This window comes from Streptomyces sp. NPDC111606 (genome assembly GCF_055656945.1).
The window spans coordinates 622,794-845,454 of sequence record NZ_JBVKBY010000001.1 but is presented as its reverse complement, the minus strand read 5'-3'; the positions used below and the strand labels follow the sequence as shown (position 1 = coordinate 845,454).

Below are 222,661 nucleotides of genomic sequence, written 5' to 3'. Positions count from 1 at the left end.
GAGACGTGCGACGAGACCGTGCACGTGGCGATCCTGGAGGGCACGGACGTCATCTACATCGCGAAGGTCGACTCGACGCACGCGGTGCGGATGGTGTCCGCGGCGGGCCGTCGGCTGCCCGCCCACTGCACGTCCGTCGGCAAGATGCTGCTGGCCTCCCTTCCCGACTCGGAGCTGTCGTCCCGTATCCCCGACGGGGCCGAGCTCGTCGCCATGACGCCCAACAGCATCACCGACCCCGGCGCGCTGCGCGAGGCCCTCGCCGAGATCCGGCAGCGGGGGATCGCCGTCGAGAGCCGGGAGTCCAACCCGGACGTGTCGTGCGTGGCCGCACCCGTGCGGGACCGCACCGGGCAGGTCGTCGCCGCGCTCTCCATCTCCGTGCCGATGATCCGCTGGAGCGACGAGCGGCGTGCCGAGCTGGAACAGCTCTCCGCCAAGGGGGCCGCCGAACTGTCGGAGCGCCTGGGGTACCGGAGCGTTGCGTGACGGCGCCGTACGAGGTGGCCGTGCGCGCGCAGGCGCAGCTCGGTGAGGGGCCGACCTGGGATCCGGGGAGTGGCCGGCTGGTCTGGATCGACATCCTCGGTGCGCGGATACACACCTACGACCCCGTCTCCGGGCGTCGCACGGTCCGTACCACCCACCAGCACATCGGCGCCGTCAAGCCGCGCGTCGGCGGCGGGCTCGTCCTCAACCTCCGGGACGGCGTGGCGCTCCTCGACCCGGACCACCGCTTCCGCTGGCTGCATCACGAACCCGTCCCCGGCCGCCGCGCCAACGACGCCGCCGTCGCGCCCGACGGGTCCCTGTGGGCGGGCACCATGCGCTACGACGAGGCGCCGGGCGGCGGCACCCTGTCCCGGATCACCGGTGAGGCCTCGGTCGAGGTGGTCCTCGACGACGTGGCCGTGAGCAACGGCACGGGGTGGAGTCCGGACGGGCAGCTCATGTACTACGTCGACTCCCCGACGCGCCGTGTCGACGTCTTCGACTTCGCCGACGGGCGGCCCCTGAACCGGCGTCCGCTGGTCGAGATCGAGGACGGCGCAGGCTTCCCGGACGGGCTCACCGTCGACGCCGAGGGCTGCGTGTGGGTGGCCCTGTGGGACGGCGCGGCGGTACGGCGCTACACGCCGGCCGGCGAGCTGGACCGCGTGATCCCACTTCCCGTCCCCCGAGTGACGGCCTGCACCTTCGCCGGCCCCGACCTGACGGACCTGTACATCACCACGGCCCGCGTCGGCCTCGCCTCGCCGCCCGCGCTGTCGGGGTCCGTGTTCGTGGTGCCGGGCGCGGGGAAGGGGTTGGCGCAGCCGGCGTTCAGGGGCTGAGGCCGGGCCGGGGTCGAGGGCTCATTTCAGGGCGGCCGCGCGAGCATCCGCACTCCGCCGACGCCACCCTTCTACCCCAACCCCGCCGCCTTCCGCTCCTCCGCGGTCAACGGCGGCCCGTTGAGCGCTGGCTTGAGCGGGCCGATCGCCGCGGCCAGGAGGACGGACGGGGACAGCAGTACCTCGGCGGTGCGTTCCAGGGACGTCACGTCCGTGACCCGGCGGGCGATGCGGCCGTTGCCGGTGGCGGTATGCATGAGGCGGTCCACGTACGCGGCGACGAGCCGTTCGCGGAGGGTGGGGCCGGCTTCGGTGGCGCCCGGGTAGAACACGTCCTGCCCGATGGCGAGGTCCCAGGCCGCGCCGACCGGGCGGGCCACCGCCTTCTGGACGCGGCGTGACAGGCCAGGTGCCGCCCACCCCTGACGGCGTGTCACGTCCCGCAGGATCAGGGCGCTTTGGGCGGCGACCGCCAGGCCATGGCCGTACACCGGGTTGAACGCGGCGAGGGCGTCGCCGAGGACGACGAAGTTCTCCGGCCACGCCGGCATCCGCTCATAGAAGTAGCGGCGGTTGACGGTGGCCCGGGTGACCGACACGCCGGACAGCGGCTCGGCGTTCTCGAGCAGTTCGCCGATCAGCGGGTGCCGCAGCTTCTCGCGGGCCCACGGAACGAAGTCCTCGGCCACGTCGGTGGGTTCGCCGCCCCGGGTGCCGGACAGGGTGACGATCCACCGGCCGTTCTCGATCGGCAGCAGGAAGCCCGCCCGGCCCGGCCCTCCGGCCCGCGGGTCGGGCTGCACGTTGACGACCGGGAAGCCGTCCCTGGCGTCCTCCGGGGCGAGGTAGAGCCGACTGGAGTACGCCAGCCCGGAGTCGACCTCGCGCTGCTGAGGTGCGGGAAGACCGAGGGCCCTGAGCCACCGGGGCGCCCCGGAGCCGCGGCCGGTGGCGTCGACCACCAGGCCTGCCCGGAGAATGCGCTCGGCGCCGTCGTGCGCCCGGATCCGTACGCCCGTCACGGCGGCGTCGGTACCGGCCAGCCCCACCGCCTCCGTGCGCTCGACCAGCTCGATCCGCTCGTCGGCGAGGACCTGCGCCCGGATCGTCGCGTCCAGCAGGTCCCGGCCGGCCAGGATCACGTGGTGGGACTCGGGCCAGCGCCGGAACCAGCCGCGCGCCGACATGGCGACCACGTCCGTCGTGACCGGCAGCCGGCGCGCCCCGGCGTCCCGGAGCACGTCGGTGACCCCCGGCAGCAGCTCCTCCATGGCCCGGACCCCGCCCGACCACAGCATGTGCGCGTGCCGCGCCTGCGGCAGCCCCTTGCGGGGGGTCGGGTCGCCGGGCAGGGAGTCCCGGTCCACGACGAGCACACGGTCGACGAATCCGGCGAGCGCGCGGGCCGCGAGCATGCCGGTGTGGGATCCCCCCAGGACGACGGCGGTTCTGACGTCTGGGGCGGGGCGTTCATTCATGCGGGGGCACTCTCTGCCGGGGCGGCCGCTCGGGCGCGTACCGCCTCGATGTCGTTGGGATGGCGGAGGGCTCGGGACACGGCCTGGATCTCCCGCAGCAGATACGCGGTGTCCGGGCCGGACGGGGAGGCGTCGGCGTCGGCCTTCGGGGACCGCTGCCTGACGTCGACGGCGTCCAGGATCGTCATGGCCGCGGCGAGGGCCGCCGCCCGGGTGGGCTCGAAGCCGAGGGCGAGGGCCGCGTCGTACGACCGTCCGCGCAGGTCCTCGTCGAGGTGCCGGGACACCTGCAGCAGCCCGTCGCGGACGAACGTCTCACGGCGGATCAGGCGCAGTTCCGGGGTGCCGCGCAGGGTGAAGGGCTCGCGTGCGCCGTTCACGGACCGCATCAGCACGGAGAGGGGACGCAGGTGCCGGTGGCGGCGCCGGATGCGCCAGCGTTCGTGCAGGTACTGGCCGGAGTGCGGGATGATGAAGCCCACCGCGACCAGGGAGGCCGAGACGCAGGCGGCCGACGGCGCCAGGTCGGTGCTCAGCCAGTCCAGGTCGTGGCCCGTCCATCGGGCGACGACGGCGGTGAGCTTGGACGCGTCGAAGAGCAGGTTCGTCGCGTAGCCGACGCCCAGGAACCGCAGGCCCCAGCGCAGCCAGGCGTCGAGGCCCTCGGTGCGGATCCAGTTCCAGATCAGCCTTGCCGTGATCGTGCAGGCCACGGTGTGCGCGAGCAGGTAGAGCAGGATCTGCTCGCGCATGAAGGGCGTGGTGGCGTAGTACGTGTCCAGGTCCCGCAGCCGCTCCACGGGGGCGTCCGCGAGCGCGAAGAGCGCCCACAGGGTGATGACCACGCCGGCGTAGACGGAGACGACCCAGCGGGTCGCCCGGCGGGTGGCGGCCGAGCGGTTGGACAGGCCGTTGCGCCAGGCGATGATCATCAGCAGCCAGGACGCGCACAGCGCGGTGATGAGCGAGTACACCCAGGGGGCCGAGATGTTCGGTACCCCGGTGACGCGGTTGGTCCAGGCGATGGTGCCCGGGGCGGCGAAGACGAACACCGCGCAGGCGAACAGCAGCAGGCCGCCGACGGCGCGCAGCAGGGGGTCCCGCCACATCCTGAGGATGCTGGGCAGCTTGATCGCCAGGGCGGCGGCCAGGGCGACGGTGGGGATCCAGAAGGAGATGTGGACATCGCCGAAGAGCCTCGAGGAGGTCGACGCCAGCACGGTCACCGCGCCGTCCTCCCGCTCCCGCTCCCGCGGTAGCCCATCGAACGCTGCACCGGCCCGAGCGCCACATCCGCCCCCCGCCCCGACAGCAGCGGCCGGAACGCGGCCGCCAGCCGGTGCCCGAAGTCGTCCGCCTCGGCCTCGTCCCGCTCGCGCGAGCCGTTGCGGGCGGCGACCGCGAGGGCGATGCCCTTCCAGCCGGGGGTGCCGGCGAGGGCGTGTGCGTGCGCGGCCGCCGTACCGTCGGTGTGGTGGTGGCCGTGGCCGGCGTGCATGTGCCACAACTCATGGCCGAGGATGACCAGTTGCTGCATCGCCTCGGCCCGCTCCTCCACGATGACCAGGTCGAAGTCCTGGAACTCCACCCACAGCCCGGTCACCTCGATCTCGTCGGGGAACCGCTCGAACCGCAGCTCGACGGGCCGTCCGCCGCGCCGGGTGCTCATCTCCGCGCACAGGGCGTGGCACAACTCGCGTACGTCGGCCGGGGGGTGGGGTCCGGCCCGCAGGGCGGCACTCAGATCGGAGGCCAGCTCACGCATCCCGGAACCGGAACGGGAGCGCCGCAGCCGCAGCGCCGCAGCGACCCGGGCCGCCCTCGTGCGCGCGCCCGCGATGTCCATCGCACCCCCTGTTCCGCCGCCTGTCGGCGGGCTGTTCGAGCCTACGCGTCGCGAAGTGTCCGCGTCATGTGGTCCGGCGACCGTAGTTCAACGGGCGACGACCGCAGTTGAGTCGGGGGAGACAAACGGCGATCGGAATTCGTGCACAAGCATTGACGGGCAAGCGCTTGCATCCTACGGTCCCGTTCGAGGATGCGAGCGCTATTCGATATTTCGACAGGCGTATCGCGCACCGGAAAGGTGACCATGCAAACCGCCCGCTTCACCCTCGACCCCGCCTTCACGGTCGGTGAGGTCAACCCACGTCTCTTCGGATCCTTCGTCGAACACCTCGGCCGCTGCGTCTACACCGGCATCTTCGAACCGGACCATCCCACGGCCGACGAAACGGGCCTGCGCCAGGACGTCCTGGATCTCGTCCGCGAACTCGGCGTCACCACGATCCGCTACCCCGGCGGCAACTTCGTCTCCGGTTACAAGTGGGAGGACTCGGTCGGCCCCGCCGAGGACCGCCCCCGCCGTCTCGACCTCGCCTGGCACTCCATGGAGACCAACCGCTTCGGCCTGTCCGAGTACATCGACTTCCTGCGCAAGATCGGTCCCCGGGCCGAGCCCATGATGGCCCTCAACCTCGGTACCCGCGGCGTCGCGGAAGCCCTGGAGCTCCAGGAGTACGCCAACCACCCGGCCGGCACCGCCCTGTCCGACCTCCGTGTCACGCACGGCGACAAGGACCCCTTCGGTATCAGGCTGTGGTGCCTCGGCAACGAGATGGACGGCCCCTGGCAGACGGGCCACAAGACGGCCGAGGAGTACGGCCGTGTCGCCGCCGAGACCGCCCGCGCCATGCGCCAGATCGACCCGGACGTCGAACTCGTCGCCTGCGGCTCCTCCAGCCAGTCCATGCCGACCTTCGCCGCATGGGAGGCGACGGTCCTCAAGGAGACGTACGACCTCGTCGACCACATCTCGCTGCACGCCTACTACTGGCCCGAGAACGGCGACATCGACTCCTTCCTGGCGTCCGCCGTCGACATGGAGTCCTTCATCGAGAACGTCGTCGCGACCGCCGACCACGTGGGCGCGCGGCTCAAGTCGAAGAAGCGGATCAACCTGTCCTTCGACGAGTGGAACGTCTGGTACCTGCCCGAGTGGGAGGAGCACGCCAAGACGCTGACGGACTGGCCACAGGCCCCTCGCCTCCTGGAGGACAACTACAGCGTCATGGACGCGGTCGTCTTCGGCTCGCTCCTCATCGCGCTGCTGCGGCACGCCGACCGCGTCACGATCGCCTGCCTCGCCCAGCTGGTCAACGTCATCGCGCCGATCATGACCGAGCCGGGCGGCCCGGCATGGCGGCAGACGACGTTCTTCCCGTTCGCACAGGCCTCCAGGTACGGCCGCGGCCAAGTGCTCGACGTCCGGGTGGACTCCCCGACGTACGAGACGAAGAAGTACGGCGAGGCCGACCTGCTGCACGCCACCGCCGTGCGCGCCGAGGACGGCACGGTCACCGTCTTCGCGGTCAACCGCAGCCGCACCGACGCCCTCCCGCTCGACGTCGCCCTGAACGACCTCGACCTGACGGCGGTCGTCGAGCACAGCGCCCTCGCGGACGCCGACCCGGACGCCCGCAACACCCTCGACGAGCCGGAGCGGGTCGCCCCGCACGCCGTCGAGGGAACGGCACTCGAGGACGGCAGCCTCACCGCCGTACTGGAACCGCTGTCCTGGAACGTGATCCGCCTGAGCTGACCGGACGATCTTCACAGGGCCCCAAGACTGCGCTCAGCTTCCCTAAGGCTCTGCTCAGCTTGGGGCCCTACGGTCGCTCCCCATGCGCACGTTGATCCTGCTCGCCCTCGCGGGCCTCGGGGCCCAGCTCGTGGACGGCAGCCTCGGCATGGCCTACGGGGTCACCTCGACCACGCTGCTGCTCGCCCTGGGCACCAACCCCGCCGCCGCCTCCGCGACCGTCCATCTCGCCGAGATCGGTACGACACTGATGTCGGGGGCGGCGCACTGGCGTTTCGGGAACGTCGACTGGAGGGTGGTCGCGCGGATCGGCGTGCCGGGCGCGGTGGGTGCGTTCCTCGGGGCGACGGTGCTGTCGCGGCTGTCGGCCGAGGTCGCGAAGCCGGTGATGTCCTCGATCCTGCTGGGGCTGGGTGGGTACGTCCTGGTCCGGTTCACCTTCCGGGGGCTGCCGAAGGGCCGGCTGGGCAGGCCGCTCCGGCGCCGGTTCCTGGCCCCGCTGGGACTGGTCGCCGGCTTCCTCGACGCCACCGGGGGAGGGGGCTGGGGCCCGGTCGGTACGCCCGCTCTCCTCGCCTCCGGCCGGATGGAGCCGCGCAGGGTCATCGGCTCCATCGACACCAGCGAGTTCCTCGTCGCGGTGGCCGCCAGCCTCGGCTTCCTGTTCTCCCTGGGCTCCCAGGGCATCGACGCAATGTGGGTCGCCGCCTTCCTGCTGGGCGGTCTGGTCGCCGCGCCCCTCGCCGCCTGGCTGGTGCGGCTGCTGCCGCCGAGGGTGCTGGGGTCGGCGGTCGGCGGAGTGATCGTCGTGACCAACGCCCGCACCCTGCTGCCCGATGGCGTGCTCCACGTCGCCCTGTACGCCCTGTGGGCCGCCGCCCTTGCGTACTCGGTCCGCGCCCACCTCAAAGAGCGCAACGCGGTCGCGGCCGAGCCCGCCGAGGGGCGTCAGCCGGTCGGCACCTGACCGACCGGACGGACGTACCGGGATCCCTCAACTCGCCTGTGAATGGCTGGAGTTCGTCGTGGCCATGCCATGCGCGGCCCCCTACGATGCGAACGCCTTCGACCTTCACAGAAAAGTCATTGTTTCTTCAAAGATTCAACCGGCTTGAAAACAGGGTCGGAGGCGCAGCCACCCCCCATCCCCAAGGAGAGCTCCATGGCACGTGGACTCCTGCGACTCCTGCTGAGCGGCGGCGCGCTGGCCGCTCTGCTCACCGCGACGTTGCCCGCTCAGGCCGCGCCGGCGTTCGAAGACCCGCCGCCGGACAAGATCGTCATCAAGGTCGCCACGGTGAACGGCTCCGGCTGCCCCCAGGGCACCACCGCCGTCGCCGTCTCCGAGGACAACACCGCGTTCACGGTGACGTACAGCGACTACCTCGCCCAGGTCGGCGGCAACTCCGACCCCACGGCGTTCCGTAAGAACTGCCAGCTCAGCCTGATCGTGCACGTCCCCGGTGGCTTCACCTACGCCATCGCCAGCGCCGACTACCGCGGCTTCGCCTCTCTCCAGCCCGGCGCGAATGCCCTGCAGAGAGCCTCGTACTACTTCCAGGGCTCACCGAACACGCAGTTCCGCAGCCACCCGTTCAGCGGCCCCCTCAACGACAACTGGCAGGCCACCGACGAGACCGACTGGGCCCAGCTGATCTGGGCGCCCTGTGGAAAGCAGCGCAACTTCAACATCAACACCGAGCTGCGCGTCAACGCCGGCTCGTCGTCTCCGAGCAAGGTCAGCTTCATGACCATGGACTCGACCGACGGTGACATCAGCACGGTGTACCACCTGGCGTGGAAGGAGTGCCCGGGCAAGTAGCAGCACCGCCTGCGCAGGCCGAGCCGCGCCCGACGATGGCAGTCGGGCGCGGCTTGGCGTCGAGGCGGGTCAGGTCAGCTCTCCACCCCCACGAGTCCTGGGCCAGGGTGGTGCGCGGGACGGTGTTCGCGGCGTAGACGGCGAGCGCGGCGACCCGGGTCGTGATCGTCTCGTCGAAGCAGAGCTGTCGGAGTACTCGCCGAGGGCGTCGCAGTGCCAGATCTCCACCAGGGCGTTGTTCAGCGGCGCGCAGGTGCTGTCGTCGACGACGGCGAGCGTGAGCTCCAGAGGGATGCCGGTCCTGTCCTCGTTCATGAGCACGGCACCGTAGGAACGCATTCTGTTGATGGGCTGCCAGTTGAGCAAAGTGAACATCCGTCAAGTTCGTTGTCGGACACGTCACTTACGTCTCCCGCGCCACTTCGATTCGACGGAGATCGAAGGCGCGTGCGGGGTGCGGCGCGCACGCCCAGGCTGGTCGGCGTACGAGAGAACAACGGGGAACAACGGGGAAAGGAAGTACCTCATGTCCATCCGCAAGAGCCGACTCGCCCTCGGCGTCGCCGCCTTCGTCGGCACCGCCGCCATGCTCGCCGTGCCCACCTCCGCCCAGGCGGCCGGGGACCCCGCGACCTGGCCCTGCGACCCGTCGGAGTTCTGCATCTACCACGACGGGCAGGGCGGCGGCGCGCACTACTCGCTGTCGGACGGCGCGTCCAACCTGGGCCAGCTGGCGGGCGGTCTCAATGACCACGTGTGGTCGGTGAAGAACATCTCCGGCAGCTCGTGGTGCCTGTACCGGGACGCGAACTACGAGAACGAGATCCAGGTGATCCTGGACGGGCAGGCGCTCGACCTGGCGTCGCCCGTGCGGGACCAGGTCAGCTCCGTCGAGGAGTGCTGAGAGGCCCTGCCGGGCCCTGACGGACGACGAGCGCCCCGTCGCACCCTTGCGGTGCGGCGGGGCGCCCCATGACTTCTGAGGGTGTCAAGAGCCGACGAACCCCGGAGCATGTGAGTGCCCGACGTGCTGAACGGGGATGGCTCACATGGCCGTACGCATTCACTTCACCGACGACGATCTCGCCCAGATCAGGCTGGCGCAGGCTCCCGACCCCATGTGGGAGGCGCTGCTCAGCATGCACATGCTCCAGACGGACACCGGTTCCGCCGTATTCGGCGGCTGGCGGCGCCGGGTACGACGCCAACTGCCCGCCGCCGTACGCCCGTTGCTCCGCATGGCCCCGCCCGTCGGCTACTCGGCCGACTTCCTCACCCCGGCCGCCGGCACGGGCGGCCTGGACGCGGGGATCGGCGCCCTGTTGTCCACGCCACGGCAACGGCTGCGCGGCGACCTGGTGGAACTGTCCCGCGCGGGCCGCCGACTGCCGCCCTGGGCCCGGGCCCTCGCCGACGGCGACACGGAGGCCGTCGGCCACCTCGCGCGCGTCTTCCGGGCGTACTTCACGGCCGCGCTGGCCCCCTGGTGGGGTCGCGTCCGCACCCGCTTCGGCGCTGAACGTGCCGCGCACGGACGGTATTTGGCCGACGGCGGCCTCGGCGCGCTGCTCGGTGCCCTCCACCCCGGCCTCGTCTGGCAGCGGCCCGTACTGGAGGTGACGGGGCTGGGCGCGGACCGTGACGTCCGCCTCGACGGACGCGGGCTCCTCGTCCTCCCGTCGTACTTCTGCTGGCGCAAGCCGACGCTGCTGAAGGATCCGGCGCTGCCGTGCGTCGTCGTCTACCCGATGACCCACGAGACCGCCCTGAACGGCGGCACGCCAGGGCTCCGCTCCTTGAACGCCCTCCTCGGGCGCACCCGCGCCGGGATCCTCGAATCGGTCGCCGACCACGGCGTGACGACGACCGAACTCGCCCACGACGCGGGCATCTCACCGGCCACGGCCAGCCATCACGTGGGCATCCTGCGCAAGGCGGGGTTACTCAGCACGTGCAGGGCGGGCAAGGCGGCGCTGCACTCCGTCACACCGCTGGGGCTTGCCCTGCTGGACGGACGTGCGCGATGAACTCCGTCCAGGTGGTGGGGGAGAGGGTGAGGTGGGGCCCCGCCTGGTTCTTGGAGTCGCGGACGTGGATGGCGTGGGGGAGGGGGGCGACCTCTACGCAGTCGCCGGAACCGCCGCTGCTGTAGCTGGACTTGCGCCAGGAGAGGGCCACTTCGATGCAGTCGCCCTGGCTGCCGCTGCTGTAGCTGCTCTTGAACCAGGCCAGTTCGGAAGTGCTCATAGCGCTCCTCGCATTCGCTTCAGCAGGCCCCTGGAGTCCTCGGGGGTGAGGGCCTGCGAGCGCAGTTTCGCATACCGCTGGTGCAGGAGACTGATCGATTTCGGGTCGGTGATGAGACGGCCGTTCTCCTGCCCTTCGGAGTAGGCGAACCACTTGTTCTCGGGCGTCTCAAGCAGCTGCAAGGGGCCGTCCAGGCCCGCGTGCACGGGCTGCCGCAGCGGCATGATCTGCACCTCGATGTTCCAGTGCCGATCGATCAGGCCCAGCAGGTGGTCGAGCAGCTCGCGTGTGACTTCTTTGCCGCCTGTGTGGCGCTCAAGTACGGCCTGCTCGATGATGAAGCTGAGCGCGCACGGCGGTGTCCGCTGCGTCGACAGGAGCTCCTGACGGGCGAGGCGCGCTTCGATCCGTTGGTCGAGCTCTTCGTCGTTCGGGATCGGGGGCACACTCAGCGACACAGCCCGCGCGTACGCCCTGGTCTGCAACAGGCCCGGGATGACGCGGCATTCGTAGGTGTAGAGGCTGATTGCCATGGCTTCCAGCTGAGCCCAGCGCCGGAACCACGCGGCCAACCCCGGCTGCCGAGCCAGATGCCGCGCCGCATTGACCAACGCCCCCGTGTTCCCCAGCACCGGTTCCGACCGGTCCGCGAACGTCGGATCCGGCATCCGCCGCCCCAACTCCACCGAAGCCACCGTGTGTTTGGACAGCCCCACCAGGTCCCCGAACTCCTCCCGGCTCAACCCCGCATGCTCCCGCAGTGCCTGGACCACCGCGCCGAACGTCCGCAGACTGTCCGACGACTCCGGCTCGCCACCCGTACCCACCACGCCATCGACCACGGTCGGTCACCTCCCGCACTCATGGTCACGGCCAGTGATGAGTACTGTCCAGCCCGTCACCGCGTACGCTGCCGCAGCGTACGCGCCTCCCACCTGGTGAACTGCCGTCCCCGCCCGCCAGATTGAGCGCATGCCCGCACCTCGTACCCCGCAACCCCCGGTTACCGTACGTGTGTTCACCCAGCGCCTCAGTGCCACCCCGCGCGGCGCCCGCCTCGCCCGGCACCTCGCCGTGAACCAGCTCCACACCTGGGGCATCCCGCACGGCAGCGACGCCTCCGACGCCGTGGCGTCGATCGTGGCCGAGCTGGCCGCGAACGCGGTGACCCACGGCCGTGTCCCCGGCAGGGACTTCGAGCTGCGGCTGTCGTTGCCCACGGGCAGCATCCGCGTCGAGGTCAGCGACACCCGTACCGAATCCCACCCCCCGAAACCCGGCGACGTACGCCTTCCGCACCCCCTCGACGAACACGGCCGCGGCCTCGTCCTCGTCGAGGCGCTGGCCGACAGGTGGGAGGTGGTGGAACGGGACGAGTCGCCCGGCAAGACCGTCTGCGCCGAGGTCGATCTGCCCGCGTGGTCGGCCCTGGTCCGGATGCGTGGAACCGGTCAACAGCCTTGACGCGCATGGGGTTCGATTCTACGGTCCCGTTCGAACTTGCGAGCACTGTTCGGTATGCCGACCGACGACCCGGCCTGTCACCCCCACCGCAAGGAGGACCCGCATGCCCCGCACCCTCCGCAAGCGCACAGCCCTGATCGCGCTCCCCGCCGCCGCTCTCCTCGCCCTCATCCCGTCCTCGGCGACCGCGTACCCCAACCCCGGCCGCGTCACCGGCGACATCGTCACCCACGACCCGACGATGCTGCGCACCTCGTCCGGCCAGTACCTGCTCTACGCCACCGGCGGCGGCATCGCCAACAAGACCTCCAGCGACCGCACCGCCTTCAGGAACGGCGCCGACGCGTTCTCCTCCCGGCCGGGCTGGTGGTCCACCTACTCCTCCGTGCCGGAGGCCTGGGCGCCGGACATCTCGTACCACGGCGGCAAGTACCTGATGTACTACTCCGTCTCGAAGTTCGGCTCCAACACGTCCGCCATCGGGCTGGCCACGTCCACGACGGGTCAGCCCGGCAGCTGGACCGACCAGGGCACCGTCTACACCTCCGGCTCGTCCAGCGACTACAACGCCATCGACCCGAACCTCTTCGTGAACGACGACGGCAAGTGGTGGCTGTCCTTCGGGAGTTGGTGGACGGGGATCAAGATGATCCAGATCAACCCGTCCACGGGGAAGCAACTCTCCTCCCACACCACCCGCCACTCCCTCGCCTCCCGCCCGACCGGCACCAAGGCCGTGGAGGCACCCTTCATCGTGAAGCGGGGCGGCTACTACTACCTCTTCGCCTCCTACGACACCTGCTGCGCGGGCACCAGCTCCACGTACAAGGTCAAGGTCGGCCGCGCCACCAGCATCACTGGCCCGTACGTCGACAAGAGCGGCGTCTCGATGATGAACAACGGCGGTACCCCGGTCCTGGAGTCCCACGGCAGCATCATCGGCCCCGGCGGCCAGTCGATCATGAACGACGCGGACGGCGACCTGATCGTCTACCACTACTACGACGCCAACGACAACGGCACACCCAAGCTGGGCATCAACCTCTTGAACTGGAGCACAGGTTGGCCGCTCGCCTACTGACCCTGCCGGCAGCGCGGATCCCTGACCGCGCGGTGGGGCCGGGGACCCACGACCACGTCCCCGGCTGCAGCGCGAGGTGATTTCCCGTCAGCCCGTTGGCGTACCCCCTGACCGGCGACAGGCTGATCCCTTGTGCCGGGCGGCGTATTTCCCGTCAAAAGAGGATCCGGGCGTGCGTCCCGCTGCACCACGATGCAGACGGGCCGGGCGGAACGGGGGACTCCCGGGGCGTCGGCCTGCAATGGCCGCACCACTGGGGGGAACCTGTGAAACACGCATCCTTCGACATCCATGACATTCTCCATCCCCTTGATCTCGCTGCCCGACAGCAGCTGGAGAAGATCCCGGGGCTCCAGATGGCGGTGAAGAAGTACCGCAGCCTGGTCGCGGACCGCCGCGACCGTGCCATGTTGCTGTCCAGCGCGATCCGTCTGGGCCCGCGCCAGGTGCCGGACGTCCACAAACTGCTGCCGCCGATCTGCGCGTCCTTCGGCATCGAGGAGCCCGAGCTGTATCTCATGTCAGGACCGGCCAACGCGATGACGATGGGGCACTCCAGGACCTGCATCGTGATCCACAACGAGCTGCTCCTGGACCTTCCCGAGGACGAGATCCAGGCGGTGCTGGCTCATGAATGCGGCCACATACTTGCCGAGCACGTGCTCTACCGGCAGATGTCGATCGCGCTGTTCAGCGGCATGGGATCGCTGGGCGGCAAGGCCGGGATGGTGGCCGCGCTGTTCTCGGAACCGCTGAAGGTGGCGCTGCTGGACTGGTACCGCAAGAGCGAACTCACCGCGGACCGGGCCGCGGTGATGTTCATGGGAGGCCCCGAGGAACTTCAGCGCGCCCTCTTCCACCTCCACGGGATCCCCAAGTGGCTGCCGAAGGAGCAGATCGACTACGCCGCGTTCGCCTCCCAGGCCGACGAGTTCGAGGCGGTGATGAACGAGACGAAGCTCGACCGCTTCCTCCTGCGACAGATCGACAAGGAGATGACCCACCCGAACCCGGCACTGCGGCTGCGGGAGATCGGGCGGTGGGCGCAGTCGGAGACGTTCCGGCAAGTCCGGGCGATCGCGCAGGCTTCAGGCAGCACAGGGACCGGCGGGGTTGACAGGGACGACTGCAGCGGATGCGGCCGTCCGGTCCGGGCCGACTGGCTGTTCTGCCAGGGCTGCGGAAACGAACTCAGGACCACGGCGGGGGCAGGCTCATGAGCGCGTTCAGCAGCGAGAAACTCATCGCCGTCGTGGTTCCCGACCTTGCACCGGTGGCGGACGATGTGGTCGGCCACTTCAAGGAACGGGGTTACGAGACCGTCTGTGTCGCGGTGCCGGCCGGCGGACACGAGGTCAGCATCACCAAGGGTGGCGTGTTCAAGAAGGCGCTCGGTCTGCGCACCGCGCTCAAGATCGAGATCCTGCCGCAGCCGACAGGGACGCTGGTCCGGGCGGGAGTCGGGATCTTCGGCAAGCAGGCGGTACCCCTCGCGATCGCCATGCTCGTCACCTGGCCGGTTCTGCTGACGCAGATCTGGGGGCTCATCAACCAGGCCGGGCTGGACGACGAGGCGATCAAGGTGACCGAGCTGAGTCTGAACCGCCTGTCCCGACTGGCGGGTCGGCCGGACACCGCGGGTGGGCCTGCCCAGTCACCCGACGGATCGCCGGGATTCTGCCATCGGTGCGGCCAAGCACGGTCCACCGGAGCCGACTTCTGCACGAAGTGCGGCGCTCCGCGCTTGGACCACATGGCAGCCACCTAAGCCGTGTCCGCAAAGTCCCGCCTGGCACGCGACGCCGGGCACGCTCCCCCGAGTACATCCAGTACAAAGGGCTCCGCCCGGCACGCCGGGAGCACGCACCGGACGCTGCGGGGCCCGCCCTCCGGGCGGACGACGGGACTTTGCGGACACGACCTAGCGGCGGTCACATGGTCGCCACGTAGCGGGAGACCGCGGCGACCGCGTTCTCCACCACGCCCCGTACCGTGGCCAGCGGATCCAGCACTCCAGCGCTCCGCAGGTCGGTCACCGCGCCACTGACGCACTCGAACCCGGCCGACGCATCGGCCGGGTCGGTGTCCAGCAGGGCCGTCACACGGTCGAGATCCTGGCCCGCGTTGCGTACGAGCTGCCGCAGCGGGGCGGCGAGCGCGGCCCGGAAGAGTACGGCGTCCGCGCCGATTGCCTGCCCGATGCGGTACAGCCCGGTCCCGCCGCCGGGCAGCACACCGGTGCGGGCCGCCGAGCGGGCGACGGCGAGTGCCCGGACCGCCGCGACGTGTGCCGCACTTCCGGTCGGGCCCGCATACACGCGGAGCCGCCCGCTGTCGGACGGTGCCGTTCCGGGAAGCCCGGTCACAGTGGTGGAGGACGGTGTGACCAGCGCCCGGCCGGCCAGGCCGAGCGGGTGCCCGGTCAACAGAGCGTGGCCGGTCCGGGCGCACAGAGCGTCCCAGTCGACGACGGCGTCCGTGGGACGCACCACCACTGTCCCCGCGAAGAGACTGTGCAGGGAGCTCATGGCGAAGACGTCGACACGCGGTGCGATGATCAGGAGCGGTTTCCGCTCACGCCAGCCGATCGGCTGCAACTCCTCGACCGGCACCTTTCCTTCCGGTGCGACGAGAACATACGGCTCGTGGAGGGTCACGGGACGACTGGCGGAGTTCGGCACCAGGACCGACGTGTCCAGGGTGAGCCTGCTGACGAAGGAAAGCCCCGGTTCGGGGTCGGCGGCGGCCCGGGTGCCGGCGGCGATCTCGACCTGGTCCGATCCCACGCGGGTGACCGCCGACATCACCAACTTCCCTTCCTCGGCGTCCCCGAGGGTGGTCGCCACGGCCCGGTCCAGTTCTGCCTGCGAGGGCGCTCGCAGGTCGTCCAGCCGCAGCCGGTCCAGTCGGCACAGGACGGCAGCGGCCTCCTCCTCGACGCGGTCGGTGACCTCCTCCCAGCGGGCGCCGGCGCGTACCGCCGTATGGATCGCGGAGAGCAGCTCATCGGCGACGATCGCGGCGGTCGCGGCCCCGTCGCCGTAGTCCCGGCGCATGTCCGTCATCACCCCATGGACCAGTTCCATACCCGGCAGCCACCGGGGGACGGTCTTCTCGACGACCGCTTCGAGTGCGGCGAGGGAGTCCGGGCCGCCGGGGCCGAGAAGGGGCCGCACCGCGCTCACCCCGACGTGGATCCCCACGACGAGATCCGAGGCGTCCGTCCTCGTCTCCGCGGCTTCGTCCCTCCTAGGGGCGCCGCGCCGACGCTGTGAGAACCATCGCAGCGCGCCCGACCATGGATTGCGCATGAGCTGGAGCTCCCGAACCGTGTCTTCGTGGCACTGCGCCGGTCGTGGCCAGCCACGGTCGATCATGATCTTGCGGGTCCAGTCGAAGAGGTCCCCAGGGGTGAGATACGGCCGTCCGCTGGGGACTCCCTTGCCGATGACCTCCAGCAGCCCACCCGTGAACGCGGTATGCCGGTGGCCCGCGGGGGCCTTGCTCGGCAGGGTGGAAACCGTCGAGGACAGGACGTACGTCCCCTCGATGCCCAGTTGCCCCACGACGAGCGAGGCCGCGTCCGCCATGACGCCGACCGCCCGCCCGCTGTAGCAGCAGTCGAGGACGACCACGAGTCTTCGGGCCCGACGGACCGCGAGGATGTCCCGGACGTCGGAGTATCTCAGCCCGGTGAGCAGCGGCAGCTTGGGGCTCGTGCGGCCGGTGGCCAGAATCAGTTCACCGGTGTCCTCATGGATCAGTCCGTGCCCCGCGTAATAGACGAGCAGGGTGTCCAGTGTCTCACCCGCGGCTTCGGCCAGTACGGTGCTGACATCGGCCGGATCCCTCTTGTCGGGCAGGACGACGCAGCGTTCCGAAGGCAGCCCCCATCTGGTCGCGTCACGGAGCGCCGCGGCCAGATCGGTGAGGTTGTTGCCGACGGAAGGCAGACCATCCAGGTCCTCGTACACCCCGTTGCCGATCAGCACCGCCATGGACTGGAGCGGATCGGCGGTGTCGGTCACGACGCCTCGTCAGCGGGTGCCTCGTCCTCGGGGCCGGACTGTTCCTCAAGAACCCGGTTGATCAAGGCGGCGGGATCCTTGACGCTCGCCTCCACTTCCATGCTGCCCCGAGGGCCCTCGATCCGTATCCTCACCGGCGTCACACGGCTCTGCAGCCACACCGAGACGGTCTCGGCCAGCATCGCCCCGGCACCCCCCGCCCCGAACGACGCGAGGAGGATCTCGCTGACCCCACCCATGTCGCCCGGTCGGGTCACGGGCGCCGGGCGGGTGAAACGGACCTGCCGCAGACCGGGCTCCCGAAGGAGCCACTGCTGCAAGGAACGCAGGTCCGCTTCGACCTGGTCGGACTTGACTGTGATGGTGATGTCCACGTTTGTACTGTGCCATGGCAGGTGTTCCCGCCGAGGCCGGATCGCGGAGATTCAGGGAGATGGGACGGGTGGGTCGAGGAGGGGCGAACAGGCCGCGTCCGTGGGCGAGTTCAGCTCCACCAACCCTGCGCCGTGCTCACCCGACCTGCCCCATCCCCGCCGCATTCGGCCAACTCTGGCTGTTGGGCCACCCGGTAGCCGGCGCCGGAGTGAGCCCCGGCCCAGTGGTCCCCCGTACCTGCGCGGCCGTGAGCCCACCCCGAGCCGGCACCCCGGGCGGCGTGGGCCCGGGCATCGCCGCCGCGGCGGGCGCCATGGGCGCCATCGGCGACGGGAACGGCGTCGGAGCGGGCGCCGGAGCAGGGGCGGGCGCAGCCGCCGGCACAGGCACCGGCGTGGGCATCGGCGTGGGCATCGGTGCCGGGGCCGGAGCCACCGGAACCGGCGCCGGCATGGGCATCCCCGTGCCCTGCGGAGGCACCGTCGCGGCAGCCGGCGCCACCACCTGCGGCTGCGGCTGAGCCGACGCCGGCATGGGTGACCCCATGGCCTGCGCGGCAAGCCCCGGCATCCCCGCGCCGTTCGTGGAGCTGACCAACCGGTCCACGGCCGCCGTACCCGAGCTGTAGTTGGTCCCTGTACCCAGCTCAGGTACGGCGGCTCCCCTCCTGGACCCGTAGAGCACCTGCTCCAGGCCGGACACCAGGCGACGCACGTCCACCTGGGGGCGCACCACGAGTCGCAGGAAGCGGCTGGACGAACCGATCTTGTTGCCGCACTCGCGGACCAGGATCCGGTGCTCGGTGAGCAGTCGATCCCGCACCACGGTGCCTTCGGCGCCCACGGGGAGGCGCACGAAGAGGAAGTTGCCCTGCGACGGGTAGACCGTCAGGCCGGGGAGCGAGGACAGCTGGCTGGCCATGTCGAGGCGGTCCCGGCGCACCTGGTGCAGGCTCTGCGCGTACTCGGCGCCGTGGTTCTTGAGCATGAACACCACGTGCTCGGCGAAGGCGTTGAGGTTCCACTTCGGCAGCATCGAGCGGACCATGCCGGCGAGCGCCGGGTTGGCGACGAGGTAGCCGAAGCGGATGCCGTGCAGGCCGAAGTTCTTGCCGAGGCTGCGCAGGACGATGACGTTCGGCCGCAGCATCGCCTCCTGGACGACCGAGGGTTCCTGCTCGGCGTCGGCGAACTCCAGGAAACTCTCGTCGATGATGACGAGGTCCAGGTCGGCCATGGCGTCCATGAACTGCACGAGCGCGTGCTTGTGGAGGTAGCCGCCGTCGGGGTTGTTCGGGTTGCAGATGACCGCCACGCGCGTCCCCCGGGCGCGGATGAACTCGGCGTACTGCGCGAGGTCGAGGGCGAAGCCGCTGGACTCCTGGAGCGGGAACATGTCGACCCGCTTGCCGGTCTCCATGGGCTGGTCGGTCCAGCGGCCGAAGGTGGGGACGGGGATGGCGAGGGACTCCCGGACCATCAGGTGGTCGATCCAGGTGATCAGCTCCGTGGAGCCGTTGCCCATCGCCACGCACTGCGGCGGGAGTTGGAGCAGACTGCACAGCTCGGCCGTGATCGTGTCCGCGCTGCTCGGGTAGTACGTGATGATGTCCCGCAGCCGGGCCCCCATGTCCTGGAACATCTCCGGCGTCGGGAAGTACGGGTTGCAGGGGATGCAGAAGTCGACCGGACCGGCCCCGTCGCCGCCCTCACGCGTCAGCGCCGCCATCGACGGGCTGTGTGCCGCGGTGCTGCGGAACAGCGAGGTGACGTTGTCGGCCATGGAACCTCCGTATGGGGCGGGCCCGGCGGGGACGACCGGGCCCGTCGTCTTGGGTGGCCCGCGCGGGGGAGCACGGGCCGCCCTTACATACGGAGGCTGGGATGGCGCTGTTCAACCACTGAGAAACCGGTGAGAAGTTGTGTGCCACCTGTGAAGAACCGTCAGAACGGACGGTCGATCAGGATCGGCAGCCGTCAGCAGCTGAACGAGTGGACCGTCGTCGAACGGTACGTCTGCCCAGGTCGCAGCACTGTCGAGGGGAACGACGGCTTGTTCGGCGAGTCCGGGAAGTGCTGCGTCTCCAGGCACAGCGCGTCGCCCTGCCGGTAGGTGCGGCCGCTCGTGCCGACGAGGGTGCCGTCGAGGAAGTTGCCGGAGTAGAACTGCAGGCCCGGCTCGGTGGTCGCCATGCGCAGGGTGCGGCCGGAGGACGGGTCCTTCAGGGTGGCGATCCACTCGGGGCGCGGCGAGATGCCCTTGTCGAGGACCCAGTTGTGGTCGATGCCCTTGCCGTACAGCAACTGCTGGTGGGCCTCGCGGAGGTCCTCGCCGATCGCCTTGGTGCGGCGGAAGTCGAAGGGGGTGCCCGCGACGGGGGCCAGCTGCCCGGTCGGGATGAGGCCCGAGTCGACGGGGGTGTAGCGGGAGGCGTCGATCTTCAGCTGGTGGTTCTCGATCGTGCCGCTGCCCTCGCCGGCGAGGTTCCAGTAGACGTGGCTGGTGAGGTTGACGACCGTGGCCTTGTCGGTGGTGGCCGCGTAGTCGATGCGCCAGTCGCCGTGCTTGGTGAGGGTGTACGTCACCTTCACCTTCAGCGTGCCCGGGTAGCCCATCTCGCCGTCGACGGACGTGTAGTACAGGTGCAGTCCGACGTCGGAGCCCTTGGCGAACGGCTCGACGTCCCACACGCGCTTGTCGAAGCCCTGCGCGCCGCCGTGCAGGCTGTTCTCACCGTCGTTGACGTTGACCTGGTAGGCCTTGCCGTCGAGCGTGAACCTGCCCTTGCCGATGCGGTTGCCGTACCGGCCGATCAGGGCGCCGAAGTACGGGCTCTTCGCGGCGTAGTCCTCGATGTTGTCGAAGCCCAGGGAGACGTTGGCGAGCCGGCCGCGGCGGTCCGGGATCTCCAGAGACTGCACGACGCCGCCGTAGGAGAGGACCTTCATGCGGGTGCCGCCGTTCGCCAGCGACCAGCTGTGGACCTTGGTGCCGTCGGCAAGCTTGCCGAAGAGCGACTTCACCGGCGTCCTGCCTCCCGTGGCGTGTGCGCTGCCGATGGTCGCGGCGGTGATCCCCGCCGCCGCGGCTCCGGCTATGACCGTACGTCTGCTCATGTCCATGTGCGGCTCCTGCTCAGGAAGTTGAACCGAGAGTGGAAGGGCCCCGCCTTCCGGCGGGGCCCCGGGCGCTGCCGCCGGATTCCCGCCTGTCCCGCGGCGGCTGGCACGCACGCTCGCTGCGTTGCCGAACCGCCCACGTGGCTCCGCCACGAGGGCGCTCCGGCGCCTTGCGATCGCACGCACCAGCCGCCGCGGGACCCGCCCTTCGGGCGGACGACGGGAATCCGGCGGCAGCGCCCAGACCTACGAACCGACCTTGCGCTTGTTCCACACGTCGAAGCCGACCGCGGCCAGCAGTACCAGGCCCTTGATGACCTGCTGCCAGTCGGTGCCGATGCCGACGAGGTTCATGCCGTTGTTCAGCACGCCCAGGACCAGGCCGCCGATGATCGCGCCGAGAACCGTGCCGACGCCGCCGCTCATCGACGCGCCGCCGATGAACGAGGCCGCGATCGCCTCCAGCTCGAAGTTGAGGCCGGCCTTGGGAGAGGCCGCGTTGAAGCGGGCGGCGAAGACCAGACCCGCCAGGGCCGCGAGCATGCCCATGTTCAGGAAGACCAGGAAGGTGACCTTCTTGTCCTTCACACCCGACAGCTTGGCCGCGGGCAGGTTGCCGCCGATGGCGTAGATGTGGCGGCCGATGATCGCGTTGCGCATGACGTACCCGAAGCCGACGAGCAGCACGCCCAGGATGAGCAGCACGATCGGGGCGCCCTTGTAGCTGGCGAGCAGCATTGTCAGCGTGAGGATGGCGGCGCCGAGCGCGACCAGCTTCAGCAGGAACAGGTTGAAGGGCGGGACTTCGAGGGAGAACTCCTGCTGCCGGCGGCGGTCACGGAACTCCTGGAAGACCACGAACGCGATCATCGCGAAGCCGAGCAGAAGTGTCAGATTGTGGTAGTTCGTGGTGGGGCCGACCTCGGGCAGGAAGCCGTTGGCGACCTTCTGCAGGCCCTCCGGGAACGGGCCGAGGGTCTGGCCCTCCAGGAAGATCTCCGTCAGGCCACGGAAGATCAGCATGCCCGCGAGGGTCACGATGAACGAGGGTATGCCGCCGTACGCGATGAAGAACCCTTGTGCCGCACCCGCCAGGGCGCCCATGGCCAGGCAGAGGATCACCGCCACCGGCCATGGCAGATCGTTCCTCACCATGAACACCGCGGCCATCGACCCGATGAACGCCGTCAGCGATCCGACCGACAGGTCGATATGGCCCGCGATGATGACCAGCATCATGCCGATCGCGAGGATCAGGATGTAGCTGTTCTGCAGCACCAGGTTGGAGACGTTGCGCGGCAGCAGCAGGTCGCCCTCGGTCCACACGGCGAACAGCACCACGATCAGGCCGAGCGCGATCAGCATGCCGTACTGCCGCATGTTGCGGCGCATGCCGTCCATCACCAGCTGGAGCAGGCCGGCACCCGCGGCCCCCGAGCTCTTGCCCGGCGGCGCGGGGGCCGGGCTCTTGGCGGTCACATCCGTGCTCATCGGGTTACCTCTTTGTCCTTTGTCATCTGACGCATCAGCGATTCCTGCGAGGCCTCGGCCCGCGAGAACTCGCCGGTCAGCCGCCCCGCTGCCATCGTGTAGATGCGGTCACACATGCCGAGCAGCTCCGGCAGCTCGGAGGAGATGAAGACGACCGCCTTGCCCTGGGCGGCCAGCTGGTCGATGACCGTGTAGATCTCGTACTTGGCGCCGACGTCGATGCCTCGCGTCGGCTCGTCCAGGATCAGCACATCGGGACCCGCGAAGATCCACTTGCTGAGGACGACCTTCTGCTGGTTGCCGCCGGACAGCTTGCCCACCGGCTCGAAGACGGTCGGCGCCTTGATGTTCATGGACTTGCGGAAGCCCTCGGCGACCTGCCGCTCCCCGTGCTCGTCGACCACGCCCCGCTTGGCGACCTTGCCCAGCGCGCTGAGCGAGATGTTGCGGTTGATGGTGTCGATGAGGTTCAGGCCGTAGTGCTTGCGGTCCTCGGTGACGTACGCGATGCCGTTCTTGACGGCCTCGGGGACGGTCTTGGTCCGGATCTCCTTGCCGTCCTTGAGGACCGTGCCGCCGTGGTAGCGGCCGTACGTCCGCCCGAAGACGCTCATCGCGAGCTCGGTGCGGCCGGCGCCCATCAGGCCCGCGATGCCGACGATCTCCCCGCGCCGCACGGACAGCGACACATCGTCGACCACCTTGCGCTGCTGGTCGATCGGGTGGTGCACGGTCCAGTTGCGGATCTCCAGGGCGGCGGCCGTGCCCTTCTCCGGCTCGTGCGGGGTGCGTTCGGGGAAGCGGTGCTCCAGGTCCCGGCCGACCATCCCGCTGATGATCCGGTCCTCGGTGGTCTCCGGGGCCTTCACATCGAGGGTCTCGATGGTCTGCCCGTCGCGCAGGATCGTCACCGAGTCGGCGACCTTGCGGATCTCGTTGAGCTTGTGGGAGATGATGATCGAGGTGATGCCCTGCTTCTTCAACTCCAGGATCAGATCCAGGAGTTTGCCGCTGTCCTCGTCGTTCAGGGCCGCGGTCGGCTCGTCGAGGATGAGCAGCTTCACCTTCTTCGACAGCGCCTTCGCGATCTCCACCAGCTGCTGCTTGCCCACGCCGATGTCGGCGACGCGGGTGTCCGGGTGGTCGGAGAGACCGACCCGGCGCAGCAGCTCGGTGGCGTGCCGCAGGGTCTCCCGCCAGTCGATGAACCCGCCCTTGGCATGCTCGTTGCCGAGGAAGATGTTCTCCGCGAGGGAGAGGAACGGCGACAGCGCCAGCTCCTGGTGGATGATGACGATGCCGCGGTGCTCGCTCGCCCGGATGTCCTTGAACTCGCAGACATCCCCCTCGAAGAGGATGTCCCCCTCGTAGGTGCCGTGCGGGTGGACGCCGGAGAGGACCTTCATCAGGGTCGACTTGCCGGCGCCGTTCTCCCCGCAGATGGCGTGGACCTCGCCCTGCCGGACGGTCAGCGTGACGTCCGACAGCGCCTTGACGCCGGGAAAGGTCTTGACGATCGAGCGCATTTCCAGGACGGGTCCCGCCATGGTCGTGCCTTCCAATCAGAGTGGGCCGGCGGTTACTTGAGGTCGCTCTCCTTGATGTAGCCGGAGTCGACGACCTCCTTCTGGTAGTTGGTCTTGTCGACCGCGACCGGCTCCAGCAGGTACGCCGGGACGACCTTCGATCCGTTGTCGTAGGTCTTGGTGTCGTTGACCTCGGGCTTCTTGTCGTTGAGCAGGGCGTCGACCATGCCCGAGGCGACCTTGGCGAGCTCGCGGGTGTCCTTGTAGACGGTCATCGACTGCTCGTCGGCGATGATCGACTTCACCGAGGCGACCTCGGCGTCCTGACCGGTGACGACCGGCAGCGGCTTGCTCTTGGAGCCGTAGTCGTCCGACTTCAGCGCCGACAGGATGCCGATGGAGATGCCGTCGTACGGCGAGAGGACCGCGTCGACGCGCTCGCTCTTGTACGCCGAGGTCAGGATGTCGTCCATGCGCTTCTGGGCGGTGCCGCCGTCCCAGCGCAGGGTGGTGACCTGGGTCAGCTTGGTCTGGCCGGAGCGGACGACGAGCTGCTTCTTGTCGATGTAGGGCTGCAGGACCTTCATCGCCCCGCCGAAGAAGTAGCGGGTGTTGTTGTCGTCGTTGGAGCCGGCGAACAGCTCGACGTTGAACGGGCCCTTCTTGGAGCCGTCCTTCAGGCCGAGCTTCTCGACGATGTAGTTGGCCTGGAGCTCGCCGACCTTCTCGTTGTCGAACGACGCGTAGTAGTCGACGTTCTCCGTGCCGAGGATCAGGCGGTCGTAGGAGATCACCGGGATGTTCGCGTCCTTGGCCTGCTGGAGCACGTTGTTCATCGACTTGTTGTCGATGGCCGCGACGATCAGTGCCTTGACGCCCTGTGTGATCAGGTTCTCGATCTGCGAGACCTGCTGGTCCGGGTCGTCCTCGCCGTAGACCAGCCTGGTCTTGTAGCCCTTGGACTTCAGGTCCGCGACGACGTTGTTGCCGTCGGCGATCCAGCGCTCGGAGGACTTGGTCGGCATCGCGATGCCGATGGTGGCTCCCTCGGAGCTGCCCGAGTCCTCCTTGGAGCCGCCCTCGCCGCTCTGGCCGCAGGCGGTCAGGGTCAGCGCGAGGGACGCGGCGGAGGCTATGGCGGCGAGTGCGGCTCTGCGAGTACGCATGGTCATCATCCTTGATGTGTGTGAGCAGGGCTCGGTCGGACGGTGCGAGGACGCTTCGGGGACTGAACGGAGTAGAACAAGGGTGTGTGGGATTGTGTTCGACTGCGTCTTCTTCTGTGAAGGGGGTTTGTCCGGAACGTTATGCGGGAGTTTCGAATCGCTTCAGAGTTCCGGGCAGCCGTGAACCGAGGGGCGCCATGTCGCCGTCAGCTCCGTGCCGTGCGAGCAGGTCCAGGGCCAGCCGTCCGCGCCGTACGCGTTCCCGGGCGGTGGCCAGGGTCAGGTCCCGCATGTGGTGGCCGTAGGGATAGATGCCGGGGGCCTTGGAGAGCCCGAACTTCAGATAGAGCGGTGCGCCGCGCCGGATCAGCTCGGCGACCTCGTACATCCGCACATAGCCGCCGAGGTCGTCGGGGGCCTCGATGTACATGTCCATGGGGGCGGCGGAGACCCGCCGTATCTCGGTGAGGTGGTCGAGCGTCAGATCGCTGGGCACGTTGACCGAGTCGGCGCCGAGGTTCTCGTACACCGCGTACGCGGCCGGGTTGACGGGCCCGATCAGCGCGCTCACCTTGAGTGTCGTGTCGGCCGGGATGATCCCGGCGGCTCTCGCCCGGTGCAGCGTCCACAGCACGCCCTCGTCGGCGACCAGGAGGCACTTCACGCCCAACTCCGTTGCCCGCACGGCGTCTTCGAGGCAGCCGGCGACGGCGTCGTGGCCTCGGGCGCGCAGTCCGGCCCCCCGCGAGTCGGTGCGCGTGGATCCGCCGATGTCCCAGGTGCCGCGCGGGCCGGTGAACAGGCAGAGCTCGATGTCGCGTTCGGCCGTGGCCTCGACCATCTCGGTGATCTCGGTGTCGGTCAGCATCCACACGCCGCTGCCCTGGCTGATCCGGTGGACCGGCACGTCGAGCAGCGAGGCTTCCTTCAGGACGACGGCCAGCGCTTCGGGACCCTCGCACGAGGGGATCTCGGTGCGCCAGCGGCCGCCGCCCGGGAACGTGTGGGGCGAGGTGTCGGCGGGGGAGAGGTCGGGCGCGGCCAGGCCGAGGGCGGCGAGCACCTGCTCACCGGGTCGGCGGGCTGCGGAAGCGTCGGTCACAAGCTGTCCTTCTTGTTCGATATATCGGACGAGGTTCGCGGCTCAGGGTGTGCGGGGCCAGGACCCTGGGTGTACGCCGGTACGGGGACCGTCAGGTTGCCCCCGTACCGGCGTACGGCTGAGGGGTACTCAGGGGCGAAGGAGAACCTTGCCCACCTTCGGATCGCCGGAGCCGACGAGCTCGATCGCCTGCGGGAATTCCTGAAGCGGCAACTCGTGCGTGACCAGCGGCAACGGATCGAGCAGCCCGGCCGCGAACACCCGCACCGTGTGCGCCCAGGCATCCGGCGGCGCCCCGAACACGGTGTGCACCTCCAGCTGCCGTACGACGAGATCGGTCGGGTCGAGTCCATGGGCGCCTGCCGCCGGGATCCCCGTGAGGACGAGGCGCCCGCCGCGCCTGAGCAGGGCGGCGGAGGTGCGCGCGGCGTCCGCGGACCCGGCGGTCTCGATGACGACGTCGAAGTCGTCCGGGAGCAGCTGGTCCTTCGTGCGGAAGTCGGTCGCCCCGTACTGCCGCGACAGCGCCTCCCGGTCGCCCCGCGTGCCCACCACGAGCAGCTCGGCCGGCGAGCCCGCCTTCAGGAACTGAACGGCGAACATGCCCAGCGTCCCGGTCCCCACGACCGCCACGCGCTCGCCCGGCAGCGCGTTGGCCTTGATCGCCGCGGCGGCGATACAGGCGGCCGGCTCCAGCAGGGCCGCCGCGGTGAGGTCCGCGCCGTCGGGCAGGACGTGCAGCAGCCGGGCCGGGAGTGTGAGCGTGGCGGCCATGGCGCCGGGCTGGGTGAAGCCGGTCTCCTCGTACCCCGCGCTGCACAGCGTGGTCTCACCGGCGTGACAGCGGTCGCAGACCTGGCAGTTGCGGAAGCCCTCGCCGACGACCTTGCGGCCGACCAGCGAGTCCGGCACCCCGGCGCCGACCGCCGCGACGGTCCCGGACCACTCGTGGCCCGGCGTGAGCGGGTAACGGACGTATCCCTCGGGCCGGTTGCCCTGGTACACCTCACGGTCGCTGCCGCAGATGCCGACCGCGTGGACCCGGACCAGCGCCTCACCGGCCTCCGGCTCGCGCGGCGTGTGCTCGGTGAGCCGGTGCTCGCCCGGCGCCTCGATGACGACGGCGGTGCTCACTGCGCGCCCTTGGGCTTGCGCTGCTCCCAGCCCTCGGCCCACAGGTCGAACCGGGCCTGCTGCTGCGGGAACTCGGCGGCGGCGTCGGCGTCGAACTCGACACCGAGGCCGGGGGCGTCGGAGAGGTGGAAGCAGCCGTCCTCCGGGTTCACCTGCGGGGCGCCCTTCACGACCTTCTTGATCTCCGCGTCGGCGAAGTCGTTGAAGTGCTCCAGGATCTTGAAGTTCGGGGAGGTGAACCCGACCTGGAGGGAGGCGGCGGTCAGGACGGAGCCGCCGACGTTGTGGGGCGCGACGAGTACGTAGTGGGTCTCGGCCGTCGCGGCGAGCTTGCGCGTCTCCCAGATGCCGCCGATGTGGCCGACGTCGGGCTGGATGATGTCGACGGCCTGGCTCTCGAAGAGCTCACGGAATTCGATGCGATCGTGAATCCGCTCGCCGGTCGCGACCGGCATGTCGACCTTCGCGGCGACCTTCTCCAGCGCCTTCAGGTTCTCCGGCGGGCAGGGCTCCTCCAGCCAGGCCGGCTTGAAGGGCGCGAGCTCGCGCGCGAGCCGTACGGCGGTGGCGGGGGAGAAGCGGCCGTGCATCTCCAGCATCAGTTCGGCCTCGGGGCCGATGGCGTCCCGCACGGCCTCGATCAGGGAGACGGCGTACAGGGTCTGCTCGTGGTCGAGCTCGAAGTGCCCGGTGCCGAAGGGGTCGATCTTGAGCGCCTTGTACCCGCGCTCCATCACGCCCTGGGCCGCCTTGTGGTACGCCTCCGGGGTCCGCTCGGTGGTGTACCAGCCGTTGGCGTATGCCTTGACCTTGTCGGTGACCTTGCCGCCGAGCAGCTGCCACACGGGCACGCCGAGGGCCTTGCCCTTGATGTCCCAGCAAGCCATTTCCACGACGGCGATCCCGGACATCACGATCTCGCCGGCCCGCCCGTAGTCGCCGTACTTCATGCGGCGGACGAGGTCCTCGACAGCGAACGGGTCGGAACCCAGAATGTGGTTGGCCTCGGCCTCCCGCAGGTAGCCGATCAGCGCGTCGGTGTGGCCCAGCATCCGGGTCTCGCCGACTCCGGTGATGCCCTCGTCGGTGTGCACCAGGACGTAGGTCAGGTTGCGCCACGGCGTCCCGACCACGTGTGTGCTGATTCCGGTGATGCGCACGGCAGTTGCCCCTTGCTGCGTCGTCGGCTCATGTGGTGTCGCACCCCGGCGTGTTCGAAATTTCGTCACACGTTCGAAATGCTGACGTGACAGTAGGGAGACGGCGCCGGGAGTGTCAATGGGTCGAACGCATAACGGTTTCGACACCGCTTTCGATACGGATTTCGGGCAGTCGGTCGCGGAGTGTGGGGGGCGTGTCTGGCGAGTCCCGGCATATCCGTCAACTCGCCATGCCGGAACGGAAAGTTCCATACACAACTTTCACAGCTGTGACTATCAACGGTGCCTGTGCGGAACCTAGTCTTCCCGCGTCATGGACTACTGCCACCCGTGCCGACGGCACCTGAATGGCGCCCTCGCCTGCCCGGGGTGCGGCGCCGCGATCGAAGAGCTGCGCGTGTACGCGGGCGCCCCGAACGAGGTGTACCCGCAGATGGCCGAGCGGGGTGTGCAGGGCCGGGGAACGTACGAGGGGTACGAGGGCCAGTACGGCAGCGGCACGGGCCAGTACGGCGGCGACGCGGGCCGGTACGGGGACGGCTCGGGGCAGTACGGGAGCGGCGCCGGGCAGTACGGCGGCGGCGAGTACGGCGCGAGTGGCCACGACGACCGCTACGACGAAGGGCGCCCGGCGCAGGCCGCGGAGGCTGCGGACGCCGGTGAGGTGTCCTCGGAGGCGGCGCCGGTCGCGCCGACCGGTGGACGGGCCGCGCGGCGGGCGGCACAGCGGCGCGGCAGGGGGCGTGGCCGTGACGAGTACGCCGAGTACGACGACGCGCATGACGACCACGACGAGGAAGTGGACGGCGACGAGGGCGACGACCTGGACGACGGGTCCTCGTCGGCCGGTGCCAGCCGTCGCGATCGCAAGGCTGCCGCGCACCGTCGCCGCCGTCGCCGGGTCCTGCTCGTGACCGCGGGCTTCGTCCTGGCCGCCGGGGGTCTGAGCCTCGCCGAACTCGGCATGGACGCCCCGGGCACGAGCCCCAAGCCCGCGGCCGCCGGGGACGAATCGGCGGAGGGCGCGGCGTCGGAAGAGGTGACCGCGTCCCCGGAGGCGACGGACGGGACGCCGCGGACGGACGGGGACTCGCCGTCGGCGGATCCGTCGGCGTCTCCCTCGTCCTCCAAGTCGCCCAAGGACGAGGACAAGAAGAAGGACGAGGACAAGACCCCCGACAAGGACGGCCAGTCGGCGCCGGCGGGCGGCGGCTCGGGCAACACCACCTCGGCCCCCACCACCCCGTCCGACCCTGATCCCACGACCCCGACCGAGGAACCGACCACGTCGGACCCGACCCCGGACCCGACGCCCACGGAGACGTGCAATCGGTTCCTGTGGTGGTGCACGTGAACCGGCCGTAGCCGGCAAGGATCGTTCACGTTCGTGAATACGGGTGCTCGTGGCCGGCTGGGTCACGAGTGCGGGGCAACGCCAGCCGGCCCAGCGTCCGCCAGTCCATCCGCGGCCTCGCCGCCGGCACTCCCGGACGGTCGCGCGGCACGCGGACCCGCAGGGCGCCGGGCGTGATGCGGCAGATGACGGGCGTGGGCAGCAGGAGGGCCTCGCCGTCCACACCGACCGGGACGTCGGGGGCGTCGGCCTCGACCACCACCTCGTGCACGGCCAGCACGGTGAGCCCGCGCGACTGATGGCCGCGCAGCAGACCGGCCGCCTGTGCGGCGTTGTCGACCTTCACGCCGAGGACGCCGAGGACACCGGAGTCCAGCCGCGCCCGTCGGCCGAGGCCGGCCGCGTCGCCCAACTGGTAGGGGTTGTTGCTGATCAGGACTCCTTGGGGAGCGTCGAGGACCACGTCCCGCGCGCGGACGGTCAGACGGGGCCCGACCTGATGGGTCAGCAGGTCCGGGAGCTCCCGGAGGATGGTCGGCACCTTGTCGTCGCGGTAGGCGGGGCTCTGCACGACCGCCGCGTACACGCCGAAGGACGCGTTGTTGACGAAGACGCGCTCGCCGATGAGACCGAGGTCGATCCGCACCTCGACACCGTCGGTGAGGGCGTCGAGGCAGGTCGACGGGTCGGTCCGGTCGAGGCCGAGGTCCATGGCGAAGTGGTTGCGGGTGCCCGCGGAGATGACGACGAACGGCAGATCGTGCCGGGCCGCCACACCGGCCACCAGCGCCTGGGTGCCGTCCCCTCCGGCGACCCCCAGCAGGTCCGCTCCCCGCGCCACGGCCCGCTCGGCCAGCTCCGCGACGTCCTGCGGGTGAGCCGGGTCGAGGACGGCGACCTCGGCGCCCAGGGCCCGGGCCTTGGCCACGAGGTCGTAGCTGCCGACCTTTCCGCCGCCGGAGCGCGGGTTCATGATGAGGAACGGTGCTCGCGGTGGTGGGGTCGGGTGTTCCCGGGGGCCGGTCCGGCCGGCGTCCGCGGCGAGGGCGGCCCGCCCGATCAGGAGCGCCGCGATCCACAGGGCCACGGCCGACAGAGCGGCCCAGAGCAGGCCCACCGCGGCGTAGTTCAGCAGCACGGCAACCGGCAGCAGGATGGCGAGTACGGCGGCCAGCAGCCGGGCCGCGCCCCGCCGGGAGAGCGCCCACCACAGGGCCGCGGCTGTCGCGGCGAGGCCCGCGAAGCCCACTGCCAGCAGTGCCAGGCTCTTGATACCGGCGGCCGCCAGCAGCACGGCGATCGCGGCGGCTGCGACGAGCAGGGCCAGGCGTGCCGCCCACCGTTGAGCCGCCGCACGGGGACGATCGGCCGTGCCGGACGTCCCAGCGGTCTTTCGCGTACCGCCCACAGCGTCATCCCACCTCCCGCGGCCGGGCCCCGCATCACCTGCTTCGGGTGATCCCACCGGAGCGCGGGGCTGTGAGCATGCTGGTCAGGGGGCCGGTCGACCATGCGGGCAGGGAGCTCGGTCGACCCTGCGGGCAAGGAGGTCCGACCATGGCCAGCACGCACCGCGGTCCGCTCACCGTGATGCACGACCGTCCGCTCACCCCGGCCGAGCGCACGGCACTCGGCAAGGAGGCGCGTGCCCGGGTGCCGCGCTCCGAGCATGCGGTGTTCGCGCCCGACGAGAGGCGGCCCGATCCGATCGACATCATCGAGCGGCAGTCCGCCGACCGGGTTCCCGAGCTGGTGCCCGTCCGGTACGGACGGATGCTCGAATCGCCGTTCCGCTTCTACCGGGGAGCCGCGGCGATCATGGCGTCCGATCTCGGCGCCGGTGCGCACACCGGGCTGTACGCCCAGCTGTGCGGGGACGCGCATCTGCTGAACTTCCGGCTCCTCGGCTCCGCGGAACGCCACCTCGTCTTCGACATCAACGACTTCGACGAGACCCTGCCGGGCCCGTTCGAGTGGGACGTCAAGCGGCTGGCTGCGAGTCTGGTGATCGCCGGGCGGGCCAACGGGTTCTCGGCGAAGGAGTGCGACGCCGTCGTCCGGGCCGGCGTGGGGTCCTACCGGGAGCGCATGCGGGAGTTCGCCGGGCTGCGCACCCTCGACGTCTGGTACGCGCGGGACGACTTCGACCAGATCGAGGTGCTGCTGCCCGAGCGGCCGGGCAAGCAGGACAAGCAGCGGGCCGTGCGGGCGGCGGAGAAGGCCCGTGCCCGGACGAGTCTGCAGGCGGCCGCGAAACTGACCCGGGTGGTGGACGGCGTACCCCGGATCATCTCGGATCCCCCCTTGATCACACCGCTCTCGGAGCTGCTGCCGGGAACGGAGGGCGAGGATGTGGCGCGGACCCTGCGGGGGCTGGTCAACGACTACCGGACCAGCCTGTCGTCGGAGCGGCGGCATCTGCTGAGCCGGTTCCGCGTGGTCGACGTGGCGCGCAAGGTCGTCGGGGTCGGCAGCGTGGGCACCCGCTGCTGGATCCTCCTGCTGCTCGGCCGTGACGACGATGACCCGCTCCTGCTGCAGGCCAAGGAGGCCGGCGACTCGGTCCTCGCCCCCCACTGCGGCGCCAGCACGTACGAGAACCAGGGCGAGCGGGTCGTCGCCGGGCAGCGGCTCATGCAGGCCGCCGGTGACATCTTCCTCGGCTGGGAACACGTCATAGGCATCGACGGCCGCCCACGCGACTTCTACGTACGGCAGTTGCGGGACTGGAAGGGCATCGCCCGCCCCGAGACGATGGAGGCCGGCACCCTGGGCCTGTTCGCCCGGCTGTGCGGCGCCTCCCTGGCCCGCGCCCACGCCCGCTCGGGCGACCCGATCGCCATCGCCGCCTACCTCGGCCGCAGCGACACCTTCGACCGCGCCCTGGCCCACTTCGCCCACGCCTACGCCAACCAGAACGAACGCGACCACCAGGCCCTGACCGACGCGGTCGCCACGGGCCGCGTCACGGCCCGGAACGACGTGGCGGCGTGACGGGGGCACGGATGCCGGCAACGCGGGCGCGTCCTCCCTCGGCGCGGGCTCGTCGGTGGTGGGCGGCCCGGCGACCCTTCCTCACCCTCCCTGGGTGACGACGGGCATGCCCCCAAGGGATCAGGCTCGGTGGTGGACGGCTGCGCGCAGCAGCCCGGTGTGGAAAGGAGGCCGGACATGGCCACCACCGCTACCCGCCACGGTGCGGGCAAGCAGACAGCCGCCACCGGCCTGACACTGTTCGCCGGAGTGATGCTCTTCATCTCCGGGATCCTCGACGTCTTCCGCGGCATCATGGCGATCGCCGACGACGACGTGTACGTCTCCACCCCCAACTACGTCTTCAAGTTCGACCTGACGAGCTGGGGCTGGATCCACCTGGTGTTCGGGGCGCTCGCCGTGATCGTGAGCATCGGCCTGTTCGGGGCGAAGACCTGGGCGAGGGTCGTCGGCGTAGGCGTCGCGGGACTGCTGCTGATCGCCAACTTCCTGTCCATCCCGTACTACCCGGTCTGGTCGCTCACGCTGATCGCGCTGTACGCGTTCATCATCTGGGCCCTGTGCGTGGTGAAGCGGGACCCATTCGCCGATTAGGACCCATTCCGGCGCCCATCTGGGCCAGTTCGGCATGCCGTTTTCGTGGTGCGCGGACGCAATTGAAGGGAGGGCGGGGACCCCGGAAGACCTGGAGTCCGCATGAGCGCCGCGCACAAGCCCTCCGCGCCGGAACGCATCGCCCGAGCGACGGCGTCCGCGGTGCTGATCGTGATCACCTGCGTCCTCGTACCCGTCGCCCTGATCACGGTGTGGGTCCACGACATCGCGCTCGACACGGACCGGTACGTGAAGACCGTCGCCCCGCTCGCGACCGAGCCGGCCATCCAGGACGCGGCCGTCGACCGGATCTCCAAGGCGGTGGACGTCCGCATCGACGGGGACCGGGCCGCCGCGCAGCTCGCCGACTGGCTGCGGTCCCAGGGCCTGCCGCCCCAGGCGGCCTCCGCCATCCAGGGGCTCGGGCCACAGATCGACTCGGCCGTGGACGGCGCGGTGAAGAAGATCGTCACGCGGATCGTGCACAGCGGCGCCTTCGACACCGTGTGGCGCAACGCCAACGAACAGGCCCACAACGCGGTCGTGCACGCCCTCACCGGAGAGGGCCGGGGCGCCGTCGGGGTCGAGGGCGGCACGGTCACGCTCGACGTAGGCACACTCGTCGAACAGGTGAAAACGGAACTCGTCAACGCCGGTCTGTCGCCCGCGAAGGCGATCCCTCAGGTCGACAAGCAGCTGGTGCTGTTCCAGTCCGAGGAACTGGAGAAGGTCCGCAAGGGCGCCCGTCTGCTGGACACCGTCGGCTACTGGCTGCCCGTCCTCACCGTCGTCATCGGCGCGGTCGGGGTGCTGGTGGCCCGCCGCCGGCGGCGCGCGCTCGCCTGGACCGCGCTGGGCGCCGCCTTCACCTGCCTGCTGGTGGTCATCGCCCTGGTCGTCGTACGCCGCTACTACCTGGACCACCTCCCGGCCGCCGTGCAGTCGGACGCGGCCGCCGCGGCCGTCTTCGACACGCTGCTGCGCTTCCTGAAGGCCGCCCTGCGCACCACGATCGTGCTCGGCGTCGTGGTCGCGCTCGGCGCCTACCTGATCGGCCCCGGCCGCCTCCCGGTCGCGATCCGCAGCGGCTGCGACCGCACCGCGGACTCGCTCGCCACCTGGGCCTACGGGCATCAGATCCGGGCCGGCCGGGTCGGCGCGTGGGCACAGACCCACCGCCGGTCGATCGCTTTGTCCGCGCTGGCGGTCCTGGCCTTCATCTTCGCCATCTGGAACCGCCCCACCCCGCTCACGATCCTGGCCTTCGCGCTCGTCCTGCTGGGCACCCTGACGGTCCTGGCACTGCTCGCGGCCGGCGGCCGGGCCGAGGCCTCGCCACCGACCCACGACGAGGCGCACCCGTGACCGAGGCCCACCCGTGAGGGGTGATGCCGGACGGACCGGTCCGGCGCATCGTGAAGGCAACGGGACCACCGGGGCCCCGTCAGCCGCGCGCTCGTCGCGGCGGCCGGCAAGCGGAGGCGACCATGGACTACCCCCTGCTCGACGTCTTCCTCACCATGCTCTGGTTCTTCCTGTGGATCATGTGGATCATGCTGCTGGTCCGCGTGGTCATGGACATCTTCCGCGACGACGCACTCAGCGGCTGGGCGAAGGCGGGCTGGACGCTGATGGTGTGCGTGCTGCCGTTCCTCGGCGTCTTCGTGTACCTGATCGCCCGCGGACGGGGCATGGGCGAGCGTGAGCTGCGCATGGCCCAGGACCGCGAGCGAGCGTTCCGCAGTTACGTCCAGGAGGCCGCCGCACCCCGGCCCAAGGCGCCGGGCGCCAAGGCCGACGAACTCGGCAAGCTGGCCGCGCTGCACGACAAGGGCGACATCACCGACGCCGAGTACGAGCAGGCCAAGTCGAAGGTCCTCACGGCCTGACACGCGTGCTCGGGTCCCGTTCCCGGGGCAGCAGTGCCGCGGCCACGAGGCCGGCGATACCGACGGCGCCCAGCACGGTCAGCGCGGCGGCGTAGGCGCCGCGGGTGAGTCCGGCGACCAGGATGGTGCCCGCGATCGCCGTCCCGAAGGAGGAGCCGAGGTTGGAGACGCTGCGCGACAGGCCGGAGATCTCGCCCTGCTGTTCCTCGGGGAAGCGACCTACGCCTCCGCCTCGAAGCCCAGGTCGATCAGGGCCCGCACGGAGAGCGAGGCGTCGCGGATCCACGTGTAGCGGTAGTCCCAGTTGCGCTCGCCGCCGATCTGCTCGGGCAGTCCCATGGTGGCGGCGGCGACGGGTGCGCCCGTGGGGGCGTAGGTGAGCAGCTTGAGCGTGATCGCGGAGCGGTACACCACGTCCTGCCAGCGCCCTCGGTAGGAACAGGAGCGCAGCCAGGACAACCAGAAGGTACGGCACGACGCCATGTCGTCGACCACGCTGCGCAGGGTCGGCTCGGGTCCGGCGGCGCCGCCCCTCGCCGTGGAGGTCAGCACCACGGCCGCCGCCTCCCCGGCGGAGAGGGTGAAGCGGCTGGTGACGTCGTCGCCGTCCGCATGCAGGGCGACCCCGGGGGTGCACTGGAGGTGCAGGTCGGTTCCCGGGCCGTGGAAGACCGCCGAGCGATCGTCGTCCGACGGGAGCGTGAGGGTGTGCGGGGCACGGGCGTAGTCGAAGCGGGGGCGGCAGGCGATGGTGAAGGGCAGGCTGCCCCGGACGACGCGGGCGATCCGGATGAGCCGGTGCCGGTCCGTGGGCGTGCGGGAGTCCAGGGGTGGCATGAAGTCGGCGACCTCGCCGACACCGCCGGGCGCCATGTACCGCGTGATCAGGATCGCCGTGTCGGACAGGTACAGCTGTCGTATCGTCACCCCCTCGCCCTCCGGGAGGTCCACGGCGAACCGGCAGTGGCCCCCGCGCTCGCTGTCCAGCAGCGAGGCGAAGACGCTGGGCGAGTCGAAGCGCGGCGTGCACCACCAGTCGACGGTCCCGGCGGACGAGACCAGGGCCGCGGTCTGCAGGTCGCCGACCATTCCGTGCTCGGCGATGGGCGGATAGCGGTCGACCATGCCTGCCTCCCTCCACCGGTACGCACGCGGTCTGCCGGAGCACGCCTGACACGGCTCCACGTTCATCGTTCGAGAGCGCCCGGAGCGGGGCCTCACCCCTGACAGGTGAAACCCCGCGGCAGCGGGCGCGCGGCCCGCCCGGGCGGGGGACCGCCGCGCTGGGGCGGTCGGCGGCTGCACCCCACCCGCTCCGGGTGATGCCGTCCCGGGGCGACAGGCGCAGCGTGGACCACATCAGGCTTGGAGTGCCGCCGTGGCCCCACGACGGCCGGCAGGTGGAGGCGACCGTGGACTATCCGCTGCTCAACGCATTCCTGACGATGCTCTGGTTCTTCCTGTGGGTGCTGTGGTTCGTCATGCTGTTCCGGATCTTCGGAGACATCTTCCGGGACGACAGCATGAGCGGCTGGGGCAAGGCGGGCTGGGCGGTCTTTGTCTGTGTGCTGCCGTTCCTCGGCGTGTTCGTCTATCTGGTCGCCCGCGGGCGCGGCATGGGTGAGCGCGACGCGCGCCAGCAGCGGCGGCAGGAGGAGGCGTTCCGCTCCTACGTCCAGAAGGTGGCCGCCGACGCCCCGGAGACCGGGACCACCGCAACGACCGGCACGACCGCGCCCACCGGGCCCACCGGGCCGAGCCACGCGGACCAGCTGACCAAGCTCGCCGGGCTGCACGACCACGGCGACATCAGCGACGCCGAGTACGAGCGGGCGAAGGCGAAGGTCCTCGCGGGCTGAGCCGTACGTTCACTCCGGGAGCCGGCGGAACTCCGCCACACGCAGCCCCAGTGACTGGAAACGGATCAACAGGCCGTACAGGTGCGCCTCGTCGTCGACCTGGCCGTACAGCACCGTCTGGTTGGGGACGACGAAGCTGTCGAACTCGGGGAACGCCGTGGTCAACTCATCCGACATCTGCCCGTCGACGCGGATTTCGTAGCGCATGACCTCATGCTCGGCGACCCGGGGCACGGGTGGCATCACCCGGGCGAGGTGACACGTCAGAGCAGCCCGAACTCACGGGCCCGGCGGACCGCCTCGCCGCGCCGGGTGGCGGCGAGCTTGCGGTAGATGCTCTTGAGGTGCGTCTTCACCGTGTTCACCGACAGATGCAGGTCGGCGGCGATCTCCTCGGTGGACATGAGCTGCGCCAACCGCTCCAGGACGTCCTGCTCGCGCGCGCTGAGCGTTTCCGGACGCGGGCCCACGGCCTCCTCCCGCCCGGGCGCGAGCGTGCCGGTCAGCCAGGCGTGCTCCCGGGTCGGCGCTGGCCGGTGGAGCAGCAGCCGTCTGACCCAGGCCCCGGCGTCCAGGAACGGCCGCCTCAGGTGATGCGGGCGCGCGGCGGCCAGGGCCCTCATCAGCAGGCTCTCGGCGGCGGCGGAGTCGCCGAGCGCGTCGGCGGCCTGCGCACGGGTCAGCAGAACCCATACGTCGATGACGGGTCCGGGGTCGCGGCGCTCGGGGAGTTCGAGTTCGTCGAGGATGCCCAGGGCGCGTTCGCCCTCGCCGGCGGCGACCCGCGCCCGGGCCTCGGCGACCAGGCTCTCCGGGCCGTGGGCCGGCCGGTCCTCGAAGACCTTCACCGCGGCCTTCGGATCGCCGTCGGCCAGATGCGCCGCGGCCATGGCCATCGCGATGCGGTCGCTCACCCACGGGGAGGGCTCGGCGGACACCAATGGCTGCTTCGCCATGTCGTCGAGGGCCAGCAGCGCCGAGCGGGGGTCCCCCTTCGCGAACAGCATCCGGGAACGCAGGATCGCCAGCTCCACGGCCACGACGGGATCGCGGGAGGCGGCGGACGTCGCGGCGGCCCGGTCGAGGTGACCCTGCGCGTCCGCCAGGTCGTCGCGGTCGATGGCCACGGCGGCCAGCACGAGCTGGGCCATCCCGGACCGGTCGGACGCCGGCAGTCCCGAGTGCTCCGCCTCGGCGACCGCGCCCCTGGCGTGCGACTCGGCCCGGCCGGGTCGGCCCTGCAGGAAGTCGATCAGCGCCAGCCTGCTGAGCGCCTCGTGCCGGGCGAAAGCCGTCGAGGGCTCCTGGGGGGAGCGGACGGCGTCGGACAGCGTCGAGCGCGCGGCATCGAAGCGGCCCGCCCACAGCTGCGCCGATCCGAGGTCGGTGAGCATGAGGGCCGTCAGCTCCGGACACTGTTCCAGCCGGTCGGCGGGCAGGGCCCGCTCCGCCTCCGCGGCGGCCTTCGCCGCCAGCTCGGCCAGGTCCGCCGAGCCCGCCACCCGGGCGGCCAGCACCCGCAGCACCGCACAGCTCAGCCGCACCGCGGCCGCGTCGCCGGAGTCGCCGTCGGGCAGGTTCTCCTCCGCACGCCCCAGGTAGGTGACCCCCCGCCCGACGTCGTGATGGGCCAACTCGCGCGCCGCGCGCACCAGATCGGGAGCCGGTCCGGACACCTCCGGCGCCATCCTGGCGAACAGGCGGTCCAGCCGCTGGGCGGACAGCCCCGTCAGCAGCCGGCCGATCGCCAGCCGACCGATGAACTCGTCCGCGGCCAGCTCCCAGTCACCCGCGTCCGCCGCATGCGACAGGGCCTCGTCGAGCAGCCCCGCCCGGCTCAGCCAGTGGGCGGCCGTACGGTGCAGCTCGGGCTCCAGGCCGGGGTGGCGGACGCCCAGATGCACCCGCAGGATCTCGGCGAACAGCGGGTGCAGCCGGTACCAGGAGTGCCCGATGGGCTCGACGAACGCGTTCGCCCGTTGCAGGCCCTCCAGAATCGGCTCGGCGTCGACCCGGCCGGTGAGGGCGTTGGCCAGATCGGGGTGGATCTTCTCCAGGATGCTCGCGCGCAGCAACAGATCCTGGGTCTCGGGCGGGTGGGCGCGGAGCACTTCGCCGAGCAGGAAGTCGGCCACCGTGCTGCGCCCCGGCTCGAACTCCGCCAGGAAGCCCTCCGGGTCGTCGGCGCGCTGCGCGGCCAGGGTGCTCAGCCGCAGTCCCGCCGCCCAGCCTCCGGTGCGCGTGGTCAGCAGGCGCGCGCCCGCGTCCGACAGGGCCAGCCCGTGCCGGTCGGCGAGGGCGGCCGTCTCCGCGGCGCGGAACGCCAGATCGGCGCCCCGGATGTCGACGAGCTCACCGGCGGCCCGATAGCGGTACAGCGGCAGCAGCGGCTCCGTACGGCTGACGACGATCAGGCGCAGGCCGTCGCCCGCATGGCGGAGTACGAACTGCAGTCCGTCGGCCACCTCGGCACATCCGGCGACCCGGTCGAACTCGTCCAGGACGAGGGTCACCGGCCCGTCCCGTCGGTCCAGCCAGGCCGCGACCCGCGCCAGCAGCGAGTGGTCCACCTCGCCGGGGCGGGCGGGGCTGCCGATGTCCGCGGGCAGGGCGATGTCGTGATGCCGGAAGGCATGCAGGACGTAGGTCCAGAACACACCAGGGGCGCTGTCCTCCGGCTCCACCGTCAGCCAGGCGACGTCCCCCGGCTCGCGGGCCGCGACCCAGTCGGCGACCAGCAGGGTCTTGCCGGCTCCCGCGGGCCCGTTGACCAGCGTCAGCGGAGTGCGCAGGCTCTCGGCCAGCTGATCGAGCAGCCGGGCCCTGCGCACGAACGTCCGGGGGACCGTCGGCACGGCGAACCGGGCGGCAAGCACCGGGTCACCGCCCGGGGTCACCGCCCTCATGACGGCATCGCCGTGGCTCCCGTCGGCGGAGCGTGACTTCGTACCCATCACACGCCTCGTGGATGCCCGAGCGACACGACACCCTCAACACCCACCCTCCGATCGTCACCCCGGACCGGCTCGCCCGCAAGCGATCATCCGGGCGGGCAGGAGCCCGGGGAACCTCCAGGCGTCCGGCATCTGGCGCGGCAGTCCCGCAGAGCCGGCCGTTCCGGCTCCCGAGGTCCCGTCTCGGCCGGCTCACGCATCGGTCCGCCGGGTCCGGCCGGCGTTTCACCAGCCCGCGGGACTCCAGCCGGTCAGGCGTCCAGCATCCGCCGCAGCAGGTCCCGCAGAGCCAGCCGTTCCTGGTCCGACAGCCCCGCCAGGGGTTCCCGGGCGAACCGCAGGGAATCGCGCAGGCTGCGGGCCACCCGGCGGCCCTCGTCGGTCGCCGCGGCCAGCTTCACGCGCCGGTCCGCCGGGTCAGGCCGGCGTTCCACCAGCCCGCGGGACTCCAGCCGGTCCACGATGCCGGTCACGTTCGACGGCTCGCAGCGCAGCCGCTGGGCCAGTTTCCGCATCGGCAGTGGTTCCATGGACAGCAGGCTCAGCAGCCGCGCCTGCGCGCCGGTCAGGGCGTGCTCGGCGGCGGCCTCCTCGTACTCCTGGTGATAGCGGGCCACGACCGAGCCGATGAGGTCGACGACTTCCAGGGTCATGTCATCGGGACGGTGGGTCTTCTGCGGAATGGTGGCCATGCTCTCAGGGTACCCCCGTTACTTGACATCCTGAAATATTCAGGAGCATGGTTGTTTCAGGTACTGAAGTAAAAACGTACGCACGGAAAGGCGCACCCCTCCCATGATCAACCGCGAATGGCACCTCCTCTCCCGCCCCGTCGGCTGGCCCAAGCCCGAGGACTTCGCCTTGGTCGAGGCCGCGATGCCGACCCCCGGCGAGGGCCAGGTGCTCGTACGGAACAAGTACCTCTCCGTCGACCCGTACATGCGCGGACGCATGTCGGCGGCCAAGTCCTACGCCGCCCCCTTCGAGCTCGGCAAGGTCATGCAGGGCGGCGCCGTCGGTGAGGTCGTCGAGTCCAAGGCCGAGGGCATCGCCGTCGGCGACCACGTCCTGCACTTCTTCGGATGGCGCGAGTACGCCGCGATGGACGCCAAGAACGCCGTCAAGGTCGACCCGGACGCCGCGCCCCTGTCCACGTATCTCGGCGTCCTCGGCATGACCGGCCTCACCGCCTATGCCGGCCTGCTGCGCACCGCCGTCTTCAAGGAGGGCGACTCCGTCTTCGTGTCCGGCGCCGCGGGTGCCGTCGGCAGCCAGGTCGGGCAGATCGCCAAGCTCAAGGGCGCCTCCCGGGTCATCGGCTCCGCGGGGTCCGACGAGAAGGTCAAGCTCCTCGTGGAGGAGTACGGCTTCGACGCCGCCTTCAACTACAAGAACGGCTCGGTCGCCGAGCAGCTGCGCGAGGCCGCCCCCGACGGCATCGACGTCTACTTCGACAACGTCGGCGGCGACCACCTCGAGGCTGCCATCGGGCAGATCAACCTCCATGGCCGGATCGCCGTCTGCGGCATGATCTCGGTCTACAACAACACCGAGCCCGCCCCGGGCCCCAGGAACCTCGCCCGCCTCATCGCGACCCGCGCCCGCATGGAGGGCCTGCTCGTCGGCGACCACTACGACCTGCAGCCGCAGTTCGTCCAGGAGGTCGGCCCCTGGGTCGCCTCGGGGCAGCTGAAGTACCGCGAGACGTTCGTCGAGGGGATCGAGAACAACCTGGAGGCGTTCCTCGGCGTGCTGCGCGGTGACAACACCGGGAAGATGATCGTCAAGCTGTAGGGATGGCGGGGCCCTGTGCTGGGTTTCCGACATGCGGTAACTTCTTTCCGAAATCCGTCGCGATCGTGGGCGCGAGTCGCGGCGGACCGAGGAGGAAGACACCGCATGTCCATCCAGCAGTCCGAGGTCCTGTACACCGCCGTCGCCACCGCCGAGAACGGCCGCGACGGCCGGGTCGCCACCGACGACGGCAAGCTCGACGTCGTCGTGAACCCGCCCAAGGAGATGGGCGGCAGCGGCGCCGGCACCAACCCGGAGCAGCTCTTCGCGGCCGGGTACAGCGCCTGCTTCCAAGGTGCCCTGGGCGTCGTCGCCCGCCAGGAGCAGGCCGACATCACCGGCTCGACCGTCACTGCGAAGGTCGGCATCGGCAAGAACGACGACGGCTTCGGGATCATCGTGGAGATCTCGGCGGCCATCCCGAACGTCGACACCGCGACGGCCCGCAACCTGCTCGAGAAGGCCCACCAGGTCTGCCCGTACTCGAAGGCGACCCGCGGCAACATCACCGTGACGCTGGTCTGAGCGGTTCGTTCCGTACGGCAGGAGGCCGCACCCCAGGTACACGGGGTGCGGCCTCTGTCGTGCACGCTGCTCAGCTCGCCAGTGCCGCCGAATGAACCGCCCTCACCAACCGCTGGTTCTCCGGTGCCGCCCCGCCCGGGAAGGCGCAGCGGCGGCGGGTGTAGCCGTAGGTGAGGCCGCTGCGGGGGTCGGCGAAGGCCTGGGAGCCGCCGGCGCCGCTGTGGCCGAAGGTGCCGGCGCCCAGGAACGGGTACCAGGTGTCGGCCGTCGCCTGGAAGCCGAGGGCGTACGACTTGTGCGCGCGGGCCACCAGGTCGTACCCGGTCGAGTGGATCTGGCCGACCTCGGCGATGGTGTCCGGCTTGAGCAGTGGCGGCCGTTCGTCCAGCTCGCTGATCGCCGCCGCGTACATGCCGGCGAGCCCGCGCGCGGAGGCGACGCCGCCCGCCGACGCGGGACCGCCTGCGCGCACGGTACGGGAGTTGGGGTAGTCCGCGAGGCCCCCCGGCTCCGGCACATGCGTGTTGAAGGCGATGGACGACAGCGTGTGCGGCCCCTGCGGCACCGAGTCCAGCACCGCCTGCTGCTCCGGCGTCGGGGCCATCGGCTGCGCGGAGCGGTAGCGGTGATCCAACCCCGCGGGCAGTCCGAGGTGGAAGCCCAGGCCGTACGGCGCCCGGACCCGCTCCTCGTACACCTCCTGCAGCGTACGGCCCGTGGCACGGCGGACGACCTCGCCGGTGAGCGCGCCGATGACGAGCGCGTGATAGCCGAAGGCCGTGCCGGGGCGCCAGAACGGCCGCTGGTCGGCGAGGCGTTCGGCGATGGCGCGGTCGTCGGCCAGCTCCTCGTCGGTGAACCCGGCGTCGAGCCCGACCAGCCCGGCCCGGTGGGCGAGCAGATCGCGCAGGGTCAGCGAGCCCTTGCCCTCGGCGCCGAACTCCGGCCAGTAGTACGTCACTTTGCGGTCCGGTTCGAGCGTGCCCTCCTGGATCAGGAGCGCGACCACGAGGTGAGCGGCGCCCTTGCTGGACGAGAACACGCCGTAGAGGGAGTCGGCCTCGCAGCCGTCACCGGCCCACAGGTCGACGACCCTCCGGCCGTGCACGTATGCACACAACTGGCCCTCGTAGTCCGGGAGTTCACCCGACACGAACGCGGCGAACTCCTCACGTACCCGCTCGAAGCCGTCCACTACGGTGCCGTGGATCACTGGTGTCATCCGCTCTCCTCATCTGGTGCCACTGGCCTGCGCCATGCTGAACAATGCCCTGCCGACCTGGGCGAATTCTCCCTTGGGGTGGTCCCGGAAGAGCGGCTCCGTGCCGAACAGCACGGCTCCCGGCCCGCTCACCACCGAAGCCTGCCCCGCCGCGTCCGCCGGCCCGCCGGAGCCGTCCGCCGCGGCCCGCCAGTGCCCGGAGACGAGCGGGTTCCCGGTCGCGTACGCCTGCTCGACCCGCACGTTCGGGCCGAGGCCGGTGAACCACACGGGCGCGTAGACGAAACCGTGGCCCGGAGCGCCGGACATCAGAGTGCTGCCCGAATTCACCACGCGTACTACACCGTTGGCGTCCCCGTTGCCCTCGACCGGCTTCGCCGCCAGCAGGCCCGTCGCCGTGTTGAGCGCGGCACCGGTGGCACCCCGGCCGACCAGCCCGTGACCGTCGAGGAAGGCGTCGAGGGCCGTGCGGGCAGGGGCGGTGAGGTCGCCGTACTCCAACCCCGCCGACACGAACAGCACGTCCACCGACGACCAGTCGAACCCGGCGTTCAGCACGGCCGTCGAGGCCGGAGTGACCTCGAAGTTCATCTCCCGCAACGCGAACAGCTCGCCCGCGGTGACGGCGGCGGCGACACGGGTGCGGTGCAGCGGGGCGGTGCCGGTGAGCTTCGTCGCGTGGAAGGCGACGTCGTGCGCGCGGGCGGCTGCCACGGCCTGCCGCCGCGCCGAGCCCGGCACGATCGCGCTGCCGTCGGCGGCGCGGCGCACCTCGACACCCTGCCGCAGCAGGGCGTTGAGGGCGGCGACCTCGTTCGGGTCGTCGAGCCTCAGCCGGAGGTCACCGCTCGGGGCGACGTACGCGACGGGGGTCGCCGCGCGGACGGGACGCAGGGCAGAGCCGTACGGCATCCGTGGCAGGGTCTCGACCGCCGCGCCCCACAGGCGGCCCAGGCTCCAGCCCGAGATGTCGTACATCGCCGAGACCTCGGCGCTGATGTCCCGCCCGTCCGCGAGCAGCACGTTCGCCAGGCCACGCTTGGGCTGGCGCATGTCGACGACGTACGAGCCCTTGGCGTACGTGCGTCCGCCGAGCCGGAAGGAGTGGGCCGCGCGGCCGACCCGTACGTCGTTGGCCAGGAGGTGGTCGACGAGGCGGGCGGCAGCGGGGGCCGAGCGCTGGGCGCCGGTGCCGGCCGGGATGACGTAGGCCCGGGGGAAGGTGGTCGTGTAGACGTCCTCGGGGCCGATGCCGGGGACGCCCGGGACGGTCTCCTCGGACACCGGCACCTGCGCGGCGCCCGCCGCTCCCCGCCGGAAGACCTCGATCTGGTCGGCGACGAGTGACGCACGCCTTTCCCGGACGAAGTCGAGGGTGGCGCGCAGGGCGGCCCCGGCGACGTCGACGTTGATCGCGGAGCGGCGCCGCAGCTCGGCCTGCGGCAGCGTGTTGTAGGCGTTGTTGTTCACCTGCATCGGGATCTCCACCGTGTGCGCGGCGACCGTGCCGTGGAAGGCCGCGTACTGCGGGGTGAAGATCGGCGGCCAGTCGTCCCAGCCCTCCTCCTGGTCCCGGAAGGGGATCTGCGCCGGTTGGACCCCGTCCTTCTGCGGTGTGTAGCCGAGGCCGTTGACGGCGGACTCCATGCGCAGGGCGTTGGCGTAGGTGTTCTTCAGGAACAGGTCGTACTCGTAGTTCTCGCCGTGCGGGGGAGTGGTGGGCTCGATGAGGGTGCCGTTGACGTAGCCGTGCAGGTCGAGCAGGACGGCCGGCTGCTTGGCGACCATGATCTGCCGCATCGCCCGCGTCTCCGGCTGCGAGGCGGTGACGAAATCCCGGTTCATGTCGAATCCGCCCGCGTTGGCGCGGGTCCCGGCGATCCGGCCGTCCGGGTTGGCGGTGATGTTGAAGTACAGGCGGCTGTGGGACAGGAGGTCGCGCGTCCTGGCGTCCGTGGCGGTGGCGAGCCGCTCGATGAGCTTCAGACCGGCGTCGGTGCCCTCCCACTCGTTGCCGTGGATGTTGTTGTTGAAGAAGACGGGAGCCTTGTAACTCTTCCTGACCTCCGGGGACTTGGCGGCCAGGGCGGGCGCGTTCTCGATGAGCTCGCGCATCCGTGCCTGCGTGCGGGCCTGGCCGGTGGTCTCCGGGGCGGTGACGGTGACGAGGTAGAGCCGGTGTCCGCCCGCCGAACGGCCCGCGATCTCGACGCTCACGCGGTCGCCGAGGGCCTGCAGGGCGTTCAGCTTCGGCGCGATGGCGTGGTACGGGGTGAGGCCGAGCTTGATGGACTTGTCGGCCGGGTTCTCGGGGTCGGGGGTGAGGACCTGCCGGCGCGGGTAGCCGCGGCTGTCGTCGCCGATCGCCGCGGAGGGCGCTTCGGCGGTGCCGAGGGCCCGCTGGGCGGCGCTCGCGGGCGTGCGCGCCGCATTCCGGTCGAGCGCGGCCTCGCGGTGGACCGGGGGGTGGCCCGGGGGTTGGGGATCCGCGACGGCGGTGTGCGGGGTGAGGAGCAGGGAGCCCGCCGTGGTGAGGGCGAGGGCGGTGAGCAGAACAGGCCTTACGGGAACGGGCCTGGCAGGAACGGGTCTCGCGGGAACGGTTCTCGTCGTGCGCACGCGTACCTCCTCGGAACGTCCTGAGATCGGTACGGCGAGGTGTACCTGTTCGACTCAACCGCAACAAGAGGGAGTTGGTGTCACGGATGCCCCGGATGGCCCATGCAGGGGCCGCCGGACGGGGCATGCTGAGAGCGCACCGGCGGCGGCAGGAGGCGAGCAGAGCCCATGGCAACGATCCCTTCGATCCCCAGCAGGGACGACGTACTGCGCATGGCACGCAGCACGACCGACATCACCGGCCAACTCCTCGACACGGCTGGGAACCTCACCCGTATCGCGATCAACACCTTCGACCCGAGGGATGGATCGGGCGCCGAGGTCCTGCGGGTGCTGCGGCAGACCACCGCCGAACTGGCCGAGGCGAGCGCGTCGCCGCAGGCCCAGGAGGCCTTCTACCGCATCGTCGAGACCCTCACCCGCCTCGGCACGAGCGGGGCGCCCCTCGCGGTCCACCCCGTCAGCGAGCCGGCGCAGGCCCTGCTGGCGGCTCTGGGCGACAGCCTGCTGCCGGTGCTGGACGCGGTGGAGCCGGCGGTCGAGGAGTTCGCGACGGCGCTGGGCGAACTGGTCGATGCGACGTCACCGCTGTTGCCGGCGACGGCGGGCCTGGCCGCGGGCGTGCTGCTCGCGCTGACCCCGCTGCTCCGTGCCGCGGCCGACGTCCTGCGCGAGTCGTCTCCCGAACTCCGCCGTATCGCCGACGCGTTGACGGCCGCGCTCGCGCCCCTGATGCCGCTCCAGGTGGCCCTGGCCGAACGGGCGGCCGCCGCCGGCGCGAACGTCGTCCGGGCGACGCTGCCGCCCCTCGCCGACCTCACCGAGGCCGCGGCGGCGACGACGAAGGCGGCGCGTCCGGCGCTGATCGCCGGTGAGGAGTTCCTCGTCGCCGGGCTGGAACGGATACAGCCCCTGCTGCTGTCCGGGGCGTCGGGCGCGGGGCGGGTGGCACGGGCGGTGGCGGTACGGGTGTCGGCGGCGGTGAGCCCGGCGGCCGACCGGGGGGTCGTGGTGGCGGTGACGCCGGGGTGAGCGGCGTCCGGGGACAGCGGTGACCAGGCCCCGAAGGGACCGTGACTGCCATGTGACACGGCCCGACTAGAGTGCGAACCATGCGCGATCTTGGGACCGGGTTCAGGTATCTCCTCAGGGGCCAGCGGTGGGTGGCCCGGCACGGCAAGCAGTACGGCTTCGGGCTGATCCCCGGCCTGATCACCCTGGTGCTCTACGTGGCTGCGCTGGTCGGGCTCGCGCTGTGGGGCGAGGACTTCGTGTCCTGGTCGACGCCGTTCGCCGACGACTGGTCGAGCCCGTGGCAGGGCCTGTTCCGCGGCTTCCTCACCGCCGTCCTGTTCGCGCTGGGCCTGCTCCTCTCGGTCATCACCTTCACGGCTGTCACCCTGCTCATCGGCCAGCCTTTCTACGAGAACCTCTCCGAGAAGGTCGACCGGGACGTCTCTCCTGACGGCACGGCCCCCGAGTCCGGCCTGCCGCTCTGGCGCGAACTGTGGATCTCGGGCCGCGACAGCCTGCGGATCGTCCTGCGCGCCGCCCTCTGGGGCGTCCTGCTCTTCGCCCTCGGCTTCATCCCGGTCATCGGCCAGACGGCCGTCCCGGTGATCGGCGTCTTCGTCACCGGCTTCTTCCTCACCGAGGAACTCACGGCAGTGGCCCTCCAGCGCCGCCGCGTGGACCTCCGCGACCGCCTGACGATGCTCCGCTCCCGCAAGCCCCTGATCTGGGGCTTCGGAGCCCCCCTCGCAGCAGCCTTCCTGGTCCCCTTCGTCGCGGTGTTCCTGATGCCGGGCGCGGTGGCGGGGGCGACGCTGATGGCTCGGGAGCTGATGGGGGAGGAGACGGAGGAGGAGAAGGACGGGGAAGCTGCCGCCCCGTTCGGGGACCGGCCCGCGCGTACCAGCCCGTCCGGCGTTTGAGGACGAGGCCCGTTCAGGGCCGAAGCGGGGGCCTGGGGGCCGCAGGCCCCCAGGGACGCCCGCCCCGACGCCGGGTGCCTACGAAGCCGCCGTCGCGTCCACCGCGGCCGTCACAATCCCCCGCACCTGAGCAATGATGTCCAGCCGGTTCCGCACGAACTCCGGATCCGTCACCGCCCCGGTCGCCGGATCCGTGTTGCCCGCCCCGAACTGCAGCACCGGCGTATGCACATGCCCGCCCGGCAGCGAGTCGTGCAGCCCCAGCCGGTCACGCAGCAGCGTCGCCCGGTAGGCGATCTCGTTGGAGAGGTAGTCCCCGCCGCCCCCGGCCCGCGCGGTGGAGCCCGGCGTCGGCCCGTCCGGCCGTACGACCGCGGTCGTGCCGCCCGCCGGAATCTCGGTCACGCTCGTGTTGTCGTACACGGGGAACCGCCCCGTGTCCGCGGCGACGATCTCCCGGTACGGCAGCGTCGTCGTGGTCCACTGCGGCTGCGAGGCCGGATCGGCGACGGGGATCGTCTCGGTCCGCCCGATGTTGTCGTTGTCCTGGAAGCCGCCCCGCCAGGCCCCGTTGGTCCGCTCGACGTCGAACCGACCGACGCGCCCCTGACTCACGGTCGTGAACAGATCGACCTGCTTCAGATACGGCCGCAGCGCCCGCTCGACCATGCCGTCCGCGAAGTCCTGCCACCGCACCGGGAACACGGCGGTCTCCACCCGGGCCGGTCCCTCCGCCGTCTCGATCACCGCGCCGTCGAGGGCGAGCGCGGTGGCGCCGGACGGGTTGGAGATACGGATGTCCCGGTCGAGCGTGAACGGGTCGAACCCGGTGACGAGGATCCGCTTCATGCCCTTGCCGGCCGCCCCGGCCGTATGGCGCATGTCGTTCTGGCCACGCGAGACCCGCTCCAACGCACCGATGAGAGCACCTCGCTGGGCGTCGCTCAGCCCGAACTCCGGCTCCCACGTCCGCACGTCCCGCGTCATCGACAACCGCGCCCAGTACAACGGCCGATCGTCGTCCCGACTCAGGTCACCGCCTGCCGAACCCCGCCCCTGCGCCCGGTCCACGGCCCTGCGCCACAGCGCCGACCCTTCGCGTGTGACGACCCGGTGCGCCTGCGCGTAGGAGCGCGCGCCGGCCAGGTCGTCGGCGAACTCCGCCGCCACGGCGTCGAATCCGGAGCGCCGCAGGATCTCCTGGGGAACGGCCTTGTCGAGGCGCTGTTCCTCGACGGTCGGCGCGGGGGCGGACCGGGCGGCGGCAGCGGCCCCGGTCGTGGGGGCCGAGAGCCCGGCCAGCAGGGCCACTGAGAGGACGCCGATCCGAACACGTATGGAATTCAAGGGAGTTACGGTCCTTCCGTCACGGTGGGGGGTGAGGCAGACAATGCGTCGTGCGGGACGCCGGAAGTATCGCGTGGCGGGAGGGGACTACGCCATGGCTCACGCCGACACCCCCACCGACACCGCCGCCTCCCGCAGCGCCCCCACGAACGCCGCCACGGCCGGCGCCGGCGACCGCCCCCGAACCGTCGCCGCGTACACGGCCCGCGCCGGCCCGCCCTCGTCCAGCACCGGTACCAGCCGGACGTCGGGGCGCACGGACGCCGCGGCCAGCGCCGGGACCAGCGCCACACCGAGGCCGGCGGCGACGTACCCCTGCTTGGCGGTCCACTCGCCGACGACGTGCGCGACACGCGGCCGGAAGCCCTGCCGCAGGGCCACGTCGAGGAGGGTGCCCTCGGGGCGGGAGCTGCCGGAGATCCATTCGGCGTCGGAGAGTCGGCCGAGTCGGACGGGTCCGCTGCCGGCCAGCGGATGACCGGCGGGGACGGCGACGTACAGGGACTCGTCGAGCAGGTGGTGGAGTTCGTACGCCTCCAGCGGGGCGCGGCCCGTGGTCGAGACGACCGCGAGGTCGAGGTGGCCCGCGGTGAGCCGGTCCAGCAGGGCAGGGGTGAAGCCCTCCTCGCGGGTGACGTGGACGCGTGGGTGCGTGGCGCTGAAGGCGGCCAGCGCCTGCGGCACCAGGCCCGCGTCGGCCGTGGCGAAGGCACCGAACCGCAGCCGTCCGCCCGCCACTTCGCGCAGGGCGGCCAGCTCCCGAACGGCCCCGTGCAACGACTCGGTGACCGCCTCGGCATACGGCACCAGAACCTGCCCGGCCTCGGTGAGCAGCACGCCCCGCGGGAGCCGGTCGAAGAGCGGGGCGCCGCCCAGGGCCCCTTCCAGCGTGGAGATCTGACGGGACACCGCCGACTGCGTCCACCCGAGGGTCCGGGCGGCGCCGGTGAAGGAACCGAGCCGGGCGACCTCCAGGAACGCCCTCAACCACACACTGGAGACCTCGGGGAGTTCATGCTGGGACTCATGCTGATTCGGCATGGCAGCCATGCTGGACATTCGCTTGTCGCATCTCAAGCCCGCGCCTAGCGTCGACGGCATGCAGATCACCGTCGACAACCCGCCCGCCGCGCCCCAGCCCCTGAGCCCGTACTACTCCCAGGTCGCCCGCGTCGAACACGCCGACGGCAGCGCGCTGTTGTTCGTCTCCGGGCAGATCGCCGAGGGCGCCACGGTCGCCGAGCAGACCCGCGGCGTCTTCGAGACCCTCGCCGCCCTGCTGGAGGCCCACGGCGCCACGCTCGCGGACGTCATCAACATCCGCACCTGTCTCACCGACATCGGCACCCTGGACGAATACGGCACCGTAAGGCGGCAGTTCCTCACCGGCACCCCGCCCACCAGCATGACCTTCGAGGTGCCGAGGCTGTTCAGGGCGGAGGCCCGGGTGGAGGTCGAGGTGGTCGCCGCGGTCAGTCCGCGGTCTCGCCCAGCAGGCTGAGGAAGTCCCGGAACGCGCCCGGCATGTCCACCGACTCCGGGTCCAGGAGCCACTGGTACTGCAGCCCGTCCATGACGGCCACCAGCAAGGGCGCCGTACGCTCCGGGGTCAGCCCGTTCGGCAGCCGGTCGCCGTACTCGGCGCGCAGGACCTCCGCCATGGCCGCCCGCACGCGCGTGTACCGCTCGGTGAAGTACTCGCGCGCGGGATGCCCCTCGGTCACGCTCTCGCCGAGCAGCGCCGAGAAGGTCTGGATGATGCCGGGCCGCATCGCGTTGTACTCGACGAGGGAGGCGAGCAGGTCGATCCGCCACCGGGTGTCGGGTACGGCGTCCCACTGGTCCCGCTCCTGGAGCACCGCGACGAGCAGCGCGTCCTTGGTGGGGTAGTGGTGCAGCAGCCCCTGCTGGGTGAGTCCGACCCGCTCGGCCACCGCGGCGAGGCTCGCCCCCCGGTAACCGCGCTCGGCGATCACCTCCAGGGCCGCCCGGACGATCTCGGCGCGGCGCTCCTCGCTTCTGACCCTGGCGTTCATGGCGTCACCGTACGGCATCGTCGTACTCATCATATAACGTCAAGATAACGAAACCTACCGGTCTACAGGTAGCCGATGCAGGATGGAGGCACAGCCCGGACTCAACGAGGAGGCACCGCGATGGCGGGAACCCGTACCCAGGCCGACGAAGCGCGCGAGGCGGCCGTGGAGGCCGCCCTCGCCGCGCTCGACCTCGACGCGAAAGCGCGGCTGCTCTCCGGCCAGGACACCTGGACCCTGCCCGCACTGCCCGAGATCGGCCTGAAGTCCCTCGTCATGTCCGACGGCCCGATCGGCGTCCGGGGCGTGCACTGGACCGCCGACGACCCGTCCGTCGCGCTGCCCTCGCCCACCGCCCTCGCCGCCACCTGGGATCCGGACCTCGCCCGTCGCGCCGGCACCCTCCTCGCCCAGGAGGCCCGCCGCAAGGGCGTCCACGTCCTGCTCGCCCCCACCGTCAACCTCCACCGCTCCCCGCTCGGCGGCCGCCACTTCGAGGCGTACAGCGAGGACCCCTATCTGACCGGGACGATCGGCGCCGGCTATGTCAGCGGCGTCCAGTCCGGCGGCGTCGGCACCACCGTGAAGCACTTCGTCGCCAACGACGCCGAGACAGAGCGCTTCACCGTCAACAACCTCGTCTCCGAACGCGCCCTGCGCGAGCTGTATCTGGCGCCCTTCGAGATCATCGTCGAGAACGCCCACCCCTGGGGCATCATGACCGCCTACAACACGGTCAACGGCACGACGATGAGCGAGCACCACCACCTTGTGAACGAAGTCCTGCGCGGGGAATGGGGCTTCGACGGCTACAACGTCTCGGACTGGATGGCCGCCCGGTCCACCGTCGGCGCCATCGAGGGCGGCCTCGACGTCGCCATGCCCGGCCCGCAGACCGTGTACGGCGAGCCCCTCGCCCAGGCCGTACGGGACGGGAAGGTGGCCGAGGCCAAGGTCGACGACGCCGTGCGCAACGTCCTGCGGCTCGCCGCCCGCGTCGGGATCCTCGACGGTGCCGAGCCCGTCGTCACCGACCTTCCCGCGACCGTCGACGGCCCCGGACTCGCCCGCGAGATCGCCCGCCGCTCCTTCGTCCTGGTCCGCAACCAGGGCGGCGCCCTGCCGCTGCGGCCGAACGGCACCGTCGCGCTGATCGGCGCGGCAGCCCGGGACGCCCGCGTGCTGGGCGGCGGCTCCGCCACCGTCTTCCCCGACCGGATCGTCTCCCCGCTCGACGGCCTCACCGCCGCCCTCCCCGACGGCACCCTCACCTACGCCGTCGGGGCGGACCCGAACACCGAACTCGGCATCGCCGACAAGGGCTTCGAGCTGCGGGCCGTGTGCCGGGACGCCGACGGGAACGTCATCGGCACCGGCTCCGCCCCCAACGGCCACATCCAGTGGATGGGCAGCGACCTCCCCGAGGGTGTGACCCACGATGCTCTGCGCACCGTCGAACTGACCGGCACCTTCACCCCGCGCGCCACCGGCCCGCACACCTTCGGCATCAAGGGCATCGGCGCCTTCCGGCTCACGATCGACGGCACCACGTACTACGACGACGTCCAGCGCCCCGCCAAGGAGGACCCCTTCGCCGCCTTCTTCGGCGCCCCCGTCCCCCTCGCCCAGCCCGAACTCACCGCCGGCGCACCGGTCGAGGTCTCCCTCACCCACGTCGTCGAGTTCCCCGAGGCCGCCCCGCTGAGGGTCGTCGGCTTCACCCTCGCGCACCAGGAGCCGCAGCGTGACCCCGACGAACTGATCGCCGAAGCCGTCGAGGCCGCCCGCGACGCCGACACGGCCGTCGTCGTGGTCGCCACCACCGACCGCGTCGAGTCCGAGGGCTTCGACCGCACCGACCTCAACCTGCCCGGCCGCCAGGACGACCTGGTCCGTGCCGTCGCCGCCGCCAACCCCCACACCGTCGTGGTCGTCAACTCCGGCTCCCCGGTGGAGCTGCCGTGGCGCGAGGACGTCGCCGCCGTGCTGCTCGGCTGGTTCCCCGGTCAGGAGGCCGGCGCGGCACTCGCGGACGTCCTCACCGGCGTCCACGAGCCGGGCGGGCGCCTGCCCACCACCTGGGGCTCCCTGGCCGACGCCCCGGTCACCCAGGTGGTCCCCTCGGCCGGCGAACTCCCGTACAGCGAGGACGTCTTCATCGGCTACCGCGCCTGGGAGAAGGAGAGCCGGGTCCCGTCGTACCCCTTCGGGCACGGCCTCGGCTACACCGAGTGGACGTACGAGTCCGTCAAGGTCGAGGGCACCACCGTGACGGTCCGCCTCCGCAACTCCGGCGAGCGTGCGGGGCGTGAGGTCGTGCAGGTCTACCTGGCGCCGACCGAGCCGGGCACCGACCGCCCGGCGCGCCGGCTGGCCGGATTCGCGGGCGTGACCGCGGGGCCGGGGGAGACGGCCGAGGCCGTGATCGACCTTCCGCGCCGCTCTTTCGAGATGTGGGACGAGCAGACCAATTCGTGGACGCTTGTGAAGGGTTCGTACGAGATCCAGGTGAGCCGCTCGATCGCCGACCGTCGGGTGACGGCGACGATTAACGTCTGATGCGGGAGAAGTGCCCCAGGAACAGCCCCGGTCCGGGTCCTGACGCCCGGGCCGGGGCTTGTCCCCGAGCAGGCCGGGGCCCGCACTCCCGCTAACGGACCGAGAAGGCGTACACCGTCTCCGACCGGAACACCTCGCCCGGTCGCAGTACCGTGCTCGGGAAGTCCGGCCGGTTCGGGGAGTCGGGGAAGTGCTGGGTCTCCAGCGCGATGCCGTCGCCCGGGGCGAAGGGCTCGGCCAGGTGCTCGGCCGTGTACAGCTGGAGCCCGGGCTCGGTGGTCGCCACCGTAAGCAGCCGCCCGGTCGTCGGGTCGTACAGCTCGGCGACCTCCTCCGCGGCGCCCGTCACCCCCTTGTCCAGCACGAAGTTGTGGTCGTACCCGGCGCCGGCCTTCCGCGCCTGACGGAAGTCGAAGCGGGTACCGGCGACCTCGTCCAGGGATCCCGTCGGGATCAGGTCCGCGTCGACCGGGGTGTACCGGGAGGCGGCGAGCCGCAGTTCATGGCCGCTCGCGTTGCCCGAACCCGCCCCGGCGAGGTTGAAGTAGCTGTGGTTGGTCAGGTTCACCACGGTCGGCTCGTCCGTCACCGCCTCGTACGCGATCCGCAGCGCCCGGTCCGACGACAGCGTGTAGGTCGCCGAGACCTCCAGCCGCCCCGGGAATCCCTCCTCGCCATGCGGGCTGACCCGGCTCAGGCGCACACCGTGCTCGACCGGCGTCACCTCCCACACCCGCTTGTCGAAACCGCGTTCGCCGCCGTGCAGGGAGTTGGGCGGGTCGTTGGGGTCGAGCGCGTACGTCAGGCCGTCCAGCGGAAAGCGGCCGTCCGCGATCCGGTTGGCGTACCGCCCGATCAGGGCGCCCAGATAAGGCCCCGGGTGGGACAGATAACCATCCAGGTCGGCGAACCCCAGCACCACGCCCGCCGCGTGCCCCTCGCGGTCCGGCACCTCCAGCGACTGCACGATCCCGCCGTACGACAGCACCCGTACCCGCAGGCCCGCGCGCTCCAACGTCCAGCGGTGGACCGGCCGGCCGTCGGAAAGTGTGCCGAAGTGTTCGCTCATGAGCGGAACACTAGTTCGTGACCGTCCGGTAGGCGATCTCGGCAAGCCGTGCCTGACCGTTCACACTCGGATGGAACCAGTCCCACTGGCTCAGCTGCCTGCCGCCGAAGCGGAACTCGTACACCGCGCCGTCGTCGAACCGGCACCGGCGGTCCTTCGCGCAGACCTGCTCCAGCACGTCGTTGTACGCCTCGACCCGCTCCTGCACCGTCGCGCGCCGCTGATTGGCCGCCGCGGTGAGGGAGTCGGCGTCGCCCAGCATCGACGGGCAGATGCCGAGCTTCCACACCTGCTTGCCCATCGGGCTCGTACGGCCCTGCTCCCACAGGCGCATCAGATTCGGCACGCTCGCGACATAGACCTGAGCCTTCGGCAGTGCCTCGCGCAGTGTGCCCATCGCGTCCTCGAACTGCGTCCGGAAGTCGGCCACCGACGTCATGGCGTCGGTGGTGTCCCGGCAGGCGTCGTTCGCCCCCGCCATCACCGCCACCAACTCCGGCCTGCGCGTCACCGCCTGCGCCATCTGCCCGGCCACGTCGGCCATCCGCGCCCCGGTCACCGCGTAGTTCCAGCTCCGCTCCGCCGCCTTCCCCTTGCCCAGCAGCCGTACGGCGAGACTGTCGACGCGGGGGCTGCTGCCGGTGGCCCAGGAGACCTCGGGGCAGTCCGACAGGACCGAACAGGCGTCGAAACCGGTCGTGATGGAGTCGCCCACGGCCGCGATCGACGCGGGGCTGCGGTCCCAGGTCGGTGTCGGCTTCGGCCGGGCGCTGCGCGCATCGCTGCCGGACGGCTCCGGCGAGTTGCCGCCGACGGCGTCACAACCGGACACGCCCAGGACGGTCGCGGCCACGGCGGCGAGGACAGCGCGCGAGAGGTGCCGTCGCTTCCGCATACCCCGTCCATCCCCTCACTCGGCCCTGTCATGGTTCACAACCAATAACAACGCACGAGGGTTCCCGCCCGTCTCATGCAACGGCTCACACCCGTACAAGCGTCCTGCCGGGTGAATGGCGGGCGTTTCCCGGCACCTGGACCGACGGTACGTCACACTCCTTGCGCCGCCGCACGGTAGCCTCGCCATCAACGTGGCTGCCCGGCCACTATCGTCCGCCAGTTCGCAAGATGTCCGCTCTGCCCGGAGGTCCCGGTGACGACACGTGGAGTTCTGTACGTGCACTCCGCGCCGCGCGCGCTGTGCCCGCATGTCGAGTGGGCCGTCGCCGGGGTGCTCGGCACGCGCGTCAACCTCGACTGGATCCGGCAGCCGGCCGCGCCCGGCACCTGGCGCTCGGAGTTCTCCTGGCAGGCCGAGGCGGGCACCGCCTCCAAGCTGGCCTCCGCCCTGCGCGGCTGGCACCTCCTGCGCTTCGAGGTCACGGCCGAGCCCTGCCCCACCGCCGAGGGCGAGCGCTACAGCTGCACCCCCGACCTGGGCATCTTCCACGCGGTCACCGGCATTCACGGCGACATCCTCATCCCGGAGGACCGCCTGCGTGCCGCTCTGACCCGCTCCCAGCACGGCGAGACCGACCTGGAGGCAGAGATCGCCAAGCTGCTCGGGAAGCCGTGGGACGACGAGTTGGAGCCGTTCCGGTACGCCGGTGAGGGAGCGCCGGTGCGCTGGCTGCACCAGGTCGTCTGACACTTGGACACGTGAAGGGGCCCCACCTCGAGAGGTGGGGCCCCTTCACGTACGTATGGGCGCTGCTCAGACCGTCCTGAACGCCAGCACCACATTGTGGCCGCCGAAGCCGAACGAGTCGTTCAGCGCGGCGATCCGGCCCTCGACGGGCAGCTTGCGCGCCTCACCGCGGACGACGTCGGCGTTCGCCTCGGCCTCCGGGTCGAGGTTCTCGACGTTGATGGTCGGCGGAGCGACCCGGTGGTACAGCGCGAGCACCGTCGCCACCGTCTCGACGCCACCGGCGCCACCCAGCAGGTGCCCGGTCATCGACTTCGTCGCGGACACCGCCATGTGGTCGGCGTCGTCGCCGAACACCTTCCGCAGCGCCTTGAGCTCGGCGATGTCACCGGCCGGCGTCGACGTCGCGTGCGCGTTGACGTGCACGATCTCCGCCGGGTCCAGGTCGTTGCGGTCCAGCAGGTTCTGCAGCGCGTGCGAGATGCCGCGGCCCTCGGGCTCGGGCTGCACGATGTCGTGGGCGTCGGCGGAGATGCCCTGTCCGACCGCCTCGGCGTACACGCGGGCACCGCGCTTGGCCGCGTGCTCGGCGGACTCCAGGACGATCACGCCGGCGCCCTCACCGAGGACGAAGCCGTCGCGGCCGACGTCGTAGGGACGCGACGCACCCTGCGGGTTCTCGTTGTTCTTGGACATCGCCATCATGTTGCCGAACGCGGCGATCGGCAGCGGGTGGATCGCCGCCTCCGTGCCGCCCGCGACGACGATGTCGGCGCGGCCCGTGCGGATCATCTCGATGGCGTAGCCGATGGCCTCGGCGCCCGAAGCGCACGCGGAGACCGGCGTGTGCACGCCCGCCCGGGCGCCCACGGCCAGACCCACGTTCGCCGAGGGGCTGTTCGGCATCAGCATGGGGACGGTGTGCGGGGAGACGCGGCGGACGCCCTTCTCCTTGAGCACGTCGTACTGGTCGAGCAGGGTCGTCACGCCGCCGATGCCGGAGGCGATGACCGCGCCGAGGCGGTCCGGGTCGACAGTGCTGTCCTCCCCGGCCTTCGCCTCGAAGCCGGCGTCCTTCCAGGCCTCCTGAGCCGCGATCAGCGCGAACTGCGCCGAGCGGTCCAGTCGGCGGGCCTGCGGCCGCGGGATGACCTCGGTCGGCTCCACGGCGACCGGCGCGGCGATACGGACCGCCTGGTCGGCGGCCCAGTCCTGCTCCAGGGGCTTGACACCGGAACGTCCGGCGATCAGGCCCTCCCAGGTAGAGGCTGCGTCGCCACCCAGCGGTGTGGTTGCGCCGATACCGGTGACGACCACGGTGCGATTGGTCGAGCTCACGGGAATTCTTTCTCCAACGGATACGAGGATTCAGCGGCGCCACCGCCGGGTGGCGGGGCAGTCAGCCCAGGGGCCTGATCAGTGATCAGCCCTGGTGCTTGAGGATGTAGTCGGTCGCGTCGCCCACGGTCTTGAGGTTCTTGACGTCCTCGTCCGGGATCTTCACGTCGAAGCGCTCTTCGGCGGCGACGACGACCTCGACCATGGACAGCGAGTCGACGTCCAGGTCGTCGGTGAAGGACTTGTCCAGCTGGACGTCCTCAACCGGGATGCCGGCGATCTCGTTCACGATGTCGGCGAGACCGGCGACGATCTCTTCCTGAGTGGCGGCCATCTTGGCGCTCCTTCGTTGTTGTTCAGGTTCTTCAGAGGGTTTGGCGCGCCCGCCGCGGCAGCGGCAGGTGGTGCGTTTTCCCGTGCCGGTTCGCATGATCCGGCACGGAGTGCCTAGGGGAGAGTAACGACCGTGGCGGCGTAAACGAGACCCGCCCCGAATCCGATGACTAGTGCGGTGTCGCCGCTCTTCGCCTCGCCGGTCGCCAGGAGCCGCTCCATCGCGAGCGGAATCGAGGCGGCCGAGGTGTTGCCGGTGGTGCGCACGTCGCGGGCGACCGTGACGTGCTCCGGCAGCTTCAGTGTCTTCACCATCGAGTCGATGATCCGCTCGTTGGCCTGGTGCGGGATGAAGACGTCCAGGTCGTCCGGGCTGATTCCGGCCGCGTCCAGCGCCTGCTGGGCGACCTTCGCCATCTCGAACACGGCCCAGCGGAAGACCGCCTGGCCCTCCTGCGTGATCGCGGGGAACTTGACGTTGCCCTCGCTGTCCAGCGGAAGCTTGGAGACATCGCCGATCCGGAACTGGTCCCACGGCACCGTCTGCTTGATCGTCTCGGACTTGTCGCCCTCCGAGCCCCACACGGTCGGGCCGATGTGCGGCTCCTGGGCGGGACCGACCACGACCGCGCCGGCGCCGTCGCCGAACAGGAAGGCCGTCGCGCGGTCCTCCAGGTCGGTGAGGTCGCTCAGCCGCTCCACGCCGATGACGAGGACGTACTCGGCCGAACCCTCGACGATCATGCCCTTGGCGAGGGTCAGGCCGTAGCCGAAGCCCGCGCAGCCGGCCGAGATGTCGAAGGCGGCGGCCTTGTTCGTACCCAGCTTGTCGGCGATCTCGGTGGCGACGGCCGGGGTCTGCCGGAAGTTCGACACGGTCGAGACGATGACGCCGCCGATCTGCTCGGCGGTGATCCCGGCGTCGGCGATCGCCTTGCCGGACGCCTCGATCGACATCGCGGCGACGGTCTCCTCGTCGTTCGCCCAGTGCCGCGTCTCGATGCCGGAGCGCGAACGGATCCACTCGTCGGACGAGTCGATCTTCTCCAGGATCACCTCGTTGGGCACGACCCGGGTCGGACGGTACCCGCCGACGCCGAGGATGCGCGCAAACGGGGCGCCCTTGCTGGGCTTCAGCTTCGCCATGCTCGGGGCTCCTTGTCAGGCGTGCTCTGCGATGAGCTCGCGAGCAGCGTCCAGGTCGTCGGGGGTCTTGAGGGCCAGGGTCTGCACACCCGGCAGCGCGCGCTTGGCCAGACCGGTCAGCGTGCCGCCCGGGCACACCTCGATCAGGGCCGTGACGCCGAGCTCCTTGAAGGTCTCCATGCACAGGTCCCAGCGGACCGGGTTGGCGACCTGCCCGACGAGACGCTCCAGCACCTCGGCGCCGGTGGCGACCGCCTTGCCGTCCTTGTTGGACACGTAGGTGAGCCGCGGGTCGCCGGGCACGAGCTCCTTGGCGGCCGCGGCCAGCTTCTCCACGGCGGGGCCCATGTGGTGCGTGTGGAAGGCACCGGCCACCTTCAGAGGCACGACCTTGCGCACGCCCTCGGGCTTGTCCTCGTTCAGCGCGGCGAGCTGCTCCATGGTGCCGGCGGCCACGATCTGGCCGGCGCCGTTGATGTTCGCGGGGGTCAGGCCCAGCTTCTCCAGGTGGGCGACGCTGACCTCGGGGTCGCCGCCGAGCAGCGCCGACATGCCGGTCTCGGTGATCGCGGCGGCCTCGGCCATGGCCAGGCCACGGGCGCGGACGAGCCGGACGGTCTCCTCGTCGGGGAGCACCCCGGCGAGCGCGGCGGCGGTCAGCTCGCCGACGCTGTGCCCGGCGATCGCACCGACCTTCCGGGGCAGCTCGGCGGGATCGTCGAAGAGCATGTACGCGGAGGCCAGCCCGGCCGCCACCAGCAGCGGCTGGGCGACCGCGGTGTCGCGGATCTCCTCCGCGTCGCCCTCGGTGCTGTAGCGGACGAGGTCGAGCTGCACGGCGTCGGACCATGCCTCGAGGGCACCGCGGACACCGGGGAGTTCGAGCCAGGGGGTCAGGAAGCCGGGCGTCTGGGCGCCCTGGCCGGGAGCGACGAGTACGAGCACTCTCACACTCTCTCTTGGGGACGGGCACGGCCGCCCGTGGGGACAAGGACGAAGAACACGAGGGGGTTTTGTGGGCCCCCGACAAAAGCCTAGAGCTGGAGATCGCCGTCGACCAGACGCCCCAGGATCAGCGCGATCCGCAAAGTGAACGCGGAGCGTACATCGGACGGCGACCAGCCGGTGACGTCAGTCACACGTCGAAGCCGGTAGCGCACGGTGTTGGGATGCACGAACAGCATCCGCGCGGCGCCCTCCAGACTGCTCGCCTGCTCGAGATAGACCGAGAGCGTCTCCAGAAGGGCCGACCCGGCCTCCTCCAGCGGTCTGTAGATCTCCTCCACCAACTGCTCGCGCGCACTGGGATCGCCCGCGATGGCACGCTCCGGAAGCAGATCGTCCGCCAGTACCGGCCGCGGGGCGTCCTGCCAGGCGGTACACGCCTTCAGCCCGGCCGCAGCGGCCTGCGCGGACCGCGTGGCGGCCAGCAGATCGGGTACGACGGGCCCCGCGACCACGGGACCTGCGGCATACGGCCCGATCAGTGACTTGGCGACCGCCAGCGGGCTGTCGCTGCCGCCCGCGATCACCACCAGCCGGTCCCCGAGCACCCCGGTCAGCACCTGGAGCTTGGCGTGCCGGGCGGCCCGCCGGATGGCCTCGACCGTCAGCTCGCTGTCCCCGTCGGGCGCCGTCCCGAGCACCACGCACACATGCTCGGGCGAGTTCCAGCCGAGCGCGGCGGCCCGGGACACGGCCCCCTCGTCGGCCTCGCCGCTGAGCACGGCGTTCACGACGAGCGACTCCAGGCGCGCGTCCCAGGCACCGCGTGCCTCGGCGGCCTGGGCGTAGACCTGGGCGGTGGCGAAGGCGATCTCACGGGCGTAGACGAGCAGCGCCTCCCGCAGCACGCTCTCGTCGCCGGGAGCGGCGACCTCGTCGATGGCCGACTCCATGACCTCGATGGTCGTGCGCACCATCTCGACGGTCTGGCGCAGGGTGATCGCGCGGGTCAGCTCGCGCGGGGCGGTCCCGAAGACGTCGGTGGAGATCGCCTGGGGCGCGTCGGGATGCCGGAACCACTCGGTGAAGGCGGCGATACCGGCCTGGGCGACGAGGCCGATCCAGGAACGGTTCTCCGGGGGCATGGCCCGGTACCACGGCAGCGTCTCGTCCATCCGCGCGATGGCCTGCGCGGCGAGCGAACCGGAGGACTTCTCGAGCCGCTTCAGGGTCGCGGCGTGCTGGTGGACGTCGTGCGCGGCGGGTTCGGACTTACGGGCTACGGGTTCGGGCACGGGGACAAGACTGCCTTATCGGGACGCGAGTGCGTGCCAGAGGGGTGGTGGGTGAGATGCCCGGTGAGTCCCGGTCGAGCCGGCGCGGGGGTCTACGGTGGTGCCCGTGATGGACGTACGGCGCGCCGCGGAGCGCTATCAGGGAGGGGATCCGGCAGCGGGCATCGAGTCACGCCACGCCTTCTCCTTCGGCCCGCACTACGACCCCGACAACCTCCGCTTCGGCGCGCTGATCGCCTGCAACGAGGAGCGGCTCGCCCCCGGAGCCGGGTTCGACGAGCACCCCCACAGCCACACCGAGATCGTCACGTGGGTCGTCGAGGGCGAACTGACCCACCGCGACTCCACGGGCCACGAGACCCGGGTCGGCCACGGGGACGTCCAGCGGCTCAGCTCGGCGGGCGGCGTGCGGCACGTGGAACGCAACGACGGCGACATGCCCCTCACCTTCATCCAGACCTGGCTGGCCCCGCTGTCGCCGGGCGGCGACCCGGCGTACGAGATCGTCCACGGCATCGCGGACTCGACGCCGTACGCCGTCCCGGAGGCGGGCGCGATGCTCCATGTGCGGCGGCTGGGGGTGGGGGAGCGGACGGCGGTGCCGGACGGGGCGTTCCTGTACGTGCATGTCGTGCGCGGCGACGTACGCCTGGACGGCGAGGAGCTGGGCGCCGGCGACGCGGTGCGCATCACGGACGGCAAGGACGTGGAGGCGGTCGCCGTGAGTGCGGCGGAGCTGCTGGTCTGGGAGATGGCCCCAATGGCCCAGTAGGAGTGGGGCTCGAGATGCCGGAGTGATCCCTGGGGCTTCAAATGAGGGGGTCGGACACTCGCTCGGCAGAGAAGAGCCGGGGCACATGGCCAAAGGCAGAGCAGCAGGGGAACAGGACAGGACCCGAAGCGGGGGACTGCGACGGCTCGGTGAGTGGTGCGCCCATCACTTCGTGATCGTGATCGTCGCCTGGGTCGTGGCCCTGGGGGTGCTCCAGGCCCTCAACCACATCCACGGCGGGGAGTACGAGAACAACTTCGCCCTGTCCGGCGTGCAGTCCGAGGAGGGCCTGGACGTCCTCAAGGAGCATGATCCGCAGGCCGGCGGCTACAGCAGCCAGATCGTCATGCACGACGCCGACAAGCCGCTGACCTCGGTCAGCTCGCAGATGTCGACCACCGTCGCCGACCTCCAGAAGCTGCCGCACGTGCTGTCCGTGCAGAACCCGCTGGAGGCCACCTCCTCGAAGGTCGGCCCGCTGTCCTCGGACGGACAGACCGGTTACATCACCATCCGCTTCAACGAGCAGCCTTCCCTCCTCGGCGAGAGCTACCTCGACGGGGTCGACGACGCCGTCGAGCCGCTCCGACAGGCCGGCGTCGACGTCGAGTACGGCGGATCGCTCGGCGAGCTGGCGAGGCCCGCCGGCAACGACCGGATCAGTGAGGCGATCGGCTTCGCGGTGGCCATCGTCGTCCTGCTGATCGGCTTCGGCAGCGTGCTCGCCGCCTTCCTGCCGCTGATCTCCGCCCTGATCGCGGTGGTCGGCGGGCTGGCCTGTCTCGGGCTGCTCGCGATCGCGTTCACCTTCGCCACGGTCTCGCCCACCCTGGCCACGATGATCGGCCTCGGCGTCGGCATCGACTACGCCCTCTTCCTGCTCACCAGGCACCGGCAGAACCTCATGGACGGCGCCGATCCGGTGCACGCCGCCGGCCACGCCACCGCGACCTCGGGACGTGCGGTGCTGGTCTCCGGCACCACGGTGATCGTCGCCCTGATGGGCCTGTGGGTGTCCGGTGTGAGCTTCATCGGCCTGCTCGGCGTCGCCGCGGCCGTCACGGTCGTCTCCGCCGTCCTGGGCGCGCTGACCCTCGTCCCGGCCCTGCTGGGGATGGTCGGGCGCAACGTCGACCGCTGGCACGTGCGCAGGCCCATCGCCGAGACCGAGCCCGGGGGCGACATCTCCGAGGGCACCTGGCACCGCTACGCCAAGCGCGTGGAGCACCATCCGTGGCGGTACCTGTCGGCCGGCGTGGTCACCGTCGCGGTGCTGGCCATCCCCGTCTTCTCGATCCAGCTCGGCCACATCGGCGACGGCGCCGACCCCACGTCCTTCACCGACCGGCGGGCCTTCGACCTGATGACCGACGCGTTCGGGGCCGGCTCCAACGGGCCGCTCACCGTCGTCGTCGACCAGACGAACGTACCGGAGTCACAGCGCTCCGAGCTGGCCTCGAAGACCCAGCAGGCCCTGAACGACGTGTCCGGGACGTCCTTCGTCAGCCCGCTGATGCCGACGCAGGACGGCGACGTCCTGGTCGGCACGGTCTACTCGTCGGTGTCCCCCCAGAACAAGGACACCACCAACCTCGTCAACAGCCTGTACGACCACACGCTCCCCGACGCCGTCTCCGGCACCGACGCCAAGGGCTATGTCACCGGGACCACGGCCGTCCAGGTCGACTTCCGCGACATCATCGCGCAGCGCCTGCCGCTGATCATCCTCGTCGTGGTGGGCCTCGCCTTCCTGATCATCCTCGCGGTCTTCCGCGGCCTGCTCGTCGCCGTGAAGGCGGCCGTCCTCAACGTCCTGTCGATCGGCGCCTCATACGGCGTCGTCGTCGCCGTCTTCCAGTGGGGCTGGGGCGGGCCCGCGCTGGGGGTGCACGGCAAGGTGCCCATCGAGAGTTATGTGCCGATGATGATGTTCGCCATCATCTTCGGGCTCAGCATGGACTACGAGATCTTCCTGCTCTCCCGGGTGCACGAGGCCTGGCTGCGCACTGGGAACGCCAAGGACTCGGTCGCCCATGCCCTTGAGATCACCGCGCGCGTCATCACCTGCGCGGCGCTGATCATGGTGAGCGTGTTCGCGGCCTTCATCATCAGCGACAACATCGTGGTCAAGATGCTGGGGCTCGGGCTCGCCGTCAGTGTGCTCATCGACGCGACGGTGGTGCGGCTGCTGATGGTGCCCGCCGTGATGACGCTGCTGGGCAAGCACGCCTGGTGGACGCCCCGCTGGCTGGACAAGATCCTGCCGCACATCGACACCGAGGGGGCCGGTGAGAAACTGGGCGCCCTGCCGGAGCCCGGGTCGCCCCGGGACAGGTGACCGCGCCTTAACGCCCGACCTCGGCCAGCACCGCGTCCGTGAACGGCGGCCACGCCTCGACCGCCCACGGCCCGAACGCCCGGTCCGTCAGCGCCACGCAGGCCGCCCCGGCGTCCGGGTCGATCCACAGGAACGTGCCCGACTGCCCGAAGTGCCCGAAGGTGCGCGGCGAGGACGCCGAGCCCGTCCAGTGCGGCGACTTGCCGTCGCGGATCTCGAAGCCGAGCCCCCAGTCGTTGGGGCTCTGGTGCCCGTACCCCGGCAGCACACCCTTCGTCCCCGGGTACTGCACGGTCATCGCAGCGGCGACGGTGCGCGGGTCCAGCAGCCGCGGCGCCTGCACCTCCGCCGCGAACCGCAGCAGATCCTCGACCGTCGACACCCCGTCCTTCGCCGGGGACCCCTCCAGCGACGTACCCGTCATGCCCAGCGGCTCCAGCACCGCCTGCCGCAGATACTCCGCGAACGGGATGTCCGTCGCCTTGGCCACATGGTCCCCGAGCTGCTCGAACCCGGCGTTCGAGTACAGCCGCCGCTCCCCGGGCGGGGCCGTCACCCGGTGCTCGTCGAAGGCCAGCCCCGAGGTGTGCGCGAGCAGATGCCGCACCGTCGAGCCCTGCGGCCCGGCCGGCTCGTCGAGCTCGACGGCGCCCTCCTCGTACGCGACGAGGACCGCGTAGGCGGCCAGCGGCTTGGTGACCGAGGCCAGCGGGAAGCGGTGCGCGACGGGACCGTGCGTACCCAGGACCGTGCCGTCCGCCCGTACGACACCCGTCGCGGCGGAGGGAACGGGCCAGTTCTCGATCAGTGCGAGGCTGCTCAGCGACATGCCTGTGAGCCTAGGCCCTGTCGTCACCCGCCTGTCCGGCGGCGTCCGGCACACACGCTCGCCGCCGGGCCCGCCCTTCGGGCGGACGACGGGAATGCGGCGACAGGGCCTGGCCGCTCACAGGTACAGCCGCATCGAGGGGTCCGTGTCCCGGGTGAAGCCGAGCGCCGCGTACATCGGCTCGGCGTCGGGGGACGCGGTGAGCATGACGTGACTGGCACCCCGCCCGCGGCACCAGGCCAGCAGTTCTTCCATGCACGCGCGCGCGTACCCGCGGCGCCGGGCGTCCGGGTCGGTCGCGACGCTGAAGACGTACCCGATCATCCCGTGCGGATGGCCGGCCCGCCCGATCCGGTACTCCAGCGTCCCCGCCACCAGCGCGGCGAGCGTCCCCGGCCGCTCGGGGTGATCGACGACGAACGCCGCGAAGTCGCTCCGGGGCTCCGCGAGCCTGGCCCGCAGCGTCGGCAGCGACTCCCGGTGCCACTCCGTCGAACCGGCCCCCTGGGCCAGCGAGTCGATCATCACCTGACGCAGCCGCAGCACTTCGGCGGCGTCCTCGGGCAGGGCACGGCGTACGAGACTCATGCCCCGCACGCTAACCACGGCGATCACGCCATGTCCCGCGGTTTTCTTACCGTTTCCGCTTGCTTGGAGCGCACTCCAAGGCCATAGCGTGGAACGCATGACGGTGATGGAGACCACGAGTACCAGGACCGACAGCTGTGCCGCCCCGCCACATCCGCACCGGCGGCCGGCGGGCCAGGACAGTTACACGATCAGCGAGGTCGTCGCCTTCACCGGCCTGACGGCCCACACCCTGCGCTGGTACGAGCGGATCGGCCTCATGCCGCACATCGACCGCTCGCACACCGGCCAGCGCCGCTACAGCAACCGCGACCTGGACTGGCTCGACCTCGTCGGCAAGCTGCGGCTGACCGGCATGCCGGTCGCCGACATGGTCCGGTACGCCGAGCTGGTGCGCGAGGGCGACCACACGTTCGGCGAGCGCTTCGAGCTGCTGGAGACCACCCGCAGCGACGTCCTCGCCCGGATCGCCGAGCTCCAGGACACGCTGGCCGTGCTCGACCGGAAGATCAGCTTCTACGCGGACGCGGGCCGTCTGTACGAGCAGGACAAGTACAAGCAGGAGAAAGCGGAGAAGGCCGGATGACGCACAGCAGGATCGCGACCGCACGACTCGGCGAGCACGGCCCCGAGGTCGGGGTCCAGGGCCTCGGGTGCATGGGCATGAACTTCGGGTACGGCCCCTCCGACGCGGGCGAGTCCAGGGCGACCCTGGAGCGCGCCCTGGAGCTGGGCGTCACGCTGTTCGACACCGCGGACGCGTACGGCGCGGGCGAGAACGAGACGTTCCTCTCCCCGTTCTTCCGGGCGCACCGCGACGAGGTCGTCGTCGCCACCAAGTTCGGCCTGGCGATCCACCCGGACGACCCGACGAAGCGGATCATCCGCAACGACACGCCCTACATCCGCCAGTGCGTCGAGGCGAGCCTGAAGCGCCTCGACGTCGAGGCGATCGACCTCTACTACATGCACCGCCGCGACGTGAACGTCCCTCTGGAGGAGACCGTCGCCGTCATGGCGGAGCTGGTCCGCGAGGGCAAGGTCAAGCACCTGGGCCTGAGCGAGGTGACGGCGGCCGAACTGCGGGACGCCCACGCCATCCACCCGATCGCGGCCGTGCAGTCGGAGTGGTCCCTGTTCAGCCGGGACATCGAGACGCACGTGGTCCCGGCAGCCCGCGACCTGGGCGTGACCCTGGTCCCGTACTCGCCGCTGGGCCGCGGCTTCCTCACCGGCTCGTTCGCCAAGGCCGAGGACCTGACGGCCGGTGACTTCCGCCGCCAACAGCCCCGCTACACCGGCGAGAACGCTGCGGCCAACACCGCCCTCCTGGACCCGATCCGCACGGTCGCCGAGGCCCACGGCGCCACCCTCGGCCAGATCGCGCTGGCCTGGGTGCAGCAGCGAGCCTCCGTCCACGGCCTGCCGATCGTCCCGATCCCGGGCACCCGCAAGCCGGCCAGGGTGGAGGAGAACGCGGCGGCGACGAGGATCGTGCTGAGCGAGGAGGAGCTGTCCCTGCTGGAGCCGATCGCGGCGAAGGTCTCCGGCAACCGCTACGCGGACATGTCCTTCACGTCCGCGGGCAGGGAGTAACGAGCCAGGCCGCATGGCGCCGGGACCTGCAACGCTCCCAGGGGCGCGGGGAACTGCGCGACCAGCCACATCGGACCCGCACCCGCCGAACAACAGAACCCGGCAGACGAGTCAGCCCTACAACTCCGCCAACAACTCGGCCTTCTTGGACGAGAACTCCTCATCCGTCACCAGCCCGGCCTGATGCAACTCCCCGAGGTGACGGATCCGCTCGGCGATGTCGGCGGGATCCCGGCGCGGCACAGCCGCTGCCGGGACAGCGGCACCTCCCGCGGCGCGATCCCGCACCGCCGACAACACCGCCGCGGCGAACGGCAACGACTCATGCACCGGCCCATACCCCAACCCGAACACCACAGCCGCCGGATCATGATCGACCTGCGCCGGCCGGTCGTCCACGGAGTCCCGTCGCAGCAACCGCAGGTGCCCCTCGAAGACTTCCGGCGACCGCCACTCGACGCCGCTCAACTCGGCGACGGCGAAGCTCTGATCCCCCGCCTTCCACTTCGCCGACGAGGCCCCCGTCCAGAACCACCGGAAGCGCACGTTCTCACCGTCGAAGGACGCCTTCCCGTCGTACGCCTTGAACGACAACGGCACATCCGGCGCGCCCACGAGGAACTCGTCCGCCGCGCCCGACGCCTTCAGCTGCGCCCGCAACTCGTCGGCGTAGTACTCGGCCAGCGTCTCCCGCTCGGCAGGCAGCACCAGCCGATACGGATCGCCGCCTTCCTTGAGCTGCCCGGCCGCCGCCTCCATCAACGGATCGGCACCGGGCCGCAGTTCGACGCGCAGCACGACCGTCCCGCGCCTGCCCGGCGTCAGCGTCACTCCGGCGATCGCCTCCAGCGGCACCCGCCGTTCCCCAAGCGCCTGGAAGAGCTTGGGTGTTCGAATGCCACGTTCGTAACGGATGAGCACGGAGTCGGACTCGAACTCCCAGGCAGCATGAAATCCGGCCAGTACGTCACCCATGCGGCTCATCGTATGCGGCACGTGCTCCTCCGTCGCCACCCCGCGCAGACCGCAATTCCTGTGTTTCTACGCGCGTCCGGCCGACGCCGTGTCGGACAAACCCACCCGACAGGCCTCGGCATCGTCCGCGCACTGTACGGAGTCATATGCGCCAACTCCGATCTCGGCGAAGTTCGCCACACTGTCCGTACCCGGCTCGAAGTAGCCGCCGTGTCCCTTCGCCTCGCGCGCCGACAGCACGCGCGCCCCGAACGCCGACGACACCGGGTCCTCGCCGTGCCCCAGCCCGCCGACCTCGAGATACGGCACGTCCTGGACCCAGTCGTCCGCGTCCCGCATCGCCCACACATGGGCGGACGTGCGCAGGTGGGATGCCTTCGCGACCCGCATGCCGGGGCTGCCGGCCACCGCTATGTCGGCCACTCGATTCGGCAGCTCGGGCGCGGCGAGGCCGCACAGCACCGAGCCGTAGCTGTGGCAGAAGAGGGAGACCGGCGAGCTGCCGGGCAGGCCGCGCACCAGCGCGTTCAGACGTACGGCCCCGCTCTGCGCCCGCATCGCGGTCGCCGACTCGATGCCGAGTCCGCCGGGCGAGGTGTAGTCGGCCCAGGCGATCACGGCCGTACGCGTCGCGGGGCTGATCTCGCGCTCGGTCGCGTACAGGGACTGCGCCATGCCGACCGGTGCGGAGTACTTGCGGCTGGTGTCGGTGCGCTGGAAGGTGAGCACGTCGGTGTCGACGCCGGGGACGACGACCGAGATCCGCTCGGCCTTGGGCAGATCGCCGAACACCTCCGCGACGCGTCCCGCCCCGTCCGGGTCGAAGGCGAGGATGTGCCGGTCCGCCTCCATCATCGCCTCGAAGCGGTCCATACGGCGGCCCGCCTCGCGCTGACCGGAGGGCGTGAGCCGTTCGTCGTGCATGCGCTTGCGCTCGACCTTGCGGGCCTGGTCGAGCGCGACCCGGTTGGCGCTGTAGCGCAGCTCGACCGGCGCGCCGTTCATGTTGCCGACGGCGAGCGGATAGCGCTTGACGAGGCCGGCGCGCTGCACATCGGTGAGCGAGGCGAAGAACCGGGCGAGCTTCGTGGGGGAGGAGTCGGCGTCCGGCAGGGAGTGTCCGGCGATGCTGCCGTGCTCCCAGGCGCTGATCGAGGCCTGCAGCGGCGCGGCGCTGCGGTGGTGGCGCAGGGCGGTCCAGCCGGTGGTCGCCAGCATCACGAACACCACGGCCAGTGCGAGCAGCGCGCGCCAGACGTTGAGTTGCGGGGTCGTGTCGAAGGAAGTCACTGGGAGGACACACTAGGAGAACGAGAGGGTCTCGCGTTAACCAAGTGATAGGTATCACGTTTCGATCAAGACGGCGTTAACGGGCCGATGACCTCAGCGTGTTCGCCAGCTCTCGCTGAGTGCCGGGCCGACCTGTTCGAGATATGAGACGGTCAGTGCCCGCATGGCGTCCAGGCTGAAGTCCTCCCCGGTGCTCCACTGACGCTCCGTCAGCCGCATCACACCACCGAACACGGCCACCGCCAGCCGCGGTCGCGGATCGGTGTCGAGGTCGACCCCCTCGCGCTCGGCGAGGATGCGAGCGATCGCCTCCTCGATCTCCACCGAACGGCGCAGATGCGCGGCGAGCAGGACGGGTGTCGACTCGATCACCTGGTACATCCGCAGATACAGCTCGACGGGTACGACGGCCTCGATCACCTCGTTGAGCGTGTCCCAGCCCTCCAGCACGGCCTGGCGCAGCGCCTCCATCGGGGCCTCGTGCGGCGGGCGCTCGCGCACCGCCTCCAGGAAGTGCGCCACCGTCATGTCCTGAAGGGCGAGGGCGGCCTCCTCCTTGCCGGCGAAGTAGCGGAAGAACGTGCGCTGCGACACATCGACGGCCGCCGCGATGTCGTCGACGGTGGTGTGCTCGTAACCCTGGGTGGTGAAGAGCTCCAGCGCGGTACGCAGCAGTGCTTCCCGGGTGCGCTGCTTCTTGCGTTCGCGCAGTGTTTCCATACGTGTCAGTAACCGACTTGTGAATTGGTTTGTCAATTGTCAGTGGCTGTCATTAGCCTCGAACGCATGACTAGTCAGACCACCATCAAAACGACGGGGCCGGGGGACCAGGCGCCAGTAGCCCCGTCGGATGCGACGCCGGCCAAGGGGCTGCGAGGCCACCCTTGGTTCACCCTCATCACCGTCGCGGTCGGGGTCATGATGGTGGCCCTGGACGGCACCATCGTGGCCATCGCCAACCCGGCCATCCAGAAGGACCTCGGCGCCACCTTCGCCCAGGTGCAGTGGATCACCAACGGTTACTTCCTCGCCCTCGCGGTCGCCCTGATCACCGCCGGCAAGCTCGGTGACCGGTTCGGGCACCGGCAGACCTTCCTGATCGGCGTGGTCGGCTTCGCCGCCGCCTCCGGTGCGATCGGGCTGTCCAGCAGCATCGGGGCGGTCGTCACGTTCCGTGTCTTCCAGGGCCTGTTCGGCGCGCTGCTGATGCCGGCCGCGCTCGGCCTGCTGCGGGCGACGTTCCCGGCCGAGAAGCTCAACATGGCCATCGGCATCTGGGGCATGGTCATCGGTGCCTCCACCGCCGGCGGCCCGATCCTCGGCGGCGTCCTGGTGGAGCACGTCAACTGGCAGTCGGTGTTCTTCATCAACGTGCCGGTCGGCATCCTCGCCGTCGTACTGGGCGTCGTGATCCTCCTGGACCACCGTGCCGAGAAGGCGCCGCGCTCCTTCGACATCCTCGGCATAGCCCTGCTCTCGGCGGCGATGTTCTCCCTGGTCTGGGCCCTGATCAAGGCCCCGGAGTGGGGCTGGGGCGCCGGTCAGACGTGGCTGTTCATCGCCGGGTCGGTCGTGGGCTTCGCGCTCTTCGCGTTCTGGGAGACACGGGTCAAGGAGCCGCTGATCCCGCTCGCCCTGTTCCGCTCGGTCCCGCTCTCCGCGGGTGTCGTGCTGATGGTCCTGATGGCCATCGCGTTCATGGGCGGCCTGTTCTTCGTGACGTTCTACCTGCAGAACGTCCATGGCATGAGCCCCATCGACGCCGGTCTCCACCTCCTCCCCCTCACGGGCATGATGATCGTCGGCTCGCCGCTCGCGGGCGCGATGATCACCAAGTTCGGTCCGCGTGTTCCGCTGGCCGGCGGCATGGCGCTCACCGCGATCGCCATGTACGGCATGTCCACGCTGGAGACGGACACCGGCAGCGGCATCATGTCGGTCTGGTTCGCCCTGCTCGGCCTCGGCCTCGCGCCGGTCATGGTCGGCGCCACGGAGGTCATCGTCGGCAACGCGCCCATGGAGCTGTCCGGTGTGGCCGGCGGTCTCCAGCAGGCCGCGATGCAGATCGGCGGCAGCCTCGGTACGGCCGTCCTGGGCGCCGTCATGGCCTCCAAGGTCGACAGCGACCTCGCCGGCAACTGGACCTCCGCGGGACTGCCGCCGCTCACCGCGGCCCAGGAGGCCCAGGCCTCGGAGGCGGTCCAGGTCGGCGTGCCGCCGCTGGCTCCCGGCACGCCGGACGCCATCGCCGCGAAGATCACGGACGTCGCGCACGACACGTTCATCTCGGGCATGAGCCTGGCGTCCCTGGTCGCCGCGGGCGTGGCGGTCGTCGCGGTCTTCGTGGCGTTCCTCACCAAGCGGGGCGAGAACGCGGAAGCGGGTGCGGGCGCGGCCCACATCTGACGGGATTCCGGCGGAGTTCGCCTATCAGGGTGACTCCGCCGAAGATCCTTCCCCTCCGGCAAGCGTGCAGGTCACAGTGGGTCAAGCCAGGGCCTGCGGCGCGCTGCCGGAGGGGGTCGGCGCGCCACAGGCCCGACGCGCAGGCATGAGCCGCGCACCGTGGGTACTCGCCAAGTCGAACGCCGAATCAGGGAGTTGACGATGGCGGGCTTCTCGCACGGAACGCGCAGGCACCCCCGCTCACGTGGCCGGACGTGGTCACGGACCGGGCCGGATCGCGCGACTCTGGGGATCGTAGGAACCATCTGCGCGGTCGCCGGTTTCTTCGTACTGGGCCTCATCCTCGGCCCGGCAGCCATCATCTGCGGCTGGCTGGCCATGGGCCGCACCTGGTCAGGAGCCCGCCCTGTCCCCGCCCTGATCGCCGTGGTCCTGGGCGCCATCGACACCCTGCTGGCCATCCTGTGGCTGGCGGGGACGGCGACACCGGGCAACGGCTTCTTCTGACACAGCCGCGGGCGAAGGCGCCCGGGCCGACTGCGGGCAACCCTGTGAGTCGGCCGGGGGCGCCGGCGCGGCTGCACGTACGCGCGCCGGGCCCACATAGCTACGAGTGATCGTGCCCCGGATGCGGCCGGGAAGCAGACCCCGCACGCCCGCGGGCGCCTGCGCCGAGCTGCCGATGCGGCCACGAGTGTCGGGTCCCACCTGGCTCCGGGTAGCCGTCGTGCCGGTGTGGCTGCGGCACCTGCTGTGGATACGGTCGCGTCCCCTGCGTCGACGCGGTCGCGGGCACCGTGTCCTCCTGGGGGCGGGTAGTCGTCGTGCCGGTGTGGCTGCGGCACCTGCTGCGGACAAAGGCCGCGCCCCCTGCGTCGACGCGGTCGCGGGCACCGTGCTCACCTGGCTGCGGGTAACCGTGCCGGACCCGCTTCGCCCAACCCAACTGCGGGCAGTCGTGCCGCCGGGGCTGCGCGGGCGAGCGTGCCGACCCAGCGTGAGCCTCGACGCCGGGCCGTCGGCCGAAACGGGGCTGCTCCCCAGCAACCGGAGCCGACGGCCTCGGTTCCGCCGCCGCGGGCGAGCCCCAACCCCGGCCCCCAGTCAACGAGGCTGCTCCTCCGCGACCTGCCCCGGCACAGTCGCCCCCGACAGCGAAGCGACTTCCGCCCGCAGCGCCCGAACCTCCTCCGTCAGCACCCGTATCGCCTCTGTCTGCCGCCGCTCCTCCACGTCGTCCTTCTCGAACCGCGCTATGAACCACGCGGCGATGTTCGCGGTCACGACACCCAGCAGGGCGATCCCGGACAGCATCAGCCCCACCGCGAGCATCCGCCCCACCCCGGTGGTCGGCGCATGGTCCCCGTACCCGACCGTCGTCATGGTGGTGAACGACCACCACACGGCGTCACCCAGCGTCTTGATGTTCCCGTCCGGCGAGTCCCGCTCCACGGACAGCACCGCCAGCGACCCGAACATCAGCAGCCCGACCACCGCCCCGGCGACATACGTGGTCAGCCGTATCTGCGAAGCCATCCGCGCCCGCTGCCCCACCAACAGCAGCGTCGACACGAGCCGCAGCAGCCGAAGCGGCTGTATCAGCGGCAGCAGCACCGCGCACAGATCGAGCCAGTGCGACCGCACGAACTCCCCGCGCCGCTCCGCGAGCCCGAGCCGGACCACGTAGTCCACCGCGAACGCGCCCCACACCACCCACTCCACCGCGAGGCACACGTCCACCACGTCCCGCCCCGCGTCGGGCGAGACGATCGGTACGGCATAGGCCACGGCAAAGGCCAGGGCGAGGGCGAAAAGGGGTCGCTGGGTGAACCGTTCCCAACGGACTTGCGCGAGCGGTCGCTTCATGGCCGCATCGTAGGAAATGTGAAGGGGCGGTGTGCCCGCAGGTCACCCACGGGCACACCACCCCATCGAGCAGTTGACGGACGCTACGCGTCGCCGCCCGCGGCCCCCGGGTCCGCCGCCGACACATCGAGCAGCTGGTAGCGGTCGATCGCCTGCTTCAGCACCGACCGGTCCACCTTCCCCTCCTTGGCCAGCTCGGTGAGCACTCCCACCACGATCGACTGCGCGTCGATGTGGAAGAAGCGCCGGGCCGCACCGCGGGTGTCCGCGAAGCCGAACCCGTCCGCACCCAGCGACTGGTACGTCCCCGGCACCCACCGCGCGATCTGGTCCGGCACCGCCCGCATCCAGTCGGAAACGGCCACGAAAGGCCCCTCGGCGCCGCTCAGTTTCCGCGTCACCCACGGAACCCGCTGCTCCTCCTCCGGGTGCAGCAGGTTGTGCTCCTCGCACTCCACGGCCTCGCGGCGCAGCTCGTTCCATGAGGTCGCCGACCACACGTCGGCCTTGACGTTCCACTCCTCGGCCAGGAGCTTCTGCGCCTCGACCGCCCAGGGGACCGCCACACCGGACGCCATGATCTGCGCCGGGATCGACCCCGAAGGGCCCTCGCTGATGCGGTGGACGCCCTTGAGGATGCCCTCGACGTCCACGTTCTCCGGCTCGGCCGGGTGCTGGATCGGCTCGTTGTAGACGGTCAGGTAGTAGAAGACGTCCTCGCCGTGCGGGTGTTCGGCGTCCCCGCCGTACATCCGGCGCAGCCCGTCCTGCACGATGTGCGCGATCTCGTACGAGTACGCCGGGTCGTACGCGACACAGCCCGGGTTCGTGGAGGCGAGCAGCTGCGAGTGGCCGTCGGCGTGCTGGAGACCCTCACCGGTCAGGGTCGTACGGCCGGCGGTCGCACCCAGCACGAACCCGCGCGCCAGCTGGTCGGCCATCTGCCAGAACTGGTCGCCGGTGCGCTGGAATCCGAACATCGAGTAGAAGACGTACACCGGGATCAGCGGCTCGCCGTGCGTGGCGTAAGCCGAACCCGCCGCGATCAGCGAGGCCGTGCAGCCCGCCTCGGAGATGCCGTCGTGCAGCATCTGGCCCTGCGGCGACTCCTTGTAGGCGAGCAGCAGATCGCGGTCGACCGCCTCGTACTGCTGGCCGAGCGGGTTGTAGATCTTCGCGCTCGGGAAGAACGAGTCCATGCCGAACGTGCGGTACTCGTCCGGCGCGATCAGCACGAAACGCTTGCCGAGCTCCTTGTCCCGCATGAGGTCCTTGAGGAGACGGACAAAGGCCATGGTCGTCGCGATCGACTGATGACCCGAGCCCTTCTTCACGGTCGCGTACGTCTTGTCGTCCGGCAGAGCCAGCGGCTTCGACCGCACGACACGCGTCGGGACGTACCCGCCGAGCCCCTTGCGGCGGTCGTGCATGTACTGGATCTCCTCGGAGTCCCGCCCCGGGTGGTAGTACGGCGGGAGCCCGCTCTCCAGGTCCTTGTCCGCGATCGGCAGGTGCAGGCGGTCACGGAAGCGCTTGAGGTCGTCGACCGTCAGCTTCTTCATCTGGTGCGTGGCGTTGCGGCCCTCGAAGTTGGGACCCAGCGTCCAGCCCTTGATCGTCTTGGCCAGGATCACCGTGGGCTGGCCCTTGTGCGCCTTGGCCGCCGAGAACGCCGCGAAGACCTTCCTGTGGTCGTGACCGCCGCGGCCCAGGTGCAGGATCTGGTCGTCGGTCATGCCCTCGACCATCGCGCGCAGCCGCTGGTCGTCGCCGAAGAAGTGGTCGCGGATGTAGGCGCCGGTCTCGGTGGCGTACGTCTGGAACTGGCCGTCCGGCGTGGTGTTCATCCGGTTGACCAGGAGGCCGTCGCGGTCCTGCGCGAGCAGCGGGTCCCAGGTGCGGTCCCAGATCAGCTTGATGACGTTCCAGCCGGCGCCTCGGAAGATCGACTCCAGCTCCTGGATGACCTTGCCGTTGCCCCGTACCGGCCCGTCGAGGCGCTGCAGGTTGCAGTTCACCACGAAGGTGAGGTTGTCCAGGCCCTCGCGCGCGGCGATGGACAGCTGGCCGAGCGACTCCGGCTCGTCCATCTCGCCGTCGCCCAGGAATGCCCACACCTGCGACTTGGAGGTGTCCGCGATGCCGCGCGCCTCCATGTAGCGGTTCATCCGCGCCTGGTAGATCGCGCCGATCGGGCCGAGGCCCATGGACACGGTCGGGAACTCCCAGAAGTCCGGCATCGACCGCGGGTGCGGGTAGCTGGACAGGCCGTGGCGCGCCTTCGACTTCTCCTGCCGGAAGGCGTCGAGGTTCTGCTCGCTGAGGCGGTCCAGCAGGAACGCGCGCGCGTAGATGCCCGGGGAGGCGTGGCCCTGGAAGAAGACCTGGTCGCCGCCGTCGCCCTCGTCCTTGCCGCGGAAGAAGTGGTTGAAGCCCACGTCGTAGAGGGAGGCCGAGGAGGCGAACGTGGCGATGTGACCGCCGACGCCGATGCCGGGGCGCTGGGCCCTGGACACCATGACCGCGGCGTTCCACCGGGTCGCGTTGAGGATCTTGCGCTCGATCTCCTCGTTGCCCGGGAAGAACGGCTCGTCCTTGGTGGCGATCGTGTTGACGTAGTCCGTGCTGCGCATCTCGGGCACGGCCACGCGCTTCTCGCGGGCCCGCTCGATCAGCCGCAGCATCAGATAGCGGGCCCGCTCCCGGCCGCGCTCGTCCACGGCGGCGTCGAGGGAGTCGAGCCACTCCTGGGTTTCCTCGGGATCGAAGTCAGGAACCTGACTCGGAAGGCCGCCAATGATGATCGGGTTGCGATCTGATCCGGAAGCCACGCTGTTCCTTACCTGTCAGAGGGCCGTTTTTCTCAGGGTCTGCACCGCTCCCCATCGTGTACCTCGGGGCGCCAAACGTCATCTCTACTGTGAGGTAACCCGGGGCCTGGTGAACGGCGGAGTGACCATGGATGGTTCCCAAACGCACAAAGGGGGCAGATTGGTGTGGTGCGCGTCACCTTGAGACGATGGTGGCGTGCCTGGAGTTGCGGTGACACGTTCAGGAACGTCACCGTTTCGGCGGTCTGAACGGCCGGGTACTTGCGCGATCCGCCCCGCCCGTGTGGACTACGGCCAATGCTTCGCGCACGCGCGTGGCTGAGTTATTCCCAAGACATGATCAGGAGGCAACCCGTGAGCGCGACCGCGGACCACGCGGAGGAGCGGACGAACCCTGCCGTCAGGCTGGGGTTCCAGCCCGAGCAGGTGGTCCAGGAGATCGGCTACGACGAGGACGTAGACCAGGAACTCCGCGAGTCCATTGAGGAAGTCGTCGGCAGCGAACTCGTGGACGAGGACTACGACGACGTCGCCGATGCCGTGGTGCTGTGGTTCCGCGACGAGGACGGCGACCTGACGGATGCGCTGGTGGACGCCACCACGTACATCGAAGAAGGCGGCTCGATCCTGCTCCTCACGCCCAAGACCGGCCGTGATGGCTACGTGGAGCCCAGCGACATCTCTGAAGCGTCGACCACAGCGGGTCTGTCGGCGTCCAAGAGCGTCAGCGTCGGCAAGGACTGGAGTGGCAGCCGGCTGGTGACGCCCAAGGCCGCGAAGTCCAAGAAGTAGCCGAATCGAAGTGACCCACGGCTGAGACGACCGCCGTACGGGCCCACCTTGCCGGGCTGGACTGCAAAGTCCAGCCCGGCTCATGCGTGTGCCCCGGAGATCGCTGCGTAGGGTGGATGCCACCCGAACAGCCTCACCGAAGGGACATTCACGACGATGGCGATCCAGGTCGGCGACAAGGCCCCCGACTTCGAGCTCAAGGACAACCACGGCGCGACCGTGAAGCTCTCCGACTTCCGCGGTTCCAAGAACGTCGTCCTGCTCTTCTACCCCTTCGCCTTCACCGGTGTGTGCACCGGTGAGCTGTGCGAGGTGCGCGACAACCTGCCGCAGTTCGCCGACCGCGACACGCAGGTCCTCGCCGTCTCCAACGACTCCATCCACACCCTGCGCGTCTTCGCCGAGCAGGAGGGCCTGGAGTACCCGCTGCTCAGCGACTTCTGGCCGCACGGCGAGGTCAGCCGTGCCTACGGTGTCTTCGCCGAGGACAAGGGCTGCGCGGTGCGCGGCACCTTCGTCATCGACAAGGAGGGCGTGGTCCGCTGGACCGTCGTCAACGCCCTGCCGGACGCGCGCGACCTGAGCGAGTACGTCAAGGCGCTCGACACCCTCTGATCCCGTCCGGTCCCTCTGGTGACCGACACCCGTGATTCTTCGGTACCAAGGCATGCAAGCCACGGGAACCCGTTACTAGGATCGACTCGTTGATCCGATATCAAACGCACGGCGGGGCTCCCCGCCCCTGGAAACCAATGGAGGACTCGTGGGAGTCAGCCTCAGCAAGGGCGGCAACGTATCACTGAGCAAGGAGGCCCCGGGCCTCACTGCGGTCATCGTCGGTCTGGGGTGGGACATCCGCACCACGACCGGCACCGACTTCGACCTCGACGCCAGCGCGCTGCTGACGAACGCGGAGGGCAAGGTCGCCAGCGACGCCAACTTCGTGTTCTTCAACAACCTCAAGAGCGCCGACGGCTCGGTCGAACACACCGGCGACAACCTCACCGGTGAGGGCGAGGGCGACGACGAGCAGATCAAGATCAACCTCGTCGGCGTCCCGGCGGACGTCGAGAAGATCGTCTTCCCGGTGTCGATCTACGACGCCGAGAACCGTCAGCAGTCCTTCGGGCAGGTGCGCAACGCGTTCATCCGCGTCGTCAACCAGGCCGGCGGCGCCGAGATCGCGCGCTACGACCTCTCGGAGGACGCGTCCACCGAGACCGCGATGGTCTTCGGCGAACTGTACCGGCACGGTGCGGAGTGGAAGTTCCGCGCCATCGGCCAGGGCTACGCGTCGGGTCTGCGCGGTATCGCGCAGGACTTCGGTGTGAACGTCTGAGTTCGACATCGGAGGTGACCGTTCAGGACACCACTGGCTGAGTCCGGCGCCGCTCCCGTTTGGGTGCGGCGCCGGATGCGCAGGACAACCAAACAAGCATCACGCGGGGAGGACCAGCATCATGGGCGTCACGCTCGCCAAGGGAGGAAACGTCTCCCTGTCCAAGGCCGCACCCAATCTCACCCAGGTGATGATCGGGCTCGGCTGGGACGCGCGCTCCACCACCGGAGCCCCCTTCGACCTCGACGCCAGCGCACTGGTGTGCAGCAGCGGACGAGTGCTGGGCGATGAGTGGTTCGTCTTCTACAACCAGCTCAAGAGCCCGGACGGCTCGGTGGAACACACCGGGGACAACCTCACCGGCGAGGGTGACGGCGACGACGAGTCGCTCCTGATCGACCTTTCCAAGGTGCCGGCCCAATGCGACAAGATCGTCTTTCCTGTCTCGATCCATATGGCCGACGATCGCGGCCAGACCTTCGGCCAGGTCAGCAATGCCTTCATCCGCGTGGTGAACCAGGCCGACGGCCAGGAACTCGCCCGCTACGACCTGAGCGAGGACGCCTCCACCGAGACCGCGATGATCTTCGGCGAGGTCTATCGCTACCAGGGGGAGTGGAAGTTCCGAGCGGTGGGACAGGGGTACGCGTCCGGACTCCGGGGCATCGCGCTCGACTTCGGGGTCAACGTCTCATAACGCGATATGAGCAAAAGCCGGGCCCCGGTGGGGTACGAAGGGTGGCCGACTAGACTTCGGTTCAAAGTTTCGTAAAGCCGAGTGCGCGGGTCGGACCCGTACACACAGGGATTGGGTAGCCAGTGGTTCTGAAAACCTTCGGCTGGTCGTTCGCGGTCACCGCGCTCGGCCTCGTTGCAGCGGTCCTCTTCGGGGGGTGGACCGCCCTCGGCATCGTGGCGATCCTCTCCGTCCTCGAGATCTCGCTGTCCTTCGACAACGCGGTGGTCAACGCCGGAATTCTGAAGAAGATGAATGCCTTCTGGCAGAAGATCTTCCTCACCATCGGCATCCTGATCGCCGTCTTCGGTATGCGACTGGTCTTCCCCGTCGTCATCGTCGCGATCAGTGCCTCGCTGGGCCCGATCGAGGCAGTCGACCTCGCGCTCAGCGACAAGGACCGCTACCAGGAGCTCGTCACCGACGCCCACCCGGCGATCGCCGCGTTCGGTGGCATGTTCCTGCTGATGATCTTCCTGGACTTCATCTTCGAGGACCGGGACATCAAGTGGCTCGGCTGGCTGGAGCGCCCGCTGGCCAAGCTCGGCAAGATCGACATGCTGTCGGTCTGCATCGCGCTGATCGTCCTGCTGATCTCCGCGCTGACCTTCGCGGCCAACGCCCACCAGCACGGCGGCGCGCACGTCGACAAGGCGGAGACGGTCCTGCTCTCCGGCATCGGCGGCCTGATCACCTACATGATCGTGGGTGGTCTCTCCGGCTTCTTCGAGGACAAGCTCGAAGAGGAGGAGGAACGCGAGCACGAGGCGGAGGAAGAGGCCGAGCGCACCGGCAAGCCCCGCTCCGCCGTCGCCCTGGCGGGCAAGGCCGCCTTCTTCATGTTCCTCTACCTCGAGGTCCTGGACGCGTCCTTCTCCTTCGACGGCGTGATCGGCGCCTTCGCCATCACCAACGACATCGTCCTGATGGCCCTGGGCCTCGGTATCGGCGCGATGTACGTCCGGTCGCTGACCGTGTACCTGGTCCGCCAGGGCACCCTCGACGACTACGTCTACCTGGAGCACGGCGCGCACTACGCCATCGGCGCGCTCGCCATGATCCTGCTGGTCACCATCCAGTACGAGATCAACGAGATCATCACCGGCCTGATCGGTGTGGTCCTGATCGGTGCCTCCTTCTGGTCCTCCGTCCGCCGCAACCGCGCGCTGGCGGCGGCGGAGGGAAAGGCCGAGGGATCGGACGAGAAGACTGAGGTCTCGTCCGGGGTGTGACACCCCTGCGGGTGAGGAACGCTCTCGACGGGGCGGCCGGACGTCCGGCCGCCCCGTCGGTTTTTCCAAATGAACGCGGGGCTTAGCGGGACGTGGGGGCGGAATGGGCTTCTTGGACGGACTCTGGCGGGGGCGGGCGGCCGAGTTCGACTCGGGCAGCGCGTCGTCGAACTCGATCGAGCTGACGAAGCGGCACGATCGCGTCTCGCTCACCAAGCAGGGCGCTGCCACGGGGCATCTGCGCATCAACCTGACGTGGCGCATGCGCACGTCCGACATCGGCGGGTCGCAGCGGGAGAGTCTGCTGCGGCACCCCTTCAAGGCGCTCAAGCCGCCGGAGGTGCTCGGGCACAGCCAGAGCATGGTCAACGTCGACCTCGACCTCGGGGCGCTGTACGAGCTCACCGACGGGACGAAGGGCGTCGTCCAGCCGCTGGGCGGATTCCTCGGCGACGTCAACGCCCCGCCGTACGTGAAGCTCAGCGGGGACGACCGGTTCGGTTCGGCGTCCGGGGAGACGATCTACGTCAACCTCGACCACCGGGAGAACATAAAGCGGCTGCTGGTCTTCGTGTACATCTACGACCAGACGCCTGCCTTCGACCGTACGCACGCGATCGTCACCCTGTATCCGAGCAACGGGCCCCGTATCGAGATAGGCCTCGACGAGCGGCACCCGCAGGCCCGGTCCTGTGCGGTGGTGATGATCGAGAACGTGAAGGGGGAGATCTGGGTTCGCCGGGAGGTCAAGTTCGTCTACGGCTTCCAGGCCGAGCTGGATCGGTTGTTCGGGTGGGGTTTGCAGTGGGGGCGCGGCTACAAGACGAAGGCGGAGAAGTAGTCGCACCCCGGCTCGGGCCCTTGTGCGGTGTGGCGGCGCCCCTGACGGGGCGCCCCCGTCACCGTCCGATGAACTGCGGGCCCTGGGGCGGCAGGTTGAACTCCTGGTGCTGTACGGCCGTCACCGGAGGCGGGTAGCCGTAACCCGACTGGGCCATCGCCGGCTGGCTCGTCGGCTGGGGGTAGCCATAGGCCGGCTGGGTCGGCGGGGGCTGCTGGGGATAGCCGTACGACGGCTGGGGCGGGACCGTCGTCGTCGGCTGCTCCGGGGGCAGGGGCTGGGAGATCTCCGGCGAGGGGGCCGGCGCGGGCTCCTCGGCCATCTCCGACTCGTCCACCGAGATGCCGAAGTCCGTGGCCAGGCCCCTGAGGCCGTCCGAATAGCCCTCGCCCAGGGCGCGGAACTTCCAGCCCTCGCCGCGGCGGTACAGCTCGCCGCAGATCAGGGCCGTCTCCTCACCCGTCTCCGGCTTGATGTCGAAGTACGCCAGCGGATCACCGTCGGTGGCCGCCGCGTCGTACAGCAGGATGCGCAGATCCCGTACGCGGTCGAAGGCGACGCCATCCGCCGAAGCGACCAGCAGAATCTGGCCGACGCTCGGCTCGACACCGGACAGATCTGTCTGGATCGTGTCGGTGAGGCCCTCGGCTCCCCGCTTCTTGCCGAGTCGCCAGACCTGCCCGGAGGGGTGCCGGGGCTGGTTGTAGAAGACGAAGTCCTCGTCGGAGCGGACGCGACCGTCGGGGCCGAGGAGAAGTGCCGAGGCATCGACATCCGGGACCCCCTGCCCGGGCGTCCAGCGCAGCACGGCGCGTACCGTCGTGGCTTCGAGCGGGACGTTCGACCCCTTCAACATCGCGTGCGTCATGCGGTCATCCTGCCCTCTCCGTCCTGGTCACGACAACGCGGGGGGTGAACAGGCCGTGCGCGCCCGTGTTTGTCCGCGTTACCAGAAATTCATGCCCGTCGGGAACCCCTGACATGGGTATCTACGTACTATTACCGGCCACCTGTGAACCGGTCACAGGGGCCACAGAGTCACCACGGGGGAGCTCTATGCGTCATTTCGGGCACATTGCCCCGGAGGTGCGGCAGCGCCTCTTCCACCGGGAGCCGTGCGAGTTCTCCGCCGACTCCCCGGCCAGGCTGCTCTCCGCGGCCCTGGGCGCCACGCTCTACAGTCCCGCCACCCGGCCGCAGCTCGCCGACGACATCGTCAAGCAGGCCGGACGCGGCGTGGTCTCGATGGTGCTGTGCCTGGAGGACTCCATCAACGACGAGGACGTGGCGGAGGGCGAGGAGAACCTGGTCCGCCAGTTCACCGACCTCGCCGGGCGCGAGGGCGTCGCGGACCTGCCGCTGCTCTTCATCCGGGTCCGTACGCCCGAGCAGATCCCTGATCTCGTACGCCGGCTCGGTCCCGCCGTAGGGCTGCTGTCCGGATTCGTGCTGCCGAAGTTCACCGAAGAGCGCGGCATGCCCTTCCTGGAGGCCCTCGCCCTCGCCGAGGCCGAGAGCGGACGCCGACTGTTCGCCATGCCGGTGCTGGAGTCGCCCACCCTGCTCTACCGCGAGTCACGCGTGGAGACCCTGGAGGGCATCTTCCGCTCCGTCGACAAGTACCGGGAGCGGGTGCTGGCCCTGCGCCTGGGCGTCACCGACTTCTGCTCCTCGTACGGACTGCGCCGGGCCCCGGACATGACCGCGTACGACGTCCAGATCGTCGCCTCCGTGATCGCCGACGTGGTGAACATGCTGGGGCGGGCCGACGGCACCGGGTTCACGGTGACCGGGCCGGTGTGGGAGTACTTCCGCGTGCAGGAACGTATGTTCAAGCCGCAGCTGCGCCGCAGCCCCTTCCTCGAAGGGCAGGCCGAGGAGCTTCGCGAGGCCCTCATCGAGCACTCCATGGACGGCCTGCTGCGCGAGATCACGCTCGACCACGCCAACGGACTGCTCGGCAAGACCTGCATCCACCCGTCCCACGTACTGCCCGTGCACGCACTGTCCGTGGTCAGTCACGAGGAGTTCAGCGACGCCAAGGACATCCTGAAGCCCGAGCGCTGCGGCGGGGGTGTACTGAGGTCGCAGTACACGAACAAGATGAACGAGGTGAAGCCGCACCGAGCCTGGGCCGAGCGGACCATGCTGCGGGCCGAGGTGTTTGGTGTGGCCAACGAGGACATCGGCTTCGTGGAACTGCTCGCCGCCGGAATCCCGGCCTGACCAGGCCGAACGACCGCAATCCACCGGCCGAACGACTTCTGACCAAGGGACGCATGAACAACGCAGTGAACGACGGGGTCTGGTCCGGGAGCTGGGTCGCCGAACGGCTCGGAGTCCAGCTCGTGGGCGACGACGGGCTCACCCGGATGCTGGGGCTGGCCCTGCGCCGCAACCCCAAGCGGGCACATCTGCTCGTCTCCAACGTGCTCGGCAAGCACGTACCGCAGTCACCCTCCGTGGTGTACGGCGCCGGCTTCGCCCTCGGCCGCCGGGTGCGGGACCTTCTGGGCCCCGAGGAGGCCGCCAGGGCGGTCGTCCTCGGCTACGCGGAGACGGCGACCGGGCTCGGCCACTCCGTCGCCGACGGTGTGGGTCTCGCCCCGTATCTGCACTCCACGCGCCGCCCGGTCGCCGGGGTTGCCCGTGCGGGCGGCTTCGAGGAGTCCCACTCGCACGCCACGTCCCACTTGCTGCTGCCGGAGGACCCGGCGCTGCTGGCCGGCGACGGGCCGCTGGTTCTGGTCGACGACGAGTTCTCCACGGGGAACACGGTGCTGAACACCGTCCGGGATCTTCATTCGCGGTATCCGCGGCGGAGGTACGTGGTCGTCGCCCTGGTCGACATGAGGTCGGCCGCTGACGCCGGGCGGCTGGAGGAGTTCGCGCGGGAGATCGGGGCGCGGGTCGATCTGGTGGCGGCGGCTTCGGGGACCGTAAGGCTGCCGGAGGGGGTGCTGGAGAAGGGGCAGGAGCTGGTCGCGCGGTTCGAGGCCGAGAGTGCCGCGGCGGGTGGTTTGTCGTCCGCGGCGCCGTCAGGGCCGGTCACGCAGCTCCCCGCGCCCCCGGACAGCGGCGTTGCCGGACCCGCGTCCGAGGCTCTCGCCCCGAGTCCTGAAACCGACGGCCGGCCCCACTCCCCAGGGGCGCGGGGCCGTGTTGAATCTGCGGCTGCCGCCGCGTGGGCGCGACCAGCCCCCACCGGCCCGCACCCGGCAGACGAGCGCACCCACCCCCACGTCACCCGTGTCGAACTGGCCTGGCCCCGCCGCCTCCCCGATGGCGGCCGGCACGGCTTCACGCCCGCGCACCGCACCCGCCTCGAAGCCGCCCTCCCCGCCATGGCAGCCCGCCTCACAGAGGCGCTCCCGGCTGACGCGCGGAGCGTCCTCGTGCTCGGTTTCGAGGAGCTGATGTACGCCCCCCTCAGGCTCGCCCGCGAGCTGGAGCAGGTCGCCGACGCGGAGGTCCGCTACTCGACCACCACCCGCTCACCCGTCCTCGCCGTCGACGACCCCGGCTACGCGATACGCACCCGCCTCGTCTTCCCGGCCCACGACGACCCCGCCGACGGCCCCGGCGAGCGCTACGCCTACAACGTCGCGGGCGCCGGCTTCGACGCCGTCATAGCCGTCGTCGACTCGGCCGCCGACACCCCCGAACTGCACGCGGACGACGGCCTGTTGGCGCAACTAGCCGCCCACACCCCGCACGTCCTGCTCGCGGTCGTGCCGTCGTACGTCCCCGAGCCGCCGCACCTCGCCGTTTCTCCTGGAGACACATCCACCATGCTGCCCGAGCCCCTCCGCGGCCCCGCCTTCTCCTCATACGCCCCTCAGGAGGTCGGCTGGCTGCTCCAGGACCTCTCGGACGTGACGCTGGAGGCGCCGACCGAGGAGCGCGAGGAGGCGATCCAGAGCGGCGGCGCGCACTACGCCGAGTCGCTGCCGGTCGAGTACCAGCCGAGCGAGCAGTACCAGGCACTGTTCCACGCGGCGCTGGAGGAGTCGGCGGCGCGACTGGCACAGGCCGTGGGCGCCGTCACCGAGCTCGTGCTCGCCGAGCGGTCGCCCCGCCCCGTGCTCGTCTCGCTCGCCCGCGCCGGCACCCCCGTGGGCGTACTCATGCGCCGCTGGGCCCAGTTCCGGCACGGCCTCGAACTCCCGCACTACGCCGTGTCGATCGTGCGCGGCCGGGGCATCGACGCCAACGCCCTGCGATGGCTGGCACAGCACCACGACCCACGTGACGTCGTCTTCGTCGACGGCTGGACCGGCAAGGGCGCCATCACCCGCGAACTCGCCGTGGCCCTGGAGGAGTTCGAGAAGTCCGACGGCGTCACCGGCTTCGACCCCGAGATCGCCGTACTGGCAGACCCGGGCTCGTGCGTGCGGACGTACGGCACCCGCGAGGACTTCCTCATCCCGTCCGCGTGCCTCAACTCCACGGTGTCCGGCTTGATTTCGCGTACGGTCCTGCGCGCGGACCTGGTCGGCCCGAACGACTACCACGGCGCGAAGTTCTACCGCGAACTCGCCGGCGTCGACGTCTCCGTCGCCTTCCTGGACGCCGTGGCAGCGCGTTTCCCGGAGGTCGTGGACGCGGTCGAGGCGACGGCCAAGGAGCTGCTGTCCGGCGACCGCGAGCCGACCTGGGAGGGCTGGGCCGCCGTCGAGCGCATCAGCGAGGAGCACGGCATCCACGACGTGAACCTCGTCAAGCCCGGCGTCGGCGAGACCACCCGCGTGCTGCTGCGCCGGGTGCCCTGGAAGATCCTGGCCAGGGCCGGCGCCGGAGCCGACCTGGACCACGTACGTCTGCTGGCCGAACAGAGAGGGGTCCCGGTGGAAGAGGTCACCGAACTGCCGTACACCTGCGTGGGGTTGATCCACCCCAAGTACACGCGGGGCGCGACGGGTGCCGACGGCAAGGCGGTGAACGTCTGATGCCGGTACTGGTGGCGAGCGACCTCGACCGTACGCTCATCTACTCCGCCGCGGCCCTCGCGCTGACCATGCCGGACCCGCGGGCGCCCCGGCTGCTGTGCGTGGAGGTGCACGAGAGCAAGCCGCTGTCGTACATGACCGAGACCGCGGCCCAGCTGCTGACCGACCTCGGCGACGCGGCGGTCTTCGTACCGACGACGACCCGGACCCGCAAGCAGTACCAGCGCATCAACCTGCCGGGCCCCGAGCCCAAGTACGCGATCTGCGCCAACGGCGGCCACCTGCTCGTCGACGGCGTCTCCGACCCCGACTGGAACGCACAGGTCATGGCCCGGCTGGCCGAGCAGTGCGCGCCGCTCGCGGAGGTGCAGGACCACCTGATGGCGACGGCGTCCCCGGCGTGGGTACGCAAGCACCGGATCGCCGAGGACCTCTTCGCCTACCTCGTCGTCGAGCGCGAGCTGCTGCCCGAGGAGTGGGTGAAGGAGCTCGCGGTGTGGGCGGAGAACCGGGGCTGGACGGTGTCCTTGCAGGGCCGCAAGCTCTACGCCGTCCCGAAGCCCCTCACCAAGAGCGCCGCCATGCACGAGGTCGCCCGCCGCACCGGTGCGGAACTGACGCTGGCGGCCGGTGACTCCCTGCTCGACGCCGACCTGCTGCTGGCCGCCGACAGGGGCTGGCGCCCGGGGCACGGCGAACTGGCCGACACCGACTTCACCGCCCCGGCGATCAGCGCGCTGCCGGAGCGGGGGGTGCTGGCGGGGGAGCGGATCCTGAGGGAGTTCTTGAAAGCGACCGGGACGACAGCGCCCTGAGGGGCGCGGGGCTGTGTTGAATCTGCGGCTACCGCCGCGCGGGCGCGACAAGCCACGACGATGCCGCACCTGCATGACCGCATCGCGCGGCACCCCCGTAGGCGACTAACCGCAACACCCTCCACCACAGCACCCGCCCCCGCCGCCGGCAGGCTTCGGCGCGGGGGCGGGAGCCGAGGCCGTGCCGCCCACCGCGACCGTCGACAGCAGCTTCACCGTGTCCTCATGCCCCGCAGGGCACGCGGCCGGGTCGGAGGACTCCGCCATCGGACGACTCAGTTCGAACGTGTCGCCGCAGCTGCGGCAGCGGTACTCATAGCGAGGCATGCGCACAGGTTAGCCCCGTCAGTGTCCGGCCCCGCGCTCCTCACGGATCTGGGCGACGACCCGGGCCACCGTCTGCCGTACCGCCTCGGTCTCGGTCAGGAAGTGCCAGTAGTCCGGGTGGCGGCCCTCCAGTGTGCCGATGGCCCGCTCCAGCCGCGCGACGGAGTCGTCCAGCGGGCGCGCGTGCCGCGGATCGGGCGTGTTCCGCCCCGCCATGGCCAGCCGCTGGGCGTCCCGGATCGCGAATCGGGTCCGGTCGATCTCCTGCTGCGGATCCTTCTGCACGGCGTTCAGCTGCCGCAGCCGGTCACCGGCGGCGGACACCGACTCGTCGGTGCTGTTCAGCAGCGCACGCACCGTCGACAGCAGCGCGGTGGCGTCCGGCCAGCGCTGCTCGTCGCGCGCGGCCTGCGCCTCCTTCAGCTTCAGCTCGGCCTGCCGTACGTTCTCCCCGGCCCGGTCCGGGACGCTCTGCAGGTCCTGCCAGCAAGCCACAGTGAACCGCCGCCGCAGCTCGCTCAGCACCGGCTCCACCTGCCCGGCACGCGTGGTCAGCGCCTGCGCGCGCGTCCGCAGCGACACCAGCCGGTGATCGATCTCGGCGGCCTTCTCCGGCAGCCGCTCGGCCTCCACCCGGACCGCTTCCGCCTCCCGCGCGACCCGCTCGGCCCGCTCCAGCGTCTGCGGGACGCCATGCTGCCCGGCCCCCTGATTCAGCTTGGTGAGCTCCGGGGCGAGGGCCGCGAGCCGGGCCGCGAGGTCGTCCGCCTTCAGCCCCGACCCCCGTACGGCATCCAGGGCGTTCGACGCGGACAGCAGGCCCTGCCGGGCGCGCTCGACGGCCGGGGCGAGGCGGGCCAGCTGTGTCTCGGCCTTGCCGAGCAGCGGCCCGAGCCCGTCCGTGAACCGGTCCAGCTCGCGCTTGGCCTTGTCGAGCTCGTCCTTGGCCTTCGTCAGCTCCGTACGGGCATGGGAGGCGGCCGACGCCTCCAGGTCGTCACGGTCGAGGTCATGGGCGTCGACGGCCTGGATGTACTGGTGACTGACCTCGTCGATACGCCGCCCGAGCGCCTCGAAGTCGGTGATCGCCCGGCGGGCGGCCGGCGAGGCGTCCACCGCCGTGATCGTCTCGATCGAGATCCGCAGATCCCGCTGGGCGGTGTCCAGCTCGTAGAACGCGGCCGCCGCGGCATCCTTCGCGGCCTGCGCCTCGGCTCGCTGGCTCTCGGCCCGCCCGCCGAACCACCGCCGCGTACCACCGCCGGCGAACGCGGCGGGCAGGACGAGGGCGGCGACGAGGGGGAGCGCCACCAGGGCGAGGGTGTCGCGGACGGCGAGGCGGGCGCCCCGGGCGACACGGACCGCGCCGCGCGAGACGTGATCGATGTCAGGGACGTGAGCGACCTTACGGACGGGAAACGGGGCCTGCCGCGCGGGATGCCCCTGCGCGCCCGGCACTGACGGCGAGTTCGGCTGTGGAGGTGTCGCCGTCACATCCCTCTCCCGTGCTGTCATTCACCCTGCCCGGTGTCATTCTCCCACCGGTTTAGGACGAACACACGGGCCGGTTAGTTCGCGGTTCGGACAGTGACTTTTCCGTCACCGGTGCGGGCGGAGACGACGTGGGAGCTGGTGTTGTCCCGGGGCACGGACACATCGACCGAGCCGTCACCGGTCTCGGTGGCCACGCGGTACGTGGCCCGGGGCAGCTCGATCGTCACCGAACCGTCGCCGCTGCGGGTCTCCACCAGGTCCGGCACGGTGCCGAGTTCGAGCCGGACCGAGCCGTCCGAGGTCTGCGCCTTGACCTGCCGCGAGGACACGTCGGAAACACGCACCGACCCGTCTCCCGTCCTCAGGTCCAGCGGCCCACTGGAGTCGGTGACCCGCACGGACCCGTCCCCCGTACGGATGCTCAACGCATCCCGGAACCCCCGCGCCCGCACGCTCCCGTCCCCGTCCTCGACCTTCACCTTGACGCCGCGCGGCACCTCGATACGGTGCTTGGTCGAGCAGTTCGCGATCATGCCCGAGCACTTCTCCCGCAGTACCAGCCGGTCGTCCTCCATCGCCCATGTCACCTTCGGATCCGACCCGATCGCGACCGACCCCTGGAACCACCGGGTCACCTCCACGGCGCCGGCCTTGTTCCTGTCGGCGGCGACGATCTCCAGCGCGGAGTCGTCGGAGTCGATGGTCAGCGTCCGCCCCTCGAGCGCGAAGGACCGCCGCTCAGGGTCCTTGTCGTCCCCGGCGGAGGCCCCACAGGCGGTGACCCCGCCCAGCAGCACCACGACGGCCCCGGCAACCACGACAGCACGGACGGGAACGGTACGGGCCATGACGATCTCCCCCTGGACTTCCTCAGGACTTCCCTGAGGCCGACCTTTACGGCCCAGGGTTGCGGCGATGCTTCGACCGTACGGATCCGGGGCCCGCCGGGGGATCCGGGCCACTCCCCGATCCGTGGTGGGGATAACCCCAGGGTCCTCCCGGTCCTCCCGGGCGTCCGCGATACGGGTTTGCGGGGCATGGCCCCTGGCAAGGTAGGCTGTCGACTCGTTCTCGGGTGCGTAGCTCAGGGGTAGAGCGCCTGCCTTACAAGCAGGATGTCGGCGGTTCGAAACCGTCCGCGCCCACCAGTTTCAGGCCCTGGCTCAGCTAGGGTTTTGCGGCCTCTCGGAGAGATCTTCGGGGGGCCGTTCTCGTGGGCGGGGTCCGCATGGAGTCCGCAATCCCGGTGCTCATGGTCACCGCCGGGCGTGCGAAGGCCCGGCCGCGCGCGGGCGCGGCCGGGCCGGTTCAGCGACGGGTCAGTAGTTCCCGTTGGAGATCATGTCCCCGTCCTTGCCGTACACCGTCACGAGCCCGTTCTTCGACTCGTAGCAGGATGCGAACGCGGACGCGATCAGCTTGGCGTCGCCGGCGTTCTCGCTCATGAATCCGCCGCTGTAGTCGGTGAAGACTTCGGCGGCGTCGAGGATGTCGTTGCTCTTGTCAGCGCCGGTCACCTTGGTGACGTGCCCGACCGCTGCCTTCTCGGCGCCGGTGCCGGACTTGCCGACGCAGTCCTTGAACTGCTCGGCCTGGCTCTTGTCGGCGGCGGCCGGTGCCTCTTCCGCGGGCTTGTCAGCGGCTTCTTCCGCGGGCTTGTCGGCGGCTTCCTCGGCAGCCTTGGGCTTGTCGGAGGTGGCGGCGACGGCCTTGTCCTTGTTGCTGCTGTCGGTGGAGTCGTCGCCGCCCCCAGCGACGGCGCCGATCACGATGAGGCCGACGAACACGGCGCCGATGATGCCGAAGATCTTCCCCGTCTTCCGCTTCGGCGGCTGGGGCGGGGGAGCTCCCCAACCAGGCTGCTGCGGGTAGCCGTATCCGGGCTGTGTCGGATGCTGTGGTGCCCCGTATCCGGGCTGCTGCGGGTACTGCTGGCTCATGTGCCCCCCTTGGCGCAATCTGCGTGGAGGGTGAACCTAACTGATGTGTGGAACGTGTGAAGGCGCTGCAATGGTTCTGTGACCTATGTGAAGCGCGATCAGGAAATGGCGAAGGCCCTTGCAAAGACCCTTGCGGCGGCAGGTCTTGGCTTCGGGGGCCGGTCATGCCGGACGTGAGGCCGAGATGCGGCATGGTCGCGCGGTGCGCAACTGTGGTGTCTCGTCCGCGAGTTCGCCGCGCGTCGGCTCGGGCCGGCTACTGCTCGTCAGTCGACGGCGCGTGGGCGTGCTTCAGCTTTGTGCGGGCGTGCACCCGCTCCGCCCCGGCGATTTCCGACCAGAAGCGGTGGCCGCTGACGAAGACCGCGAGTTCGTGCTCGCGCTGCCGGAGTTTCTCCACCTCGGCCTGCTCGTCCTGGGTCCAGCCGGGGGAGGCGGGGCGCTCGACCTTGCGCCAGCCGTTGTCGTCGCTGAAGCCGTCCAGGGGTACGACCGACCAGGGAAGCCGCTTCAGGAGGGCCGACAACTCGGCCCGGACCTGATGCAGCTCCTCCTGACCGGCGAGAAGGTCACTCGGAAAGTCATAGGGCGTAGCCACGGCCCAATGCTACGCCTGTTCGATTTTGGGTTGCGAGCGTCTTTGGGGGGTTCATGCGAACGGGTGTGCCGGAGCAGGTCAGTTGGTCACTCGGCGCCGGTTGCCCGGTCAACGCAGCGGGCGTGGCGAAGTCACGCCCCACGTAACCTCTTCCTGTGCCAGCCTCCCCCCTGCGTCGCGTCGCCGTCCTTGTGCTCGAGGGTGCGAAGCCGCTCGATGTCGGAATTCCCGCGCAGGTGTTCACGACCCGCGCGAGCATGCCGTACGAAGTGCGGGTGTGCGGGGCGACACCCGGTCTCGTGGCCGGCGGCGACGGCCTCGCGTACTACGTCGACCATGGCCTCGACGCGCTTGCGTGGGCCGACATCGTCTTCGTCCCCGGCTACCGGTTCCCGGACCGCGACGACCCGCCGCAGGCCGTCGTCGACGCGCTGATCGCCGCCCACGACCGGGGCGCGCGGCTCGCCGCCATCTCGACGGGCGCCTTCGCGCTAGCCGCCACGGGCCTGCTCGACGGCAGGCGGGCCACGACGCACTGGCACTACACGCGGGCCCTCGTGGCCAGGCATCCGCTCGTCCAGGTCGACGAGAACGTGCTGTTCGTCGACGAGGGCAGCGTGCTCACCTCGGCCGGCGCCGCCTCCGGCATCGACCTGTGCCTGCACATCCTGCGCGGCGACCTCGGCGTGGCCGCGTCCAACCATGCGGCCCGGCGTCTGGTTGCCGCCCCCTACCGCAGCGGCGGCCAGGCCCAGTACGTGCCGCGCAGTGTCCCCGAGCCGCTCGGCGAGCGGTTCGCCGCCACCCGCGAGTGGGCGCTGCACCGGCTCGGTGAGCCCCTCACCCTCGACACCCTGGCGCGGCAGGCCGAGGTCTCGCCGCGCACGTTCTCCCGGCGCTTCGTCGAGGAGACCGGCTACACGCCGATGCAGTGGGTGATGCGCGCCCGCATCGACCTGGCCCGCGAACTGCTCGAGCGCTCGCAGCGCAGCGTCGAACAGATCGCCGCCGACGTCGGGCTGGGCACGGGTGCGAATCTGCGCCTGCACTTCCAGAGCATTCTCGGCACCACACCGAGCGAGTACCGGCGCACCTTCACCCGGGGCGAGTGACCCGCCCGGCGCCGCGTGGCGGGGGGTGGAGGTGTGTGGCGGGATCCTTTTGAACCATGGCGATCCCGCCACTGTCAGCGGCGCTAGCCGCGGGCGACCCTGGTGGCGAAGGAAAGGGACATCACTCATGACTCGCATCGCCATCAACGGATTCGGCCGCATCGGACGCAATGTGCTGCGCGCCCTGCTGGAGCGCGACAGCGCCCTCGAGATCGTCGCCGTCAACGACCTGACGGAGCCCGCCACGCTCGCCCGGCTGCTCGCCTACGACAGCACGGCCGGCCGGCTCGGGCGCCCGGTGACCGTCGACGGGGACGCCCTCGTCGTCGACGGCCGTCGGATCACGGTGCTGGCCGAGCGTGAACCGGCGCAGCTGCCGTGGGCCGAACTCGGCGTCGACATCGTCCTGGAAGCCACCGGCCGCTTCACCTCGGCCAAGGCCGCCCGGGGCCACCTCGACGCGGGCGCGAAGAAGGTACTCGTCAGCGCGCCGTCGGACGGCGCCGATGTCACGCTCGCGTACGGCGTCAACACCGACGCGTACGACCCGGACGTGCACACGATCGTCTCGAACGCCTCCTGCACCACCAACGCGCTCGCGCCGCTGGCCAAGGTCCTCGACGACCTCGCCGGTATCGAGCACGGCTTCATGACGACGGTGCACGCTTACACGCAGGAGCAGAACCTGCAGGACGGTCCGCACCGCGACGCCCGTCGCGCCCGGGCCGCCGGCGTCAACATCGTGCCGACCACGACCGGCGCCGCCAAGGCGATCGGCCTGGTGCTGCCGAACCTCGACGGCAAGCTGTCGGGCGACTCGATCCGCGTACCGGTGCCGGTGGGCTCGATCGTCGAACTCAACACGACCGTCGCCCGCGACGTGACGCGCGAGGACGTGCTGGCGGCGTACCGCGCCGCGGCTCAGGGGCCGCTCGCCGGCGTTCTGGAGTACTCGGAGGACCCGCTCGTCTCCTCCGACATCGTGGGCAACCCCGCCTCGTCGATCTTCGACTCGGCCCTCACCCGCGTCGACGGCCGCCACGTCAAGGTGGTCGCGTGGTACGACAACGAGTGGGGCTTCTCGAACCGCGTGATCGACACGCTCGAGCTCCTCGCCACCGGCTGACCGGCCGGCACTTCCTCTGAGCGCTCCGGTCGGCCCAACTGGTCGACCGGAGCGCTCAGTCACGACGGGTGTGTGGTGGCTAGTGGCCCGCGTCCCTCAACTCGCCGACCAGGCGTGCCGTCACGGGTGCCGGTACCGCGTGGCGTTCGGCGGCTCGCAGCAACGCTCCGCCGATCGCGTCCAGTTCGAGGGGGCGGCCGGCCTCGGCGTCGCGTTGCATGGACGACTTGGTGGCGGGCGGGAAGGCGTCGTAGCGGGCGAGGGCCGAGGCCGGGTCGGCGGGGCCGCCGCAGGCGCGGCTGACGGCTGCCGTTTCCTCGACCAGGGACGTCAACTCCTCGCGGTGGTGGGTGCGTACGTCACCGAGGGGGAGGGCGTGGCGGGTGGTGAGGAGGGCGAAGGGGGCCAGGAAGGACATCTTCGCCCAGAGGGTCGCCGTCTCGTCCGGGATGACGCGGGTGGTGGGGCCGGCCGCGTCCAGAGCGTGCGCGAGGGCGTCGAGGCGGTCGCGGGGGACGGTGTCGCCCGTCAGGTCGATCTCCGCGAAGGGGCTCGTGTGCTCGATCTCCCCGGGCGCCACGCGGGTCGACTCGACGCGGATGACCGCGGGGGTGACGCGCTCCGGGCGGAAGCGGGCGCGGAGGGTCTCCGGGTGTTCCACGCCGTTCAGGAAGGGAACGATCAGGGCGTCGCCGAGCGCTGCGCGCGGGGTGCGGGCCAGGGCCGTGTCGAGGGCGGTGGCCTTGACCGCGATCAGGCAGGCGTCGACGGGTTCACGGAGTTCGGTGTCCGCCTCCACCTGAGCCGTGAAGCCCCCGAAAAGGCCACTGCGGACCTGGATTCCGGTCGTACGCAGAGCCTTGGCCGTCTCGTCGCCGGCCAGGCAGATGACGCGGTGCCCGGACCTGGACAGGAGTGCGGCGAGCAGGCCGCCTATGCCGCCCGGGCCCAGTACCGCCACCGTGAGTCGGTCGTTCGCCGTCGTGCGATGCGCCGTCATGCGGTTCCTCTCGTCGGTCGGCCCCTCAGTGGTGGCCGCCTTGGGCGTGATCATGGCAGACATGGCCCTGTCCGAGGGAGACTGTGAGGCATGTGCCGCAGCATCAAGACACTTCGTCCGCCCGCGCTGCCCGAAGAGGCGACGGAGGAAGACATCCGCGCCGCCGCCCTGCAGTACGTCCGCAAGGTCTCCGGCTTCCGGGCCCCGGCCGCGCACAACCAGGAGGTCTTCGACCGCGCCGTCGATGTGATCGCCGAAGCCACGGCCGACCTGCTGGCCGGTCTGGAGATCCGGGGGCAGGCCGCCCGCCGGGCGGGCTAGAGGGTTCCTGCGCAGCCCACCGGATCGAGATGACGCGCCCTCCTGTGAGGGCGGGGCGTCAGTACCGCTGCGCCTTGGCGATCTCGGCGGTCAGACGCGGCTCGGGAGGCTTGCGGCTGATGGCGAGCGGCTGTGCCTTCTCGCCGGGTTCGAGGTCCTCCGCGCCCACGAACCGGGTCTCGGCGACCTTGCCGTCGGAGTCGCGGAAGTCGACCTGCACCGCGTAGGACGCGGTCTCGTCGGTGCGGTTGGTGATGTTCACGACGACGGCCAGCAGACCGCCCGTCTGGGCACGCGGCTTTCCGGTGAGCGACACGTCCGCGGTGGCGTTGCCGCGGCCGTCGACGTCCTCGAGTTCCCGCTGGGCGGCCTGGTTGGCCCGCATGATCTCCGCCGACACGGACGCCTCGAACTCCGAGGCGCGGGCGGAGGCGGAGGAGGCCGCGGCGGAGGCCCGCTCGCGGGCGGACGCCTCGAGCGAGGAGAGGGCCGTGGCCGCCGTGCCGGAGAACGAGGCCGTATCGGGAGGCGTGGGGGTCGGCCTGGGGGAGGCGGCGCCGTCGCCGTCGTCGCCCCCGCCGCAGGCGACCAGCGTCGCGGCACCCGTGGCCGCGAGGAGCAGTCCGGCCAGGGCGGTGCGCACGCGGGCGCGCTGCGCTGGTCTCGTCGCCTTCGGCGCGCGGGCACTCATGCCAGAGGGTCCCTTTTCTCGCGGCGGCGGGGCGAGTCGGACGCGAACCAATCGAGCGATCTGATTGATATCGACCTGATTGATAGCGAGTGACCTGGTAGGCGTTACCTGCCCCAATATGTGGGATCCATCGTGCACGTGATGTGCTCACGCGGCCACTCAACGTCGCAGAGGTCTACGCCGGCCGGCGCCGCATCAGGTACGTCGCCACGGCCCCCGCCGCGAACAGGGCCCCCACCGACACCGCCGTCGCCAGCCACGTCGCTCCCAGCCACTGGGCGCCGAAGTAGCCGAGGGCCACGCTGTAGACGGCCCAGGCGAGGCCGGCCAGGGCGGACCAGGGAAGGAAGTCGCGGGGGCTGCGGTGGGCGGCGCCGGCGCCGAACGAGACGACCGAGCGGCCGGCGGGGGCGAAGCGGGCCAGTACGACCAGGGCGCCGCCGCCTCGGGCGAGGGCTGTGCCGAGACGTTCCTGCGCCGATGTCAGGCGGCGGGAGCGGGCGATCGCGCGGTCCAGTCGGGCGCCGCCGCGCCAGGCGAGGCGGTAGGCGACCAGGTCACCCAGGACGGAGGCCGTCGCGGCGCAGAGCGTCAGGGCCAGGATGTCGGGGACCTCGCCGGGGACCTGACCGGTCGCCGCGCCCGAACCGGCGGCCGCCGCCGTCGCCGCCGTGATCACCAGCACGCCGCTGGGCAGCACCGGGACGAACACGTCCAGCAGGACCGACAGGCCCACCACCACATAGATCCAAGGGGCCGCCGTCAGCGACCCCACGTCCTCGAGACCCTCGAGCACCGCAACTCCCCGTGTTTCCCCCCGTGGCCAGACCGTGCCGCGATGTCGCGGGGGAGCGGCAGGGGCGGCCTATGACAGCCATACAGCGTACGCCGGGGGTGTGACAGGGGGTTCATCGGGGGCTCGTGTGTTCGGCACAGCATGTTCACACGGCCGAAGCGGACGGCGCCCGCACCCGCGTGAGCCTCGCGGGTGCAGGCGCCGTCGTGCGCGTGCGGTGGCCGTCAGGCCGTGACCGGAGTCTGGTCCGGCGCCGTCCTGCTCTGCGCGCCGGAGCGCTTGGCGAACAGCCGGTCCAGGCCGAACGCGCCGGAGCCGGTGAAGATCAGCAGGAACATGGCCCAGCAGTACATCGCGGCACCTTCGCCGCTGTTCTCGATGGGCCACAGCCCCTCGGGCTGGTGGACCTTGAAGTACGCGTAGGCCATGGCGCCGGAGGCGACGAACGCGGCTATGCGGGTTCCGAGGCCGAGCAGCACCAGGCTGCCGCCGACGAGCTCGATGACGGCCGCGTACCAGTTGGGCCAGGCGCCGGTCGCGGCGGTGCCGCCCTTGCCGTCCACGCCGCCGAAGGCGCCGAGGATGGACATGGCGCCGTGGCACGCGAAGAGCAGGCCGACGACGATGCGGAACAGGCCGATGGCATACGGCTGGGCGCTGTTGAGGCGTCCGGTCATGTGGGGGACTCCCTCGGTCTGAGGTTTACCGGTCCCAGTAGGGAACGGTGTGGGGACGGATACTGATCGGTAGGCTCCACGTTAGGTAGCCCTAATCAACACTTGCAAGTTCAACATTCGGCCATCGCGTCGCCTCGGCGTCCCCTTCCGGCCCAGGAACAACCGCATGTAGCACCGCTCTCGCCACCGCATCCGCATCCGAAAGAGTGACCGAATCCACACCCGGCCGCGCCCCGGCCGCCGTCACCCAGTGCACGCCCTCCGTGGGCACCCCGAACGCGAACCGCCGTTCGTGCGCCAGACCCTGACGATTGATCAGACGGTACGGCCGCCGTGTTACGTCCAGTCCTCCCGTTTCGTAACCATCGACGGTGTGCGGCCGGCACTGCCCGGTCTTCAGCAGCCGCGCCAGCAGTTCGTCGGCGCTGCGGCGCAGGTCCGGTTCCGGCAGCCGCGCCTCGACGAGGGTCGTCACCCGCACTGCCGAGCCCGGCACTTCGGGGGAGTGCGCCACCCACGCTCCCTGCTCCTCCCGCACCTCCAGTCGCGGCCCGAGCACCTCCACCACACCTGCCTCCATCAATGCCACCAGCTCCTCCACGCGCCGGCGGGGCGGGCCGATGGACAGGAAGGCGTTGAGCGGGGTGTACCAGCGGTCCAGATGGTCCCGGCGGGAGGTGCCGGCGAGGCCGCCGTGGTCGACGACGAGCCGCAGTTCGTTGCGCAGGTCGCGCAGCACGTCGAGGGCCGCCTTCAGCGGGCCGTGCACATTGCCCCGGGCGGCCTCGGCCGCGTCCTCGTGCAGATACGCCAGCAGCCAGTCGCGCCACTGCCCCGGATCCGGGAAGTCGCATCCCGCGTACGGCCGGGACACCCGGTCCCAGCTCCAGCGCGCACGCTCCGGGACACCGAACTCGTCGAGCAGCAAGGCCTCTTGCGGGTCGCGGTGGGGGACGGTGAGGAAGCGCTCCGCAAATGCCGCCCGCTGCCGCGCCTCCGGTATCAGCGCCGAGTGGTACACCGTCTCCACCTCCTTCGCCACCAGCGGCCATATCTCCGCGAGGAAGTCCGGCGCCTCGCCCGAGTCCGCCCGCTTGCGGAAACCGGCGATCACTTCCGGCGTCAGCACGAGCGGGAGGTGACGGCCGTACGCCCCCTTCGCGTTGTCGCCGCGCGCCTGGTACGGGATGCCCCGCCGCGAACCGGCGTACAGGCGCGGCTCGTTGCCGGAAGGGACGTAACGCAGTCCCCGGCCGCCCTCGGCGCGGACGAAGCTGCCGCCGCGGCCCGTCGTCAACAGGGCCATGTGATCGAAGAAGTTGAGGCCCAGGCCGCGCAACAGCACCGGTTCGCCGGGCGATAGGGACGACAGGTCGACGTCGGCCGGGTTCGCGGGCGGCACGTAGTGCAGGCCGTGGCCCTCGGCGTACGCGGCGAAGTGGCGCTGGGTTGCGTCGGCGGCCGTCGGTAGATGCCCCTGCGCCAGGACCACGGCGGACAGGCCGGGCAGCACACGGCCGTCGTGGAGGGTGAGGGCCTGGCTGCCGTCGAGCGTGTCGTCGAGCCGTACCGCGCGGGCCGCGTACGTCTCGACGCGCACGGTGGGCGGCGCCTCGCGGACGGCCTTCGCGAACACCCACTCCAGGTACCGGCCGTAGTGGGCGCGGGTCGGGTACTCGTCCGGGCCCAGGGCGCCGGCCGCCCAGTCGTACAGGCTGGGGCCGGGCCGGATCGGGCCCGAGCAGTCGACGCTCTCGTCGGTGAACAGCGTGACCTGTGAGGACACCGTGTTCATCAGCAGTTCGGGCGACTGCGCGGTCCGCCAGACGCGCCCCGGGCCGGGCGGTGCCGGGTCGATCACATGGACCGTGAGACGCGCCCCGGGCGGGAGGAGTTCGGGAGCGGAGGCGCACAGGCGTTCCAGGACGCTGGTGCCGCGGGGGCCGGCGCCGACCAGGGCGACGGAGACCGTGGGGGAGTTCGGGGTCGGCGCGGGGGGCGGTGCAGACAAAAGGGTGACTCCCGGGCGTGTGGGGCGCATTGGAGCGAACCGCCGGGTGGAAGCGGACGGTCCGGCTCATCATGCCGTCGGGAGCGGGGTGAACCGAGCCTTGGGATGCGTGAGTGTGGGATGCATCACGACCATCACGTGCGTCACGCCACACGGGCGTCGCTATGGGGTGAAACCGGCTGTTCAAGGGGCGAGTTCGGACTCCGAGACCGTCCGCAGCCGCGCCCCCGCACCCCGTGCCCCGGCTCCCGCTCCTCGTACCGCCCGCGCCTGCTCCAGCCGCAGCCGGGCCGAACGCCCCCGCAGGGTCAGCGTCATGAGCTGGTTGCCGAACCAGGGCCCGCCCGTGCGGCGCCAGTCGACCGGCGGCCGGGGGCAGCCGCCGTGCCCCGCGAACCGCCGTCCGAGCCAGCGGGCCACCCCGCTCCAGCCGAACCGGAAGCCGACCCGGATCGCCCTGGGGATGGCGTTGTGGACGGGCGAGCAGGTCAGCTGCAGGACCCGGGCGTCGGGCCCGCCACCGTCCGGCCAGGTCGGCTCGGCGACGTACGCGTGGTGCACGTCCCCCGACAGCACGCACACCGTCGCCGGCGCCTGCGTCCCCGACCCGGCCTCGGCGATCAGTTCCGCCAGCGCGTCGAAGGACGACGGGAAGGCCGCCCAGTGCTCCAGATCGGCCCGCCGCCGCAGGTCCTCCCCGAAGCGCGCCCAGCGCTCGCCGCGGTCACCCCGGCACAGCGCGGCGTTCCACGCCTCGGCGTCGTGCACCAGGTGCGGCAGCAGCCACGGCAGGGACGTACCGATCAGGAGGTGGTCGTACGAACCACGCGCGTCGAGCGCCTGCTCGCGAAGCCACCGCGCCTCGCCCGGGTTGAGCATGGAGCGCGACCCCTCTTCGAGGACGCGAGCCGCCCGTGTGTCCACCATCAGCAGCCGTACGCGGCCGAAGTCGCGCCGGTAGCTCCAGCGGACGGAGGCGGGATCGGCGTCCGCCTTGCAGGCGAAGGAACGCAACAGGTCGGTGCCGTCGGGGGTTTCGCGTACGGCGGCGTAGAGCGGGTCGGTGGCCAGCTCGTCCGGCGAGAGGTTGCCGAGGTGCTGATGGACCCAGTACGACATCAGCCCGCTGAGCAGCCGCTCGCGCCACCAGCTCGTTTCCCGCATGTCGGCGAGCCAGGCGGCCGAGGTGTTCCAGTCGTCGATGACGTCGTGGTCGTCGAAGATCATGCAGCTCGGCACGGTGGACAGCAGCCAGCGCACCTCGGGGTCGAGCCAGGACTCGTAGTACAGCCGGGTGTACTCCTCGTAGTCCGCGACCTCGTCGCCCGGCGGCTCGCTCAGGTCGCGGCGCGCGGCCAGCCAGCGCCTGGTCGCCTTGGAGGTCTCGTCGGCGTACACCTGGTCGCCCAGCAGCACGAGTACATCCGGCCGCTCACCGTCCGGCTCGGCGGCGATCCGCGCGGCCAGTGTGTCCAGGGCGTCCGGTCCGACCGGGTCCGGCTCACCGGCGGGCGGCGCGGCCCAGCGGCAGGAGCCGAAGGAGAGGCGGACGGGGTCGCCGTCGGCGGGGGTGCGGATGAGGGAGGGCGGGAAGGGGGAGTCGGGCAGCGGCCACACTCGGGCGCCGTCGAGGAGTACCTCGTACGACTGTGCAGTGCCCGGGGCGAGGCCGGTCACCGGGATCAGGGCGTAGTGATGGCCCGCGACCTGGAAGGTGCGGGACTCGCCGCGCGCGCCGTCCGCGCCGCGCACCTCGGCCGTGCACGGACGGCTCGCCTCGACCCAGACGGTCGCGGCCGAGCCGTCGGCGTACCTCAGCAGTGGACCAAGCCGCAGTTCGGCCACGTGATCGCCCTCCTCCGTCGCCCCGTACGGTACGGAACGACGGAGGGGAACGGGGAGGTTCCGCAGATCACGGTTTGCCGAACTCGGGCGGGACCGCGTCAGTGCTGCGTCGGTGCTTCGTCAGCAGCTGGAGAGGTAGTTCGTCAGGGCGGACTTCTCGGCCGAGTCGACCGAGAGGTCGTAGTAGTACTTCACCTGCACCCAGGCGCGCACGTAGGTGCAGCGGTAGGCCGTGCGCGACGGCATCCAGGTGGACGGGTCCTGGTCGCCCTTGGCCTGGTTGACGTTGTCGGTGACCGCGATCAGCTGCGGGCGGGTCAGGTCGTTGGCGAAGGACTGGCGCCGCGAGGTGGTCCAGCTGTCGGCGCCGGAGTCCCAGGCCTCGGCCAGCGGGATCAGGTGGTCGATGTCGAGGTCGGAGGCGGCGGTCCAGGTGGCGCCGTCGTACGGGGAGTACCAGCTGCCGCTGGTGGCGGCGCAGGAGGAGTCGGTGACGACACCCGAGCCGTCGCGCTTGAGGACGGTCTCACGGGTGTTGCAGGCGCCGGACTGGGTGATCCAGTGCGGGAAGAGGTCGCGGTCGTAGCCGGTGCGGTCCTCGGTGGCCACGGTGAGCTGGGCGAGGTAGCTGCGGGCGGTCGCGGCGCTGACGGGGGTGGGGAGCGCCGCGGAGGCGGTCGGAGCGTTGAAAAGCGCGACGGAGGCTATGAGGCCGCTGAGGGCCGCGAGTATGCTGACCCGTCGACGCGCGTAGAACTTCGACATGCTAACTCCCTTGGGAGGTGGGGGTGTTGGCGTGCGAGCGATGGAATGCTCGCCGCGCCGTATTGCGGGGAGGTGTGCGTCGGGTGAGAAGTTAGTGTCGCGTTCATGACACGACAAGATTGAGGGCCGGACTTTCTTTCTGTGGACCGGTGAGCGGCCTCGCGTACGATGGGTGGCGCAGAAGGGGAGTAGCTCTTCGCCGGACCGTCGACATACTGCTCAGCTCGTCTGAGCCGGCGCCCGGAGGCGGACCTCGTATCGGAGGTCGGCCAGCGAGACCTTCGGCAAGCAGTGCACGCCCGTGCCGTACGGCACGGGTGCCGAGTGTGCTGCCGTGCCGAGGTGTCGCAGCGCAGTGACAGTGCTCTCGGTGGGGCAGCCCGACCGATTGAGGAACCTTGATCAGCTTTACCGTGACGGCGGTCGTCTTCGGCGTCGTCTTCCTCGCCGAACTGCCCGACAAGACCGCGCTCGCCGGGCTCGTCCTCGGCACCCGCTATCGCGCCTCGTACGTGTTCGCCGGCGTCGCCGCCGCGTTCGCGGTGCATGTCGCGCTGGCCGTGGCGGCCGGCAGTGTGCTGACGCTGCTGCCGCAGCAGCTCGTTCAGGCGCTCACCGGTGTGCTCTTCCTCGGTGGCGCCGCGGTGCTGCTCATGAAGAAGGACGAGGACGAGGCGGAGGTCCGCAAGCCGGAGAACCAGTCCTTCTGGAAGGTGTCCGGCGCCGGGTTCATGCTCATCCTGGTCGCCGAGTTCGGCGATCTGACGCAGATCATGACGGCGAACCTAGCCGCCCGCTACGACGACCCGCTGTCCGTCGGTGTCGGTGCGGTGCTGGCGCTGTGGAGCGTGGCGGCGATCGGGATCGTCGGCGGGAAGGCGCTGATGCGGCGGGTGCCGCTGAAGCTGATCACCAAGGTGGCGGCGCTGCTGATGCTCGGGCTGGGCCTGTGGAGCCTGTGGGAGGCGATCGCCGGCTGAACTGTCGGTGAATGGTTCAAGGAGGCGGTGGCGCGAAGGGGCCCACGTTTTGTACCGTGGGGGAACAAAGTGGTTCCCGCCTGTTTTCCCTGACCGGCGGGCGGGACCACCTTGTCCCTCCGGGGGCCACCCCTGGCACCCCCGCGCCCCTCGCCCTGGAGCTGCCGATGTCGGCCACCGCCGCGCCCACCACGCCCACCGTGCTCGCCGCCCGTGCCCTCCTGCTCGACATGGACGGCACCCTCGTCAACTCCGACGCAGTCGTGGAACGGATCTGGCGTCGCTGGGCCGAGCGGCACGGGCTCGACGGCGACGAGGTGATGAAGGTCGTCCACGGGCGGCAGGGGTACGCCTCGATGGCCCTGCTGCTGCCCGACCGGCCGATGGAGCAGAACCACACCGACAACGCGCGCATGCTCGCCGAGGAGACGGCGGACGTGGAGGGCGTGGTGCCGATTCCCGGGGCGCCGGCGTTCCTGGCCTCCCTGCGGGGGCTTCCGCATGCGCTGGTGACGTCCGCCGACGTGCCGCTCTCCACGGCGCGGATGGCTGCCGCCGGTCTGGAGCAGCCGGATGTGCGGGTCACCGCGGAGTCGGTGGGCGCCAGCAAGCCGGATCCGGAGGGCTTCCTGAAGGGCGCCGCCGAACTCGGGATCGCGCCGGAGGACTGCATCGTCTTCGAGGACTCGGGCGCGGGGATCGAAGCCGGCCGGGCAGCCGGGATGCGGGTGGTGGGGGTCGGACCCCGCGCCGGGTTCCATGGGCCGGATGCACTGGTCGCGGACTTGCGCGAGGTGCGGGTCGAGGCTCTGGGGGACGGGACGATGCGGGTGCACGTCGGCTAGGGCGCGGTTGCTGTTCGGGGGTGCGCGGCGTGGGGCTGCGCGCGGGTGGAGACGCTTGCCCGCGCTTGCAGGGTGCCGCCTGCGCCCACCCGTGCCGCCCCAGCGGCACGACTGCCCGCAGCTATGCCGGGTACTGCAGCCCACCCAAGGGGCGCGGGGAACTGCGCGACCAGCCACGCACGGCCCGCGGCCGCCGTCGGACCCGCAGTCCCGAGCTCTCTGGCGAACCTCCCTGACAGCGACGCCGGCGCCGCGTCACGGTTCGGTCGTCTCCGACTCCAGCCTCTCCCGTGTGGCCAGGTCGTACACCCCGTACTCGTCCGGCTGGACGCCCCGGGCCCACTGGTAGCGGATGACCGCGTCCTCGACGCCCTCGTTGAAGTTGCCCCTGGCCTCCCGCGTGTAGAGGCCGAGTTGGGTCAGGCGGAGCTCGAGTTCCGTGACCTCGGGGCCCCGGTCGCCGCGCTGGAGGATCGCAGGCGCGGGGTCCCGCGCGGCGGCGGAGTCCTCCTCGGGGCCGGCGGCCTCGGTGGTGGACGGGGCGTTCGTCGGTTCCGAGGTCGCCGACGGAGACGGGGACGCGCTCGACCTCGACGGCGACGGGGAAGCGGACGCGCTCTCCGTCGGCGACGGCGACACCGCCGGCGCTGCCGACTGCGTCGACGGCTCCGTGGGTGACGGCGTCTCCCGGGGCTCGCTGGCCGACGGCACCGGCACGCTCGCCCGTACGTCGTCCGGCAGTGCCGTCTCCCGTACCGGCGCCTCGTACGTGAACAGACCGCTCGCCAGGCCCGCCGCCGCGAACACGGCCACGAGCGCTCCGCCCGCCCCGAGCAGGACCGTACGCGTACGACGGTGACGGGCGGCGGCCATCTCGGGAGTGCCGTCCGGATCAGAGCTGTCGGACACCCCGTCCGGCTCGAACAGGCTCAGGTCCTGCGCACTCGGTGTGGTGACCGGGGGTGCCAAGGGAGTGGGCGGCGCTGCCGGCACCGCCCGCAGCGGCATCGTCTCGCCGCCCGCCTCGCCGGTACCCTCCAGCTCCACGTATGGCCGTATCCGCAGCGGATCGAAGTCCTCCGCCGCGGCCGCCTCCGCCGTACGGGCGTCTCGCAGGGCCTCGGACACGCGCGGGCCGCAGCCGCAGGAGGGCGTGTTGTCGGTCCCTCTCGGCGTACCGCACTCCGGGCAAAGGTGACCGTTCCGGCCTATCGGGCCATCCTGGCTGTCCGGACCCTTCGCGCCCGTCGGCTCAGTCACGTGTTCGTCCCTCCCCTCGCGAACTCCCCAGATTATGCAGACGTTCCTCACGTCGTCTCCTCAAGCCCCCGGAAGGACTGCTTCCAAAGGGACTCAACAGGCCATAACTGATCAAACCGATCACGATGGGAGATGCATGGGAGGTGTAACGAGACGCTCGGGAGGTCTTCATGGCCGAGGACTCGCACGGTATGACAGGAAATGTGCGTGACGCGCAGGACCCGCAACGGCGAGCCGACGCGCACAAGAACGTGCCCGGCAACGTCCTCGTCTCCATCGGCGCGCTGCTCCTCGGCATGCTGCTCGCCGCACTCGATCAGACCATCGTGTCGACCGCCCTGCCCACGATCGTCAGCGACCTCGGCGGCCTGGAGCATCTGTCCTGGGTCGTGACCGCCTATCTGCTGGCGTCCACGGCCGCGACTCCGCTGTGGGGCAAGCTCGGTGACCAGTACGGGCGCAAGCGGCTCTTCCAGATCGCGATCGTGATCTTCCTCGTCGGCTCCGCGCTGTGCGGCATGGCGCAGGACATGGTTCAGCTCATCGCCTTCCGCGCGCTTCAGGGCGTCGGGGGCGGCGGGCTCATGGTGCTGTCCATGGCGATCGTCGGCGACATCGTCCCGCCGCGCGAGCGTGGGCGGTATCAGGGGCTGTTCGGGGGCGTGTTCGGGGCGACGAGTGTGCTCGGGCCATTGCTCGGCGGGGTGTTCACGGAGCATCTGAGCTGGCGGTGGGTGTTCTACATCAACCTTCCCATCGGGGTCGTCGCCCTCGCCGTCATCGCCGTCGTGCTGCGCATTCCGCGTAAGTCGACGCGGCATGTCATCGACTATCTGGGAACCTTCCTCATCGCCTCCGTCGCCACCTGTCTCGTGCTGGTGGCCTCCCTCGGGGGGACCACATGGGCGTGGGGGTCGGTTCAGATCGTCGGGCTGGCGGTGCTCGGAGTGGTGCTCGCCGTGGCGTTCGTCGCCGTCGAGCGGCAGGCTCCCGAGCCTGTGCTGCCGCTGAAGCTGTTCCGCGTGCGGACGTTTTCGCTCTCCGCGGTCATCAGCTTCATCGTCGGGTTCGCCATGTTCGGCGCGATGACCTACCTGCCGACGTTCCTCCAGGTCGTGCAGGGGGTCAGCCCGACCACGTCCGGGGTGCACATGCTGCCGATGGTGGCCGGCATGCTGCTGGCGTCGACCGGGTCGGGGCAGATCGTCAGCCGTACCGGACGCTGGAAGGTGTTCCCGATCGCGGGGACGGGGGTCACCACGCTGGGGCTGCTGCTGCTCCACCAGTTGGACGTGGACAGCTCCACCTGGGAGATGAGCGTCTACTTCTTCGTCTTCGGGCTGGGGCTCGGCCTGGTCATGCAGGTGCTGGTGCTGATCGTGCAGAACGCCGTGTCGTACGAGGATCTCGGCGTGGCCACCTCCGGGGCGACGTTCTTCCGGTCCATCGGGGCGTCGTTCGGTGTGGCCATCTTCGGGACGATCTTCGCCGGCCGGCTCGACGACAAGCTGGTCGAGGCGTTTCGGGGGGTTTCGCTTCCTGCCGGGGTCTCACTGGAGGGGCTGGAGGCGGATCCGCGGGACATCGGGGAACTGCCTGCGGCGTTGCGGCCGGCCGCGTTGGAGGCCTACGCGTCCTCGATCACCGACGTGTTCCTGTACGCGGCGCCGGTCGCTCTGGCGGGGTTCGTGCTCGCCTGGTTCCTGCGGGAGGACAAGCTGCGGGGGTCCGTGACCGCGCCCGATGTCACCGAGACGCTGGCCAGCAATCCCGTCCAGCGGTCGTCCTACGACGAGGTGTGCCGGGCGTTGTCGGTGCTCGGTACCCGGGAGGGGCGGCGGGAGGTGTACCGGGACATCACCGAGCGGGCGGGGTACGACCTGTTGCCCGCGGCCAGTTGGCTGTTGCTGCGGATCAAGAGGTACGGGTGGGTGGAGCCGGGGGTGCTCGCCGAGCGGAGTTCTGTGCCGCTGACCGTGATTCTCGACGCGGCTCGGCAGGTGGAGGGGCGGGGGCTGGCCGTTCGGGAGGGGCTCGATCTGGTGCTGACGGATCGGGGGCGGGAGGTCGCCGGGCGGCTGGCGCTCGTTCGGGAGCGTTCGTTGGCCGAGTTGCTGGGGGACTGGTGGGGGCCTGATCGGCCCACTGATCTGGTGCAGTTGGTCAAGGAGCTGAATGCGGAGTTGTGTGGGTCTGATCGGGAGCAGCCGCGGGATTCTTGAGCGCCGGGGCCTCCGGCGGTTGGGCGGGGGTGCCTGCGGCGGCTCGCCTGAGTGAGTGGGGGTTCGCGTAGCGCCTGCGGGTGTGGGGTGGGTCGGGGCCGTGCCGGGGGGTGTCCGTCCTCGGTCGGGCGGTTGCTGTGCCTTGAGAGGGGCTGTTTGTTGACGCCCGCCGCTGCGGGCGGACACCCCCCCGGCACGTCCCCTTGCCGCCGTACGCGGGTGCCGCGCCGCGGGGGCCGGCGTCTATCAGAGCAGGGGCTTCGTGAACCAGTGCTCGGCGTAGATGTCGTCGTTGTGTGGGGGTGTCTCCTCGTAGCCCAGGGCTGTGTACAGGGCGCGGGCCTCTGTGAGGTCGTGGCGGGTGTCGAGGATGATGCGGGTGGCGTTGAGGGTGCGGGCCTTGGCCTCGGCTGAGAGGACCAGGAGTTTGCCGCCGCCCTTGCCTCGCATCTTCGGGTGTACGTACACCCGGGTCAGTTCGGCCGTGTTGTCGGCCAGGAGTCTGATGCCGGCTGAGCCGGCCGGCTCGCCCTCGTAGCGGGCCACCAGCAACTGACCCTTGGGAAGGCGGAGTTCAGTGGTCGGGGGGTGGGAGAGTTCTCGGGCCAGTTCGGACGGGTCGGTGCGGTGGCCCCTGTGGAGTAGGTAGTAGCGGTCGCTGACCTCGGTGTAGTACGCCCGCCAAAGGGCTTTGGCCACGGGGGAGTCGGGGGGTTCCGGCGCTACGGTCCAGGTCATGGCCGCATTGTGAGGGAGGGGGACGGTGGCTTCGCAAGCGAGTTTGTGGGTGGGCGGATCGGCGGTCGTTTGAGGAGCGCTCTGGGGGCAACCCGGCACACATGTCCACAGGTGTGATCATTCTGATCGTGATGGTGGCGGTCGTCGTCGTGCTCGGCGTGGCCGTCCTGGCCCTGCGTAATCGGGATGCGCAGGGAGGTCGGGGTCTGAAGCGGCGCTTCGGGCCTGAGTACGAGCGGGCCGTGACCCGGCACGACGGAGACGTCAAGGCTGCCGAGCGTGAGCTGGCTCAGTTGGTGGAGCGGCACGGCGGGCTGCGGGAGCGGCCGTTGGAGCCGACCGAGGTCGAGCGGTTCGAGGCGCGCTGGGCGGCTGCCCAGGAGCACTTCGTCGAGTCGCCCAGGGAGGCCGTCCACGAGGCGGACCGGCTGCTCGCGGAGCTGGCGCAGGCACGCGGGTTCCCGGACGGCGCGCAGTACGAGGAGCAGATCTCCGCCCTGGCCGTGCACCATGCGGACCATGTGCAGGGCTACCGGCACGTGCACCACTTCGCCCACGCGCGCGCGGGTGGCGAACGGGACGGCGGGGGCGCGGGTACGGAGGAGATGCGCGAGGCGCTGATCGAGGCCAGGGCGCTGTTCGAGGACCTGGCAGGGTCGGTCGGCCGGCGGGCTTCCCGCGAGTCCCGCAGGGAGGCCGACGGGCACGCACCCGCCCGCAGCAACGGCCACCGCGGGCATCTGCCGTGGACGTTCACCCGTCACGCGAAGGGGAGTTGAGCGACATGACGGACGCCACGACCGGCATGGGTACCGGCAAGGTGACGGACCACGACCTCGCGAAGAGCGCACCCCCGGTCGCGCCCACCGGTGACAGTGAGGCGCGTGCGGCGGCTCCCGCGAAAGGCGGGCGTGCGGGTGCGCGGCTCTTCCCGCACGACGAGTCCGACAAGTTCGAGCTCAAGCTGCAGCACGCGGTCTCCGGATTCGTCGACGGCCCCCGGGGCGCCGTGGAGGAGGCCGACCGTGTCCTGGAGGAGCTCGCCGCCCGCTTCAGTGAGGCGGTGACGCAGCGCCGCCGTACTCTGCGCGGGGCCTGGCAGGCGAACGATCCGGCCGAGGGCAAGGCCGGGGCGTCCAGCACCGACACCGAGCAGCTGCGGCTGGCGCTGCGTGACTATCGCGAGCTGGCGGAACGGCTCCTACGCATCTGACGCAACACCCGACTCGCCCGCCGCCCGGCGTCTCTCCCGCCACTGCCGTACGACCTCTTCGACGTCGTACGGCTTACGGCCCAGGGGAGGGCCGGGCGGCGGCTTCAGCAGCATGTCGCGGATCTTGACGTTGACGTCCGTGATGATCTTCCGGACGGTCCGCTCCGAGGGAGCCGCGTACGCCGCGATCAGGGCGTCCTCCGCCTCTTTGCGCAGGGCCAGGGCCGGGGGCAGGACCGACAGGCCCTCGCGGGCCATCTTGCGTTTGATCCACCACAGTTCGTCGTACGGCGCTTCCAGGTCGTTCGGCAACGGCTTTCCGGTGCCGGGCAGCCGGTCGAAGTCGCCGCGGGACTGTGCGTCGTGGATCTGCTTGTCGACCCAGGACTCGAACGGGACGCCGGGGGGCTTTCGCTCGGTCATGAGTTCATTGTGCCGGACGCGGCAGTGCCGGGCGATTTATCATGCGGGCGCGGTGGCCAAACGGCCGCTGTTCAAGGATGTTTCAGGAGGGGCGCTCGTGCTCGAACTCACCATGGCCGCCGTGTCCGCGGCGGACGAGGGTGCCACGGCCGGCATGCTCATGGCCGACGCGCCCAGCGAGCCGGGCGCCGTGCTGCGGGTGGGCCGCGACAAGTCGGTGTGCCGGCTGGTGACGCCGGACGAGTGGCTGTTCGTTTCGCGGGTGCATCTGGAGTTCCTGTGCGGGCCCGACGGCAGCTGGCAGGTGACCTGGCTGCGCGGCTCGCAGCCCGACCCGTCCTCCGAGGTGCGGCTGACCGTGGGGCAGTACGCGCAGCCGATCGGCTACGGCGGGACCGTGCCGCTGCCCAGGGGCGGCAGCGGCGAGATCATCATCCACGACCGCACCGAGCCGCGCAGCGTCAACGTGGGCTTCTATCACGAGGCTTGAGCAATGCCTCAGGCGAGGACACGCGCCAGCGCGAAGCCGTCGTAGCCCTTGCTGCCCACCGTCTGGATCGCCGTGCCGCTCAACCTCGGGTGGCTGCCGATCAGTTCGATGGCGGTCCGGGTGCCCTGGATGTCCGGGGCGGTGCTGTCGGCGTCGACGACCCCGCCGCCGCGCACCACGTTGTCGACGACGATCAGGCTGCCCGTGCTGGTGAGCCTGAGCGCCCACTCGACGTAGTGCGGGTTGTTGGCCTTGTCGGCGTCGATGAAGACCAGGTCGAAGGGGGCCGGGTTCTCGTCGGCCAGCTTGGGCAGCGACTCCAGGGCCGGGCCGACCCGGACCTCGACGAGCTTGTCCAGGCCGGCCCGCGCGATGTTGCGGGTGGCGACCTCGGCGTGCCTGGGGTTGTACTCCAGCGAGATCAGGCGGCCGTCGGCGGGCAGGGCGCGCGCCAGCCAGATGGTGCTGTAGCCGGCGAGCGTGCCGATCTCCAGGATGTTGCGGGCGCCCTGGATCTGGGCCAGGAGCTGGAGGAACTTGCCCTGGGACCGGCTGACGGCGATCGGCGGGAGCTCGGCCGCCTCGCTCTCCCGCAGGGCGGCCTGGAGCGTTTCGTCATCCGGTGAGAGGTGGGCGGAGAAGTACTCGTCGACGTCGTCCCAGAGCTGCGACTCGCTCATCGCCTTGCCTTTCCTATGGCTAGTTAGATGCGCTAACTACCCGTCTTCGCCGTCGGTGATACCAGGATGGTCGATTCGGGCGGCGGGCGCAGGAGGCTGGGCCGGGGGTGTCGGCAGCTCCGGCCGCCGGGTGCGTCGTACGGCGAACGCGGCCGCCGTCGCCACCGTCAGGGCGAGCCCGCCCGTCACCGTCAGCAGCCACGCCGGGATGCCGGCCACCATACGCAGCCGGTCCTCGTGAATCACCTGCTGGAAGGTGTCGTCGGCCGGCGCGCGGCGCAGCTCGTGGTCGCCCGCGATGCGTTCGGGATACGGGAACTCCTGGCCGATCGCGGTGAGGAACGGTGTGCCGGCCGCCAGTTCGGCGAGCGGTCCCGTCCGTTCCGTGACCCGGCCTGCGTAGGTGACGCGGGGGCGTTCCCCGCCGATCGGGGACGCCGGTTCCATGCGGTGCGCGGCAAGGACGTACAGGCCCAGGGACTGGGGCGTGTCCGCGAGGCGCGACAGGCGCATCGGGTAGACCGGCTCGGCGGTGCGGAAGGTGAGGTGCAGGGGGTCGAGGGCACCGGTGAGGGGGGTGCCGGTGGTCTGCGGGGTGAGCTTGACGGCCACGTACTCCCAGCGTTTGTCGACGTACGGGCGCAGGGCTCCCGTCAGGCGGGGCGGCAGCGCGAAGCCGTTGCTGTCCAGCCAGTCGTCCAGCGCGCCGGGGTCGGTGGCCGTCAGCCGGGCCACGTCGAAGGGGCCGAGCCGCTGCCGGCCGACGACGCCCACCGGAGCGCCGGCGCCGGCCGGGGGCGGCGGGGCGCCCGCGCTTCCGTCGCCGCCGCTCACCAGCGGCCAGTCGCCGTCCTGGGGCCAGAAGTGGTACCGGGTGCGGTGCACGGGGGCCGTGATGTCGTGCAACTCGTCGAAGAGGGCAGGGTCGCCGAGGCGGACCGTGGCCCGGCGCGGCACCGGCATGATCCACGCGACCCTCTCGGCGTCCCCGCCGACGGTCAGCCGCATCACGATCTGCTGGCGCGCCCCGTCCCACTGCACGACGGACTCCTCACGCCCCACCGCCACGCGCGCCGCGTCGCCGGGCACCATGGCCCCGCAGCCGCACGCCCAGGCGGGTGCCGCGAGCTGCCCGAGCTGGAGGGCGAGCAACGCCAGGACGACGGTCAGAGCCCGCCTTCGAGTACCCGCCCGCAGTAAGTCCGCCATCGCGCAGCCCCTCCATCCCCGCAAGCCCCTTCACCACCGTGACGCCGGCGGTTCAGACGGTACGGCGGACGGCACGGTTCCGTGGCCGGTGCCGGGTGATGTGATCGATTCCGCCCGCGGGGGTGACCCAGCGGAGGCGGGCGAACCGCCCCCCGACTATCGTCTCCGGACAAAAGGAGAGCGGACGTCAGGTGAAGTCGGGGTTGCCTGCGTCTCTCCCTGCGGGGGTGCGAGCCGCATAGGGTTCGTAAGGATCCTGACGCGTGGGACGTGTGTGACGACCGGGGCGGGAGGCCGACGAGGCGTGGCGAATGCGGATCACGGTGGGCGACCGGCGGAGGCACTCGGAGCCACGGCCGTCGGCACGGTCCAGGCACGTGTGCGCGTGGCGCGACTCGGCCTGTGGCTGGTCGTCGCGGTGCTCGCCCTACGCCAGCTGGCCGTCGTCCTCGGTACGCCGCGCGGGGAGCGGCTGACGGATCTGGAGACCTGGGTCGGACCCAACGGCGTCCTGCATGTGAAGGGTTCGCTGTACGACTCGACGCAGTTCACCGGTACGCCGTTCGGCGGGCTCGTCCTCAAGCCGCTGACCCGGGCCGCCGAGCAGGCCCTCGGGTGGGGCTGGACGTTCGGCACCCTCCTGCTCGTCGTCGTCCTGGGTCTGGTCGCCGCCCGTGCGCTGCCGCAGCCGGTGAGCCGCCGGACCTCGCTGCTCGCCGCGCCCGTCGCGATCAGCCTGCTGATGCTGTCGCTGCCGGTGCGCAACACCCTCTACCTCGGCCAGACCAGCATCATGCCGGTCCTGCTCGTGCTGCTCGGCTGCTTCGCCGTCCGCGGCGAACGCACCAGCGGCGTGCTCATCGGCGTCGCGGCCGCACTGCAGCCGACCCTGCTGTTGTTCACCCCGCTGCTGTGGTTCACCGGCCGGCGCCGGGCCGCGCTCTCCACGGGGGCCACGTTCGCCGCGTGCACGGCGCTCGCGTGGGCGGCGATGCCCCGCGACTCGTACACCTACTGGGTGCACCACATGGTCGGCGTCGGGCTCGGCGGCCGGGCCGACGACCTCGGCAACCAGTCCCTGCACGGCGCCCTGCTCCGGCTGGGGCTGACCGGCCCGCTGGAGATCGCCCTCTTCCTGGTCCTCGGCGCCGCCGTCGCCGTCCTCGCGCTGCGCCGGGCCGTTCGCTACGCCCACGACGGGCAGCTCCTGCTGGCCGTGGCCATCACCGGCTGCGCGGCGATCGTCGTGTCCCCCACCGCCTGGCAGCACCAGCTGCTGTGGGTGCTGCTCGCGGTGGTCGGCCAGGTCGGCAGACGGGCCTCCGACCGGTACGTGTGGCCGGCCGCCGTCATCCTGATCATGACGCTGCCGGCGCGGATGATGGTGCCGGACAAGGTGATCCTCCACCCCCTGCGCGCCGACCTCGTCCTCCTGGCCGCCCTCGCCACGGCCGCCGTCGTGCCCTTCCTGTCCCGCACGTCGCAGTACTGGCAGACACCGATCCCCACCCGGTACGCCCCACCGGTGCCGTCCCGCTTCCGGCACATCCCGCTGGTGCGGTTCCTGCGCCGCGTGCTCACCCGCCCGAACCTGCTCTTCGAGCTGCTCCTCATCCGGGTCACGTACTACGCCTACGCCCAGATCCGGCTGGCAGCCGCGGGCGGCTCCAACTCGGCCGGCCGGGTCACCGCCGAGGAACACGGCGAGGAGATCCACTCGATCGAACGCGCCCTGCACATCGACATCGAGCGCTGGGCCAACCATGCCGTCGTGCAGGTCGACTGGGTCCGCAACTTCTTCGACTTCTACTACGAGTCGTTCCACTTCGGCGTCCCGCTCGCCATCCTCGCCGTCCTCTACTGGCGCCGCCCCGTCGACTACCGCTGGGCCCGCACGGCCATCGGCTTCGCCACCGTCTTCGCCCTGATCGGCTTCTGGCTCTACCCACTGGCGCCCCCGCGCCTGATGCCGGGCCTGGGCTTCATCGACACGGTCCACGGCCCGCAGGACTTCTCCAGGCCCGACTACGGCACCCTCACCGAACTCACCAACCAGTACGCGGCGATGCCGTCCCTGCACTTCGGCTGGTCCCTGTGGTGCGGCCTGGTGATCCTCATCCTCGCCCCCAGGTGGTGGATGAAGGCCCTGGGCCTCCTCCACCCCCTGTTCACGCTCACCGCGATCGTCGTCACCGGCAACCACTGGGTGCTGGACGCGGTCGGCGGCGCGGCCGTCGTGGGCGCGGGCTTCGGGATGACCTACCTGTTCCAGGGGCCGCGGGCCCGGATGGTCACGGCACAGGCCGAGAAGGTCAGCAGTGACTCCCCGGCTCCGGCGAAGGCCCGTACTCCGAGCTGATCCGGTATGTGCCGGGGGCGGTGACGGTGAGGCGGGTGAACTCGCCCTGCCGGGTGAGGCAGCCGCTGCCGTCGGCGTGCAGCCAGGGGGAGTAGGCGACCCGTACGGTCGCCGATCCGGCCCGGGACATGCGGACGACGAGGTCGGCGCTGGACGTCGACACGACGCTCGCGGGATCGGAGACGAGGGGCACGGCGTCCCGCACCCGGAAGATCCGCCAGTGCTCGTCCTGCCACACGGGCTCCAGCCACTCGGGCCGGTCCTCGCGTATGAGCCGGGCCTCGACCTTGGCGTACCCGTCGGGTTTGCCCAGCGGCAGGACGACGTATCCGACGGCCCAGCGGTCCAGCCACTTCCGGTAGGTCGCCGCGGAGAACGACCCGTCGTAGAAGAGCCGGGCCCGCTCCATGTCCAGCTGGCGGTTCCAACCGCGGGCCATGTTCACATGCGGGGCGAGCCCACTGGCCTCGCGGTGGTTGCGGGCCGGGACGACCTCGACGCGGGTGCGGTCGGCGCCGAGGTGGTCCAGGGCGCGGACCACTCCGTGGGTCTCGGTGGCCCAGGTGGGCACGGTGGTGGAGACGTAGAGGTCGTCGCCGGTCTTCTTGGTGACCCAGCAGACCGAGAAGACGAGGGCGGTGATCAGCAGGTTCCGGCGGACCTTCGCGAGCCGGGGCTGGGCCACCAGGACGGCGAGGAGGGCCGCGGGCGCGAACAGCTCGGCGAAGCGCTCGACGTTCGTGCCGATGGGGGAGGGGATGAGATACGTCAGGACCGCCCCGGCGGCGTAGACGGCACCGCTCCAGCGGGCGACACGCCAGGAACGCGGGGCGAGGAACGTGACGGCCAGGCCCAGGAAGAAGGGCGGCCATATGCGGTCGGCGAACATCAACTGCTCGCCCTTGAAGGGGAAGAGGAGGGTCGTCACGCCGACGGTGACGGCGGGCGGGAGGAGGAGAGTGAGGGCGCGGGCCCAGTCGCGGGTGAGGAGGAACGCGGCGCCCACGACGACGAGGAACAGCCCCGCCACCGGGCTCGCCATCGTCGCGAGGGCGGCGTACACGGCGGCGAGGACGATCCGCTTCTCACGGGTCAGCAGCAGACACGCGGCGAGTCCGAAGGCCACACCCAGGGCGAACGTGGTGCGGCCGGAGGCCACGTTGCACCACAGGGCGAAGGCCGCGAGCAGGGCCGGGCCGAGGGGGCGCGGGATGCCCTTGGCGCGCGTGATGAGGACCGCCGCCAGCCAGGTGGCGACGAGCCCGGACACGACGGTCACCGTGCGGACGCCGAGCGCGGCCATCAGATACGGCGAGATCAGGCTGTAGTTGGCGGTGTGCGTGCCGCCGTACCAGAACAGGTTGTAGGCCGAACCGCCGTGCCGGGTGGCAAACCCGGTCCACGCGTCCTGCGCGGCCAGGTCACCGCCGCCGGTGGCGAGGAACAGGGCCCAGATCGCATACAGGGGGACGGTGGGGAGGGTGGCCAGCAGGGGTATTCGGTACCGGGCCCAGACCGTGTCCAGCAGCCGCTCCCGGGCAGGCGGTGCCTGCTGCGGGGCGCTCGGGCGGGTGCGGGTGCTGGTGAGGTCGGCTTGGGCCACGTGATCGAAGACGTGGAATCCGGTGGGAACGTTCACTGGCCGATGAAGTGGCTATTTTCCCTCCGCTTCAACCCAGCACTCGAACCACACCGCCTTGCCGCCGCCCGGCACCGGGTCCACGCCCCACTTACCGGCCATGGCGTCCAGCAGCACGAGCCCCCGGCCGCCCTCGTCGTCCGGCCCCGACCGCACGGCGAACGCGGGCAGCTGAGCGAAGCCGTCCGCCACCTCGACCCGCACCCCGCCCGGCTGCCGCAGGATCAGCACCTCGCACCGGCGGTCCGGAACATGCCGTACGACATTGGCGACCAGCTCGGTCACCCCCAGCTCCACGGCGTCGGTCAGTGCCGGCATCGCCCACTCGGCGAGCAGCGAGCGGGCGATGGTGCGGATGTGCCGGGCCGAGTGTTCGCCGACGGTGAGGCGCAGCCGGTATTGCGCACGGAAGGGGACCAGGGAGGTGGGGGGAATGTATCCGTTCACGGTACGAGCGTGACCTGGTGCAACTACTCTGGGCTACCGAACGGATACAACAGGTCCTGAAGTGGGCCGAGTTGCGCGAGAGGGGCCGCTGCGTGACCCACATCAACACCCTCGACCCGGGCGCCTCGCCACTCGACTACTACGGCTTCGAGCTCCGCCGCCATCGCGAGGCCGCCGGGCTGACCCAGAAGCAACTCGGGGACATCGTGTACTGCACGGGGTCACTGGTGGGCCAGATCGAGACGGCGCGGAAGCTGCCGACGTTGCCGTTCAGCGAGCGGGTGGATGTCGCGCTGGGGACGGGCGGGGCGCTGTCCCGGCTGCACGAGCTGGTGATGCGTAGTCAACTTCCGGCCTGGTTTCAGCAGGTGGCGGAGTTGGAGGCGCGGGCGGCGGAGATCGGTACGTTCCAGACGCACATGGTTCATGGCCTCCTGCAGACCAAGGAGTACGCGCGTGCCGTGCTCGGCGTGCTGGACGACAACGACCTCGACGACCGCACCGCCGTACGGCTGGCTCGTCAGCGCATCTTCGAGGCAGGCGAGCCACCGGTCCTCTGGATGATCCTGAGCGAGGCTGCGCTGTACCAGGAGATCGGTGGTCAGGCCACCATGCGCGGCCAACTGGTACACCTGTTGTCCTTCGAGAACAATCCGCGGATCAACGTCCAAGTGCTGCCGTTCTCGGCTGGCGCGCACGCCGGGCTGACAGGCTCGTTCACCCTCTTCCGCTTTGGCAGCGACCCGGACATCGTCTACACCGAGGGCTACGGCAGCGGGCATCCCACCGCGAACCCGGACACCGTCAAGAACTGCTCGCTCCGTTACGATCATCTTCAAGCCGCCGCTCTCTCCCTCAGGGACTCGGCGGAGCTGATCCGGCGTGTGATGGAGGAACGCTATGGGGAGCAACGCGGTTTCGGCTGTGGTCCAGTGGCGTAAGTCCAGCTATAGCAGCGACCAGGGCGGCGAGTGCATCGAATGCGCACCGCTTGGAGCCCTGACCTGGCGCAAGTCGCCGTACAGCGGCGATCAAGGTGGCGAATGTGTCGAGTGCGCGACCGCCGGCTCACTGACCTGGAGCAAGTCGACGCACAGCAGCGACCAAGGCGGCCAGTGCGTCGAGATAGCCGCAACTCCCCACACCACCATCGCGATCCGCGACTCGAAGGACCCGGCGGGACCGATCCTCACCCTCGGCCCCGCCGCGTTCACCACCTTCGTGGACTGGACGTCGGCTAAAGCCGCTGAATGATGGTGCCGGTGGCCAAGCCACCCCCCGCACACATCGTCACCAGCGCGAACTCCTTGTCCGCCCGCTCCAGTTCATGAAGCGCGGTCGTGATGAGTCGGGCCCCGGTGGCCCCCACCGGGTGCCCGAGGGCGATCGCGCCGCCGTTCACGTTCACCTTCTCCAGGTCCTGCTCGAAGACCTGGGCCCAGCTCAACACCACCGAAGCGAAGGCCTCGTTGATCTCGACGAGGTCGATGTCCTTCAGGGACATCCCGGCCTTGCCCAGCACGGCGTTCGTCGCGTCGATCGGGCCGTCGAGGTGGAAGTGCGGGTCGGCGCCCACCAGCGCCTGGGCGACGATCCGCGCCCTCGGCCTGAGCTTCAGCGCACGCGCCATCCGCTTCGACGCCCACATGATCGCCGCCGCGCCGTCGCTGATCTGGGACGAGTTGCCCGCCGTGTGCACGGCCGTCGGCATGACGGGCTTGAGCCTCGCCAGGGCCTCCATGGACGTGTCGCGCAGGCCCTCGTCCTTGTCGACGAGCCGCCACATGCCCTGCCCGGCGCGCTGCTCGTCCTCGGTCGTCGGGACCTGGACGGCGAACGTCTCCCTCTTGAAGCGTTCCTCCGCCCAGGCGGCAGCCGCCCGCTCCTGCGAGACCAGCCCCAGTGAGTCGACGTTCTCGCGTGTCAGCCCCCGGTGGCGGGCGATCCGTTCCGCCGCCTCGAACTGGTTGGGGAGATCGACGTTCCACTCGTCGGGGAAGGGCTTGCCCGGCCCGTGTTTCGACCCCGACCCCAGCGGCACTCGGGACATCGCCTCGACGCCGCAGCTGATGCCGACGTCGATGACGCCCGCCGCGATCATGTTGGCCGTCATGTGCGACGCCTGCTGCGAGGACCCGCACTGGCAGTCGACCGTCGTCGCGGCCGTCTCGTACGGCAGGCCCATGGTCAGCCACGCCGTGCGCGCGGGGTTCATGGACTGTTCGCCGGCGTGGGTCACCGTGCCGCCGACGATCTGCTCGACCGCGTCGGCGGGGATGCCGGTGCGGCCCAGGAGTTCGCGGTACGTCTCGCCCAGGAGATAGGCGGGGTGGAGGTTGGCGAGCGCGCCGCCGCGCTTGCCGACGGGGGTGCGTACTGCCTCGACGATCACGGGTTCCGCGGCCATGGGGAGTGTCCTCTCCTCGGTTACCCGCGCGGCGCGGGGGCGTCCCGGCCGGCCCCGCCACGCTGAACTAGAACACGTACTAGTTCCAGTTGCAGTCTGCTGACAGCGTGTCGACTGCCGCAAGAGTCGTGCAGCGTCTGAAGTGTTGATCTGCGGAGATCTGCACGAATCCCGCACGCAATTCGGGGTGCCGCGCCTCTTGCCACTTGTAGAACCCGTTACTACCTTCGCGGCAATCCTTGTTCTGATGGTCCGTCAGATGGATACATGGCTAGATGGCTGGAGTTGCCGATGCCTTGTCCAGCGCTTCCCGACGGGTTCGACTTCACCGACCCCGATGTGCTGCACCACCGCGTACCCCTCCCGGAGTTCGCCGAGCTGCGCCGCGCCGAACCGGTCCGCTGGATCCCGCAGTCGGGCAACGTAGCCGGGTTCCAGGACGAGGGCTACTGGGCGGTGACCCGGCACGCCGACGTCAAGTACGTGTCCACGCATCCGGAGTTGTTCTCGTCGTCCCTCAACACCGCGATCATCCGCTTCAACGAGCACATCGAGCGCGACGCCATCGACGCGCAGCGACTGATCCTGCTGAACATGGACCCGCCCGAGCACACCCGGGTCCGCCAGATCGTGCAGCGCGTCTTCACCCCGCGGGCCATCCGGGCCCTGGAGGAGCGCCTGCACGCGCGGGCGCTGTCGATCGCCGCCAACGCCAGGCAGCACTCCGGCCCCTTCGACTTCGTCACCGAGGTCGCCTGCGAACTGCCCCTGCAGGCCATCGCCGAGCTCATCGGCGTCCCGCAGGACGACCGGGCCAAGATCTTCGACTGGTCCAACAAGATGATCGCGTACGACGATCCCGAGTACGCCATCACCGAGGAGGTCGGGCAGGAGTCGGCCACCGAACTCATCTCGTACGCGATGAACATGGCCGCCGACCGCAAGGAGTGCCCGGCGAAGGACCTCGTCACCACGCTGGTGGCGGCGGAGGACGAGGGCAACCTGCGCTCCGACGAGTTCGGGTTCTTCGTGCTGATGCTGTCGGTGGCCGGCAACGAGACCACCCGGAACGCCATCACGCACGGGATGCACGCCTTCCTCACCCACCCCGAGCAGTGGGAGCTGTACAAGAGGGAGCGTCCGGCGACGGCGGCCGAGGAGATCGTCCGCTGGGCGACGCCCGTCGTCTCCTTCCAGCGGACGGCCACTCAGGACACGGAGTTGGGCGGAAAGCGCATAAACAAGGGGGACCGGGTAGGAATCTTCTATGCCTCGGCGAACCACGACCCCGAGGTCTTCGACCACCCGGACACCTTCGACATCACCCGTGACCCCAATCCTCACCTGGGCTTCGGCGGGGGCGGTCCCCACTACTGCCTCGGCAAGTCCCTCGCGGTCCTGGAGATCGACCTCATCTTCAACGCCGTGGCCGACGCCATGCCCGGCCTGCGACTGGTCGGCGATCCGCGCCGGCTGCGCTCCGCCTGGATCAACGGCGTCAAGGAACTCCAGGTGACCGCCGGCTGACGACGCACGGCGCCACACTCGGGCCGACGGCATCCCGGCGCCGTCGGCCCGTCCCGAGGGAGGCAGGAGCACCCCTTATCCCTACGCCCCGTTCCTGCCTCCCCCGAGACGGCTCCGTAGGCCCTGGTACGCATGGCGAAGGCGACGGCCCCGGGGATCGGGGGCCGCCGCCTTCGGTTCAGGGTCTGGCGGGGTCGGCTCAGTACCAGCCGTTCGACTGCCAGAAGTTCCAGGCGCCACAGGCGCTGCCGTAGCGGTCCTTCATGTAGTCCAGGCCCCACTCGATCTGGGTGGCCGCGTTGGTCTTCCAGTCCGAGCCGGCCGAGGCCATCTTGTTGCCCGGGAGGGCCTGGACGAGGCCGTAGGCGCCGCTGGAGGAGTTGGTGGCGTTCACGTTCCAGTCGCTCTCGTGATCGACGATCTTGGAGAAGCACTGGTACTGGGCCGAGTCCGAGATCATCTTCTTCGCGACCTTCTGCGCCGAGCCGGCCTCGGTCGACGCGGCCTGGGCGGGCGCGGCGGCGAACAGGGTGCCGGCGGCCGTGGCGGCCAGGGCGGCACCGGCGAGAGCCTTCTTCGGGGCAGAGATGCGGCGGAAGGTGGAAATCGCGGACACGGAGAGCCTTTCTTCGGGGACAGGGGCCGCAGGCAAGCCGGAACCACGCGATGCGAGGCGGGGGCGTACGTCGGCGCCGAGGCCCTGAGGGCACGTCGGCACCGTGCGACGTCGTCCAGAGAAACAGGCCGGGAAGGTGTCCGCAATGAGCAGGTTTGCTAGTTGTGGTCGTATGCGGGGGGAGGGGTACTCGTGTGACGTGGCTCGCAATGCGCAGGTCAAAGGCGACTTTGGCGTGCGCATGGCATCCGATTTGTCCGACTAGGGCGGATCGTAGGTGATGTGAGTCATGTGGGGTGGTTCACCGTGCGGATCACGGACCGCGCGTGGCCCCTCACCCTGTGGGAGCGTCGAATGTGACCGGGGCCTCGAAAGCCGCCCGGCGCGTGGCACGCCGAAGCGCCCGCAGGATCACCGGGCCGAGAGTGACGGTCAGGACGACGGTGACGAGCGCCCGGCCGAGGTCCCAGCCGAGGGAGGTCGCCAGGCAGTACGTCACGAAGCGGGCCAGGTTCGCGGGGACGGCCGCCTCGGGGTCGAAGGCCACGTTCGAGGCCAGCGCGCCCATGAAGGGCCAACCGGCGAGGTTCATGATCGTGCCGTAGACGAAGGCCGCGAGGAAGCCGTAGACGGCCAGCATCAGCAGTTCCGCCCGCCCGCGCAGGCGGTCCTGGCCCGGCAGCAGGCCCGCGCCCATCGTGAACCAGCCCATCGCCAGCATCTGGAACGGCATCCAGGGGCCCACCCCGCCCGTCAGCAGCGCCGACGCGAACATCGTCACCCCGCCGAGCACGAACCCGAAGCCCGGGCCCAGGACCCGCCCGCTGAGCACCATCAGGAAGAACATCGGCTCGAGGCCGGCCGTACCTGCCCCGATCGGCCGCAGCGCAGCCCCCGTCGCCGCCAGCACGCCGAGCATCGCGACCGCCTTCGGGCCGAGCCCCGACTCGGAGATCGTGGCGGCGACCACCGCGACGAGAAGGACCAGGAGCGCCGAGAAGAGCCAGGGCGCGTCCTGGGCGTGGGCGCTGAGCTGGGAGGTGGGCGGTGTGAGGAACGGCCAGCCGAACGCCGCGACGCCGACCGCGCTGACGAGGGCCAGGGCGGCGATGGAGCGCGGGCCCAGGCGGACGGCTCGGGCCTGGGGCGTGGGGTGGGCGGAGGGGCCCTTCATGCCAGGGCCTCCCGTACCTCGGCGACGGTGAGCCACTTCTGCGGGGCCAGGATCTTGGCCACCTGCGGGGCGAACGAGGGGGAGGCGACCACCACGTCCGCCGCCGGGCCGTCCGCGATCACCTCACCGTCGGCGAGAAGGATCACCCGGTGTGCCAGTTCGGCGGCCAGCTCCACGTCGTGGGTGGCCAGGACGATGGCGTGCCCGTCGGCGGCGAGCCCGCGCAGGATGCCGAGCAGACGGGCCTTCGCCGCGTAGTCCAGGCCGCGGGTCGGTTCGTCGAGGAGGAGAAGGGGCGGCTTGGCGGTCAGGACGACGGCCAGGGCGAGGGTGAGGCGCTGGCCCTCGGAGAGGTCGCGGGGGTGGATGTCGTCCGGGATGTCCGGGAGGAGCTCGGAGACGAGGGCGCGGCAGGTGCCGGGGGCCGCGCCGGCGTCGGCGTCGGCCGAGGTGCACTCCGCCGCGACGGTGTCGGCGTAGAGCAGGTCCCGGGGTTCCTGAGGGACGAGGCCCACTTTGCGTACGAGGTCGCGGGGCGGGGTGCGGTGCGGGGTGGCTCCGCCTACTTGGACTGTGCCGGCTGAGGGTTCGACGAGGCCGACCAGGGTGTTGAGGAGGGTGGACTTTCCGGCGCCGTTGCGGCCCATGAGGGCGATGGTTTCGCCGGGGGTGACGGTGAGGTCCACGTGGCGTAGGGCCTGGATGCGGTCGCGGGTGACGGAGAGGGCTTGTACCTCGGCCGTGTGGGGGGAGGGCGGGGTGGGTTCGGTGCGTTTGCGGCGGAACCAACGGGCGCCTACGGGGGTGGGGGGTGCGGATTCGTCGCGGGTGCCGGTTCGTTGTGGCTGGTCGCGCCCACGCGGCGGTAGCCGCAAATCGAGTACAGCCCCGCGCCCCTTTGCGGCGTTGCAGTCCCGGCCCTCAAGCCGTTGACGTAGGTTTGCCGCCTTTCGCCTCGCGTCTCGGACCGTCAGGGGCAGCGGGGACCAGTTCGCCAGGCGGCCCAGGGCCACGACCGGGGGGTACACCGGCGATACGGCCATGATCTCCGCCGGGGTGCCCAGGACGGGGGCCGCTCCGGGCGAGGGGAGCAGGGCGACCTGGTCGGCGTACTGGATGACTCGTTCCAGGCGGTGTTCGGCCATGAGGATCGTGGTGCCGAGGTCGTGGACCAGGCGTTGGAGGACCGCGAGGACCTCCTCCGCGGCGGCCGGGTCGAGGGCCGAGGTCGGCTCGTCGAGGACGAGGACCTTGGGGTGCGGGGTGAGGACGGAGCCGATCGCGACGCGCTGCTGCTGGCCGCCGGAGAGGGTGGCGATGGGGCGGGCCCGGAGGTCGGTGAGGCCGAGCAGGTCGAGGGTCTCCTCCACGCGGCGGCGCATCACGTCCGGGGCGAGGCCCAACGACTCCATGCCGTAGGCGAGTTCGTCCTCGACCGTGTCGGTCACGAAGTGGGACAGGGGATCCTGCCCCACCGTGCCCACCACGTCGGCGAGTTCGCGCGGCTTGTGGGTACGGGTGTCGCGGCCGGCCACCGTGACGCGGCCGCGCAGGGTGCCGCCGGTGAAGTGCGGGACCAGGCCGCTGACCGCGCCGAGGACGGTGGACTTGCCCACGCCCGACGGCCCGACCAGGAGGACGAGCTCGCCCTCCGGCACCTCGAAGTCGACGCCCCGCACGGTGGGTTCGACGGCGCCGTCGTAGGTCACCGATACATCCTCGAAGCGGATCACGACGGCTCCTTGGGGATCACGAAGGCGGGCAGCAGGCCCAGCAGTACGGCCGCCGCCGGCCACAGGGGGAGGGTCGGCGCGACCAGGGGGACCACACCGGGGTGCAGCGCCTCGGGGTCGCGGGACGCGGCGAGGGTGAGCAGTGCGGCCACCGCGACGCCGGAGCCGGTGACCAGCCAGGCGCGGGCGTCCCAGCGGTCGGGGCGGTAGCGGGTACGAGGGGTGCGGCGGCCCCCGAGCCACAGGCCGGCCAGCGCGGCGGCCAGACCGGCGAGGAGGACGGGCAGGCCGTAGGTGGCGCCCTGGGCGGTCAGCAGGCCGTACGTTCCCGCGCAGACGCCCAGCAGGCCGCCGAGGGTGAGGGCGGTGGTGATGCGGCGGACCGGGGCGGGGACCTGCGCGGTACGGCCGTATCCGCGGGCGTCCATCGCGGCGGCGAGGGCGACCGAACGCTCCAACGCGCCCTCCAGGACCGGGAGTCCGACGTGCAGGAGGCCGCGGATGCCGTGGTCGGGCCGGCCGCGCAGGCGCCGGGCGGCGCGCAGGCGCTGGACGTCGGCGATCAGGTTGGGGGCGAAGGTGAGGGCGACGACCACCGCCACGCCCATCTCGTACAGGGCGCCCGGGAGGGACTTCAGCAGGCGGGTGGGGTTGGCGAGGGCGTTCGCCGCGCCCACGCAGATCAGGAGCGTGGCCAGTTTCAGGCCGTCGTACAGGGCGAACACGAGCGCCTCGGCGGTGACCGTGCCGCCCAGGCGGATGCCCTGGGCCCAGTCGGGGAGGGGGACTTCGGGGAGGGTGACGATCACGTGGGTGCCGGGGATGGGGGAGCCGAGGGCCACGGCGAAGAAGAGGCGGATGACGAGGACGGCCAGGGCGAGCTTGACGAAGGCCGAGTAGGAGCGGGCCCAGGGGGTGTTCGGGCGGCAGGTCGCCACCACGTAGGCGGACGTGGCGATGAGGAGGGTGAGCAAAAGGGGGTTGGTGGTGCGGGTGGCCGCGGTGCCCAGGGAGAGGGCCCAGAGCCACCAGGCGCCGGGGTGGAGCTGTGCCCGGGGACGCGGCCGGGGGGCGGGGCCGCCTGCCGGCGCCGGTGGGGTGCCGCCCCTCTTCGGGACGGGCACCTCCCCGGCGGCACGCGTGCCCGTGGGCCGGCTGGGGCCGCTCGCCATCAGGCTCGCCGCCGTGCCTGCCAGACCGCTGCCGCGCCCAGCACCGCCACCACGACGATCCCCGCCACCAGGCCCAGCGACGGACCGTCGTCCGAGGCGTCCTTCTTCTCGGAGGCTGCCTGCTCGGAAGGCGTCTTCTCGGAAGCCGTCGACCTGTCGCCTCCGGCCACCTGCTCCCCGCATCCCTTCTCCGGGTAGCCCGCGATCGCGCACAACAGCGCGTCCGTGCCGTAGCGCAGGGGCTTGGCCACCGTGGCCAGGGCCTCGGCGGTGGTCGCGTCCGGGGCGACCCGGGCGCACACGGTGCGGCGGGCCGGGGGCGTCTCGCCCGCCGGGGCGTCGGCCGGCGTACCGAAGTCGAGGACCAGAGCCACCCGCTTCTTGCCGTCCTGTGCGGGCGTGCGCGCGCAGATCACCGCGAACTCGGCCGCGCCCCTCGGCTTCGCGGCGTCCTTCGAGTCCTCGCTCACCGCGAAGCGGAAGCCCTGCACGTCGCCGTCGGAGGGGCGGGCGATGGAGGGTCCCTGGGTGGCGTACGTCCACGTGTCGCCGTCGCGGTCCCAGAAGGACCAGTAGCGGTATCCGGTCGCCTGGGCGGCCTGGGCCGCGCCGGTCACGAGGACCAGCGCGGCCAGGAGGAGGGTGAGAGCGCGGCGGATCACGATCGCTTGGCCTTGTTGCGGCCGCTCAGCAGGAAGCCGATGCCGATGCCCGCGACCAGGCAGACGCCGACGAACCACCACACGCCGAAGCCCTTGTCGTCGTTTTCCTGCTTGTCCGAGGCCTTCGCCGACGTCTTGACCGACGCGTTCGGCGCCGACTGCGGTGCCGGGCCCGTCGCGTTGAGCTGCTTGACCAGGTCCGTGCCGCCGAAGTCACGCGGGTCGGCGCCGGTTGCGTGGGCGGCGAAGATCAGCTGGGCGTAGGCGGCCGGGCCGCTCTGCGCTGCCCACTTCGCGGAGTTCTGCTCCAGCCACTGCAACGGCTTCTGGGCGGCGCCGGCCCCGCCCTGTGCGGCGAGGGCGACGACCGCGTCGGCCGTGTTGCCGTAGTCGGGCTGGTCCTCGGCGCCGGGGAGGGCGGACGTCAGGTGACCGTCCTTGGCGAGGGCCTCCGTCAGGTAGGCGGCGCCGTTGGCCGCGGCCCGCTCGGGGGTCGCGGATCCGGCGTCGCTGCAGGACGCGTCCGACTGCTTGCCGGGGCTGACCACGAGGCTCTTGCCGAGCGCGCCGACGACACCCGCCGCGGTCGCGTCCGCGTTGGCGGCCAGGCCGCCCTTCTTGTCCGGCTGGAACGCGAAGGCACCCGCGTCGGCGCCCTTGCAGGGCAGGGCGAGCTCGAGCAGGGCGTTGTACGGGGACTTCCCGCCCTTCACGACCTCCGTCGGCTTCTCGCCCGCGGCGGCCAGCGCGCCGACCACGACCGACGTCGAGTTGGCGTCGGTGGCCCCGCCCGCGGTGTAGCCCCAGCCGCCGTCCTTGTTCTGGACCGACTTCAGCCAGGACACCGCCTTGTCGGCCACGGCGTCGTGCCCGCCGAGCGCGGTCAGTGCCTGGACGGCGGCGGCCGTGTTGTTGGTGTCGGTCAGGGTCTTGGCGTCGCAGTCCGCGCTCGTGTCGGCGCGGTAGGGCGCGAAGGCCCCGTTCGCACACTGCTGCCCGAGCAGCCAGTCCACGGCGCCCTTCGCCGGCTTCACCTCGACCGTGTCCTGCGCGAGCAGCGCGAGGGACTGGCGCCAGACGCCGTCGTACGTGGGGTCGGAGTCGCCGTACAGCTCGGCGGGGTACGCCTTCGACGGCGAGGCGGAGGGGGTCGGGTCGGCGGCTACGGCCGGCGCGGCCGCGCCGATCACGACGGCGGCGGCCAGGACCGCGGCGCTGCGGCGGACGTACATGATCGGCGGGTGCCCTTCCCTAAGGGGAACCGGGCAGCACAGGGAAAACCCCCGGCGGCTCGGCTCCGTATACCTCGACGGTGCCGCGCTCCGGCAGGCTGCCGGTGCACGTGAGCCGGTCACTGTCCCGTACGAGGCGATCCGGCTCACCGGCCTGCGACGACCGGTTCACGGTTGCGGGTCAGCGCCGGATTTGCACCGGCTTTCCCCCGTACGGGTGTGATGACGACGCGGCCACTCTACCGGCCCGTAGGGAAGCGGCTGAGGGGAGGCTGTGAGCGGGGGTAGCTTCGGGCCCATGGGGATCATGGGGAGGACGGGACGGCTGCTCGGTTCGGGGCGCGCGTCCGACGTGTACGAGATCGACGAGGCGTGGGTGCTGCGCCGCGACCGGGAGGGCTACGCCGACGGCCTCGCCGAGGGCGCTCTGATGGAACGTCTGCGCGCCCACGGCTACCCGGTGCCCCGGGTGCGGCTCGCCGACTCCTCGCGCTCCGAGCTGGTGATGCAGCGGCTGTACGGGCCGACGATGCCGGAGGCCTTCGTCGCGGGACGGATCGACCCGCGCGAGTCCGGGGAGATGCTGGCCCGCCTCCTGCGGCAGATGCACGCCGTCCCCGGAGGCGTGGTCCACCTGGACCTCCACCCGGAGAACGTGATGCTCACGCCCGACGGCCCCTACGTCATCGACTGGGCCAACGCGGAGGAGGGCGACCCGGGCCTGGACTGGGGCATGTCCGCGGTGATCCTCGCGCAGGTGGCCCTGCTGGACGAGCAGTTCGCAGAACCCGTCCACGCGACGCTCGCCGCCCTTCTCGCCGACCCGTCCGACCTCACCGGCGAGGGCCTGACGGAGGCCCTGCGCCGACGGGCCGCCAACCCGACGATGACCGAGCGGGAGGTCGAAGTGCTCGGTGCGGCGGCGGAATTGGTCCGGTCCTTCATGCCTTAGGCGGTCGCGGGGTCGGGCCGGCGAAGGCGAGGTGGAGGACTCGGCGGGACAGCAGCCAGGTGCCGTCCTCTGACCTGCTGAACGTGTCCTCGTAGTGCCCCACCTGGACCGGAGGCCCGGGCGGGACCAGGCCGCCCTCGTGGCCGTCGACCCGGTACGTCGTGAAGTACGAAGTCGCCGTCGCGGTGTCGGGGGACGTCACCGTGACGCGGACGTTGGACATCAGACGACGCGAGAGCCGGTCGGCGGGACGGGACCCGAAGTACCCGCGCAGCGCGTCCCGCCCCTCGACGAGCCGCTCACCCGCGGGCCACTCCCACGTGCCGTCCTCCGTGAACAGCTCCGCGACAGCGGCCGGTTCGCCGAGGTCGAGACGGTGGACGAAGTCGACGACGAGACGCTCGCAGGCGCGCTCGGCGAGCAGCAGTTCCAAGGGATCCATGACGTCCATGGTGATGCTTCACAACGCGACGTACGACACCGGGTCGCTCCCCGCCACCGCCTCCGCCCTCCCCAGCTTCACCAGTCGCCGCAGATGCGCCTCGGCCTCCGCGATCGCGATGTTCCGTGAGCCGTAGGGGATTTGGTCCCACGGCCGGTTCCACTCCATGCGTTCGGCGAGTTGCCAGGGGGTGAGGGGAGTGGCGAGGAGGGTGAGGAGGCCGGTGAGGCGGCTCTCGTGGTGGGTCAGCAACTCGCCCACGCGGGCCGGGGCGTCGGTGAACGTGTGCTGGTGGGCCGGGAGGATCTCGGCTGGGGAGAGGCGGCCGACGCGTTCGAGGGAGGCGAGGTAGTCGCCGAGGGGGTCGGTGACGGTGGTGTCGTCGGGGTCCTCGTACAACCCGATGTGCGGGGTGATCCCGGGGAGCAGGTGGTCGCCGGAGAACAGGCGGCCGTGGCCGGGGAGTTGGGCCGGGTGGTCCTCCTCCAGGTGCAGGCAGACGTGGCCCGGTGTGTGGCCCGGGGTCCAGATCGCGCGCAGGCGGCGGCCGGGGAGGTCGAGGAGTTCGCCGGGGACGATCTCGCGGTCGGGGGCCGCGGGGGCGAAGCCGGGCAGCGTGCTCGGGCGGCGGGCCGTGCGCAGGGGTGCCACATGCGCGTCGGGGGCGCCGGCCGCCGTGAGCTTGGCCGCCATGTAGGAGAACCAGCGCTCGGGTCGGGTGGTGCGGGTGCGCCGGACGATCGCCGCGTCCGCCGCGTGCATCGCGATCCAGGCGCCGGAGGCCTCGCGCACCTTGCCGGACAGGCCGTGGTGGTCGGGGTGGTGGTGGGTGATCACCACACCGTGGATGCCGGCGGGCGCGGTGCCGCAGGCCGCCAGGCCCTCGGCGAGGGTGTCCCAGGAGGCCGGATCGTCCCAACCGGTGTCGATCAGTACCGGGCCGCTGTCGGTGTCGACGACGTAGACGAGGGTGTGGCCGAGTGGGTTGTCGGGGATGGGGACCTGGACGGACCGCACGCCACCGCCGTGGTCGTACACCTGCGCCATGGGCTCCCCAATCGCCGCGACACGTTTCCGGCCGACCGGCCCACTATAACTAGAACAGGTTCCGATGGGAGCCCGAGTCATCTACCCCGGTCGTCCACCAGCAGTCCGGCGAGAGCAGGGTGGGGAAGTGCTCGCAGGGGTCCCACGCCGGCATTTCGACGGGTTCGGCCCGTTCGATGCGCTCGGGAGTCCAGAACTCCCTGATCTCCTCAGGGCGCGCCGTCTCCCGGTGTACGGACACCCCGTTGCCGCGCTCAACATCGCCCAAAGTCGATGCCATCCATACGGCGCCGCCGACGGTCACCGCCATGGCCGTGGCGAACACCGCCCGGTCGCGCACGCGCGTTGCCATGCCATGCCCCCTCGCTGTCCCGCTCAGCGTAGGGGCGAGGTGTGTGCGCTCCGTGGACTCCTCCGGGTGGAACTGGTATCAGTGCCGTGTATCTGATGGATCGTCAGAGTCCCGCTCAGGGGAGGCAGTCGCCATGACCGAGCTCGTGGAACACGGACAGCTGTTCATCGGCGGGGAGTTGACCGACCCCCTGGGCAAGGACGTCATCGAGGTGATCTCGCCGCACACGGAAGAGGTCATCGGACGCGTGCCGCACGCCTCGCCGGCCGACGTCGACCGGGCGGTCGCGGTGGCGCGCAAGGCGTTCGACGAGGGGCCCTGGCCGCGGATGAGCCTCGACGAGCGGATCGAGGTCGTCACCCGCATCAAGGACGCCTTCGCCGTGCGGCACGAGGAGATCGCCCGCGTGATCTCCTCCGAGAACGGCTCCCCGTACTCCTGGAGCGTCCTCGCGCAGGCGCTCGGCGCGATGATGGTGTGGGACTCGGCGATCACGGTCGCGCGGAACTTCACGTACGAGGAGACGCGCGACGGCGTGCTGGGGAAGATCCTCGTGCGGCGCGAGCCGGTCGGGGTCGTGGCGGCCGTCGTGCCCTGGAACGTCCCGCAGTTCGTCGCCGCCGCCAAGCTCGGGCCCGCGCTGCTGACCGGCTGCACGGTGATTCTCAAGCCGTCCCCGGAGTCGCCGCTCGACGCCTACCTCCTCGCCGAGATCGCGAAGGACGCCGGGCTGCCGGAGGGCGTGCTGTCCATCCTCCCGGCGGACCGCGAGGTGAGTGAGTACCTGGTCGGGCACCCGGGGATCGACAAGGTCTCCTTCACCGGTTCGGTGGCGGCGGGCAAGCGCGTCATGGAGGTCGCCGCCCGCAATCTCACCCGTGTGACGCTGGAGTTGGGCGGCAAGTCGGCTGCCGTGGTCCTGCCGGACGCGGACGTCGGGGCGACCGTCGCCGGTGTCGTCCCGGCGGCCTGGATGAACAACGGCCAGGCATGCGTGGCCCAGACCCGGATCCTGCTCCCGCGCTCCCGCTACGACGAGTTCGCCGAGGCCTTCGCCGCGGCGGCCGGCGCGCTGGTGGTCGGCGACCCGCTGGACCCGGCGACACAGGTGGGCCCGCTGGTGGCGCAGCGCCAGCAGCGCAGGAACCTCGACTTCATCCGCATCGGCCAGGAGGAGGGCGCGAAGATCCTGACCGGCGGCGGGCGTCCGGCGGGGCTGGAGAAGGGCTGGTACGTGGAGCCGACCCTCTTCGGGGACGTCGACAACTCGATGCGCATCGCCCGCGAGGAGATCTTCGGTCCGGTGATCTGCCTCCTGCCCTACGGCGACGAGGCCGAGGCCGTCAAGATCGCGAACGACTCCGACTACGGCCTGAGCGGCAGCGTCTGGACGGCCGACACCGGGCACGGCATCGACATCGCCCGCCAGGTCCGTACCGGCACCTACTCGGTGAACACCTTCAGCCTGGACATGCTGGGCCCGTTCGGCGGCTACAAGAACTCCGGCCTGGGGCGGGAGTTCGGGCCCGAGGGGTACGGGGAGTATCTGGAGCACAAGATGATCCACCTGCCGGCCGGCTGGGAGGCGTAGGGATGGGCGACCGCTGGCACGTCGAGGTCGACCGGTCGGTGTGCATCGGCTCGGCCCAGTGCGTCCACCACGCCCCCGACGGCTTCCGCCTCGACACCGCCCGCCAGTCCCATCCGGCCGACCCGGAGGCCGACGCGAACGAGACGATTCTGGCGGCGGCGGAGAGCTGCCCGGTGGAGGCGATCGTGATCACGCTGCTGGGGAGCGGGGAGCCGGTGTTTCCGCCGGAGGAGTAGCACCAGAAAATCCCTTTTCGATGGGTTCATTTCCGGGCGAATGTTCTATTCTGGAAACCGGCCTACGGGACGAGTGAGGGAGTCCGAACCGGAGTAGCCGACTCAGGCAGGAGGCACACGGCTTCCGCCGGGGCCGACGTCGACGGTCCGGGCTGAGAGGCCGGAAGGCAGCGGTTGGGCCGGAAGGCGACCCCCAGCACCTGATCCGGACAATACCGGCGAAGGGAACCCGTCTCGTAGGTCCTTTGCGCTCCCGTGGGTGCCGTCAGGACTCGTCCGTGGGTGCCGTCAGGTCGATCAGCCGGCACACCGTCTCGATGTCGATCTTCACCTGGGCGATCGAGGCGCGGCCCGACAGCCAGGTGATCAGTGCCGAGTGCCAGGTGTGCTCGATGACGCGGACCGCGGAGAGCTGCTCGGGCGTCGGGTTCTCCAGACCCATCGCGTCCAGGATGATCACCGTGGTCTGCCGGGAGACCTGGTCGACCTCGGGGGAGACGCTGCGGTCGGCGAAGGTCAGCGCCCGCACCATGGCATCGGCCAGATGCGGCTCGCGCTGCAGGGCGCGGAAGGCCCGCATCAGGGTCTCCGCGACCCGCTCGGCCGCAGTCTCCCCCTGTGGCGGCTTCTTCCGCAGCGTGCCGTGCATGTGCTCCAACTGGTCCTGCATCGTGGCGACCAGCAGATGCACCTTGGACGGGAAGTAGCGGTACAGCGTGCCGAGCGCCACCTGCGAGGACTCCGCGACCTCGCGCATCTGCACCGCGTCGAAACCGCCCCGGCTGGCGAGCTGCGCACTGGCGTGCAGGATGCGCCGACGGCGGGCCTCCTGCCGCTCGGTGAGGGGCGGTGAGGCGGGGCTCGCGCTACTGACTTCCGCAGGCATGGATCCCGTTCCGTGACAGTCGGTGAGGGTGAGTGACCGGACAGAGCATGCCAGCGCGTGGGCCGTGGCGTGAATCACCTGATCCATCGCTCACAGCGGCGCTACCTGCCGGTAGATTCAGAGCCTCTTGAACGATCAAGTCTGAAACTTGTTCTAGATTAGCGTCCCGGCGTAATCTCGCGGGACAGTGCAGGGAGAAGGGGGCCCAGAGTGACCGCTGAGGCCAGGGAGGCCGGGTCCCCGACGGACCTTGCCGCCGACGGCGAGCGACCGCTCGACATCGCGCTTCTCACCTATAAAGGGAACCCGTTCTGCGGCGGCCAGGGCGTCTATGTCCGGCACCTCTCCCGCGAGCTGGCCCGCCTCGGGCACCGCGTCGAGGTCATCGGCTCCCAGCCCTACCCGGTCCTCGACGAGGGCGCGGAGTACGCCGGCCGGCTGAGCCTCACCGAGCTGCCCAGCCTCGACCTCTACCGCCATCCCGACCCCTTCCGCACGCCGAAGCGTGACGAGTACCGCGACTGGGTCGACGCGCTCGAAGTGGCGACCATGTGGACCGGCGGGTTCCCCGAGCCGCTGACGTTCTCGCTCCGCGCCCGCCGCCATCTGCGGGCCCGGCGCGGCGAGTTCGACGTGGTGCACGACAACCAGACGCTGGGGTACGGCCTGTTGGGCGACGTCGGCGCGCCCCTCGTCACCACCATCCACCACCCCATCACCGTCGACCGGCAGCTGGAGCTGGACGCGGCGGAGGGCTGGAAGCGTCGGATGTCCGTGCGGCGCTGGTACGCCTTCACGCGTATGCAGAAGCGGGTCGCGCGCCGGCTGCCGTCGGTGCTGACCGTGTCGGGTACGTCCCGCGCGGAAATCGTCGACCATCTCGGCGTCCGGCAGGACCGTATCCACGTGGTGCACATCGGCGCGGACACGGACCTGTTCTCGCCGGATCCTTCGGTACGGCAGATCCCGGGCCGCATCGTGACGACGTCCAGCGCCGACGTCCCGCTGAAGGGCCTGGTCTTCCTCGTCGAGGCCCTCGCCAAGGTCCGCACCGAGCACCCCGACGCCCACCTGGTCGTCGTCGGCAAGCGGCCCGAGGAGGGCCCGGTCGCGCAGGCCGTGGAGCGCTACGGCCTCGAAGGCGCCGTCGAGTTCGTCAAGGGCATCTCCGACGCGGAGCTCGTCGACCTGGTCCGCTCGGCGCAGGTGGCGTGCGTGCCCTCGCTCTACGAGGGCTTCTCCCTGCCGGCCGCCGAGGCCATGGCCACGGGGACGCCGCTCGTCGCCACGACCGGCGGGGCGATTCCCGAGGTCGCCGGCCGCGACGGCGAGACGTGTCTGGCGGTGCCGCCGGGCGACCCGGGCGCCCTGGCCGCCGGCCTGAGCCGCCTGCTCGGCGACCCCGAACTCCGCGACCGCCTGGGCGCGGCCGGACGCGACCGAGTCCTGCGCAACTTCACCTGGGCCAAGGCCGCGGAGGGGACGGTGTCCCGCTACCGCGAGGCCATAGCCCGCTCGGCGGGCCGCGAGGGGGCCGAGGCGGGCAGGACGACCCAGCCCGTGCAGGCCGGCGATGCCGTACGGGTGACGGAGGTTGAGGTCGCCGTGTCGGCGGGCGGCGCCGTGCCGGGGCCGGAGGCTGCCAGGGTCGGAGAGGCCGTACATGTGACGGAGGCTGCAGCGGCGGCCGCCGGGGTCGGCGAAGCCGCGCGCGTGTCCGAGGCCGCCCAGTGACCGTCGTGCACCCGCCCACCCACTCCCGCCACCTGAGCTGCACCACCTCCTCCAGCTGCTCCCTCCACCCCCACCCTTCCGATCGCGAAAGCAGGGCCACGTGCTGACCGTCGACTTCTCCCGGTTCCCGCTCGCCCCGGGGGACCGTGTTCTGGATCTCGGCTGTGGTGCCGGCCGGCACGCGTTCGAGTGTTATCGGCGCGGTGCCCAGGTCGTGGCGCTGGACCAGAACGCCGAGGAAATCCGCGAGGTCGCCAAGTGGTTCGCGGCGATGGAGGAGGCGGGGGAGGCCCCCGAGGGTGCCACCGCCACGGCGATGGAGGGTGACGCGCTCGCGCTGCCGTTCCCCGACGAGTCCTTCGACGTCGTGATCATCTCCGAGGTCATGGAGCACATCCCGGACGACAAGGGCGTACTCGCCGAGATGGTGCGGGTGTTGAAGCCCGGCGGGCGGATCGCCATCACCGTGCCCCGCTACGGGCCCGAGAAGGTCTGCTGGACGCTCTCCGACGCGTACCACGAGGTCGAGGGCGGCCACATCCGCATCTACAAGGCGGACGAGCTGCTCGCAAAGATCCGCGAGGCCGGCCTGAAGCCGTACGGCACGCATCACGCGCACGCGCTGCACTCGCCGTACTGGTGGCTGAAGTGCGCGTTCGGCGTCGACAACGACAAGGCGCTGCCGGTGCGGGCGTACCACAAGCTGCTGGTCTGGGACATCATGAAGAAACCGCTGGCCACCCGGGTCGCCGAACAGGCACTGAACCCGCTCATCGGCAAGAGCTTCGTGGCGTACGCGACCAAGCCGCACCTCCCCCGGGTGGACGCCAAGTGACGACCCCCCGGACGGAACACCTCGTCCTGCCCGGGGTCCTCACCGCCGAGCAGGCCGCCGCGACCGTCGCAGGGATCCTCGCCGTACAGCGGGAGGACGGGGCGATCCCGTGGTTCCGCGGGCATCACCTCGACCCGTGGGACCACGTCGAGGCGGCGATGGCGCTGGACACGGCCGGCGAACACGCCGCCGCCGAGCGGGCGTACACCTGGCTGGCCACGCACCAGAACGAGGACGGCTCGTGGTACGCCGCTTACCAGGACGGGGCCCACGACGACGTCACCGACCCCGGGCGCGAGACCAACTTCGTCGCCTACATAGCGGTAGGCGTCTGGCACCACTACCTCTCCACCGGCGACGACACGTTCCTGGACGGGATGTGGCCGTCCGTCCACGCGGCCATCGAGTTCGTCCTGAAGCTCCAGCAGCCGGGCGGACAGATCGGCTGGCGGCGCGACGACGACGGCACGGCGACGGCGGACGCGCTGCTGACCGGTTCGTCGTCGATCCACCACGCGCTGCGGTGCGCACTCGCGATCGCCGAGCAGCGTGAGGAGCCGCAGCCGGACTGGGAGTTGGCGGCGGGTGCGCTACGGCACGCGATCCGTCGGCACCCGGAGCGGTTCCTCGACAAGAACCGGTACTCGATGGACTGGTACTACCCGGTGCTGGGCGGGGCGTTGACGGGCGCCGAGGCCAAGTCCCGCATGGAGGAAGGCTGGGACCGCTTCGTCGTGCCCGGGCTCGGCGTGCGGTGCGTCGTGCCCAACCCGTGGGTGACGGGCGGCGAGTCGGCCGAACTCGCCCTGGCCCTGTGGGCGATGGGCGAGTCCGACCGGGCGCTGGACATCCTCCAGTCGATCCAGCATCTGCGGGATCCGGAGAGCGGCCTGTACTGGACGGGCTACGTCTTCGAGGATGCCGCCATCTGGCCGCTCGAGCTCACCACTTGGACGGCGGGGTCGCTGTTGCTGGCCGTCGCCGCGCTGGGTGGGCATGACGCGACGTGCGCGGTGTTCGGTGGGGATCGCCTGCCGACGGGGCTGGACCCGGACTGCTGCGGCTGACGTCGGGGTCAGTGGCGGTGGACCCGGTTGGCGATGGCGTGGCCCACGAACAGGTACACGACCGCCGCCAGGCCGTACCCCGCCACGACCCTCGCCCACTCCTCGTCGAAGGTGAACAGGTCGTGCGACCAACCCGCCAGCCAGCGGGCCGCGTCATGGACGAACTGGACGAAGTCGTTCGCCCGGTTGGCGTCCAGCAGGTACATCAGAATCCACATGCCCAGGATGAGGGCCATGACGTCAGCGACGATCGCTATGGCCGTGCCGGCCTGGTTGGAACCGTTGCGATATCTGGGGGACATGCCCTGCGGGTAGCCCGGGATGCTTGACTGAAACCCCTGTCCGGAACTCGCGGTCGAAGAACCCGGCCGGAACCCGAACGGGTCCTCACGTTCAACCGCCGTTTCCCGCAAGGTCGTTCAACCGTCATCGCGATCACCGACGATCCTGCCCCAGCCACGGGGGGAGACGCAGGTGCCCGCGAACAGACCCGCTTCCGGAGAGCCCCGCTTAGCCGTCACCAGACCCCCGCGCGTCCGCCCCCGCCGCAGAGTCCTGGCGCTCGCGCTGCCCGTCCCGATCGTCGGCCTGATCCTCCTCATGGCCACCGGGAACCTGCTGTTACCGCTGCGGCAGGCCGTCACCATCGAGGCGAAGATGGCCTCCAAGCGGGACTTCTTCCAGGACCCCGAGGTCGAGCGGCTGTTGATGAAGCACGGATTCCGCGTGCACATCACGAGCATGGGCTCCCGCGAGATCGCCAACCAGGACTTCGACGGATACGACGTCGTCTTCCCCTCCGGCCAGCCCGCCGCCGATCTGATCAGCCGCGAGCGCGCCGAGGCGAACCGCCCGGTGCTGCTGTACCGCCCGTTCGTCAGCCCCATCGTGCTGGCCACGTACCGGAGTTACGCCGAGGCGCTCGTCGACGCGGACGTCGCCGAGGCGCAGCCGAACCCGGGCGGCCGACCGATGTACTACACGCTCGAAATGACCCCCTTCGTGAAACTCACCGAGGAGGGCAAGCGCTGGAGCGACATCGACATCGACCGGAAGGGAGTCCAGAACTCCAACAAGATCCTCGCCCAGACCTCCGACATCTGCGAGTCCAACTCCGCCGGCACCTACCTCGGCCTCGTCGCCTTCGTCGACAACCACAACGACGCCCCGGACGACGAGAAGGAGGCCGCCCGGGTCGCCCAGGAGATCAAGCCGCTCCTCGTCGAACAGGGTCTGCCGTCCTCCGAGCGGGCGGAAACGTATCTGTCCCCCGACGGGCAGAGCATCGCCCCGATCTCCGTGATCTACGAGCACCAGTTCCTCGCCCACCAGATCCGCCACCAGGCCGAGAAGGGCGCCCCGGACGACGAACGCGTCCTGCTCTACCCCTCCACGCGCTTCGTCACCGAACCCCAGCTCGTCGCCCTGACCGGCGACGGCGCCCGGCTCGGCGAACTCGTCAGCGAGGACCCCGAACTCCAGCACCGCGCCATGGAACTGGGCTTCCGCGCCCGCAACGGCAACAGCGGCGGCACGACCGGCGACGAACTCACCGAGTTCCTCACGCGGCGGCGCATCCCCGTGCCCACCACCTCGTCCGACGACACCCGGGCGGTGCTGCCCCCGCTGCCCCTCCTGGAACAGATGATCAAGGCCGTCGGCGACTGCCCGGACCGGAAAGGCGACGTCCAGTGAGGCGCGGGGCAGGCCCGTTGGTGCCCTGTCTGGCGCTCTGCCTGACCCTCATGGCCGCCGTACTCACCGCCTGCTCGGGCGACGACGGCGACGAGCCCGTCCGGCTGCGCGTACTCGCCAGTCCCGATCTGGCCGTACTCACCCCGCTCCTCGCCGAGTTGAAGGAGGAGACCGGCGTCGACCTCCGGCTGGACCTGCGGCCCGACGCCGAGACGAAGGCACCGGACCGTGACCGCCACGACCTCGCCTGGCTGTCCTCCGACCGCTATCTGCGGCTCACCGCCAGGAGCGCGGTCCAGGGATTGCAGCGCACGGCGACCATGACCTCCCCGGTCGTCGTCGGACTGCAGCCCGACGTGGCGCGCAGACTCCGCGCGGAGGTGCCCGGCGGCCGCCTCACCTGGGCGGACATCGCGGACGCCGCCGCCACCGGCACCGTCCGCTTCGGGATGGCGGACCCCCGGCAGTCCGCCAGCGGGCTCGCCGCCCTGGTCGGCGTCGCCACGGCCGCGGCCGGCACCGGCGGGGCACTGCGCCCCGGCGACGTCTCCTGCGACCGGCTGCGGGGCTTCCGCTCCGGCCAGACCCTCACCGCGGACACCTCGCCGGCCCTCATCGACACCTACGCCGACCACCAGGACGAGGCCAACGCCCTCATCACGTACGAGTCCGACCTGCTCGCCCTCAACGCCACCGACCGCCTCGACGACCGCCTGGAGGTCGTCCGCCCCGAGGACGGCATGGTCCTCGCGGACTTCCCCCTGCTCCTCCTCGACGCCTCGCACCGCGCCGCCTACGCGAAGGTCACCGAGTGGCTCCAGCGCGACTCGGTGCAGCAGGAGATCATGCGGCGCACCCTGCGCCGCCCCGTCAGCACCACCGTCACCCGCGACCCACAGCTGCGCGAGCCGGTCGGCAACGCGCTCTACTTCCCCGACCAACTCACGGTCATCCGAACCCTGTTGGCCGACTACGGCGACCCCAGCCGGCGCACCGCCGGTCAGGTCGTCTTCCTGCTCGACTTCTCCGGCTCGATGCGCGGCGACCGGATGGCCGCACTCCGCAAGGCCTTCGCCGACCTGAGCGGCGCCGACGCCACGGCCTCCGGCAAGTTCACCCGCTTCTACCGGGGCGAGCGGCTGACGGTGGTCCGCTTCGGCGGCCGCGTCCTGGAGGAGAGGACGGTCACCGTCACCGGCCCGAAGGACCTGCGGACCCTGGCCGACACCGTCGCCCGCGGCGGCTACGGCGACTCCACGGCCGTATGGTCCGCCCTCGACCACGGCTACCGCACCGCGGCCCGCGAGCTGGCGGACGACCCCGACCGTGCCGTCTCACTCGTCCTCATGACGGACGGCGAGAACAACGCCGGCATCGCCTATACGGAGTTCGTACGCCGGCACAAAGCACTCCCGGCCCCTGTCCGCACGGGCGTCCACACCTACCCCGTCCACTTCGGCGACGCCGACGCGGCAGAACTGCGGCGCGCGGCGGCGCAGACGGGCGGGCGGATGGTGGACTCCGCCGACTCCGCCCCTTCCTCCCTTTCCGAGGCGTTCAAGGAGATCCGTGGCTGTCACTGACGCACTGTGGTGGAGCATGTGGTGGCCGTGGATGGCTCTCTGGCTGGCGACGGCCGTCGGCGCGGTGGCGCTCGTGGCGGTCCTGGTACGCCAGTCCCGCGAGCGGCGCCGCCGGATGCGCCGGTGGCAGTCCGCGTACAGCATCTGCCTGTACCTGGACGAGCAGTCCGTCATGGACCTCTACGAGATCGGCAACTACCGGTCCGCGCTGGAGGAGGCCGTGGAGCTGCGGACCAAGGTCGACACCAGCGTCGGCCTCTGGACGCGCTTCCTGGCCTGGCTGTTCCGCGCCAAGCGGGATGTCAGCCAGGAGACGTTCCGCAAGTTCGTCCGCAAGGACAAGCCCATCAACGTGATCGGCATGCTCATCGACGCCTTCGAGCGCGCCGACGTCATCGTCCACGCCGACCTGCCCACGATGACCGTGGTCCCCAACCGCGTACTCGCCGACCGCCTCGGCGACGATCGCGAAGTCTCCCTGAGCCGCATCGGGGAGTTCGTCTCGGTGCGAGCGGAGTTCACGCGCGTACCGGACGTGCCGGAGGGCTTCGTCCTGCGCGCCGAGTACGGCGACGAGCAACCGCCCGTCTACATGCGCGTCGTGGCCTCCGGCAACGCCCGCCGCTCCATCCCCGCCGGCACGTTCACGGCCCGCTGCCTCGGCAAGATGACGGGCTGGCGCGAGGACACCCGGGAGGCGACGCTGGAGGCGCTGGCGATCTTCTGGTGACCCGTCCCGCGTCCGGGTCAGGAGTTGAGCTCGGCGAGCACCCGCAGCGTGTGCGGATCGGGGGAGAGGACGAGCAGATCGGTCACCGGCCCCTTGCGCCACAACTCCAGCCGCTCGGCGATGCGTTCACGGGGCCCGACGAGGGAGATCTCGTCGGCGAAGGCGTCGGGCACGGCGAGTACGGCCTCCTGCCGACGCCCGCCGAGGAACAGCTCCTGGATCCGCCGGGCCTCCTCCTCGTACCCCATCCGCGCCATGAGGTCGGCGTGGAAGTTCCGGACCGCGTGGCCCATACCGCCGATGTAGAAGCCGAGCATGGCCTTGACGGGGAGCAGACCTTCGGAGACGTCGTCGCAGACCTGCACGCGGGCCAGGGGAGCGACGAGGAAGCCGTCGGGAAGCTCGGAGACCGCCTCGCCGTACACGTCCGGCCTGCTCGGCGACCAGTACAACGGCAGCCAGCCGTCGGCAATGCGGACGGTCTGGGCGACGTTCTTCGGCCCCTCGGCGCCGAGGAGTACGGGCAGGTCCGGGCGCAGGGGATGGGTGATCGGCTTCAGCGCCTTGCCGATGCCGGTGGCGTCCGGACCGCGATACGGGTGGGAGTGAAAACGTCCGTCGAGCTCAACGGGCGCCTCACGCCGGAGAACTTGCCGTACGACGTCCACATACTCCCGCGTCGCGGTCAGCGGCGACTTCGGGAACGGCCGCCCGTACCACCCCTCCACCACCTGCGGCCCCGACAGCCCGAGCCCCAGCATCATGCGGCCGCCGGAGAGATGGTCGAGGGTGAGGGCGTGCATCGCGGTGGTCGTGGGGGAGCGGGCGGCCATCTGCGCAACGGCCGTACCGAGCTTGATCCTTGAGGTCTGCGCGGCGATCCAGGTCAGCGGCGTGAAGGCGTCGGAGCCCCACGACTCCGCGGTCCACACGGAGTCGTAGCCGAGCCGCTCGGCCTCCTGGGCGAGGGGTACGTGGTCCGCGGAGGGGCCGCGGCCCCAGTAACCGAGTGCGAGCCCGAGCCGCATGTCCGCCTCCTGACGGTACGTCAGATCTGCTTGCAGGCTTGCGACTGTACGACGACGGCCCCTCACCGGGAAGGGTGAGGGGCCGTACGGGACGGTCAGGGGCTCAGCCGCGCTGAATACCCGAGGTGTCCTGCAGCACGCCACGGCGGCCGTCCTGCGTCTGCGCGACCAGGGAGGCGCCGCGCTGCTCGACGGCCAGGTACCAGGTGCCCGGCGCGAGTTCGGCGATCGGGGTCGGCGAGCCGTCCTCCGCGAACAGGGGGCGCGCCACGGGCACGGCGAACCAGAACGGGGAGAAGTCCCCGGCAGGCGCCGGCGCGGGAGCCTGCGGCTGCCCACCCCCGAAAGGCTGCCCGGCCTGCGGCTGCCCACCGTACGGCTGCTGCGGCTGCTGGGCCCCGGGGTAGCCGTAACCACCCTGCGGCTGACCGCCGTAGGGCTGGGGGGCGGCGGGGCGGGGTGCCGGAAGCAGGGCGGCCTGGAGGGCGGGGACGAGGGGGGTGGCGATGGCGCCGGCCGCAAGGATCAGGGCGGCGAGGAAGCCGAGGATGAGGCCGGCGCCGGCGTTGTTGGCGTCGATCAGGTTCCACAGCATGATCCATGCCGTCGCGAGGGCCAAGACGGTGCCGGCCGGTCCCAGCTCAAGACCCGCGACCTTACGAGGGGCAGGAAGCAGACGCGCGATCACGACGAGCGCACCACCGATCACGCCACCCATGTACACACCGAGGCCGAGCCCGATGCTGTCCCATGCGTTCGGGGTCTCGTACGAATCGCAGATGTTTCCCGGGGCGTCACAGCCGGACAGACCGAGGAACGACGCGATGAACAGCAATACCGCTGCTCCGATCACCACGCCGTCGCCTCGAGTGAGGGAGCGGATATTCACTTCAGGTCCTTCGTCAGTCGTCTCAACATCGGTATCGCTGGAGGCGTCGCTGTCACCATGTCGCCGTCAGGCCCCTGAGTGAAGCGCGGGGGTGGCCCCTCATCGTAGGAATGACCTTATCGTCCGACCGACGAGGGTGTCCGCCGGGATCGACCGGTGGACCATTACCCGCGCAGGAAACTCACGATTCCCTCAGAGATTCCTTGCGCCGCCTTCTGTCGCCACGCGTCGCTGGTGAGCAACGCCGCGTCCTTGGTATCGCGCATGTTGCCGCACTCGATGAACACCTTGGGAACCGTTGACAGATTGAGACCGCCGAGGTCCTTACGCGTGACGAGGCCGGTGCCTTCGCCGATGTAGTTGGAGGGGGCGTTGCCCGTGACGCGGACGAAGGAGCCGGCGATGCGTTCGCCGAGGGCGCGGGAGGGGGCGACGATGGGGCCCGTGTCGGCGGCGCCCGCGTCGACCTTGCCGGGGAGGATGACGTGGAACCCGCGCTGCCCGGCGCCGGCGCCGTCCGCGTGGATGGAGACGACGGCGTCGGCGTCCGCCTTGTTGCCGATCTCGGCGCGCTCGTCGACGCAGGGCCCCCACGACCGGTCGCCGTCCTGCGTGAACTTGACCGTGGCGCCCTGCTTCTGAAGCAGCGTGCGCATGCGGTGGGCGACGTCCAGGGTGAACTTGGCTTCGGTGTAGCCGTCGTTGGTGGATGTACCCGTGGTGTCGCACTCCTTCCAGTTCGTGCCGATATTCACCTTGCGGTTGATTTCGGCGGTGTGCTGGAAGTTGTTCGGGTTGTGGCCCGGGTCGATGACGACGACCTTGCCCTGGAGGGGGCCGGAGGCGGACGTGGAGTCCGCGGTGGGGGTCGGGCCCGGCGGCTTGTCGTCGTTCGTGGCGGAGACCGTCGGCGCCGCGTCCGACGCGGGCGACGACGGCCGTACGGCAGCGGTGCCGGAGCCGTCCCCGTTGCCGGGGCCGCCCACGGCCTCGTACATCACCCATCCGAGCAGGGCCCCCGGCACCAACGCGGCGACCGCGACGGTCAGGGTTCGGCGGCGGTTGCGGCGGGGCTGGGGAGGATCGAAGTCCGGACCTACGTACGACACGCCTGACACCTTACGGGCCGAACATGTCCTGCACCGGGAGGCACGGTCGAGCGGCGTCAGGGATCAGACGCCCGCGCCCGTCCGCTTCAGCACCCGCAGCGACTCCGTCACGGACACCTCCGCGAACGCCCCGGACTCCAGCGCCCGCAGGTACACCCGGTACGGCGCCTGCCCGGTGAACTCGTCCTCCGGGTCAGGGAACACGTCGTGGATGACCAGCAGGCCGCCCTCGGCGACATGCGGGGCCCAGCCCTCGTAGTCGGCGGTGGCGTGCTCGTCGGTGTGGCCGCCGTCGATGAAGGCGAGGCCGAGGGGGGAGTTCCAGATCTTCGCGACCTGCGGGGAGCGGCCGACGAGGGCGACCACGTGTTCCTCCAGGCCGGCCCGGCGCAGGGTCCTGCGGAACGTCGGCAGCGTGTCCATCAGGCCGATCTCGGGGTCGACCGTCTCCGGGTCGTGGTACTCCCAGCCCGGCTGCTGCTCCTCGCTGCCGCGGTGGTGGTCGACCGTGAGGGCCGTCACACCTGCCTCACGGGCTGCGTCGGCGAGCAGGATCGTGGAGCGGCCGCAGTAGGTGCCGACCTCCAGGAGGGGGAGGCCGAGCCGTCCGGCCTCCATGGCAGCCGCATAGAGCGCGAGCCCCTCGCCCGCGGGCATGAAGCCCTTCGCCGCCTCGAACGCGGCCAGGATCTCGGGCTTGGGGGCCGGTGTCATGTGCAGGGGCCTTCCGGTCGTGCGTGCGTCTGGGCGGCCCATGCTGCCGTACCCCCTGGTCGGCGGGCGACAGGGGGTACGGCGGTGTGGCGGGGTGGATCAGGGGGCGTCGGAAATGTCGAGCCTGTTCGTCTTGATCTGGGTGGTGTCGAACTCCCAGACGACCCAGAACTTGCCCGGGGCGTACTCGTCGGCCATGGGGTAGTTGTCCCAGCCTTCGCCGTCGGGCTGAATCGTGGGGTCCCCGCCGTTGGCGAAGAATTTGGCGTTGCTCCAGTCCCCGCCGGGGCGTCTGGTCTTGTAGTTCAGGATGTCACGCTTGTGTATGCCCTCACCGGTGTTGTAGATGTACAGGTACTGGCCGCTGCTGTCGCTGGTGAAGTAGGTCCTGGCGATGTTGTCGCTCGGCAGGTTGTTGTCCACGGTGAATCCCTCTTGGCCCCAGGTCTGACCGCCGTCGAAGCTCTGGGTCACCGCGGAGCCGGGCCTTTTGGCGCGGGCCACCATGATCAGTGAGTTCTTGGCGGGCTGGCCCTCCTTTCGCGCCTGCGAGAAGGCGATCTGGTTCTCTCCCGCAGTGAGTTCGCTTCCGCTGAGGTGGCCGCCGAGCTCCCAGTTCTGCAGGTCGTCGGAGATCAGCACCCCGTTCTCCCGCCCCGACGACCAGTAAGGCATGACGTAATCCCCGTTGTCCCGCTGGAGCGGGCGGCCGGAGAGGACGAGGTTGTTCTTGGCCGGCAGGCTGAGGGGTGCGTCCTGCCAGCTGTGGCCCTCGTCCGTGCTGCGCTTGAGGACGGTGCCGCTGATCGGAAGGCCGTTGTGGTTGATCCCGTCGCTCGCGTCGCCGTCCTTGCCGTCACCCTCATTATCTGCTATCGGGGTGCGCCCGAGGTAGGCGTACAGCGTGCTGCCCGCCTTGTAGAGGATGACGTAGTGCCAGGCGTGGTTACTGGTCTCCTGGGCCAGCATCCGAGGACGACTCCAGGTGGCTCCGCCGTCGGTCGTGTACGAGTACCGCACGTAGCCCATGTCCACGTTGCCGGGCCGGAGGCCTTCACGCCAGACCACGACCGCGCTGTTCGCGCTCGTGCTGATGATGTCGGGGGTACGAGTGCCGTCGCCGTCGCCCACGCGGTTCTCGTAGACGATCGACTCGCCCGAGATGCCCTCGGCGGAGGCCGGCCCCGGCAGGAGCAGGCCGGACAGGATCGTGAGAACGAGTGCGGTCAGGAGGACGGGCCAGGCCCGTCTGCGGGTCACCACATCCATTGCTGGCTCACGCTGGTCGAGCAGGGCCACTGAATGGCCTCCGTTCCGGCCGTCGGGCTGGTGCTGGGGATCGCGAGACACAGCCCGCTGTTCTTGTTCTGGAACCGGTCGAGGCTGATGCGGGCCCAGACCTGCTCGTCGCCGCCGCCGCACGGCCATTGGACGACCTTGGCGCCGTTCTGCGTACTCGCGCCCGCGAGGGCCAGGCACTTGCCGTTCACCTTGTTGACGACCCGGAAGCCCCCGGACACCGACTGGAGCGCCCAGTAGTTGCTGTCGCTGTTGCTGCACGCCCACTGGATCAACGCGATGCCGTTGTCGTAGCTGGAGCCGGGGTTGGCCAGGCACTTGCCGGTGCCCATGTTGTAGAGACGGGCGTAGGTGGAGGTGTCCTCGGACCACACCCAGCGCTGGTCCAGGTTCGTCGAGCAGGTCCACTGGACGATCGCGGCGCCGTTGGCGGTGCTGGAGTTGGGGACCGCCAGGCACTTGTCACTGTTCAGGTTCCGCAGCCGGTTCCAGCTGTCGTGGACCCAGACCTGCTCGTTGCCGGTGGCGTCGCAGGGCCACTGGATGGCCTGTGTGCCGTCGGCAACACTGGAGTTGGGCATGGCCAGGCACTTCTGGCTGTGGCGGTTGCGGACGAGGTAACGGTCTCCGTTTCCGCCCGCCACCTTGGTGAACGTCCAGTCCTGGTCGGAGTTGTCGCTACAGGTCCACTGGACCAGGCCGGTGCCGTCCGCCGTGCTGTTGTTGGGCACGGCCAGGCATCTTCCCGCGTTGAGGTTGCGGAGGTTTCTCCAGTCGTCCTCCGCCTTCGCCGGGGTGGACGAGGCGAGTGTGTACACCAGCGTGGCGGCGATCGAGCACAACACCGTGGCCACGACGGCCAGTACGCGCGTTGATTTTTTCATAGACATGACACCGAGCCATCTCTCCTTTTCCGTTGCCGCATGGCTGTCAGGACGAATCTCCGTACACATGACGGATCTTGGGTGTTGTTGTGCGCATGCGGCCACCGAGTGACAAGCCGATGCGGACGGGGTGACGCGGCGGGGAACGGTTGGCCACGGGCGCGCAGCGTGGCGGCAAACATTCCCACAGGTGTTCGACGGCCCCCGGCATGCAAAGACGCCGTACCCCCTGCCAGTTGGCGGCAAGGGGTACGGCGTCGAGCGGCGAGAAGCGCGGCGGGCTACGCCGAGACCGTCTCTCCCGGCAGCGCCAGGTCCAGATCCACCGCGCTGTCGTCGCCCGCATGCGTCGCCGACGAGGCGAGCGGGGCGTGGCCGTCGGCCCGGGCGGCCAGGACGTAGGGGCCCTGAGCGGGGACGGTGAGGGCGTAGGTGCCGTCGTCCGCGGAGAGGGTCGCGCCTGCCTGGCGGCCCCGGCGGTCGATCAGGGTCACCTTGGCGCGGGCCACCGGGGTGCCATCGGCGTCCAGGACGCGGCCGCGGAAACCGCGCAGGGCTTCCTCGGCGCGTTCCAGGTTGGCGTCCTCCTCGCTGCTGGCGCGCAGCTGCGGGTGGGCGGCGGCCGGGCGCTGCTTCGGGAGGAAGAGGGCCAGCAGGAGGCCGACGGCGACGGCGGCGGTCGCGATCAGGAAGGAGACGCGGAAGCCGTGCATGGTCGGGATCTCGATGCCGCCCACGTTGTTCGCGGTGTTGGCCAGCACCATGCCGATGACGGCGCTGGAGACCGACGTACCGATGGAACGCATCAGCGTGTTGAGGCCGTTCGCCGCGCCCGTCTCCGAGGCCGGGACCGCGCCGATGATCAGGGCGGGGAGGGAGGAGTAGGCGAGGCCGATGCCCGCGCCGAGGATCACCGCGATGACGAGGCTCTGCCAGGGGGCGCTCATCAGGCCGAGGCCGGCGCCGTAGCCGATGGCGATGATCAGCATGCCGAGGATCAGAGTGGTCTTGGGACCGTACTTCGCCGAGAGGCGGGCGTAGACCGGCGCCGTGAACATCATCGTCAGGCCCAGCGGGGCCACCAGCAGACCCGCGACGACCATGGACTGGCCGAGGCCGTAGCCGGTCTCCTTCGGCAGCTGGAGCAGCTGGGGGAGGACCAGGGAGACGACGTAGAAGCTGACGCCGACCATGATCGAGGCGAGGTTGGTGAAGAGGACGGCCGGGCGGGCCGTGGTGCGCAGGTCGACCAGCGGGGCCTTCGTGCGCAGTTCGTAGACACCCCAGAGCAGGAGGACGGCGGCCGAGGCGCCGAACATGCCGAGCGTGGTGGCGGACGTCCAGCCCCAGTCGCTGCCCTTGGTGATGGGGAGGAGGAAGAGGACGAGACCCACGGAGAGGCCGAGGGCGCCGGGATAGTCGAAGGAGCCCTCCGCGCGGAGCTTGGACTCCGGTACGACGATGAGGGTGAGGACGATGGCGAGGACGCCGAGGCCGGCGGCGCCGTAGAAGAGGGCGTGCCAGTTCGCGTGCTGGGCGACCAGGGCCGCGGCGGGCAGCGCGAGACCGCCGCCGACGCCGATCGAGGAGCTCATCAGGGCCATGGCCGAGCCGAGCTTCTCGCGGGGCAGCATGTCGCGCATCAGGCCGATGCCGAGCGGGATCGCGCCCATCGCGAAGCCCTGCAGGGTGCGTCCGACGATCATGGGGAGGAGGGTGCTGGTGAACGCGCTGATCAGTGCGCCGACCACCATCACGGACAGGCTGGCTATGAGCATGCGCCGCTTGCCGTAGAGGTCACCGAGGCGGCCCATGATCGGCGTGGCGACGGCGCCCGAGAGGAGCGTCGAGGTCAGGACCCAGGTGGCGTTGCTGGGCGCGGTGCTCAGCAGCTGCGGCAGGTCCTTGATGACGGGGACGAGCAGGGTCTGCATCACCGCGACAACGATGCCCGCGAAGGCGAGGACCGGGACGAGAGGGCCGGTCGCTCCGCCGGTGGGCTTTTCGGTCGTCGTTTGTGTCATGTGTATCCCGAACTCCGTGTGCCTGGGCAACTATTCCGATGCTTTGGGTCACTAACGAAATCTTGACCTTCTCTTGGGGAACGGGGGCGGTAGCCGGTGTGCGCGGCGGAGGGCCTAGGCCGCCCAGGTCGTTGGCCTAGGGCGAATTCCCGATGCCAGGAGCGTTGGTCGTTGAGAGCATGACAGGCATGCTCGAAGCCGCCGACGTCACCCGTGCCCCCCGCCGTACCGCGCCGCCCACCTGGCTGGTGGTGGCGCTCGCCTGCGCGGGGCAGTTCCTGGTCGTGCTCGACGTGTCCGTCGTGAACGTGGCGCTGCCCTCGATGCGGACCGACCTGGGGATGAGCGCCCAGGGACTGCAGTGGGTGGTGAACGCGTACGCCATCGCCTTCGCGGGGTTCATGCTGCTCGGCGGACGGGCCGGGGACCTGTACGGCCGTAAGCGGATGTTCCTCGTCGGCCTCGGCGTGTTCACCCTCGCCTCGCTGGCCGGCGGGCTGGCCCAGCAGGAGTGGCAGCTGCTGGCCGCGCGGGCCGTGCAGGGGCTGGGCGCGGCGGTGCTGGCGCCCTCGACGCTGACGATCCTCACGGCGGCGGTGCCGGAGGGGGCGGCCCGGGCGCGGGCCATAGGCACGTGGACCGCCGTCGGAGCAGGCGGTGGTGCGGCGGGCGGACTCGTCGGCGGGCTGCTGGTGGAAGCACTGTCGTGGCGCTGGGTCCTGCTGATCAACGTGCCGGTGGGCGCGGTCGTGCTGGCCGGTTCCGTGCTGTGGCTCGCGGAGAGCCGGGCCGGGGACCGGCGGCGGCTGGATCTGCCGGGGGCGGTGCTGGTGACGGCGGGGCTGGCGACGCTGGCGTACGGCATCTCGCAGACGGAGGCCTCCGGCTGGACGGCGGCGGCCACGGTCCTGCCCCTGCTCGCCGGGCTCGCCCTGATCGGCGTCTTCCTCGTCGTGGAGTCGCGTACGGCGGCGCCGCTGATGCCGCTCGGGCTGCTGCGGGTGCGGGCGGTGTCGTCGGCGAACGTGGCGATGTTCCTGTGCGGGTCGGCGATGTTCTGCATGTGGTACTTCATGACGCTGTACGCGCAGAACGTGCTCGGCTACAAGCCGCTGGAAGCCGGCCTGGCGCTGGTGCCGAGCTCGCTGGCCGTGATCCTCGGCTCCAAGCTGGCGCCGCTGCTCATGCGGTGGTTCGGCCCGCGCACCGTCGCGGCCGGCGGCACGCTCGTGGCGGTCGTCGGCTTCGGCTGGCAGTCGACGCTGAGCGTGGACGGCGCGTACCTGACCTCGATCATGGTGCCGGGCATCCTGATGATGCTCGGCGCGGGCCTGGCGGCGACACCCCTCGCGGCACTGGCCACGTCCGGCGCCGAGCCGGGGGAGGCCGGCCTGGTCTCGGGTCTGGTCAACACCTCCCGCACGATGGGCGGTTCACTGGGCCTCGCGGTCCTGTCGACCCTGGCGGCGGCCCGCTCGGGCGGCAGCGATACGCCGGCGGCGCTGACGGAGGGGTACGCGCTGGCGTTCCGGACGGGGGCGGGGGTGCTGGCCGGGGGAGTGGTGCTGATGGTGGTCTGGTTGCCGCGGAGGGGCGGCGGGCAGACCTGAACGGCCCTACAACCACCCCTGCTGCCGAGCCTCCCGCAACGCCTCCATCCGGTTGCGCGCACCCGTCTTGCCGATCGCGGAGGACAGGTAGTTGCGGACCGTCGACTCGGAGAGGTGGAGCCGGGTCGCGATGTCGGCGACCGTGGCGCCGTCCGTCGAGGCGTTGAGGACGTCGCGTTCGCGGGCGGTGAGGGGGTTGGGGCCGGCGCTCAGGGCGGCCGCGGCGAGGGCCGGGTCGATCACCGTCTCGCCGGTCAGTACGCGGCGGACGGCGGCCGCCAGTTCCTCCACGGGGCCGTCCTTGACCAGGAAGCCTGCGGCGCCCGCCTCCATGGCCCGGCGCAGGTAGCCGGGGCGGCCGAAGGTCGTCAGGATCAGCACCCGGCAGTCGGGGACCTGGTCGCGCAGCTCGGCCGCGGCGTCCAGCCCGCTGCGGCCCGGGAGTTCGATGTCGAGGAGGGCCACGTCCGGGCGGTGGGTGAGGGCGGCGTCCACGATCACGTCCCCGGTCCCCACCTGCGCGACGACCTCGATGTCCGGCTCCATCCCGAGCAGTAAAGCGAGCGCCCCACGCATCATGCCCTGGTCCTCCGCGAGCAGCACCCGGATGGACTTGGCGGGCCGGTGATCCCGCGGCATCTCGTTCACGGGCCAAGAGTAGGGCGCACGGGGCTCGCCGGACCGTGCCCGGTCAGCATGAAAGTGGCTGCCCCCGGCATGGAACGGGGGTGTGCCCCGGTGGTGAATCTGGCTCCGCGTGCTGTCCGCGGACTCGGCGACGGCATCCTGATCGGCGGTGCGGCGGTGCGGCGTCCTCCTCCTGCGGTGCCGGTCCGACTCCCCGCGGTCGCGTTCCTGTCGGCCGAGCTGAGCCACGGGCGGGCCCGGCCCCACCGAAACCGACAGGGCGGGCAGCCCGTCGCGCCCAGGCGGCGGCGCCGCAGCCAGTACCGCCCGCGCCTGCTCGGGGCGGTCGCCGCGCTGACCGTTCAGCCCGCTGGCGCCAACGCCGTTCCTCCAGCGGCAGTTCCGCCCGTCGGCGGAGCCGCGGCCAGGTATCGCCTCGCGGCTCCCTGGGGTGGTCGCCGCGCTGACCGTTCAGCCCGCTGGCGCCAACGCCGCTCCTCCAGCGGCAGTTCCCTCCGTCGGCGGAGCCGCGGCCAGGTACCGCCCCGTGGCTCCCTGGGGTGGTCGCCGCGCTGACCGTTCAGCCCGCTGGCGCCAACGCCGTTCCTCCAGCGGCAGTTCCCTCCGTCGGCGGAGCCGCGGCCAGGTATCGCCTCGCGGCTCCCTGGGGTGGTCGCCGCGCCGACCGCTCAGCCCGCAGCCACCAACTCCCTTTCTTCCACCGGAAGTTCCGCCCGCACCCGGAACCCTTGACGCGGTCCCGGTCCCGCCGTCAGCGTGCCACCGGCCGCGGAGAGGCGTTCCGTCAGCCCGCGCAGTCCCGTACCGCCGATGCCCTCCCGGGGCGTCGGCGAGGGCGTGCCGGAGCCGTCGTCGGTCACCGTCACGTGAACGCGCTCCGCATCGCCCGAGACCGTGATCTCGCAGCGGGCCGCGCCACTGTGCCGCAGGACGTTGGTGACCGCCTCGCGCACCACCCACCCCAGCAGAACCTCCGTCTGCTGGGGGAGGGGAGGACCGGACTGGTGGAACGCCGGGGTGATCCCCGCCGCCGCCAGGGCCGAGTGGGCGCGGTCCAGCTCCGTGGCCAGGCTGCCCCTGCGGTAGCCGGTCACCGCCTCGCGGATCTCCGTGAGCGCCTGCCGGCCCACGGACTCGATGTCGGCGACCTGGGCGACGGCCGCGTCCATGTCCCGCACGGCCAGTCGCCGCGCCGCCTCCGACTTCACCACGATCACGGAGAGGGTGTGACCGAGCAGGTCGTGCAGATCGCGGGAAAAGCGCACGCGCTCCTCCTCGACCGCGCGCCGGGCCAGCTCCTCGCGGGCGGCGCGCAGCTCCCGTACCGCCTCGGACAGGGACAGGATCGCCGCCGTCACGATCGTCGAGATCCAGGTGGCGTACGCGATGTCGAGGCCGCCCCAGCCGTCCTGCACGAAGGCGACCACGCCGGAGAGCACGGTCACCGCCGCCCCGGTCAGGCGCAGCCGCGGCATCCGTACGACCGCGCCCGTCGCGAGGCCGAGCAGCGGGAAGAACAGCAGCCAGCTGCCGCCGTAGCCGAGGCCGAGTCCGCAGGTCACCACCGCCAGCAGACCCAGCGCCAGCTGCGTGGAGCGGGCCTCGCGCTTCTCCTTCACGAAGGCGCGGAACGACACGTAGATGTAGAGCGAGTTGAAGGTGAGCAGCCCCAGGCCACCGATCCACGGGTTGGGCGTCTCCCCCTGGAAGAGGTTCGAGAAGGAGCCCATCCCCAGCAGCAGCCACGGCAGCAGGGCGAAGCCGGTCGGGTGCGGGCCCGGGGTGTCGGGGAGGCGTCCGGCCCTCAGCGGAGTCGGTGTGCACGACACCTTGCGCGTCCAGGACATGTCCCGTCCCCCGTTCGTCGGTTCCGTCCCCAGTGTCATGGCTCCGACGCTACGGATCGAGGCCCGCGTACGGCAGGTCCGGTTGTCGGCACTCCGGCAGGACAAATGTCACGGCCCCGGTGGGCGGAAGGACGCGAAGCAGGATCTGATGCCACGTCAGGAGCCTTCACAACTGCGGAGCGCTCGGCTATACAGAGGGCGCCGGACTGGAACGCGTTCTAGAACGGCCCCGTGACGACCTCGGTGCGGCCGACGGTGCGGACGGCCGTACCGGGGTCTTGACTCCGCCACCTTCAGGAGCCGTATGCCCATCGACGCAGCCAAGGCCCTCGCCGCCGAGCCCCGGACCGGCGAGATCTCCTGGAACTCCAAGGACGTCCAGCTCTACCACCTCGGCATCGGCGCCGCCGCCAATCCCGACCGGCGCAGCCCCGCCACCGACCCCGACGAACTGCGCTACACCCTGGAGTCCCGGCTGCACGTGCTGCCCAGCTTCGCCACCGTCGCGGGCTCCGGCTCGCCCGGAGTGATCAGCGGACTGTCCATGCCGGGCATCGAGGTCGACCTCGCCCGCGTCCTGCACGGCGGCCAGAGCCTCGTGATCCACCGGCCCATCCCGGCGGCGGGCACCGCCACCGCGACCAACCGGATCGCCGCCCTGTACGACAAGGTCAAGGCGGCCGTGCTGGTGCTGCGCACCGAAGTCGCGGACGCCGAGGGCCCGTTGTGGACCAACGACGCCCAGATCTTCATCCGCGGCGAGGGCGGCTGGGGCGGCGACCGCGGCCCGTCCGCCCGTCTCGAACCCCCCGTCGGCGAGCCCGAGCGCACCGTCGAGCGGCCGACCCGCGAGGACCAGGCCCTGCTGTACCGCCTCTCCGGCGACTGGAACCCGCTGCACGCCGACCCGGAGTTCGCGAAGGTCGCCGGCTTCGAGCGGCCCATCCTGCACGGCCTGTGCACCTACGGCATGACCCTCAAGGCGGTCGTCGACACGCTGCTCGGCGGGGACGTGACCCGGGTGCGGTCCTACGACACCCGGTTCGCCGGGGTCGTGTATCCGGGGGAGACCCTGCGCATCCGCATGTGGCCCGGTGCGGGCACCGTCCGCGTGGCCGTGAGCGCCGTCGAGCGGGACGACGCGCCCGTCCTCGCCGACACAGTCGTCGAACACACCTGAGTCAAGAACGCCGTACGAGGGGAGCCGCACCATGCGCGCAGCCGTACTGCACGAGATCGGCCAGGACAAGCTGGAGGTCCTCGACGACGTCGAGGCGGTGGGCTTCGGCCCCGGGAGGGTGAGGGTCCGGGTGCGGGCCACCGGGCTGTGTCACTCCGACCTGTCCGCGATGGCGGGGGTGCTGCCCCAGCCGGCGCCCTTCGTGCCCGGGCACGAAGGGGCGGGCGAGATCCTCGAGGTCGGGGAGGCCGTCACCCACCTCAAGCCCGGCGACCGGGTCGTCGTCTGCTGGCTGCCCGCCTGCGGCGCCTGCCCCGCCTGCAAGCGCGGCCAGACCGAGCTGTGCCTGGCCGGGTTCATGAACGCCGGCACCCCCAACTTCAAGCGCCCCGGCGGTGACGTCTTCGGCTTCGCCGGCACCGGCACCTTCGCCGAGGAGGTCGTCGTCGACGCCGGCTGCGCGGTGCCGATCCCCGACGACGTGCCCTTCGACATCGCCGCCCTCATCGGCTGCGGGGTGACCACGGGACTCGGCGCCGCCCTCAACACGGCCGACGTGGAGGCCGGTTCGTCGGTCGCCGTCATCGGCTGCGGGGGCGTCGGCATCTCCGCGATCCAGGGGGCGCGGCTCAAGGGCGCCGCCGAGATCGTCGCCGTCGACCCGGTCGCCTCGCGCCGCGAGTCCGCGCTCAGGTTCGGCGCCACCCGGGCCGTTTCACCGGACGAGCTGGCCGACGCCAAGCAGCAGGTCACCGCCGGCGAGGGCTTCGACTACGTCTTCGAGGTCGTCGGCAAGTCCGCAACCGCCCGCACGGCGTACGAGTACACCCGGCGCGGCGGCACGCTCGTCGTCGTCGGCGCGGGCGCCATGGACGACTTCCTCCAGCTCAACATGTTCGAGCTGTTCTTCGACGAGAAGCGGATCCTGCCCTCCATGTACGGCGGTGGGGACGTCCTGCGCTCCTACGAGCGGACGATCGCCCTGTGGCGGGCGGGCCGGATCGACCTCGCGGGCCTGATCACCCACCGGGTGCCACTGGCCGACATCAACGAGGCCCTGGACCAGATGCGGACGGGCACGGCACTGCGTACGTGCATAGAGATCTGACCACCGCGCTTCCTGACCGACCCCGCTTCCTGACGGCCACGCTTCTCTAGGAGCCCGATGTCACTGCCACTCGAAGGACTGTCCGCGATCGTCACCGGCGCCGGACGCGGACTGGGCCGGGCCGAGGCGCTCGAACTCGCCGGGCTCGGCGCGGCCGTCGTCGTCAACGACTACGGGCAGCCCGGCCGGGACGGCTCCGGCGAGGCCTCCGCCACGCCCGCCGAGGAGATCGCCGCCGAGATCCGTGCGGCGGGCGGCACGGCACTGGCCCACACCGGGGACGTCGCTGACTTCTCACAGGCGGGCGCGCTGGTCGAGTTGGCCGTCGCCGAGTTCGGCAAGCTGGACATCCTGGTCAACAACGCCGGCATTCTGCGCGACCGCATGGTCTTCTCCATGACGGAGGCGGAGTGGGACTCGGTGATCCGGGTCCACCTCAAGGGCCACTTCAACACCATCCGCTTCGCCGCCGCACACTGGCGCGAGCGGTCCAAGGCGGCGGCCGGTCCGGTGTACGGCCGGGTCGTGAACACGTCCTCGGAGGCGTTCCTCGCCGGATCCGCCGGGCAGCCCAACTACGCGGCCGCGAAAGGCGGAATCGTCGGGCTCACCACCTCCACGGCCCTCGCGCTCGCCAAGTACGGCGTGACCGCCAACGCCATCTGCCCGCGCGCCCGCACCCGCATGACCGAGGACGTCTTCGCGGGCCTCGACCGGCCCGAGGACGGCCTGGACCCGCTCGCCCCCGAGCATGTCGCCCCGCTCGTCGGCTACTTGGCCTCCCCGGCCGCCGCCCGGATCAACGGCCAGCTGCTCGTCGTGCACGGCGGCATGGTGGCGGTCGTCGAACGGCCACGGGTGGCCGCACAGTTCGACAGCAAGCAGGAGACGTTCACCTACGACGAGCTGGACGCGCTGCTCACCCCGCACTACGCGGCGCTGCCGGAGGGGGAGACGTTCGGGGCGGTGGAGGTGCTGGGGCTGAAACGGGCATAGCCAGGCGGGGCGCAGGAACGGGAACGGCCCCGTCCTTCGCGGTGAAGGGCGGGGCCGTGCGGAGTCGGCGTCAGGCTGCCGTCTCGGTTTCCTCAGCCGGCTTGCGGTGACGGCCGCGGGGGGCCGTCTCGCCGTCCTGGGCGGACACCGGACCCCGGTGCCTGCCGTGACCGGTGTCCTTCTGAACGTCGTGAACGTCGGCCGGCCCCGGCTGGGTCGTGCTGGCGTTGCTCATCGGAAAACTCACCCCGTCAACATGATCTTTTGCTCACAGCCGGGCGAGTTTAACCAACCCCCCAGGGGCCCGATCCAGGCGGCCACGCCAACCGCCACTACTTCGTTACAAGACCGCCCAACGGGGCTTGCTGCAACGGCACGGGGCGGGCCGCGACGGGAGCCGGAGGGTCCGTTTCCGACGGCTCGTGCGCTGTCGAATCCGGCGTCCCGGAGGCCGAGTTCGAGGACGGCGCCCCCGACGAAGGCACCTCCACCCGGGCCACCCCGCACCGCACCTCCTCGGTGACATACGGCAGTTGCAGCACGCCGTCCCGCGTCCACAACCCGGCACCCGCCAACCACCCCTCGGGTGCCGGAAGATGACGTACCTGCCGTTCGGCGGGCCGCCACACCCCGACCCAACTCCCGGCCGGCCCGTCGACCCGCAACGCCACCCCGCAGCTCTCCGGCGTCAGCACCTGCCCCGGCTGGATCGCGAACGGTGTCACCGCGCAGTCGGGCATCCGCAGGCACTCCGGGAAGCGCACCGGCAGCGTGCTGCCCAGCACCCCCCAGCCCAATCGTTCCTGCCCCGGCGAGGCCGCGTCCGAGCCGATCATCAGCAGCCCGCTGTCCGGGTCGGCGAGCAGCAACCGGTCGTCGCTGTCGTCCGCGATCTGCAACAGCGGCGACACCTCACCGCCCCGCTCCAGGTCGACCACGACGGCCTTCGTACGGCCGCCCGGCTCCGGGTCGAGACGGTCGAGGGCCAGCATCCGCCCGCCCCGGTCCAGCCACACCCCGCCCGAGCAGCGCCCCGGGACCTCCGCGAGCCGCTCCGGCCCGAACGTGCCCCCCGCCACCTGCCACACCGCGCTGGAGTGCCGGCCCACCGCGAGGGCGTACGCCTTGCCGCCGCCCGGTGCCGGGGGAAGCAGCCGCATCCGGGTCTGCTCCGGCGGGCACTGGACCGCGCCGAGCAGCAGCTCGCCGGTGCCGGGCCCGGTCGGATACAGCAGCGAGAAGATGTGCCGTCCGTCGGTCGGGCGGCAGATCAGGACCCGCCCGTCGCCCATCGGCTGCACCTCGGTGCCGGGCTCCTCCGGCTGGTGGGCGGGCAGCGGCACGGCGTAGGGCTCGGGGCCGTCCAGGGTCCAGCGCTCCGGGAACCAGCAGTCGCCGGCCGGCGCGAGGCGGGCCGCGTAGGAACCGTCCGCCGTGATGGTGCATTCCGCACGAGGCGCGTCGCCGTCCTCGTGCTCCGCCGCAGGCTCGATCGCACAGGCCGTCATGGTCCGGTCACCTCCGGTAACGAAGCTAGTTTTCGCACGCACAGGCGTGGGACCGGCCAGGTTCCGCTTCACACAAAGGGGTGGCCCAGGAACGATTCGCCTGAGGAAACGGGGGTGCTTGTGCTGAGCGGGGTCAGGGGTGACCCGAGGGCGGCCCCCCGGACGGCCTCGAGTCGGCCGGGGCGTGGGCCGCGGGAGGCTTCCGCCACCTCCCGTGCCGGTACAGCCGTACGGACCAGGCAGGTAGCCTTGCCTGCGTGCCCCGTCTGTCTGAAGTCATCGCCGCGCTGGAGAACCTGTGGCCCGCCGAGCGGGCCGAGTCCTGGGACGCGGTCGGCACCGTCGTGGGCGACCCCGACCAGGAGGTCTCCCGGGTCCTGTTCGCCGTCGACCCGGTCCAGGAGATCGTGGACGAGGCGGTGAAGCTGGGCGCCGACCTGCTGGTCACCCACCACCCGCTCTACCTGCGCGGTACGACGACGGTCGCGGCGACGCACTTCAAGGGCCGGGTCGTCCACACCCTCATCAAGAACGACATCGCGCTGCACGTGGCGCACACCAACGCCGACACGGCGGACCCGGGCGTCAGCGACGCGCTGGCCGGCGCGCTGGACCTGCGAGTCGTACGCCCGCTGGTACCGGACCCGAGCGACCCGGAGGGCCGCAGGGGCCTGGGCCGTGTCTGCGAACTCGACCACCCGCTCACCGTCCGCGAACTGGCCGCCCGCGCCGCCGAGCGGCTGCCCGCCACCGCGCAGGGCATCCGCGTGGCCGGCGACCCGGATGCGACGGTCCGCACGGTGGCCGTGAGCGGCGGCTCCGGCGACAGCCTCTTCGACGACGTGCGCGCCGCCGGCGTCGACGCCTTCCTCACCGCGGACCTGCGCCACCACCCGGCGTCCGAGTTCATCGCGGACCGCGTCCACAGCGGTACCCACAGTCCTCTCGCGCTGCTCGACGCGGCGCACTGGGCCACCGAGTGGCCCTGGTGCGAGCTGGCCGCCACCCAGCTCGACGAGATCTCCGACCGCAACGGATGGGACCTGCGCGTCCACGTCTCGAAGACGGTCACCGACCCCTGGACCGCCCACGCGGCCGCCATCACGGACACATCTGGAGCCCCCAACTGAACGCCGCGCCCGCCGACCAGATCCGCCTCCTCGACGTCCAGGCCCTCGACGTCCGCCTCCAGCAGCTCGCCCACAGGCGGAGGTCGCTGCCCGAGCACGCCGAGATCGAGTCGCTGACCAAGGACCACACGCAGCTGCGCGACCTGCTCGTCGCCGCGCAGACCGAGGAGAGCGACTGCGCCCGCGAGCAGACCAAGGCCGAGCAGGACGTGGACCAGGTGCGCCAGCGCGCCGCCCGCGACCAGCAGCGCCTGGACTCCGGTGCCGTCACCTCCCCGAAGGACCTGGAGAACCTCCAGCACGAGATCGCCTCCCTCGCCAAGCGGCAGGGCGCCCTGGAGGACGTCGTCCTGGAGGTCATGGAGCGCCGCGAGTCCGCGCAGGAGCGGGTCGCCGAGCTGACCGAGCGGGTCGGCGCCGTGCAGGGGAAGGTCGACGACGCGACCGCCCGCCGGGAAGCCGCGTTCGAGGAGATCGACGGCGAGGTGGCCACGGTCACGAAGGAGCGCGAGGTCCTGGCGGGCTCGGTTCCCGCGGACCTCCTCAAGCTCTACGACAAGCTGCGCCTGCAGCAGGGCGGCATCGGCGCGGCCAAGCTCTACCAGCGCAGCTGCCAGGGCTGCCGCCAGGAGCTCGCCATCACCGAGCTGAACGAGATCCGCCAGGCGGCGCCGGACACCGTGGTGCGGTGCGAGAACTGCCGCCGGATTCTGGTGCGTACGGCCGAGTCCGGCCTCTAGGAGCCTGTGCCGTGCGGGAGTTCATCGTCGAGGCCGACGGCGGGTCACGGGGCAACCCCGGGCCCGCGGGCTACGGTGCCGTGGTCATCGACGCTGCGACGGGGCAGACGCTGGCCGAGGCGGCCGAGTACATCGGCGTCGCCACGAACAACGTCGCCGAGTACCGCGGCCTGTTGGCGGGCCTGCGTGCCGCGCATGAACTGGACCCGACGGCCACGGTCCACGTCCGCATGGACTCCAAGCTGGTCATCGAGCAGATGTCGGGCCGCTGGAAGATCAAGCACCCCGACATGAAGCCGCTCGCCTTCGAGGCGGCGGCCGTCCTGCCGGCGTCCCAGGTGACGTACGAGTGGATGCCCCGGGAGCAGAACAAGCACGCCGACCGCCTCGCCAACGAGGCGATGGACGCCGGGAAGCGGGGCGAGCAGTGGTCGCCCGCGGCTTCCACGGCGGAACTGGCGGCGGCTGACGCGAAGGCTGCGCGGGCCGCATTGGCCGAGGGGCCGCCCTCCACCGCGCCCGGGAAGGCCGAGGCCGATGTCAGGGCCGCGCGTACCGTGGCCGCGCCGTCGTCCGGCTGGGCTCCTGCCGACATGGGGGCGCCCGCGACCTTCGTTCTGCTGCGGCACGGGGAGACGCCCCTGACGCCGCAGAAGCGGTTCTCGGGGAGCGGCGGTACCGATCCGGCCCTCTCCGACGTCGGCCGGGAGCAGGCCGAGCGGGTCGGGGCCGCGCTCGCCCGGCGCGGGACGATCCAGGCCGTCGTGGCGTCGCCGCTGGCCCGTACCCGTGAGACCGCCGGCATCGTCGCCGCCCGCCTCGGCCTCGACGTGAGCGTCGACGACGGCCTGCGCGAGACCGACTTCGGCGCCTGGGAGGGGCTCACCTTCGGCGAGGTCCGCGAGCGTCACCCCGACGACCTGAACGCCTGGCTGGCCGACCCCGAGGCCCGGCCCACCGGCGACGGCGAGAGCTTCGCGGCGACCGCCACCCGTATCGCCGCCACCCGCGACAAGCTGATCGCGGCGTACGCCGGCCGCACGGTCCTGCTGGTCACGCACGTCACCCCGATCAAGACGTTCGTACGCCTCGCCCTGGGCGCCCCGCCCGAGTCCCTGTTCCGCATGGAACTCTCGGCGGCCTCCCTCTCGGCGGTGGCGTACTACGCCGACGGCAACGCGAGCGTGCGGCTCTTCAACGACACGTCACACTTGCGCGCGTGAGCCTGTGAGGCCGGCCGCCTCCCGCGCCAGCGCCTCGACCCGCCCCCAGTCCCGTGCCGCCACGGCGTCCGCCGGAAGCATCCAACTGCCGCCCACGCAGCCGACGTTGGGCAGCGCGAGATAGTCGGGTGCCGTCGTCGGACCGATTCCGCCGGTCGGGCAGAACCGGGCCTGCGGCAGCGGGCCGTTCAGCGACTTGAGATAGGCGGTGCCGCCCGCCGCCTCGGCCGGGAAGAACTTCATCTCCCGGACCCCGCGCTCCAGCAGCGCCACCACCTCGGACGTGGTCGACACCCCCGGCAGATACGGCACCCCGGACGCGCGCATGGCCTCCAGCAGCAGGTCCGTCCAGCCGGGGCTGACCAGGAAACGAGCCCCCGCCGTGACCGCCCGCGTCACCTGCTCCGGTGTGATCACGGTGCCCGCGCCGACCACCGCGTCCGGCACCGCGTCCGCGATGGCCCGGATCGCCTCCAGGGCGGCCGGCGTCCGCAGCGTCACCTCGATGGCGGGCAGCCCTCCTGCGACCAGGGCCCGCGCGAGCGGTACGGCGTCGGAGGGGTCGTCGACCACGACCACGGGGACGACGGGCGCGAGATCAAGGACTGAGGTCATGGCCTCATCCTGCCGACGGCACGCAGCATGCGCAAAGCACGTTGCGCATGCTGCAATGGGTGTCCGCGCGGTCGCCGAACCGCTAGTGGATCTCCGCCACCAGCACATCCAGCGTCCACGCCTTGCCGCCCTTGGCCGGCGCCTCGACCTCCACCTCGTACCCGAGGTCCCGCAGCGCATCCACCAGCTCGGCCGGACCCGCGGGCACGGCACCCGCCGTCAGCAGACTCCGGACGATCCGCCCCTTCGTCGCCTTGTTGAAGTGGCTGACGACCTTCCGGGTCGGCGCATGCAGCACCCGTACCGACGCCGTCCGCCCGGCCACCTCGCCCTTCGGCTTCCACGCCGCCGTGTACGCCGACGACCGCAGATCCAGCACGAGCCCGTCCCCGGCCGCCTCGGGCAGCACGTCCGCCATCGGTGCCCGCCAGTGCGCCCCGAGCGCGCCGAGACCGGGCAGCTTCACGCCCATCGAGCAACGGTAGGAGGGGATGCGGTCGTTGACCCGCACCGCGCCCCACAGCCCCGAGAAGACGAGCAGCGACCGAGCCGCCCGCTTCTTCGCCGCCGTGTCCAGCGACGCCAGGTCGAGGGCGTCGTACAGCACGCCGGTGTAGATCTCCCCGGCCGGCCGCGCCCCCGCCGTCGGCAGCCCGGCGTTCTTGGCGACCTCGCCCCGCAGTCCCTCGCTCAGTCCGAGGACGTCCCGCGCCTTGTCCTCGTCGGCGCCGCACAACTCCACCAGCTCACTCAGTACGGCCTCCCGGGCCCCGGTGAGTCCCGGCAAGGACAGCGACTCCAGCTTCAGCGAGGCACCCCGACCGGACGGGGCCTTCCCCTCGGAAGGCGGCAGCAGGACAAGCACACGTACTCCTTCGATCGAACCCCGCCACAGGGTACGGCGTGCCACCGGGCCACCCTCGCCCTACGCTCGACTCATGCCCCGCCGCCACATCAGAGTGACCGGCGCCCCCGAAGCCCCCCTCCGGGCCGCCCTCACCGCGCTGCGTACCGAACTGGGCGTCCCTGGGCGCTTCCCGCCCGAGGTGCTGGCGGAGGCCGAGCGGGCCGCGAAGGCCCCGGCCCTCCCGCCGTCCGACGCCACCGACATCCCGTTCCTCACCATCGACCCGCCCACCTCCACCGACCTCGACCAGGCGATGCACCTGTCCCGCCAGGGCACCGGCTACCGCGTCCGGTACGCCATCGCCGACGTCGCCGCCTTCGTCGTACCGTCGGGCGCGCTCGACCAGGAGGCGCACCGGCGGGTGACCACCCTCTACTTCCCCGACGAGAAGGTCCCGCTGCACCCCGAGCTGCTGAGCGAGGGCGCGGCGAGCTTGCTCCCGGACCAGGACCGCCCCGCCGTCCTGTGGACCATCGACCTCGACGGTGACGGCCGTACGCGCGCCGTCGACGTCCGCCGCGCCCTCGTCCGCAGCCGGGCCAAGCTGGACTACGCGGGCGTGCAGAAGCAGATCGACGAGGGAACCGCCGAGGAACCGTTGGCCCTGCTGAAGGAGATCGGGGAGCTGAGGGAGGCGCTGGAGGTGGAGCGGGGCGGGATCTCGCTGAGCGTGCCCGAGCAGGAGATCGTCGAGCGCGATCACGCCTATGAGCTCGCCTACCGCGCTCCGCTCCCCGCCGACGGCTGGAACTCCCAGATCTCCCTGCTGACCGGCATGGCCGCCGCAGACCTGATGCTCGCGGCCGGCACCGGCATCCTGCGCACCCTCCCCGCCGCCCCCGACGGCGCCGTCGGCCGTCTGCGCCGTACCGCGCACGCCCTGCACGTCGACTGGCCGCACCACGTCTCGTACGCCGAACTCGTCCGCTCCCTCGACCCCCACCGCCCGAACCACGCGGCCTTCCTCCAGGAGTGCACGACGCTGCTGCGCGGCGCCGGCTACACGGTCTTCCGGGACGGAACCCTGCCGGACATCACCACGCACTCCGCCGTGGCCGCCCCCTACGCCCACTGCACGGCCCCCCTGCGCCGCCTGGCCGATCGCCACACCTCCGAGATCTGCCTCGCGGCCGCCGCCGATCGGCCGATCCCCGAGTGGGTTCTCATGGTTCTCGACACGCTGCCCGCCCGGATGGCCGAGGGCACCCGGCGCGCGGGCACGGTCGAGCGTGCGTGCGTCGACCTGGTGGAGGCGGCGCTGCTCAAGGACCGGGTGGGGGAGGTGTTCGACGGCTGGGTGGTGGAGGTGGAGGAGCGTCAACCCGCCGTGGGAACCGTGCAGTTGGAGTCGCCGGCGATCATCGGCCGGATCGAGAGCACGGCCCCGCTGCCGCTGGGGGAGCGGCTCAGGGTCCGCCTCACACAGGCAGATCCGGAAGCGCCGAAGGTCCGCTTCGAGCCTGATTGATCGCCTGTACGAGCGCCTGTACGAGGCTGTCGGACTCGTCGGCGTGGAAGCGCACGAGACGGACGTCCCGCCGCCGGCCGAGGAAGGTGAAGTGGGCGACGGGCTCGGTGAGTTCGAGCGTCACGGTCGTCTGCGCCCCGATGGGGAGGTTGAGCTCACCGTCGGACCGCTCATGGGTGGTGCGCAGCTCACGGCGCACATGCGCGATCTTCTCCAGCGGTATGCGCAGATCGACGTGCGCGGCACGGCGGACGCGCAGGAAGCCGGCGTCCAGGACGTGTGGTCGTACGACGGAGGCGGCGTGCATCCCGATGATGATCACGAGGGTGTACATGTCGAGCATGAACCACCCCCGTTGCACCGCCGGGTAGTTCCGCAGCAGCACGGACATCATGATCGACTCGATGACGATCACGAACCCGAATCCCAGCATCATCGTGCCCTGCCCGCGCGCGTACCCGAAGCCGGTGCCGTCCCCGAGTCCGTGCCGGCGGCGGGCCGCCCACAGCCAGAGACTGGTGACGAGCCGCAGCTCGTGCCGCAGGAGCGTGAGCGCGGTCCGCATCATGGCCCGTCCCCTTCCATGAGGATCCGCAACGTACGGCGGATTGCCTCGGCCTGTGCCGGGGCGAAGTCGGCGTAGAAGGCGCGCAGGAAGCTGTTGTCGGGGTCGACGTCCAACGGCTCCGGCAGCAGATCGCGGGGCAGGCAGTCCGCGAGGGCCCGGGCCGCCTCCCCCACGCGCGGGTCGGTGAGATCGGCGTCGGCGAGGTCGTCGAGCAGGGCGTAGGCGGCGAGGGCCCGCTCCTTGCCGCCCGGCCGGTCGAGCGCATTCCCCAGCGCGCCCATGAGCTGCTCCCGTGCCTCGGGGCCGGCCGTGGTCTCGATCAGTGCGAGCATCTCGCGGTCCTTGGCGGCCATGGGGGAGTCGGTGACATGAGCCATGTCCCGGAACAGCGCGGCCAACTGCGGCGACACCGGCCCCTCGACGGGCAGCCCGCCCTCCGCCTCCAGCAACGCCCGCAGCCGCACCCGCCGCTCCCGGATCGCCACCTCCTGCCGGGCCAGATCCTCATCGAGCTCGGTGAGCACCTCGACAAGATCCTTCCCGGCATCCTCCGCGAGCACGTCCCGCACCTCCGCGAGCCCCAGCCCCAACTCCGTCAGCCGCCGGATCCGTGCCAGCACGACGGCATGCCGCAACGTGTACTCCCGGTAGCCGTTGGGCCGCCGATCAGGCTCGGGCAAGAGCCCCTGATGGTGGTAGTGCCGCACCGTGCGCGTGGTGACGCCGACGGCGGCGGCGAGTTCTCCGATCCGCATGGGATCAGTAGAGACGTTGACGTTGCGGCAGGGTCAAGTGACCGGCTCGGCGCCTGACGGCGGCGCTGGTCGTGTGCCACGATCGAGGGAAGGGTTCCCGATCTCTCGGACAGGTGATCTTCCGATGTCCCAGGCTGGCGAGCGACCGAAGGAGGGGCGTGACATGACTGCCATGGCCCATGAGCCGCTCACGCAGGAAGAGGTCCTGCTGGAGGGCTTCCTCGCCCTGGACACGCCGGAAGGTTTCCGGGCCGAGTTGATCGAGGGGGAGATCGTTGTGACGCCGCCGCCGGACGGGGATCACGAGAAGTACATCAGCCGCATCGTGAGGCAAGTGATCAAGCTGTCCGGGACCGACATGGACTTCTCCGGAAACAAAGGGCTGAGACTGAGGAGCGGGGAGTCCTGTCCCAAGAACCACGTGGTCCCGGACGTCACATTCGCGCCCATCGAGTCCGACCTCTTTGGAGGCGCCGGGTCCTGGATGGCCTGTGATGGCGTTGCCATGGTGCTGGAGGTCACTTCCACCAGGCCCCGCGCCGACCGTGAGGCCAAGCGCCGCTGCTACGCGCGCGGGGGTGTCCCCCTGTACCTCTTGATCGACCGTGACACCTCGCAAGTCACACTCTTCAGCGCCCCTGAGGAGGACGACTATCGCGAGCACTGCACGCGTCCCTTCGGCAAAGCGCTCGCCCTTCCGGAGCCCTTCGGCTTCGAGCTGGAGACGACGGACTTTCTCTGAGGCCCTCGGCGTTGTACCCCCTGGAAACCCAGGGGGTATGTGATGACCACACGTGAGCAGGCCAGCTGGACCAGGGCGAGGCTTGGCCGGGGCGGTCCGCCGCTCGATCTGCTCACCGCCCGCTTCGACCGGCACGTGTACGCCCCGCACGCCCATGACGAGTTCACGATCGGCGTCTGCGTCGGGGGCAGCGAGATCATCGACTACCGGGGCGGCCGCCTCCGCCCCACCCCCGGCTCCATCGTCGTCCTGGCACCGGGCGAGATGCACACGGGCGGCCCGGCCGAGACCGGCGGATACGCCTACCGAGCCCTGTACGCCGATACGTCCCTGCTCACCGACGGCACCCTCGGCACCGCAGCCCCACACTTCCGCGACCCCCTCGTCGACGACCCCGACCTGGCCACGGCCCTGAGCCGCACGCACGCCGAACTGGCCGTCTGCCCGGACCCCCTGGAAGCCGAGTCCCGCATCCCGTGGCTCATGACCGCCCTGACCCGCCGCCACTCCACGGCCCGGGCGACGACCGACACGGTCGCGGGCGCCGATCACCTGGCGAGGACCGTCCGCGACCGCCTCGCCGACGAGCTCACGGCCCCACCCTCCCTGGCGTCCCTGGCCACCGACCTCGGCCTCTCCCGCTACCAGCTCCTGCGTGCCTTCCGTACGACCATGGGAGTGCCGCCGTACGCCTGGCTGGCCCAGTACCGGGTGAGCAGGGCCCGATCCCTGCTGGAGACGGGCCTGCGCCCCGCCGAGGTCGCCGGCCTGGTGGGCTTCGCGGACCAGGCGCACCTCACGCGCTGGTTCCGCCGGGTACTGGGCGTCACCCCGGCGGCGTACCGCAACAGCGTTCAAGACAAGGGAGCGTGAGCCGACCGAGACTCGCCGCATGACTGCACGCGGTTGGTTTCTCTTCGCCCTCATGAGCGTGGTCTGGGGCATCCCGTACCTGATGATCAAGGTGGCGGTGGACGAGGTGTCCCCGTCGATGGTGGTGTTCACACGATGCGCCCTGGGCGCGGCGCTCCTGCTCCCCTTCGCGATCCGCCAGGGAGGCCTGCCCGGGACGGTACGACGGCACTGGCGCCCGATGCTGGCCTTCGCGTGCATCGAGATCATCGGCCCGTGGTGGACCCTGACGGACGCGGAACGCCACCTGTCCAGCTCGACGGCGGGCCTGCTGATAGCGGGCGTACCGATAGTCGGCGTCGCCCTGGCCCGCTTCTTCGGCCGGACGGAGCACCTGGGCGTCCGCCGCCTGACCGGCCTGACCCTGGGCCTGGCAGGCGTGGCGACGCTCACCGTCCCCCATCTGACCGGCGGCGACGCCCGCTCCCTGGCGGAGGTCCTGCTGACGGTACTGGGCTACGCGACGGCGCCCCTGATCGCGGCGCGCTGGCTGAGGGACGTCCCCTCCCTCCACCTCACCGCGGCCTGCCTGACCTTCGCGGCCCTCGTCTACGCCCCCGCGGCGGGGCTGACGTGGCCTGCCGCGATGCCGTCGGCCGAGAGTCTGGCCGCCCTGGCCGCCCTGGGAGCGATCTGCACGGCGGTCGCATTCGTGGCCTTCCTGGAGCTGATCAAGGAGGTCGGCCCGACGCGGGCGACGGTCTTCACGTACGTCAATCCGGCGGTCGCGGTGGCGGCGGGGGCGGTTTTTCTGGACGAGCGCCTCACGGCAGGGATCGCTGCGGCCTTCGCCCTGATCCTGACGGGCTCGGTACTGGCGACGACGGCCCCCCGCAGGCCGGTAACATGGTCCACACGGCAGACGAGCCGGGCGGGCGGCCGCGTGAAGTCCCTCAGGGGGCTTCCCGAGGAACGTCCGGGCTCCACAGGGCAGGGTGGTGGCTAACGGCCACCCGGGGTGACCCGCGGGACAGTGCCACAGAAAGCAAACCGCCCGGCGCTTCGGCGCCGGGTAAGGGTGAAACGGTGGTGTAAGAGACCACCAGTGCTCAGGGTGACCTGAGCAGCTAGGTAAACCCCACCCGGAGCAAGGTCAAGAGGAAACACCCCGGTGTTTCTGCGCGGACGTTCGAGGGCTGCCCGCCCGAGTCCGCGGGTAGACCGCAGGAGGCCGGCGGCAACGCCGGTCGTAGATGGATGGCCGTCGCCCAGGGCTCCGCGAGGAACCCTGGGAACAGAACCCGGCGTACAGCCCGACTCGTCTGCCGCTCAGGCCACGCCGGCCTGACACGCGTACGGACGCCGTCGCTCAACCGCCCAGCGCAGCGATCGTGTTCACCTCCTTCTCCAGGAGGCTGGAGATACCCGCCTGCGCGGCCAGGGCGCGGCGCTGCGGCTCGGCCTGGGCGCGCTCGGCCTCGTACTTCTGCCACTCGGCGGGCTGCAGGAACAGCATGTCGCCCGTGCCGGGGACGACCATGACGCCGCCGAACGCCGGGTCTCCCGCGAACCACGCGCCGTTGTCGGCGCCCTGGGGCCAGCGGCGGACCGTGGACGCGCTGACGGCGCGCATCGTGCGTGCGCCGTGCTGCCCGCGGACGGACAGCTTCACCGTGTGCACGGTGCCGAGCAGCAGCCGCTCGGAGCCGCGCTTGTCCACGCGGTCGCGGTACTCCAGGGGATACGTGCGCAGTACCTGCTCGCACACCCCGAGGCGCCGTCCGTGCCGGACCCGGATCAGCAGGAAGAGCAGGACGAAGAGCCCGAGCACGATCGGCAGCACGGTCAGGAAGGTGTTCGGCCCTCCCGCGGCGACGAGCACGAAGGGCAGGGCGATGAGAGCCGCGCCGAGGGCGGCGCGCAGGGCGATGTGCCGGGTCCTGACCGCCTTGTTGTGCGCGAGGACCGCGGCCACTTCCGGGGTCTGGGGCGGCTGCGTCATGCGACGTCACTCCTCGTCGTGAAGGTCATCCGAAGTCGTTCTGTACCCGCTGCGCGGCGCTGCCCGGCGCGGGGGAGTCCTGGACCTCTGCGGGCCCCCGCTGCGAGGGGTCGGTGTACGTCAGCGTATGGGCGATGCCGAGGAGCACGTCGCGGTAGTCGTCGGCCTGGTCGACCGCCTCCGTCACGAGCTGGATCAGCACGATGTCGTGGCCGCCGGGCCCGGTCACCGCGATCGTGCCCTGCCACACCAGGCCGCTACGGGGGCCGTCACCGCCCTCGGGAGGCCTGCCCGGAGCGAGCGTGCGGCGCTTCTCCTCGGCCAGGAAGCCGAGGCCGCACGGCAGTTCAAGGGGGCGCATGCCCACGTCGCGCCGGTCGGCCGCGGTGCCCGCGAGGCTCGCGATGACCGCCTTGGCATGACTGCCCGAGGTCGGCAGTGCGGAGACGGTGAGAACGGACGAGGTCAGGCCGCCGTCGTCGTTCGGGTGCAGACCGAGGGCACAGCTCTGCACGCGTTGCGCGTTCAGGGCGCTCACGGTGGCGGCGTAGAAGCGCAGCACCTCCTCCGCGCGGTCGCGTTCGTCCTCGGGCATCGCCATGACCTGCCGGACGAGTTCGACGACGCTGTCCAGCGGGGGATCGAGATCGATCCGGACATAGCCGTGGGGCAGGCCGTACCAGAATGCCGGTGTGCGGCCGTGCGGCGCCCTCGTGGGGGTTTCCGTCACGGGGTGGTCCACCTTTCACGGAGCGGGGCTTGCTGCTCGGGTATCGGGGCCGTCGGACTCATAGCCAGCCGAGGAGGCCCGCGATGGAGTGTGCGGTGGCAGCGGCCTTGGTGCTCTCCGCCGCGTTGTGCCCGGAGCCCTCCTCGTCCACCAGGCCCAGGCTCTCGGCGGAGGAGACCATGTTCGCCGCGACGTTGAGGCCGTTGGCGCTGATCTCGCCGATCAGCTTGGCCGAGCCGCCCGCCGACTCCCCGGCCGCGCGCCAGGCGTCGTTGACGTCGTCGGTGGCGTTGCGCGCGAAGGACGGGACGATCTCCTTGACGAAGGCGCCCGCCTTCTCCGAGTTGGAGACGGCCACGCCCCACCGCCCGGCGTCGGCCAGACCTTCGGTGACCTCCTTGGCGGCGGCGCCGAGGGCCTTGCCGCCCGGGATCATGCCGACGGTGTCACCGGCGAGTGAGGCCCAGGCCGCGAAGGTGTCCATGCCGCTGCCGCCGCCCATCAACTGGCTGCGGAACTCGGGATCGGAGAGGTTCTTGGCCATGGAGGTGGCGCTCGCCACGACCGCGATGGCGGCGAACAAGGGCGCCAGAGGCGTCGGGAAGAGGGCGAGCAGGCCGGCGATGGCGCCGATGGTGCCCGCGTGCTCCACCAGGAAGTCGCCGACCGCCTTGAGGACGTCACCGACCTTGCTCCAGAAGCCCGGCTCGTCCGGCGCCTTCTTCGTCGCCCCGTCGAGGGCCTTGGCGACGGTGTCCGCCTGATCAGCGTGCTGGGTCTCCAGCTCCTTGATCTTGATGTTGAGGTCGTTGTACTCGCTGTTGGCCTTGTTGAGGGCCGTGGATGCCGAGTTGAGGTTGTTCTGGGCCGTCTGCAGCCGTGCCGTGGCCGCTTCCAGCTCGGGGCCCTCCGTGAACGTCTGCTTGTAGAGCTGCAGATCCGGGTTCTGTTCGGCCCGGTCGTGGGAGCGCTTCGCCTCGTCGGCGGCGGCCTTCTTGTCGGCGGCCTCGGCGTTGTACTTCTGCGCCAGCTCCCGGTTGGAGGTGAGGTGGCCGTCCCAGTTGTGCAGCTGGGTGGCGGCCGTCCGCAGAGAACTCGCGGCTTCCTTGATGTACTTGGGAAGATCGCCGTCGAGCGTCTTGCGGAACTGCTCGGCGGCCTCGCCCTGCCAGTAGCTGGACTCGCCCAGGAGCTTGGTCAGTTGCTGGTGGCAGGTGTCGAGGGCGGTCGCGGCCGTCTTCACCTTCTTCTGCAGCGTGGCGACCTCGGTGGGTATGCCGGGTACGGGGTTCCAGCCGATGTTGGGGTACGGGTTCGCGGCCATCAGCGTGCGTCCCCGTTTCCGCCCGAAGTGGCCGACTTCTCGATGTGCTTGAAGGCTTTCTCCAGGGCTTCCTCGACCTCTTCGTAGCCCTTCTTGTTCGCCTTCACGCCCTCGCTGATCGCGTCGATCATCTTCTTGGTCTGCTCGGAGCCGTACTTCCACTCTTCCTGGAACTTGTCACAGGCCTCGTCGAGTCGGCCGGTGCCTATCTGATCGGCGCGTACGTGGGCGAGGGCGGTACGCGCCTCGTCCAGTTCGCGCACGCAGTCCTCAAGGTTCTTGAGGAACCGCGCGAGTTGATCCACATCCGTCTTGAAGTGATCCCCCATGGACCGGTGTCTCCCCGTGTCAGCCACCAATGTCACGCCGAGATGACCGTCGTACCGATCATCAGCTGCACCATACAGAGGCCGCGGAGTCGGTCGGCATGCCGCCTGCCGGGTTGTCGACTCGGCCGCGCGGGGCCCGTCTGCCGCTGCTCTCCCCGGTCCGGTGCGGGCTCCGCCGTGCGCATCACTCCTGCGGTTCATTTTCGGAGGCCAGAGCGTCGGCTTCATCCACACAGGACAAGTGGACCCGTCCCTTGGAGGCAAGCCGTCGACGTGGCGGGCGTGCCCGGTCCGCCGAGGACCCCGTTCCAGGCCGCCGGGTCGCGCACATGCGGCTGCCCGACGTCGCCACACCCCTGGTCGGCCGCCGGGCGAGGATGCGGCTCATCGCCACGCTCCGGAATTGAGGCGCCGGCTCGGCCCAACCGTTGCCCCTTCACCGCGTGGAGCGGACTTCCCGGGCCGCCGAACCCAGCGACCGCTCCCTCACCCGCTCCAAATGCCGCGTGAACACCTCACGCGTATCCGGGGTCAGCGTCCGCAGCGCGACCAGTGCCGTGATCACCACGTCGCACAGCTCGCCCTGTACGTCCTCCCAGGTGTGGGTGACGCCCTTGCGCGGGTTCTGACCGGTAGCCCCGATCACCGCCTCGGCGACCTCGCCGACCTCCTCCGACAGCTTCAGCATGCGCAGCAGCAGGCCCTCCTTGCCGCCGATCGGCTGGTCGGTGTCGAGCCAGGTCCACAGGTCGTCGATGGTTGCCCAGAGGTCGTCGGAGGGCTCCACGGCGGTGTCGGGAGGGGAGGCCTGATCAGTCATGCGGGGCAGCTTCGCACAACCGTGAGGGCCGCCTACTCCGCAGCCGGAGTCTCCTGATCCTCGAACACCCCCACCTGCTCCTCCCTCCTCGCCTCGTCCAGTCTCCTGTTCCGCGTCCCGATCACCACCGCCGTCACCGCAGCCGTCGCCGCCAGTGCCGTGGGAACCATCCAGCCGCGGTCGACGACATGGCCGAGGGCGTGATCGAGGGAGAAGCGGCCGGGGCCCGCGATCGCGAGGCAGGTCGCGGCGAGGCCGAGGGTGGCCGCGTGCTCGTAGCCGCCTTCCTGGTTGAAGAAGCCGTTCGGGGCGTGCACCGCGGCCGCGCCCGCCATGCCGCCGGCCGCCGCCGCACCCGCCGCCGGTGTCGCCAGGCCCAGCGCCAGCAGGGTGCCGCCGCCGGCCTCCGCGAGGCCCGAGGCCGTCGCACTGGCCTTGCCCGGCTGGTAGCCGATCGACTCCATGAACTGGCCGGTGCCCTCGATGCCGTGTCCGCCGAACCAGCCGAACAGCTTCTGCGTGCCGTGCGCGATCAGCACGCCGCCGGCGCCCAGCCGGAGCAACAGCAGGCCCAGATCATGTCGGTCGTAAGCACTCACGATGACTCCCGGAACAGACCACTGGTAGCGGAACCCCGCCCTCGAATCCACCGTCGCATCGAAGTCACCCGCCCGGCCTGCCCTCGCCGCCGTTCGGGTGGCGGGGCCCCGGAGGCGGTGTGAGGCTGGCCCGTATGACGATTCAGACGTCCAAACTCAGCGACCCCGCCGTCCGTGCCTTCGTCACCGCCGTCAACGCCCACGACCGCGAGGGCTTCATGAGCATCCTCGCGCCCGGCGCGACCATGGCGGACGACGGCAGCGACCGCGACCTCGCCGACTGGATCGAGCGGGAGATCTTCTCCTCCCACGGCCACATGGAAGTCGACAACGAGTCGAACCGCGGGCGCGACCTGCTCGCCAGCTACCGCAACGACACGTATGGCGAGATGCGCACCCGCTGGCACTTCGAGGTCGAGGGCGACGGCAGGATCTCCCGCTTCGAGACCGGTCAGGCATAGCGGGGAGCGAAAAAGCCCGCGCGAGAGCCGCTCAAGCGCTTGCCCTCGTGTGTACTTCAACTTCTACCGTCCCCCCTCATGGAGACCAAGAGGACTTTGGGACGGACCGGCATCGAGGTCAGCGCGCTCGGCTTCGGCTGCTGGGCCATCGGCGGTGAGTGGCAGTCCGCCGACGGGCAGCCGCTCGGCTGGGGCAAGGTCGACGACGAGGAGTCCGTACGGGCCGTCCGGCGCGCCCTGGATCTGGGCGTCACCTTCTTCGACACCGCGGACACCTACGGCGCCGGCCACAGCGAACGCGTCCTGGGCCGCGCCCTCGGCAAGCGCCGCGCAGATGTCGTCGTCGCCACCAAGTGGGGCAACGTCTTCGACGAGGAGACCCGCACCCTCACCGGCGCCGACGACACCGTGCCGTACGCCCGCCGCGCGCTGACCGCCTCGCTGAAGCGCCTGGACACCGACTACGTCGATCTGTACCAGCTGCACCTGTCCGACGCCGAGCCGGAGCGTGCCGCCGAGCTGCGTGACGTCTGCGAGGAGTTCGTGCGCGAGGGGCTCATCCGCGCCTACGCGTGGAGCACCGACGACCCGGCGCGTGCGGCCGTGTTCGCGCAGGGGGAGCACTGCGCGGCGGTACAGCACGCGGCCAATGTGCTCCAGGACGCCCCCGGGATGTTCGCGCTGTGCGAGGAGCTGGAGCTGGCGAGCATCAACCGCAGTCCGCTGGCGATGGGCCTGCTGACCGGTAAGCGCAGGACCGGGCAGGCGCTCGAGGCCGGTGACATCCGCAGTCGGCCGCCGCAGTGGCTGCAGGGGTTCGAGGACGGGTCCGGCGCCGACCCGGAGTGGCTCGCGCGCGTGGACGCGCTGAAGGACGTCCTCACCAGCGGCGGCCGCACGCTCGGGCAGGGCGCCCTCGCCTGGCTGTGGGCCCGCAGCCCGCGCACGGTGCCGATCCCGGGGTTCCGTTCCGTCGAGCAGGCCGAGCAGAACGCCGGCGCGATCGCCAAGGGGCCGCTCACTGCCGGGCAGATGGCCGACGTCGACCGGATCCTCGGCCGCTGAGCACTGTCGTACGGGCCGCTGAGCGCCGTCGTGCCGCTTAACCGGCAGCCGTTCCACGCACCGGTGCGTACCTCGCGGTCCCACGCGAGGTCCACCCCCACCCGGTGTCATGGAACGGCTGCCGCCTCCCCCCTCGGAGTGGCCTGCGGAAGCCGTCTGCTTCATATGTGAAGCTCTGGTGCAGAACGACTTGAGCATAAGTCGCCGACCGGCCGCGATGTGTCGGAATTTCAGATTCCGCTTGTGCAAGTTGTGGAGACGACGGGGAGGAGAAGGGGGCTCAGCCGCGCCCCACGTACGGCATCGCCGTCGCCAGCACCGTCGCGAACTGCACGTTCGCCGCCAGCGGCAGCTCCGCCATGTGCCGCACGGTTCGGGCCACATCGGCCACGTCCATCACGGGCTCGGGCACCACCGAGCCGTCGGCCTGCAGGGCGCCCGTCTGCATGCGCGCGGTCATGTCGGTGGCCGCGTTGCCGATGTCGATCTGGCCGACGGCGATGTTGTACGGCCGCCCGTCCAGCGACAGGGACTTGGTCAGTCCGGTCAGCGCGTGCTTGGTCGCCGTGTAGGCGACGGAAAGCGGGCGGGGTGTGTGCGCCGAGATCGAGCCGTTGTTGATGATCCGGCCGCCCTGCGGGTCCTGCTCCTTCATCTGCCGGTAGGCCGCCTGCGCGCACAGGAACGCCCCGTTGAGGTTGGTGTCCACCACATGCCGCCAGGCGTCGTACGGCAGCTCCTCGACCGGCACGCCGCCCGGCCCGAACGTCCCCGCGTTGTTGAACAGCAGGTCCACCCGCCCGAACCGCTCCACCGTGGCCGCGAACAGCGCGGCCACGTCCTCCTGCCGTGACACGTCGGTCCGTACGGCGAGAGCGGCGGCTCCGGGTGCCTGCCCCGCCGTCTCCTCGAGGGTCTCGACGCGCCGCCCCGCCAGCGCCACCGACCAGCCCGCGCGCAGCAACTCCACCGCGACCGCGCGGCCGATGCCGGAGCCCGCGCCGGTCACCACGGCGATCTTCGGGTCCGTGATCCTCGTGTCCGTTTGCCTGTCATTCATGGGGACGCAGCGTAGGGGAGGGTCCGCCATTCGGAACTCATCTGTCTGCCATCCGGGTGTTGTGTACGCGCCAAGTGAGTGTCGTGCCCGGCCACTCCAATGCCTCGTGCATCCATCAGGCAGGGGAGGACCGGATGACACTCACACCACACGCGCCCCAGCACACCCCCGAACTGCGCGCCGCCGCCCGGCACATCGGACGGCGCCGCTTCCTGACCCTCACCGGCGCGGCAGCCGCGCTCGCCTTCGCCGTGAGCCTGCCCGCCACGGGCGCGGCGAGCGCCGCCGAGCTCGACGCTCGCCGGATCGACACCGACCCCTTCACCCTCGGCGTGGCCTCGGGCGACCCGCTGCCCGGCTCCGTCGTTCTGTGGACCCGCCTCGCCCCCGTGCCGTACCAGCCCGACGGCGGACTGCCCGCCGAACGGGTCACCGTCGACTGGGAGCTGGCGAACGACGAGCAGTTCAGCAGCATCGCCAGAAGCGGCACCGCCACCGCGCACCCCGAGTTCCACCACACGGTCCACGTCGAGGTCGACGGCCTCGACCCGGACCGCGTCTTCTACTACCGCTTCCGCACCGGCACCTGGATCAGCGAGACGGGCCGCACCCGCACCGCGCCGCTCGCGGGCGCCGCGGCGAGCTCGCTGACCTTCGCGGCGGTCTCCTGCCAGGCGTACACCGACGGCTACTACACGCCGTACCGCCACCTCGCCCAGGACGACGTCGACATCGTCTTCCACCTCGGCGACTACCTGTACGAGTACGCGGTCAACTCGGTCGGCGGCTACCGCAACTACACCGACCGCACGCTCCCCACGCACTTCAACCGCGAGACGGTGACCCTGGAGGACTACCGCCTGCGCTACGCCCTCTACAAGTCCGACCCCGACCTCATGGCCGCGCACGCGGCGCACCCGTTCGTCGTCACCTGGGACGACCACGAGACCGAGAACAACTACGCCGACGACATCCCGGAGAACAGCGTCCCGCCGGAGGAGTTCCTGCTGCGCCGGGCCTCCGCCTACCGGGCCTACTGGGAGAACCAGCCGCTGCGCCTCCCGCAGCGGCCCGTCGGCCCCGACATGCAGCTCTATCGGCGCCTGCAATGGGGCCGGCTCGCCCAGTTCGACGTGCTGGACACCCGGCAGTACCGCTCCAACCAGGCGTACGGCGACGGCTCGCAGATCCCCGGCCCGGACGTCGACGACCCGGCGCGCACGATGACCGGGGCGACGCAGGAGCGGTGGCTGCTCGACGGCTGGCGCGACTCGACGGCACTGTGGAACGTCGTACCGCAGCAGGTCACCTTCGCCCAGCGCAAGTTCGACCTCGTCACGCCCTCACGGGTGTCGATGGACGCCTGGGACGGCTACCGCGCCTCCCGCCGCCGTGTGCTGGACGGCGCCAAGGCCGCCGCCGTCGAGAACCTGATGGTGCTCACCGGTGACGTCCACGTCGGGTACGGCTTCGACATCAAGGACGACTTCGACGACCCCGACTCCGCCACGCTCGGCACGGAGATCGTCGCCACGTCGATCGCCAGCGGCCGGGACGGCATCGACAAGCCCGCCAACTGGGACACGTACATGCAGGCCAACCCGCACATGAAGTTCTACAACGGACGGCGCGGCTATGTGACCGTCGCGCTGGGGCAGCAGCTGGCGCGGACCGACTTCAAGACGGTGCCGTACGTGACCACGCCCGGGGCGCCGGTCACGACGGCCGCGTCCTTCGTGACGGAGGTCGGGGAGCCGGGGCTCACGCCGGCGTGAGTTCGGGCGCGCGGTCCTCTTCGGGGGCCTCGCCCGGGTAGCGGACGCCGACGCGGTCCCGGATCGCGTCGAGCGTCCGCATCACGGCCAGCGTGCCGTCCAGCGGGACCAGCGGTGACTCGCTCTCGCCGGCGCGCAGGGCCCGTATCACCTCGGCCGCCTCGTGCCGCAGGCTGTTGCGCGGCCCGTCCGCCGGGTCGGCCGTGAACTCCTCGGGGTCACGGCCGTCGCGATGCAGGACGAAACGGTCCGGGAAGAAGAAGCCGTGCGGTATGTCGATACGGCCGCCCGAGCCGGTGACCGACGCGGCGGTCGCCGTACCGCCGACGATGGAGCAGTGCAGGGAGGCGAGGGCACCGCTGTCCCAGGAGAGCAGGGCACCGGTCTGGAGGTCGACGCCCTCGGCGGACAGTATCGAGCGCGCCGTGACGTCCGACGGCTCCCCGAGCAGCAACTGCGCGAAGGAGACCGGGTACACGCCGAGGTCCAGCAGCGCGCCGCCGCCCTGCGCCGGATCGCGCAGCCGGTGCGCGGGCGGGAAGGGGCCGGCCAGCCCGAAGTCGGCCTGCACATGGCGCACTTCGCCGATCGCGCCGTCGTCCACGAGGGCTTTGAGCCGCCGGACGAGCGGGTTGCAGTACATCCACATGGCTTCCATCAGGAAGCTGCCGCGCGCCTTCGCCAGCGAGACCAGTTCCTCGGCCTCGCGCGCGTTCAGCGTGAACGCCTTCTCACACAGCACGTTGCGCCCGGCCTCCAGGCACAGCCCGGCGGCGACGCGGTGCGCCGAGTGCGGGGTGGCGACGTACACGACATCGATGTCGCCGTCCTCGGCGAGCGCGTTCCAGTCGCCGTACGCCCGCGGGATCCCGAAGCGCTCGGCGAACACGTCGGCGGAGTCCTGGCTCCGCGAGGCCACGGCCACCACCTCGGCATCCGGCAGGTCCACGAGATCCGCGGTGAACGCGGCCGCGATCCCGCCGGTCGCCAGGATCCCCCACCGCACGCTTCGTTCCGTCACTGCGGTCCCACCCCTCGCTCATGTGACCCTCGGCACTCTGTACGAGCTGAGAGCATAGAGGGCGGATCACTCGGAGAGGGAGGGGCGCATGGGCGACCGTGGGGGGCCGATACAGCCGGCGGAGCCGATACCGGACGTGTCGCAGCCGGCCGTACCGAAGACGGACGGGCCGCCCGCCCGATCCCTGCGGGCCACCAGTTGGCTCGTCACCCTCATCCTCGGCGGTCTGGCGGCGACGCCCCCGCTGGCGATGGACATGTACCTCCCGGCGCTCCCCGAGGTCACCGGGTCCCTGCACGCCCCCGCCGCGACCGTGCAGCTCACCCTCACCGCCTGTCTGGCCGGCATGGCGCTCGGGCAGCTGGTGGTCGGCCCGATGAGCGACCGGTGGGGCCGCAGGCGCCCGCTGCTGGCGGGCCTCGCCGTGTACGTCGTCGCCACCGCGCTGTGCGCGCTCGCGCCCAGCATCGGGTTGCTGGTCGCCTTCCGGCTGGCGCAGGGCCTCGCGGGGGCGGCGGCCATCGTGATCGCGAGGGCGGTCGTACGGGACCTGTACGACGGCGTGGCCATGGCCCGCTTCTTCTCCACCCTCATGCTGATCTCCGGGGTCGCCCCGATCGTGGCGCCGCTCATCGGCGGCCAGGTCCTGCGGGTGACGGACTGGCGGGGTGTGTTCGTCGCGCTGACGGTGGTCGGGGTACTGCTCGCCGCCCTCGTCTGGCGCAGGCTCCCCGAGACCCTGGCGCCGCAGGACCGGCACAGCGGTGGGGTCGGTGAGGCCCTGCGGGCCATGCGCGGGCTGCTCGCCGATCGTGCCTTCGCCGGGTACATGCTGGCCGGCGGGTTCGCCTTCGCCGCGCTGTTCGCCTACATATCGGCGTCGCCGTTCGTGATCCAGGAGATCTACGGTGCCTCGCCGCAGACCTTCAGCCTGCTGTTCGGCCTCAACTCGGTCGGGCTGGTGATCGTCGGCCAGATCAACGGCAAGGTGCTGGTGGGGCGGGTCAGTCTGGACCGGGTGCTGGGCGCGGGGCTGGCCGTGGTGATCCTGGCCGCGACCGCGCTGCTGCTGATGTCGCTGGGCGTCTTCGGCGAGGTCGGGCTGGTGCCGGTGGCGGCGGCCCTCTTCGTCCTGATGTCCGCGATGGGCGTCACCCTGCCCAACACCCAGGCCCTCGCCCTGCTGCGCACCAAGCACGCCGCCGGGTCCGCCTCCGCGCTGCTCGGCACGTCCTCGTTCCTCATCGGCGCCATCGCCTCGCCCCTCGTGGGCATCGCCGGAGAGGACACCGCCGTCCCGATGGCCGTCGTCCAACTGGCCGCAGCACTGGTGGCGCTGGCCTGCTTCATGGGAATGTGCCGTCCCTGGAACAGTCGTGCGGGTGCGGAGGGAGCAGAGAGCTGAGCGCGCCGAGACTGCGCGGGGACACGCCGGAAAGGGCCGGACTCGACCCCGAGGAGATCCGTCAGCTCGTCCGCGAGGTCCACGACCTCACGACCGGCTCTCGCCCCTGGGCGGCCGGGGCGGTGCTGATCGTCGGGCGGGGGCCCTACCTCGCCGTCGAGGAGGCTGTGGGCTGGGCGGTGCGGTACGCCTCCTACGACGAGGACAAGGACGCCGGGGTGGAACTGCCGCCCGAGAGGCAGGTCCCCATGACCGCCTCGACCCCCTTCGACCTCGCCTCCCTCACCAAGCTGTTCACCTCGGTCGCCGCGGTGCAGCAGATCGAGCGCGGCACCCTGGGCATCGACGCGCGGGTCGGGGCGTATCTGCCGGACTTCCACGCGGCGGCCCGGCATGACGTCACGGTGCGTCAGTTGCTGACCCACACCTCGGGGTTGCGGCCCGAACTGCCGCTGTACGACTGCCGGGACGACGCGGAGCGGCTGGACCGCTTGCGTGCGGAGCCGCCGGTGGGGGTGCCGGGGACGTACTGCTACTCGGACCTCAACCTGCTGTTGCTGCAGCATGTGCTCGAACGCATCACCGGCCGCACGCTCGACGTCCTGATCCACGACGGCATCACCCGGCCCCTGGGTATGACGTCGACCCATTTCGGACCCTGCCCCGGCGCGGCGGCGACCGAGGACCAGCGGCGGCCGTGGGCCAAAGCGGACCGGGGGATGCTGCGGGGGGTCGTCCACGACGAGAACGCCTGGGTGCTGGGCGGGGTGGCGGGCCACGCCGGCCTCTTCGCCACGGGGCGTGACCTTGCGGTCTTCTGCCGGGCCCTGCTCTCCGGCGGCGCGTACGGGCCCGCCCGGATCCTCGGTCCGGACTTCGTGGAGCTGCTGCTGTCCGAGCCCGGGCTGGGGTTCGCGGTGGATCAGCCGTGGTTCATGGGGGAGTTGGCGGGGCGGGGGGCCGCCGGGCATACGGGGTTCACGGGGACGTCGTTGGTGCTGGATCCGGTGACGGACACGTTTGTGGTGCTGCTGGCGAATACGGTGCATCCGCGGAGGCGGGCGCCGGACAGTAGGCCGCGGGCCAGTGCGGGGACGCGGGTGGCGCGGGCGGTGCGGGGGTAGAGCGCTGTTCCAGCGCCGGCCCAGCGATTCAGCCCGTCCGGCGTTTGAGGACGAGGCCCGTTCAGGGCCGAAGCGGGGGTCTGGGGGCGGCAGCCCTCAGGGACGATGGGGTCCCCCCGCTCGAGCGAAGCCGAGAGTGGGGGAGGGTAGGGGCGGCGGGGGCGAAAACCCCGGGGCCGCACCCACACCGCCCGCCCTCGTAGAATCGCCGGGTGAACGACCCCGCATCCCCGGCGGACGCCCTGCGCAGCAGCCTCGCCACCCTCCTCGACGGCCTCCCGCCCCGCCAGGCCGCGCAGGCCGTGGAGCGGCTGATCGCCAGCTACCGGGGCGCCACCCCCACCGACGCCCCCATCCTGCGCGACCGCGCCGACGTGGCGGCCTACGCCGCGTACCGGATGCCCGCGACCTTCGAGGCGGTCCGCTCGGCGCTGGAGGCGTTCGCACGGGCCGTACCGGACTGGACCCCCGGCAGCCACACCGACGTCGGCGGCGGCACCGGCGCCGCGACCTGGGCCGTCACCGCGACCTGGCCGGGCGAGCGCGGCGTCACCGTGCTGGACTGGGCCGAGCCCGCCCTGCAGACGGGCAGGGAGATCGCCGCCGCCAACCCGGCGCTGCAACACGCCCGTTGGCAGCGCGCCCGCATCGGCTCGGCCCTCACCCTGGACCCCACCGACCTCGTCACCGTCTCCTACGTCCTCAACGAGCTCACCGCCCCCGACCGCACCACCCTCCTCGACACCGTGGCGTCCGTCGCCCAGGCCGTCGTGATCGTCGAACCCGGCACCCCCGACGGCTACGCCCGCGTCATCGAGGCCCGCGACCGCCTGATCGGCGCCGGATTCCACATCGCCGCCCCCTGCCCGCACAGCGCCGACTGCCCGATCGTCCCCGGCACGGACTGGTGCCACTTCTCGGCACGGGTCAGCCGCTCTTCCCTGCACCGCCAGATCAAGGGCGGCTCCCTCGCCTACGAGGACGAGAAGTTCAGCTACGTCGCCGCCACCCGCCTCCCGGTCGCCCCGGCCCCCGCCCGCATCGTCCGCAAGCCGCAGATCCGCAAGGGCCAGGTCCTCCTCGACCTCTGCGAGACCGAACCGGCCCTGCGCCGCACCACGGTCACCAAGCGCCACGGCGACCTCTACAAGGCCGCCCGCGACGCGGACTGGGGCGACGAGTGGCCGCCGGCGTTCGACTAGGACGTCCGCTCGTCCAGGACGTGTGCTCGACTAGGACGCCTGCTTGCCCTCCTGGGACGCCTCCGTCCCTTCCTCCTGCTCCTGCTCGGCGTTCTTCTCCTGGAACTTGCGCAGCAGCTCCTTCTTCTGGGCCTGCGGGTCGACCCCGCCGCCGATCCGGCCGTTCCGGCCGCCACCGCGCAGTGCCTTGCGGTCGAGGTTTCGACGTGTGCCGCCGACTCCCAGCATGTTTCCGCCACCTCGGGCCATGGGCTGGCTCCTCTCGGCATTCGTTCTCGCCACCCGGTGGGCGACGAATCGACGAGACGTATCGTCTCGATTGAGTACTCCCTCAGAGTCCAGCGAGACGCTCCGTCTTGTCAACCTGATAAATTCGAGCCATGGCAGCTCAAAAGTCCGCTCAGCCCGCACCCAACAGCACCCGCCGGAGCGAGAAGTCCCGTCGGGCCATCTACGACGCCGCCCTCGCCCTCGTCGGGGAGGTCGGCTACCCCAGGACCACGATCGAGGGGATCGCCGCCCGTGCCGGCGTCGGCAAGCAGACGATCTACCGGTGGTGGTCGTCGAAGGCGGACGTCCTGCTGGAGGCCTTCCTCGACCTGAGTGAACAGGCGTCGCGGGACGCGGGCCCGGAGTACGAGTTCGCCATCCCGGACACCGGCGACCTCGCCGCCGACCTCAAGGCCGTACTGCGCCTCACCGTCGACCAGCTCAAGGACCCCGGCTTCGAGATCCCGTCCCGCGCCCTGGCCGCCGAGGGCGTGGTCAACGAGGAGCTCGGCCGGGTCTTCGTGGCCAAGCTCCTCGCGCCGTCGCTCCAGCTGTACGTCGACCGGGTACGCGCCGCGCAGGAGGCCGGCCAGGTCCGCCAGGACGTCGATCCGCGCATCGCCCTCGAACTCTGGGTCTCCCCCCTCGCCCAGCGCTGGCTCCAGTACACGGGCCCGATCACGTACGAGTACACGGACACCCTGGTCGACTACGCCCTCCACGGCATCGCCCCGCGCACGCGGTAAGGGCGTAATTGCCGCCGAAGCAGCGCATTGCTGATGATCCAGGTGCTGTGTACGCCTCGCCCCACCTGGCCCGGTTGTCCGCTACGGCCCCCCGAAGCGCACGATGGTGGGACCATAGGGCATGCTGTTCCGCACGACAGCGAGGCGAGGGGATAGATGAGCGCGGAGTTGGGCCGGACCGGCCTGCAGGGCAAAATCTCCCAGTGGCTGCGCGGACGCCGCCCCAAGGAGGCCGCCGGCGACGGTGGCCGGGAGGCCCTGCTGCTCGCCGCCGCGGCGGTGGGACTGCCGCTCGCGCCCGCCGCGCACCCGGCCGGCTATCGATGTTCCTGTGATCGCGTCGGCTGTCCCACGCCCGCCCGGCACCCGGTGTCCTTCGCCTGGCAGACGCAGTCCACCACCGACCGCGCCCAGATCGAGCGCTGGGCCCGCCACCAGCCGCAGGCCAACTTCATCACCGCCACCGGCATGGTGCACGACGTCCTGGACGTCCCGGTCGAAGCCGGGCTCGAAGCGCTGGAGCGACTGCTCGACGCGGGCATCGAGGTCGGCCCGGTCGCCGAGAGCGACGACGGCCGCCTGCTGTTCTTCACCCTCACCCGCGGCACCCCCGAGGACGAGGACGAGTGGTGGCCCTGCGAGCTGGACTGCCACCCCGAGACCATGGACGAGCACCCGGGACTGCGCTGGCACTGCCGCGGCTCGTACGTCCTCGTACCGCCCGCGCAGCTGCCCGGTGACCAGACCGTCCACTGGGTACGCGGCCTCGAGCACCCGCTGCCCGACCCGCTCAGCGTCCTGGAGATCCTCACCGACGCCTGCGCCCGCTACGTCGGCGAGGAGCCCGACCACGTCTCCGCGGCCTGGCCCCTGCGCCGCCACTGACTCCCGGCGGCGCGCTACTCGCCCTTAGCCGACGTCATTCCCTGGATCCGGCCGAGGACCTTCACCTTTCCGGAGCCCTTCGGGTCCAGCGCCACCTCGGTGGAGACGAACTCCATCGTCAGCGACTGCTTGATCTCGCCGTTGGTCAGCGCCAGCACGCCCTTGCTCGGGGTGGGGACGGCCGCGCCCGTGTGGGCGGTCTCCTTCTCGTAGTGGCGCGTGGTGAAGAACACCAACGCCCCGCCGTCCTTCGTGCGCAGCGCCAGCGGCTGGTAGTCACCGCTCGTCAGCGGCTCGTCGATGTACTGCCTGACCAGGCCCGGCCGCTCGGCCTTCTGTGACCGCTCGGTACGCCAGGTGCTGGTGTGACGGCCATTGGCGAAGGTGTCCCCGCCGTCCTTGAGGTAGGTCACATAGTCCTTGCTCAAGTCCCTTGGCGCCACGGCCAGTTCGGTCGAGTTCGCGGGGACGGCCTCGGCCCAGCCGTCCTTGTCCGTCTTGAACTCCGGTACGTCACCGGGGGCCAGCAGCGTCAGATACGCCGCCTCCCACGGATCGGTCAGGCTGTCACGGCTGAACACGAACACCCAGCGGGCGCTGCCGCCCTTGTTGGCGGCCGCGTCGGCCACGAACCAGCGTGGCCAGCCCGCCTTCTTCGGAATCGTGAACTTGGTGTCCGACAGCTCCAGCGGCGTGTGCGCCGCGTTGCCCTCGGGACTCACCGCCTTGCCCGCCTTCAGCCGCGCCTGGTCGATGGCGCCGAAGGCGCCGGTGACATGGTCGGCGTCCAGGGAGCTGTCGTAGGCCTCGTCGGCCTTGTTGTACGCGGCTGTGAACTGCTGGAGGGCCTTGGCGGCCTCCGCCTTGGTGGTTGAGGGGAGCACTTCCTTCTCCCCGTGGACCACCACGCATCCGCTTGCCGTCAACGACAAAGCGGTCAGCGATGCCGCTATCAGTGCGCTCCGGTCAAGCCTGCGGAGCCTTCGAGGGCCGCGATCCCTGCTCATCAGGTGCTTTCACCTTCCCCTTCCCGGAGGCGAACCCTACCGGGGCGAGGAACAGCGCGAGTGTCGGGATCAGGTACAGCAGCCACACCGTGACCTGGAGGACGGTCGGGTCCGGCTGGAAGTTGAAGACGCCCTTCAGCAGGGTTCCGTACCAGCTGGACGGATCGATGGTGTCGCTGATGTCGAACGCCTTGTCGCGCAGGCCCGGCACCCAGCGCGCCTCCTGCAGGTCGTGGACCCCGTACGCCAGCACGCCCGCCGCCACCACGACCAGCATGCCGCCGGTCCACGTGAAGAACTTGGCGAGGTTGATGCGCACGGCGCCGCGGTAGAAGAGCCAGCCCAGGACGACCGCCGTGGCGATGCCGAGGGCGACGCCGATCAGCGGGCGCGGGGTGCCGTCGCCGGCCGCACGCACCGACGCCCACACGAACAGGGCGGTCTCCAGGCCCTCCCGGCCGACGGCCAGGAACGCGGTCGCCACCAGCGCGCCCGTGCCCATCCGCAGGGCGGCGTCCAGTTTGCCGTGCAGCTCGGCCCTGAGATGCCGGGCGGTGCGCCGCATCCAGAAGACCATCCACGTCACCAGGCCCACCGCGATGATCGACAGGGAGCCGCCGAGCGCCTCCTGTGCCTCGAACGTCAGCTCCTGCGAGCCGAATTCGAGCGCGCAGCCGAAGCCGAGCGCGAGGGCGAGGGCGACACCGATGCCGATCCAGATGGGCTTCAGCGCGTCCCGGCGGTCGGTCTTGACCAGGTACGCGATGAGGATGCAGACGACGAGGCTCGCTTCCAGCCCCTCGCGCAGGCCGATCAGGTAGTTGGAGAACACTGGCTACGCCTCCTTGGCGAACAGCGTGCTGCCCCACCAGTCGTCCTTGTCGCGGACGCCGGGCGGGACCGCGAAGAGCGCCGAACCCACGTGCTGGATGTACTCGTTGAGCGAGTCGGGGGCCAGATTGCGCTGGATCCGGATGAACCCGGTGCGCGGGTCGCGCTGGTAGGCGAGGAAGAACAGGCCCGCGTCGAGCCGACCGAGGCCGTCGGTGCCGTCGGTGAAGGAGTAGCCGCGGCGCAGGACCGTCGCCCCGTCGTTGGAGTCGGGGTGCGCGAGCCGGACGTGCGCGTCGGGCAGCATCGCCTTCAGGAACGGCTCGTCGCGCTCCTTCGCCTTGCCGACCGGGGCGCCCTCGCCCTTGTCCCGGCCGATGATGTCCTCCTGCTCCTGGAGAGACGTGCGGTCCCAGGTCTCGATGTGCATGCGGATACGGCGGGCCACGAGGTAGGAGCCGCCGCGCAGCCACGCGGGCCCCTCGGCGGGGTCCACCCAGACGAACTTCCTCAGGCGGTCCGTCTCCGTCCCCGCGATGTTGCGGGTGCCGTCCTTGAAGCCCATGAGGTTGCGCGGGGTCTGCTCCTCGGGGGTCGTGGACGAGGTCTTCCCGAAGCCCAGCTGGGACCAGCGGATGACGACCTTGCCGAAGCCGATGCGGGCCAGGTTGCGAATGGCGTGCACGGCGACCTGCGGGTCGTCCGCGCAGGCCTGGATGCACAGGTCGCCGCCGCTGCGGTTCCTGTCCAGATTGTCACCGGCGAACTTCGGCAGCTCGACGAGGGGTTCGGGGCGGTCGTCCGCGATGCCGAAGCTCTCGCCGTACTTCTCGAAGAGCGACGGCCCGAAGCCGATCGTCAGGGTCAGCCGCGACGGCTTCAGCCCCAGCGCCTCACCGGTGTCGTCCGGCGGCGCCTCGGCCAGACCGCCGAACCCGCCCTCGCCGACCGCCAGCCCGGCGGTCATCCGGCGCGCGGCGGCCGTCCAGTCCTTCAGCATCCGCACGAACTCGGCCCGGTCGTCGGTCTTCACGTCGAACGCGGCGAAGTGCAGCCGGTCCTGCACCGGCGTGGCGATACCGGCCTGGTGGTCACCGTGGAAGGCGATGGCACCGCCTGCCGCCGCGCCGACCGGCTCCACGTCGCTGCCGGTGCGCGTCATGGCCACGGCACCGCCGGCCGCGCCGGCACCGAGCGCGAGCCCGGCACCGCCCCAGCCGATCAGCGCACGCCGGGAGGGAATGCCTTCGGTCGATTCCGACATGACAGGGTCCCTACTTCACGACGACGGCGGCGGCGAGCTTGGACAGCGGCTCGGCGAGGGCGTTGACGCCGTCCGACAGCTCCTTGCGGGCGTCCTTGCCGACCTTGTCGTACGAGGTGAAGTCGTACGACGACTTGTCCGCCCGGTACTTGTCGAGCAGCGTGTCCAGCGCCGCGAACTGCTTGTCGAGCTCGGTGACCAGTGCCGGGTCGTTCTCCTGCGCGACCGGCCTCAGCAGCTCGTACGCCTTCTCGGCGCCCTCGACGTTGGCCTTGAAGTCGACCAGGTCGGTGTGCGAGTAGCGCTCCTCCTCGCCGGTGACCTTGCCGGTGGCGACCTCGTCGAGGAGTTCCTTGGCACCGTTGGCCATGGAGGTCGGGGTGATCTCGGCCTTGCCGACCCGCTTCTGCCAGTCCTTCAGATCGGTGATCAGCTGGTCGGCGAGGGTCGTGTCCTCGTCGGTGAGCTTCTTGTCCTGCCAGAGGGACTTCTCCAGGCGGTGCCAGCCGGTCCACTTCTGACCGTCCTCCAGGCCGTCCTCGCGGACGTCGACCTTCGGGTCGATGTCACCGAAGGACTCCGCGACCGGCTCGGTGCGCTCCCAGCCGATCCGGGAGGGGGCGTAGGCCTTCTTCGCGGCCTCGACGTCGCCGTCCTTGACCGCCTCGGCGAACGCCTCCGCCTTCGGCAGGGTCTCGTCGGCCTGCGCCTGCGCGTACTCGCGGTAGGCGGCGACGGCCTTGTCCAGCCGGGGGTCGCGCTTGGCGGCCGCGCCCTTGCCGGTGGCCTTGACGGTCTGCCGGATGCCGTCGCCCTTCATGCCGGGCTTGCAGGCGATGGTGTAGTCGCCCGCCTTCACCTCGGCGGTCACCGTCTGCTTGGTGCCGGGGCCTATGTTCTCGCGCTCGGTGACGATGCGGTCGTCCGGGAAGAGGATGTAGACCTCGGTGACCTTGGAACCCTTGTTCTCGATGGCGAGTTCGACGTGTCCGGCCGGGAACTCCTTCTTCGACACCTCGCACTTGTCGTCCGTCGCGGTCACGCTGACGACCCGGTCGTCGCCCGCCGAACTGCCTTTCTCGGTGCACCCCGTGACGGCGGTCAGGGCCGCCACGGTGGCGGCGGCGGTGACGACGGAGAGTCTGGCGGGTCGCATGAGGGCTCCAGAGGGGTGGCCGAAAAGAGTGCATGGCGGGCCTCACGCAGACAGGAAGGTGAGGCTCACCTAACGCACCTAAGGATCGCCGAATTGGCCAAAAACGCTCCCATAGGGAAGTCAAAGGAACGTCAAAGGTTGCTCGGCGTCAGCGTCGTGGGGTCACCAGGACCTCTCCCGTGCGCGGATGCGGAAGCACCTCCACCGGCTGGTCGTAGACCTCCGACAGCAGCCGCTCGGAGAACACCTCGGCGGGCCGCCCGTCCGCCTCGACCCGCCCGGCGCGCAGGATCGCCACCCGGTGCGCGTAGGCCGCCGCGAGCCCCAGATCGTGGAGGACGACCACCACCGCGTCCCCGGCCCGCGCCCGCGCCCGGCACAACCGCAGCACCAGCTCCTGGTGCTTGAGGTCCAGCGCCGCCGTCGGCTCGTCGAGCAGCAGCAGCGGCGCACGCTGCGCGAGCACCCGCGCGAGTGCGACCCGGGCCCGCTCGCCACCACTGAGCGCGGAGAACGGCCGTACGGCGAACTCCGTCACCTCGGTGGCGGCCATGGCCTCGGCGACGGCCGCGTCGTCGTCCTCCAGCCCGAGGGAGGCCCAGGGCGCACGGCCCATCCGGACGACCTCCTCGACGGTGAAGGGGAAGGACAGGGTCGCCGACTGGGGGAGCACGGCGCGGCGCAGGGCGAGTTCGGGCGCGGACCAGTCGCCCGCCGGGCGGCCGTGGATCCGTACGACCCCCTCGTCGGCCGGGAGGTCGGCGGCCAGCGCGCTCAACAGGGTGGACTTTCCGGCGCCGTTGGGCCCGACGAGGGCGAGCACCTCGCCGGCGCGGACGCTCACGGAGACCTCGTGCAGCACGATGCGCGCACCGAGGCGCACATGAAGGTTCTCGGCTTCGGCGAGGGTGTCGCCGGGCTCGGCGGGCGCTGGGGGTACGGGACGAGGGCGGAGCAGTCTCATAGGAGGGGTCCTTCTCGAGAAGAGGAGCTGAGGAACCTGGGGGCGCGGGGCGGTATCAATGTGCGGCTCCGCCGCGTGGGCGCGACCAGCCCCCACTGCCCGCAGTCGGCATACGACCCCTAGGTCGTGTCCGCAAAGTCCCGTCGTCCGCCCGGAGGGCGGGCCCCACGGCGTCTGGTGCGTGCTCTCGGCGTGCCGGGCGGAGCCCTTTGTACTGGACGTACTCGGGGCTTCGCCCGGTGCGGCGGTGGGGGCCCCTCCCGCTCGAGCGAAGCCGAGAGTGGGGGAGCGTGCCAGGCGTCGCGGGGCAGGCGGGACTTTGCGGACACGGCCTAGGCCCACCCCCCTTGTCGGCGCCGCGTCCTACGCAACAACCAGAAGAAGAACGGGCTGCCGAGCAGCGCGGTCAAGACACCCAGCGGCAACTCCGCCGGCGCCGCAACCGTCCGCGCGGCAAGATCCGCCGCGAGCAGCACCACCGCCCCGCCCAGCGCACTCCCCGGAATGAGAAACCGATGTCCCGGCCCCGCGGCCATCCGCAACAGGTGCGGCACGACAAGGCCGATGAACCCGATGACCCCGGACACACTCACCGCGGCCGCGGTGAGCAGCGCGACGACCAGGATCAACGCGACGCGCATCCGCTCCACGTCCACCCCGAGGTGCCGGGCGGGCCGGTCTCCGAGCGCGAGCAGGTCCAGGCGGCGTGCGTACAGCGGCGCCACCACGAGCCCGACGACCGCGCAGGGCAGGACCGCCGTCACCTTGGGCCAGGTGGACTGGGCGAGGGAGCCGAGCTGCCAGAAGGTGATCTGGTTCACCGCGGCGGTGTCCGCGAGGAAGATGAACAGGCCGATGAGCGCCCCGGCGAAGGCGTTGACGGCGATGCCCATGAGGATCAGGGTCACGACCTCCGTACGGCCGGCCGAGCGGGACATCGAGTACACCAGCAGCACGGTGCCGAGCCCGGTGACGAAGGCCATCGCGGGCAGGGTCCAGTTGCCGAAGAAGGTCAGCCCGAGCGAGATGGAGGCCACCGCCCCGACCGCCGCGCCCAGGGAGACGCCGATGGTGCTCGGCTCGGCCAGCGGGTTGCCGAACACGCCCTGCATCAGCGCCCCGGCGCAGCCCAGCGAAGCCCCGATGAGCAGCGCGAGCACGATCCGGGGGAAGCGCACGTTCCACAGCACCGACTCGGCGACCCGGTCCAACTCGCCGCCGCCGAGCCCGGCTTTGTGCTGCAGGGAGCCGAGGACGTCCCCGACCGGGATCGGGTAGGCGCCGATCCCGGCGGCGACCGGGACGAGAACCAGGAGGGCGACGCCCATGCCGACGGTCAGCAGCCACGTGGTGGTGTGCCGTCTGCCGACCGGTAGGGCGGGCGCGGCCTCGGGTGCGGCCTTCTCCAGTACGGTCATGCCGCATCTCTCTTCGTGTAGAGCTGCGCCACGACCGACCTCAGCACCTGGTCGGTGCGCGGCCCGTAGCTCAGCAGGGCGCCGTCCTCGATCGAGACGACCCGGCGGTCCATCCCCGCCGGGGTCTCGGCGACGCCCGGGATCTTCACCAGGCCGTCGACGCCGCCGACGGACTCGAGTCCCTTGGACATCACGAGAATCGCGTCCGGCGCGGCCTTCACGAGGGCCTCGCTGGTGATGGGCGTGAAGTCCTTCGCCAGTCCCGACTCGGCTCCCGCGTCGACCGCACCGGCCGCCTCGACGAGGGAGCCGGCACCGGAGCCCTTGCCGCCGATGAGGTAGACGGAGGCGGAGCCGCGCAGGTAGAGGAAGGCGACCCGCGGCTGCTCGCTCCGCCGGGGAACTTCCTTGCGCACGGCGGCGATCCGGTCCTGCGACCGCTCGGCCAGCTCCTTGCCCGCGGACGGTACGCCGAGCGCGTCGGCGACGGCCCGGATGCGCGGGCCGACGTCGTCCAGGCCGTGGGCCGGGGCGACCACGAGGACCGGGACGCCCGCGGCACGGATCTGCTCCATGGCCTCCTCGGGGCCCGTCGTGGTCTCGGCGAGCACCAGGTCGGGCTCGAGCGACAGCACGCTCTCCGCCGAGACGTCATGGCCCCGGGTGACGACCGGCAGCTTCGCCGCCTGTCCGAACGTCGCGGTGATGTCCCGGGCGACGACGCGGTCGCCGAGCCCGAGCGTGAAGACGATCTCGCTGAGGCTGCCGGAGAGGGGGACGAGGCGCTCTGCTTTCTCGACCGTCACCTTCTTGCCGTCGGCCGCGGAGACCGTGGCGGGGAGGCTCGGGGCCGGGGTGTTCTCCAGGGGCTCGACCCGGTTGGCGGTCGTCGTGGTGGCGGCCGACTTGTTCGCCGGGTCCGCCGCAGGTGAGCCACCGCAGGCCGTCGCCGTGGTGAGGGCGAGCACCGCCAGCAGTGCGCCCGTCAGTCGTGTGCGCATGGGTCGCACGGTCCGTCCGTTCCTCTCGGTATGCCGTTTCAGCTCGGTCACGGCCGTTTCAGCTGGGCAAAGCTTAGGTTAGCCTTACCTTCATTCGCTACCGGTCGTCGTGTCCGTCGTCTCCGGAGGACCTCTCATGCCTGTCCGCCTACGTGTCCTGGTCGCCGTGCTCTGCGCGGTCGTCCTCGGAGCCCTGCTCCCGGTGACCGCCGCGTCCGCCGCGAGCCGCACCGTGCAGGGCGGGCGGCTCGACTGGGGCGTCAAAGCGTCCTTCCAGAGCTATGTCACCGGGCCCATCGCGAAGGGGAGTTACTCCCTGACCGGCGGCGCGGCCACCGTGGGCAGCGGCGGCTTCCGCTTCCACTCGGCCACGGGGACCTACGACGGTGACACCGGCGCCTTCACCGCTTCCTTCTCCGGCGGCGTCCACTTCGTCGGCCACAAGACCGACGGCGGCGCCTACCAGCTCGACCTCACCCTCAGCCGGCCCACCGTCCGAATCACCGGCTCGAGCGGCACTCTCTTCCTGGACGTCACCAGCAAGGCGAAGGGCACCGGGGCGGTCACGACGTCCTCGCAGGTGCCCTTCGCCTCCCTCTCCCTCGGCGGGATCGACATGCGGGGCGGCGGCAACACGGTCGCCCTCAAGAACCTGCCCGCCACGCTCACCGCGCAGGGCGCCAAGTCCTTCGCCGGGTACTACACCGCGGGGACCGCGCTCGACCCGGTGAGCCTGTCGGCGGACGTGCGGGCGGCGGCGACCAGCAAGCCGACGCCCACCCCGAGCGCCACCAAGTCCCCGGAAAAGAAGGAGACTTCGAGCGGCAAGTTGGTGGACGGCGCCGTCGACTGGGGTGTGCGCCGCACATTCCGGGAGTACGTCACCGGGGACATCGCCAAGGGCGAGTGGACCTTGTCGTCCGGCGCCGAGGACGGCGGTGCGCTGTTCCGCTTCCCCGACGGGGAGGGGACGTTGAAGGACGGTGGCCTTCGGGCGTCGTTCAAGGGCGCGGTCCGCTTCACCGGGGCGCAGGGCCTCGACCTGGAACTGAGCGGCGTCCGCGTCACCGTCGAGGACGGCAAGGGCACACTCCTCGCCGATGTGGCCGGCGCCGGATTCACCGGCGACAAGGTCCCCCTGGTCACCTTCACGGCCAAGGGCCTGAAGGCGAAGGACGGCCTTGCGAAGGTCACCGAGGCCCCCGCGAGGCTCACCACCGAGGGCGCCGAAGCCTTCGGCGGGATGTACAGGGCGGGCACCGAGATGGACCCGGTGTCGCTGGCCGTGGCCACCACCGACGACGCCGAACTGCCCGCCCTGCCCGACCTGGGCAGCACCCCCACCGCGAGCGCGACGCCGGACAAGTCGTCGGTGTCGCCCGACCCGTCGGCCGAACCCGTCGCGAGCACCTCCGACGACGGCGTGCCCATTGCGCCCATCGGCCTCGCGGCCGGGTTCCTGCTGCTCGCGGGCGCGGCCTTCGCGTTCGTCACCGTACGCAGGCGCCGTACCCGGCCGGCCGGCGAGGCCGGCCCCCCGTCCGCCGAGGACTGAACGTCCCAAGAGGACTTTCCCCCATGCCCTGACCGCCGTGCCCGCGCCGCCCCCGGCCGCCGCGGCGGACTCCCACCCACCGCAAGGAGAACCCCGAGCATGTCCGCCACTTCCCGCAGACGCCGTCCCATCACCCTCGCCGCCGCTGTCGCCACCGCGGCCGCGCTGGGCGCCACCGCACTCGCCACCCTCGGCGCCGGCACCGCCTCGGCGGCCGAAGTCCCGCTCAGCGGCTACGAGTTGACGTGGGGCATCAAGCAGTCGTACCGCACCTATGTGACCGGCATGGCGGCCGGCAGCTTCACCGCGAAGGACGGCGCCTCGCAGGCCGCCGGGAACGGCGCGTTCACCTTCACGGACGGCACCGGCACCTACGACTCCACGGCCCACACCGTCGACCTCGGCTTCAAGGGCGACCTGCAGATCGTCTCCAAGCTGCACGGCTTCGACATCGCCCTGTCCCACGTGCGGTTCGACAGCGCGGCCGCCGAGATCACCGCCGACGTCACCAAGTCCGGTACGACCGCGCAGGACGTGCCGCTCGCCGATGTCACCGTGACCCGGGCGATGACCGACATGGCGACCAAGCTGACGAAGGAGGCCGCGGACGTCTTCGGCAGCGCGAGCTACGAGGGCGCGGCGGGGGACCCGCTCACCGTCGTACAGAAGACGCCGCCCCAGTCGCCGACGCCCACGCCGACGCCCACGGCCACGCAGTCCCCGAGCCCGACCCCGACGCCGACCGCGACGGCCACGCAGTCCCCGAGCCCGACCGCCACGGCGACCGGGTCCGCCTCGCCGTCCACGAGCGCCGACCCCTCCGAGTCCGCCTCCGAGGCCCCGGCCCGGGGCGACATAGCCGACGGCACGCTCGACTGGGGCGTCAAGCAGTCCTTCCGTTCGTACGTCGTGGGCAATGTGGCGAAGGGTGAGATCACGACGTCGGACGGTGCCTCGCAGGCCACCGGTAACGGTGCCTTCACCTTCGTCGACGCGACGGGGGAGTACGACACCGACGCCGGCACCCTCTCCGCGAACTTCGAGGGAGCCGTCAACTTCAAGGGCCACAAGGGCGAGGGCGAGAACGACGGCTACGGCCTCGACCTCACCCTGAACAACCTCCGCGCGACCCTCGACGAGGGCACCGGCGAACTCACCGCCGATGTCACCAGCCTCGGCGAGAAGACCGACGACGTGGTCCTGGCCGACCTGAAGGCGAACGAGTCCGACCTGACCGCGCAGGACGACGTCATCACGGTCGACGACGTCAAGGCCACCCTCACCGAGGCCGGCGCGAAGGCCTTCGGCGGCTTCTACACCGTCGGCACCGAACTCGACCCGGTCGACCTGGCGGTGGCCCTGACGGCGGACGCGGACCTGCCCGGCGGCGACGGCTCGACGGGGGGCTCCACGGGCGGCTCCACGGGCGGTTCCACCGGCGGCTCCTCCGGCACGGCGGGTTCGACCACCGGCGGCACGGGCTCGACGACGGGCGGTGTGACGGGCGGCCTCGCCAACACCGGCTCGGACGTGCCGGTGGCGGCGCTGGGTACGGCCGCCGCGGTGACCGCGGCAGCGGGCGCGGCCGTGGTGGTCGCGATGCGCAGGCGGCGTACCGAGGCGTAAGACTGTCCCCATGAACAGGGGGCACAGAGAACTGCTGGGGCCGGGGCGGCTGGTACTGAACGTACGAGACCGTCCCGGCCCGCCGGCGTTGCGTTTCGAGACCGCGGACCGCGGACGGCTGCTGCTGTGGCAGGGGGACCGCCCTGTGCTGCTGGGCCGGTCGGTGGGCGAGGGCTGCTGCCCGGAGCTCCATCTGCACCGCCTCGACGGCTACCGCTCACCGCTTCCGCCGCTGCGCTCGTCAGCCATGCGGTCGTCGGTCAACTGGCCGCACCAGTACGCGCGTTGGCTGGAGGAGGCGGACGGGACCCCGTTGCGGGACGGACGTTGGGAGCTGGCCCGCCGGACCGGTTTCCCGCCGGGCATCTGGACCGAGGACTTCGTACGGGACTGGCCCGGCGGCCGACTGGAGCTGTACTGCGGGGGCGGCTGGCACGGAGTCGTGCCGCTGCGCCGGCTCTCGGCACCGGATGCCGCGCGGGTGAAGGCGTACCGCAAGCACGCCCGCGACGGCTCACTCGCGCCGGTCCTGCTGTGGTGGGTGACCTTCCTGGACGGCTGGGTGATCCTCGACGGTCACGACCGGGCGGTGGCGGCGTTGGCGGAGGACCGGACGCCGGAGTGCGTGGAGCTGGGCCGGGTGCCCGACGAGGAGGAGTGGCGCCGGGCTGCCGTCGAGGTGACCGAGGCCCACGAGCACCGTATGCAGGGGCCGGCCGCCCACGCCGACGACCCGGGCGCGGAACACCGGCGGGCCACCATGGAAAGGGCGTACGGCGAAACGATCGCCTCGCTGCCCTACGGCGTGCCCCCCACCCGCTTCCTGTCGCTCCCCGGCGGAGCCGCCGCCTGGGACGAGCTCGCCGCCCGGGTGATGTTTCAATTTCCCCGTGACTGACTTCGACGTCCTGCGCGTCTTCTGCGGCCCCCACGGCGGATACGGCAACGAACTCGGCGTCGTCCGCGAGGGCTCCGTCATGCCCGACCGGGCCGACCGGCAGGCGTTCGCCGGCAAGCTCGGCTTCAGCGAGACCGTCTTCGTCGACGACCCCGAGCGCGGAGTCATCGACATCTACACCCCGACCCTGCGCCTGCCCTTCGCCGGTCACCCCTGCGTCGGCACGGCCTGGCTCCTCGACGTGCCCGAACTGATCACCCCGGCCGGCGTCGTCGGGGCACGGCTGGACGGCGAGTTCAGCTGGATCGAGGCCCGCGCGGAGTGGGCCCCGCCGCGCACCCTGCGGCAGTACGGGACGGCGGCCGAGGTGGACGACCTCGAAGTGCCGCCACCCGGTGAGTGGATTTACGCCTGGGCGTGGGAGGACGAGGCGGCCGGACGGGTCCGGGCCCGCGGCTTCCCGGGCCGCGGCGACGGCATCGACGAGGACGAGGCGACCGGCGCGGCCGCCCTGCTGCTCACCGACCGCCTGGGCCGCGCCCTCAACATCACCCAGGGCGCCGGGTCCCAGATCCTCACGGCACCGCAGCCCGAGGGCTGGGTGGAGATCGGAGGGCGGGTCCTCCTGGAGCGCTGAGCCTGGACGCTCAGCCCCTCGGACCTCAGCCCCTCTGACACTCAGGCACTCAGGCACTCAGCGGGAACTCCTCGCCCAGCGCCCGGAACACCGCCGTGTTCAGGGCGAACGCCTTCTTGCACTCCGCCACGATCCGCTGCTTCTCCAGGTCGTCGGCGCGGACCTGGTCCAGGAGCTCGCGGTAACCCCGCTTGAACGCCGCCGGGTTGGTGATCTCCTCGAAGACGTAGAAGCGGACCCCGTCGCCCTTGCGGGCGAAGCCCCAGGTCTTCTCCGCCTTGTCGCGGATGATCTGGCCGCCGGAGAGGTCGCCGAGGTAGCGCGTGTAGTGGTGGGCGATGTAGCCGGCCGGCCACGCGTCGGCGCACTCCCGCACCCGGTCCGCGTATGCCCGCGTCGCGGGCAGTGCCGACATGCCCGTCCGCCACTGCGGACCCCGCAGATGCGCCAGGTCTCGCTCCAGCGACGTCAGCCGGAACAGCTCCGGCTGGATGAAGGGGCCGGTCACCGGATCCGACGCCAGCCGCTCGGTGCCGGTCTCCAGCGCCTCGTACACGAACCACAGCTGCTCGGTGTAGCGCGCGTACGCGTCCACGCCCAGCCGGCCGCCGAGCAGATCGCTCATGAACGTCGAGGTCTCCGCCTCCACGTGCTGCTCGTGGGAGGCGGTGCGGATGACTGTCGAGAAGGAGTCCATGGGAGTATTTTCTGAAGTTAGGCTTACCTAAGTCAATAGGTTTGCCGACGCTGTGTCGGTAAAAGGATACCGAGAAAACCCGCCCTCCGCAGGGCGAAGGACGGGCTCGGTGACCTGCTCGGTTACGGCAGTGTGAGGATCTCTGTCCCCGTCTCCGTCACCACCAGTGTGTGCTCGAACTGCGCGGTGCGCTTGCGGTCCTTCGTGACGACCGTCCAGCCGTCGTCCCACATGTCGTACTCGTGCGTCCCGAGCGTCAGCATCGGCTCGATGGTGAAGGTCATGCCGGGCTGGATCACCGTCGTCGCGTGCGGGCTGTCGTAGTGCGGGATGATCAGCCCCGAGTGGAACGACGAGTTGATGCCGTGGCCGGTGAAGTCGCGGACCACGCCGTAGCCGAAGCGCTTGGCGTACGACTCGATGACCCGCCCGATGATGTTGATCTGGCGGCCCGGCTTGACCGCCTTGATCGCGCGGCTCAGCGACTCACGGGTGCGCTCCACCAGCAGGCGGCTCTCCTCGTCGACGTCGCCGACCAGGTACGTGGCGTTGTTGTCGCCGTGCACCCCGCCGATGTACGCGGTCACGTCCAGGTTGACGATGTCGCCGTCGCGCAGCACCGTCGAGTCCGGGATGCCGTGGCAGATCACCTCGTTGACGCTGGTGCACAGGGACTTCGGGAAGTTGCGGTAGCCGAGCGTGGAGGGGTAGGCGCCGTGGTCGCACATGTACTCGTGCGCCACCTTGTCCAGCTCGTCCGTCGTGACACCGGGCGCGATCAGCTTCGCCGCCTCGGCCATCGCCCGCGCGGCGATACGGCCGGCGACACGCATCGCCTCGACGGTCTGTGGAGTCTGCACCTCCGGACCCGTGTACGGCGTCGGCGCGGACTTGCCGACATACTCGGGGCGGCGGATGTTTCCGGGCACGGAACGGGTGGGGGAGAGCTCCCCTGGGACGAGCAGCGACTGGCCAGACATGCCAGCGAGTCTAACCAGCGGGCATGGGGGAACATGTCGGTGGCGAGAGGAGCCGGACATGGCCTTGTTCAAGAAGCGGACGGTCGGCAAGCCGGGCGAGTGGTACTACTGCCTCGTCCACAAGAAGGTCGAGGAGGGGCCGGAGTGCCCGGCCAAGGACCGCTTCGGACCGTACGCCACCCCGCAGGAGGCCCAGCAGGCGATGGACCTCGCCCGTGAGCGCAACCTGGAGTGGGAGGGCGACCCGCGGTGGCACGACGCCCCGAGCCGCCCGGCGGACGACGACTGATCAGCCCTCCGTGGGCGCCGACGCGGGTTGTGCCGTCGGCGCCTGTGCGGCCGCTGCCGCCGCCCGCTGCTCCCGCAGCCGTACCGCGTGCTCGTTCGTCCGCGCGTCGTACGTCATCAGCTTCGGCAGACACAGCGCCAGCAGCCCCACGGCGCCCACGCACAGCAGCCCGCCCGACCAGATCGACGTCCGCACGCCCCGCCAGGCCGCCATGCCGCCGACGTAGGTCTGGCCCAGCTGCGGGCCCACCGAGTACGACAGCAGCTCGATCCCGGCGAGGCGGCCGCGCAGCTCGTCCGGGATCGTCTGGTTCCACATCACCCCGCGGAAGATGCCGCTGACCATGTCGGCGGCGCCGCCGAGGGTCAGGAACAGCAGGACCAGCCATACGTTCCCGGAGACACCGGCCGCCGCGATCGCCGTGCCCCACAGCGCCGCCGCCACGACGACGGCCCGCCCGTGCCGGTGCACCCGCGAGGTCCAGCCGCTGGTCAGGCTCACCAGCATCGCCCCGGCCGGCACGGCCGCGTACATCAGGCCCAGCGCCCAGGGCGCGTTCAACTCGTCGGCGAGGAACGGCAGTACGGCGAGCGGCATCGCGAACAGCATCGCCCCGATGTCGATCACGTACGTGCCGAGGAGCTCCTTGCGGCTCCAGGCGTAGCGGGCGCCCTCGGCGATGGCCTTGAGGGACGGCTTCGCGGCCTCGTGGGAGGCGGGGGAGGGGGCGAGCCCGAGCACGAGCAGCACGGAGACGACGAAGGTCAGCAGATCCACGCCGTACGCCCAGCCGAGCCCCGCGTACGCCACGACCACACCGGCCAGGGCCGGGCCCGCGACACCGCCGACCTGCCAGCGCAGCGCGTTGAGCGAGGCGGCGGCCGGGAGGTGGTCGTGGGCCACGATCCGGGGCAGCAGGGCGTCCATGGCCGGGCGCTGGACCGACACGAGGGCGGAGGACAGCGCGGCGACGACGTACAGCGGCCAGATGGCGGGGCTCGGCAGCAGTGCGTTGACCAGCAGCACCGCGCTGAGCACCGCCTGCCCGGCCTCCGTCCACACGATCAGCTTCCGCTTGTCGAGCGCGTCGGCGAGCGCACCCCCGTACAGCCCGAACACGATCAGCGGCACCAGCTCCACGGCGCCGATCGCCCCGACCGCCGCGGCCGACCCCGTGAGCTCCTTGATCTGCACGGGCAGCGCGACGAAGGTCAGGAAGCTGCCGAAGTAGGTGACCAGCCCCGCCAGCCACAGCCGCCGGAAGTCGACGGAGGCCCGCCAGGGGGCGAGGTCGGGCAGTACGGCCCGGAGGCGCGAAGGCGGCGCGGGGGGAGTGGGGGAGTCGTCGGTCACGAAGGGCCATGCTCAGGCGGTGAGGTGCTGCGAGGCAAACGGTTTTGCGGGCGAGGCGCAGGTCACCGGCCGGTGGGTCACCAGCCCGAGGGCGGCGGCGCCGTCAGGGAGTCCGCCAGGCGGGACAGGCGGTCCCGGAAACGCCGGCGGCCCCGTGGAGCGGGCAGCGCGTTCTCGCCGGCCGCCGCGCTCACCAGGTGCTGCACGGTGTCCAGGTCCAGCTCCGCGCCCTCCGGCACGGTCAGCGTCTCGTGGGCCATCGACGTCAGTTCGCTCTCGCCGGTGCCGAGCGCCAGCACCGTCGCGCCGGCCAGCCGGGCGTCGTGCACCCGCTCCAGAAGCGGCGCTCCCGGCCCTTGCGGCGACACCACCAGCAGCGTCTCCCCGCCCCGCGCCGCCGCCAACCGCCCGAGGCCGACCGCCAGATGCGCCGGATCCGAGGCGCGCGCACGATGCCGTACGAGTGTCGGGGCCAGCTCCGGGGTGCCCGACCACGCGGCCTCGTCGACCAGATGGGCCGCCAGATGCCACGGCTCGTACTGCGGCGTGCCGACCAGCAGCAGCCCGCCCCCGTGCGCCACCGCCGCCGTCCGCAGCGCACCCGCGAACCGCCGGGTGGCTCCCAACCACTCGGTTCCGGCAAGTACTTCGCGCAACAACGCGACACGTACGGCATCCATGCGACCGCATACTGCCGCAACCGACCACTCGTGACCCGGAGTTCACCACGAATTCGCCCGACTTGGGCAGATGGACTCGTTATCCCGCACATCCGTCCGTACACCGGCCGCGCAGCCACCGCTGACCGAGCCACGGCGACCGGCCATCCGAGGAGCCCCCCATGGCAGAGACCAGCGTCCCCTTCCGCGCCGGCCGCGAGGGCTACGCGAGCTTCCGCATCCCGGCCGTCGTCGCCACCTCCACCGGCACCCTCCTCGCCTTCTGCGAGGGCCGGGTCGGCTCGCACGACGACTTCGGGAACATCGACATCGTGCTGAAGCGCTCCACCGACGGCGGCCGCACCTGGGGCCCGCTCCAGGTCGCCGCCAAGCACGGTGACGACCTCGCCGGCAACCCGGCCCCCGTCGTCCTCGACACCGGGCGCATCCTGCTCGTCCACGTGCGCAACGCCGCCCTCGCCACCGAGAGCGCCATCCGCCGCGGTGTGGTGAGCGCCGCGGACGGGCGGCGGGTCTGGGTCCAGCACAGCGACGACGAGGGCGCGACCTGGTCCGCGCCGACGGAGATCACCAAGGGCACGAAACGGCCGGAGTGGCGCTGGTACGCCACCACCCCCGGCCACGCCGTCCAGCTGGCCGGCGGCCGGGTCGTCGTCCCCGCCAACCACTCCCTGCCACCGGCCGGACGGGACAACGGCACGGAGGGCAAGTACAACGGCGGCCACTGCCTGCTCAGCGACGACCGCGGCGCCACCTGGCGCATCGGGTACGTCGACGGCAACACCGACGGCTACGTCAACGTCAACGAGACCACCGCCGCCGAACTCCCCGACGGGCGCGTCTACTTCAACACCCGCAACGACTCCACGTCCCCCGGCACCCGGGCCGACGCCTACTCCGAGGACGGCGGCGCGACCCTGGTGAAACCCTTCCGTCCGCAGGCCGGCCTCGCCGCCCCCGTCTGCGAGGGCAGCGTCCTGCACCTGCGCGACCCCGACGTGCTGCTCTACTCCGGCCCCGCCGACCCTGGCTTCCGCGCCCTGATGACGATCCGCGCCTCCACCGACGGCGGCATCACCTGGCGGTCGGCGCACACGGTGGACGGACTGCCCGCCGCGTACTCGGACCTCGTACGGATCGACGACGAGGCGGTCGGACTCCTCTACGAGACCGGCGACTTCAGCGCGTACGAGACCCTCACCTTCCGGCGGGTGCCCGTGACGGAGCTCACCTGAGCCATGGGGCTGGGGGGCGCGGACGTAAAGTCGGCGCATGACCTCTAGCGACAGTGCACAGCAGCCCGCCGGGACGCCCGCGAAGGCCCCGGCCAAGGACCCCTGGGACCTCCCGGACGTCTCCGGGCTCGTCGTCGGCGTGCTCGGCGGGACCGGGCCGCAGGGCAAGGGCCTTGCCTACCGGCTCGCCCGGGCCGGCCAGAAGGTGATCATCGGCTCGCGGGCGGCCGAGCGCGCCGAGTCCGCCGCCGGGGAGCTCGGGCACGGCGTCGAGGGCGCCGACAACGCCGAGTGCGCGCGGCGCAGCGACATCGTGATCGTCGCCGTGCCGTGGGAGGGCCACGGCAAGACCCTCGAAACCCTGCGCGAGGAGCTGGCCGGCAAGCTGGTCGTCGACTGCGTCAACCCGCTCGGCTTCGACAAGAAGGGCGCCTACGCGCTGAAGCCGGAGGAGGGCAGCGCCGCCGAGCAGGCCGCCGCCCTGCTGCCGGACTCCCGGGTGACCGCGGCCTTCCACCATCTGTCGGCCGTCCTGCTGGAGGACCCCGAGATCGACGAGATCGACACCGACGTGATGGTCCTCGGCGAGGTCCGGGCGGACGTCGAGATCGTCCAGGCGCTGGCGGGCCGCATCCCCGGTATGCGCGGCATCTTCGCGGGGCGGCTGCGCAACGCCCACCAGGTGGAGTCGCTGGTCGCGAACCTGATCTCGGTGAACCGGCGCTACAAGGCGCACGCGGGGCTCCGCGTCACGGACGTGTGACGGGATGGGGGACACTGGTCGGCGTAGCAGTGTCCCCCGAAGGAGCCGAGTGAAATGCCCCGCCTTGGTGTCTATGCCCTGATCGTCTGTGTGCTCGCCGTGGCCGCGGCCGTGGTCTCGTTCGCGCAGGGCAGCTTGCTGGGGATCGTGTGGGTGCTGCTGGCGGGGCTGTCCAGCAACATGTGCTGGTACTACGTGAAGCGGGCCAGGGACGAGCGGCGGGACTCGGTCACGGGCTGATCGAGCAGTATTCGCTCGTGCTCTCCCAGAAGCGGTAGAGGTTCTCGCCGCAGTAGCGCTCCAGGCCGTGCACGCCCAGGCTGTCCAGCACTGCGTAGATGGCCTGGAAGAATTCGCGGTTCACCGCCGGGAGCATGAGCAGCGCGAACACGAACAGCAGCCCGAACGGGGCGAACGGCTCCACCTGGCGCTTGACCTTCTGCGACAGCCACGGCTCGATCACGCCGTAGCCGTCCAGGCCCGGGATCGGCAGGAAGTTCAGGATCGCCGCCGTGACCTGGAGCAGCGCGAGGAAGGCGAGCGCGAACCGGAAGTCGAGGGGGACGCCGTCCAGGGCGTCCAGCCAGAACGGGGCGGTGCACACGACGGCGAACAGCACGTTCGTCAGCGGCCCGGCCGCCGAGATCAGACTGTGCCGCCAGCGCCCCCGGATCCGCCCGCGCTCGATGAAGACGGCACCGCCCGGGAGGCCGATGCCGCCCATGATCACGAAGATGACGGGGAGCACGATGCTGAGCAGCGCGTGCGTGTACTTCAGCGGGTTGAGCGTGAGGTAGCCCTTCGCGCCGACCGAGATGTCCCCGCTGTGCAGGGCGGTACGCGCGTGTGCGTACTCGTGCAGACACAGGGACACGATCCAGGCGGCCGTCACGAACAGGAACACGGCCAGGCCGGGCTGCTCGGCGAACCCGGCCCAGGTGGCCCAGCCCGTCACCGCCGTGACGGCCAGGATCCCCACGAAGACGGGGCTGATCCGCCGGTCGCTGCGGCGGGTGAGAGCGGTGGTCATCAGGACGGGCTCCTGGGACGGCGGGACGTCGGGACTGCCCGACCGTACCGGGCGCACGCGGAAAACGTCTCGCGGTGGGCCGTTGGTTCCGGAGATGGTGGGGGCATGGGTTCCGGCGGGTGGTGTACGTGGGCGGGCGGACCGCACCCGACGGCCCCCGCACCCCGCCCCGCAGCCGCCTCGCCCCGCCGCCCAATGCCGTGACCGGCCCCACGCCCACCAGAGACAATGGACCCCGTGCGCTATCGCATCCTCGGCACCACCCAGGTACTCCGCCCCGACGGCAGCCCCGTTCCTGTCGGCGGGGCCCGTTTGCGTGCCCTGCTCACCGTGCTCGCGCTGCGGGGTGGCCGGACCGTGCCGGCGGGCATGCTGGTCGACGAGGTGTGGGAGGGGGCGCCGCCCGCTGACGCCGCGGGTGCGTTGCAGGCGCTCGTCGGTCGGTTGCGGCGTGCCCTCGGGGCGGACGCGGTCGTCTCGGCGGACGGCGGCTACCGGCTCGCCGCCGCGCCCGACGACATCGACCTGCACCGCTTCGAGCGACTCGTCGGCGAGGGCACGCGCGCGCTGGCCGACGGCGACCCCGCCAAGGCCGCCGTCGTCCTCGACGACGCCCTCGCGCTGTGGCGCGGGCCCGCCCTCGCCGACCTCCCCGACCGCACCGCCGAGGCGGCCCGCCGGGCGACCCGGCGCCTCGACGCGCTGCGCGCCCGCCACACCGCCGCCCTCGCCCTCGGCCACGCCGACCAGTCCCTGCCGGAACTGACCGCCCTGTGCGACAGCCACCCCCTGGACGAGCCCCTCCAGGCCCTGCGCCTGCGTGCCCTGCGCGACGCGGGCCGCACGGCGGAGGCACTGGTCGCCTACGAGGACGTACGCCGCCTCCTGGCAGACCGCCTCGGCTCGGACCCGGGCCCCGAACTGCGCTCCCTGCACACGGAGCTGCTCCGCCCGGAGGGCGGCGGGCGGGGGCACGGTCCGCGGGCGGGAGACGGCGGATCCCCCTCCGCGCAGGGTGGGCATGGCGTCCGCCCGCTCGGCGACGCGGACGCAAGGGCCCACGGACCGGACCACGACAGGAAGCCCGCGGCCGCCGACGCCAACGGAACCGGCCCCCGCGCACGCCCCCCGGCCGAGCCCGGCGAGGCACACGTTCCCGGCCCCCCGGGCGCCCTCCGCGTTCCCGCCGCGCCCGTCCCCGGCAACCCCACCGCCCGCACGGACGTCTCCGCCGATCCGCCTGGCGCACCCCGGTTCACCCCACCCCCGGGCAACCTCCGCGCCCGGCTCACCTCCTTCGTCGGCCGGGAAGCCGACATCGAGGCCATCCGCGGGGACCTCGGCACCGCCCGGCTCGTCACGCTGCTGGGCCCCGGTGGGGCCGGGAAGACGCGGCTGTCGCAAGAGGCTGCCGAGAGCGTGCGGGACGGTGCCCCGGACGGGGTGTGGCTGGCCGAGCTCGCGCCGGTCGACGCCCCCGAGGCCGTGCCGGAGGCCGTACTCACCGCCGTCGGTGCCCGCGAGACCGTGCTGTACGGCGCCGGCGCCGAGGCCATGCGGGCCGGTTCCGACCGGCACGACGACCCCGTCGAGCGGCTCGCCGAGCACTGCGGCAAACGCCGGATGCTGCTGATCCTCGACAACTGCGAGCACGTCGTCGAGGCCGCCGCCCGCCTCGTCGCGGAGCTGCTGGAGCGCTGCCCGGAACTGACGGTGCTGGCCACCAGCCGCGAACCCCTCGGCGTACCGGGGGAGTTGCTGCGGCCCGTCGAGCCGTTGCCCGAGCCGGTCGCGCTGCGGCTCCTTGCCGACCGGGGTGCGGCCGCCCGGCCCGGCTTCCGCGTCGACGCCGACGACGAGACCGCCGCGGCCTGCGCCGAGATCTGCCTGCGCCTCGACGGCCTCCCGCTCGCGATCGAACTCGCCGCCGCCCGGCTCCGCATGCTCACCCCACGCCAGATCGCGGACCGTCTGGACGACCGCTTCCGCCTGCTCACCTCCGGCAGCCGCACCGTCCGCCCCCGCCAGCAGACCCTGCGTGCGGTCGTCGACTGGTCCTGGGAACTGCTCGACGAGGACGAACGCGACGTGCTGCGGCGGCTGTCCGTCTTCGCGGGCGGCTGCGACCTCACCGCCGCCGAGGCCGTGTGCGGGCCCGCCGCCCTGGACTCGCTCGGCTCGCTCGTCGACAAGTCCCTGGTGGTGGCCGCCCCGTCGGCGGACGGCGCGATGCGCTACCGCCTCCTGGAGACCGTCGCCGAGTACGCCGGCGAGCGCCTCGACGAGACCGGCCGGCGCACCGAGGCCGAGCGCGCGCATCTGACGTACTACCGCGAACTCGCCCGCACCACCGACGCGTTGCTGCGCGGCCCCGGCCAGCTCGCCGCCATCGACCGGCTGGAGCGCGAGTACGAGAACCTGCGCATCGCCCTGCGCCATGCCGTCGCCGACCGCGACGAGCAGGAGGCGCTGTGCCTGATCCTGTCGCTGGCCTGGTACTGGCAGATGCGCGAACTGCGGATCGAGGCCCGCAACTGGTCCCGCGAGGTCCAGGCCCTCGGCCCGGACCCCTTCACCGAGCCGGTCCGCCCGGCGCAACCGGTGTGGGAACGCTGCACGGACACCCCGCCCCCGTGGACCGGGGAGGCCCTCGAAGAGGCCCGGCGCGGCGTCCACCTCGTCCATCTCGCGTGCATGGACACCGAGTTGGAGGCCTGGCAGACCCCCGCGGCGCAGGCCAAGCTGCGGGCCATCGCCGCCACCTACGAGCCGGGCATGCCGCAGACCTGCCGGCTGCCCGGCTACCTCTGGTTCTTCGCCGTCATGCTCACCGGGGACATGGAACGGCTGCGGACCGTCCTCGACGCCACCGTGCGCACCTCCCGCGAGACACCCGGGTACGACTGGGAGCTCGCCGCGAGCCTGCAGTGGCGCGCCAACCTGTACGCCAACCGCAGCGACTGGGCGGGCGAGGGCGACGCCATCCGCGATGCCGAGGAGTCGCTGGAGATCTACGAGCGCCTGGGCGACCTGTGGGGCACTGCCGAGGCCCTCGCCGCGCGCGCCGAGGCATGCGAACGCAAGGGCGAGTGGGACAGGGCCGCCGCCAACTACGAGGCGGCGATCGAACGTGCCGAACGGCTCGGCGCCCACGCCCAGAAGGGCGTACTCAGGGCCCGGCTCGGCAGCGTCATGATCGAGGCGGGCGAGGGTGAGCGGGGCGAGCGGCTGCTGCGTGCGGTCATCGACGAGGCGAGCGGCGGGAACGACCAGTCGATGCCGTTCGCCCGGCTGATCCTGGCCGGCCGGCTCGGCATGACGGGCCGGATCTCCGAGGCGCGTGAGCAACTCCGGCTGCTGCGGGAGCAGTTCAAGATCGCCCATTTCGTCGTCTTCGATGCCTTCATTCTCGGTGCGGAGGCCTGGCTGGACGCGGCCGACGGCCGGTACGCGCGGTCCCTGGGCACGATCAAGCGCGCCATGGAACGCGCTGAGGAGCCGCTGTCCGAGGCGATCGCCCCGCACATGCGCTCGGCGTTTCTCAGCACCGCCGCCTTCGCCCTGGCCCGCGTCGACGGCGGCTGCCGCGCCCGCGACGCCGCCCGCTGCCTCGGCGCCGCCGACGGGCTGCTGCCGGCCCGGTACGTCGCGTCGACACACGAGCGCAAGGTGTACGAGGGGGCGGCGGAACGCACCCGCGCGGTGCTCGGCGACGCGGCCTACGAGGTGGCGTACACGGAGGGCGGTGGCCTCTCCTCCCGGGAGGCCACCGCCCTGATCTGACGTCCGCCGGTTCCTCGTACGAACGGTCGGTTCCGCGTACGGAACGTCAGTTCTTCGTGCGGAACTTGTGGATCGCGATCGGCGCCATGATCGCCGTCAGGCCGACCGACCAGGCGACGGTCACCCACAGGTCGTGCGCGACCGGGCCGCCCACCATCAGGCCGCGCGCGGCGTCCGCGAGCGAGGACAGCGGGTTGACGTCGGTGAAGGACTGCAGCCAGCCCGGCATCGACGTGGTCGGCGCGAAGATCGACGAGCCGAACTGGAGCGGCATCAGCACCAGGAAGCCGAGCCCCTGCACGGACTGCGCGCTCTTCAGGATCACGCCGAGGGTGAGGAACACCCACATCAGCGCCGACCCGAACAGCGCGGCCAGCGCCACGGCCGCGAGCAGCCCGACCCAGTTGGTGATGTCGAAGCCGACCAGGACACCGACGATCAGCATGATCGTGGTGGCGATCATCATGCGCAGGAGCTCCACCGCGATCTTGGCGAAGAGCACCGAGCCGCGCCCGATCGGCAGGGACCGGAACCGGTCCATGACGCCGGTGTTGAAGTCCTGGTTGAACCCGGTCCCGACCGACATGGCCATGCTCATGCCCATCATGGCCATCATGCCGGGCACGACGTACTGGACGTAGTCCTCCTGGCCGCCGCCGAGCGCCTGCCCGATCGACCCGCCGAAGACGTACACGAACAGCAGCGTGAAGACGATCGGCATCAGGATGGCGTCGAACATCGACTCCGGGTCCTGCCGGATCCACAGGAGGTTGCGGCGCACGAGCGCACCGGTGTGCCGCAGATGGGCCCGCAACGAGATGCGGGCGTCGGCGGTTGCCGCCGTGGGGGTGGTGGTGGCGGCGCTCATACGGCGACCTCCTCGCGGTCGTCGGTGGGCACGGCGTCCTGCGGGGCACTGGCACGGTGGCCGGTGAGGGACAGGAACACCTCGTCCAGGCTGGGCAGTTCGGTGGAGATGGAGGCGAGGGTGACGCCCCGCGCGGTGATGGCGCCGACGATGGCGGTGAGCTGCTCGTCGCTGAGCACCGGGACGAGCAGGGTGCCGGTCTCGGTGTCCACGGTGGTGGTGGCGAGGCCGGTGATGCCGAGTTCGTCGAGGTATCCGGCGAGGGGCCGCAGCTGGAGGGCATCGGTGGGCCGGATCCGCAGGGTGCGCCCGCCCACCTTGGCCTTGAGCTCCTCGATGCCCCCGCCCGCGATGACCTTGCCCCGGTCGACGACCGTCAGCTCGGAGGCGAGCTGCTCGGCCTCCTCCATGTACTGGGTGGTCAGCAGCACGGTCACGCCGTCCCCGACCATGGCCTTGACCTCGGCCCACACCTCGTTGCGGGTCCGCGGGTCGAGCCCCGTGGTCGGCTCGTCGAGGAACAGCACCGTGGGCCGGCCGATCATGGAGGCGGCCAGGTCGAGCCGCCGCCGCATGCCGCCGGAGTAGGTCGCCGCGGGCCGCTTGGCCGCGTCGGTCAGCGAGAACCGCTCCAGCAGCTCGTCGGCACGCGTGCGTGCCTCCTTGCGGGGCAGGTCCAGGAGCCGCCCGATGAGGTACAGGTTCTCCCACCCGGGGAGCTTCTCGTCGACGGAGGCGTACTGACCGGTCAGCCCGATCACCCTCCGCAGCTGCCGGGGCTGCCGCAGGACGTCGTATCCGGCGACGGTGGCCTCTCCGGCGTCCGGCGTCAGCAGGGTGGACAGGATGCGCACGAGAGTGGTCTTGCCGGCCCCGTTCGGCCCGAGCACGCCCATCACGGTGCCCTCGCGCACCTCCAGGTCGACACCGTCCAGAGCCTTGGTCTCGCCGTAGTGCTTGACCAACCCCCGCACGGATACGGCGCTGCTCACGCCGCCGGGGTTCTTGTCGATTCGCGTCATGGGGACGACGTTGTCAGGCCGCACCGACAAACCACCGACAGCTCACCGACAGAACCGACAAGGCACCGACAGGGCGACGCCCAAGGGGCGCGGGGCTGCAATCGATGTGCGGCTACCGCCGCGTGGGCGCGACCGCTCGGAGCCTGCTCGCGCCCGTGCCGCGGAACCTCAGTGCCGAACGGTTTCGGCCCGTTGCGGGACCTGTCCCGCGACCACCCGCTGCCGCCCGCTCCGCGGGGCGCCCCCGCGTCGGTCCACCGCGTAGGCGGCACCCGCGACCCCGAGCCCGAGGAGGGCCAGTGCGGCGCCCGCCAGTGCCGGCGAGGTGACCCCGGGGCCCGCCGCGTGGGCGCGACCGGTCGGAGCCTGCTCGCGCCCGTGACGTGGAACCTCAGTGCCGAACGGTTTCGGCCCGTTGCGGGACCTGTCCCGCGACCACCCGCTGCCGCCCGCTCCGCGGGGCGCCCCCGCGTCGGTCCACCGCGTAGGCGGCACCCGCGACCCCGAGCCCGAGGACGGCCAGTGCGGCGCCCGCCAGTGCCGGAGAGGTGACCCCGAGGCCCGCCGCGAGGGCGAGGCCGCCGATCCAGGCACCGCCCGCGTTGGCGAGGTTGAAGGCCGCCTGGTTGGCCGATGAGGCCAGGGACGGGGCGCTGGACGCCTTCTCCATCACCATCAGCTGGAGCGGGGAGCCCGTGGCGAAGGCCGCCATGCCCAGCAGGACGACCGCCAGGGCCGCGCTCCACGCCGTCGACATCAGCAGGGGGAAGAGAGCCAGGACCAGCGCCAGCGAGAGCAGACCCCCGAACAGCGTCCCCCGCATCGCGTGGTCCGCCAGGCGCCCGCCCAGCAGGTTGCCCGCCGTCGCCCCGACACCGAACAGAGCCAGCAGCAGCGTCACGCTGGCGTCGGTGTACCCGGCGGCGTCGGTGAGCATCGGCGTGATGTAGCTGTACGCGGCGAAGAGCGCGCCGAAGCCCGCGACCGTCGTGCCGAGCGCCAGCCACACCGGCAGGGAGCGCAGGGCGGCCAGTTCGCCGCGCAGGCCCGCCTGATCGGCGGTGTGCGCCTCGGCGCGCGGGATGAGCAGTGCCAGCGCAGCCATCGCGGCCAGGCCGATCGTGCTCACGCCGAGGAAGGTGGCCCGCCAGCCCAGGCTCTGGCCCATCAGCGTGGCCACCGGCACGCCCGCGACGTTGGCCATCGTCAGGCCGAGGAACATCAGCGACACGGAGCGGGCCTTGCGCTCCGGCGCGACCATGCCCGTCGCCACGACCGCGCCGACGCCGAAGAAGGCGCCGTGCGGCAGGCCGCTGAGGAAGCGGGCGGCCATCAGCCAGTGGTAGTCGGGGGCGAAGGCGGACAGCGCGTTGCCCGCGACGAACAGGGCCATCAGTCCGATCAGGACCGTGCGGCGGGGCATGCGCGCCGTGACCGCGGCCAGCAGCGGGGCGCCGATGACGACGCCGAGGGCGTACGCCGAGACCAGATGTCCGGCGGTGGGGATCGAGATGTCCAGGTCGTTCGCGACTTCGGGCAGCAGGCCCATCATCACGAACTCGGTCGTACCTATGCCGAAGGCGCCGACGGCCAGGGCGAGCAGGGCCAGGGGCATGAAGTGCCTTTGCCTTTCAGGGTCGAGAGCGGAGCTTGGTACTCCGTGATGTTCATTCCATATGTTCAAGTACGGAACAAAGTCTCTCAGGCCCGGTGTTCCGGCAGATGACAATCCGGTTGCCGGGACCCGTCCAGGCGACGCTGACCAGGGGTTTTCAGGACGCTGATGTGTCGACCTTCACACGCGCAGCCACCGGCAGATGGTCGCTCCCGGTCTCCGGCAGCGTCCAGGAGCTCATCGGCTCCAGGCCCTTCACCATGATCTGGTCGATCCGGGCCATCGGGAACGACGCCGGCCAGCTGAAGCCCATCCCGCTGCCCGACGCGCCCTGCGTGGAGCGCATCTGGGCGGTGACGGCGTTCAGTGCACGGTCGTTCATCGTGCCGTTCAGGTCGCCGAGCAGGACGATCTGCCGGAGGGACTCGTCGGCGATGGCCTCACCCAGCGCGTCGGCGCTCTTGTCGCGCTGCCGGGCGGTGAACCCGGCCTCCACCTTCACCCGCACCGACGGCAGATGGGCGACGTACACCGCGACCTGCCCGGACGGCGTGGTCACCGCGGCCCGCATGGCACGGACCCAGCCCAGCTTGATGTCGACCGGCTTGACCCCGCTCAGCGGGTACTTGCTCCACAGCCCGACGGTGCCCTGCACCGAGTGGTACTTGTACGTCGACGCCAGCGCCTTCTCGTACGTCGGAACCGCCGCGGCCGTCAGCTCCTCCAGGGCCACCACGTCAGCGCCGGACGCGGCCACGTCCCGGGCGGTGCCGGCCGGATCGGCGTTGTCCGCGTTGACGTTGTGCGTGGCCACCGTGAGGTCCCCGCCGACGCCGGTCTTGTCGGTGAGCTGGCCGCCGAACAGGTTCAGCCAGACGATCGCCGGGACCAGCACGGCGATCAGCGCGGTCGCGGACCTGCGGACGAGGGCCAGCAGGAGCAGCACCGGGACGAACAGGCCCAGCCAGGGCAGGAACGTCTCGGTGAGGCTGCCGAGGTTGCCGATGGCGTTCGGGATCTGCGCGTGCAGCAGCATCACCAGGGCGAGGATCAACGCGAGGGCGGCCAGGACGATGCCGCGGCGCCAGACACGCGGATCGCCCCGCCAGCCCGCGGCCAGGCCCTTCAGGCGGTTTGTCAGGCGCTGAAGCCCGGGTTCCCGGCGCTCGGGACCCGAGCCGCCGTTGTCCGTCTCCGTCACGTACGCCTGTTGCGCCATACCGTCGCCTCACTACCTGCCGTGCAACACCGTCGTCCCCCCGCGCCCAGAGAAACCCTAGGGGATGATCGGCTCCGATCCCGCCGTACTCATGACGGCCGTACGGGGGCGAGGACGTACAAGTCGGCCTCGTGAGTTCCGGATGCGCCGGGGGAAAGCGCGCTCTGTGACGAAACGCGCACATTCGATCTACGGGGTGGGTGAACTGACGGGCCGTAGACCCTCGAGCACGGCGTCGGCCATCTGCTCCGCCAGGCCTTCCGGGAGTTCGGCGTCCGGGCGCATGACGGCCCGCACCAGCATCGGTCCGAAGATCATGTCGTTCATCACGTCGACGTCGATGTCCGTGCGCAGTTCACCGTTGTCCTGACCGCGGCGCAGGATCGCGTGCTGCTTCCTGCGCCGTGGCTCGACGACGGTCGCGTGGTAGGCGTCCCAGATCTTCGGGCTGCTCTTCATCTGGGCGATGACGTTGTGCAGGAGCACCGACGAACGGGTCATCAGACCGCGTTGCCGCAACTGCTCCAGCAGCGCCACGACATCGTCGCGCACCGAGGTTCCGGGCAGTTCGGGGTCGGGCGGCTCGGCGGCGCGCACGACGTCGACGAAGAGCTCCTCCTTGCCGCTCCAGCGGCGGTAGATGGTGGCCTTGCCGACTCCCGCGGTGCGCGCGATGCGCTCGATGGACAGCTCCGCGAGCGGCACGCCGTCCTCCAGCAGCTTGAGGATGCCCTCCATGATGGACCGCTCCACGGCCTCGCTGCGGGGCCGGCCCCGGGTGGGGCCGTCCTGCTGGGGCCGGCTGTCGGCGAGGCTCACTTGGCTCGGTCCTTTCCGTGGGTTGGGATGATTCTCCCTGGTGTGCGGCGTCGGCGTGCACCACGTCGCGGGGTTCGGGGCGCGCGTCGGCGGGTGTCGCACGCCCCGCCTCCTACTCCGCGGCGGCCAACTCCCGTTCCGTCTCGCCCTCCTGAGGCGCCGCCGGTCGCCCCGGCAGGAACAGCCCGACGACCACCGCGCCGAGCACCGCGACCCCCGCGCCCCACAGCGCGGTGACGTGCATGGCGTGCAGGAAGGCGTCGTGGGCCGCGCCGACCAGGGCGTCGCCCCGGGGGCCGAGCCGGTCCGCGACGCCGAGCGTGGCCTCGATGGACTCGCCCGCGGTGTGCCGCAGGCCCTCCGGCAGCACCGTGAGCCGGTCCTCGATGTCACCTCGGTACGCCGTCGACAGGACCGAGCCCAGCACGGCGATGCCGAGCGCGCCGCCGACCTGGCGGAAGGTGTTGCTGAGCGCGGAGGCGGAGCCGGCCTTCTCGCGGGGCAGGGCCTGCATGATGACGACGCTGACCGGGGTCATGATGTGCGCCATCGCGGTGCCCATGAGGAAGAAGACCACCTCCAGGATCCAGATCGGCGTGTCCGCCTCGAACGTGGCGAACGCGGCCAGCGTGGCGGCGATCAGCAGCATGGCGCCGGTGGTGGTGGCCCGGTAGCCGAACCGGTCGACGACGAGCCGGGCCCGCGGGGCGAAGATCATCTGGGCGGCGGCGAGCGGCAGCATCAGCAGGCCGGTCTCCAACGGCGAGTAGCCGCGCACGCTCTGGGTGTAGAAGACCGAGAAGAAGGTCACGCCCATCAGGGCGAAGAAGACCAGAGCGATCACGCCGATCGCAGCGGAGAAGACCTTGTTGCGGAAGTACGTGACGTCGATGGACGGATGGTCGCTGCGCTTCTCGAACACGACGAACGCGGCGAGCACGGCGACGCCGGAGCCGATGGTCGCGAGCACCGTCGGGTTGGTGAAGTCGGCCAGCTGGCCGCCCTTGATGATGCCGTAGACGAGCAGGACGAGGCCGACGACGGAGAGCACGACGCCGACGGGGTCGATACGGCCGGGCTTCGGGTCCCGCGAGTCCGGGACCAGCCACAGCATCAGCGCGAGCGCGAGCAGCACGATCGGCACGTTGATGAGGAAGACGGACCCCCACCAGAAGTGGTCGAGCAGCACCCCGCCCGTGATGGGCCCGATGGCGATGGCGAGCCCGACACCGCCCGCCCAGATGCCGATGGCCTTGGGCTGCTCCTCGCGCTCGAAGACGTTCATCAGGACGGCGAGGGTGGCCGGCATGACGAAGGCGGCGCCGAGGCCCATCACCGCGCGGAAGGTGATGAGCTCGCCGGGCGAGCCGGAGAACGCGGCGAGGGCGGAACCGATCCCGAACACGGCCAGCCCGCCGAGCAGGACCTTCTTGCGGCCGAGCCGGTCGCCGAGGATGCCCGCGCTGAACAGCAGACCGGCGAAGACGAGGGTGTAGGCGTTGATCGCCCACTCCAGCTCGCTCTGGGTGGCGCCGAGGCCCGTCGGGGCCGGGGTCGAGATGGTCTTGATGGCGACGTTCAGGATCGAGTTGTCCAGGACGACGATCAGCAGGCTCAGCATCAGCACGGCGAGGATCGCCCAACGGCGCCGGTGCACGGCTTCCGGTATGCGGGGGGCTGTGGCGGCGGGAGAAGTCATGCTGTCGACGCTACCTCCTTTACGATACGGAACCGTCTCGTATCTTAAATTCTTACCGAGTGCTTACGCGGGGCGGAACGCCGGGGCGGAACTCACACGGGGAGGTCTGGCCGTCCCTGGCACGAGGTGCCACCATGGAGGGGATCCGGGGACGCCGTAAGGGCGCCTCGAGATGACAGAAGGAGCCGTTGCAATGACGCAGCTTTCGGCTGCCCAGACGCCTCAGGCGAAGACCTCCGACGGCAGCAAGGCGCTGTACGGGGGGAAGGGCACACGCCGCATCACCGTTCGCGACATCGGCCTCGCCAAGGAGCGGGGCGAGAAGTGGCCCATGCTCACCGCCTACGACGCGATGACCGCGTCCGTCTTCGACGAGGCCGGCATCCCGGTCATGCTCGTCGGCGACTCCGCGGGCAACTGCCACCTCGGCTACGACACCACGGTGCCGGTGACGCTCGACGAGATGACCATGCTCTCGGCGGCCGTCGTACGCGGCACCTCCCGCGCCCTGATCGTCGGCGACCTCCCCTTCGGCTCGTACCAGGAGGGCCCGGTGCAGGCGCTGCGCTCGGCGACCCGGCTGGTCAAGGAGGCCGGCGTCGGGGCGGTCAAGCTGGAGGGCGGCGAGCGCTCGCACGAGCAGATCCGCCTGCTGGTCGAGTCCGGCATCCCGGTCATGGCCCACATCGGCCTGACCCCGCAGTCCGTCAACGCCATGGGCTACCGCGTCCAGGGCCGCGGCGAGGAGGCGGCCGCGCAACTCCTGCGCGACGCCAAGGCCGTCCAGGACGCGGGCGCGTTCGCGGTCGTCCTGGAGCTGGTGCCGGCCGAACTGGCCGCCGAGGTGACCCGGGTACTCCACATCCCGACCGTCGGCATCGGCGCGGGTGCCGAGACCGACGCCCAGGTCCTGGTCTGGACGGACATGCTGGGCCTGACCGGCGGCCGCGTCCCCAAGTTCGTCAAGCAGTACGCCGACCTCCGCGAGGTCATGGGCAACGCGGCGAAGGCGTTCGCGGACGACGTGGTCGGCGGAACGTTCCCGCTGGAGGAGCACTCGGTCCACTGAGCCCTGCAGGGCCCAGGCCACCCCTGAACCACTGCGGCACCAAAGCGCCCCGCCGATCTTCCCCCGTCGGCGGGGCGCCTCTTTGTGTCCCGCCGGCGGTCAGCGACGCCGGTACGACTCCACATAGCCGCCCGCAGGCGTCCCCACGCCCGTCACGTCGTCGTAGCCCTGCACGGCCTTCAGGGAGCTGTCCTTGCCGAGGCTGCGTACGGACGTGGTCAGGCCGTCGGTGGCGTCGTAGCCGTTGACGTAGTCGACGCGGGCGAGGGCGAGGCCGGAGCCCGTCGGGTTGTCCGTGACGTCGTGGTATGCCTTCGAGCCGTACCGGGCGTAGATCGCCGGGTTGGCGAAACCGAGCGGCCTGCCGCCGCGTGCCTCCTGCGCGAGGGCCTGGACGGCCGCGATCACCGGCGCCGCGAGCGAGGTGCCGCCGAGGCGGTACTCGTCGTAGGCCTGCGTCGTGCCGTCCGGCATGGTCTGCGTCTGGCCCACCAGGAACCCGGTGTTGGGGTCGGCGATCGCCGCGATGTCCGGCACGACCCGGTTGCCGCCGGCACCGTTGGCCTCGGCGAGCGCGTCCGGCACGACGCCCTTCTGGTAGTACGGCTCGGCGACCGTCCGGCTCGTGCCGCCGCCCGCGCCCGAGTTGAACGCGCCCGGGAAGTCGGTCCAGCTCCTGCCGTCCGCCGACAGGACCGCCTTCTCGGTGCCCCAGCCGGTCTCCCACAGGTACTTGTCGCCCTTGCCGACCGCCAGCGAGGTGCCGCCGACCGCCGTCACCCACGCCGAACTCGCCGGGATGTCCACCTGCTTGGTGCCGCTGCTCGCGACCTCGTCGCCGTCGTCGCCGGAGGAGTAGTAGAAGCCGATGCCCTCGACCGCGCCGAACTGGAAGACCTGGTCGTAGGCGGCCGCGAGGTCCGGGGTCTGCGCGTCCTCGGTCTCGCCCCAGGAGTTGGAGACGAGGTCGGCCAGGTGGTTGTCGACGATCTTGCTGAGCGAGTCCAGGAGGTCCTCGTCGTAACAGGACGCGGCACCCACGTAGGTGACCTGCGCGCCGGGCGCGACCGCATGTACGGCCTCGACGTCCAGGGTCTCCTCGCCGTACCAGCCGGCTGCCCCGCACTCCTCGGTCCGCGTGTACTGCGCGGGCAGGACCTGGCGCAACTGGCCGCTCTTCCAGGCCGCGTCCCCGTTGCGCTTCGCGTAGGTGCCCGCGTCGTAGGAGATCGTCGGGGAGGCGTACGCGTCGGTGATGGCGATGCGCACGCCCTTGCCGGTGCGCCTGCCCGCGCCGTACGCGGCGCGCAGCTGCTTGCCGGTGTAGCCCTTGACGGCGTACGGGATCTTCGTGCCGTACGCGTCCGGCAGCGTCGTCGCCACCTTCGAGCCGTGGTACGTCGAGAACGGCCCGGCGTTGCGGAACACCGTCTCCGGCGGCGGGAGTCGGTCCTGGTGACTCGCCAGGTGCGGCGCGTTGTCCAGCCCTGTGACCGTCAGGACGGCACCCTTGAGGCTGTCCGGCACCGACGCGGTCGCCGTGGGAGCGCGGTAGGTCTTCGCGCCCTTGGTGTAGTTGTGCAGCTGGGTGCCGAACGCCTTCTCCGCGGCGGCCACCTCGCCCGTGACGGCCACGTAGTGCTGCGTGACCCCCGTGACCTTCAGACCGGCGGACGTCAACCAGCTCCGGACGGCGGCCACTTGGGCCTTCGTCGCGCCGAAGCGGGCCTGCGCCTGCCCGGCGCTCAGGTACTTGCCGTAGGACGCCGAGGCCGGGTCCGACACGGCCTTTGCGTACGCGGCGAGGCCGGCCGCGTCGCGGCCCGCGAGGTAGACGCGCGCGGAGACCTGTGCGCTGTCCGAGGTCGCGCCCTTGTCCGCCCGGGCCGTGGCCCAGGCGGGCTTGGTGCCGGCGAGCCGGTCACGGCCCGGGGCGTCGGCGGCGTGCGCCGCCGGTATGCCGAGTGCCAGCGCGCCGGTGAGGAGAGGCAGTGTCGCCGCCAGACTCACTGAGGTGCGCAGCGCGGCACGTCGAGATCTCATGGAACCCCCTGTGCGATTCGTGTGCGAGTGGATCACCCGACGGTGGCCACTTAAGCGACGAATCGTTCACGCCAGGGAAATGCGCGGCTCAAGAAGGTCCCAACCAACGCAATGACAAAGCCATTTCAGCAGCTAGGAGCGAGGCTTCGCGCCCCGCTCCTTCAACATGTCCGCCATCAGGTCGATCTCCGACTGCTGCCCGTTCACCATGGTCTGCGCGAGCCGCTTCTCCACGCCGACCGAGCACTTGTCGACACAGCCCTCGGCCATGTGGATGCCGCCCTTGTGATGGGCCGTCATCAGCTGCAGGAAGAAGATCTCCGCCTGCTTGCCGCTGAGCTCCTGAAGCTTCTTCATCTCCGTGTTCGTGGCCATGCCCGGCATCAGCGCGCCGTCCTCGCCGACGGGCATGTCACCCATGCCCATCCAGGTCATCGGCGCGTCCGACGACACCTTCGGCAGCTCCCACAGGTCCAGCCAGCCCAGCAGCATGCCGCGCTGGTTGGCCTGGGTCTGCGCGATGTCGTACGCGAGCCGCCGGATCTCCTCGTCCTTGGTGCGGTCGCGCACGATGTACGACATCTCCACGGCCTGCTGGTGGTGCACCGCCATGTCGCGCGCGAACCCGGCGTCCGCCGATTCGGCGCCCGGCGTCCCGCTCGAACCGCCGTCCTCGGCCACCGCGTAGGTGAGCGCGCCGACCGCGACGAGCACGGCCGCCGCGGTCCCCGCAAGCCAGCCGACGTGCTGTTTCACTCCGAGAGACCACCCGTGCACGGCGCGCCCGGCTCGGGCGTCTGCTTGCCCTGGACGTACGTCTCGAAGAACTTGCCGACGTCCGGGTCGCTCGCGCCTGTCACCGTGCGCTGGTGCCCCCACGCGCTGAGCATGATCGGGTCCTTCTGCTTCTCGTCCGGGCTCATCAGCGCGTACGGCGTCTGCTTGACCTTGGTCGACAGCGCCTCGACGTCCGCCTTGGAGGCCTTGGACGTGTACGTCACCCAGACCGCGCCGTGCTCCAGCGAGTGCACGGCGTTCTCCTTGCGGAGTTCCTTGTCGTAGACGTCACCGTTGCAGTTCATCCAGGCCCTGTGATGGTCACCGCCGACCGGGGGCTCCATCGGGTACCCGACACTGGTCTCCACGTGAGTGCTCGACAGCTTCGTGCTCCAGGTCTTCACGCCGTCCTTGCCGGTGACGAACTTCCCGGGGATCTTGTCGGCCGGCCGCTTCGCCTCGTCCTTGTCGGCGTCGGACTGCGACCGGACGAGCACGACACCGGCGGCCACCAGACCGACCACGACCACCACGCTGGCCGCGATCGTCAGGATGCGGTTACGGCGCTCACGGGCCTGCTCGGCACGCCGCATCTCCTCTATTCGCGCCTTGCGAGCCGCGTTGCTCTTGTTCTTGGCGGAGCCCATGAGGTGTTGTCCTTCTGGGGAAAGGGACGGTCGGGTCCGCTGATCGTAATGGGGAAGGTGTGACATCTCGTAGAGGGGATGTGGAGAGGACTGAGGAAAGGCCGGATCGGGATGATCCCGCCGGTCGGCAGAGGGTCGCTTCCCGAATATTTGAACCGCGGATGCGCATTATCTACGCTGCCGTACATGCGGCTGTTGCGCTCCACCGACCTGGCACTACGGCTCCTCATGCGGCTCGCCGTCCTGGGGGACGGCACCCCGACGACCCGCGAGGTCGCGGCGGACATGGAGGTGCCCTACACGCACGCCGCCAAGGTCGTCGCCGAGTTGCAGCACCTGGGCCTGGTGGACGCCCGCCGGGGCCGCGGTGGCGGACTGTCGCTCAGCGACAGGGGCCGTACCGCCTCGGTCGGCGCGGTCGTGCGTGCCTTCGAGGGGGACGGTGACGTCGTCGAGTGCGAGGGCGACAGTCCCTGCCCGCTCCATTCCGGGTGCCGGCTGCGCGGCGCGCTGCGGCGGGCCCAGGAGGCCTTCTTCGCCTCGCTGGACCCGCTGACGCTGGCCGACGTGACCGCGGACCCCACCGGGCCGCTGCTGCTCCAGATCGGCCGCACGCCCTGAGGCCGGCCCGGCTTCAGCTCTCCCGCGCGAGCCAGAGGTCCGGGCCGAACACCTCGTAGTGGATGTCGGCCGGTGCCACGCCCTTCCCGATCAGCTGCGCCCGCACCGCCCGCATGAAGGGCAGCGGACCGCACAGGTACGCGCGCGTGCCCTGCGGTACGGGGATGCCGGTGAGGTCGACCCTGCCGGTGCGGTGGGAGGCGCCGGCGCCGTCCTCGTCGCGGTGGGCGGCCTCCTCGTACCAGAAGTGGACCGCCGCGTCCGGCAGCTTCCCGGCGTAGGCCTCGTGGTCGGCATGCAGGGCGTGTTCGGCGGGGGAGCGGTCGCCGTGTACGACGATCACGGGGCCCTGGTGCCCGGTGTCAGCGAGCTGCCCCAGCATGGCGACGATCGGGGTCACGCCGATGCCGGCGGAGGCGAGGAACAGCGGTGCGGCTGTGTCGTTCCCGGCCAGGACGAGATCGCCGTACGGCGCCGACACACGCAGCCTGTCGCCGACGCGCACGCGCGCGTGGAGGTGGTTCGAGACCTCGCCGTCGGGAGCCGTGCCGCCGCCGCGCACCCGCTTCACGCTGATCTGGCGCAGCGGTGAGCCGGGCGCGGCCGAGAGGCTGTACTGGCGTATCTGCCGTGCCCCGTCCGGCAGCTCGACCTGGACGGAGACGTACTGCCCGGCCCGGAAGTCCACCGCCGGGCCGTCGTCGGCGGGCCGCAGCCGGAAGGTGGCCACGTCGGCGGTCTCCTCGACCCGGGCGACGACCTCCCACTCCCGCCATTCGCTGCCGCCGCGCTCCTCGTACAGCCGCTTCTCGATCGCGATCAGCGCGTTCGCCATCAGCCAGTAGACCTCGTCCCAGGCGGCCGCGACCTCGGGCGTGACGGCCTCGCCGAGCACGTCGGCGATGGCGGCGAACAGGTGCTCGTGGACGAGCGCGTACTGCTCCGCCGTGACGCCCAGGGAGGCGTGCTTGTGGGCGATGCGGGCCAGCATCGCGTCGGGCCGGTCGTCGGGGTGGTCCACGAGGTACGTCGCGAACGCGGCGATCGACCCGGCGAGGGCCTGGCGCTGGGTGCCGGCCGCCTGGTTGCCGCGGTTGAACAGGTCGCGCAGCAGCTCGGGGCGGGCCGCGAACAGCCCGGCGTAGAAGCGCTCGGTGATCTCGCCGATGGCGGCGCCGACGACGGGGAGGGTGGCACGCACGGTGGCGACGGACTGCTCGGACAGCATCAGGTCTCCTCAGGCTCGACCGGGCGGCGCAGGGGCGGCCGCCCGCCCTCCATTAAAACTTGCATCCAAGATGCAAATTAAAGTGGGGTGGGTCCTGTGGGGCCCGGCATTACGGATGTCGGTCCGAGCAGGCACTATGGGCAGCAGAGCAGTTCACCGGGCATCGCGGCGGGACACCTGGCGTTTGCCGGGCGTTCGATCGGAGGTCGCTGCGGCGATCAAGGTGCGCAACGCGCCTGAAACGGTGTTGTGGTGTGATGCTCAGGTGCCCGACCGCCTCCCGCTGCACCGGAGACAGGCGGCCTGACCAGCAAGGATGGGGAAGCGCAAGATGGACAAGCAGCAGGAGTTCGTGCTCCGGACGTTGGAGGAGCGCGACATCCGGTTCGTACGCCTGTGGTTCACGGACGTGCTGGGCTTCCTCAAGTCAGTGGCCGTGGCCCCCGCCGAGCTGGAGCAGGCCTTCGACGAGGGCATCGGCTTCGACGGCTCCGCGATCGAGGGCTTCGCCCGCGTGTACGAGTCCGACATGATCGCCAAGCCGGACCCGTCGACCTTCCAGATCCTGCCCTGGCGCGCCGAGGCCCCCGGCACCGCCCGCATGTTCTGCGACATCCTGATGCCGGACGGCTCCCCGTCCTTCGCGGACCCTCGCTACGTCCTCAAGCGCGCCCTGGCCCGCACCTCCGACCTGGGGTTCACCTTCTACACGCACCCCGAGATCGAGTTCTTCCTGCTGAAGCACAAGCCCCTGGACGGCTCCCGGCCCACCCCGGCCGACGAGTCCGGCTACTTCGACCACACCCCGCAGAACATCGGCATGGACTTCCGCCGCCAGGCGATCACCATGCTGGAGTCGATGGGCATCTCCGTGGAGTTCTCCCACCACGAGGGCGCGCCGGGCCAGCAGGAGATCGACCTGCGCTACGCCGACGCACTGTCCACGGCGGACAACATCATGACGTTCCGCCTGGTCATGAAGCAGGTGGCGCTGGAGCAGGGCGTCCAGGCGACCTTCATGCCGAAGCCGTTCTCCGAGCACCCGGGCAGTGGCATGCACACGCACCTGTCCCTGTTCGAGGGCGACCGCAACGCGTTCTACGAGTCGGGCGCCGAGTACCAGCTCTCCAAGGTCGGCCGCTCCTTCATCGCGGGCCTGCTGCGGCACGCGGCGGAGATCTCCGCGGTCACCAACCAGTGGGTGAACTCCTACAAGCGCATCTGGGGCGGCTCCGAGCGCACCGCGGGCGCCGGCGGCGAGGCCCCGTCGTACATCTGCTGGGGCCACAACAACCGCTCGGCCCTGGTCCGCGTCCCGATGTACAAGCCCGGCAAGACGGGCTCGGCGCGGGTCGAGGTCCGCTCCCTGGACTCCGGCGCCAACCCGTACCTGGCGTACGCCCTCCTGCTGGCCGCCGGCCTCAAGGGCATCGAGGAGGGCTACGAGCTCCCGCCCGGCGCCGAGGACGACGTCTGGGCCCTCTCCAACGCCGAGCGCCGCGCCATGGGCATCGAGCCGCTGCCCCAGAACCTGGGCGAGGCCCTCTCCCTCATGGAACGCAGCGACCTCGTCGCCGAGACACTGGGGGAGCACGTCTTCGACTTCTTCCTGCGCAACAAGCGGCAGGAGTGGGAGGAGTACCGCAGCGAGGTCACGGCGTTCGAGCTGCGGAAGAATCTGCCGGTGCTGTAGGGGCAGGTCAGAGCGGTCTTCGCGCTGATTCGACGCAGGGGGTCCACCGTCACTGACCGTGGACCCCTCGCGTTTCACCGAGCGTCCCCGGCGACTCGGTAGGGTCCGGGACATGACAAAGATTCTGCACCGTGGACTGACCCGTGGTTGAGCTGCGGGATTTCACGCTCGCTGACGGCCGACTGCTCGCAGCCTGGATCGACGGACCGGTTGAGCTGTGGACGTGGTCCGGCATCAACTTCAGCTGGCCGTTGGACGAGCGGCAGTTGGCCGCGTATGCCGCTGAGTCCGCGACGCCGCTGCGCCGGAGCTGGATGGCGATTGATCCGGCCGGTGACCAGGTCGTGGGCCATGCCTCGCTGAGGGTCGACGCGGCGGGGGTCGGCGGGCGGCTCGGACGGGTCCTTGTGGCGCCCGAGGCCCGGGGCAAGGGGTTCGGCACCGCGATGGTGGCGAGGGTGCTGGCAGCCGCGTTCGGGGAGCTGGACCTAGAGCGGGTCGAGTTGGGGGTCTGGGACGACAACTCCAGCGCGGTCAGCCTGTATGAAGGGCTGGGCTTCGTGTGCGATCGGGTACTTCGCGACGTGGAGCAGTTCGCGGGTAAGTCCTGGTCAGCGATGCAGATGAGCTTGCCGAGATCAGCGTGGGCCCCCGGAGTTGCCTCCGGGGTGAGTTCCTGATCCAGCGTGCGCAGTGAGGCTTCGCCGCGGGCGCGGGGGCGTCGTGTTCACGGCCCCCGCGCCCCACGGCGTTACTTCCCGCGCTCGTTCGCCTGTGTCGTCAGCAGCTCGTGCAGCGGCTTCGTGGCCCTCTGGCGGTACTCCTGGATGGACCAGCCGTTGCCGTCGGGGTCCTTG

210 protein-coding genes, 1 tRNA gene, 1 other RNA gene and 4 pseudogenes (2 of these 216 only partly in view) are annotated in these 222,661 nt (G+C 71.0%); 96 read left to right on the top strand and 120 right to left on the bottom strand.

Annotated elements, in window-relative coordinates:
* Positions 1-489 carry the 3' portion of an IclR family transcriptional regulator gene (locus ACZ7M7_RS03930; RefSeq protein ID WP_383595618.1) on the top strand. It extends 285 nt beyond the left edge of the window, so the window shows 489 of its 774 coding nt (coding positions 286-774); the start codon falls outside the window, past its left edge; its stop codon occupies positions 487-489.
* Positions 486-1,334 carry an SMP-30/gluconolactonase/LRE family protein gene (locus ACZ7M7_RS03925; RefSeq protein ID WP_472112523.1) on the top strand — a complete coding sequence of 283 codons (849 nt, stop codon included), beginning with the start codon at positions 486-488 and terminating at the stop codon, positions 1,332-1,334. Before ACZ7M7_RS03930 ends, ACZ7M7_RS03925 begins: the two co-directional genes overlap by 4 nt.
* A 71-nt stretch (positions 1,335-1,405) precedes the next feature.
* Here the strand turns inward: ACZ7M7_RS03925 and ACZ7M7_RS03920 are convergent, their stop codons facing one another.
* Genes ACZ7M7_RS03920 through ACZ7M7_RS03910 form a run of 3 tightly spaced genes read right to left on the bottom strand, consistent with a single transcriptional unit; the run spans position 1,406 to position 4,658 of the window.
* Positions 1,406-2,812 (bottom strand): NAD(P)/FAD-dependent oxidoreductase, encoded by a 1,407-nt coding sequence (locus ACZ7M7_RS03920; protein WP_472112520.1) that lies wholly within the window; start codon positions 2,810-2,812, stop codon positions 1,406-1,408.
* On the bottom strand, positions 2,809-4,032 hold the full coding sequence (locus ACZ7M7_RS03915) for an MAB_1171c family putative transporter (protein WP_472113900.1): 1,224 nt from the start codon (positions 4,030-4,032) through the stop codon (positions 2,809-2,811). The genes ACZ7M7_RS03920 and ACZ7M7_RS03915 overlap by 4 nt, the downstream gene beginning before the upstream one ends.
* A gap of 2 nt (positions 4,033-4,034) precedes the next feature.
* Positions 4,035-4,658 carry a toxin-antitoxin system, toxin component family protein gene (locus ACZ7M7_RS03910; RefSeq protein WP_472112517.1) on the bottom strand — a complete coding sequence of 208 codons (624 nt, stop codon included), beginning with the start codon at positions 4,656-4,658 and terminating at the stop codon, positions 4,035-4,037.
* A 246-nt stretch (positions 4,659-4,904) separates the two neighbouring features.
* Between ACZ7M7_RS03910 and arfA the strand changes: the two genes are divergently transcribed.
* The 3 genes from arfA (at position 4,905) to ACZ7M7_RS03895 (ending at position 8,235) form a co-directional block, all read left to right on the top strand.
* A complete protein-coding gene (gene arfA / locus ACZ7M7_RS03905; RefSeq protein WP_472112514.1) occupies positions 4,905-6,413 on the top strand; it encodes an arabinosylfuranosidase ArfA in 1,509 nt (502 codons plus the stop codon).
* Positions 6,414-6,495: 82 nt separating this feature from the next.
* Positions 6,496-7,380, top strand: a complete 885-nt coding sequence (locus ACZ7M7_RS03900; RefSeq protein ID WP_472112512.1) for a sulfite exporter TauE/SafE family protein — start codon at positions 6,496-6,498, stop codon at positions 7,378-7,380.
* A gap of 195 nt (positions 7,381-7,575) precedes the next feature.
* Entirely contained in the window at positions 7,576-8,235 is a 660-nt protein-coding gene (locus tag ACZ7M7_RS03895) for a DUF4360 domain-containing protein (RefSeq protein ID WP_383595644.1), read from the top strand.
* A 69-nt stretch (positions 8,236-8,304) separates the two neighbouring features.
* On the opposite strand, the gene ACZ7M7_RS03890 is transcribed toward ACZ7M7_RS03895, so the two are convergent.
* The gene (locus tag ACZ7M7_RS03890) at positions 8,305-8,550 is read right to left on the bottom strand and encodes a hypothetical protein (protein WP_472112509.1); all 246 of its coding nucleotides are present in this window, start codon (positions 8,548-8,550) and stop codon (positions 8,305-8,307) included.
* Positions 8,551-8,761: 211 nt separating this feature from the next.
* Here ACZ7M7_RS03890 and ACZ7M7_RS03885 point away from each other — a divergent pair, with 211 nt between their 5' ends.
* Entirely contained in the window at positions 8,762-9,139 is a 378-nt protein-coding gene (locus tag ACZ7M7_RS03885) for a peptidase inhibitor family I36 protein (protein WP_383595646.1), read from the top strand.
* A gap of 145 nt (positions 9,140-9,284) precedes the next feature.
* Positions 9,285-10,262, top strand: coding sequence for a winged helix-turn-helix domain-containing protein (locus tag ACZ7M7_RS03880; RefSeq protein ID WP_472112506.1), 978 nt, complete (start codon positions 9,285-9,287; stop codon positions 10,260-10,262).
* Here ACZ7M7_RS03880 and ACZ7M7_RS03875 read toward each other — a convergent pair.
* Together ACZ7M7_RS03875 and ACZ7M7_RS03870 are read right to left on the bottom strand one after the other, a co-directional pair.
* The gene (locus ACZ7M7_RS03875; protein ID WP_472112503.1) at positions 10,219-10,482 is read right to left on the bottom strand and encodes a DUF397 domain-containing protein; all 264 of its coding nucleotides are present in this window, start codon (positions 10,480-10,482) and stop codon (positions 10,219-10,221) included. The two genes, ACZ7M7_RS03880 and ACZ7M7_RS03875, sit on opposite strands and share 44 nt — an antisense overlap.
* Positions 10,479-11,324, bottom strand: coding sequence for a helix-turn-helix domain-containing protein (locus tag ACZ7M7_RS03870; RefSeq protein WP_472112500.1), 846 nt, complete (start codon positions 11,322-11,324; stop codon positions 10,479-10,481). Before ACZ7M7_RS03870 ends, ACZ7M7_RS03875 begins: the two co-directional genes overlap by 4 nt.
* 130 nt (positions 11,325-11,454) lie before the next feature.
* Here ACZ7M7_RS03870 and ACZ7M7_RS03865 point away from each other — a divergent pair, with 130 nt between their 5' ends.
* From ACZ7M7_RS03865 to ACZ7M7_RS03850, 4 genes are all read left to right on the top strand, one after another.
* Positions 11,455-11,946 carry an ATP-binding protein gene (locus ACZ7M7_RS03865; RefSeq protein WP_472112496.1) on the top strand — a complete coding sequence of 164 codons (492 nt, stop codon included), beginning with the start codon at positions 11,455-11,457 and terminating at the stop codon, positions 11,944-11,946.
* A 103-nt stretch (positions 11,947-12,049) separates the two neighbouring features.
* The gene (locus ACZ7M7_RS03860; RefSeq protein ID WP_472112493.1) at positions 12,050-13,027 is read left to right on the top strand and encodes an arabinan endo-1,5-alpha-L-arabinosidase; all 978 of its coding nucleotides are present in this window, start codon (positions 12,050-12,052) and stop codon (positions 13,025-13,027) included.
* A gap of 266 nt (positions 13,028-13,293) precedes the next feature.
* Positions 13,294-14,247, top strand: a complete 954-nt coding sequence (locus ACZ7M7_RS03855; RefSeq protein ID WP_427841235.1) for a M48 family metalloprotease — start codon at positions 13,294-13,296, stop codon at positions 14,245-14,247.
* Positions 14,244-14,795 (top strand): zinc ribbon domain-containing protein, encoded by a 552-nt coding sequence (locus tag ACZ7M7_RS03850; protein ID WP_472112490.1) that lies wholly within the window; start codon positions 14,244-14,246, stop codon positions 14,793-14,795. The genes ACZ7M7_RS03855 and ACZ7M7_RS03850 overlap by 4 nt, the downstream gene beginning before the upstream one ends.
* A 163-nt stretch (positions 14,796-14,958) precedes the next feature.
* On the opposite strand, the gene ACZ7M7_RS03845 is transcribed toward ACZ7M7_RS03850, so the two are convergent.
* The 10 genes from ACZ7M7_RS03845 to ACZ7M7_RS03800 form a co-directional block, all read right to left on the bottom strand.
* Positions 14,959-17,055 carry a caspase, EACC1-associated type gene (locus ACZ7M7_RS03845; protein ID WP_472112488.1) on the bottom strand — a complete coding sequence of 699 codons (2,097 nt, stop codon included), beginning with the start codon at positions 17,053-17,055 and terminating at the stop codon, positions 14,959-14,961.
* On the bottom strand, positions 17,052-17,429 hold the full coding sequence (locus ACZ7M7_RS03840) for an effector-associated constant component EACC1 (RefSeq protein ID WP_472112485.1): 378 nt from the start codon (positions 17,427-17,429) through the stop codon (positions 17,052-17,054). Before ACZ7M7_RS03840 ends, ACZ7M7_RS03845 begins: the two co-directional genes overlap by 4 nt.
* Before the next feature lie 136 nt (positions 17,430-17,565).
* Entirely contained in the window at positions 17,566-19,212 is a 1,647-nt protein-coding gene (locus tag ACZ7M7_RS03835; protein ID WP_472112482.1) for a pyridoxal phosphate-dependent aminotransferase, read from the bottom strand.
* Between the two features lie 194 nt (positions 19,213-19,406).
* Positions 19,407-20,552, bottom strand: a complete 1,146-nt coding sequence (locus ACZ7M7_RS03830; RefSeq protein WP_383595672.1) for an aldose epimerase family protein — start codon at positions 20,550-20,552, stop codon at positions 19,407-19,409.
* A gap of 243 nt (positions 20,553-20,795) precedes the next feature.
* The gene (gene mmsB / locus ACZ7M7_RS03825; RefSeq protein WP_383595674.1) at positions 20,796-22,040 is read right to left on the bottom strand and encodes a multiple monosaccharide ABC transporter permease; all 1,245 of its coding nucleotides are present in this window, start codon (positions 22,038-22,040) and stop codon (positions 20,796-20,798) included.
* Complete coding sequence (gene mmsA, locus ACZ7M7_RS03820; protein ID WP_383595677.1) at positions 22,037-23,587, bottom strand: multiple monosaccharide ABC transporter ATP-binding protein; 1,551 nt, start codon at positions 23,585-23,587, stop codon at positions 22,037-22,039. The genes mmsB and mmsA overlap by 4 nt, the downstream gene beginning before the upstream one ends.
* 32 nt (positions 23,588-23,619) lie before the next feature.
* Positions 23,620-24,732, bottom strand: coding sequence for a multiple monosaccharide ABC transporter substrate-binding protein (gene chvE, locus ACZ7M7_RS03815; RefSeq protein WP_383595680.1), 1,113 nt, complete (start codon positions 24,730-24,732; stop codon positions 23,620-23,622).
* Positions 24,733-24,871: 139 nt separating this feature from the next.
* Positions 24,872-25,834, bottom strand: a complete 963-nt coding sequence (locus ACZ7M7_RS03810; RefSeq protein WP_472112478.1) for a hypothetical protein — start codon at positions 25,832-25,834, stop codon at positions 24,872-24,874.
* A gap of 129 nt (positions 25,835-25,963) precedes the next feature.
* On the bottom strand, positions 25,964-26,968 hold the full coding sequence (locus ACZ7M7_RS03805; RefSeq protein WP_451167032.1) for a zinc-dependent alcohol dehydrogenase: 1,005 nt from the start codon (positions 26,966-26,968) through the stop codon (positions 25,964-25,966).
* Complete coding sequence (locus tag ACZ7M7_RS03800; RefSeq protein ID WP_383624352.1) at positions 26,965-28,128, bottom strand: mandelate racemase/muconate lactonizing enzyme family protein; 1,164 nt, start codon at positions 28,126-28,128, stop codon at positions 26,965-26,967. The genes ACZ7M7_RS03805 and ACZ7M7_RS03800 overlap by 4 nt, the downstream gene beginning before the upstream one ends.
* 313 nt (positions 28,129-28,441) lie before the next feature.
* On the opposite strand from ACZ7M7_RS03800, the gene ACZ7M7_RS03795 reads away from it, so the two are divergent.
* Positions 28,442-29,482, top strand: a complete 1,041-nt coding sequence (locus ACZ7M7_RS03795) for an SCO2400 family protein (RefSeq protein ID WP_472112475.1) — start codon at positions 28,442-28,444, stop codon at positions 29,480-29,482.
* 25 nt (positions 29,483-29,507) lie between these two features.
* On the opposite strand, the gene ACZ7M7_RS03790 is transcribed toward ACZ7M7_RS03795, so the two are convergent.
* Positions 29,508-30,890 carry a diacylglycerol/lipid kinase family protein gene (locus ACZ7M7_RS03790; RefSeq protein ID WP_472112473.1) on the bottom strand — a complete coding sequence of 461 codons (1,383 nt, stop codon included), beginning with the start codon at positions 30,888-30,890 and terminating at the stop codon, positions 29,508-29,510.
* A gap of 149 nt (positions 30,891-31,039) precedes the next feature.
* On the opposite strand from ACZ7M7_RS03790, the gene ACZ7M7_RS03785 reads away from it, so the two are divergent.
* The 4 genes from ACZ7M7_RS03785 (at position 31,040) to ACZ7M7_RS03770 (ending at position 34,959) form a co-directional block, all read left to right on the top strand.
* Entirely contained in the window at positions 31,040-32,476 is a 1,437-nt protein-coding gene (locus ACZ7M7_RS03785) for a DUF2252 domain-containing protein (RefSeq protein WP_472112470.1), read from the top strand.
* A 177-nt stretch (positions 32,477-32,653) separates the two neighbouring features.
* Positions 32,654-33,070, top strand: a complete 417-nt coding sequence (locus ACZ7M7_RS03780; RefSeq protein WP_362377780.1) for a DUF7144 family membrane protein — start codon at positions 32,654-32,656, stop codon at positions 33,068-33,070.
* Between the two features lie 102 nt (positions 33,071-33,172).
* Positions 33,173-34,435: a hypothetical protein gene (locus tag ACZ7M7_RS03775; protein ID WP_472112467.1), complete on the top strand. Its 1,263-nt coding sequence runs from the start codon at positions 33,173-33,175 to the stop codon at positions 34,433-34,435.
* Positions 34,436-34,557: 122 nt separating this feature from the next.
* Positions 34,558-34,959, top strand: coding sequence for an SHOCT domain-containing protein (locus ACZ7M7_RS03770; RefSeq protein WP_369270804.1), 402 nt, complete (start codon positions 34,558-34,560; stop codon positions 34,957-34,959).
* Here ACZ7M7_RS03770 and ACZ7M7_RS03765 read toward each other — a convergent pair.
* Together ACZ7M7_RS03765 and ACZ7M7_RS03760 are read right to left on the bottom strand one after the other, a co-directional pair.
* The gene (locus ACZ7M7_RS03765; protein WP_472112464.1) at positions 34,949-35,245 is read right to left on the bottom strand and encodes a hypothetical protein; all 297 of its coding nucleotides are present in this window, start codon (positions 35,243-35,245) and stop codon (positions 34,949-34,951) included. The two genes, ACZ7M7_RS03770 and ACZ7M7_RS03765, sit on opposite strands and share 11 nt — an antisense overlap.
* A pseudogene (locus ACZ7M7_RS03760) lies at positions 35,182-36,084 on the bottom strand (glycoside hydrolase family 15 protein); the annotation flags it as partial. The gene ACZ7M7_RS03765 and the pseudogene ACZ7M7_RS03760, both read right to left, overlap by 64 nt.
* A 320-nt stretch (positions 36,085-36,404) precedes the next feature.
* Between ACZ7M7_RS03760 and ACZ7M7_RS03755 the strand changes: the two are divergent.
* A complete protein-coding gene (locus ACZ7M7_RS03755; protein WP_383597596.1) occupies positions 36,405-36,818 on the top strand; it encodes an SHOCT domain-containing protein in 414 nt (137 codons plus the stop codon).
* A 9-nt stretch (positions 36,819-36,827) separates the two neighbouring features.
* Here ACZ7M7_RS03755 and ACZ7M7_RS03750 read toward each other — a convergent pair whose 3' ends face one another.
* The 3 genes from ACZ7M7_RS03750 to ACZ7M7_RS03740 form a co-directional block, all read right to left on the bottom strand.
* Entirely contained in the window at positions 36,828-37,025 is a 198-nt protein-coding gene (locus ACZ7M7_RS03750) for a hypothetical protein (RefSeq protein WP_328881926.1), read from the bottom strand.
* Positions 37,026-37,081: 56 nt separating this feature from the next.
* Positions 37,082-39,772 (bottom strand): winged helix-turn-helix domain-containing protein, encoded by a 2,691-nt coding sequence (locus tag ACZ7M7_RS03745; RefSeq protein ID WP_472112460.1) that lies wholly within the window; start codon positions 39,770-39,772, stop codon positions 37,082-37,084.
* Between the two features lie 251 nt (positions 39,773-40,023).
* A complete protein-coding gene (locus ACZ7M7_RS03740) occupies positions 40,024-40,464 on the bottom strand; it encodes a MarR family winged helix-turn-helix transcriptional regulator (protein ID WP_383595712.1) in 441 nt (146 codons plus the stop codon).
* A 103-nt stretch (positions 40,465-40,567) separates the two neighbouring features.
* Here ACZ7M7_RS03740 and ACZ7M7_RS03735 point away from each other — a divergent pair, with 103 nt between their 5' ends.
* Complete coding sequence (locus ACZ7M7_RS03735; protein WP_472112457.1) at positions 40,568-41,566, top strand: NADP-dependent oxidoreductase; 999 nt, start codon at positions 40,568-40,570, stop codon at positions 41,564-41,566.
* A gap of 105 nt (positions 41,567-41,671) precedes the next feature.
* A complete protein-coding gene (locus ACZ7M7_RS03730; protein WP_383595717.1) occupies positions 41,672-42,091 on the top strand; it encodes an organic hydroperoxide resistance protein in 420 nt (139 codons plus the stop codon).
* 70 nt (positions 42,092-42,161) lie between these two features.
* On the opposite strand, the gene ACZ7M7_RS03725 is transcribed toward ACZ7M7_RS03730, so the two are convergent.
* Positions 42,162-43,313, bottom strand: coding sequence for a serine hydrolase domain-containing protein (locus ACZ7M7_RS03725; RefSeq protein WP_472112454.1), 1,152 nt, complete (start codon positions 43,311-43,313; stop codon positions 42,162-42,164).
* A gap of 9 nt (positions 43,314-43,322) precedes the next feature.
* Positions 43,323-45,932 (bottom strand): M14 family zinc carboxypeptidase, encoded by a 2,610-nt coding sequence (locus ACZ7M7_RS03720; RefSeq protein WP_472112450.1) that lies wholly within the window; start codon positions 45,930-45,932, stop codon positions 43,323-43,325.
* Between the two features lie 168 nt (positions 45,933-46,100).
* Between ACZ7M7_RS03720 and ACZ7M7_RS03715 the strand changes: the two genes are divergently transcribed.
* Positions 46,101-46,964 carry a hypothetical protein gene (locus ACZ7M7_RS03715; RefSeq protein ID WP_472112447.1) on the top strand — a complete coding sequence of 288 codons (864 nt, stop codon included), beginning with the start codon at positions 46,101-46,103 and terminating at the stop codon, positions 46,962-46,964.
* An 80-nt stretch (positions 46,965-47,044) separates the two neighbouring features.
* Positions 47,045-47,866 (top strand): EI24 domain-containing protein, encoded by an 822-nt coding sequence (locus ACZ7M7_RS03710; protein ID WP_472112444.1) that lies wholly within the window; start codon positions 47,045-47,047, stop codon positions 47,864-47,866.
* Between the two features lie 78 nt (positions 47,867-47,944).
* Here the strand turns inward: ACZ7M7_RS03710 and ACZ7M7_RS03705 are convergent, their stop codons facing one another.
* Positions 47,945-49,213, bottom strand: coding sequence for a pyroglutamyl-peptidase I (locus tag ACZ7M7_RS03705; protein WP_472112441.1), 1,269 nt, complete (start codon positions 49,211-49,213; stop codon positions 47,945-47,947).
* Between the two features lie 99 nt (positions 49,214-49,312).
* Positions 49,313-50,263 carry a LysR family transcriptional regulator gene (locus tag ACZ7M7_RS03700; protein WP_472113897.1) on the bottom strand — a complete coding sequence of 317 codons (951 nt, stop codon included), beginning with the start codon at positions 50,261-50,263 and terminating at the stop codon, positions 49,313-49,315.
* Positions 50,264-50,312: 49 nt separating this feature from the next.
* Here ACZ7M7_RS03700 and ACZ7M7_RS03695 point away from each other — a divergent pair, with 49 nt between their 5' ends.
* Entirely contained in the window at positions 50,313-50,714 is a 402-nt protein-coding gene (locus ACZ7M7_RS03695) for a RidA family protein (protein ID WP_383595735.1), read from the top strand.
* On the opposite strand, the gene ACZ7M7_RS03690 is transcribed toward ACZ7M7_RS03695, so the two are convergent.
* A complete protein-coding gene (locus ACZ7M7_RS03690; RefSeq protein ID WP_383597602.1) occupies positions 50,686-51,267 on the bottom strand; it encodes a TetR/AcrR family transcriptional regulator in 582 nt (193 codons plus the stop codon). The two genes, ACZ7M7_RS03695 and ACZ7M7_RS03690, sit on opposite strands and share 29 nt — an antisense overlap.
* A gap of 102 nt (positions 51,268-51,369) precedes the next feature.
* Here ACZ7M7_RS03690 and ACZ7M7_RS03685 point away from each other — a divergent pair, with 102 nt between their 5' ends.
* On the top strand, positions 51,370-53,808 hold the full coding sequence (locus ACZ7M7_RS03685) for a beta-glucosidase (RefSeq protein ID WP_472112438.1): 2,439 nt from the start codon (positions 51,370-51,372) through the stop codon (positions 53,806-53,808).
* A gap of 91 nt (positions 53,809-53,899) precedes the next feature.
* Here ACZ7M7_RS03685 and ACZ7M7_RS03680 read toward each other — a convergent pair whose 3' ends face one another.
* Positions 53,900-54,877 (bottom strand): aldose epimerase family protein, encoded by a 978-nt coding sequence (locus tag ACZ7M7_RS03680; protein ID WP_472112435.1) that lies wholly within the window; start codon positions 54,875-54,877, stop codon positions 53,900-53,902.
* A gap of 10 nt (positions 54,878-54,887) precedes the next feature.
* On the bottom strand, positions 54,888-55,772 hold the full coding sequence (locus ACZ7M7_RS03675; RefSeq protein ID WP_472112431.1) for an SGNH/GDSL hydrolase family protein: 885 nt from the start codon (positions 55,770-55,772) through the stop codon (positions 54,888-54,890).
* Positions 55,773-56,027: 255 nt separating this feature from the next.
* Here ACZ7M7_RS03675 and ACZ7M7_RS03670 point away from each other — a divergent pair, with 255 nt between their 5' ends.
* Positions 56,028-56,522, top strand: a complete 495-nt coding sequence (locus tag ACZ7M7_RS03670) for a DUF3145 domain-containing protein (RefSeq protein WP_328881941.1) — start codon at positions 56,028-56,030, stop codon at positions 56,520-56,522.
* A gap of 66 nt (positions 56,523-56,588) precedes the next feature.
* On the opposite strand, the gene fabF is transcribed toward ACZ7M7_RS03670, so the two are convergent.
* From fabF to fasR, 5 genes are all read right to left on the bottom strand, one after another.
* Positions 56,589-57,860 carry a beta-ketoacyl-ACP synthase II gene (gene fabF, locus ACZ7M7_RS03665; protein WP_383595749.1) on the bottom strand — a complete coding sequence of 424 codons (1,272 nt, stop codon included), beginning with the start codon at positions 57,858-57,860 and terminating at the stop codon, positions 56,589-56,591.
* 85 nt (positions 57,861-57,945) lie between these two features.
* Positions 57,946-58,194: an acyl carrier protein gene (locus tag ACZ7M7_RS03660; RefSeq protein WP_004001566.1), complete on the bottom strand. Its 249-nt coding sequence runs from the start codon at positions 58,192-58,194 to the stop codon at positions 57,946-57,948.
* A gap of 113 nt (positions 58,195-58,307) precedes the next feature.
* Positions 58,308-59,339 (bottom strand): ketoacyl-ACP synthase III, encoded by a 1,032-nt coding sequence (locus ACZ7M7_RS03655; RefSeq protein WP_383595752.1) that lies wholly within the window; start codon positions 59,337-59,339, stop codon positions 58,308-58,310.
* 15 nt (positions 59,340-59,354) lie between these two features.
* Positions 59,355-60,284 carry an ACP S-malonyltransferase gene (locus ACZ7M7_RS03650; RefSeq protein WP_472112427.1) on the bottom strand — a complete coding sequence of 310 codons (930 nt, stop codon included), beginning with the start codon at positions 60,282-60,284 and terminating at the stop codon, positions 59,355-59,357.
* An 89-nt stretch (positions 60,285-60,373) separates the two neighbouring features.
* A complete protein-coding gene (gene fasR / locus ACZ7M7_RS03645) occupies positions 60,374-61,579 on the bottom strand; it encodes a fatty acid biosynthesis transcriptional regulator FasR (RefSeq protein ID WP_383595755.1) in 1,206 nt (401 codons plus the stop codon).
* A 109-nt stretch (positions 61,580-61,688) separates the two neighbouring features.
* On the opposite strand from fasR, the gene ACZ7M7_RS03640 reads away from it, so the two are divergent.
* The 3 genes and pseudogenes from ACZ7M7_RS03640 to ACZ7M7_RS03630 all read left to right on the top strand — a co-directional run bounded on the left by ACZ7M7_RS03640 (position 61,689) and on the right by ACZ7M7_RS03630 (position 64,689).
* Positions 61,689-62,351 carry a pirin family protein gene (locus ACZ7M7_RS03640; protein WP_472113894.1) on the top strand — a complete coding sequence of 221 codons (663 nt, stop codon included), beginning with the start codon at positions 61,689-61,691 and terminating at the stop codon, positions 62,349-62,351.
* A gap of 85 nt (positions 62,352-62,436) precedes the next feature.
* Positions 62,437-63,573: pseudogene (locus ACZ7M7_RS03635) on the top strand (MMPL family transporter); the annotation flags it as partial.
* Positions 63,574-63,714: 141 nt separating this feature from the next.
* The gene (locus tag ACZ7M7_RS03630) at positions 63,715-64,689 is read left to right on the top strand and encodes an MMPL family transporter (RefSeq protein ID WP_472113890.1); all 975 of its coding nucleotides are present in this window, start codon (positions 63,715-63,717) and stop codon (positions 64,687-64,689) included.
* Positions 64,690-64,696: 7 nt separating this feature from the next.
* On the opposite strand, the gene ACZ7M7_RS03625 is transcribed toward ACZ7M7_RS03630, so the two are convergent.
* Positions 64,697-65,518 carry a serine hydrolase domain-containing protein gene (locus ACZ7M7_RS03625; protein WP_472112423.1) on the bottom strand — a complete coding sequence of 274 codons (822 nt, stop codon included), beginning with the start codon at positions 65,516-65,518 and terminating at the stop codon, positions 64,697-64,699.
* A 117-nt stretch (positions 65,519-65,635) separates the two neighbouring features.
* The gene (locus ACZ7M7_RS03620) at positions 65,636-66,106 is read right to left on the bottom strand and encodes a GNAT family N-acetyltransferase (RefSeq protein WP_383624298.1); all 471 of its coding nucleotides are present in this window, start codon (positions 66,104-66,106) and stop codon (positions 65,636-65,638) included.
* A 97-nt stretch (positions 66,107-66,203) separates the two neighbouring features.
* On the opposite strand from ACZ7M7_RS03620, the gene ACZ7M7_RS03615 reads away from it, so the two are divergent.
* Together ACZ7M7_RS03615 and ACZ7M7_RS03610 are read left to right on the top strand one after the other, a co-directional pair.
* Positions 66,204-66,692: a MerR family transcriptional regulator gene (locus ACZ7M7_RS03615; protein WP_472112420.1), complete on the top strand. Its 489-nt coding sequence runs from the start codon at positions 66,204-66,206 to the stop codon at positions 66,690-66,692.
* Positions 66,689-67,702 carry an aldo/keto reductase gene (locus tag ACZ7M7_RS03610; protein ID WP_472112417.1) on the top strand — a complete coding sequence of 338 codons (1,014 nt, stop codon included), beginning with the start codon at positions 66,689-66,691 and terminating at the stop codon, positions 67,700-67,702. Before ACZ7M7_RS03615 ends, ACZ7M7_RS03610 begins: the two co-directional genes overlap by 4 nt.
* Before the next feature lie 117 nt (positions 67,703-67,819).
* Here ACZ7M7_RS03610 and ACZ7M7_RS03605 read toward each other — a convergent pair whose 3' ends face one another.
* The 3 genes from ACZ7M7_RS03605 to ACZ7M7_RS03595 all read right to left on the bottom strand — a co-directional run bounded on the left by ACZ7M7_RS03605 (position 67,820) and on the right by ACZ7M7_RS03595 (position 70,687).
* Entirely contained in the window at positions 67,820-68,686 is an 867-nt protein-coding gene (locus ACZ7M7_RS03605) for a DUF4429 domain-containing protein (RefSeq protein WP_383597610.1), read from the bottom strand.
* 57 nt (positions 68,687-68,743) lie between these two features.
* Positions 68,744-69,967 carry an alpha/beta hydrolase gene (locus tag ACZ7M7_RS03600; protein ID WP_472112414.1) on the bottom strand — a complete coding sequence of 408 codons (1,224 nt, stop codon included), beginning with the start codon at positions 69,965-69,967 and terminating at the stop codon, positions 68,744-68,746.
* Positions 69,968-70,060: 93 nt separating this feature from the next.
* The gene (locus ACZ7M7_RS03595) at positions 70,061-70,687 is read right to left on the bottom strand and encodes a TetR family transcriptional regulator (protein ID WP_383595773.1); all 627 of its coding nucleotides are present in this window, start codon (positions 70,685-70,687) and stop codon (positions 70,061-70,063) included.
* Positions 70,688-70,753: 66 nt separating this feature from the next.
* Between ACZ7M7_RS03595 and ACZ7M7_RS03590 the strand changes: the two genes are divergently transcribed.
* Positions 70,754-72,373: an MFS transporter gene (locus ACZ7M7_RS03590; RefSeq protein ID WP_472112410.1), complete on the top strand. Its 1,620-nt coding sequence runs from the start codon at positions 70,754-70,756 to the stop codon at positions 72,371-72,373.
* Between the two features lie 201 nt (positions 72,374-72,574).
* Complete coding sequence (locus tag ACZ7M7_RS03585; RefSeq protein ID WP_328428040.1) at positions 72,575-72,880, top strand: small hydrophobic protein; 306 nt, start codon at positions 72,575-72,577, stop codon at positions 72,878-72,880.
* Between the two features lie 597 nt (positions 72,881-73,477).
* Here ACZ7M7_RS03585 and ACZ7M7_RS03580 read toward each other — a convergent pair.
* Together ACZ7M7_RS03580 and aceE are read right to left on the bottom strand one after the other, a co-directional pair.
* Positions 73,478-74,239, bottom strand: coding sequence for a potassium channel family protein (locus tag ACZ7M7_RS03580; protein ID WP_451167085.1), 762 nt, complete (start codon positions 74,237-74,239; stop codon positions 73,478-73,480).
* An 83-nt stretch (positions 74,240-74,322) separates the two neighbouring features.
* Positions 74,323-77,070 carry a pyruvate dehydrogenase (acetyl-transferring), homodimeric type gene (gene aceE / locus ACZ7M7_RS03575; RefSeq protein ID WP_472112406.1) on the bottom strand — a complete coding sequence of 916 codons (2,748 nt, stop codon included), beginning with the start codon at positions 77,068-77,070 and terminating at the stop codon, positions 74,323-74,325.
* Between the two features lie 354 nt (positions 77,071-77,424).
* Between aceE and ACZ7M7_RS03570 the strand changes: the two genes are divergently transcribed.
* From ACZ7M7_RS03570 to ACZ7M7_RS03545, 6 genes are all read left to right on the top strand, one after another.
* The gene (locus ACZ7M7_RS03570) at positions 77,425-77,862 is read left to right on the top strand and encodes a DUF3052 domain-containing protein (protein ID WP_328428043.1); all 438 of its coding nucleotides are present in this window, start codon (positions 77,425-77,427) and stop codon (positions 77,860-77,862) included.
* Positions 77,863-78,018: 156 nt separating this feature from the next.
* Positions 78,019-78,477: a peroxiredoxin gene (locus ACZ7M7_RS03565; RefSeq protein WP_328428044.1), complete on the top strand. Its 459-nt coding sequence runs from the start codon at positions 78,019-78,021 to the stop codon at positions 78,475-78,477.
* A gap of 148 nt (positions 78,478-78,625) precedes the next feature.
* Positions 78,626-79,201, top strand: coding sequence for a TerD family protein (locus ACZ7M7_RS03560; RefSeq protein WP_383595787.1), 576 nt, complete (start codon positions 78,626-78,628; stop codon positions 79,199-79,201).
* Positions 79,202-79,322: 121 nt separating this feature from the next.
* The gene (locus ACZ7M7_RS03555) at positions 79,323-79,898 is read left to right on the top strand and encodes a TerD family protein (RefSeq protein ID WP_383595789.1); all 576 of its coding nucleotides are present in this window, start codon (positions 79,323-79,325) and stop codon (positions 79,896-79,898) included.
* Positions 79,899-80,020: 122 nt separating this feature from the next.
* The gene (locus tag ACZ7M7_RS03550; RefSeq protein WP_472112402.1) at positions 80,021-81,169 is read left to right on the top strand and encodes a DUF475 domain-containing protein; all 1,149 of its coding nucleotides are present in this window, start codon (positions 80,021-80,023) and stop codon (positions 81,167-81,169) included.
* Positions 81,170-81,272: 103 nt separating this feature from the next.
* A complete protein-coding gene (locus ACZ7M7_RS03545; RefSeq protein ID WP_383595792.1) occupies positions 81,273-82,010 on the top strand; it encodes a TerD family protein in 738 nt (245 codons plus the stop codon).
* Between the two features lie 58 nt (positions 82,011-82,068).
* Here ACZ7M7_RS03545 and ACZ7M7_RS03540 read toward each other — a convergent pair whose 3' ends face one another.
* Positions 82,069-82,878 carry a TerD family protein gene (locus ACZ7M7_RS03540; RefSeq protein ID WP_472112399.1) on the bottom strand — a complete coding sequence of 270 codons (810 nt, stop codon included), beginning with the start codon at positions 82,876-82,878 and terminating at the stop codon, positions 82,069-82,071.
* 188 nt (positions 82,879-83,066) lie between these two features.
* Between ACZ7M7_RS03540 and ACZ7M7_RS03535 the strand changes: the two genes are divergently transcribed.
* The 3 genes from ACZ7M7_RS03535 to ACZ7M7_RS03525 are packed head-to-tail and all read left to right on the top strand — an operon-like array spanning position 83,067 to position 87,774.
* A complete protein-coding gene (locus ACZ7M7_RS03535) occupies positions 83,067-84,236 on the top strand; it encodes an HpcH/HpaI aldolase/citrate lyase family protein (RefSeq protein ID WP_472112396.1) in 1,170 nt (389 codons plus the stop codon).
* A gap of 53 nt (positions 84,237-84,289) precedes the next feature.
* Positions 84,290-86,959: a phosphoribosyltransferase gene (locus tag ACZ7M7_RS03530; RefSeq protein ID WP_472112392.1), complete on the top strand. Its 2,670-nt coding sequence runs from the start codon at positions 84,290-84,292 to the stop codon at positions 86,957-86,959.
* A complete protein-coding gene (locus ACZ7M7_RS03525) occupies positions 86,959-87,774 on the top strand; it encodes an HAD family hydrolase (protein ID WP_383595803.1) in 816 nt (271 codons plus the stop codon). The genes ACZ7M7_RS03530 and ACZ7M7_RS03525 overlap by 1 nt, the downstream gene beginning before the upstream one ends.
* A gap of 105 nt (positions 87,775-87,879) precedes the next feature.
* Here ACZ7M7_RS03525 and ACZ7M7_RS03520 read toward each other — a convergent pair whose 3' ends face one another.
* The 3 genes from ACZ7M7_RS03520 to ACZ7M7_RS03510 form a co-directional block, all read right to left on the bottom strand.
* Positions 87,880-88,101, bottom strand: coding sequence for an FmdB family zinc ribbon protein (locus ACZ7M7_RS03520; RefSeq protein WP_383595806.1), 222 nt, complete (start codon positions 88,099-88,101; stop codon positions 87,880-87,882).
* Between the two features lie 18 nt (positions 88,102-88,119).
* The gene (locus ACZ7M7_RS03515; protein ID WP_472112388.1) at positions 88,120-89,595 is read right to left on the bottom strand and encodes a hypothetical protein; all 1,476 of its coding nucleotides are present in this window, start codon (positions 89,593-89,595) and stop codon (positions 88,120-88,122) included.
* Between the two features lie 74 nt (positions 89,596-89,669).
* Entirely contained in the window at positions 89,670-90,443 is a 774-nt protein-coding gene (locus ACZ7M7_RS03510; RefSeq protein WP_472112385.1) for a DUF4097 family beta strand repeat-containing protein, read from the bottom strand.
* Between the two features lie 225 nt (positions 90,444-90,668).
* Here ACZ7M7_RS03510 and ACZ7M7_RS03505 point away from each other — a divergent pair.
* Positions 90,669-90,743 (top strand) — tRNA-Val (locus ACZ7M7_RS03505).
* Positions 90,744-90,914: 171 nt separating this feature from the next.
* Here ACZ7M7_RS03505 and ACZ7M7_RS03500 read toward each other — a convergent pair.
* Positions 90,915-91,535: a hypothetical protein gene (locus ACZ7M7_RS03500; RefSeq protein ID WP_472112381.1), complete on the bottom strand. Its 621-nt coding sequence runs from the start codon at positions 91,533-91,535 to the stop codon at positions 90,915-90,917.
* A gap of 256 nt (positions 91,536-91,791) precedes the next feature.
* The gene (locus ACZ7M7_RS03495) at positions 91,792-92,133 is read right to left on the bottom strand and encodes a hypothetical protein (protein ID WP_383595817.1); all 342 of its coding nucleotides are present in this window, start codon (positions 92,131-92,133) and stop codon (positions 91,792-91,794) included.
* A gap of 155 nt (positions 92,134-92,288) precedes the next feature.
* Between ACZ7M7_RS03495 and ACZ7M7_RS03490 the strand changes: the two genes are divergently transcribed.
* Entirely contained in the window at positions 92,289-93,245 is a 957-nt protein-coding gene (locus ACZ7M7_RS03490; RefSeq protein ID WP_451167099.1) for a GlxA family transcriptional regulator, read from the top strand.
* 127 nt (positions 93,246-93,372) lie between these two features.
* Entirely contained in the window at positions 93,373-94,371 is a 999-nt protein-coding gene (gene gap / locus ACZ7M7_RS03485; protein WP_383595822.1) for a type I glyceraldehyde-3-phosphate dehydrogenase, read from the top strand.
* A 79-nt stretch (positions 94,372-94,450) separates the two neighbouring features.
* Here the strand turns inward: gap and ACZ7M7_RS03480 are convergent, their stop codons facing one another.
* Positions 94,451-95,371 (bottom strand): ketopantoate reductase family protein, encoded by a 921-nt coding sequence (locus ACZ7M7_RS03480; RefSeq protein WP_472113887.1) that lies wholly within the window; start codon positions 95,369-95,371, stop codon positions 94,451-94,453.
* Between the two features lie 90 nt (positions 95,372-95,461).
* Here ACZ7M7_RS03480 and ACZ7M7_RS03475 point away from each other — a divergent pair, with 90 nt between their 5' ends.
* Positions 95,462-95,692 (top strand): DUF2277 domain-containing protein, encoded by a 231-nt coding sequence (locus ACZ7M7_RS03475; protein ID WP_328428060.1) that lies wholly within the window; start codon positions 95,462-95,464, stop codon positions 95,690-95,692.
* Positions 95,693-95,750: 58 nt separating this feature from the next.
* Here the strand turns inward: ACZ7M7_RS03475 and ACZ7M7_RS03470 are convergent, their stop codons facing one another.
* The 6 genes from ACZ7M7_RS03470 to ACZ7M7_RS03445 all read right to left on the bottom strand — a co-directional run bounded on the left by ACZ7M7_RS03470 (position 95,751) and on the right by ACZ7M7_RS03445 (position 102,477).
* Positions 95,751-96,383: a hypothetical protein gene (locus ACZ7M7_RS03470; protein WP_383624262.1), complete on the bottom strand. Its 633-nt coding sequence runs from the start codon at positions 96,381-96,383 to the stop codon at positions 95,751-95,753.
* 175 nt (positions 96,384-96,558) lie between these two features.
* Complete coding sequence (locus tag ACZ7M7_RS03465; protein WP_383595827.1) at positions 96,559-97,179, bottom strand: DedA family protein; 621 nt, start codon at positions 97,177-97,179, stop codon at positions 96,559-96,561.
* A gap of 224 nt (positions 97,180-97,403) precedes the next feature.
* Entirely contained in the window at positions 97,404-97,856 is a 453-nt protein-coding gene (locus ACZ7M7_RS03460; RefSeq protein WP_383595830.1) for a DoxX family protein, read from the bottom strand.
* A gap of 91 nt (positions 97,857-97,947) precedes the next feature.
* On the bottom strand, positions 97,948-99,897 hold the full coding sequence (locus tag ACZ7M7_RS03455; RefSeq protein ID WP_472112373.1) for an FAD/NAD(P)-binding protein: 1,950 nt from the start codon (positions 99,895-99,897) through the stop codon (positions 97,948-97,950).
* Between the two features lie 153 nt (positions 99,898-100,050).
* On the bottom strand, positions 100,051-101,712 hold the full coding sequence (locus tag ACZ7M7_RS03450; RefSeq protein WP_451167107.1) for an alkaline phosphatase D family protein: 1,662 nt from the start codon (positions 101,710-101,712) through the stop codon (positions 100,051-100,053).
* Between the two features lie 120 nt (positions 101,713-101,832).
* Positions 101,833-102,477 carry an HNH endonuclease family protein gene (locus tag ACZ7M7_RS03445; RefSeq protein WP_383595839.1) on the bottom strand — a complete coding sequence of 215 codons (645 nt, stop codon included), beginning with the start codon at positions 102,475-102,477 and terminating at the stop codon, positions 101,833-101,835.
* Between the two features lie 398 nt (positions 102,478-102,875).
* Between ACZ7M7_RS03445 and ACZ7M7_RS03440 the strand changes: the two genes are divergently transcribed.
* Together ACZ7M7_RS03440 and ACZ7M7_RS03435 are read left to right on the top strand one after the other, a co-directional pair.
* Positions 102,876-103,457, top strand: coding sequence for a TMEM165/GDT1 family protein (locus ACZ7M7_RS03440; RefSeq protein ID WP_451167110.1), 582 nt, complete (start codon positions 102,876-102,878; stop codon positions 103,455-103,457).
* A 167-nt stretch (positions 103,458-103,624) separates the two neighbouring features.
* On the top strand, positions 103,625-104,302 hold the full coding sequence (locus ACZ7M7_RS03435; RefSeq protein ID WP_472112367.1) for an HAD family hydrolase: 678 nt from the start codon (positions 103,625-103,627) through the stop codon (positions 104,300-104,302).
* A 255-nt stretch (positions 104,303-104,557) separates the two neighbouring features.
* Here ACZ7M7_RS03435 and ACZ7M7_RS03430 read toward each other — a convergent pair whose 3' ends face one another.
* The gene (locus ACZ7M7_RS03430) at positions 104,558-105,430 is read right to left on the bottom strand and encodes a peptidoglycan-binding domain-containing protein (RefSeq protein ID WP_472112364.1); all 873 of its coding nucleotides are present in this window, start codon (positions 105,428-105,430) and stop codon (positions 104,558-104,560) included.
* 302 nt (positions 105,431-105,732) lie between these two features.
* Here ACZ7M7_RS03430 and ACZ7M7_RS03425 point away from each other — a divergent pair, with 302 nt between their 5' ends.
* A complete protein-coding gene (locus ACZ7M7_RS03425) occupies positions 105,733-107,784 on the top strand; it encodes an MDR family MFS transporter (RefSeq protein WP_472112361.1) in 2,052 nt (683 codons plus the stop codon).
* Between the two features lie 246 nt (positions 107,785-108,030).
* On the opposite strand, the gene ACZ7M7_RS03420 is transcribed toward ACZ7M7_RS03425, so the two are convergent.
* Entirely contained in the window at positions 108,031-108,522 is a 492-nt protein-coding gene (locus ACZ7M7_RS03420; protein WP_472112357.1) for a GNAT family N-acetyltransferase, read from the bottom strand.
* 101 nt (positions 108,523-108,623) lie between these two features.
* On the opposite strand from ACZ7M7_RS03420, the gene ACZ7M7_RS03415 reads away from it, so the two are divergent.
* Positions 108,624-109,301 carry a hypothetical protein gene (locus tag ACZ7M7_RS03415; RefSeq protein ID WP_472112354.1) on the top strand — a complete coding sequence of 226 codons (678 nt, stop codon included), beginning with the start codon at positions 108,624-108,626 and terminating at the stop codon, positions 109,299-109,301.
* 5 nt (positions 109,302-109,306) lie between these two features.
* Positions 109,307-109,735 (top strand): hypothetical protein, encoded by a 429-nt coding sequence (locus ACZ7M7_RS03410; RefSeq protein WP_472112351.1) that lies wholly within the window; start codon positions 109,307-109,309, stop codon positions 109,733-109,735.
* Here the strand turns inward: ACZ7M7_RS03410 and ACZ7M7_RS03405 are convergent.
* Positions 109,724-110,158: a DnaJ family domain-containing protein gene (locus ACZ7M7_RS03405; RefSeq protein ID WP_383595863.1), complete on the bottom strand. Its 435-nt coding sequence runs from the start codon at positions 110,156-110,158 to the stop codon at positions 109,724-109,726. The two genes, ACZ7M7_RS03410 and ACZ7M7_RS03405, sit on opposite strands and share 12 nt — an antisense overlap.
* Positions 110,159-110,255: 97 nt before the next feature.
* Between ACZ7M7_RS03405 and ACZ7M7_RS03400 the strand changes: the two genes are divergently transcribed.
* Positions 110,256-110,648 (top strand): FHA domain-containing protein, encoded by a 393-nt coding sequence (locus tag ACZ7M7_RS03400; protein ID WP_369270746.1) that lies wholly within the window; start codon positions 110,256-110,258, stop codon positions 110,646-110,648.
* Positions 110,649-110,656: 8 nt separating this feature from the next.
* Here the strand turns inward: ACZ7M7_RS03400 and ACZ7M7_RS03395 are convergent, their stop codons facing one another.
* Complete coding sequence (locus ACZ7M7_RS03395; RefSeq protein WP_369270745.1) at positions 110,657-111,328, bottom strand: O-methyltransferase; 672 nt, start codon at positions 111,326-111,328, stop codon at positions 110,657-110,659.
* 36 nt (positions 111,329-111,364) lie between these two features.
* Positions 111,365-112,537, bottom strand: a complete 1,173-nt coding sequence (locus ACZ7M7_RS03390; protein ID WP_472112344.1) for a DUF2330 domain-containing protein — start codon at positions 112,535-112,537, stop codon at positions 111,365-111,367.
* Between the two features lie 304 nt (positions 112,538-112,841).
* Between ACZ7M7_RS03390 and ACZ7M7_RS03385 the strand changes: the two genes are divergently transcribed.
* Complete coding sequence (locus tag ACZ7M7_RS03385; RefSeq protein WP_451180383.1) at positions 112,842-114,896, top strand: bifunctional glycosyltransferase 87/phosphatase PAP2 family protein; 2,055 nt, start codon at positions 112,842-112,844, stop codon at positions 114,894-114,896.
* On the opposite strand, the gene ACZ7M7_RS03380 is transcribed toward ACZ7M7_RS03385, so the two are convergent.
* Together ACZ7M7_RS03380 and ACZ7M7_RS03375 are read right to left on the bottom strand one after the other, a co-directional pair.
* Positions 114,850-116,499, bottom strand: coding sequence for a hypothetical protein (locus ACZ7M7_RS03380; RefSeq protein WP_472113884.1), 1,650 nt, complete (start codon positions 116,497-116,499; stop codon positions 114,850-114,852). The genes ACZ7M7_RS03385 and ACZ7M7_RS03380 overlap by 47 nt on opposite strands.
* 51 nt (positions 116,500-116,550) lie before the next feature.
* On the bottom strand, positions 116,551-116,982 hold the full coding sequence (locus ACZ7M7_RS03375; RefSeq protein ID WP_472112339.1) for an ATP-binding protein: 432 nt from the start codon (positions 116,980-116,982) through the stop codon (positions 116,551-116,553).
* Between the two features lie 92 nt (positions 116,983-117,074).
* On the opposite strand from ACZ7M7_RS03375, the gene ACZ7M7_RS03370 reads away from it, so the two are divergent.
* Together ACZ7M7_RS03370 and ACZ7M7_RS03365 are read left to right on the top strand one after the other, a co-directional pair.
* Positions 117,075-117,923 (top strand): helix-turn-helix domain-containing protein, encoded by an 849-nt coding sequence (locus ACZ7M7_RS03370; RefSeq protein WP_472112336.1) that lies wholly within the window; start codon positions 117,075-117,077, stop codon positions 117,921-117,923.
* Positions 117,907-118,236, top strand: a complete 330-nt coding sequence (locus tag ACZ7M7_RS03365) for a DUF397 domain-containing protein (protein WP_472112333.1) — start codon at positions 117,907-117,909, stop codon at positions 118,234-118,236. Before ACZ7M7_RS03370 ends, ACZ7M7_RS03365 begins: the two co-directional genes overlap by 17 nt.
* Here the strand turns inward: ACZ7M7_RS03365 and ACZ7M7_RS03360 are convergent.
* Positions 118,220-119,389 carry a steroid 3-ketoacyl-CoA thiolase gene (locus ACZ7M7_RS03360; protein WP_472112331.1) on the bottom strand — a complete coding sequence of 390 codons (1,170 nt, stop codon included), beginning with the start codon at positions 119,387-119,389 and terminating at the stop codon, positions 118,220-118,222. The genes ACZ7M7_RS03365 and ACZ7M7_RS03360 overlap by 17 nt on opposite strands.
* 291 nt (positions 119,390-119,680) lie before the next feature.
* Here ACZ7M7_RS03360 and ACZ7M7_RS03355 point away from each other — a divergent pair, with 291 nt between their 5' ends.
* The gene (locus ACZ7M7_RS03355) at positions 119,681-120,916 is read left to right on the top strand and encodes a cytochrome P450 (RefSeq protein WP_383595888.1); all 1,236 of its coding nucleotides are present in this window, start codon (positions 119,681-119,683) and stop codon (positions 120,914-120,916) included.
* A 199-nt stretch (positions 120,917-121,115) separates the two neighbouring features.
* On the opposite strand, the gene ACZ7M7_RS03350 is transcribed toward ACZ7M7_RS03355, so the two are convergent.
* The 6 genes from ACZ7M7_RS03350 to ACZ7M7_RS03325 form a co-directional block, all read right to left on the bottom strand.
* Complete coding sequence (locus ACZ7M7_RS03350) at positions 121,116-121,532, bottom strand: aggregation-promoting factor C-terminal-like domain-containing protein (protein ID WP_383595891.1); 417 nt, start codon at positions 121,530-121,532, stop codon at positions 121,116-121,118.
* 334 nt (positions 121,533-121,866) lie between these two features.
* Positions 121,867-122,706 carry an ECF transporter S component gene (locus ACZ7M7_RS03345; protein ID WP_472112325.1) on the bottom strand — a complete coding sequence of 280 codons (840 nt, stop codon included), beginning with the start codon at positions 122,704-122,706 and terminating at the stop codon, positions 121,867-121,869.
* The gene (locus ACZ7M7_RS03340; RefSeq protein WP_472112322.1) at positions 122,703-124,439 is read right to left on the bottom strand and encodes an ABC transporter ATP-binding protein; all 1,737 of its coding nucleotides are present in this window, start codon (positions 124,437-124,439) and stop codon (positions 122,703-122,705) included. Before ACZ7M7_RS03340 ends, ACZ7M7_RS03345 begins: the two co-directional genes overlap by 4 nt.
* A complete protein-coding gene (locus ACZ7M7_RS03335) occupies positions 124,436-125,611 on the bottom strand; it encodes an energy-coupling factor transporter transmembrane component T (protein WP_383624215.1) in 1,176 nt (391 codons plus the stop codon). Before ACZ7M7_RS03335 ends, ACZ7M7_RS03340 begins: the two co-directional genes overlap by 4 nt.
* Positions 125,611-126,273, bottom strand: coding sequence for an SCO2322 family protein (locus ACZ7M7_RS03330; RefSeq protein WP_472112318.1), 663 nt, complete (start codon positions 126,271-126,273; stop codon positions 125,611-125,613). Before ACZ7M7_RS03330 ends, ACZ7M7_RS03335 begins: the two co-directional genes overlap by 1 nt.
* Positions 126,270-127,505, bottom strand: a complete 1,236-nt coding sequence (locus tag ACZ7M7_RS03325; protein ID WP_472112315.1) for a prenyltransferase/squalene oxidase repeat-containing protein — start codon at positions 127,503-127,505, stop codon at positions 126,270-126,272. Before ACZ7M7_RS03325 ends, ACZ7M7_RS03330 begins: the two co-directional genes overlap by 4 nt.
* A gap of 307 nt (positions 127,506-127,812) precedes the next feature.
* Between ACZ7M7_RS03325 and ACZ7M7_RS03320 the strand changes: the two genes are divergently transcribed.
* The gene (locus ACZ7M7_RS03320) at positions 127,813-128,457 is read left to right on the top strand and encodes a phosphotransferase (RefSeq protein ID WP_472113881.1); all 645 of its coding nucleotides are present in this window, start codon (positions 127,813-127,815) and stop codon (positions 128,455-128,457) included.
* Here the strand turns inward: ACZ7M7_RS03320 and ACZ7M7_RS03315 are convergent.
* The 3 genes from ACZ7M7_RS03315 to ACZ7M7_RS03305 are packed head-to-tail and all read right to left on the bottom strand — an operon-like array spanning position 128,447 to position 130,298.
* Positions 128,447-128,899 carry a nuclear transport factor 2 family protein gene (locus ACZ7M7_RS03315; protein ID WP_472112312.1) on the bottom strand — a complete coding sequence of 151 codons (453 nt, stop codon included), beginning with the start codon at positions 128,897-128,899 and terminating at the stop codon, positions 128,447-128,449. The genes ACZ7M7_RS03320 and ACZ7M7_RS03315 overlap by 11 nt on opposite strands.
* A gap of 18 nt (positions 128,900-128,917) precedes the next feature.
* Positions 128,918-129,946, bottom strand: coding sequence for an MBL fold metallo-hydrolase (locus ACZ7M7_RS03310; protein ID WP_472112309.1), 1,029 nt, complete (start codon positions 129,944-129,946; stop codon positions 128,918-128,920).
* 49 nt (positions 129,947-129,995) lie between these two features.
* Positions 129,996-130,298 (bottom strand): hypothetical protein, encoded by a 303-nt coding sequence (locus ACZ7M7_RS03305; RefSeq protein ID WP_383595917.1) that lies wholly within the window; start codon positions 130,296-130,298, stop codon positions 129,996-129,998.
* Between the two features lie 133 nt (positions 130,299-130,431).
* Between ACZ7M7_RS03305 and ACZ7M7_RS03300 the strand changes: the two genes are divergently transcribed.
* Both ACZ7M7_RS03300 and ACZ7M7_RS03295 read left to right on the top strand, forming a co-directional pair.
* Positions 130,432-131,889 (top strand): aldehyde dehydrogenase, encoded by a 1,458-nt coding sequence (locus ACZ7M7_RS03300; protein WP_472112307.1) that lies wholly within the window; start codon positions 130,432-130,434, stop codon positions 131,887-131,889.
* Positions 131,890-131,891: 2 nt separating this feature from the next.
* Positions 131,892-132,125 carry a ferredoxin gene (locus tag ACZ7M7_RS03295; protein WP_472112304.1) on the top strand — a complete coding sequence of 78 codons (234 nt, stop codon included), beginning with the start codon at positions 131,892-131,894 and terminating at the stop codon, positions 132,123-132,125.
* A gap of 265 nt (positions 132,126-132,390) precedes the next feature.
* Here the strand turns inward: ACZ7M7_RS03295 and ACZ7M7_RS03290 are convergent, their stop codons facing one another.
* The gene (locus ACZ7M7_RS03290) at positions 132,391-133,011 is read right to left on the bottom strand and encodes a TetR family transcriptional regulator (RefSeq protein ID WP_383595924.1); all 621 of its coding nucleotides are present in this window, start codon (positions 133,009-133,011) and stop codon (positions 132,391-132,393) included.
* A gap of 210 nt (positions 133,012-133,221) precedes the next feature.
* Between ACZ7M7_RS03290 and ACZ7M7_RS03285 the strand changes: the two genes are divergently transcribed.
* From ACZ7M7_RS03285 to ACZ7M7_RS03275, 3 genes are all read left to right on the top strand, one after another.
* Positions 133,222-134,745, top strand: coding sequence for a glycosyltransferase family 4 protein (locus ACZ7M7_RS03285; RefSeq protein ID WP_383595927.1), 1,524 nt, complete (start codon positions 133,222-133,224; stop codon positions 134,743-134,745).
* 100 nt (positions 134,746-134,845) lie between these two features.
* On the top strand, positions 134,846-135,580 hold the full coding sequence (locus tag ACZ7M7_RS03280; protein WP_369270717.1) for a class I SAM-dependent methyltransferase: 735 nt from the start codon (positions 134,846-134,848) through the stop codon (positions 135,578-135,580).
* The gene (locus ACZ7M7_RS03275) at positions 135,577-136,647 is read left to right on the top strand and encodes a prenyltransferase/squalene oxidase repeat-containing protein (RefSeq protein WP_383595930.1); all 1,071 of its coding nucleotides are present in this window, start codon (positions 135,577-135,579) and stop codon (positions 136,645-136,647) included. The genes ACZ7M7_RS03280 and ACZ7M7_RS03275 overlap by 4 nt, the downstream gene beginning before the upstream one ends.
* 8 nt (positions 136,648-136,655) lie before the next feature.
* On the opposite strand, the gene ACZ7M7_RS03270 is transcribed toward ACZ7M7_RS03275, so the two are convergent.
* Positions 136,656-136,949 (bottom strand): hypothetical protein, encoded by a 294-nt coding sequence (locus ACZ7M7_RS03270; RefSeq protein ID WP_328428111.1) that lies wholly within the window; start codon positions 136,947-136,949, stop codon positions 136,656-136,658.
* A 172-nt stretch (positions 136,950-137,121) separates the two neighbouring features.
* Between ACZ7M7_RS03270 and ACZ7M7_RS03265 the strand changes: the two genes are divergently transcribed.
* Genes ACZ7M7_RS03265 through ACZ7M7_RS03255 form a run of 3 tightly spaced genes read left to right on the top strand, consistent with a single transcriptional unit; the run spans position 137,122 to position 140,655 of the window.
* Positions 137,122-138,342, top strand: a complete 1,221-nt coding sequence (locus ACZ7M7_RS03265) for a hypothetical protein (protein ID WP_472112296.1) — start codon at positions 137,122-137,124, stop codon at positions 138,340-138,342.
* A 50-nt stretch (positions 138,343-138,392) separates the two neighbouring features.
* Positions 138,393-139,925 (top strand): vWA domain-containing protein, encoded by a 1,533-nt coding sequence (locus tag ACZ7M7_RS03260; protein WP_472112293.1) that lies wholly within the window; start codon positions 138,393-138,395, stop codon positions 139,923-139,925.
* A complete protein-coding gene (locus ACZ7M7_RS03255) occupies positions 139,912-140,655 on the top strand; it encodes a hypothetical protein (protein ID WP_383595939.1) in 744 nt (247 codons plus the stop codon). Before ACZ7M7_RS03260 ends, ACZ7M7_RS03255 begins: the two co-directional genes overlap by 14 nt.
* A 17-nt stretch (positions 140,656-140,672) precedes the next feature.
* Here ACZ7M7_RS03255 and ACZ7M7_RS03250 read toward each other — a convergent pair whose 3' ends face one another.
* From ACZ7M7_RS03250 to ACZ7M7_RS03220, 7 genes are all read right to left on the bottom strand, one after another.
* Positions 140,673-141,683, bottom strand: coding sequence for an LLM class F420-dependent oxidoreductase (locus tag ACZ7M7_RS03250; RefSeq protein ID WP_383595942.1), 1,011 nt, complete (start codon positions 141,681-141,683; stop codon positions 140,673-140,675).
* Positions 141,684-141,786: 103 nt separating this feature from the next.
* Positions 141,787-142,572: a hypothetical protein gene (locus tag ACZ7M7_RS03245; RefSeq protein ID WP_472112288.1), complete on the bottom strand. Its 786-nt coding sequence runs from the start codon at positions 142,570-142,572 to the stop codon at positions 141,787-141,789.
* 164 nt (positions 142,573-142,736) lie between these two features.
* Positions 142,737-143,681 carry an N-acetylmuramoyl-L-alanine amidase gene (locus ACZ7M7_RS03240; protein WP_383595947.1) on the bottom strand — a complete coding sequence of 315 codons (945 nt, stop codon included), beginning with the start codon at positions 143,679-143,681 and terminating at the stop codon, positions 142,737-142,739.
* Between the two features lie 63 nt (positions 143,682-143,744).
* Positions 143,745-144,395 (bottom strand): class I SAM-dependent methyltransferase, encoded by a 651-nt coding sequence (locus ACZ7M7_RS03235; protein ID WP_472112284.1) that lies wholly within the window; start codon positions 144,393-144,395, stop codon positions 143,745-143,747.
* 99 nt (positions 144,396-144,494) lie between these two features.
* Entirely contained in the window at positions 144,495-145,655 is a 1,161-nt protein-coding gene (locus ACZ7M7_RS03230; RefSeq protein ID WP_472112281.1) for a sialidase family protein, read from the bottom strand.
* Positions 145,652-146,578 (bottom strand): RICIN domain-containing protein, encoded by a 927-nt coding sequence (locus tag ACZ7M7_RS03225; RefSeq protein WP_472112278.1) that lies wholly within the window; start codon positions 146,576-146,578, stop codon positions 145,652-145,654. Before ACZ7M7_RS03225 ends, ACZ7M7_RS03230 begins: the two co-directional genes overlap by 4 nt.
* A 281-nt stretch (positions 146,579-146,859) precedes the next feature.
* Entirely contained in the window at positions 146,860-148,602 is a 1,743-nt protein-coding gene (locus tag ACZ7M7_RS03220; RefSeq protein ID WP_472112275.1) for an MFS transporter, read from the bottom strand.
* A 188-nt stretch (positions 148,603-148,790) separates the two neighbouring features.
* On the opposite strand from ACZ7M7_RS03220, the gene ACZ7M7_RS03215 reads away from it, so the two are divergent.
* Positions 148,791-150,212 carry an MFS transporter gene (locus ACZ7M7_RS03215; protein ID WP_383624175.1) on the top strand — a complete coding sequence of 474 codons (1,422 nt, stop codon included), beginning with the start codon at positions 148,791-148,793 and terminating at the stop codon, positions 150,210-150,212.
* A 6-nt stretch (positions 150,213-150,218) separates the two neighbouring features.
* Here ACZ7M7_RS03215 and ACZ7M7_RS03210 read toward each other — a convergent pair whose 3' ends face one another.
* Together ACZ7M7_RS03210 and ACZ7M7_RS03205 are read right to left on the bottom strand one after the other, a co-directional pair.
* Entirely contained in the window at positions 150,219-150,851 is a 633-nt protein-coding gene (locus ACZ7M7_RS03210) for a response regulator (protein ID WP_383597619.1), read from the bottom strand.
* A 677-nt stretch (positions 150,852-151,528) separates the two neighbouring features.
* Complete coding sequence (locus ACZ7M7_RS03205) at positions 151,529-152,707, bottom strand: sensor histidine kinase (RefSeq protein WP_472113878.1); 1,179 nt, start codon at positions 152,705-152,707, stop codon at positions 151,529-151,531.
* Between the two features lie 304 nt (positions 152,708-153,011).
* On the opposite strand from ACZ7M7_RS03205, the gene ACZ7M7_RS03200 reads away from it, so the two are divergent.
* Genes ACZ7M7_RS03200 through ACZ7M7_RS03190 form a run of 3 tightly spaced genes read left to right on the top strand, consistent with a single transcriptional unit; the run spans position 153,012 to position 155,991 of the window.
* Positions 153,012-153,887, top strand: a complete 876-nt coding sequence (locus tag ACZ7M7_RS03200) for a MaoC/PaaZ C-terminal domain-containing protein (protein WP_472112270.1) — start codon at positions 153,012-153,014, stop codon at positions 153,885-153,887.
* A gap of 31 nt (positions 153,888-153,918) precedes the next feature.
* Positions 153,919-154,995 (top strand): Zn-dependent alcohol dehydrogenase, encoded by a 1,077-nt coding sequence (locus ACZ7M7_RS03195; RefSeq protein WP_369270702.1) that lies wholly within the window; start codon positions 153,919-153,921, stop codon positions 154,993-154,995.
* A gap of 57 nt (positions 154,996-155,052) precedes the next feature.
* Positions 155,053-155,991 (top strand): 3-oxoacyl-ACP reductase, encoded by a 939-nt coding sequence (locus tag ACZ7M7_RS03190; RefSeq protein WP_472112267.1) that lies wholly within the window; start codon positions 155,053-155,055, stop codon positions 155,989-155,991.
* A 332-nt stretch (positions 155,992-156,323) separates the two neighbouring features.
* On the opposite strand, the gene ACZ7M7_RS03185 is transcribed toward ACZ7M7_RS03190, so the two are convergent.
* On the bottom strand, positions 156,324-157,499 hold the full coding sequence (locus tag ACZ7M7_RS03185) for a hypothetical protein (RefSeq protein ID WP_472112265.1): 1,176 nt from the start codon (positions 157,497-157,499) through the stop codon (positions 156,324-156,326).
* A 257-nt stretch (positions 157,500-157,756) separates the two neighbouring features.
* Here ACZ7M7_RS03185 and ACZ7M7_RS03180 point away from each other — a divergent pair, with 257 nt between their 5' ends.
* The 3 genes from ACZ7M7_RS03180 to ACZ7M7_RS03170 are packed head-to-tail and all read left to right on the top strand — an operon-like array spanning position 157,757 to position 160,592.
* Positions 157,757-158,629, top strand: coding sequence for a Nif3-like dinuclear metal center hexameric protein (locus ACZ7M7_RS03180; RefSeq protein WP_472112263.1), 873 nt, complete (start codon positions 157,757-157,759; stop codon positions 158,627-158,629).
* Positions 158,626-159,369: a zinc ribbon domain-containing protein gene (locus ACZ7M7_RS03175; protein WP_383597625.1), complete on the top strand. Its 744-nt coding sequence runs from the start codon at positions 158,626-158,628 to the stop codon at positions 159,367-159,369. The genes ACZ7M7_RS03180 and ACZ7M7_RS03175 overlap by 4 nt, the downstream gene beginning before the upstream one ends.
* Before the next feature lie 11 nt (positions 159,370-159,380).
* Complete coding sequence (locus ACZ7M7_RS03170) at positions 159,381-160,592, top strand: bifunctional RNase H/acid phosphatase (protein WP_383624160.1); 1,212 nt, start codon at positions 159,381-159,383, stop codon at positions 160,590-160,592.
* Here the strand turns inward: ACZ7M7_RS03170 and eda are convergent.
* On the bottom strand, positions 160,575-161,207 hold the full coding sequence (eda, locus tag ACZ7M7_RS03165; protein ID WP_328882024.1) for a bifunctional 4-hydroxy-2-oxoglutarate aldolase/2-dehydro-3-deoxy-phosphogluconate aldolase: 633 nt from the start codon (positions 161,205-161,207) through the stop codon (positions 160,575-160,577). The two genes, ACZ7M7_RS03170 and eda, sit on opposite strands and share 18 nt — an antisense overlap.
* An 82-nt stretch (positions 161,208-161,289) precedes the next feature.
* Positions 161,290-162,072, bottom strand: coding sequence for a peroxide stress protein YaaA (gene yaaA, locus ACZ7M7_RS03160; RefSeq protein WP_383624157.1), 783 nt, complete (start codon positions 162,070-162,072; stop codon positions 161,290-161,292).
* A gap of 73 nt (positions 162,073-162,145) precedes the next feature.
* On the opposite strand from yaaA, the gene ACZ7M7_RS03155 reads away from it, so the two are divergent.
* Positions 162,146-163,582, top strand: coding sequence for an RNB domain-containing ribonuclease (locus ACZ7M7_RS03155; protein ID WP_472112258.1), 1,437 nt, complete (start codon positions 162,146-162,148; stop codon positions 163,580-163,582).
* Here the strand turns inward: ACZ7M7_RS03155 and ACZ7M7_RS03150 are convergent.
* The gene (locus ACZ7M7_RS03150; RefSeq protein ID WP_427842245.1) at positions 163,533-164,147 is read right to left on the bottom strand and encodes a hypothetical protein; all 615 of its coding nucleotides are present in this window, start codon (positions 164,145-164,147) and stop codon (positions 163,533-163,535) included. The genes ACZ7M7_RS03155 and ACZ7M7_RS03150 overlap by 50 nt on opposite strands.
* Positions 164,147-164,905 (bottom strand): MerR family transcriptional regulator, encoded by a 759-nt coding sequence (locus tag ACZ7M7_RS03145; RefSeq protein ID WP_472112255.1) that lies wholly within the window; start codon positions 164,903-164,905, stop codon positions 164,147-164,149. The genes ACZ7M7_RS03150 and ACZ7M7_RS03145 overlap by 1 nt, the downstream gene beginning before the upstream one ends.
* 163 nt (positions 164,906-165,068) lie before the next feature.
* Between ACZ7M7_RS03145 and ACZ7M7_RS03140 the strand changes: the two genes are divergently transcribed.
* From ACZ7M7_RS03140 to rnpB, 4 genes and pseudogenes are all read left to right on the top strand, one after another.
* Positions 165,069-165,647, top strand: coding sequence for a Uma2 family endonuclease (locus ACZ7M7_RS03140; protein WP_472112252.1), 579 nt, complete (start codon positions 165,069-165,071; stop codon positions 165,645-165,647).
* 42 nt (positions 165,648-165,689) lie between these two features.
* Entirely contained in the window at positions 165,690-166,520 is an 831-nt protein-coding gene (locus ACZ7M7_RS03135; protein ID WP_472112249.1) for a helix-turn-helix domain-containing protein, read from the top strand.
* Between the two features lie 19 nt (positions 166,521-166,539).
* Positions 166,540-167,370: pseudogene (locus ACZ7M7_RS03130) on the top strand (DMT family transporter); the annotation flags it as partial.
* A 52-nt stretch (positions 167,371-167,422) separates the two neighbouring features.
* An RNA gene (gene rnpB / locus ACZ7M7_RS03125) (RNase P RNA component class A) lies at positions 167,423-167,824 on the top strand.
* 44 nt (positions 167,825-167,868) lie between these two features.
* Here the strand turns inward: rnpB and ACZ7M7_RS03120 are convergent.
* The 6 genes from ACZ7M7_RS03120 to ACZ7M7_RS03095 form a co-directional block, all read right to left on the bottom strand.
* Complete coding sequence (locus ACZ7M7_RS03120; RefSeq protein WP_472112246.1) at positions 167,869-168,501, bottom strand: hypothetical protein; 633 nt, start codon at positions 168,499-168,501, stop codon at positions 167,869-167,871.
* A 25-nt stretch (positions 168,502-168,526) separates the two neighbouring features.
* Positions 168,527-169,231: a hypothetical protein gene (locus ACZ7M7_RS03115; protein WP_472112243.1), complete on the bottom strand. Its 705-nt coding sequence runs from the start codon at positions 169,229-169,231 to the stop codon at positions 168,527-168,529.
* Between the two features lie 58 nt (positions 169,232-169,289).
* A complete protein-coding gene (locus ACZ7M7_RS03110; RefSeq protein ID WP_472112240.1) occupies positions 169,290-170,555 on the bottom strand; it encodes a hypothetical protein in 1,266 nt (421 codons plus the stop codon).
* Entirely contained in the window at positions 170,555-170,884 is a 330-nt protein-coding gene (locus tag ACZ7M7_RS03105; RefSeq protein WP_472112237.1) for a hypothetical protein, read from the bottom strand. The genes ACZ7M7_RS03110 and ACZ7M7_RS03105 overlap by 1 nt, the downstream gene beginning before the upstream one ends.
* Positions 170,885-171,320: 436 nt before the next feature.
* Entirely contained in the window at positions 171,321-171,704 is a 384-nt protein-coding gene (locus ACZ7M7_RS03100) for a MazG-like family protein (RefSeq protein ID WP_472112233.1), read from the bottom strand.
* A 32-nt stretch (positions 171,705-171,736) separates the two neighbouring features.
* The gene (locus ACZ7M7_RS03095; RefSeq protein WP_383596071.1) at positions 171,737-172,303 is read right to left on the bottom strand and encodes a DoxX family protein; all 567 of its coding nucleotides are present in this window, start codon (positions 172,301-172,303) and stop codon (positions 171,737-171,739) included.
* 134 nt (positions 172,304-172,437) lie between these two features.
* On the opposite strand from ACZ7M7_RS03095, the gene ACZ7M7_RS03090 reads away from it, so the two are divergent.
* Both ACZ7M7_RS03090 and ACZ7M7_RS03085 read left to right on the top strand, forming a co-directional pair.
* The gene (locus tag ACZ7M7_RS03090; protein WP_383596074.1) at positions 172,438-172,764 is read left to right on the top strand and encodes a nuclear transport factor 2 family protein; all 327 of its coding nucleotides are present in this window, start codon (positions 172,438-172,440) and stop codon (positions 172,762-172,764) included.
* A 78-nt stretch (positions 172,765-172,842) separates the two neighbouring features.
* Positions 172,843-173,829, top strand: coding sequence for an aldo/keto reductase (locus ACZ7M7_RS03085; RefSeq protein ID WP_472112228.1), 987 nt, complete (start codon positions 172,843-172,845; stop codon positions 173,827-173,829).
* Positions 173,830-174,109: 280 nt separating this feature from the next.
* On the opposite strand, the gene ACZ7M7_RS03080 is transcribed toward ACZ7M7_RS03085, so the two are convergent.
* Positions 174,110-174,889 (bottom strand): SDR family oxidoreductase, encoded by a 780-nt coding sequence (locus ACZ7M7_RS03080; RefSeq protein ID WP_383596079.1) that lies wholly within the window; start codon positions 174,887-174,889, stop codon positions 174,110-174,112.
* A 134-nt stretch (positions 174,890-175,023) separates the two neighbouring features.
* Between ACZ7M7_RS03080 and ACZ7M7_RS03075 the strand changes: the two genes are divergently transcribed.
* Positions 175,024-176,664, top strand: coding sequence for an alkaline phosphatase D family protein (locus ACZ7M7_RS03075; protein ID WP_472112224.1), 1,641 nt, complete (start codon positions 175,024-175,026; stop codon positions 176,662-176,664).
* On the opposite strand, the gene ACZ7M7_RS03070 is transcribed toward ACZ7M7_RS03075, so the two are convergent.
* Entirely contained in the window at positions 176,651-177,685 is a 1,035-nt protein-coding gene (locus tag ACZ7M7_RS03070) for a Gfo/Idh/MocA family protein (RefSeq protein WP_472112221.1), read from the bottom strand. The genes ACZ7M7_RS03075 and ACZ7M7_RS03070 overlap by 14 nt on opposite strands.
* 88 nt (positions 177,686-177,773) lie before the next feature.
* On the opposite strand from ACZ7M7_RS03070, the gene ACZ7M7_RS03065 reads away from it, so the two are divergent.
* From ACZ7M7_RS03065 to ACZ7M7_RS03055, 3 genes are all read left to right on the top strand, one after another.
* Positions 177,774-179,090 (top strand): multidrug effflux MFS transporter, encoded by a 1,317-nt coding sequence (locus tag ACZ7M7_RS03065; RefSeq protein WP_472112218.1) that lies wholly within the window; start codon positions 177,774-177,776, stop codon positions 179,088-179,090.
* The gene (locus ACZ7M7_RS03060) at positions 179,042-180,214 is read left to right on the top strand and encodes a serine hydrolase domain-containing protein (RefSeq protein ID WP_472112215.1); all 1,173 of its coding nucleotides are present in this window, start codon (positions 179,042-179,044) and stop codon (positions 180,212-180,214) included. The genes ACZ7M7_RS03065 and ACZ7M7_RS03060 overlap by 49 nt, the downstream gene beginning before the upstream one ends.
* 212 nt (positions 180,215-180,426) lie before the next feature.
* Positions 180,427-181,416 (top strand): small ribosomal subunit Rsm22 family protein, encoded by a 990-nt coding sequence (locus ACZ7M7_RS03055; RefSeq protein WP_472112212.1) that lies wholly within the window; start codon positions 180,427-180,429, stop codon positions 181,414-181,416.
* A 30-nt stretch (positions 181,417-181,446) separates the two neighbouring features.
* Here ACZ7M7_RS03055 and ACZ7M7_RS03050 read toward each other — a convergent pair whose 3' ends face one another.
* Entirely contained in the window at positions 181,447-181,665 is a 219-nt protein-coding gene (locus ACZ7M7_RS03050; RefSeq protein WP_383596095.1) for a DUF6243 family protein, read from the bottom strand.
* Between the two features lie 131 nt (positions 181,666-181,796).
* On the opposite strand from ACZ7M7_RS03050, the gene ACZ7M7_RS03045 reads away from it, so the two are divergent.
* Both ACZ7M7_RS03045 and ACZ7M7_RS03040 read left to right on the top strand, forming a co-directional pair.
* Positions 181,797-182,432, top strand: a complete 636-nt coding sequence (locus tag ACZ7M7_RS03045; RefSeq protein WP_383596098.1) for a TetR/AcrR family transcriptional regulator — start codon at positions 181,797-181,799, stop codon at positions 182,430-182,432.
* 156 nt (positions 182,433-182,588) lie between these two features.
* Positions 182,589-183,317, top strand: a complete 729-nt coding sequence (locus ACZ7M7_RS03040) for a bifunctional DNA primase/polymerase (protein WP_383596101.1) — start codon at positions 182,589-182,591, stop codon at positions 183,315-183,317.
* 14 nt (positions 183,318-183,331) lie between these two features.
* Here the strand turns inward: ACZ7M7_RS03040 and ACZ7M7_RS03035 are convergent, their stop codons facing one another.
* The 7 genes from ACZ7M7_RS03035 to ACZ7M7_RS03005 form a co-directional block, all read right to left on the bottom strand.
* Positions 183,332-184,324: an SCO2278 family lipoprotein gene (locus tag ACZ7M7_RS03035; RefSeq protein WP_472112209.1), complete on the bottom strand. Its 993-nt coding sequence runs from the start codon at positions 184,322-184,324 to the stop codon at positions 183,332-183,334.
* Positions 184,284-185,156, bottom strand: coding sequence for an iron uptake transporter permease EfeU (gene efeU / locus ACZ7M7_RS03030; protein ID WP_472112206.1), 873 nt, complete (start codon positions 185,154-185,156; stop codon positions 184,284-184,286). Before efeU ends, ACZ7M7_RS03035 begins: the two co-directional genes overlap by 41 nt.
* Before the next feature lie 3 nt (positions 185,157-185,159).
* Positions 185,160-186,419, bottom strand: coding sequence for an iron uptake transporter deferrochelatase/peroxidase subunit (efeB, locus tag ACZ7M7_RS03025; RefSeq protein WP_472112203.1), 1,260 nt, complete (start codon positions 186,417-186,419; stop codon positions 185,160-185,162).
* Between the two features lie 10 nt (positions 186,420-186,429).
* Positions 186,430-187,575 (bottom strand): iron uptake system protein EfeO, encoded by a 1,146-nt coding sequence (efeO, locus tag ACZ7M7_RS03020; RefSeq protein WP_472112199.1) that lies wholly within the window; start codon positions 187,573-187,575, stop codon positions 186,430-186,432.
* A 148-nt stretch (positions 187,576-187,723) separates the two neighbouring features.
* Positions 187,724-188,539: a heme ABC transporter ATP-binding protein gene (locus ACZ7M7_RS03015; RefSeq protein WP_472112196.1), complete on the bottom strand. Its 816-nt coding sequence runs from the start codon at positions 188,537-188,539 to the stop codon at positions 187,724-187,726.
* A 332-nt stretch (positions 188,540-188,871) separates the two neighbouring features.
* On the bottom strand, positions 188,872-189,957 hold the full coding sequence (locus ACZ7M7_RS03010; RefSeq protein WP_472112193.1) for a FecCD family ABC transporter permease: 1,086 nt from the start codon (positions 189,955-189,957) through the stop codon (positions 188,872-188,874).
* Positions 189,954-190,958, bottom strand: a complete 1,005-nt coding sequence (locus tag ACZ7M7_RS03005) for a heme/hemin ABC transporter substrate-binding protein (RefSeq protein WP_472112190.1) — start codon at positions 190,956-190,958, stop codon at positions 189,954-189,956. The genes ACZ7M7_RS03010 and ACZ7M7_RS03005 overlap by 4 nt, the downstream gene beginning before the upstream one ends.
* Positions 190,959-191,094: 136 nt before the next feature.
* Here ACZ7M7_RS03005 and ACZ7M7_RS03000 point away from each other — a divergent pair, with 136 nt between their 5' ends.
* From ACZ7M7_RS03000 to ACZ7M7_RS02985, 4 genes are all read left to right on the top strand, one after another.
* The gene (locus ACZ7M7_RS03000) at positions 191,095-192,513 is read left to right on the top strand and encodes an HtaA domain-containing protein (protein ID WP_472112187.1); all 1,419 of its coding nucleotides are present in this window, start codon (positions 191,095-191,097) and stop codon (positions 192,511-192,513) included.
* Positions 192,514-192,612: 99 nt separating this feature from the next.
* Positions 192,613-194,139, top strand: a complete 1,527-nt coding sequence (locus tag ACZ7M7_RS02995) for an HtaA domain-containing protein (RefSeq protein ID WP_472112184.1) — start codon at positions 192,613-192,615, stop codon at positions 194,137-194,139.
* Positions 194,140-194,149: 10 nt separating this feature from the next.
* Positions 194,150-195,037 carry a hypothetical protein gene (locus ACZ7M7_RS02990; protein ID WP_472112181.1) on the top strand — a complete coding sequence of 296 codons (888 nt, stop codon included), beginning with the start codon at positions 194,150-194,152 and terminating at the stop codon, positions 195,035-195,037.
* Positions 195,030-195,674, top strand: a complete 645-nt coding sequence (locus ACZ7M7_RS02985) for a PhzF family phenazine biosynthesis protein (protein ID WP_472112178.1) — start codon at positions 195,030-195,032, stop codon at positions 195,672-195,674. The genes ACZ7M7_RS02990 and ACZ7M7_RS02985 overlap by 8 nt, the downstream gene beginning before the upstream one ends.
* 49 nt (positions 195,675-195,723) lie before the next feature.
* On the opposite strand, the gene ACZ7M7_RS02980 is transcribed toward ACZ7M7_RS02985, so the two are convergent.
* A complete protein-coding gene (locus ACZ7M7_RS02980) occupies positions 195,724-196,371 on the bottom strand; it encodes a biliverdin-producing heme oxygenase (RefSeq protein WP_472112175.1) in 648 nt (215 codons plus the stop codon).
* Between the two features lie 122 nt (positions 196,372-196,493).
* Positions 196,494-197,351: a type I methionyl aminopeptidase gene (map, locus tag ACZ7M7_RS02975; protein WP_472112172.1), complete on the bottom strand. Its 858-nt coding sequence runs from the start codon at positions 197,349-197,351 to the stop codon at positions 196,494-196,496.
* 58 nt (positions 197,352-197,409) lie between these two features.
* On the opposite strand from map, the gene ACZ7M7_RS02970 reads away from it, so the two are divergent.
* Positions 197,410-197,640 (top strand): hypothetical protein, encoded by a 231-nt coding sequence (locus tag ACZ7M7_RS02970; protein WP_383596141.1) that lies wholly within the window; start codon positions 197,410-197,412, stop codon positions 197,638-197,640.
* Here the strand turns inward: ACZ7M7_RS02970 and ACZ7M7_RS02965 are convergent, their stop codons facing one another.
* The gene (locus ACZ7M7_RS02965) at positions 197,641-198,993 is read right to left on the bottom strand and encodes an MFS transporter (RefSeq protein WP_472112169.1); all 1,353 of its coding nucleotides are present in this window, start codon (positions 198,991-198,993) and stop codon (positions 197,641-197,643) included.
* Positions 198,994-199,070: 77 nt separating this feature from the next.
* A complete protein-coding gene (locus ACZ7M7_RS02960; RefSeq protein WP_472112167.1) occupies positions 199,071-199,673 on the bottom strand; it encodes a hypothetical protein in 603 nt (200 codons plus the stop codon).
* Between the two features lie 161 nt (positions 199,674-199,834).
* Here ACZ7M7_RS02960 and ACZ7M7_RS02955 point away from each other — a divergent pair, with 161 nt between their 5' ends.
* Genes ACZ7M7_RS02955 through ACZ7M7_RS02945 form a run of 3 tightly spaced genes read left to right on the top strand, consistent with a single transcriptional unit; the run spans position 199,835 to position 201,911 of the window.
* A complete protein-coding gene (locus ACZ7M7_RS02955) occupies positions 199,835-200,908 on the top strand; it encodes a sialidase family protein (protein WP_451170071.1) in 1,074 nt (357 codons plus the stop codon).
* Positions 200,909-200,945: 37 nt separating this feature from the next.
* Entirely contained in the window at positions 200,946-201,671 is a 726-nt protein-coding gene (npdG, locus tag ACZ7M7_RS02950) for an NADPH-dependent F420 reductase (RefSeq protein WP_472112164.1), read from the top strand.
* Between the two features lie 54 nt (positions 201,672-201,725).
* Complete coding sequence (locus ACZ7M7_RS02945) at positions 201,726-201,911, top strand: hypothetical protein (RefSeq protein ID WP_369270638.1); 186 nt, start codon at positions 201,726-201,728, stop codon at positions 201,909-201,911.
* Here ACZ7M7_RS02945 and ACZ7M7_RS02940 read toward each other — a convergent pair.
* Positions 201,901-202,701, bottom strand: a complete 801-nt coding sequence (locus ACZ7M7_RS02940; protein WP_383624075.1) for a site-2 protease family protein — start codon at positions 202,699-202,701, stop codon at positions 201,901-201,903. The two genes, ACZ7M7_RS02945 and ACZ7M7_RS02940, sit on opposite strands and share 11 nt — an antisense overlap.
* 228 nt (positions 202,702-202,929) lie before the next feature.
* Between ACZ7M7_RS02940 and ACZ7M7_RS02935 the strand changes: the two genes are divergently transcribed.
* On the top strand, positions 202,930-206,484 hold the full coding sequence (locus tag ACZ7M7_RS02935) for an AfsR/SARP family transcriptional regulator (RefSeq protein ID WP_472112160.1): 3,555 nt from the start codon (positions 202,930-202,932) through the stop codon (positions 206,482-206,484).
* 46 nt (positions 206,485-206,530) lie between these two features.
* On the opposite strand, the gene ACZ7M7_RS02930 is transcribed toward ACZ7M7_RS02935, so the two are convergent.
* From ACZ7M7_RS02930 to ACZ7M7_RS02900, 7 genes and pseudogenes are all read right to left on the bottom strand, one after another.
* On the bottom strand, positions 206,531-207,352 hold the full coding sequence (locus ACZ7M7_RS02930; protein WP_383596162.1) for an ABC transporter permease: 822 nt from the start codon (positions 207,350-207,352) through the stop codon (positions 206,531-206,533).
* Positions 207,349-208,374, bottom strand: a complete 1,026-nt coding sequence (locus tag ACZ7M7_RS02925) for an ATP-binding cassette domain-containing protein (protein ID WP_472112157.1) — start codon at positions 208,372-208,374, stop codon at positions 207,349-207,351. Before ACZ7M7_RS02925 ends, ACZ7M7_RS02930 begins: the two co-directional genes overlap by 4 nt.
* A gap of 168 nt (positions 208,375-208,542) precedes the next feature.
* Positions 208,543-208,731, bottom strand: a pseudogene (locus tag ACZ7M7_RS02920) (MFS transporter); the annotation flags it as partial.
* A gap of 34 nt (positions 208,732-208,765) precedes the next feature.
* Positions 208,766-209,989, bottom strand: a complete 1,224-nt coding sequence (locus ACZ7M7_RS02915; RefSeq protein ID WP_472112154.1) for an MFS transporter — start codon at positions 209,987-209,989, stop codon at positions 208,766-208,768.
* A 157-nt stretch (positions 209,990-210,146) separates the two neighbouring features.
* The gene (locus ACZ7M7_RS02910; RefSeq protein WP_383596171.1) at positions 210,147-211,208 is read right to left on the bottom strand and encodes an endonuclease/exonuclease/phosphatase family protein; all 1,062 of its coding nucleotides are present in this window, start codon (positions 211,206-211,208) and stop codon (positions 210,147-210,149) included.
* A 189-nt stretch (positions 211,209-211,397) separates the two neighbouring features.
* The gene (locus ACZ7M7_RS02905) at positions 211,398-212,027 is read right to left on the bottom strand and encodes a TetR/AcrR family transcriptional regulator (RefSeq protein ID WP_383596174.1); all 630 of its coding nucleotides are present in this window, start codon (positions 212,025-212,027) and stop codon (positions 211,398-211,400) included.
* A gap of 112 nt (positions 212,028-212,139) precedes the next feature.
* A complete protein-coding gene (locus tag ACZ7M7_RS02900) occupies positions 212,140-213,726 on the bottom strand; it encodes an MFS transporter (protein WP_451170089.1) in 1,587 nt (528 codons plus the stop codon).
* Positions 213,727-213,919: 193 nt separating this feature from the next.
* On the opposite strand from ACZ7M7_RS02900, the gene panB reads away from it, so the two are divergent.
* Positions 213,920-214,795, top strand: a complete 876-nt coding sequence (gene panB / locus ACZ7M7_RS02895) for a 3-methyl-2-oxobutanoate hydroxymethyltransferase (RefSeq protein WP_383596180.1) — start codon at positions 213,920-213,922, stop codon at positions 214,793-214,795.
* A gap of 99 nt (positions 214,796-214,894) precedes the next feature.
* On the opposite strand, the gene ACZ7M7_RS02890 is transcribed toward panB, so the two are convergent.
* From ACZ7M7_RS02890 to ACZ7M7_RS02880, 3 genes are all read right to left on the bottom strand, one after another.
* Positions 214,895-216,838: a S53 family peptidase gene (locus ACZ7M7_RS02890; RefSeq protein ID WP_472112149.1), complete on the bottom strand. Its 1,944-nt coding sequence runs from the start codon at positions 216,836-216,838 to the stop codon at positions 214,895-214,897.
* Positions 216,839-216,970: 132 nt separating this feature from the next.
* Complete coding sequence (locus ACZ7M7_RS02885) at positions 216,971-217,594, bottom strand: DUF305 domain-containing protein (RefSeq protein WP_472112146.1); 624 nt, start codon at positions 217,592-217,594, stop codon at positions 216,971-216,973.
* Entirely contained in the window at positions 217,591-218,262 is a 672-nt protein-coding gene (locus tag ACZ7M7_RS02880) for a DUF3105 domain-containing protein (RefSeq protein WP_472112143.1), read from the bottom strand. The genes ACZ7M7_RS02885 and ACZ7M7_RS02880 overlap by 4 nt, the downstream gene beginning before the upstream one ends.
* A gap of 186 nt (positions 218,263-218,448) precedes the next feature.
* Here ACZ7M7_RS02880 and ACZ7M7_RS02875 point away from each other — a divergent pair, with 186 nt between their 5' ends.
* Positions 218,449-218,883, top strand: a complete 435-nt coding sequence (locus tag ACZ7M7_RS02875; RefSeq protein ID WP_383596192.1) for an Rrf2 family transcriptional regulator — start codon at positions 218,449-218,451, stop codon at positions 218,881-218,883.
* 13 nt (positions 218,884-218,896) lie between these two features.
* Here the strand turns inward: ACZ7M7_RS02875 and ACZ7M7_RS02870 are convergent, their stop codons facing one another.
* On the bottom strand, positions 218,897-220,111 hold the full coding sequence (locus tag ACZ7M7_RS02870; RefSeq protein ID WP_472112140.1) for a globin domain-containing protein: 1,215 nt from the start codon (positions 220,109-220,111) through the stop codon (positions 218,897-218,899).
* A 331-nt stretch (positions 220,112-220,442) separates the two neighbouring features.
* On the opposite strand from ACZ7M7_RS02870, the gene ACZ7M7_RS02865 reads away from it, so the two are divergent.
* Positions 220,443-221,804: a glutamine synthetase family protein gene (locus ACZ7M7_RS02865; protein ID WP_328428208.1), complete on the top strand. Its 1,362-nt coding sequence runs from the start codon at positions 220,443-220,445 to the stop codon at positions 221,802-221,804.
* Positions 221,805-221,947: 143 nt separating this feature from the next.
* Positions 221,948-222,484, top strand: coding sequence for a GNAT family N-acetyltransferase (locus tag ACZ7M7_RS02860; RefSeq protein WP_472112137.1), 537 nt, complete (start codon positions 221,948-221,950; stop codon positions 222,482-222,484).
* Positions 222,485-222,555: 71 nt separating this feature from the next.
* On the opposite strand, the gene ACZ7M7_RS02855 is transcribed toward ACZ7M7_RS02860, so the two are convergent.
* A protein-coding gene (locus ACZ7M7_RS02855) for a VOC family protein (RefSeq protein ID WP_383596198.1) crosses the window boundary here: on the bottom strand, positions 222,556-222,661 show its final stretch. 347 nt of this gene lie beyond the right edge of the window; only the last 106 of its 453 coding nucleotides appear in the window; its start codon lies beyond the right edge, outside the window — the gene reads right to left on this strand; the stop codon is at positions 222,556-222,558.

Coding starts and splice junctions, on each gene's coding strand:
- ACZ7M7_RS03555 (WP_383595789.1), top strand. CDS start 79,323: ATGGGCGTCACGCTCGCCAAGGGAGGAAACGTCTCCCTGTCCAAGGCC.
- ACZ7M7_RS03540 (WP_472112399.1), bottom strand. CDS start 82,878: ATGACGCACGCGATGTTGAAGGGGTCGAACGTCCCGCTCGAAGCCACG.
- ACZ7M7_RS03890 (WP_472112509.1), bottom strand. CDS start 8,550: ATGAACGAGGACAGGACCGGCATCCCTCTGGAGCTCACGCTCGCCGTC.
- ACZ7M7_RS03080 (WP_383596079.1), bottom strand. CDS start 174,889: ATGAATGACAGGCAAACGGACACGAGGATCACGGACCCGAAGATCGCC.
- ACZ7M7_RS03305 (WP_383595917.1), bottom strand. CDS start 130,298: ATGGCAACGCGCGTGCGCGACCGGGCGGTGTTCGCCACGGCCATGGCG.
- ACZ7M7_RS02995 (WP_472112184.1), top strand. CDS start 192,613: ATGTCCGCCACTTCCCGCAGACGCCGTCCCATCACCCTCGCCGCCGCT.
- ACZ7M7_RS03685 (WP_472112438.1), top strand. CDS start 51,370: ATGGCGGGAACCCGTACCCAGGCCGACGAAGCGCGCGAGGCGGCCGTG.
- ACZ7M7_RS03695 (WP_383595735.1), top strand. CDS start 50,313: ATGCAGATCACCGTCGACAACCCGCCCGCCGCGCCCCAGCCCCTGAGC.
- ACZ7M7_RS03770 (WP_369270804.1), top strand. CDS start 34,558: ATGGACTACCCCCTGCTCGACGTCTTCCTCACCATGCTCTGGTTCTTC.
- ACZ7M7_RS03590 (WP_472112410.1), top strand. CDS start 70,754: ATGACTAGTCAGACCACCATCAAAACGACGGGGCCGGGGGACCAGGCG.
- ACZ7M7_RS03190 (WP_472112267.1), top strand. CDS start 155,053: ATGTCACTGCCACTCGAAGGACTGTCCGCGATCGTCACCGGCGCCGGA.
- ACZ7M7_RS03755 (WP_383597596.1), top strand. CDS start 36,405: ATGCTCTGGTTCTTCCTGTGGGTGCTGTGGTTCGTCATGCTGTTCCGG.
- ACZ7M7_RS03470 (WP_383624262.1), bottom strand. CDS start 96,383: ATGAGTGCCCGCGCGCCGAAGGCGACGAGACCAGCGCAGCGCGCCCGC.
- ACZ7M7_RS02900 (WP_451170089.1), bottom strand. CDS start 213,726: ATGACTTCTCCCGCCGCCACAGCCCCCCGCATACCGGAAGCCGTGCAC.
- ACZ7M7_RS03850 (WP_472112490.1), top strand. CDS start 14,244: ATGAGCGCGTTCAGCAGCGAGAAACTCATCGCCGTCGTGGTTCCCGAC.
- ACZ7M7_RS03700 (WP_472113897.1), bottom strand. CDS start 50,263: ATGGCTGCCATGCCGAATCAGCATGAGTCCCAGCATGAACTCCCCGAG.
- ACZ7M7_RS03910 (WP_472112517.1), bottom strand. CDS start 4,658: ATGGACATCGCGGGCGCGCGCACGAGGGCGGCCCGGGTCGCTGCGGCG.
- ACZ7M7_RS03100 (WP_472112233.1), bottom strand. CDS start 171,704: ATGACTGATCAGGCCTCCCCTCCCGACACCGCCGTGGAGCCCTCCGAC.
- ACZ7M7_RS02910 (WP_383596171.1), bottom strand. CDS start 211,208: ATGGCGCAACAGGCGTACGTGACGGAGACGGACAACGGCGGCTCGGGT.
- ACZ7M7_RS03315 (WP_472112312.1), bottom strand. CDS start 128,899: ATGGATCCCTTGGAACTGCTGCTCGCCGAGCGCGCCTGCGAGCGTCTC.
- ACZ7M7_RS03235 (WP_472112284.1), bottom strand. CDS start 144,395: ATGACACCGGCCCCCAAGCCCGAGATCCTGGCCGCGTTCGAGGCGGCG.
- mmsB (WP_383595674.1), bottom strand. CDS start 22,040: ATGAGCACGGATGTGACCGCCAAGAGCCCGGCCCCCGCGCCGCCGGGC.
- ACZ7M7_RS03480 (WP_472113887.1), bottom strand. CDS start 95,371: ATGACGGCGCATCGCACGACGGCGAACGACCGACTCACGGTGGCGGTA.
- ACZ7M7_RS02945 (WP_369270638.1), top strand. CDS start 201,726: ATGCCCCGCCTTGGTGTCTATGCCCTGATCGTCTGTGTGCTCGCCGTG.
- ACZ7M7_RS02915 (WP_472112154.1), bottom strand. CDS start 209,989: ATGCCCCTGGCCCTGCTCGCCCTGGCCGTCGGCGCCTTCGGCATAGGT.
- ACZ7M7_RS03605 (WP_383597610.1), bottom strand. CDS start 68,686: ATGAGCCGCATGGGTGACGTACTGGCCGGATTTCATGCTGCCTGGGAG.
- panB (WP_383596180.1), top strand. CDS start 213,920: ATGACGCAGCTTTCGGCTGCCCAGACGCCTCAGGCGAAGACCTCCGAC.
- ACZ7M7_RS03725 (WP_472112454.1), bottom strand. CDS start 43,313: ATGACACCAGTGATCCACGGCACCGTAGTGGACGGCTTCGAGCGGGTA.
- ACZ7M7_RS03135 (WP_472112249.1), top strand. CDS start 165,690: ATGACCACACGTGAGCAGGCCAGCTGGACCAGGGCGAGGCTTGGCCGG.
- ACZ7M7_RS03680 (WP_472112435.1), bottom strand. CDS start 54,877: ATGAGCGAACACTTCGGCACACTTTCCGACGGCCGGCCGGTCCACCGC.
- ACZ7M7_RS03830 (WP_383595672.1), bottom strand. CDS start 20,552: ATGGACATGAGCAGACGTACGGTCATAGCCGGAGCCGCGGCGGCGGGG.
- ACZ7M7_RS02970 (WP_383596141.1), top strand. CDS start 197,410: ATGGCCTTGTTCAAGAAGCGGACGGTCGGCAAGCCGGGCGAGTGGTAC.
- ACZ7M7_RS03595 (WP_383595773.1), bottom strand. CDS start 70,687: ATGGAAACACTGCGCGAACGCAAGAAGCAGCGCACCCGGGAAGCACTG.
- ACZ7M7_RS02930 (WP_383596162.1), bottom strand. CDS start 207,352: ATGAGCGCCGCCACCACCACCCCCACGGCGGCAACCGCCGACGCCCGC.
- ACZ7M7_RS03065 (WP_472112218.1), top strand. CDS start 177,774: ATGGGCGACCGTGGGGGGCCGATACAGCCGGCGGAGCCGATACCGGAC.
- ACZ7M7_RS03075 (WP_472112224.1), top strand. CDS start 175,024: ATGACACTCACACCACACGCGCCCCAGCACACCCCCGAACTGCGCGCC.
- ACZ7M7_RS03105 (WP_472112237.1), bottom strand. CDS start 170,884: ATGGGGGATCACTTCAAGACGGATGTGGATCAACTCGCGCGGTTCCTC.
- ACZ7M7_RS02870 (WP_472112140.1), bottom strand. CDS start 220,111: ATGCTGTCCGAGCAGTCCGTCGCCACCGTGCGTGCCACCCTCCCCGTC.
- ACZ7M7_RS03040 (WP_383596101.1), top strand. CDS start 182,589: ATGAGCGCGGAGTTGGGCCGGACCGGCCTGCAGGGCAAAATCTCCCAG.
- ACZ7M7_RS03530 (WP_472112392.1), top strand. CDS start 84,290: ATGAACAACGCAGTGAACGACGGGGTCTGGTCCGGGAGCTGGGTCGCC.
- ACZ7M7_RS03050 (WP_383596095.1), bottom strand. CDS start 181,665: ATGGCCCGAGGTGGCGGAAACATGCTGGGAGTCGGCGGCACACGTCGA.
- ACZ7M7_RS03620 (WP_383624298.1), bottom strand. CDS start 66,106: ATGAGTCTCGTACGCCGTGCCCTGCCCGAGGACGCCGCCGAAGTGCTG.
- ACZ7M7_RS03320 (WP_472113881.1), top strand. CDS start 127,813: ATGGGGAGGACGGGACGGCTGCTCGGTTCGGGGCGCGCGTCCGACGTG.
- ACZ7M7_RS03565 (WP_328428044.1), top strand. CDS start 78,019: ATGGCGATCCAGGTCGGCGACAAGGCCCCCGACTTCGAGCTCAAGGAC.
- ACZ7M7_RS03625 (WP_472112423.1), bottom strand. CDS start 65,518: ATGTCGCTGAGCAGCCTCGCACTGATCGAGAACTGGCCCGTTCCCTCC.
- ACZ7M7_RS03435 (WP_472112367.1), top strand. CDS start 103,625: ATGTCGGCCACCGCCGCGCCCACCACGCCCACCGTGCTCGCCGCCCGT.
- arfA (WP_472112514.1), top strand. CDS start 4,905: ATGCAAACCGCCCGCTTCACCCTCGACCCCGCCTTCACGGTCGGTGAG.
- ACZ7M7_RS03875 (WP_472112503.1), bottom strand. CDS start 10,482: ATGAGCACTTCCGAACTGGCCTGGTTCAAGAGCAGCTACAGCAGCGGC.
- ACZ7M7_RS03220 (WP_472112275.1), bottom strand. CDS start 148,602: ATGACACAAACGACGACCGAAAAGCCCACCGGCGGAGCGACCGGCCCT.
- ACZ7M7_RS03035 (WP_472112209.1), bottom strand. CDS start 184,324: ATGAGCAGGGATCGCGGCCCTCGAAGGCTCCGCAGGCTTGACCGGAGC.
- ACZ7M7_RS02955 (WP_451170071.1), top strand. CDS start 199,835: ATGGCAGAGACCAGCGTCCCCTTCCGCGCCGGCCGCGAGGGCTACGCG.
- ACZ7M7_RS03410 (WP_472112351.1), top strand. CDS start 109,307: ATGACGGACGCCACGACCGGCATGGGTACCGGCAAGGTGACGGACCAC.
- ACZ7M7_RS03795 (WP_472112475.1), top strand. CDS start 28,442: ATGGACTACTGCCACCCGTGCCGACGGCACCTGAATGGCGCCCTCGCC.
- eda (WP_328882024.1), bottom strand. CDS start 161,207: ATGACCTCAGTCCTTGATCTCGCGCCCGTCGTCCCCGTGGTCGTGGTC.
- ACZ7M7_RS02880 (WP_472112143.1), bottom strand. CDS start 218,262: ATGGGCTCCGCCAAGAACAAGAGCAACGCGGCTCGCAAGGCGCGAATA.
- ACZ7M7_RS03250 (WP_383595942.1), bottom strand. CDS start 141,683: ATGCGGCTCGGGCTCGCACTCGGTTACTGGGGCCGCGGCCCCTCCGCG.
- ACZ7M7_RS03215 (WP_383624175.1), top strand. CDS start 148,791: ATGCTCGAAGCCGCCGACGTCACCCGTGCCCCCCGCCGTACCGCGCCG.
- ACZ7M7_RS03005 (WP_472112190.1), bottom strand. CDS start 190,958: ATGCGCACACGACTGACGGGCGCACTGCTGGCGGTGCTCGCCCTCACC.
- ACZ7M7_RS03885 (WP_383595646.1), top strand. CDS start 8,762: ATGTCCATCCGCAAGAGCCGACTCGCCCTCGGCGTCGCCGCCTTCGTC.
- ACZ7M7_RS03500 (WP_472112381.1), bottom strand. CDS start 91,535: ATGAGCCAGCAGTACCCGCAGCAGCCCGGATACGGGGCACCACAGCAT.
- ACZ7M7_RS03610 (WP_472112417.1), top strand. CDS start 66,689: ATGACGCACAGCAGGATCGCGACCGCACGACTCGGCGAGCACGGCCCC.
- ACZ7M7_RS03585 (WP_328428040.1), top strand. CDS start 72,575: ATGGCGGGCTTCTCGCACGGAACGCGCAGGCACCCCCGCTCACGTGGC.
- ACZ7M7_RS03655 (WP_383595752.1), bottom strand. CDS start 59,339: ATGGCGAAGCTGAAGCCCAGCAAGGGCGCCCCGTTTGCGCGCATCCTC.
- ACZ7M7_RS03740 (WP_383595712.1), bottom strand. CDS start 40,464: ATGGCCACCATTCCGCAGAAGACCCACCGTCCCGATGACATGACCCTG.
- ACZ7M7_RS03750 (WP_328881926.1), bottom strand. CDS start 37,025: ATGCGCTACGAAATCCGCGTCGACGGGCAGATGTCGGATGAGTTGACC.
- ACZ7M7_RS03045 (WP_383596098.1), top strand. CDS start 181,797: ATGGCAGCTCAAAAGTCCGCTCAGCCCGCACCCAACAGCACCCGCCGG.
- ACZ7M7_RS03090 (WP_383596074.1), top strand. CDS start 172,438: ATGACGATTCAGACGTCCAAACTCAGCGACCCCGCCGTCCGTGCCTTC.
- ACZ7M7_RS03290 (WP_383595924.1), bottom strand. CDS start 133,011: ATGCCTGCGGAAGTCAGTAGCGCGAGCCCCGCCTCACCGCCCCTCACC.
- ACZ7M7_RS03880 (WP_472112506.1), top strand. CDS start 9,285: ATGGCCGTACGCATTCACTTCACCGACGACGATCTCGCCCAGATCAGG.
- ACZ7M7_RS03535 (WP_472112396.1), top strand. CDS start 83,067: ATGCGTCATTTCGGGCACATTGCCCCGGAGGTGCGGCAGCGCCTCTTC.
- ACZ7M7_RS03920 (WP_472112520.1), bottom strand. CDS start 2,812: ATGAATGAACGCCCCGCCCCAGACGTCAGAACCGCCGTCGTCCTGGGG.
- ACZ7M7_RS02875 (WP_383596192.1), top strand. CDS start 218,449: ATGCGGCTGTTGCGCTCCACCGACCTGGCACTACGGCTCCTCATGCGG.
- ACZ7M7_RS03145 (WP_472112255.1), bottom strand. CDS start 164,905: ATGCGGATCGGAGAACTCGCCGCCGCCGTCGGCGTCACCACGCGCACG.
- ACZ7M7_RS02865 (WP_328428208.1), top strand. CDS start 220,443: ATGGACAAGCAGCAGGAGTTCGTGCTCCGGACGTTGGAGGAGCGCGAC.
- ACZ7M7_RS03690 (WP_383597602.1), bottom strand. CDS start 51,267: ATGCCGTACGGTGACGCCATGAACGCCAGGGTCAGAAGCGAGGAGCGC.
- ACZ7M7_RS03630 (WP_472113890.1), top strand. CDS start 63,715: ATGACCGACGCGTTCGGGGCCGGCTCCAACGGGCCGCTCACCGTCGTC.
- ACZ7M7_RS03345 (WP_472112325.1), bottom strand. CDS start 122,706: ATGAAGGGCCCCTCCGCCCACCCCACGCCCCAGGCCCGAGCCGTCCGC.
- ACZ7M7_RS02990 (WP_472112181.1), top strand. CDS start 194,150: ATGAACAGGGGGCACAGAGAACTGCTGGGGCCGGGGCGGCTGGTACTG.
- ACZ7M7_RS03355 (WP_383595888.1), top strand. CDS start 119,681: ATGCCTTGTCCAGCGCTTCCCGACGGGTTCGACTTCACCGACCCCGAT.
- ACZ7M7_RS03520 (WP_383595806.1), bottom strand. CDS start 88,101: ATGCCTCGCTATGAGTACCGCTGCCGCAGCTGCGGCGACACGTTCGAA.
- ACZ7M7_RS02980 (WP_472112175.1), bottom strand. CDS start 196,371: ATGGACTCCTTCTCGACAGTCATCCGCACCGCCTCCCACGAGCAGCAC.
- ACZ7M7_RS03425 (WP_472112361.1), top strand. CDS start 105,733: ATGGCCGAGGACTCGCACGGTATGACAGGAAATGTGCGTGACGCGCAG.
- efeB (WP_472112203.1), bottom strand. CDS start 186,419: ATGTCGGAATCGACCGAAGGCATTCCCTCCCGGCGTGCGCTGATCGGC.
- ACZ7M7_RS03310 (WP_472112309.1), bottom strand. CDS start 129,946: ATGGCGCAGGTGTACGACCACGGCGGTGGCGTGCGGTCCGTCCAGGTC.
- ACZ7M7_RS02890 (WP_472112149.1), bottom strand. CDS start 216,838: ATGAGATCTCGACGTGCCGCGCTGCGCACCTCAGTGAGTCTGGCGGCG.
- ACZ7M7_RS03325 (WP_472112315.1), bottom strand. CDS start 127,505: ATGTACGTCCGCCGCAGCGCCGCGGTCCTGGCCGCCGCCGTCGTGATC.
- ACZ7M7_RS03510 (WP_472112385.1), bottom strand. CDS start 90,443: ATGGCCCGTACCGTTCCCGTCCGTGCTGTCGTGGTTGCCGGGGCCGTC.
- ACZ7M7_RS03615 (WP_472112420.1), top strand. CDS start 66,204: ATGACGGTGATGGAGACCACGAGTACCAGGACCGACAGCTGTGCCGCC.
- ACZ7M7_RS03675 (WP_472112431.1), bottom strand. CDS start 55,772: ATGCGGAAGCGACGGCACCTCTCGCGCGCTGTCCTCGCCGCCGTGGCC.
- ACZ7M7_RS03015 (WP_472112196.1), bottom strand. CDS start 188,539: ATGAGACTGCTCCGCCCTCGTCCCGTACCCCCAGCGCCCGCCGAGCCC.
- map (WP_472112172.1), bottom strand. CDS start 197,351: ATGTCTGGCCAGTCGCTGCTCGTCCCAGGGGAGCTCTCCCCCACCCGT.
- ACZ7M7_RS03895 (WP_383595644.1), top strand. CDS start 7,576: ATGGCACGTGGACTCCTGCGACTCCTGCTGAGCGGCGGCGCGCTGGCC.
- ACZ7M7_RS03010 (WP_472112193.1), bottom strand. CDS start 189,957: ATGACCGTACTGGAGAAGGCCGCACCCGAGGCCGCGCCCGCCCTACCG.
- ACZ7M7_RS03140 (WP_472112252.1), top strand. CDS start 165,069: ATGACTGCCATGGCCCATGAGCCGCTCACGCAGGAAGAGGTCCTGCTG.
- ACZ7M7_RS03640 (WP_472113894.1), top strand. CDS start 61,689: ATGGACGTACGGCGCGCCGCGGAGCGCTATCAGGGAGGGGATCCGGCA.
- ACZ7M7_RS03390 (WP_472112344.1), bottom strand. CDS start 112,537: ATGGCGGACTTACTGCGGGCGGGTACTCGAAGGCGGGCTCTGACCGTC.
- ACZ7M7_RS03260 (WP_472112293.1), top strand. CDS start 138,393: ATGGCCGCCGTACTCACCGCCTGCTCGGGCGACGACGGCGACGAGCCC.
- ACZ7M7_RS03525 (WP_383595803.1), top strand. CDS start 86,959: ATGCCGGTACTGGTGGCGAGCGACCTCGACCGTACGCTCATCTACTCC.
- ACZ7M7_RS03195 (WP_369270702.1), top strand. CDS start 153,919: ATGCGCGCAGCCGTACTGCACGAGATCGGCCAGGACAAGCTGGAGGTC.
- ACZ7M7_RS03120 (WP_472112246.1), bottom strand. CDS start 168,501: ATGACGCAGCCGCCCCAGACCCCGGAAGTGGCCGCGGTCCTCGCGCAC.
- ACZ7M7_RS03395 (WP_369270745.1), bottom strand. CDS start 111,328: ATGAGCGAGTCGCAGCTCTGGGACGACGTCGACGAGTACTTCTCCGCC.
- ACZ7M7_RS02960 (WP_472112167.1), bottom strand. CDS start 199,673: ATGGATGCCGTACGTGTCGCGTTGTTGCGCGAAGTACTTGCCGGAACC.
- ACZ7M7_RS03295 (WP_472112304.1), top strand. CDS start 131,892: ATGGGCGACCGCTGGCACGTCGAGGTCGACCGGTCGGTGTGCATCGGC.
- ACZ7M7_RS03900 (WP_472112512.1), top strand. CDS start 6,496: ATGCGCACGTTGATCCTGCTCGCCCTCGCGGGCCTCGGGGCCCAGCTC.
- ACZ7M7_RS02935 (WP_472112160.1), top strand. CDS start 202,930: ATGGACCCCGTGCGCTATCGCATCCTCGGCACCACCCAGGTACTCCGC.
- ACZ7M7_RS03715 (WP_472112447.1), top strand. CDS start 46,101: ATGGCAACGATCCCTTCGATCCCCAGCAGGGACGACGTACTGCGCATG.
- ACZ7M7_RS03225 (WP_472112278.1), bottom strand. CDS start 146,578: ATGAAAAAATCAACGCGCGTACTGGCCGTCGTGGCCACGGTGTTGTGC.
- ACZ7M7_RS03210 (WP_383597619.1), bottom strand. CDS start 150,851: ATGCCGCGGGATCACCGGCCCGCCAAGTCCATCCGGGTGCTGCTCGCG.
- ACZ7M7_RS03455 (WP_472112373.1), bottom strand. CDS start 99,897: ATGCGCCCCACACGCCCGGGAGTCACCCTTTTGTCTGCACCGCCCCCC.
- ACZ7M7_RS03300 (WP_472112307.1), top strand. CDS start 130,432: ATGACCGAGCTCGTGGAACACGGACAGCTGTTCATCGGCGGGGAGTTG.
- ACZ7M7_RS03155 (WP_472112258.1), top strand. CDS start 162,146: ATGCCCCGCCGCCACATCAGAGTGACCGGCGCCCCCGAAGCCCCCCTC.
- ACZ7M7_RS03150 (WP_427842245.1), bottom strand. CDS start 164,147: ATGCGGACCGCGCTCACGCTCCTGCGGCACGAGCTGCGGCTCGTCACC.
- ACZ7M7_RS02925 (WP_472112157.1), bottom strand. CDS start 208,374: ATGACGCGAATCGACAAGAACCCCGGCGGCGTGAGCAGCGCCGTATCC.
- ACZ7M7_RS03710 (WP_472112444.1), top strand. CDS start 47,045: ATGCGCGATCTTGGGACCGGGTTCAGGTATCTCCTCAGGGGCCAGCGG.
- ACZ7M7_RS03335 (WP_383624215.1), bottom strand. CDS start 125,611: ATGGCGAGCGGCCCCAGCCGGCCCACGGGCACGCGTGCCGCCGGGGAG.
- ACZ7M7_RS03785 (WP_472112470.1), top strand. CDS start 31,040: ATGGCCAGCACGCACCGCGGTCCGCTCACCGTGATGCACGACCGTCCG.
- ACZ7M7_RS03860 (WP_472112493.1), top strand. CDS start 12,050: ATGCCCCGCACCCTCCGCAAGCGCACAGCCCTGATCGCGCTCCCCGCC.
- efeO (WP_472112199.1), bottom strand. CDS start 187,575: ATGCGACCCGCCAGACTCTCCGTCGTCACCGCCGCCGCCACCGTGGCG.
- ACZ7M7_RS03360 (WP_472112331.1), bottom strand. CDS start 119,389: ATGGCCGCGGAACCCGTGATCGTCGAGGCAGTACGCACCCCCGTCGGC.
- ACZ7M7_RS03545 (WP_383595792.1), top strand. CDS start 81,273: ATGGGCTTCTTGGACGGACTCTGGCGGGGGCGGGCGGCCGAGTTCGAC.
- ACZ7M7_RS03580 (WP_451167085.1), bottom strand. CDS start 74,239: ATGAAGCGACCGCTCGCGCAAGTCCGTTGGGAACGGTTCACCCAGCGA.
- ACZ7M7_RS03865 (WP_472112496.1), top strand. CDS start 11,455: ATGCCCGCACCTCGTACCCCGCAACCCCCGGTTACCGTACGTGTGTTC.
- ACZ7M7_RS03085 (WP_472112228.1), top strand. CDS start 172,843: ATGGAGACCAAGAGGACTTTGGGACGGACCGGCATCGAGGTCAGCGCG.
- ACZ7M7_RS03660 (WP_004001566.1), bottom strand. CDS start 58,194: ATGGCCGCCACTCAGGAAGAGATCGTCGCCGGTCTCGCCGACATCGTG.
- ACZ7M7_RS03775 (WP_472112467.1), top strand. CDS start 33,173: ATGAGCGCCGCGCACAAGCCCTCCGCGCCGGAACGCATCGCCCGAGCG.
- ACZ7M7_RS03730 (WP_383595717.1), top strand. CDS start 41,672: ATGTCCATCCAGCAGTCCGAGGTCCTGTACACCGCCGTCGCCACCGCC.
- ACZ7M7_RS03205 (WP_472113878.1), bottom strand. CDS start 152,707: ATGTCCTGGACGCGCAAGGTGTCGTGCACACCGACTCCGCTGAGGGCC.
- mmsA (WP_383595677.1), bottom strand. CDS start 23,587: ATGGCGGGACCCGTCCTGGAAATGCGCTCGATCGTCAAGACCTTTCCC.
- ACZ7M7_RS03110 (WP_472112240.1), bottom strand. CDS start 170,555: ATGGCCGCGAACCCGTACCCCAACATCGGCTGGAACCCCGTACCCGGC.
- npdG (WP_472112164.1), top strand. CDS start 200,946: ATGACCTCTAGCGACAGTGCACAGCAGCCCGCCGGGACGCCCGCGAAG.
- ACZ7M7_RS03735 (WP_472112457.1), top strand. CDS start 40,568: ATGATCAACCGCGAATGGCACCTCCTCTCCCGCCCCGTCGGCTGGCCC.
- ACZ7M7_RS03415 (WP_472112354.1), top strand. CDS start 108,624: ATGTCCACAGGTGTGATCATTCTGATCGTGATGGTGGCGGTCGTCGTC.
- ACZ7M7_RS03780 (WP_362377780.1), top strand. CDS start 32,654: ATGGCCACCACCGCTACCCGCCACGGTGCGGGCAAGCAGACAGCCGCC.
- ACZ7M7_RS02940 (WP_383624075.1), bottom strand. CDS start 202,701: ATGACCACCGCTCTCACCCGCCGCAGCGACCGGCGGATCAGCCCCGTC.
- gap (WP_383595822.1), top strand. CDS start 93,373: ATGACTCGCATCGCCATCAACGGATTCGGCCGCATCGGACGCAATGTG.
- ACZ7M7_RS03445 (WP_383595839.1), bottom strand. CDS start 102,477: ATGTCGAAGTTCTACGCGCGTCGACGGGTCAGCATACTCGCGGCCCTC.
- ACZ7M7_RS03460 (WP_383595830.1), bottom strand. CDS start 97,856: ATGACCGGACGCCTCAACAGCGCCCAGCCGTATGCCATCGGCCTGTTC.
- ACZ7M7_RS03270 (WP_328428111.1), bottom strand. CDS start 136,949: ATGTCCCCCAGATATCGCAACGGTTCCAACCAGGCCGGCACGGCCATA.
- ACZ7M7_RS03200 (WP_472112270.1), top strand. CDS start 153,012: ATGCCCATCGACGCAGCCAAGGCCCTCGCCGCCGAGCCCCGGACCGGC.
- ACZ7M7_RS03185 (WP_472112265.1), bottom strand. CDS start 157,499: ATGACGGCCTGTGCGATCGAGCCTGCGGCGGAGCACGAGGACGGCGAC.
- chvE (WP_383595680.1), bottom strand. CDS start 24,732: ATGCGTACTCGCAGAGCCGCACTCGCCGCCATAGCCTCCGCCGCGTCC.
- ACZ7M7_RS03420 (WP_472112357.1), bottom strand. CDS start 108,522: ATGACCTGGACCGTAGCGCCGGAACCCCCCGACTCCCCCGTGGCCAAA.
- ACZ7M7_RS03000 (WP_472112187.1), top strand. CDS start 191,095: ATGCCTGTCCGCCTACGTGTCCTGGTCGCCGTGCTCTGCGCGGTCGTC.
- ACZ7M7_RS03405 (WP_383595863.1), bottom strand. CDS start 110,158: ATGACCGAGCGAAAGCCCCCCGGCGTCCCGTTCGAGTCCTGGGTCGAC.
- ACZ7M7_RS03475 (WP_328428060.1), top strand. CDS start 95,462: ATGTGCCGCAGCATCAAGACACTTCGTCCGCCCGCGCTGCCCGAAGAG.
- ACZ7M7_RS03835 (WP_472112482.1), bottom strand. CDS start 19,212: ATGGCCGACAACGTCACCTCGCTGTTCCGCAGCACCGCGGCACACAGC.
- ACZ7M7_RS03745 (WP_472112460.1), bottom strand. CDS start 39,772: ATGGGTACGAAGTCACGCTCCGCCGACGGGAGCCACGGCGATGCCGTC.